The following is a 230,686-nucleotide window of genomic DNA, read 5'->3' as shown; positions in this document are numbered from 1 at the left end:
GTCCGTTGAAAGCTGTTGGGCAACTTCGGGATTTATCTCAACGGTATTGTTAGACATAAATTCAGAAGCGATGAATCCGCCTATAACAGCACCGAGTACAACAATAAGGTTCCAACGTTGGGCTTTCCAATCGAATTTAAAGAAATCGGAATATTTACCTGCTCCACCAATGGAACACATCGTTCTCAGGTTAGAAGACATGCCAAACTGTTTACCAATGTAGAGCAGCACAAACATGGTACCTGCAATTAAAGGTCCGGCCACATACCATGGCCAGGGATCGTAAATCAAATTCATAGTATTATTTTGAAACGCAAAGAAATGGAATTTTAGACACTTGCTCGGTAACCAAAGTTACACAAGCTAACGCTCTAAAAGTTTAATGAGTTTAAATGATTTAAGTAAATGAAACAGACCTGGTATAATTAATACACCACCGATAATCAAAGAAACGCCGAGAACATCCATAACACTCTCAGGAACAGGTTGATCGTAAATGCTTATACTTCCGGTCGTTGTAAAAAGCACGTTTGGAAAATGTGTAATTGTGGCCGCAAAAAGAATAAAGAATATTTGCAGTCCCGCAAGTGCCCTTGAGATTATTCTTCTTCCAGATTTAATACTTTTCCAAAGGGGAAACAATAAAATACCCGAAATGATTATCGCGGAGATAGACCAAATGTTACCTATAAAATCTACCACAAAAGCAATATTTGAGAAATAGCCATAAAGTAGGGTAATAAAACCTAAAGAAACGACTACGATGGTTGCAATAGAGGCTTTTCTCATGTACATAGATTTACTAGTGTTGTCTACTTCGCCAATTAAAAATACAGAAGCCAAAAAGGCACAGAGTGCCGCATAAAAGCAACCAGTAAGTATAGAAAAAACATTGAACCATGAAAAAACATAAACCTCTAAAAAGTTGTGATTCTCCATTTCAGACGGATTTATAATGTCACCACCGACCACGCCACCCATGGTAAGACCTAAGAAAATAGGCGTAATGAGGCTTGAGATTTTAAACATCCAATCGTACAAAATCTGAGAATTATCCTTGTAAGCATCATAGTATCTAAATACAAAGGCAACACCCCTAAGTGTTATACCAAGTAATACCTGGGTCAACGGAATATGCAAGGCAAGTACTAGAATGTTATAGTAATTAGGAAAAGCAATCCATAAAATGACTATTAAAATGATGATCCAAATATGGTTTGCTTCCCAAACGGGACCCATTACCTGGTATACCGTTTTCTTGTTAATAGCTTGATTTTCTTTGGAAGAGAACAATTCAATGATTCCCGCTCCAAAATCGGCACCTGCCAACAAAACATAGAGCAATAATGACAAGGCAAGAAAGGCTAGTACAACGTAAATCATGCTTCATAGGTTTTAACATTGTTCAAAAACTTAATTTGCCTTGCCATTAACCAAGTAACCGCAATGGTCAAAATGGTGTAAATGGCAATATAGGTGTACAAGCTGAATACGATACCCGGCATTGGGGTAACCGCATCTTTGGTTTTCATAATGTTATGTATGATCCAAGGTTGCCTGCCAACTTCAGTAACGATCCACCCAGCTTCTAATGCTATAAAGCCCAGAGGAGCCAAAAATGAAAATAACAACCAAAACTTTGATGTGTTAAACCAAGATTTCTTTTTGAATTTGGCCACAAAAAATAGAATACCCGCAAACATTAAAAGGGTCCCTAAGCCAACCATGGTCTGAAAAGCGTAGTGGACCATGGCAACATTGGGCTGTTCATCTTTAGGAAAATCGTTCAGGCCTTTTACTTCTGCATTAAAATCGCCAAAAGCTAGGAAAGATAAAGCCTTCGGTATTTCTAGTTTGTACTTGACCTCTTGGGTATCGTTATCTACGATACCACCAATATAAAGAGGTGCGCCTTTTTGTGTTTCGTAGTGAGCTTCCATGGCGGCCAACTTAACAGGTTGCCGCTCCGCAATATCCTTTGCAGAAAGATCTCCACTTAGCGGTTGCAAAATGGCAGCAATTGCAGCGAAGGTTACCGCTATTTTAAAAGCTTTCTTATGAAGTTCAACATTGCGTTTTTTATAGACTTGGTAGGCATGAATACCTGCAACGGCAAATCCTGTGGCCGTAAAGGCGGCAAGTGTCATATGTAGTGCCTGTGTAAACCATGCAGGGTTCAGCAGCGCTTTAACGGGGTCTATATTTAAAAACTCCCCATTTATATAATCGAAACCCGATGGTGCGTTCATCCAACCGTTAGCGGAAACTACTAAAATACCAGACATTACTCCAGATATACCAACAATGATTCCGGTAAACCAATGAAATTTTTCGGGTATTTTTTTCCATCCATAGAGATAAAAGCCCAAAGCGACCGCTTCTACAAAAAAGGCAGCACCTTCGAGAGAAAATGGCATGCCAATTATAGGTCCCGCATGTTTCATGAACTCAGGCCATAAAAGTCCGAGTTCAAAAGAAAGAGCAGTGCCGGATACTGCACCGGTTACAAAGAAAATGGCTACACCTTTTTGCCAAGATTTAGTAAGGGTAAGGTAAATAGGGTTACGTGTATTCAACCATTTTTTATGGGAAACCACCATAAAAAACGGCATAACCATACCAATACAGGCGAAAACAATATGAAAAATAAGGGTAAACGCCATTTGTAATCTTGCAGCATCCAAATTTTCCATAATCACCTTTTTTAAGAATGATTACAAAGATACGAAACGGTGTATTTTTCTTGTGTTACAATGGTTACCTAAAACGGCATAATAATGTTAAAACTTTACTTTAAAATGAAGATATAAAGTAACAGCTAGGGCATTAAAATATATCCGTCCAATTGGTAATTGGCAAGTACCATCATGGCAGATAGCCCCAGTTCTGTATTTGCATTTAAATCTTCTGCAGTAATACCTCGTGCTGCGGTTGCCTGTGCACAAACATAAAATTGTACACCATATTCTTTTAAAAGCTTTATAACTTCTGCATTGGGGTTTTCCTTTTCGTATTTGGCAGTATACTTTTCTTCGTTTAACGCGGTAAAAGTAGCACCACCATGTATGGCGGCAACAATGTTTATGTTATCGGCAGAAACACCACCGGCACCTAACATATTTATTAAGCGGGCAATTTTAAAATAACCAATGTTAGTTCCGTGCATTTCACGGTCGTCTTTAAGGTCAAAAACGATATTGTATGTTTTAGAAGCATCGGGTTGCACTGCAACATCTTTGAATTCCTTTATTTTTCCATATCCATCTATAATTGGAGTGGTCCAATCTTGGGCAGTAGTAAGTTGCATAGTCATAAGAGTTATGAATAGTAGAAGTGTTTTTTTCATGTGTTCGTAGTATTTGAAATGAGTATAAAATTGGTTTGATCTTTACTAATGTCAGCATTTTAAAAAAGTAATGAAAGTAAGTTAAAGCATTTAACGCAAGTGTAACAAAGGTTACTGTCATAATGATGCAATAATTATAGATTCGTTATTTAAATTAGTGTTAGATTATTTTTCTATGGGTGATTTACAAAATCTGGCAAAACAACTTTTTAGGCTATTTAGTGTAGTGATAGTATTGATCGGGCTAATATTTATATGGCTACTAACGTACCGTTCATCTCAAAAAACTAAGGAAGTTTTGGTAATTGATGAACAAAAAGAAGAGAATGTTTGGAAAACTAAAGATGCTTTATCAGAAATTGATAATATGCCCGATGTAGTCAAGAAAGGTTATTATTTAATAGCTGAAACTTCAAAGTATATGGGTCCTAATGCTGAAAATTTTGAAGATAGATACAGTGGTAACAATCTGGCTTGTTCCAATTGTCATTTACAAAAAGGAGCACAGGCAGGTTCTGGGTCATGGGTAGGCATTTTAGAACGATTTCCGCAATTTGGAGGGCGAGGCAATAAAATAGGCACTATTGAAGATCGTATTAATGGTTGCATGGAACGAAGCATGAATGGTAGAATGCTTCCATCAGATTCAGATAAACTTGTAGCTATTGTTGCTTATATGGATTGGCTCAGTGAAGGGTTACCGAAGGAGAGGAAGGCTGAATTCAAGGGATATCCAAAAATTAAGATTCCTGCTGTTGTCGTGAACTTGGAAATAGGGAAGCAGGTATACCAAAAGGAATGTGTTGTTTGTCATGGTGAAAATGGAGCTGGCGCTCTTAATACTACAGATGGAAAGGGATACAACTACCCACCGTTATGGGGTCCGGATAGTTATAATGATGGTGCAGGAATGAACAGGGTGATAACATCGGCAGAGTTTATAAAAAGTAATATGCCTTACTTGCAGGCCACTTGGGATAACCCTAAACTTACGGATGAAGAAGCATATCATGTAGCAGGATACATCAACAGTTTTTCTAGACCGCATAAATTAAATACCGAAAACGATTATCCCGATAAAAAGTTAAAACCAGTGTCTACGCCGTACGGACCTTGGATAGATGATTTTTCTCCAGAGCAGCATAAATATGGACCTTTTCCTCCGATAATGGATTTCTATAAAGAGGAATACGGAATTACCAAAACGAAATAATCTACATGCGATTACTATATCTTTTCATTTGTTGTTTGCCTATTTTTTCGATCGCTCAAGACGCTGTATCTGTTGAGAAAAAGGGAGAGCTTTCTGGTCAATGGCGAACATATTATATGATGACCGCCAATAAAGGAGATCTTAAAGATTTCAATGCTTTAGCAACAGGAGGAAAACTTAAATATCAATATAAATTATTTAAGGCTTTGGAAATAGGGGCTGCCCTATATAATTCAACAAATTTGGGTCTGCAAGATTTAACTATAGCAGATGCTACTACAGGTAAATTAAGTAGATATGAAGAAGGATTGTTTGATAGGTTAGATTTAGAAAGCGATGCTGTCTTTTTATTAGGTGAAATGTATGCGAAATTTAATTTAAAACGGCATTCCTTTACACTGGGTAGAATGAAGGTCAATACACCACTGATCAATCCTGAAGATGGTAGAATGATACCTACTTTGGTTCAGGGGTTTTGGTATAAATACAATAAACAAAAGACATCGCTTCAGTTTGGAATATTAAATGAAATTGCGCCCAGATCAACAGGGGAGTTCTATGGTATTGGGGAGAGTATTGGAACGTATCCTGTTGGCAGAAATAAAAATGGTGATGCTTCTCAATATAACAACAGTACATCGTCTGATTATGTAATAATGGGAAATGCCAATCTTGAAATAACAGAAGATTTAAAATTGAATATATGGAATCAATTTGTAGACAATATTTACAATTCATTCTACATAAGACCCTCTTATAAGTTATCTGAATCTGTACAAATAGAAGGGGAGTGGCTACATCAAAATAAAGTGGGCAATGGCGGTAATAGTATTGATTCCCTTCGTTATTTTAATCAAAACACTGCCGATGTTTTAGGATTGAAAATGTCGTATAAAAGTGGAGCAGGGCTAATTTCTTTAAGTTATAATAGAATTTTACCGAACGGTCAATTTCTATCGCCAAGAGAATGGGGTAGAGAAGACCTGTTTAGTTTTCAAAAGCGTGAACGTAGCGAAGGTTCAGCAGATAATCATGCTTTAGTATTCAATTATAAAAATGACTTTATCCTTTCAGAAGATCTAAATCTTATGTCGATATTAAGTATCGGTAAGCATTGGAAACCAGATGTGACCAATGCTATTTTAAATAAATATGCAATGCCTGATTATACCCATATTAATTTAGATATTTTCTTTAAGCTGAAGAAACTTAAAAACCTACGACCAGAGTTATTGCTTACATCTAAAATTGGTAATGGTGATATACTGGACAATGCTAATCTCTATTTTAATAAGGTAGATATGTTTCACTTAGACCTGATTCTTAATTATAATTTCTAAAGGGCATAAAAAAATCTCTGTTTATACAGAGATTTTTTAAAATTAAACATTTTTACCTTTCATCATTTTATTCCAGTATAAGTAGGGTAGTCCGTATTTTTTAAGCATCCATAATCTCCAGTGCTCTTTAGAAGAATCATTTATGAGCATTCTTTTTAATTTAGGATCTGGCGTAAAGTTATTGTCATAATCAAATTCTGCCAATACCATTTTTCCATAGTCCGTTACTAATGGGCATGAAGAATATCCATTATAAGATTTAGTTCCCATTTTATGACTATTCATTAAAAGGATTAAGTTGTCAACTACAATAGGCACCTGCTTACGAATTGCGGCTCCGGTTTTAGCAGTAGGTAATGCAGCGACATCTCCTAAGCCAAAGATATTAGCATAGGTATTATGTTGCATAGTTTGATGGTTGACATCTAACCAACCCGCAGCGTTAACTAATGTTGAATCTTTTACAAATTTAGGAGCTACAGAAGGCGGAGCGGTATGCATCATATCATAATGAATTCCATAACGGTTGCCATCAACGCTAACTTTTACATCCTTATAATTATATTGAAATTTTTCGTCTAATTTTAAGTCATCGACCTTGTTGCTAGAGATAACTACGCAACCACCAGCGGTAATTTCTTGACCCATTTCATACCAGGCAATTTGTTTATCACCATCAACAGCCACAAGTTTGTGATGAAACCTAAGGTTAATATCCTTTCGGTCAACTACCTCCATTAAGGTTTTAGCTATTTTCTTTACACCAAAAATAACCGTACCACCAGTAGCGAAAATGACATCTGTTTTTTTTCGGATTCCACTATTTCTAAAATGACTTTCTGCCAAGTACATTATTTTTTGCGGTGCTCCACCACATTTAATTGGGGTTGTAGGTTGCGTAAAAAGTGCGGTACCACCCTTGAAGTTTTTAATAACATCCCAAGTATGTTTAGGGTTTGTATAATTACTGCATACAATACCTTTATCTATAGCTTTGCCTAAGCCAGGCACTAAGCTGAAATCATATGCAAGACCTGGTGCAACTACTAAGTAATCATATGTAATATCTCCTTTGGTGGCAGTGTGTACAATATTATTTTCGGGGTCAAAACCTGTTGCCTTATCTTTTATCCAAGTAGCATTTTTTGGGATAACCGATGACATTGGGCGGGCAGTTTTGTCAAAGTCATAGGTGCCGGCACCTACTAGAGTCCATGCAGGTTGATAATAATGCGTATCTGCGGGTTCGATAATTGCAACGTCTTTTGCTTTCCTTTGAGTTAGAAGCTGTGCTGCTACCATGATACCTGCAGTACCTCCTCCAATAATTAATACCTGATGATGTGAACTCATTTTACTGTTATTTTTATGAATTTGATAAATATAGCAGATACAAAATAAATATTATGTAACCAATGTTACATTGAATCATGAAGGTTATAATTCATATCGATGTATTCTTTAATAAAAAGTATGGTATGTTAGCCTTACTATTTTGTTTTGCACGTACTAGCGCCGAATAAAGAATAAATAGGGCAAAAGCTAATGAAAGTAGTAAAGATTAAAACACCTGCGACAGCCGCCAAAATATAACCTATCGTTCCTGTAACGGTTTCGGTATAAAATGTAGTTAAAAGAGCAACAGCGATAAAAAGTCTAATAAAACGGTCTGTACTTCCTAAATTCTTTCTCATAATACTAATTTTAATAGTTTAGGTATTGTAAAATGTAATGTTGGTCAAATTTGATAGACCTATGTTATGGGTAATTTATATTTAAAAATATTACTAAGGCAAAATAGTATTAATCGACCACCTAAAAAATGATATTGGTCATATTCAAAATTGCTGTTAATCAATCAAGTGTATTGTAACTTTGGTTACAATACCATCAATACTAATATGGTATTTTTGCATAAAGTGTTAATGTCATGGAAGCATATGTAGAGGCGTTTTTAAATGCGATAACGGGAACATTAAGTTGGACATGGAAATCTATCCTATTCGATGTTCCATGGTATCTAAACTATTTTTGGGGACTCATTTTAATTTCACTTGTTGTTTGGTTTTTGGAGATTACTTTTCCGTGGAGAAAAGAACAAGGTGTGTTTAGAAAAGACTTTTGGTTAGATGGTTTTTACATGTTTTTCAACTTCTTTTTATTTGCTATTGCGATTAGTGGAATTTACAAAATACTAGGGGTGTTCTTTGAAGATATTGGCATTAAGGCTAATAGTTTGGCTCTAATTGATACTTCCCACTGGCCTATGTGGGCTCAATTGTTATTATTTTTTATCGTCTTGGATTTTGTACAGTGGTTTACACATACATTATTACACAAGTATGCCTTTCTTTGGAAATTTCATCAAGTACACCATAGTGTAAAGGAAATGGGCTTTGCAGCTCATTTGCGTTACCATTGGATGGAGAATATTCTATACAAACCATTAAAGACTTTTGGTGTAATGATTCTTGGCGGTTTTGAGCCAGAACAAGCCTATATTGTGCATTTTGCTGCCATAGCCATTGGGCATTTTAACCATTCAAATATAAAGATAACTTGGGGACCTCTTAAGTATGTATTAAACAACCCTGTGATGCATTTGTACCATCATGCCTATGATTTACCACCTGGTACATATGGTGTTAATTTTGGCATTAGTTTAAGTTTATGGGATTATATTTTTAAGACCAATTACATACCGGAAGACAGCGGTAATGTAAAGTTGGGGTATCCTGGAGATGAGAATTTACCACAAGATTTTATAGGTCAGATAACTCACGGTTTTAAAAAAAGAAGAAGTAATCAGTAGTTACTTCTTCTTAATAACTTTTAAGTTTAATCTGTTAGTTTGCCAGTGGCACAGCTTACATAAGATTTCGCTTTAGAGAATACAGAATTTTCTTCATTTAAACTGGGGTAACCAATGGATTTTAATTCTGATTTTACCGTAGCAATGTCTTCTTGCTTTAAAGCATCAAAAGAAACCGATGAAGATTCAACCGATACCGATACATTAGTTATTTTAGGTATCTTTTTTAATTTAGAAATAATTGTATTAGCACAGCCACCACATTTTAAATTTTGAATAGGAATTACTGATGTCATATCTTATTTATTTTATTCGTCTTTAAAACTTATACTCCAAATGCCTCTAACCTCATTTTCTTTATAGCCTAAAGCTTCGTCATATGGGTATGTATCGTTCAAAAGTTGGGTAACCTTTGGGTCGATATTTGTTTCTGGTACACCATGGCAGTTTAGGCACATGGTATTAGTAACAATAGGGGAATAGAAATTAGTTGTTCCGTTCTCACTAGTTAGTATAGGTTCGTAAGACTCGTTGTTATTAATTTTTGATTTAAAAAACTCAATATACTCAAGCTCTTTTTTACTTGCTTTATTATTTTGATTTCTTGGTTTATCGCTTACCCTTTTAATTTTAGCATGATGAACAGTTGCCATACTATCTGTTAGAGGATATGCCTTTTCATTACAAAACGCTACAGCACCTAATGGACCATTTTTTTGAATGTTGAGCATAAGATTCTTACCTAAAACTTTTTGGGTAGTTTGGGCATACATTTTACCTTTTTCTAAAAGTAGGCTATCGTTTATTTTAGTATCTATTTCAGACAAAGAGATACTGTCGGTATTTTCTAGAACTTCTTGCTTAACCTTTGGAGAATCTTTACAGCCAATTGCAAAAATAATCGTTAACATTAAAAAGATATTTTTCATAAGTATGACATTTAAACTATGTTGATTGCCTTTGAAATATACGATCTTTAGTAGATAAACTGCCAAAAGCTACCTATTAAAGATAGCCTTTGATTTTAATTCCAGGCAGTAAAACCTCCTTTAAGATCATATACTTGTGTAAAGCCCATTTTTAATAGTTTACGAGCTGCTTTTTGGCTTCTTGCACCTGATCTACAATATACATATACCGGTTTTTCTTTATTTACTTTTTCAAAATAAGCATTAAAGTTACCACCGTTAAAAAAATCAACGTTTATAGCGTTTTTAATGTGACCGCCATTATATTCTGACGGTGTTCTTACATCAATTGGTTTGATATTGTTAGTTTCTATTTGCGTGGCATATTCATTCTTGTTCAGTATAGTAATATTACCTGTGGTATCTTCTTTTTTACCAAAGAGTGTACTTAAACATGACATAGTATTTTATTTAAAATTAATATTCAACAATAGAAAGAAACGGTCTTGGTATATGACCGTTTCTTTCTTTAATCAACCACTAAAATTAGTTTAGACTTTTCTTGGCCAAATACCAATCTACCTTTTCTAAGGTGTCATCTGAAATACGACTGTTTAGTTCATCTAATGTCTTAGGCGGAGAAACAATGACTTTTTCACCTTTTTTCCAATCTAATGGCATGGCAACTTTATATTTGTCCGATGTTTGCAATGCTTCTAGCGCCCTAAGAATTTCGTCCATGTTTCTTCCAACGTTTAAAGGGTAGTACATTATTAGGCGAATTTTTTTCTTAGGGTCAATAAAGAAAACGGCACGAACTGCTGCAGTTTCACTTTCATTAGGTTGAAGCATTCCATATTTTTTGGAAACTTTCATATCCAAATCCGCTATAATAGAAAAATCAAAGTAGACACCTGTATTTTCGCGTACGTTTTGTACCCAACCTAAATGTGCATGTACACTGTCAATACTTAAACCTAAAAGTTCTGTGTCAAGCGCATCAAACTCCGGTTTTCTAATGGCAAATCCGCTCATTTCCGTAGTACATACTGGCGTAAAATCTGCGGGATGAGAGAACATTACTATCCATTTATTCTTCGCGAATTCTGATAATTTTATTTTTCCCTTAGTGGTTACGGCTTCAAAATCAGGTGCTATATCTCCAATTCTGGGAATACTTATTACTTCGTTATTCTGTATTGTTTCCATGTTCTTTTAATTTTACTTAAAGGTACAGATTGGGTAGGTTTAGAACAGTAACACTAGTTACATAGCAGAAAACAAATCAAAAAAAAGAGGAAGCTTTTTTCAAAAAGTATCCTCTTTTGCATCAATCAAACTACCATAAGGCAGCATCAAAAAAACTAAATCAAGTTTTAGTAATTATTACACTTATAATGTTGTAGGACAAACAAATTCCGTTACTGGTATACCAGCTTCCTTAATAACTTTAAATCCGCCTTTTACATCTATTAGATTATGAATTCCTCTGCTTTTTAAGATAGATGATGCGATCATACTTCTGTAACCACCTGCGCAATGCACATAGAAGGCTTTTTTATTAGGGAACTCTGCTAAATGATCATTTAAAAAATCCAATGGTGTGTTTTTGGTATCTATAACGTGTTCAGAAAGGTATTCAGATTCTTTACGAACATCGAATACAGGTACGTGATTGGTTTCAATAACTTTCTTAAGTTCATCTGCATCGACCTGACTAACGGTATCATACTCCATTGCGCCTTTTTTCCAAGCATCGAAGCCACCTTCCAAAAACCCTAAAGTTCCATCAAAACCTACTCGTGATAATCTAGTAACCGCCTCTTCTTCCATTCCTATTGGGGTAACCAATAAAATGGGCTGTTGTACATCTGCAATTAATGCGCCTACCCATGGGGCAAAACTTCCATCCAATCCTATAAAAATAGAGCGTGGAATATGTCCTTTGGCAAAATCATCTTGGTGACGAACATCTAAGACTATGGCACCTGTTTCATTTGCTGCAGCTTCAAAGGCTTTTGGGGAAAGAGCTCTTGTACCACGTTCTAAGACTTCCTTTATATCTTCATACCCTTCTTTATTGAGTTTTACATTTAGGGGAAAATATTGAGGTGTAGGCAGTAAGCCATCAATAACTTCATCAATGAATTCTTCCTTGGTCATATCTGAACGTAGGGCATAATTCATTTTCTTTTGGTTGCCCAAAGTATCTACCGTTTCTTTCATCATATTCTTGCCACAGGCAGAACCGGCACCATGAGCAGGGTAAACAATAACGTCATCTGCTAAAGGCATAATTTTTTCGCGTAGACTGTCAAATAAAAATCCGGCAAGGTCACGCTCCGTCAGTTCACCCATTTTCTGGGCAAGGTCTGGTCTACCAACATCACCTAGAAATAATGTATCGCCACTAAAAATAGCATGGTCTTTACCTTTTTCATCACGTAATAAGTAGGTGGTACTTTCCATGGTATGACCAGGAGTATGTAAAGCAATGATAGTTATATTGCCTAATTTAAATTCTTGGTTATCAGCTGCTATTAGAGCATCAAAAGACGGATTTGCATTTGGTCCGTATATAATTTCTGCACCGGTTTCTTTTGCCAGGGTTACATGACCGCTAACAAAATCGGCGTGAAAATGTGTTTCAAATATATATTTGATCTTGGCATTATCTGCAGCAGCTTTTTTAATATAAGGTTGTACTTCTCGTAGTGGGTCTATAATGGCTACCTCTCCATTGCTTTCAATGTAATACGCACCTTGTGCTAGACAGCCGGTATATATTTGCTCTACTTTCATAGTTTCATATTTATTATTAATTCAAAATTACATCTGTAAAATACATTGCACAGTAACCTAGGTTACATTTGCTTGATAATCGAGATTTAAATGCGCTGACACTTGCTCTAAAAATTATTTGTCGTTAGAAATGAAAAAAGCCTTGTGGTCTACAAGGCTTTTATTTTTTAGAACTATTTAAATTTTATAATAAGGTAGAAGGGCAAACATATTCCGTTTTAGGAAGATTTGTTTTTGAAATAGCTTCAAATCCGCCTCTGACATCGGTAAATTCCTTCCATCCTCTTTGTTTTAAAATTGAAGCGGCGATCATACTTCTGTAACCACCTGCACAATGTAAAACAAACGGCTTGTCTTTTGGAAATTGAGCTAAATGCTGATTAATTTCATTTAAAGGAACGTTTATGGCGTCTATTACATGTTCAGAATCGAACTCGCTCTTTTTTCTAACATCGATGATCAAGGAGTTATCTTTAGAGTATGAAGCTTCTAAATTGGTAGCATCTATTCTTTTTATGGTTTCAAAATCCTTTCCCGAGTTTTTCCATGAATCAAAGCCACCATCTAAAAAACCTACGGTATGATCATACCCAACTCTTGCCAAGCGGGTAATGGCTTCCTCTTGTTTGTCTTTATATGTTACCAACAAAATTTCTTGTTTAATATACGGTATCATTTCACCTACCCATTGCGCAAAGCTGCCTTCAAGACCAATATTGATACTATTGGGTATAAATCCTCTTGCAAAATCTTCTGCATCTCTAGTATCTAAAACCAAAGCTCCCGTTTCATTCGCAATGGCTTCAAAAGCCTCAGGGGAAAATGGCGTAGTGGCTCTGTCCATAATGTTGTCTAAACTTTCATAACCCTTAATATTCATTAAAACATTTTTAGGGAAATATCCTGGGGGAGTGGTAAGACCGGTCAATAGTTCTTTGATAAACTCCTCTTTGGTCATATCTGGTCTTAAGGCATAGTTTACTTTCTTTTGATGCCCTAAGGTATCTGTAGTTTCTTTGCTCATCATTTTACCGCAAGCGGAACCTGCGCCATGATTTGGATAAACGATTAGTTCATCGCTTAAGGGCATAATTTTATTGCGAAGAGAATCGAACAGATGTCCGGCTAGTTTTTCTTCGGTCAAATCTGCAACTACATGTTGAGCAAGATCAGGTCTACCTACATCGCCAATAAATAGTGTGTCTCCTGTAATAATGCCATGTTCCTTACCTTTTTCGTCCATTAAAAGGTAGGTGGTACTCTCCATAGTATGTCCTGGGGTATGAATTACTTTTACTTTATAATTTCCTACCTCAAAAATCTGATTGTCTTCTGCAGTTGTAGCTTTATAGCCAGGTTTTGCACCGGGACCAAATACTATTTCTGCTCCTGTTTTTTTCTTTAAGTCTAAATGGCCGCTTACAAAATCGGCATGAAAATGGGTTTCAAAAACGTATTTGATTTTTGCGTTATCTTTTTCAGCTCTATCTAAATAAGGCCGTACTTCGCGTAACGGATCAAATACTGCCGCTACTCCGTTACTTTCTATATAATAGGCTGCGTGAGCCAAACATCCTGTATAAATTTGTTCTACTTTCATGTTGTTATATATTTTGATTACTATGATAAATTTACTGTATGAAAAATCACTGTACAGTGACATTAGTCACATAAGCGAAATTTTATGTAAAGAATTCCATGTAGAAAATAAAGCCTGCCATAAGAAGAATAAAATAGCCAAAACCTTTCTTGAGTTTTTTACCGTCTATAAAATTACCAAGGTAACCACCAATAAAAATACCAATAAATGAGAGTGATGTAAAAATGGCAAGAAACTTCCAATCTATGAGCATGGTCATGGCATCGCCAAGAAAGAAACCCATTAGAGATTTAATGGCAATTATGATTAATGAAGTGCCAACGGCTACTTTCATTTCAACATTTGCCAAAATGACCAAAGCGGGAATAATCAAAAATCCGCCACCGGCGCCAATTAGTCCGGTAATACCGCCTACTAATAATCCTTCCAGTAAAATCAGTGGATAATTATAAGAGACCTCTCCTGTCTTTACGATGTTCTTTTCTTTTTTGAGCATGGAGTAGGCAGCCGGTATCATTAGTATGGCAAAAAGCCCGAACATTGCCATTCTACGTGTAAACTCAAATTCTTCAATTTGAAAAAGCACATCTGGCATTGCAGGTACTACGTAATGTCTAACTATGGTAACCCCTACAATAGCGGGAATACCGAAAACAATAGCTGTACGCCAATCAACATAACCTTTAAGATGTTGTTGCCAACCACCTAACAATGCACTTGCCCCAACTATAAAAAGAGAATAGGCTGTTGCTGCTTTTTCATCAATTGAAAAAAGATAGGCTAAAACTGGTACTGCCAATATTGAACCACCGCCACCAATAAGACCTAATGATACCCCTATGATCAAGGCACTGAAGTAGCCAAAAAACTGTATTATTTCCATGTGATATGTTTAGTATCACAAAAGTAGAACGGCTAATATGCCTGTGCAGTAACAATGGTTACAAAGGAAATTATAAATCTAAAATTTCCAGGTAATTTCTGTGTAATTTTATTTTACCCATTTCTTCCAACTTTTTCAATAGTCTAGATATTACCACTCTAGAACTATGAAGGTCATAGGCAATATCTTGATGGGTACTATGAATTATGTGGTCATTTGTAACCCTGGCTTTTTCTTTCAAATAACCGATCAAACGCTCATCCATTTTTTGAAATGCAATGTTATCTAATGTATTTAAAAGTTCATTTAGGCGTTCGTGATAGCTGTTGAAAACAAAGTTGCGCCAAGATTTATATTTTATGGTCCACTCTTCCATTTTTTGAATGGGAACCATAATAAGTTTGGTATCGGTTTCGGCAATGGCCCTGATCTCACTTTGATTATCTCCCATACAGCAAGCCATGGTCATGGAACAGGTGTCGCCCTGTTCTAAATAGTATAGCAATAGTTCATCGCCATCTTCATCTTCTCTCAGTATTTTTATGGCACCTGTAATCAATAAGGGCATACCTCTAATGTAGTCGCCTATTTCCATCAGTTTATATCCTTCAGGTACCTCTTTAAAGGTGCCAACTTGAACTATTTCGTTGATTAGCTCTCTTTCAAAGGTTTTTCCATATGCTACGGTCAGGTCTTGAATCATTCTTATGAATTAATTTTCTGTGCTATTTCTTTATCGAATTTAAAAAAAATATTTGCCCAAATAGATTTTGATACGGCAGCAATCCATGGCATTGTCAGTATTAATACAACAACAATGGCTATGAACAGGCCGGCTATTGAAAGCTGTAAGTTGAAAATCAACGACAGTAAATATGTTGCTACCGCCACGGCAATACCAACAGCATATGAAACATACATAGAACCCGTGTAAAAACTAGGTTCAATACTATATTTTAAATTACATTTTGGGCACTGTTCTTTTACCTTATTGAAGTTACTTAATTTATAGGGATTAGCTTCAAAGAATTCACCTTTATGGCATCTTGGGCATTTTAAAAATAGAATACTATATAATTTAGAACCTTGTAGTAACATAAAAGAAAGCATTTTAAATCAAAATTATAGTATCACAATATTCTTTTCGGTAACATTGGTTACATAGCAAAAGGCACATTTAAAGTTTATGAAAAGTAAACGTATTCATTATACTTTGAACTGATATAAATCATATTTTTTGGTATTTAAGACATGTATTTTTGTTATTAAATAAGATAAATATGTGTTCGCTTGTTCAAAAATATAATGTACCTGGACCAAGATATACCAGCTATCCAACTGTTCCTTTTTGGGATATAAATACCTTTTCTGGGAAAAAATGGGAGGAGACGGTCAAAAAAAGTTTTCATGCCAGTAATTCTGTAACAGGTATTAGCCTTTACATACATTTACCTTTTTGCGAAAGCATGTGTACGTTCTGCGGATGTCATAAGCGTATTACCAAAAGACATGATGTAGAAATGCCCTATATAAAATCAGTATTAAAAGAATGGCGATTATATAGTGAAATGTTCGATGAAAGACCTATAATTAAAGAGTTACATTTAGGCGGAGGTACACCAACTTTTTTTAAACCAGAGCATTTAAAATTTCTTATAGACGGCATATTAAGATTTGCCAACAAGGCAGATGGAGCCGAATTCAGTTTTGAAGGCCATCCTAACAACACCACTAAAGTGCACTTACAAGCATTATATGATGTAGGGTTTCGAAGAGTAAGTTTTGGAGTACAAGATTACAATGAAACCGTTCAAAAAGCAATACACAGAATTCAACCATTTATTAATGTAAAAAATGTTACCGAGTGGTCTAGGGAAATAGGGTACACCTCTATAAGCCATGATATTATTTTTGGACTTCCACATCAAAATTTAGAGCACGTAATCAATACAATAGAAAAGACTAAAGAACTGAAACCAGACCGTATTGCTTTTTACAGCTATGCACATGTGCCATGGCTGGCAGGCAACGGTCAAAGAGGTTATAATGATGCCGATTTACCGGCAGGAGAAGAGAAAAGGAAGCAGTATGAAGTGGGTAAAGAACTTTTATTGAAATTTGGTTACCATGAAATTGGTATGGATCATTTTGCTTTAAAAACGGACAGTTTGTACCAAGCACTGGAAAAAGGAAACCTACACAGAAATTTTATGGGTTACACAAGTTCAAATACACATTTAATGATTGGTTTAGGGGCATCTAGTATAAGCGATAGCTGGTATGGCTTTGCACAGAATGTAAAGAATGTAGAAGAATATCAAAACCTTGTAGAAAATGATATTATACCGTTGTATAGAGGACATATTTTAACGGAAGAAGATCAAATAATTAGAAGGCATATCTTAAATTTAATGTGCCAGTTTAAAACAACTTGGAGTGCTTATAAACTACATCTACCACAAATGGATGCCATTCTTGAACGACTGAAAGAATTGGAAGATGACGGCATAGTTACCATTGCCGAAGGTAGTTTAACAATAACAGAAAAGGGTAGACCCTTTGTACGTAATGTATGTATGGCATTCGATTTGCCTTTACAAGAGAAAAAACCAAATACACGGTTGTTTTCTATGACCGTGTAAGAATATTGCCGTCTCTATTTAATATGAATTGCTAAATAAAAAAATCATGAAGAAAATAATAGTACTTACAGATTTTTCAGAACCCTCGGAAAATGCCTTAAAAGCTGCGGCAGACTTGGCTAAAAAACATGATGTTGAGCTTTTTGCGGTGCATATGCTAGAGCTCAATCAGGCTATGTTGTCTACGCCCGATGGTATGTATATGGAGCAGACCGTCTTTTTGGTGAAACTAGCGGAGAAAAATTTAGCCGAGTTTTTACAAAAACCTTATCTAGAAGGTGTAAAGGTAACACCTGTGATCAAGCATTATAAAGTGTATAGCGAGCTAGATGCTATAGCAGAAGAACATGATGCAGATCTGATTGTAATGGGTTCTAATGGCTCTAGCGGATTTGAGGAAATATTCATTGGTTCCAATGCCGAGAAGGTTGTTAGAAATGCAAGCGTACCGGTATTGGTCATTAAAGGTGAGATTAATAGTTTAAGCATTGATAGATTCGTATTTGCTTGCGATTTCGATGATGATAATTTACCTGCCTTTCAAAAAGCAAGGGAGTTTGCAGATATGATCGATGCCAAAATGGAAGTTGTGTTCATTAACACTCCTAATGATGCTTTTATGAGCAATAGAGATGCTTATCAGAAAATTAATAAATTTTTAACCAAGGCCAATGCGGCAGTACAGGTTGAAATCTATAATGATTACAGTGTAGAACAAGGTATATTGAATTATGGCAATACCATTTTAGCAGATGCAATTGCTATGCCTACACATGGTCGTAAAGGTATATCTCATTTATTCAATGGAAGTATAGGTGAAGATGTAGTCAACCACGCCAGAATACCTGTTATAACTTTTAAAATATAGTTACTAGCCAAAATCTATAAACAAATGTACCCCCAAGGTAATTATCTTGGGGGTTCTTATTGTTATAATAAGTAATCTGTTATTGGCCTAAATGTTTATTGTAAAATTTCCAAGCTTGGTGGGCTACATCTCTGCCTAATTTTAAACCGGCTACATTATCTGCCTGTATATGGTAACCGCCCATAACTCTAGATATGCCTGCCATGTTAGCGGCTTCAGTAAATGTAGGGAAGGTTATGGTAACCGGTTCGCCGTAATGTTCGGTATCTATTTCGGTTAAACTTCCTGGTATCAGTTCTACGGATTCACCAAAATAATCGTCTCCGGTAAATAGGCGTAAAACCTCTGCACAACCACCACTTATAGTGCTGTGGCCCGAAGTATAGCTAGGAAATGGCGGACATAGAAAAATATCTGGAGAATAAGGCCTCCATTCCTGTCCTTTCATTTCAATAACCCCTTTGCCCGGTCCGCCCCATGCCTTTATCGTTTTATCTTTATAATATTCGTGTACCAATGCATAAGGTCTCGCATAGTCAAAGAACATTTTAGAATCCCATGAGGCTATAAAAGCATCCATAGCGGTGATTTCCGTTAAGAAATACATTTTTACGTCTTGGTCTAGGGTGTGGTTATCACGGCGAGATACGTCTTGTGCAAATTTTAACCAGTGTCCCGCTTGCTGAACAGATTGCGGTCCGTCTCGCATAAATTCTACCAATGCCTTATCTTCATCAGAAAGGTTGGCTTGCAAATCGACCACTTCTTTTACTTCTTTTTTTAATTGCTCTGAGCCTACCATGGGTGGCGGCCCAGGTCTAAACTGATCGGCAGAAGTCATGGTCATTGGGGTTACCTTTTGCCAATAAGGAGTAAGACAACCTGGGGCATATTGACCTCCTTTGCCATCGGAGAAATATTTTGGTTGCCACCGGTTAATATCGGTGCTTTCATCTGGGGAGTTTACGGGACTGTAATTGGTATAATCAAAATAGGGAACTCCGTTAGAACCATCAACTTCACCATATTGGTTACTACCGTCATTCTTTCTAGCTTCAATGGTAGCTTTGGCGGCTAAGTTGCCAATACCTTCTGGGGTAGTGGGGTCTGTAGAATCATTGTCTGGGTCAAGTCCTAATTCGATCATAAAAGCCCTGAACATTTCTGTATCTGAAAAGTAATATTCTTTCATGGTGCCATAAGCCGCATAACTAATTGCAATTTCCTTGTTCTTAAGGGTTTGCTCGGCACTAGGTCTTCGTTCTATATTAGAAAGGTATACCGGTATGGCGTTTTCATCGTATCTAGACCATGCATCAAAAATGGAGGTGAAAATCAATCCTAAATAACGAGAGGTAATTGTAGGTCTTGGTTTAAACTTTTCGGTGTCAGAAGCTGTGGCGTCCAAAGCCATTTTTCCCCATTTATAGGCGACATTATCTACTACTTTTGGTTCTTGGCTTTGTTGTTGGGCAACTGTTGTTTTAATACCAAACGTGGCTAGTATCAAAGCTAAAAGTAAAATACGTTTCATGTGGTTGTCTGTTGGTTATTTTGTTATCTTAAATATAATAATGAGTTCTAAACAATTAAAATTTAAGCTGTAAGAACATTCTGCATATAGTCGAATAATTGCTGCATTTGCGGCTTTCCTTTCTTTTTACCACTGCGACCGGCAAAATATAGTATAAACCAGATGAGAACTAACAGCACTAAAAGACCAACTTGTATATAATATGTTTTACCTAATGATGCGCTGGAATATGCCCAAATGCTAATAATTATAAATAAAGTAGCGACTATAAAGTGTATGAACATAAAGAAGGGCCATAAGGTAGGGTTAGGGCCAAATACGCCATATAGTTTACAACTGATATCATCTATTTCTTCAAATTCCAAATGTAATTGTGGAGACCAAAAGTGATGGTGTTTTTGATTGAACTTTATAAAAATGTGCTCATCTAGGCGTTTTATTAAAAAAGGATCAACCTTTGACTGCTCAAATTTGTTGAGAATAATTTTCTTGTTCTTGGGAATATGTAACTGAAACCTTGGGCGAAGAGCAATTTCGTTCGGTATTGGTTTCATTTAATAGTAATTTTTGGCGGTTGCTGTTAGTTATGGCATTCTATAGTACTCGATGCCAGTTGCGTTACTGGAGCTGGTGATACGTAAGGTATTCCCAGACCTAGCCCTCTGAGTATAAAAAGAGCACCTATAATTATTACAAAAACGGGAATGGCTCTTTGTACCTTTTGACGAATGCCTCCTTTTAATAGATTGCTGAAATATATTGCAGCCGTCATAAGCGGTAAGGTGCCAACGCCAAAAAGCATCATGTATAAACTTCCTTGCAAAGCATCACCCATTGCAATAGATCCCAAAAGTGCCATATAAACCAATCCGCAGGGTAAGAATCCGTTTAAGAAACCTATGGTTAAGAATGTATCTGGAGATTTTTTCTTTAGTTCTTGACCCAGTTGGTTCTTAACTTTTGATATAATTTTATAGATAGGTTTTGAAAGGTTGTATTTGTTGAAAGTTTGATACGGAATCAAAACAACTAGAATCATTATTATACCAATAACGATAGAAAGTTTCTGTTGTATTCCGAAGATGGACAGTCCCTTCCCTAAAAGTCCGAATATCAGACCTATTATGCCATAAGCAAGTAAACGCCCAAAGTGATATATAAATATTTGACCGAATTTCTTGTAGTTATTTGTTCTATCCACCGGAAGCATAAAAGCAATGGGTCCGCACATACCTACGCAGTGCAAACTTCCCATAAGACCTAAAATGAGGGCAGATACCAACATAACTTAAAAAGTTATACTTTCTTTATATAAATATTCTTTTCCGGCGTATTCCCAGAAAATTTTTATATCCCAGCGACCATCCAACAATTGATTGTCTGGTATGAGCAATTCTGAATTGGATAAACTAATGGGCAAATTAAAATCCAAATTCTTATTGGATGGTCTATATAGGGATACGATACCTTTTACATTGGTATCTTCATAACCATCGGGAAAAATAACGAGTAAACCCTCTGGTAATTTTTTGAGTTCTATTTGTGAAGACGCGGTATTTGCGTTAGTCTCCGCATCTATTTCTTTTTGGTAGCCAAGTTCGGCCTTATAATATTCTTCGGTGACCAGATCATGGTTCGCATCATGACTGGTGGTCATTTTGACCACAAAAAACATGATAAAACTGATAAAACCTATAATGGCTATGACGATACCGGTACCCCAATTAATTTTCATGGTGCTTAAATTTTTATTTATAACTACGTGGTGCTAAAAAGCGAGCCGTAGTGGTCTCAATTAATTTATCATTACTGTACACCCCAATTTTGAGGTTGTTCTTATCGCCACTTAAGGCAGATGCATTAATTTCTATGAACAAAGTACCTTCTGCCAGCGCTTCTGGTTGAACATCAAAATTTTCATGTCTAACCAGTTTAATTTCCCCTTTAGGAGATAGTAATTCAAAATGGACATCTTCAACCGTTTTCGTAGTTTTATTTAAAAGTTTGTACGTGTAAACATTGCTAATGATGTTTCCGTCCTTGTGCTCGTAAAGTTGCCCTGGCAGTCTTAGAATATTGGCTTCAAGGTCGTTTCTCAAAAACATCATACCAACAAGCACACCCGTTAAAATGACAAGCACTGCGGTATACCCTTTTAAACGCGGTGTAAACTTGAATTTTTCCTTTTTGGTAATTTCATCTTCGCTAGCGTAACGGATCAAACCTTTTGGCAGGTTTACTTTTTCCATTATGGTATCGCATTCATCAATACAAGCGGTACAGTTAACACATTCTAACTGTGTTCCATTTCTAATATCTATACCTGTTGGGCAAACGTTCACACATTGAAAACAATCAATACAATCTCCATGACCCAATGCTTCACGGTCTTCATTTTTACGCCATTTTTTTCTGCCGTTTTCAGCTTCACCACGTTTATGGTCATAAGCAACAACTATTGATTTGTTATCCAGTAAAACCCCTTGCATACGACCATAAGGGCAGGCAATAATACATACCTGTTCTCTAAACCATGCAAAAACAAAATAGAATACCGCAGTAAATATAAGCAGCGATACCATGGTGCTAATATGCTGTAACGGACCATCGGTGATGTACTGTATCAAACGGTCACTACCAATTAAATAGGCTAAAAAAACGTTTGCGATTATGAATGAAATGATAAAAAAGATGAACCATTTTAAAGCCCGTTTTCTAATCTTTTCGGCATTCCATTCTTGTCTATCCAATCGCATTTGAGCTCCTCGATCTCCATCTATCCAATATTCTATCCTACGAAAAACCATTTCCATAAAAATGGTCTGCGGACACATCCATCCGCAGAAAATACGACCAAATGCAACGGTAAATAATGCTATGAAAACCACCCCAATAATCATAGAGATAACAAAGAGGTGAAAATCTTGTGGGTAGAATGGAAAACCAAAGATGTTAAAGCGCCTTTCGAGCACATTGAACATTAAGAATTGATTACCGTTAATTTTTATAAAAGGAGATGCGATCAAGAAAACAAGTAGGACGTAGCTCACATATTTACGATACTCGTAAAGTTTACCACTTGGTTTTTTAGGAAATACCCAAGCCCGTTTTCCATCTTCCTTTATGGTGCCGATAGAATCCCTGAAGTGATCTTGATCTTGTGACATTTTATCTCTCTTTAATCATTTAGTAGGCATGGCCAACAATAAATTTAGTTCATGGTAACCGAAGCCGAATCAATTTCAACTTCAGGAGCCGCTGTATCTACAGGATTTTCTACTGCAGGTGCGTTGGGATCTATCCAAATATCGCCCTCTGGAGCTTTAGGATTGGCAGGGGTTGTACCTTGAAAACTTAACACATAACTAGCTACCTGAGCGATTTCCGCTGGTTTTAAGTTTTGTTTCCAGGCGATCATACCTTTACCGTCACGACCACCTTCAGATATGGTGTTAAAGACATTTCTTATGCCCCCACCAAGAATCCAGTTTTCATCGGTAAGGTTTGGACCAATACCGCCACCACCATCGGCCATATGGCAAGCTACACAGTTGCCTTCGAAAATACCTTTACCGGCACTTAGGTCGGCCGCATCGGTTAATAGCTCCACTGTATTGGCATCTACCAAGCCTTTAGCTGTTTTTTTATATGCTTCAATTTCTAATTGTGCAGCAGCAACCTCTAGCTCGTATTCAAGATCTTGGTCATAATCGTTAAAGACATGAAAACGTGCCAAGTAAACTACACCGAAAACGATAGAGGCGTAGAACAGGTATACCCACCAAGGTGGTAGATTATTGTCTAGCTCACGAATACCGTCGTAGTTATGGTCAAGTATAATCTCTTCTTCCGATTCTATAGGCTTACTGCCCAACATTTTGGAGTACATTTTTTTACCCCAAGTCCATTCCCACTTTTTTTCCTTTTCTGCCAAGTATCTCACTTTGGCCTCATCATCCAAGGTGTTGTAGAGCACATTTTCAATAGCTTGAACAATAAATGCAATTGCGATCAATAGCAATAGTATAAGTGCCATAAAACCGAACATTAATGTAGGGTACGCTATGAAAGCCGGTTTATCACCACTATCAATATAAACTTCCATAAGTACGATGACCAAGAAAAAGGCCACGATTATTCTAAACCACCAGGCTGTATTGTTTTTCATAATTCGTTATTTAGTTGGTTATCTTCTTCTAAAGGCAATTCGCTAACTTCTTTTATGTACGATTTTGATGCGGTAATGACCCACCAGAATAGTAGTGTGAAAAACACAAAGAATATTAGTAATGATATCATGGGGTAGGTTGCTACACCATCTATTGTTTCCATGTAACCTTTTACAAATTTGAACATGTTTTTTAGTTTTAATTGTCAGATAATAATTCACCGGTTTCCTTCACCTTAATGTCCGTACCTAAACGTTGTAGGTATGCAATTAAGGAAACAATTTCACGATCTCTCATTTCTATAAATTCCTCTCCATTTTCAGCAGCATATTGTTTGTCGGCTTCATAGGTCTTTGCAAAATCGGGATCACTGTAAAGATTCTTTTCGATCTGTTCGGCTTGTGCATCCATTGAGGCTTCGGCATTTGCAATATCCTCATCGGTATACGGTACGCCTAGGGTAACCATTGCTTCCATTTTTGCCTGAATGTCGCTTCTGTCGTGCTCATCTCTTATTAACCAAGCATAGGCTGGCATTATGGACCCTGAAGAAGTACTCTGTGGATCGTACATATGGTTCAAATGCCAGTTATCGGAATATTTACCTCCAACCCTCAATAAATCTGGACCGGTACGTTTACTGCCCCAAAGGAACGGGTGGTCGTAAACAAATTCACCAGCTTTGGCATATTCTCCATAGCGCTCCACCTCACTTCTAAACGGACGAACCATTTGTGAGTGACAGCTTACACAACCTTCACGAATGTAAAGATCCCGACCTTCTAATTCTAAAGGAGTATATGGTTTAACACTTGTGATTGTAGGTATGTTGGATTTCACCAAAATGGTGGGCACAATCTGTATAATACCACCGATAAGGATAGCGATGGTAGCCAATATAGTCAATTGAATAGGCTTACGCTCTAACCAAGTATGAAAGGTTTCTCCAGCAGTTCTTTTCTTTGAAACACGAGTAAGTGCTGCAGCCTCTGCCAATTCATCTTCTATAACGCTACCAGCTTTTATAGTTCGTACAACGTTGTATATCATTACAATAGCACCAACAATGTAAAGACTACCACCAATGGCACGCATCCAGTACATTGGCATAATCTCGTTTACGGTTTCAAGGAAGTTACCGTATACCAAGGTTCCATCAGGATTAAAATCTTTCCACATTAAAGCCTGGGTAAAACCGGCAACGTACATGGGTAAGGCATAAAGAATGATACCTAAGGTTCCGATCCAGAAATGGAAGTTCGCCAATGGTGTTGAAAATAGTTTTTTCTTGGTCATTTTAGGTACCAACCAATAGATCATACCAAAGGTTAAGAATCCGTTCCATGCTAAAGCGCCTACATGAACGTGAGCAATGATCCAATCACTGAAGTGCGCAATGGCATTTACGTTTTTAAGCGAAAGCATTGGACCTTCAAAAGTTGCCATACCATAACCGGTGATAGCGACGACCATGAATTTTAAAACAGGATCGGTACGTACTTTATCCCAAGCACCTCGTAAAGTTAAGAGTCCGTTGATCATACCACCCCATGACGGAGCTAAAAGCATGATAGAGAACGCAACACCTAAGTTCTGTGCCCAATCAGGCAAAGCAGAGTACAAAAGGTGGTGTGGACCGGCCCAGATATAGATGAAGATCAGTGACCAGAAGTGGACAATAGACAGTCTATAGGAGTAAACTGGTCTGTTGGCCGCTTTGGGTACAAAATAATACATAAGCCCCAAGAATGGAGTGGTCAAGAAAAATGCTACCGCATTATGACCGTACCACCATTGCACCAATGCATCTTGTACACCTGCATACACAGAATAACTTTTTAAACCAGTTACAGGTAATTCCAGACTATTAAAAATATGAAGTACCGCTACCGTTACAAATGTTGCCAAATAGAACCAGATAGCCACGTAAAGATGGCGTTGTCTTCTTTTGATCATGGTACCGATTAGGTTTACACCAAAAGCGACCCATACTAAGGCAATGGCGATATCTATAGGCCATTCAAGCTCAGCGTACTCCTTAGAACTGGTATACCCTAACGGTAAGGTAATTGCAGCTGCAACGATGATCAATTGCCAGCCCCAAAAATTGAATTTGCTTAGAAAATCGCTATACATACGCGCTTTCAACAAACGTTGGGTAGAGTAGTAGACCCCGGCATAGATAGCATTACCTACAAATGCAAAGATTACCGCATTGGTGTGCAAAGGGCGTAAACGACCAAAGCTTAACCATGATATGCCGTCGGTCAAGTTTGGGAACATGAACATAAAGGCTAACAATAAGCCCACGGACATACCCACTATGCCCCAGAACATGGTTGCATAAAGGAAATTTTTCACGATTTTGTTATCGTAATAAAACTGCTGTACTTCCATAATTATACTTGTTTATTTAATTGGATTTTATTTTCTAAAATGAAGAACAGAGAGAAAAGAAAATAGAGATGAGACTCCTATTAATTTGCAAATGTCCTTTACTTTCAATTTTTTACTTTACTCTTTACTCTTTACTCTTTACTCTTTACTCTTTACTCTTTACTCTTTACTCTTTACTCTTTACTCTTTACTCTTTACTTTTTACTTTTTTCTTCTTTGGCTTTACCAATTCATCTTCAAAAAGCATTCTTACGGAAGGTGTATAAGCATCATCATATTGCCCTTGCCTTACCGAAAAAATAAAGGCGACAAAAAAGATGATTGCAACCACTAGGCTAATCGCTAGTAAAACATAAATAACACTCATACCAATCGTAATTATTCGGTAAATTTAGGTGGGTATGGAACCTTAGAAAATGACAATTGTCATACTTTGAACTTTTTCTTAAAATTGATGTTTAAACTATGATTAAGGGAGATGTGATAAAGTTTTTAGAAAATTGATTATCAGTTGTTTGGGATTGTATTTTACTACAAATGATAGATAGCTTTATCTTAATATGAATAGAAATTTTAAGGGAGATAAAGCCCATTAATTAGTATCTCTGTACTTAATATTTACTAGCGTAATATGTTCAGTATTTCTGATACGTAGATTAAGATAGCTTTCTGCCGATAAAATTGGTCATGACCGTAGTGAATACGACTATACTAATAGAACTTAATGGCATAAGAATAGCGGCAATAACAGGTTCTAATTGCCCTGTTACAGCAAAGTATAAACCCACGCAATTATATAGTAAAGAGAGTATAAAGCTCATTTTAATTACTCGCATGGCCTTTTTAGATGCAAGTATGTAACTATAAAGCTGTTGAAATTTTGATGCATCTAAAATAGCATCACAGGCAGGGGAGAAGACATTTATATTTTCAGATATGGCAATGCCCACATTACTTTGAGCCAAAGCACCGGCATCATTTAGTCCGTCACCCACCATAAGCACTTTTTTGCCCTGTTCCTGTAAGGTTTTAATAAAGGCTAATTTATGCTCTGGTTTTTGGTTAAAGAACAACGGGGTGAGTTTGGGTAAAATAGCTTCTAGCCGTGATTTTTCGCCCTCGTTGTCTCCCGATAAAATTGCCAAGCTCAAGGTCTGCGACATATTTTTAAAAGTAGTAGAGAGTCCTTCCCTATACTGATTTTGAAAAATATATCTGCCTTTATACGTATTGTTCGCACTTATGTGCATTGATGTGTCCAATACATTTTCAGATAAGGCTTTACCCACAAAATTTGCTGAGCCAATTTTCATTTTAATAGCTCCTTTACTGCTTTCCAAACCCTTGCCTACGTGTTCTTCGTATTCATCTAAAGTTATGATATTCTGTTCTTTAAGTAGATCATATAAAGATCTGCTTAAAGGGTGGTTAGATGCTCTAATGGTATTCTTTAAAATAGATTCTTCTTCGGGGGTCAATGGCATTCCCTCATAATAAGCGGTACTTTTTTGGCTAGTGGTTATGGTACCGGTCTTATCAAAAATGGCAGTATCTATTTTGGCTAGTTGCTCAATGGTCTGCGTATTTTTAATGTAGAATTTTTTCTTGCCAAAAATGCGTAACATATTTCCTAGGGTAAAAGGCGATGCCAAAGCAATGGCGCAAGGGCAGGCAATAATCAATACTGCCGTGAATACGTTCATTGCCTTTGACGGGTCAACATATAACCAAAAAGCGGTCGAAATAAAGGCAATGGAAAGTACTGCAATGGTAAAACGCTTACCTATACTATCTGTAAGATTTTGAAAAGTGGTGGTTTTATCGGTTTTGAATACGGCATTGCTCCATAATTGTGTAAGATAACTTTGTGAGACAGATTTTGAGGCTATCATTTCAATAACGCCGTTAAGTTGTTTGCCGCCTGCAAAGACCTGTTCACCAATTTCCTTATTTACAGGTTCTGATTCACCCGATACAAAACTGTAGTCAATTTGTGCGTTTCCATAAATCAATGTGCCGTCAACGGGAATCATTTCTTCATTTCTGATCAATATTCTATCTCCCTTTTCTATATTTTGAACAGGTACGGTCTCTTCTTTTCCATCAGTTTTTAATCGGGTAATCGCAATAGGAAAATAAGACTTGTAATCACGCTCAAAAGATAAAAAGCTATAGGTTCTTTGCTGAAAGAATTTACCGAGTAATAGAAAGAATACCAACCCTGTGAGGGAGTCAAAAAATCCGCTACCAAAATTAAACGCGATATCAAAAGTACTTCTTAGAAAAAGAACCAGAATACCAAGGGCAATGGGTACATCTATATTTAAGAGCTTGGCACGTAGCCCTTTAAATGCCGATACAAAATAGTCCCACCCAGCATAAAAAACAACAGGCAATGAGAAAACGAACATGAGCCAGCGAAAAAGGTTTTGGTATTTGTTCAACCAATATTCTCCACCCGAAGCAGCACTTGAACCCAAGTCAAAATATTCTGGAAAGGAAAGAAACATTACATTACCAAAGGCAAAGCCGGCAACGCCAAGTTTGTATATAAGGCTTCTATCGGTCGCTTTTTTCTTTCCTTCAAAATCCTCCAAAGATATATAGGGTTCATACCCAATTTTAGCTAAGAGCAGTACTAGGTTCTTTAAGCTGAACTCTTTGTGATAGGTAACGCGTATGGTTTTCTTTGGAAAATCTACCTGAGAACTTGTAACATGTTTGTTGAGTTTATTCAAATTTTCCAATATCCAGATGCATGAACTGCAATGAATAGTTGGTATGTAAAGATTAATGATCTGTACGTTACCATCATTAAATTCTAATAGTTTAGTAATGATGTCTTCATTATCAAGAAAATCATACTTTCCTTCAATGGCATTTGGGGTGGTGCCGGCAGCTTCCTGCAAATCATAATAATGAGAAAGGTCGTTGGTAGAAAATATTTCGTAAACGGTTTTGCAACCAGAGCAACAAAACGACTTTTCTTCAAAAGTGATTAGTTGCCTATCACAAGGGTCTCCGCAATGAAAACATGTATCATCCTGCATAATTATAAACCAATTAGAAGTACAAAGGTGAAAATGTATCACTTTTTAAAACATGATAATTGTCAGTTCTTAGCATAATTGCCTTGTTTAGTTTTGTGCTATATTTAATAGTATAGCCATGGAAAGTAGATGTGAGAATTGTATCATTAGACAATTTAATTCGCTCCGTGCCTTGAGCAAAGAAGAGCTAATAAAAGTCTCTAATGCCAAAACCTCTAAAAAGGTTAAAAAAGGAGATGCGCTGTTTTTGGAAGGGCAGAAGTTAGATGGTGTTTACTGTGTACGCAATGGAGTTTCTAAATTATCTAAACTAAGTAGCAACGGTAAAGAGCAAATTGTAAAATTGACCAATATAGGCGAAATTATGGGTCAACGTTCTGTAATTGCCGAAGACTATACCAATTTGAGTGCAACAGCGATCAACGATATGGAGGTTTGTTTTATTCCCAAAGAAATAATTACGAACACCTTAAATACCAATCCGTACTTTTCTTTAGAGGTTTTGCGCCATATGGCACACGATTTAAAAGAAGCTGATGATGTTATTGTGAACATGTCTCAGAAAACGGTAAAGCAACGCCTGGCGGAAGCTTTATTGTATCTAAAGGAAAACTATGGCGAAGATGATAACGGTTTTTTACAATTGTCTTTAAGTAGAGATGATTACGCCAATATTGTGGGTGCCGCTACCGAGTCTTTAATTAGAATGATTTCCGAATTTAAAAAGAAAGGACTTCTTAAAACCGAAGGCAAGAAAATAGGCATTGTAAACGAATGTGCATTGAAAGAGCTGGTAGACGGATTTTAATTTTTCTGTTCTGATAAATGTCATAGTTTCTACAGGCTACGGCAGCTACATTTATCGAAATATAGTTACGCCTTATTCATGAAAAATATTCTAATACCTACAGATTTTTCTTTGGCGGCATGGAATGCCACCGAGTTTGCGCTACGTCTTTTTGCCGATACAAAATGTACATTTTATTTTTTAAACGCTTATACCCCAGAAATTTATAGCAATCGCTTAATGGCGGGAAATACGTTGACCGCAACTAAATCTTGTTCAGCAAAAAAAGCCTCGGAAAAAGGACTTGCGATGTTGATAGACCGCATTCATAAGAACTACGATAATGATCTTCATAGCTTTATAAAAATACCTACATTTTCTTTGCTCATAGAAGAGGTAAAGGAAGCGGTGGGTAAATACTCGTTAGATTTAATTGTGATGGGCTCAAAAGGAACAGGGGAGGAAGAAACCAGGGTAATGGGCAGAAACACATTTCGGGTTTTAGAGCATGTACATAGCTGCCCTGTATTGGTCATACCAAAAGATTTTAAGTTTAAACGACTTACAAATGTGGCATTGATTTCGGGTGAAAACTATTTTTATAAGGAAGCTGAACTATATCCGCTAGTAGAAATCAGTAAAATTTTCAAGAGCAATGTTCATATTATAAATATTCAGAAATCAGCAGATCGTTTAAATTCCCTTCAAAAGCTGAATTTGAATACCATTGGTAAAACTTTAGATCAAATACCTCATTATTCTCATCATATTATACTACAAGATTCTTTGCCCTGTAGATTAAGTGAATTCGTTGATCAATATGATTGTCAAATAGTTGTGGTATTCAGTAGTAATATTGAATTCATGAAGAATCTTAGACTTAACACTGTTGTAGATCAGTCGGTTTTTTGTGTTGATGTGCCTATTTTATCGTTGACATCCAGCGAAAATTAGTGCGTACTTTCTTTCTATTATGAAGATGTGGATAGACTTTTAATGTGCAAAATTTTCACAACGAAAGGTGGTGCACCAAGGTTTTTTTTAGAACAAGTTAACAATGAAGGTAACATAGGTCAATTATAAATATCTTTAGCCCAAAATAACAGACCAAATAAACCTTAATTCAACTAAAGTGAGCGCCGTAAACGAGAAAAAAGTAGCAGCATTAGAAGCAGTAAAATATATTAAATCTGGAATGACAGTGGGCCTGGGGACAGGTTCTACGGCATTTTTTATGATCGAGGCCATTGGTGAAATGGTGCAAAATGGGTTACAGATCAAAGCTGTGGCAACCTCTGATGAAACCGAAAAACTGGCAAAAAAATTGGGTATAGAGGTGATTACCTTGGCAGAGGCACAAAGATTAGACGTTACGATCGATGGCGCAGATGAGGTAGATGAGAACTTTCAATTGATCAAAGGCGGTGGCGGGGCATTATTACGTGAGAAAATTGTAGCACATAATTCTGACCTAAACGTCATAATTGCCGACTCATCCAAAAGTGTTGCCAAACTTGGCAAATTTAAATTGCCAATAGAAACGATACCTTTTGCCACGCAATTGATTTTAAAAGAGTTAGATGGTATGGGGTTGTGTCCCGTACAGCGCATGAAGGGCGATAAAGCATATAAAACCGACGAGAATAACGATATTCTGGATATTGATATTTGGGACACCGAAATAGAACTGAACGATTTAGAACAACAACTAAAGAGCATACCAGGTGTAGTGGAAACAGGGTTATTTTTGACCAGTACCAATGTAGTAATTATAGGAAAAGGCGAAGAAGCGGTTATTAAAAAGAAGTGACCATGTGTTACTAAGAAAGAGCTAATTATAGACAATGAAATCCGTTACGGAACAAGAAGCAATTGGCTGGTCGTAAATTGGTTTGGGGTCAGTGCTGTCTAATATCCCGGTAATTTAGAGTACAGTAAATGGTAAAAGTGTTATAAAATGCTTTGTAGTTGAAAAGCACATTGCAATACTGAGGTCATGGTTAAGGTTTTGTTACTATTTATATCATTTTAAGAAAAAAATAACTTTTTTTATAACTTCCTTGTTTTTAGCGGATAAAGGAGTTTTTAGTGTGCCTTTCAATAGTTGATTTTCATCGAAAACCCTTTCGAAAGTGCTAATATGCTATTCCATAGGTCATCAAGGCTTTACTATAGAATTATGTTGGTCGAATAATTTTAATTAAAGCCCTATATAAAGTATCTTTGAAGATATTTAAGTAGTTTAAAAAATTAACACGAATCTGAATAATAATCTAATAATATAATGAACAAGGAACTAGATCAATTAGCGGCCGATAATATAAGGGCATTAGCTGTAGCGATGGTAGAAAAGGCAAACTCTGGACACCCAGGTGGGCCAATGGGAGGCGCAGACTATATGCACATTTTGTATACTGAATTTTTCAATTACGATCCTTCTGATATGAAATGGCCATTTAGAGATCGTTTCTTTATGGATGCTGGTCACCTTTCTACATTAATGTACGCCCAGTATTATCTATTGGGTAATTATTCTAAGGATGATGTTTCCAATTTTAGACAATGGGGATCTGTAACTCCGGGTCACCCAGAGGTAGATGTTGCAAGAGGTATAGAGAATACATCAGGTCCTTTAGGTCAAGGTCATACTATGGGAGTCGGTGCAGCGGTAGCGGCCAACTTTTTGAAAGCGCGTTTTGGAGATTGGATGAACCATAAGATCTATGGTTTTATTTCAGATGGTGGTGTACAAGAAGAAATCTCTCAAGGTGCAGGTAGAATTGCAGGTCACTTAGGCTTAAGTAATTTTATCATGTTCTACGATTCTAACGATGTTCAATTATCGTCTAAAACAGATGAGGTAACTTCAGAAGATACGGCCAAGAAATATGAAGCATGGGGATGGAACGTAGTTACTATCGACGGGCATGATCATGATCAAATAAGAAAAGCATTAACAGATGCCAATGCAGAGACAGAAAAGCCAACCTTGATTATCGGTGAAACCATAATGGGTAAAGGCTGTGTAACTGCAGATGGTTCTCCGTACGAGGGGTATACAGAACTGCACGGTAAACCTATTGGCAATACAGGTGCAGATTATGAAAAGACTTTGGTGAATTTGGGTGCAGATGTAGATAACCCTTTTGATATTTACGATAAAGTTGAAGAGTATTACGAAGGTATCATCAATAGAAAGAAAGATGAGGCACAGGCAAAGAAAAGGGAGATTGACGCATGGCGTTCAGAAAACCCTGAGCTTTCTGCTAAATTAGATGGTTTCCTTGAAGGAAAATTACCAAATCTAGATTTTGGAAGTATAGCACAAAAAGAAGGTCAGGCTACAAGAGCGGCTTCATCTAATGTATTGGCTTACTTGGCACAGAACGTAGAGAATATGATCGTATCGTCTGCAGATTTATCCAACAGTGATAAAACTGACGGTTTCTTGAAAGAAACAAGCATTTTAAAGAAAGGTGATTTCTCTGGAGCATTCTTACAGGCAGGTGTTGCAGAATTGACCATGGCGACTATGGCAAACGGTATTGCACTGCATGGTGGTGTAATGGCGGTTGTGGCCACATTCTTTGTATTCTCTGATTATATGAAGCCAGCTATTCGTTTAAGCTGTATTCAAGAATTACCGGTGAAGTTTGTTTGGACGCATGATGCCTTTAGAGTAGGCGAGGACGGACCAACACACCAACCGATCGAGCAAGAAGCTCAAATTCGTTTATTGGAGAAATTAAAGAACCACAGTCACGAGCAAAGTTTTGTAGCGTTGCGCCCTGCTGATTCTCAAGAAACGAACGTAGCTTGGAAAATGGCCATTGAAAACCAAAAGACACCAACAGGTCTTATCTTATCTAGGCAAGGTATTGGCGATGTACCTGCCAAGAGCGGTAACCGTTATGAAGAAGCTTTAAAAGCTGAAAAAGGAGGTTACTTGGTACAAGAAGTAGCTGATCCAGATGTAATTTTGATCGCTAATGGTTCTGAGGTTTCTACCTTGGTTGCGGCAACCAAACTATTGGAGGAGAAAGAAGGGTTAAAAATCAATATCGCTTCAATACCATCGGAAGGATTATTTAGACAACAGTCTGAAGCATACCAAGAAAAAGTGATTCCGCCGAACAAACCGGTATTCGGACTTACGGCAGGTTTACCTGTAAACTTGGAAGGATTAGCAGGACCAAACGGAAAAGTATTCGGTTTAGAGCATTTTGGTTATTCTGCACCGGCAACTGTACTTGATGAAAAATTCGGATTCACCGGAGAACAAGTATACCAACAAGTAGTAGATTTTTTAAAGTAAAAAAACTTTAGGCCTTGCCTAGAGAACATTATAATAATTTAAAAGTAGAAAAAGATGAAATTTTTTATAGATACAGCAAATTTAGACGAGATCAAAGAAGCTCAAGACATGGGTATTTTAGATGGTGTTACCACAAACCCATCTTTAATGGCTAAAGAAGGCATTACCGGTGCTGAAAACATTTTGGAGCATTACAAGAAAATATGCGACTTAGTTGACGGTGACGTAAGTGCCGAGGTAATTTCTACCGATTTTGACGGTATGGTCGAAGAAGGAGAGAAGTTGGTTAAAATTAGCCCACAGATCGTAATTAAGGTACCTATGATCAAAGAAGGAGTAAAAGCGATCAAGTATTTCTCTGATAAAGGTTATAGAACTAACTGTACCTTGGTATTCTCTTCAGGTCAGGCATTATTGGCTGCTAAGGCAGGTGCAACATACGTATCTCCTTTCATAGGTCGTTTAGATGATATCTCTACGGATGGTTTAGGTTTAATTGCTGACATTCGTTTAATTTATGATAACTACGGATTTGAAACTCAAATTCTTGCGGCATCTGTACGTCACGTAATGCATATTATTGACTGTGCTAAAATTGGTGCAGATGTTATGACAGGTGGTTTAGGTGCAATTACTGGACTTTTAAAGCACCCATTAACTGACAGTGGTTTAGAGAAATTCTTGGCCGATTACCAAAAAGGAAACTAAATCGTAAGATTTAATCAATTTAATATTAAAAACCATCACTGAAAAGTGATGGTTTTTTTGTTTTATCTTAGTTGGGATATAAAAGATATATGTGCAATTGTGTACATATACGATTGTTGTACACAAGTTCTGAAAAACCAACCGCACAGTCAAGCACATTTCATTTTGCTCGTACCTCACAAAATAAAAAGAGCTTGCCTTTTCCCAACGCTGATTGAAAATAAAACTAAAAGTTGACACAAAAATCGCAATTTATTTTTACTTTTGCTAAAAATGGGTCAAATGACAAGTTTCGGAAATTATATTAAGACTGAAAGAGAAAAACGAGAATGGACACAAACCGAACTCGGAACTAAAATCGGAATCAATACAAGTGCAATTTGCAGAATTGAAAACGGAAGTCAAAAATTCAGTAAATCTAAATTGAAAAAACTTGCTGAATTATTTCAGACTGATTTACAAATTGTTACCGATTTATTTTTTGCTGACAAATTTGTGAAAGAAGCCCTAAAATATAAATGCTCTGAATCCATTTTTTCTGTAGCAGAAGATACTGCGAACTATTACAGAAATGTCAATGTAAAACAAGGAAAATTAGAATTATGAAAAAACCATTAACATATATTAGCCTTTTCAGTAGTGCTGGTGTTGGATGCTATGGCTTCAAACTTAATGGTTTTGAATGTATTGCTACTAATGAACTACTTACTAAAAGACTTAAAATACAAGCTTTTAACAACAAATGTAAATACGAAAGTGGATATATTGATGGAGATATTACCAAGCAAGAAGTTAAAAGAAAACTTCTTAATGAATTAGAGTTTTGGCAAGATAAACATAAAATTAAAACGCCAGTAGTTTTAATAGCAACGCCACCTTGTCAAGGTATGTCAGTAGCTAATCACAAGAAAAATGACGAAATATCAAGAAATTCTTTAGTTGTTGAATCAATAAAATTAACAAACAAGATTCTACCGAAATATTTTGTCTTTGAGAATGTTCGAGCATTTTTAAATACTACGTGTACAGACATTGATGGAGTTGTAAAACCAATAAAAGAAGCGATTAAATATAATCTTGGTGGTAGTTACAATATTTTATACAAAATTGTAAACTTCAAAGAATATGGTTCTAATTCAAGTAGAACAAGAACATTAGTTATTGGAGTTAGAAAAAATATTCCAAACATCACACCTTATGATATATTCCCAAAAAAGCAAAAATCAAAAACTTTACGACAGCTTATAGGAGATTTACCATCATTAACACAAATGGGAGAAATTTCAAATGACATTTTTCATTCTTACCGAGAGTTTGACCAAAGAATGCTTCCTTGGATAGAAAATTTGGAAGAAGGTCAATCAGCATTTGAAAATTCAGAACCTGAAAGAATTCCTCACCGAATTATTAACGGAGAAGTTGTTTACAACAAAAGTAAAAATGGAGACAAATATGCTCGTTGGTATTGGGATAAAGAAGGACCTTGTGTTCATACAAGAAATGATATTTTAGCAAGTCAAAATACGGTTCACCCATCAGATAATAGAGTATTTTCAATAAGAGAATTAATGAGAATGCTATCTATTCCAGAATCTTTTGAATGGTCGCATATTAACACTGAAAAACTTAATAAGTTTACAGAATTAGAGAAAAAGGCTTTCTTAAAAAAGCAAGAGCTTAACATTAGACATTGTTTAGGTGAAGCAGTTCCAACAGGAGTTTTTAAAGACATTGCCTCTAATATTAAAAAAGCTAATAAAAATGAAAGTTTGTCTTTATCACAAATTAAATCTCTTGAAGAAGAATTCAAGCTAAATGAAACTGATAATATTGTAAGTTTCATAAAGACAAACTTTAAAAACTATTCTTTAGATAATATTTTTTTAATAGCAGAGCATTCAAATTCGGAAAGATTAAAAACAAGTGCCTATTTTACAAGAAAAGATATTGCTTATTCTGTAATAAAAGATTTACCAGAACTAAAAAAGAAAAAGAAAATAAGAATTCTTGAACCATCTGTTGGAGTTGGTAATTTCATTCCATTGTTGTTTGAAAAATATGAAAACAATGACGAAGTAATTCTTGATGTTTGCGATATTGACAACAATTCATTGCAAATTTTAAAGACAATTTTGTCAAAAATTAAAGTTCCAAAAAACTTTAAAATCAATTTCAAACACATTGATTTTCTACTTTGGAATTGTAAGACAAAATACGACATTGTTGTTGGTAATCCACCATATGGCAAAGTAACAAAGAACAAAGAATTATTAGACTTATATAAGTTTAAAGCTCAAAATTCTAACACTAATAATATATTTTCCTTTTTTATTGAAAAGTCATTGCGTTTAGGAAACTATGTTTCTTTAATAGTGCCTAAAAGTTTATTAAATGCACCTGAATTTAATAAGACAAGAGATGTTTTAAAAAGTTGTGATTTAAAGAAAATTTGCGACTATGGAGAAAAAGCTTTTAAAGGTGTAAAGATTGAAACAGTAAGTTTTTTATGTTCTTCTTCTGTTTCAACAAGTGATAAAGTTATAATAGAAAGTTACATCAAAAACTCGTACAAGGAAGAAAGCAAAGATTATATTTTTTCTGATGAATTTCCTTATTGGTTAATTTATAGAGATGCAAGTTTTGATAATGTTGTTTCAAAAATGAAACTTGATATTTTTAATAGTTTCAGAGATAGACAAATCACAAAATCAATCACTCAAAATAAAGGTAAAGTAAGAGTTCTAAAATCAAGAAACATTGGTAACAATGAAGTAAAGGAAATTGATGGCTATGATTGTTACATTGATGAAATTGAGGAACTTGCAGTTTCCAAATTCTACAACGAATCTGATGTAGTAATGGTTCCAAATCTAACTTATTACCCAAGAGCAAGTTTTTTACCAAAAAATACAATTACTGATGGTTCAGTTGCTTTATTGACTTTAAAAAATGGAAGTCGTTTACCAAACGAGCAAGATTTAGAGTTTTACAGCACAGAAGAATTTGAAAACTATTATAGAGTTGCAAGAAATTACGGAACAAGGTCTTTAAATATTGACAATAACTCTGTATTTTTCTTTGGCTTATTAAAAGAAATAACTGAATGATAGAACAACTTAACGAGCACTTTGCAAATTTTGATTTTGACGTTAGAAAATCTAAAGATGCTAGATTTATGGACCAAAAAGTTACGCCAGATGTCCTTTGTGTCGTAACTGAATGCATTATCGAATTTATAGATGGAAATCTAGAAAAAGAATTTACCAAAAATGATATATGGCATTCCAATTATGCTCAAACTATTATTACAGAATCATTTAATAAGCCCAACCTAAAAGATGCTGATAGTGAGTATGATAAATTCTTTGCAATGCCATTAAAAACTTTAGGGTACGCAAAAGTTTTGATTGAATCAAAAAATGGAAATACAAACGTATATAAAGTAAATCGTTTTGATATTCTTGAATATATCTCACTACGTGAAAGGAATGCTCTTAATTTTTTGGAAATTTACCTCTCCAAGGTTATCCAAGAAAGCGGTCTTCAAAGAGTATTTGATAATTTTTTTGAAAAACAAAACAAAGTAAGTCTTGAAGCTTTAAGAAATGCTTTATTTGATTTTTACTTTTCAAACACAAGTATAAAAAAGGAGAAAGAACCACCGAGGATTTTTAATAAAATAATTAATATCCTAGCATTCAAAAAGAAACTAAAAGGTACTATACGAGGTACAGTTTCTAAATTCACGTTACCAATAGAGGAAATACGATACAATAGAATCAATTGGCGAGATATTGGGAAAGATAAAGGAATAACTAGAGAAGAATTTAAAAAGGCTTTAGGCGAGAATGTAGATATTCAAGGGTATTTTAAATATAATATCCAAAAAGCTAAAAAATTTGTTAGAAAAATTCATCCTTTTAGTGAAATTCACAGATTCAAAGAGTACCCTGGTCTTCAAGCTCATCATATTTTTATGGAAAGTGAATTTCCTGAAATAGCAGATTCACCTGAAAATATAATTGTTCTAACACCAAATCAACATTTTTATAGGGCTCATCCAAATAATAAAACTTCTGTTATAGATGAACGCTACCAAGCAATTTGTCTTATTTCAAAATTAGATTCAATTGAAATTAATTATCGTTCAGGTGGAAACGACTATTCTTTAGAAGATTTCATTAACGTTTTAAATACAGGCTTTGAAACAGAACATTTTCAAATTGGAATGGATTTCGAAGAAATAAAACATCAAATCATTAACCATACGTATGCGAGAGCATAACTAATAATTAAATAATATGTATCAATCAAATTTTGGAACTCAAAATCAAATACAATTCAATAATCAAAGTGAGTATTATGAATTACTTGGTTATTTAGCTAAATCAGATGGAACTAGTTCGCTAGTTTGGGAACACAATGAAGACCAGGGAGCTTGGGGAAGCGAAGGTCGAATTAAATTCTATATAGCAAATCTACCATTAACTTGCACGTTAAATCATACTGCTGGAGTTGGAAATGTTGTTACAAGAGTGAATTGTAATGATTTTGTAGAAAACATTGCAACTAATCACAACTTTGTAATGGGTGGAACACAAAACATTGCAAATATCAGAGCTACGATTCCTGTACAGTATCAAGCGGATTTTGATAGAGGTTTGACTTTATAATTTGCCAATGCTAAAAGCCATACACATTTGCAATTCGCTACAGCCAAAGCACAAGCCAAAAATTGCAAAAGAGTATGACTTTGCCAACGCTGTATGAGAAGTTGAATGGAAAAAAGCCAGTGTACAACAATATATAAAAATAATAGCGGTTTATTCGCTAAAACGAAAGTATGTAAATATAAAAAAGGTCAGTATTTAACCGAAAAGTTAGTGCATTTTAATCCGCTACTATTCTTATACTTGACCGTTGTGCTTAATTATAAAACAAAATGAGATACGTATCAGAAAAATGTTGGACCATTGTCTTTATTATTCTTTCAGGTACGCATTTTTCATTTGGACAAGAGAAGCAAAATTTTACTAATATAAATGGACACTACGTTATTAAGGAACGATGGGTTGTTTCCCAAATTTATGCAGATAGTGTTGAGAAAGAAGAGTTAGATTCACGGATTAAAAAGGGCGGATCAACAAATGATTTCATACCACCTACACCTCCGGGAATAGCGGTTTTTGATAGAAAGTCAAACATTCATTTTCTTATTGAATCAGAACAATTCATATTTTATAAGATAAACGACGAGTTTAAAAGTGATTCACCACTATCAGTTGGTATTTCTAGTATCTCACAAATCGATAGAATCAATAAAAAAATGAAAAGTTTTTCGCCAAATCGGTTTGAGACGGGCGTCGAGCATGAGATTATCTATAAAAACGATGATAGATTTCAGTTAATGGAAGTAAATAAAAACATGCGACGACAAATTTGCAACCGTGATTGTTTTCAAGTCATATTAAATGATACTAATACCAATCGTCAAGTAGAAATGTACGTTACAGAAGAAATGATAATTGAATACAACCCTGTCTTAAACGTGAAAAAATATTTAACAGATTACTATCCATTGTATTTAAAATTCTATGACCCCAAATTTCCAGAAGATAATTTTAGAGAATATGAATTTTATAGATTAAAATAACTAAGCACAACACAAGTAACCGTTGCACAAGCCTATAATTAGAAATAATTACGATCGATATAAGCCTCTTTCAGGGGCTTTTTTTATAACCCCGTTAGTAGTTGAACGTCAATTTTCGGTACGCCTGAGTAGGGCTCTTCAGGTAATTACGACAAATGTGGCATTCCTTTTCCAGTTTCGACAAAACTTTTGAGACTTTGCGTAACAAACCTTTCCCAAGCAGGATAACATATTTCGTAACAATTTAATTCTGGAACAAGTCCATTATGGGTGAAATTTAGAATGGTTTCATTATGACTTTTCTCTTCCAAATTCCATTCAACGTTTGTTCCAATCCATTCCTTTTCAATTCCATCGAAACCTGTATGAATATGCTTTGCATCAATACATTGCCAAACAATCTTAGAATTCGGTTTAAATTCTAAAATTTTAAATTTCCAGAATGTTTTGTCAAAACTTGTCGTAAACTCATCATCTAATTTTGACACGGCAGTATTGGTGTTACCCCACCATTCTTGAACTGATTGGGTTATTGCGTTAAATATAATTTCTGAATTTGCTTCAATTGAAACACTTGTGGTATAAGACATAGTTTTAGTTTTAATTAGTGCTTGCATTTTAAAAGTACAAATATACGAGAGAACTTTTATTATGCAAGTACTTATCGTAACTTTGAAAAATGGAGGAACAAAAAAGAAGGTCAGATTGCCCAATAACATTATCTCTCGACATTTTTGGAGATAAGTGGACGCTCTTAATTCTTCGTGATTTCATTTTTTTTGACAATCGCCATTTCAACCAATTAGTGAATATTGAGCGTATATCAACAAATATTCTAACAGATAGGCTTAATAGACTTTTGGCAAACGGAATTATCACTAAGGAAGTAGATTCAAATAATAGGTCTGCCTATTTATATTCCTTGACAAAAAAAGGTCTTGACCTTGTTCCAATCGTTATGGACATATATCGATGGGGCGCTAATTATACCGAAAAGAATAATGCGGAAAAGGACTTCAAAGAGAAGATAGATTCTGAATATGATAAAACGGTTGAAGAAATAAAAAGTAGATTAATAATTACCCACAACATTGTATAAGTAATAGCGGTTTCGGTGCGTAATCGAAATCGCTTTTTTATATTTATGGTTTGGCTTAATCCGAAGAATTAGCGTTTTAAAATCCGCTACTATTCTGATACTAGACCGTTGTAAGCAATTTTGATTAAAATGAACAAGTACCTTTTATTTTTTATAGCATCCATAGCTATTTCCTGCGCAGATAGATCAACACCTAAACAAACTGTTGAACAGAAAGAAAGTAGTGCTGTGGAAAATACCTCCATTGTAATTTTAGGTAACGTTCAAGATGCTGGTTCGCCGCAAATTGGATGTAAAAAAGAGTGTTGTGCAGCACTTTTTGAAAATCCTGATACCGAGAGACGAGTAGTTTCATTAGGTGTAATAGATACCGACAATCAAAAAACCTATCTTTTTGATGCTACTCCAGATATTGCCCAGCAAATGAAAATGCTTACCCAATATGAACCCAAAAGCGATAATGAAGTAGTAGATGGTATTTTTCTAACTCATGCCCACATTGGGCATTATACCGGTTTAATGTATTTGGGAAAAGAGGCTATGGACGCTAACGCGACTCCGATTTATGTAATGCCAAAAATGGAGGAATTTCTTCTAAATAATGGACCATGGGATCAGCTTATACAAAGAGAAAATGTGGTTCTTAATGCGATGGTTGATCAAAATGCTGTTGAGCTGTCACAAGAAATTATGGTAACACCATTTTTGGTGCCACACAGAGATGAGTATTCAGAAACGGTAGGGTATCGCATTCAAGGTCCGAATAAAAGTGCCCTGTTTATTCCTGATATCGATAAATGGGAAAAGTGGGAAAAAGATATCGTAGAAGTAATACAAAAAGTAGATTATGCATTTTTGGATGCCACTTTTTATAGTGGAAAGGAAATTAATAATAGAGATATCAGTGAAATTCCGCATCCCTTTGTTGTTGAGAGTTTAGAGAAGTTTAAAGACTTGAACGTAAAAGAAAAAGCCAAGATTATTTACATCCATTTTAATCATACAAATCCGTTGTTGGATCCTAATAGTGAAGAAAGCCAAATTGTTCTTGATAAAGGTTTTAAAATAGGGCGAATTAATGATGTGTTTGCGTTGTAATTAATACCGGTTATTGGTAATGTAATGGATTTTCAGAACAAGTTTTGTATGTTGAAGATGATGAATAGGGTTGGTCACTGAAGTTTTAGATAATTCGGTATCTTTAGGTAAGCCAAAACCAACCTATCCATCGTGAAAAATTTATATCTAGGTCTTTTTATTGTCCTATCTTTTTTGTCCTGTACTGGCGAAAAGAAGTCAGAAGCACCCACAGAACAAAAACCGAATATCATTTACATTTTGGCAGATGATTTGGGGTATGCTGAAATAGGTGTCTTTGGTCAAGAAAAGATAGAAACTCCCCATATAGATGCATTGGCAAAACAGGGTATGGTTTTTACCCAGCATTATTCAAGTGCACCCGTATGCGCACCTGCCAGGTATATGTTTCTTACGGGTAAACATTCGGGCAAGGCGTTTATTCGTGGTAATGATGAATGGAACGATCGTGGCGATGTTTGGAATTATAAAGCCATGGCAAAAGATTCTACCTTAGAAGGGCAGCGACCTGTTCCGGCAGGTACAAAGACCATTGCTAATTACTTAAAAGCCGAAGGCTATAAAACGGCTTTGGTGGGTAAATGGGGTTTAGGTGCACCGCATACACATTCCATACCCAATGAAATGGGATTCGATTTTTTCTACGGCTTCAATTGTCAACGTCAGGCACATACCTATTATCCGTTACATTTGTACAAGAACAGAATCCGCGTGCATTTAAAGAATGATACCGTGGCACCAAGTTCACCGTTTCCAGAAGGTTTAGACCCTACTAATCCAGAGAGTTATAAAGACTACACCTTAACTGATTATGCACCAGATTTAATGTTTGAAGAGCTTACGGGCTTTGTAGCTCAGAATAAGGAGAATCCGTTTTTCTTGTATTGGGCAACTCCTATTCCGCATGTAGCATTACAGGCACCACAACGCTGGGTAGATTATTACAAAGAAAAATTTGGACCAGAAGAGCCCTATTTATCAGGAAATGGAAATGGCTATTTTTCGCATCAGAATCCGCATGCTGCCTATGCCGCCATGGTATCTTATTTTGATGAGAACGTTGGTAAGTTGGTAAAACAGCTAAAGGACGAAGGTATCTATGAGAACACCTTAATTGTTTTTACTTCAGATAACGGACCAAGTTATGCCGGTGGTGCAGATCCAGCATTTTTTGAAAGCGCCCAACCTTTTAAGGGTGGGTATGGAAAAGGCAAAGGATTTGTATATGAGGGCGGAATTAGAGTTCCTACTTTTTTTACATGGCCAGGTAAAATAAAACCAGGTAGTACAAGCGACCATGCCTCTGCACATTATGATATGCTGGCGACTTTTGCAGATTTGTTGGAAATTGCACCACCGAAAAATGACGGTGTTAGTATGTTGCCCACTTTGTTGGGAGAAGGGAAACAGGTTGCACATGAATTTATGTATTGGGAGTTTCCAGAATATGGTGGACAAATAGCTATTAGAATGGGCGATTGGAAAGTGGTTCGTCAACATTTAAAAGATGACGAGCAGCCTACATTAGAGTTGTATAATTTAAAGGATGATCCTACTGAAGAGAATAATATTGCAGCGGAACACCCAGATATTTTAGAAAAGGCAGCTGCAATATTCAAGAAAGAACACACAAAACCAGAGACCCAACGTTTTCAAATTCCACTGTTAGAAAACGGATTATTGAGTGATTAGGTGGCTTCAATAAAAATTAGAACCATTAAAACATTCATCAACTTATTTTCACTTCCAAAATCATAAGTTTAATTGTATTTTGCAAGGATGTAATTATAGGTAGTACTCATTATTTTGGGTGCTTTTCTGTGAATTTTTATAATTATATAGGTTAAAAATGAATAAATACGAATTAAGGGACGAATTTTTCATTTTTAGCAACTCAACATAAATAACAATTAGACCATGAAAACCAGTATTAAAATATGCCTGCTCAGCATCTTTTTATCTACAGCATTTGTGAATGCCCAAACCCAAAAATGGGAGAATCCGGAGTGGGAGAACCCAGAAATTTTTCAAATCAATAGAGAAGCGCCAACCGCATCTTTATATCGTTATGAGAATGCGAAATCAGCTTTAGCAAATGAAAGTTGGGAGAATTCATCATTCTATCAATCTTTGAACGGGGAGTGGTCTTTTCATTATGCGGCAAGTGTACCAGAAAGACCGACTACTTTTTACCAGTCCGATTTCGATTCCTCCGGTTGGGATAAAATTAAAGTGCCCTCCAATTGGGAGTTAGAGGGATATGGTACGCCAATTTATACCAACGTGGTGTATCCATTCCCTAAAAATCCGCCATTTATTCCTCATGACATCAACTCCGTGGGAAGCTATAAGCGTCATTTTGAAATTCCCGAAAATTGGGAAAATAAAGAGGTATACCTTCATTTCGGAGCCGTTAGTGGCGCTATGTATGTATATATAAACGGACATAAGGTAGGCTATAGTGAGGGCAGTAAAACTCCTGCAGAATTTAATATTGGCAAGTATATAAAAGAAGGCAAGAACGATTTGTCAGTACAGGTTTTACGTTGGTCTGACGCTAGCTATTTAGAAGATCAAGATTTTTGGCGTTTAAGCGGTATTGATAGGGATGTGTATTTATATGCGACCAATAAAGCCACAATCAAAGACTACACTGTTGTAGCAGATTTAGATGAAACCTATACGAACGGTAAATTTAGTTTAGATTTAGAATTGGCAAATACGGGCAAAAAGCAAAAAAGTGCTCAAGTAGAAGTTACGTTATTAGATGGCGACTATGAGGTTTTTAAATTAAATGAGAAGGTAGACGTGGTTGAGGGAGTTACTTCGGTCAAATTTGCTCAAGAAGTTACCGATGTAAAAACATGGAATGCAGAAAAACCGAATTTGTATACCTTACTATTTACGCTAAGGGATAAAAAAGGGAATACTACCGAAGCTATTAGTTCAAAAATCGGATTCAGAAAAATTGAAATAAAGAACAATCAGTTTTTGGTTAACGGTATGCCTGTGTTAATAAAGGGTGTAAACCTGCACGACCATGATGAGGTTACCGGTCATGTTATTAGCGAAGAAGTTACCTTGAAAGATATGCAGGTAATGAAGCAAAGTAATATTAATGCTATTCGCTGTAGCCATTATCCGAAGAACGAGTTTTTTTATAGAATGGCAGATAAATACGGGTTTTATGTCGTTGATGAAGCCAATATTGAAATTCATGGTATGGGTGCAACCAACCAAGGTTTAGATGGTGATGAAGCCGCAATTGCTATTCACCCGGCATACCGACCAGAGTGGAGAGAAATGCATTTAGACAGAACCATTAGAATGTTCGAGCGTGATAAAAATTACACGTCGATCGTTACGTGGTCTTTAGGAAATGAAGCAGGTAATGGTCAGAATCTTTTTGATACTTATGATTGGCTGAAAGCGAACGATAGCACTAGACCCGTGCAGTACGAAGGAGCAACAAATTTCTCCAATACAGATATACAAGCACCTATGTACGCAAAGGTAGACCAAACAATTGCCTATGCGGAAAATAACCCAAAGAGACCTCTAATTCAATGCGAATATGCCCATGCGATGGGAAATAGCGTTGGTAACTTACAAGAATATTGGGATGCAATTGAAAAATATGATGTATTGCAAGGCGGATTCATTTGGGACTGGGTGGATCAAGGTCTAAAAGCAACTAATGATGAAGGCGTAGAATTTTATGCTTTTGGAGGAGATTTAGGCGGAGCGGAACTGCAGAATGACAATAATTTTTGCTTGAACGGTTTGGTAGATCCTGATCGCTCTGCGCATCCGGCTCTGTATGAGGTAAAGAAAGTATATCAATATGTGAAGTTTACATCGGAGGATCCGAAATCTGGAAAAATCAGCCTGAAAAATATGTATGATTTTACGAATCTTTCGGAATATAATTTTTCGTGGAGATTATTGGAGAATGGGATAGAAGTGGGAAAAGGAAATTTAGACGATGTGGATATTGCTCCCTATGAAACTAAAGCAGTTCAAATAGACTTACCAGAATTAGCAAATGCCACGTCTGAGTATCATTTGAATGTATACATGACCACAAAGAAGGAAAGCGCGTTAATTCCTGAGCACTACTTATTGGCGTATGAGCAATTTCAATTGACCAATTTTAAAATATCTGTTTTTGAAGAAAATATTGACGGATTAAAAGTGACTAAAAAACAAGATATCATTACCATTATAGGAGACGGATTTGAAATAGGTTTTAATAGTAAAGACGGTACATTGTCTTCCATAGATTACGGACAAGGAAATCTTTTGCAAAAGGGACCTACTGTTAATTTCTGGCGTGCACCAAATGATAATGATTACGGTTACAACATGCCGAAATTGCTAAAACCTTGGAAAGATGCTACCCTAAATCAAGAATTGACCAAATTAGAAATCAATTCCAATGAGGGCAAGAAGATTTTAGATGCCATGAAGCTTACTGCTAATCCGTTCAAAATCAGAAAAGATTTACAGCTAAACGCCACATATAATTTGCCTGCGGTAAATGGAGAAGTAAATGTTACATATACGATCAATTCAAAAGGCGAAATTTTGGTAAGTACTAAGTTAGAAGGTATTAAAAGCGATTTGGCAATTTTGCCAAGATTCGGTAATAACTTAATAATTGATAGCAGTTATGATCAAGTAGAATGGTATGGCAGGGGAGAACACGAAAATTATCAAGATCGTAAAACGGCTGCATTGGTTGGTTTGTATAATGCCAAGGTATCCGATTTATATGTTGAATATATTCGTCCGCAAGAAAATGGAAACAGAACGGATATTAGAACTTTGTCATTTGAAAATAAAGATGGAAAAGGAATAAAAATCACCGCTCCGGAATTGTTTTCTTTCAGTGCCCACCATCAATTAAATTCAGATTTTGATGAAGGCATGCAAAAAAGGCAGCGGCATACATTTGATATACCGACTAGAGATTTGATCAATATAAATATAGATCATAGTCAAATGGGTGTTGGTGGAGATAACAGTTGGGGATATCTTCCGCTAGAAGAATATCAAATTAAACCGGACAATCTTTCTTTCGATTACATAATTAGCCCCATACGTTAAAATTATGGTCTTGAAGTAGAAATTAAATAAGAGAAAGTATATTTAGCGTATGAATAAAAACATACATTTTTTAGCCTTGGCTATACTATTGGTCACAATGATAAACTGCAAATCTGAAACAAAAAAGACCACGGTTCAAGATACAGTTACGGAGAAAGAAGAAGCAAAAACTCCAGCCATTGCGCATACCATTATGATAGAAAAGCCGGAAGGAGTAATTGCTCCAGAAGGCATGGTATGGGTATCTGGAACCACATTTAAGCAAGGTGCGGTCAGCAATGATAAAATAGCAATGAATCATGAAAAACCTGCAATCGATGTTATGGTAGACGGCTTTTTTATGGATGCCACCGAAGTTACCAATGCCCAATTTGCTGCATTTGTGAAAGCTACAGGCTATGTAACCGTTGCAGAAAGAGGAATTGATTGGGAAGAGTTGAAGAGACAAGTACCTGCAGGTACAGAAAAGCCACATGATTCCATTTTACAGCCTGGATCATTGACTTTTAAAAAATCAAAATCATCGGTACCTAATTTATACGATTTCTCACAATGGTGGAACTGGACCATTGGTGCAGATTGGAGACACCCTAACGGTCCGGAAAGTAGTATAAAAGGTAAAGATAATTACCCGGTGGTTCAAGTGTCATATGAAGATGCATTAGCCTACTGCGAATGGGCAAATAGACGCTTGCCGACAGAGGCGGAGTGGGAGCTTGCTTCTAGGGCAGGTTCTTATGGTACCATTTATAACTGGGGCGATGATGTTTCCGTTTTGGCGAAAAGAGCAAATACATGGGAAGGCGAATTCCCCGTAGAAAATACCAAGGCAGACAGATTTGAATTTAGGGCTCCCGTGAAATCTTATCCACCTAATGCATACGGACTTTATGATATGGCCGGTAATGTTTGGGAATGGACTAGTGATTGGTACAACACCAATTACTACAAAGAAACCAAAGCAAAAAATACGGTATTGGTGAACCCTACGGGAGCTGATAGTCCGTTCACACCTAACAATCCTCTGGCAAAAGAACGAGTCATAAAAGGCGGTTCGTTTTTGTGTAGTGAATCTTATTGCGCAAGTTACCGGGTATCTGCAAGAATGGGGTCAAGTATGGATTCCTCATTAGAGCATACCGGCTTTAGAACGGTAGCAACTGTAGCTATGCTGAAAGAATAAAGAACTTGTTAGTCCAGGCAATTTAGTAACTGATCCAGTTCGGCAATTTTTGCGCGGCTAATAGGTATCTTTTTATTCTGAATTTCAATGAATTCATGATTATAACGTTCTACCATTTTCAGGTTTACGATATATGATTTGTGGATTCTAATGAATTTATCAGCTTCGAGTCTATCTTTAAAAGCGCTCATAGTAGATAGAATTACATAATTGCGTTCATCGGTCACTACCTTTACATAGTCGCCCAATGCTTCCACATAAAGTATGCTGTGTACGTTGAGCTCTACTTGTTTAAGGTTATGTTTTACCACCAATTTACTTTCGGGTTGCTTCTTTTTGGCAGCTTTTACTTTATCGATTGCCTTTGCAATAGCGGCTTCAAACCGAGCAGTGCTGTAGGGTTTTAAAAGAAAATCGGTTACGTTGAAGTCAAATGCTTCAAGCGCATACTTTTGATGCGTACTGGTAATAATTACCTGAGGCTCAATGGTAAGACCCGATAAAAACTCGAATCCGCTCATATCGGGCATTTCTATATCTAGAAATAGCAAATCGATATTTGAAGTATTTAAGTCTTCTAAAACATCTGCATTGGCACTAGCGGAATGCATTAATTTTAAATTCTTATGTTTTGCAATATATTCTTCTAAAAGTCTCCTTTGGGTAATGGAGTCCTCTATAATAGCACAGTTAAAGGTTTTCATTCAAAAATCATAAAAGTTCTACGATACCTACGTTAAGAATGGGGGATGGTTCATATTTTTCTATAATTAATATTAATTTAATTTAAGAAAAGCAGCCGAAAAATAGTGAATACTTATCTTCATAACTAATAATCGTATAAAAAGTTTTGATAACTATATTGTAAGTTTCTAGCTCAAAAACCTACTTTTGTTATAGATAAATTAATAGAACCACTTGATATTATGTCTGATAAAATAGAACGTGTAAAAACATTGATTATAGGATCCGGACCTGCAGGTTATACGGCGGCAATATATGCGGCCCGTGCAGATTTAAAACCTGTTATGTATACAGGAATGGAGCCAGGAGGTCAATTGACCACCACGACTGAAGTTGATAATTTTCCAGGATATCCAGAGGGTATAGACGGTCCTACCATGATGGTGCAATTGCAACAACAAGCAGAACGTTTTGGTACCGAAGTTAGAATTGGTATGATTACTTCAGTTGAATTTTCAAAAGAAAAAGGAGGGATTCATAAAGTAGTTGCGGATAATGATAAAGAAATAGAAGCGGAAACTGTAATTATTTCTACAGGCGCTTCTGCTAAATATTTAAACTTGCCAAGTGAGCAACGCTTACGTGGTGGTGGTGTTTCGGCATGTGCCGTATGTGACGGATTCTTTTATAAAGGACAAGACGTTGCTATTGTTGGTGCAGGAGATACCGCGGCAGAAGAAGCTTCATATTTGGCAAACATCTGTAACAAGGTAACCATGTTGGTGCGTAGAGATGAAATGAGAGCATCAAAAGCTATGCAGCATAGGGTAAATAGCATTAAAAATATTGAAGTACGCTACAACACTGAAGTTGATGAGGTGCTTGGTGAGCAAGTTGTAGAAGGCTTACGTATGGTAAATAACCAAACAGGTGAAAAGGAAGATATCGCAATTACCGGTCTGTTTATTGCTATTGGCCATAAACCAAATACAGATATATTCAAAGGTCAATTAGATATGGATGAAACAGGTTACCTTATCACCAAAGGTAAATCTACCATGACCAATTTACCAGGAGTATTTGCTAGTGGAGATGCTCAAGATAAAGAATACAGACAAGCCGTTACCGCAGCAGGTACTGGTTGTATGGCAGCGCTTGATGCCGAAAGATATTTAGCATCAATAGGTTCTGTAGAAGAAGCAGTTGCCGATAAGTATTAGAACTTAAATTAAGGTATATAAAAAAGAGCCCATTCATAAGAATGGGCTCTTTTTTTGTTCATTACATTGAGTTAATCTATTCTTACATAATTTTCAGAGAAGGTTCTATTGCCTTCTTCATCTAAACTAATTTGACTGAACCTATCATCGCTGAGCCTTAGTTCAAAAGTAAAAATGCGCAACGTGTCCATGGCTTGTATCATTTCGTTGTCACCATACTCCAATGTTTCCATCAAACGGTCATCAGTAATTTTATAGGTGCCATAACCAAACCGTCCTATTTTATCTACGGGTACATATCTTGTCCACATAATTTTACCGTTATAATACATTTTAACTTGCCTGTAACCGTCGGCTGTCGGTACGGTATCGATAACATCTTGTCCGTCGTAATTATAAAAACTTTCCAGTTCCCATGTACCTTGAATGGTATGCATGTAGTTGTCGTTAATGGAATTTGTAGAGGCAGCTGAAACCAATAGCAGCATCAACAATACCAATCCTAATAATTTTTTCATAGTGGTAGCGTGTTAGTTAATAAAAGAGTTGAATGTGTATTAAAAAGATACGAATAATTATCAGAATTTGATAAAAATAAAGTCGAATAATTAAGAATAATATATTGAAAGTGAGATAATTGTAGTAAATACTACGATTAAGCAGCGAATGCGTTAAGAATAGCACAAAGATTTAAAATGTCGTTTTGGGTATGGGAAGCACTTAAAACGATACGGCTCATTAACGAATCATTTTCTGTAGGATATCTGAAATTGGTAACTATAATGGCATTTTCTTCCAAGTATTTGGAGAGCATTTCATTTTGAAAATTAAAGGTAGGATGCCCTTTGGCAAACACAAATAGAGAAGTATTCGATAATTTTGATAAGAAGAAGTCTGTATTTTTATGAAGTTGAATTCTTTTGGCAATGATAAGTTCTTGAGCATCTTTTAAAGTTGCCAATGCGGCTGGTGTAGCTGGGCTGGCACCACCAAAAAACGAAGTGTTTTTTAGAAGATTTATTAATTTTTTGCTACCAAATATTGCTCCGGCTTGAATTCCGAAGCCCTTTCCCAATGAGCAGGATACCAGAAGTTCTTTTGGTTGTAGTGATTGTAGAAAAGCATAACTGCCACCGCCATTTTCACCGGTAATACCAATGCCGTGAGAATCATCTACAACAAGAATGATATTGGATATGGGAAGTTTTTCAAGGAATGTATAATCTGGATAATTATCACCATGAAAATCTATACTGTCTAAAAAAAGCACAGGAGTCGTGTTGGTGTTTTCATTAATGGCTTTCTCAAGTTCTTGCCAGTTTGGGTATACTTTCTGTTGATTTTTAAATAGGGCGGAGTGGGTGTTTGGGGCATAGAACAAACTATAATCGCCATTACTGTAATAATCACATACCAGCTGCCCCGCCAAATAGCCTGATGACATTGAGATACAGGCTTTACTGCCAACCATTTCCGCTAGGTATTGATCTACCTCATCGAAAATGGAAATCTTAATATTTGATTTACGAGAAGCACTATAAGCCGTACCGTATTTCTTGATATTCTCAATGAAAATGGACTGAAAATCTGCATCGGTTTGGAGTCCTAAATAAGATGTGCCGCCAAAATATAACAGTTCTTTACCGTCTTTGGTAATTGTTCTTCCAGGAAACCCATCAATAGTATACATTAATCTAAAAGTTGAACACCGCTACCGGCTAGATTAGGAAAAATGACTTTACCGTCTGAAGCTATTTGTACGCCGGTGGCGATATCACTTTTTAACAGCAGGGCACCATCCATATCTACATAATCCAGTTGAGGAATTAATTGTGCAATGGCGGAAATACCCACAGTAGATTCTGTCATACAGCCTACCATAACCTTAATCCCCAATTCCTTACCTCGTTTTATCATGCGTAGGGCAGGGGTGAGTCCGCCACATTTGGTCAATTTAATGTTGATACCACTAAAATGCAGTGCGCATTTTTCAACGTCACGTTCAACAATACAACTTTCATCTGCAATTACGGGTAATACACTATGGTGCATAACTTCTTCCATACCAGACCAATCATCGGCCTTTAGGGGCTGCTCTAAAAACTCTACGCCCAACTCCTTTAACAATGGGGCGTTATGTATGGTTTCTTCCGCTGTCCATGCGCAATTAGCATCTATTCTAAAAATGGCATCGGTATGTTTGCGTAATTCGCGTACAATGGCAACGTCATCACTAGTACCTAATTTAATTTTATAAATCGGCCATGGCATTTCCTTCATTTTTGCCAGCATTATATCAATTGAGGCAATACCAATGGTATAGTTTGTAGTTGGGTAATTTTCAATATTAGTATCCCAAATTTTATATAATGGCTTGCCCAGTAATTTTCCGTATAGGTCATGGGCGGCTAGATCTAATGCACAAATGGCAAAATTGGATAAGCCTTTTTTTACCAAAAAAGAGTGAAATATTTCTGGGGAGGTAAAATCAAACCCTTTAATTTCAGTAGAAATGGCATGTATTTCATCCATCATACTCTCAACCGTTATTTTGTAATACGGATTAGAGGTGGCCTCGCCATAACCGGTTTTGCCATTTAAGGTTAAGGAAGCTATTATAGTATCTTGAAAATCATGAGATTCGCGTGAAATACTAAAGGTGTGCTTTAACGGTAAAGTATATTTTTTTAAGTGTACTTGCATAGTACTAATATACAGATAAGGATAGGACTAAAAAACGAAAACCCACTGATATTTCTGTGGGTTCGGTGGTTGATTTGATTGATGAATATTTTAGTATTTATGAACGCTACCGGAAACAGATTTGTTCTTTTGTACCGTTGGATCTCCCTTGTAAGAAATATTACCTCCACTAGAAGCCTCTGCTGTTAAATTATCTTTGACATCTATACTAATATTGGCACCACTACTGGCATCGGCATTAGCTTCTGAAGTCGCAAGATCATTTGCCCTAACATTAGAACCACTGCTGGCATCAACATAAACTTCATTTGCGGTTCCCTCTAGTGAAATGTTGGCGCCACTGCTGGCATCAATATCCATATTGGTAGCTTGTACAATAGCATTTAAAATGGCACCGCTACTAGCGTCTATTTCCAGTTTGTCCGATTGAATTTTGTTTTCAGTGGTTAGGTGAGCGCCACTAGAAGCATATAACCCGGTTACGTTTGGCATGGTTACAAATATCTTCTTTGTAGCACGACCGATATTCTCTACACAGTGAATTTTTAATTTACCGTTTTTGATATCGGTACCTATGAAATCTATAATATTTTCATCTGCTTCAACTGCAATATCAAAATCAGTACCTTGAGAGACAAATACTTCTAAACCTTCAGAAGCGGATACTTCTGTGAATTCTTCGGTTATTTCCCTGGTTTCTTCTACCACTACACCGTTACCGGCCTGTCCTGATCCAAAATTAATATCAAAGCCGCAAGAGGAAAGTAATAGGGCTAAAATAAGAGCTACTGTTATTCTTACTAATGTTGTCATGATTGTTTGTTTTTATGATTGTTATTTGATGATGTAAAAATGATTGTTTTTTAATTCTTTTACGATTAATAAATACCGAATTGTCGTTTTAGTCGAATGAACTGTAATTATTTGATGCTATCGTTAGCATCAATTTTTACACCGTTCTCATCTAATTTCATTTTAAACGATTCTCCGTGATCATTTACGTCAATGTCAATGCCATTTTCGTTGATGATGATCTTGCCTTTTTCGCCGTTATCGTTAATATTGATGTCGATACCGTTCTCATTGATTTTTATGCGATTAGAACCATTATCGTCCTCGTCATTCATTTCAATGTATTCAGGGCAATCTAAGCATTCTAATTCCCCATTGTTGGTCATTTTCCACAGGTAGCCTTCTAAACCATCTGTGTCTCGATCTGTATTTACCGTGGTGATCCAATTTCTAGAATTGGTTTGTTCATAAGTTAAGATGGTACTTACGGGCAAAAATATATTTACACGTACTTCTTGGTCTTTGAACTTTGGACCTTGTGTGGTCAAGTAATCATTAAAAGAGATGGTATTACCGCTTACTTCATAGTCATAAACGATCTGACTAGCGATATCCTTTGCCTCTCTATTAGATGGACCGTCCGCTTCTTTTCTCACTTGAACACGAACTAAGGTATCTTTAGATTTACGAATACGAAATCTTACATCATCTGAAACCAAAATTTTATTTCCCGCTTCATCGTAAGAAAGAAAAGTATCTCCCAAGTTCATATCATTTTCATGGTCATACTCGTCTGTAGAGACCAGTCTAATGTTCAAAGTATCAGTTGGCATTACTGTGGTGATCTCATCTTCCACAGACATACTACCTGTATACGCGTGTGCGGCAGCTTCTCTAATACCAAATATGATCAATAGAATAATCGATATTAACCACAGCCCAAGCAGTGAGAATTTTGCGACGGTACCAATAGACTTTAAGTTATTTACCAATATTTTTAATCCTAAGTACATTAAGAAGAAAAATGGAATACCGATGGCAAAAAATGCAAGTAATGAAACTACCCAAATAGGCATGTTGGTAGAGTTTACCACGTTATAAAAATCTATGCCCGGTACATGAATGATATCTAATATACCAACGGTGAACATGCCTACAAAAAGACCGATTAAAGTTGCGGCACCGATGATAACTAAAAGTATACCGATGAATTTGCCAAAAATCTTGAATAGAAACATGACAATATCACCAAAGGTGTCAAAGATTGTTTTACCTCCTTTTTTGACGGTGTCGCCTACTTTTTCGTAGTCCACACTTTTTACACGATCCGCAACGTCATCAAAACCCTCCTTAACTTTACGTTCAATATTACTGATATTCACGGTTTCTCCGCTCATATCCAATTTTTGGGCAGTAGTTCTGGCTTCTGGTATTAAAATCCATAATAATCCGTAAATAAAGATAAATCCGCCCCAAGTAAAAATGGTCAAGAAAATCCAAAGTAAACGAATCCATAAAGGGTCAATACCAAAGTAATGTGCCAACCCGGCAGAAACACCTGCTACATATTTTTTATCGGTATCTCTATAAAGTTTTTTAACCCTATTCTGTGTTGTAGCCGATTTTGCTCTAGGTTCATCTTCAAAGATTTCCTCATCTACCATGTAGTCTTCTGGTTGCCCCATTATGGCAATAACCTCGTCAACCTCTTTTTGGGTAATAACCTGTCTTTCGTTTTCAAGTTTGTCATGAAAAAGTTCTGCGATCCTTGCTTCGATATCTGCAATGATTTCATCGCTACCAGGTGTATTGGCAAAAGATCTTTTAACAGATTCTAAATACCTACGCATTATATTATATGCCTCTTCATCTATATGGAAGAGCATGTTCGCTAAATTTATATTTACTGTTTTGTTCATGATTAGCTGTTTTTTGAGTTGGTTACTATGTTGGTGGCTTTTCTTAGTTCGTCCCAGGTAGTATCCAGTTCCTTTAGGAAAAGTTTACCGGTTTCGGTAAGTGTATAATATTTTCTTGGTGGTCCAGATGTGGATTCTTCCCAACGGTAGTTTAGAAGTCCCGCATTCTTTAACCTGGTCAGTAGCGGATATATAGTTCCTTCCACTACTAGCATTTTAGCATCTTTTAGCGTTTTTAAGATTTCAGATGCATATTTGTCTTCTCCGTTCAAGATAGACAAGATGCAATACTCTAAAACCCCTTTACGCATTTGCGCTTTTGTATTTTCTACGTTCATAATATCTTTTTGCTTTTTATGCAGTCCCGCTTTCGGAGGGGATTGCTCCATCTTCTCTGTTGTCTGCATAGGTTAACTGTTCGTTTTTTGATTGATGAATAAACATTTTGATTGAATTGTCTGTCGTTAAACAGGTTTTTAATTGATTGATAAATAAACTCCAATGGGTGTGATGAATACCCAGATATGTATTGACTGATTCTCTTATTTTATAAATTTTATGGTTAACGGATATTCAAAAACTTCACCTTCGTTTGTTTTGATCGTAGCTAATATGGTATATACAATATTGATGACAAATATGGCAGATTGTGCTAAACCAAGTAAACCTGCAGGAATCATCCATGGACCAAAAAAATCATCAGAATCAAAATGAAAATTAATGGTGTTGAAACTGTGGATATTCGATAACCCAAAGTGATCAAAATCAAAAATATTAGGTAGAATGCCACCTAAGAAAAATGGGATACTAACCATGCCTACTAAAATGGAGTAGAGTAGTATACTAATTTGAAAATTTAGTGCTTGTTTTCCATTATGGTCTACAAATTCATATTCCTTTTTATTTGCCGTCCATAAAACAAGTGGAATGATGAAGTTCCCGAACGGAATAAAGAATTTAGAAAACGTACTCGCATGTATGAGTGCTGAGAGGTTTCTTTCGTGCTTTGTAACTGATTCTGTCATGATTGATGCGTTGATGATGATGATTGATTTTAATACTGTGTAAAAGCTAATTACTTTGATTACCTATTAACTTCCTATGCAAATATATGGCTAAAAAAAGGTACTATGTAACGCATAGTACTAATATTTAACAATAATTTAACATTTTAGAATCGTGTAAATAAACCCTATTTTTAGCGAAATAATTAAATGATATGGCGGTAACAGCTAGTAAATTCAACATGTTTTCCTTTTTTAAACTACCTGCAGCTTGGTGGTGCGGTGTACGTTTAAAAGAAATAGATAAAAATAGGTCTGTGGTAACCGTAACACATAGATGGATTAATCAGAATCCGTTCAATTCTATGTTTTGGGCGGTACAAGGTATGGCGGCAGAATTAACAACCGGGGCAATGATGATCGATCAAATTGAAGCTACCGGAAAGAAAATTTCTATGTTGGTCGCTAATAACAAAGCTAACTTTTCTAAAAAAGCTACGGGAAAAATAACCTTTACCTGTGAGGACGGTCATTTAATCAAAGAAGCTCTAGATAAAACCATTGCCACAGGTGAAGGGCAGACCATTTGGATGAAATCTGTTGGTGTCAATGAAGATGGGGTAGTGGTGAGTACTTTTGATTTTGAGTGGACTGTGAGGTTGAAACAAAAAAAGTAGTTTCAATGAAAAGGGAAATAAGGTTCAAAGAAAGCCAGAAATTTACACAATGGTGGTTGTGGCTCATTATACTTGCACCAATGCTATTGTTTGTAATAAGTACGATAATTACATATGTACGCTTATTTACGGCCCAAATTCCAAATGATTCTGGTAATGTGAGCATGATGTGGATTTCGAATAAAATTTCATTTGCTGAACTATTACCCTATTTTTTATATGTACTAACCGTATTGTTCTTTGCTTTCACAAAACTAAAGGTGGTGGTAACCAATAATGAAATATGCATTCGTCATCTAATATTTTTCAAAAAGAAGATTTCTTTAACAGAAATTGAAGAAAGCCGAATTACCGATTATGGTTTTGTGGGCTATGGCATCAGAATAGCTAGAAAATACGGTACGGTCTATAATGTAAAGGGCAATCAAGGAGTTGCCCTCACACTTAAAAATGGTAAGCGATACCTAATAGGTAGTCAAAAAGCTAAAGAATTATTGCAGGCTATCTCAAAAATGTAGCATTTTCCGGTAACCAATGTGTTGCTTCGTAACCATTTCATAAGATTTACTAAATGAAAAGCGTTTGGTAGATAAAATTCTCCTTTTCCTCTATATGCAACTTATCCAAATCTATTAAGGTTGTTCTTGCCTAGTATTTTGAACACTTTTATGCTTCAAAGAATGGATCGAACCATTCTGATAACCATATTAAAGTAGTGTTGTTTTATGAAGAAAGTGTCAATTTTATTGTTATTTATGGTAAGCTGGTCTTACGCCCAAGAAACAGATAATATTTATATACAATCAGAATTTTTTCCAAGTTATGATGTAGCTAATATTTATAGATTAAAAGCAGGATTGGATATACCCGTTATTAACAATTTAACCGAAAAATTTACGGTCGGCGGAAAATTGCAGAACACATCTTTCAGTTTTGTTGATGAGGATGTACCTTTTGAAACCGATGAAATTGAAACTTTTAATTCGTTTAGTTTACGTTTTACATATGAAAGAAATTTAAGAAACGACTGGCGCATATTTGCTATGCAAGAATCAGAAGTATCTTCTAATTTTAGGGATGATAACATAGCATCAAATGATTTGTTTTTTAATGCGATGTTAACGCTAAGTAAGTATAATGGTAGGGATAATAGCGTTCTAACCTTTGGTGCTGCATATGATATTAAATACGGACTGTATTACCCAATACCCATCATTTCTTATGCGAGAAGAATTAATGACAACTGGGCATATAAAATAGGTGTACCCGATAGTAGGGTAAAGTACTCTTTAGGTAAAAGCCATCATTTCGAAGGCTTTGCCACGCTAACTGGCTTTACCGGTAATATTAATGATGAGATAGAGGTCTACAAAGAAGACTATAGCGGTACGCTAAGACAAACTAGTGTTTTACTTGGTCTTGGGTATAACGTTGACTTTTGGGAAAAGCTCACCGCAACGGTACAGGGCGGGTACACTGCATATAATCGTATGCAGATACAAGATTATAGCGACGATGAAATATATGACTTTGATATGTCAAACAGTTTTTACTTTAACGTAGGTCTAAAATATAATTTTGCGAATATGACAAACGATAAAAAGGTATACTAGTATTTTCTTACTTTAAAAAGGGTGCGATAGTATTGTTTTATTTGATAAATTGTTGAGTAAGGTAATTTTTGAAAAAGTAAGTTGGTAACTTGTAACAAAGTGACCAACTTGCCTACATATTATATATAAACATCAATCAAAAACAATATAAAAATGAATGCACACGAAATAGATTACGAGATTTTTGGGGAAGAAATGCAATATGTTGAAATAGAGCTAGACCCGCAAGAGGCTGTAGTGGCAGAAGCTGGTAGCTTTATGATGATGGATACCGATATTAAAATGAACACCATTTTTGGTGATGGTAGTAATCAAGACAACAGTGTACTTGGTAAGATTTTTTCTGCTGGTAAACGTATGCTTACGGGGGAAAGCCTATTCATGACCGCTTTTTTGAATATAGGTCAGGGTAAAAAGCAGGTAAGTTTTGCTTCTCCATATCCGGGTAAAATATTGCCTATTGATCTTTCTGAAATGGGCGGACGCTTTATCTGTCAGAAAGATGCATTCTTATGTGCTGCCAAAGGAGTTTCCGTAGGTATTGAATTTTCAAAGAGATTAGGCCGCGGACTTTTCGGTGGGGAAGGTTTTATCATGCAAAAGCTAGAGGGCGATGGTATGTCGTTTATACATGCTGGTGGAACTTTAGCTAAAAAGACCTTAGGTCCCGGTGAAGTTTTAAAAGTGGATACGGGCTGTATTGTAGGTTTTACCAAAGAAGTAGATTACGATATTGAATTTGTTGGTGGAATTAGAAATACTGTTTTCGGCGGAGAAGGATTGTTCTTCGCAACCCTAAGAGGACCAGGCACCGTATATATTCAATCATTACCATTTAGCAGATTAGCAGGTAGAGTATTAGCTTCTATACCACGAGGAGGAAAAGACAAAGGAGAAGGAAGTATACTTGGTACGCTAGGAGATATTGTTGGTGGGGATAATCGGTTTTAAATAAATGTAGTGCCAAGTAAAAAGTGCAAAGTATTAAGTAGATAGTACTAAGTATTAAGAAGAAGAGTATAGACTAATTTTTGAGTTTTTGTAAAGTTCTATGCATTAAGTTTAAATAGGAAGTATGAAGTACTAATTAGGATGTAAATTTGAATTTGAATTTGAATTTGAATTTGATTTTTGAGCTTGAGTTTGTATTTTAATTTTCCAACAACCAACAACCAACAACCGCGAACCAACGAATGAGTTTTAAAAATCAAATTGAATTTCTTAAAGAATTGCAGAAGAATAATTCTAAGGAATGGATGGATGTCAATCGTAAATGGTACAAGCAAGTTCGTGATGAGTATATAGAATGGTTAAATAGTATGAATAGTAGATTAAATGCTATTGATGATGAATATTACGATACGCCCGGTAAAAAAGGGATTAATAGAATCAACAATAATTTAATGTTTCATCCGAATAAGCCAGTATACAAAGATCATTTTGGAGCGGGATTCGACAAGAAGCCAAAAACAGCGGATTTCTATTTCGAATTGGGCATAGACCGATGCATTTTTGCCGGCGGATTATGGAGGCCAGAGCCAAAAGTATTACGAAGTGTTCGCGATGCCATTGATTATGACGGAGAAGAATTAGTGAAAATCTTAAATAAAAAGTCCTTCAAAACTCGTTTTGGAGGACTATATGAAGATGTTAAGCTTACCAATGCACCAAAAGGATTTGCCAAAGATCATAAGCATATAGATTTACTTAAAAATAAGACCTTTGCTGTAGCCAGAGAGTTTTCAACCAATGATACTCATAAGAGTGATTTTGATGATCAATTGGTTGAGTACTATTTAGTAATGTTACCCTTTAGGCGCTATTTAAACAAAGCTATTTCAGTTTGATCATTCAGCGTTCGCAGCAGGGATCCATCTAGGTTTTAAATTTGGCTGACTCATGGTACTGTCTAATGGAAACATAGGTCGTTTAATCCTTTTATAGCCTAATCTGTTTAAATCTTGATCAACTCCGCCAGGGGTTAGTGCCATAGTCCAATCTCCACGCATATCATACAATTCTGGAACTAAATATCCAATTTTAACCACCACAATGTCTGTGTTTTTAGGGTCTAATCCTAAATTGGTAAAATCGCTGAGGTGGTGGTAGGGCTTTCGTTTTTTGGTAACTATAACATCAATATTGCCCACTTTCACCACTACTTCGATTTCGGCATTTACATCGCCCTCTTTTATGGCGGTAATAGTCCCTTCTAAGCTTAAAGGACCGGCAAATCTATCATCTACTGCAGCACCGGCTTCTGCTTTAATTTTTCCTCCAACACCGATTTTTTTGGCTTTTTCTACAAATTCAGGTCCGGGTATAGAGGCGTAAATAAGAGATTTACCATTTTTAGATGCAAATTCAGGTCTAGATAATAACTGTTTTAAAGTCCACGTAACATCACCGGCTCCACCAGCAGTTGGGTTATCGCCCATATCGCTTATCATATAGGGTTTTTTATCACTCGCTAAAGCTAATTTTAAGCTTTCCTCCAGAGTTGTAGTAGGCGCTACAAATTCGAACTCATTACGTACATCCCAAAAGCTTTGCGCTAATCTCTCGGCACCTTTCGCCACTTTTTCTTTATCATCACCGGTAACCATTACTACCGCATGGTTACGTGGTTCATCTGCCCAGGCATAACCGATCCATATGGCAGCATCGATTACTCCTTCTTGGTCTGCCACGGTAGGTACTTTTGCATAAAGACTTTTGCCGGGTTCAATACGGGTACTCGTTTTTTCACCGGGTAGTAAAATCGGTACAGGAACCCATGCTTTAAATGCAGGTTTTCCTTTACCGCTTTCAAGACGATCTATCAAATTGGTGACCGCTCTCTTTTTAGATTCAATGGCATCTTCATGGGGAGCCATACGGTAAGCCGTAATCAAATCGGTGTGTTTTGCTAATCGTTCAGATACATTGCCATGTAAATCCATCGATGTTGAAATTAGCACGTCATCTCCTATAACTTCACGAATACGCATTATTAGATCACCTTCTGGGTCATCTAAGCCAACAACGCTCATTGCGCCATGAATATCAAAAAAAAGTCCGTCATACGGTTTGTTCTCTTCCAAGAGCTTCAAACTTTTAGTCACCAATGACTCATAGGCTTCACGCGTTACCGTGCCACCAGGTAAAGATTTACCAACTAGTGTTGGCACCCATTCTGCTCTATTTCTGTTTAGCGAATCTGGCTGTAAAAATGGATATCTCGTAAACACCGAGTCGCCTACTTTGGCGTGAAACGCCTCTTCTGTAGAAAGGGCAGGGGAGAACGTACTACTTTCAATACCCAAACCGGCGATGGCTATTTTGGGCAAATCTTTGGTACTATTGGTGTTTTGGTCTTCTTTACAAGATGTAATTAGTGCTAGAAGTAAAATGAAGTAAATGTAAAATGGTTTCAAGGTAGTCGGTTGTTTAGAGTTCGTATCGAAAAGATAAATAAAAACAATTTTAGATAGCAAGAGTTTTTGCTAGATGACCATTTTGAAGCTATTAATGTTAGCATATTAAGGACGTAGTTTATTTCTATTTGTTTTAGGTTCTTCTGTTTTATCTTTATGATGAAATTATAAATCATTATCATTGAAAAACGGAAGCATAAAAGACGTTGAGAAGAAGTTGTTATCAGATAATTGGTATACACTCAATAAATACACCTATAAATATCAAAAACTAGATGGCAGCTGGGAAACACAAGAACGTGAAGCCTATGATAGAGGCAACGGAGCAGCTATTTTGTTATATAACTCTAAAAAGAAGACCGTTGTGCTTACAAAGCAGTTCAGAATGCCGACATACGTGAACGGTAATGAAGATGGCATGATGATCGAGGTCTGTGCGGGACTTTTAGATGGTGATAATCCTGCCGATTGCGTGCGTAAAGAAACGGAAGAGGAAACAGGTTATAAAATCAGTAACGTACAGAAGGTGTTTCAAACTTATATGTCTCCAGGTTCGGTGACCGAAATTCTATATCTATTTGTTGGTGAATATGATGAAAGTATGAAGATTGGAGAAGGTGGTGGAGCCGAAGATGAAACCGAAAATATTGAAGTGTTGGAGTTAGATTTCGATGACGCTATGAAGATGGTAGCGAGCGGAGAAATTAAAGATGCAAAAACCATTATGTTGCTGCAATACGCAAAAATGAATGCGTTAGTTTAAAGGCTTAAAACCGACTCTTAGAATATGAAAAATGTACATAAAGTCGGCTTTGGTGGTGGTTGTCATTGGTGTACGGAAGCTGTTTTTATGTCACTAAACGGAGTTGTAAAAGTTGAACAGGGTTTCATTGCGCCAAAAAAACATCTTACAGCTTTTTCCGAAGCTGTAATTGTACATTATGATGCTAATGTTATTGAATTGAAAGATTTAGTTGCGATTCACTTAGACACCCATAAAAGCACAGAAAATCATTCTATGCGGATTAAATACCGATCAGCAGTTTATTTCTTTAAACAGGATGATGAGCTTGCATTAAAGGGAATTATAACTGATGTACAGCAAGATTTTGAGACTCCGTTGATTACGGAAATCCTTCCTTTTGGGGCATTTACATCATCTGAAGAACGATATCATAATTACTATTTTAATGATACCGAGAAACCTTTTTGTAAAACACATATTACACCTAAAATTAAGATGTTGAAAGAGAAATATGACAAACATTTATCAGCAAAGCTTCGCTAATTAATAATGGTCTCTAAGGATTTGTAACATACGCTCTAGCTGTGTTCTTTCATCACGTGTAGCCTTCTTAAAATGATTGTTCATAAAGCTGAAAATCAAGGTTTTACCAGATTTTGTCAAAAGGTAGCCGCTTAAACAATAGTTGTTGCTTAAACTACCCGATTTAGCATAAACATAAGGCTTGTCATCACCTTTAAATTTATTTTTCAACGTACCTGAAACTCCACCGGCAGGAAAAATTGTAAAAAGTCGTTCTTGAGGTAGTAGGGTGTACAATTCACTTAAAACATGCACAAAATTATGCGGGGTAAATAGGTTGTACCTCGATAAACCGGAGCCATCTACCCATCTTGGCTCTTGTTTTAAATCGCTCAGTTCATTTTCTAAGATGTGGTTTCTAGCAAAAGAGCTGTTTAGCGTATCTTTTAATTCAGATGCAGCCAAAATCAATAATTGCTCGGCTATAAAATTGTCGCTTTCGTGCATCATTCTAATGTAGAGTGAATCTGCCTGTATGCCGTATAAAGTTTTTTTAACACCTGTTGGCATGCTGGCTCTTGTGCTAATATTTTTATTTAGTACTTGTTCTAATACTGCTTTAGTGGTTGCTATGCTGGTTATAAAAGGTGTTTCTAAAGTGTCTTGTTTCTGGGGAGGATAAAAAAATATGTTAGAAGTCTCTTTCCGGTTTTCAGTAGTGCTAATTAGCAGAACACTATCTTTAAAGTATGAAGGTGACACCATTAGTTCTGGATTTTTCTTGATCATTACCACATTTCCATATAACGGTAAGGCGTTACGTTCTGGCGAATAATACCATTGGTAATCGTCCCAGGCCCAACCGGGTCCGTATTTTGAATCCATAAAATTATCCGTCGCAAAGACTACATTGCTTTTGCTCTTTAGAAAATTAAATGCGGTAGAATCTTTTAAATACGGATGTAGAAACGAAGGATCGCCCGTACCTTGAAAATACAGGGTGTCGTTTTGTTCAATGTATTGCAAAGCAGGTATTTGGTTTGGGAGTGTTTTTAATGCGGCAAAAAGTGTGAAAATTTTGGTGTTACTAGCTGGTATAAAATACTTTTGAGCATTACGGTTATACAAGGTGTCTTTTGATGCTACATCGATAACCAAAACTCCAGTAAATTGGTTCTCATAAAAAGAGGTAGCTAAATGTTTGTCCAAGCTTTTTGATATGAAACTTTTATTTGAACCACACGAAATTAGCAGTAAAACCAAGGCAATAATGAGTATAAAATTTTTCATCTATTCGAAAGTACAAAATAGAATACTTATGAAACCCGTAAAAATTTAACATGAAGAATATTACTTTAACTTTTGATAAACAATATTAATTCTGAATTTCTGTTTATCTTTATGCAACAACGAACATATTAATCTAACAACAAAATGTCTAAGTCTATGCTAGAGTATAGTAAAACAGTACTTAAGAAGGTTAGTTTTGATACCTTACTATTTTGTAAAGAATTAAAGAAAGCCTTACAGACGTTACTACCTGAAGAGGTAGAAGAATTAAAAGTCTGGTTAGAAAGTTTTATAACGGACAAGCCAGAGTTAAAACAAAGTTTAGTTTATTTAAAAGCATAAGTAAGAGCCACGTAAAGTGGCTCTTTTTTTTGAGCAACCTTTTTTAATTTCCACATCTAGTTTAAAAAGAACTATGCGTTTTAAACTTACTCTTATCATTTTTATTTCTTTACTTTTTGCCTGCGAGAACGATGATTCTAATGGTATTCCCATAGATGAAACCGGTTTGGTAGGAGAGTGGTTGTTGACGGCATCTTATGTAAGTCCAGGTGGTACTACCGAATGGAAAGATGTAGACGAAGGTTACCGCTATATTTTCGATGAATTCGGTAATTATGAAAGAACAACCTTCAATAAAGAAACCATCAATACTGGTTCGTATGAAATTATTGAGCGAGAGCTTTATTTGTATAGTATTATAGAAGAAGAAAGAGATACCTTGGGCTTTACCGCAGACTTTAATGAAAGCAAAACCAGATTAACGCTATCACCATCTTACCCTGGTATTTGTATTGAGGGGTGTTTGTATAGATTTGATAAGGAGTAATTTTACTTGTTCAGCGGACTAATAATTTTTACATCTTGAAATGCGATGGCACCGCGAACAATACCGGTAATTACATCTCGTAAAGCTTCGGTAATCTGTACTTTCAATTCTTTTTTATGATAAATAAGACTTACCTCTCGTGCTGGTGAGGGGTCTTTAAAATATTTAAGATGCCTTTTCTTTTGTTCGTCAAGTTCTAGAGTGTTCAAGAAAGGTAAAAGTGTCATACCTAAACCTTCATTGGATAAATTGATAAGTGTTTCAAAACTACCACTTTGAAGGCTAAAATGTTCTCCCCCTATTTTAGGCGTTTTACAAAGATTTAAAACACCTTCTCTAAAACAATGACCGTCTTGCAACAGTAGAATATCTTCAATATCTAAATCTTCGGGTGTAATTTGGCTATTGTTGCCTAAACGATGCTCTTTTGGAACATAACCTACAAATGGTTCATAATACAAAGGTCTTTCAGTAATGAAATCTACTTCTAACGGTGTTGCTGCAATAGCGGCATCTATATGTCCATCTTCAATATTTTGAATTAGACTTTCCGTGTTTTGTTCTTTTATGATCAGATTTACTTTTGGGTATTTCTGTATAAAGTTTTTAAGAAACATGGGTAACAATGTGGGCATAATTGTTGGTATGATTCCCAATACATAATCCCCGCCAATATATCCTTTTTCTTGCTCAACAATATCTTTTATACGCGCAGCCTCATTTACAATATTCTTTGCTTGATCAACAATTTTTTTACCAACTTCAGTAATGGTGATAGGTTTTTTACTACGATCAAAAAGAAGTATATCAAGCTCATCTTCAAGCTTTTGTACCTGCATACTTAAAGTAGGTTGGGTAACAAAACTTTTTTCTGCCGCCAAAGTAAAATTCTTGTATTCGGCAACAGCTAGAACATATTGTAATTGCGTAATGGTCATGTAAATGATTTAGAGCTATAAAATTACTAAAAACCATTATCATGACCTATTTCAACTGTTATATGTGATTGATTTTATCTTAGAAACGTAGTCTTAATTCCATGTCTTCTGAGGTAACTGTGAACTTGGCGTCATTAAATGTCGGAGGTCCCATAGGCATTGAATTACCGCTCATGGCATAATCCTCTGTAGGCATGCCATTGGTGGCAAAATCCATGCGGTTGTTATCGTTAGCATCGTGCAATACAGAAAAAGCATAGTCGCCTGGTTGAATATTTTCAAAGGTTAACACCAACTCGCCAGCTTCGGCTTTGTTCTTGCTCGTTTTTATTCCTTCTGCTCTCATAAAAGTATCAGGAGTGTGAAGTCCACTTAAAATATGGCCGTCGTCGTTCAAAACATTTTCAATAATAACGGTTAATGTAATGCTTTCGTTTTCTTGTGCATTCATTGTTAATGTCATTGCTAATACGGTAATGGTAAATAATAACTTTTTCATTTTTAAAGGTTTTAAGATTAATTGATTATTTCAAAGATGCCTTATAACCATATCTTTTAAAAAAGCTAATCACTGAACTGTTGAATGCATATGCTGAATTGTGAAATTTTGAAAATAAACAGAAAGCAAATGATGATTTATCTCTTAGTTATCAAATAATCCAGTCCAAATTTTCCAGAACCAAATCCCATAAAAAATAGCCCTAAGCAGAAAAACATAAATGTGGGAATTATATTCCATGACGGGTCCCAAGGTCTAAATGCAATGGTAATGAACATTGTGGTAGTAATAAAGAATGCCGTAATTCTGGTATTGAGACCAATTAGTAACAATAGACCGCCTAATGCTTCAGTTAACCCTGCAGACCAAGCAAAAATTTCGGGCATCAAGGTAAAGGGTAGTCCAAATTCCTTGGTAAGGTCTACGAACCAATCCGCCACTTCAAACAAATGAAGATTTATTGATTTAGGCGTCCAAGGTGTCCCAAATTTGTTAATGGCAAAAACGAAGGCAAGAAGATATCCGGTAAACACCCTTGGTATTAATATCAAGATATTAGGTAAGAGAGCATCTACTTTAAAAGGGACTATCAATCTCTTTAAAGATGTAATTTGATAAATCATAGTTTTGGTGGTTGATTACCTAAACTTATATAATTTATTGGAGATTAAAAATGATTATGGTCAATGGCAAATTCTTTGAAATTTGTTATCTTCAAGTTTGGCTTACACGATTTTGATGCTATCGATTTTTAACTTAAAATCTTCCGCAACTCCATTTTTAATTATAAAGGCAATTTGAGTAAGAAAATCGCCATGATAATTTGGTAGTTCTAAGTCCTCGCCCCTAAAAACAGCTTCCATTTGATTAAAAGGGATCTCAATAGTTTGCCAGTCTTCGGTGGTTTTAAAACTATAACTATAGGTATGTCGTTGATGTTCACCTGATCTGCAACGAAAAGCATATTTTTTGCCATCACCTTTTATTTTAATAATGAATTTTGAATAGTTTTCTACAGAAATACGTTCAATATCGTGCCTGATCAGGCAGAAACCTCCGTTGTTTTCTAATGATACATGTCCGCTGAAAATACCCTTGCCATCACTATCTATTTGTAGTAGCCCCATTGAAAGACCACCCATGACTTCATCATTGACCAATTCCCATTCTTTTCGGTTACTGGTTTTATTGAACTCAAAAATCGTTACTTCTTCATGCATAATTACAGGATATTTAGGGGTAAAATGTTCAAGTTAAAATTACCTGAAAAGTATGGGGGACAGCAACTCAATAGGATTAAATATTAGCTTGATCACTAGTTTGTTCAGGTGATCTCTTTTTCATTTCCTCCGCAATTGCTTTTTCAGATGCACCTTGTTTTTCTAGTTCAGATATAATTTTTGGGTGGTCATGTTCTCTACCTTGTGATAATTTGTTTACCGCTTGTATATCAGTTATTTCAATTTCAAAACCAATAATTCCGCTCACTTGCCGCATGGTTTTCTTAGACATGTCATTTAAGGAAATAGGCTGCTCAGATTGTTGTTCATACTTATCTACCAGCTCATGTAAAGATTTGAGCAATTCTTCTGATGTCTGAATTTTAACCGTACCGTAGACATGAACAGCTATGTAGTTCCAAGTAGGTACTTCTTCCGCTTTATACCATGAAGAAGAAATATAACTGTGCGGACCATTAAAAATGCATAGTACTTCATCGCCGTTAGTAAGATTTTTACTCTGTAAGTTCGCCTTGGCAATATGACCAACAAGTACATCTTTGTTATGGCCATTTTTGCTCAATTCTAAAGGAATATGCGTACCCCAAGGCTTGCCATTAAACGTATTTATAAGGATACCGAAACTATTTTCTTTTAGAAAGCTATGTATCTCTTTAGTGTTCTGGTTTTGATAATGTTCAGGGATAAACATGGACTATGGTTTTAGGTAAGTATAAAGGTATTAAGTAATTGCTTTTAGAACCAATTATTTAATGTTTAGTGCTATATAAATTATAAGATCCTTATTATCTTGAAATGGAATTTTAAAATTAGAATATGCCATTTATAACAAATACAAAAGCAAAAGAACAAGTAGATATATTTTATGAAGATTACGGTAGCGGTCAACCCGTTATTTTAATACATGGCTGGCCTTTAAGTAGAAAATCTTGGGAGCAACAAGTTTGGAAAATTGTAGAGGAAGGTTACCGCTGTATATCATATGACCGTAGAGGTTTTGGCACATCATCTTCACCGTGGGATGATTATGATTATTCTGCATTGGCAAGCGATTTAAATGCAATTATAGAAGAATTGGAATTGAAAGATGCAATTGTCGTTGGTTTTTCAATGGGAGGCGGAGAAGTAGTTCGTTATTTAACCGAATACGGACCTAGTAGAATTGCCAAGGCTGCATTGATAAGTTCAATTATACCATTGGTCAAAAAGAAATCTGATAATCCGGATGGGGTGCCAGAAGATGCTTTGGAGGGAATTATAGATGCGCTGCAAAAAGATAGAGTAGGGTTCTTAAAAGAATTCAGTAAAGGTTTTTACAATTTTGATGAAAATGAAGGAGAGAGAATAAGTCGGGCTCAATTGGATTATGACTTTACCATTGCTTCATTCGCATCGCCAAGGGCAACCATACAAACAGCTTTAGCTTGGATGCATACCGATTTTAGATCAGAGTTGGAAAATGTTACGGTACCGACATTGATTGTACACGGTGATGCCGACGCAACCGTACCAATTGAAACGTCTGCAAAACAAGCGCATGATGGTATTAAGTACAGTACATTAGAAGTTATTAAGGGAGCTCCTCATGGTCTTAATGTAACCCACCCCGATGAATTAAATGAAATATTAATTTCCTTTTTAAAGAAATAATTTAATACGAATAAAATGTAAATCGGACCCGAACAAGGTCCGATTTTTCGTTTCTAAAAATGGTTTTTAAAAATAAATGAGTTCAAGTACAAAAATTAAAGCTTGTGTTTTTCTATTTCTTATGGTAATGGTGTTTAGCTGTAAGCAAATTAGAAAAGTTGCCGATGTAATTGTACAGCCTACGGCAAGAGAACTCTATGCGCGAGAATTTGAAAACTTAGACTCATTACGTTATAGCAGTTGGAAACTGGCGTTTAAAAATGCAAAGGGCGATAGCTTGCAAATACGCCTGCCTTATTCTGAACATGGGGAATATTATAAAGAACGCATTACGGTGTACAGCTATACCGTTTTTTTAAATGAGGGAGAAATATTCAATGTTGCCATAGAAAATAAGGTTTTAGGAATTCGAAATTTTATTAACCTGATTAAAGTAAACCCAGATAGTAGTTTTACAGGTATATTTCAAAATGAATTGGGTGAAAATGAAGTCAAAATACCTATTGCTGAAACCGGAATTTATAAAATTACCATACAACCGGAATTAGATTCGCAAGGGGCGTTCACCTTTCAAATGTATACGTCACCCAGTTTTGGTTTTCCTGTGCTTGGTAAAGATAATAATGCCATACAAAGCTATTGGGGAGCCGTTAGAGATGGCGGTGCACGTAGTCATGAGGGTATAGATATATTTGCACCAAGAGGCACCCCGGTAGTAGCCGCAGTTGATGGTATGGTAAGTTCTACAGGAGAAAGGGGCTTGGGCGGAAAACAAGTTTGGTTAAGAGCCGGACTCTTTGGTAAATCGCTTTATTATGCGCATTTAGATAGTATATTGGTGTCAACCGGCAATAAAGTAACTATCGGTGATACTTTGGGGCTGGTAGGAAATACGGGCAATGCCCGAACCACGGCACCACATTTACATTTCGGAATTTATAAGTCTGTTCAAGGCGCAATTAATCCACTTCCATTTGTGAAGCTAACAGAAAAACCAGATGTTCAAAGGTTAATCAGTATATCAAAATTTTTAAAAGTATCGTCAGTGGTTGCCAATATTAGAAATGCACCTGAGGTTGCAGGTATTAAATTGGGTGAAGTTAAACGTAACGATACATTATCGCTATTAGGATATACCGAAAATTGGGCACATATAAAATTACCAAGCGGTAACAAAGCTTTTATATACAAAAGTCTGGTATCTGAACTTTAGTTAATTTCAGTATTTATAAAGAAAAAGCCTCTTGATTTTTAAAATTAAGAGGCTTTTTACGTGATTCTATTTTTAGTTGATTATTTATCTATTAAAAGCTTTGCAAATACCGGCAAATGATCAGAAATATGTTTGTTGTTTTCCATTCTATCATCAATATGAATATATTCTAAAACTTCAAAATTCTTCACAAAAATGTAGTCTATTCGGTTAGACAATACCCGGTTTTGGTCAAATCCGCTAAATGTTCCTGACGGTCCGTAGAACGTTTTTTTTGTACTATGTTGACCATCCGTTAGGGCTTTCTGTAAGAATTGAATAGGTTTTGTCGAGGGATTTAAATTTAAATCTCCCATTAATACCAACGGAAGCTTATCGGTATTGATCTCCTTTATTTTGGAGATAATGAGTTCGGCAGATTTCTCACGAGCTACAGTACCTATATGATCAAAATGCGTATTGAAAACCAAGAATTGTTTTTTAGTGGCTACATCTTCAAACAAACCGTGCGTACAAATACGCTCCATTGAAGCGTCCCAACCGACCGATATTTCGTTAGGGGTTTCAGATAGCCAAAATGTTTCACTCTGTATGAGTTTAAATTTTTTAGCATTAAATAGAATAGGGGAGTACTCTCCTTTTTCTTTCCCATCATCACGCCCAACACCAATATAGCTATAATCAGAAAGTTGTTCGTCTAAATACGTCAATTGATGGTGTAGCACCTCTTGCATGCCAATAATACCTGGGTTGTAATGCCCTAAAAGTTTAACCATGTCAACTTTACGATCATTCCAATTATTCACCGTGTCATTAACATTGTCATATTTAATATTATAGGTCAAAACAGCTATTTCTTGACTATATAGTATAGCTGTTGAGATGAGAAATGTTAGAACAAAAATCACTTTTTTCATGCTATTCTGCATCTTTATATTTTTCAAACCAAGCTAGAACACTTGCAATTTTAGCCACCAAATTACTAGGTCGGTTCGCAATACCGTGTCCCGCACCAGGTATACGAACCATAGCGGTTTCAACACCTTCTAACTTTAATGCGGTATAGAATTGTTCAGATTCTGCTATAGGTGTTCTGTAATCTTCTTCTCCTGTTAATAACATTGTTGGTGTAGTAACATTGGCAACGTACATTAATGGGGAGCGTCTAAAATAGTTTTCTGGGTCTTCCCAAGGTTTTTTACCGAACCAGTATTTTGAGAAAAATGCGGCACCATCGGCATATAGTACAAAACTTGTCCAGTTGATAACAGGTTTTGCAACTACGGCAGCTTTAAATCGGTCTGTTTTACCAACGATCCAAGCAGTTAATACTCCGCCGCCACTACCACCGGTGACATATAAATTATCGGTATCTACATACCCTTTTTCAATAACGGCATCTACACCGCTCATAAGATCTTCATAATCATGATTAGGGTAGTCGTGGTGAATAAGATTACCAAATTCCGCTCCGTAGCTGGTACTACCACGTGGGTTACTATAAAGAACTACATAGCCTGCCGCAGCGTATGCCTGTATTTCTGCACTATACACAGAACCGTAGCTAGTAAATGGTCCGCCATGAATTTCAAGAATAAATGGGTATTTTTTATTTGGGTCAAAGTTTGGCGGAGTCACCACCCAACCTTGAATTTTCTTCTGGTCAAAAGAAGATTCCCACCAAATTTCTTCGGTTTTGCCTAAATCTCTAAATGAGAAAAGATCATCGTTTACGAAAGTCAGTCTTTTAGACCCTTTTTTATCGGCAGCTCCAAGGTCAGATGGGTGTTCGGTATTACCTAAAGTATAAGCAAATTTTGAATTGTTAGAAACCGTGAAATCTCCAGCATTGTATGGTCTGCCCAATGATAATCCTCCAAGTCCTTCAACAAGGGTAGTTACTTTACCGTCTAATGTAATATGCCCTATTTTCGTAGCCCCTTCCGTATCATACTGAAAATAAAGGCCTTTACCATCATTTGCCCATTGTACATTGGCAATATCTCGATCAAAATTCTCGGAAATTAATTTTGAGTTGCTACCATCGGTATTCATTACATAAAGGTTTGTAATCTGGTACCCTTGCAACTTATCATCGGTACCTGTGTATGCAATCATTTTTCCATCAGGAGATACTTTTGGGGAATTATCAGGTCCATATCTAGAAGTTAAAGCCGAAACTTTGGCAGATGCTATATCTAAGGTATAAACCTCACTATTTGCAGGCTCAAAAGCCTCATCGGGGTTAAAGTTTGCCGAGAAATAAAGCGATTTATCATCTTTGCTCCAAACAGGGGCACCATGGTCAAACGATGTTGTCGTTAATTGTTTTGGAGTACCACCATCTATAGATAAGGTAAAAATTTGATTGTGTCCGCCTTTAATGTAACCTTGTCCGTCTCCTCTATAATTTAGTTTGTCTATATAGGTTGGCGGTTTATTCCACTTAGCGCCTTCTGGCTTTGCAGGTAGTTTTACAATAGACTGTTCTGCCTCTGGAACAAACATGGTAAAAGCTAAGTAACGGTCATCATTAGACCAACTTACGGAACCAGGTGCTTTTGGAGTGTTGGTCAACGGGGCAATCTCTTTAGTGTCCATCCACATGAGATATAATTTCATTTTTTCATCTTCTTTGTTCGATTTAAAGATGATTTTTTTACCGTCATGCGACCAACGTGGGTAGTAGTCGTTCTGGTTACCGGTCGTTAAAGGTCTGTTTTGCGTACCGTCGAAATTTATGATCCAAAGATTCGATAAATTTCTGTCCGTCATAATATCCTTAAAATTTCTAACGTAGATAATTTTACTTCCATCAGGAGAAATCTGAGGGTCAGAAACATATTCCATATTAAAAATATCGGTAAGCTCAAGGTTAGAAGATACTTGAGCAGTGCCCACTGTTGTAAACAGCAGAAAAATAAGCGTTTTCAAGAGAATTTTCATGGTGTTGTTTTTGGTTTGAAATGTAGGGATGAAGATAATGATAATAGTAGTAATTTAATAGCTTGATCAGCTAATTCGAACCCGTAGGAAATAACATTTTCTTAGAAGTTTTGCCTTAGACTTTTTGTATTTTCACAATATGGAAGAAAAAGGCTTTTTACATCAAATTCACCCTGTACTGCCGGTATGGGATGTTGTTGAGGCACTAGACTTTTATGTGAATAGATTGGGCTTTAGAATTGCTTTTGCCGATGATGCTAAGAACCCTAAATACGCAGGTATTTTAAGGGATGATATAGAAATTCATTTGCAATGGCATGATAAAAAAATGTGGGATGTAGAAATGGACAGACCTTTGTTACGTATTGTTGCGCAAAATATCGAAGCCTTATACAATGAATTTTCTAGGGTAGACGTTTTTCATGCCCATACGTTATTACGGGAAACAGCTTGGGGTACTCGCGAGTTTGCTTTTTACGACCCATTCAAAAACGGATTAACATTTTACAGAGATGTGTAGCTTGTTATTTAATTGATTATCAGAACTAAAATATAAAAATGAAGGTATTATTTATAGGAGGAACAGGAAATATCAGTACACCAAGTAGTAGATTGGCTGTAGCCAAAGGAATGGATCTGTACCTATTGAATAGGGGAAAAGCCAAGGTTGAAATTGAAGGCGCGCATAGTATTATAGGAGATATCAATAAGCCTCATGAGCTAACGGAATTGAAAAAGCACGAGTGGGATGTGGTGGTGAACTGGATAGCTTTTACTCCCGATGATATAGAGCGAGATATTGAACTGTTTAAAGGTAAGACCAAGCAATACATCTTTATAAGTTCGGCATCGTGTTACCAAACGCCATTAAGTTATCCGGTGATTACGGAATCTACTCCGTTGCACAATGATCTTTGGGATTATTCACAAGGTAAAATTCAGTGTGAAGATCGTTTACAGAAGGCGTATAGAGAAGAAGGATTCCCGATTACCATTGTGCGACCTTCCTTGACCTATGACACCGTGATACCGATTGCCATTGGCGGATTCAATAAATTCAATACCGCACAGCGAATCTTGGATGGTAAGGAAATTATAATACATGGCGATGGAACTTCATTATGGACAGTGACACATTCAGATGATTTTGCAAAAGGATTTGTGGGATTGTTAGGATTACAAACTGCTATAGGACACGCTTTTCATATCACATCAGATGAGGTGTTGACCTGGAATATGATTTATAAGATTTTAGCTGATACTTTAGGGGAAGAAGCAAAAGTAGTTCATATAGCGTCTGATTTTATCTGTAAAATAGAACCCTCGTTTACAGGGACATTATTAGCGGATAAGGCAGAAAGTGTCTTATTTGATAATACGAAAATCAAAACTTTTGTACCCGGTTTCAAGGCCACTATTCCCTTTTCGGAAGGGATTAAAAGGACAATAAAGTGGTTATTGGAAAACCCCGAACATCAAAATATAGATGAAGAGACCGAAGCTAAAATAGAGAATGTGTTGAAGGCTTATAAGGGTTTGTAAGCTAACGAGAGTACTAGCAGGTTGAATCACCATTCGTATTACCCACCCCTTAATCCCCTCCCGGGAGGGGAGACTTAGATATTTTATTTGCGAGCTTTTGATTTACAAGTAATTTAAAATCGTCTTGTGAAATTTATCGCGAAGGATTAAAAATATGTTCAAACTATTCCCCTCCTGGGAGGGGCTAGGGGTGGGTGTTATTTGTGAGTTTCTAGTGTTTTTTAAATCTCAAGTAATAAGAACCATTCTATGAATTGGTTCTATTGAAGCAACTAACAATTAACCTCTTTGGAGGGGATGGATACGTTTTTTTGCGAGCTTTTGTCGAGTTTAGCTTCATAGGTTACCGAGTTGGTTTCCATTATATTAATTTGTCACACGGACAAGCTATTCCCCTCAAGGGAGGGGCTAGGGGTGGGTTGTAAGTGCTTAATTCATGGAAAAATAAGTACAATACTCAAACGGGCTTCTATTATTTACGATATAATGGTACTCGGTATCAATTCTTCAACAATTTCACCATCTTTCAAATACACGTAATAAGAATGATTTTCATCGTTTAAGGAAACTGAAGTATGAACTTCACCATCAATGAAATGAATTGCAGAACGGTCGTCGCAGGCATAACCATCTGAAAGTTTACCTGTTTTAATATTCTCGAAATATAAGGGTCTACGTGAAGTTTCTGAGTTGTAATGCGGGCAGTGGCTTTTGTCAATAAAGGCCATACCACCAACGATACTTAATTCTTTAGGTCTAGAATCCGTAGTGCCGCCATTGAACCAACATAAAGATCCTGCGCTACCACCACCCATAACTACACCGTTATCATAAGCTTTTTTAAGAGCAACATCTATACCTTGTGCTTTCCAAATAGCAAGCATATTTAAAGTGTTGCCACCACCAACTATAATAGCGTCCATACGAGAAATGATTTCCTCGAACGATTCTTTTTGGTCGTAAGAGTTGATCCAAACTGATAATACATGCGGATTAACATCTATCTCAGAGCAAACATCAAAGAAAGAAGCAATATACTTCTCGTCCTCACCACTAGCCGTAGGAATAAAACATATATTCGGTTTTTCCTTGCCAGTAGCTTTAGCAATATAATTTAAGAAAGGTACGGTATGGCGACCGCTACCATAAACAACCATTTGCTTTTTCATTGTGATAAAATGTTTTGCTAAAGATAAAAATTCTAACAGAAGCTACTCGCTTCTATTAGAATCAGTACGTTTTTTAGGTCTGCTCGAATTCCTATTATTCTTACCTCTAAAGTTGTTACCACCAGGCCTGTTTCGGTTTCTATTTTTGTTACGCGAATTTCCCTGTTTTCTTTGTGGTTGAGAAGGATGACTACCGGTGTCTTTCGGAGTATCTTCATCTACGAATTGATGCTCTGGCATACGTGGAACCGACTGCTTTATTAGTTTCTCGATATCGCGTAGGTAAGGTCGTTCATCTTTATCACAAAAAGAAAGTGCCGTACCACTAGCATTTGCACGCCCTGTTCTACCAATACGGTGAACGTAGGTTTCAGATACATTTGGTAAATCGTAATTTACAACTAATGACAAGTCTTCAACATCGATACCCCTTGCGGCAATATCGGTAGCTACCAACACTTTAAGATTACCATCTTTAAAAGCGCTTAATGCTTTCTGTCTTGCAGCTTGCGATTTATTACCATGTATGGCTGCAGAACGAATACCGGCTTGGTCAAGTTTCTTTACAATCTTATTGGCGCCATGCTTTGTTCTTGAGAATACAATTAAGGTATTTTCAGGATTCTCCTTAATAAGATGAATTAAAAGTTTAGGCTTGTTTGCTTTGCTAACAAAATAAACTCCCTGTTCCACTTTTTCTGCTGTAGCTTGTTCTGGCTTAATGGTAACACGTTCAAAATCGCCTAACATTTTTCTAGAAAGCTCCACGATATCTTTTGGCATAGTAGCCGAAAAGAACAATGATTGTCTCTTGGGAGGTAATTTTGCAATGATTTTTTTGATGTCATGTATAAAGCCCATGTCCAACATCTGGTCAGCTTCATCAAGTACTACATGCTCTAAATCTCTAAAAGAAATAAAACCTTGATTCATTAAATCTAATAAACGACCCGGAGTAGCCACTAAAATATCTACCCCACCTCTAAGTGCGTTTACTTGTTTCCCTTGCTTTACTCCGCCAAAAATCACGGTATTTCGTAGCCCTGTATACTTACCATATGCGGTAAGACTTTCGCTAATTTGAATAGCTAGTTCACGGGTAGGCGTAACAATAAGAGCTTTTACTTTTCTTTTCGTCTGTCTTAAGCTAATACCCTCATACAACTGATGTAAAATAGGAATACCAAAGGCGGCTGTTTTTCCAGTACCTGTTTGTGCCACTCCCAGAAGGTCTATGCCTTGAAGTAATATAGGAATGGATTGTTCTTGAATTGGAGTAGGGTGAGTATATCCTTCAGCTTCTAATGCTTTTAGGATTGGTTCGGCTAGGCCGAGTTCTTTAAATGTCATAAAATATTAATAAGATGCAAAGGTACGCTTTAATGTGGAAGGAAATGTAAAGTGAGGTTAAAGTACGAAGTACAAAGTACAAAGTATTAAGTAAGAAGTACTAGGTAGTTCAAAGTAAGAAGTATTAAGAAGTTAGAAAATAGAAAATAGAAAATAGAATATAGAGAATAGACTTTTTTGATTAGTTCCTAATCCAAGCTTATTTAGTAAAGGGAAATTTTCATTTTTTCAACAACCAACAACCAACAACCAACAACCAGCAACTCATTCTAAACTTGACTTTTGAGTTTACGCTTGTATTTGAACTTGTATTTAAAACATCATTTGTCGATTAACGACATCAAAAATCGGTAAGGTGTTTTTGGGGGTAATGTCGTTTATCGATGCGATTTTACACTTAGTCCGAATCTTTGTCAAGTAACGAGAATACAGTGTTTTTCAGCGATTCATCATCTAGCAAAACAAGGTCTCCAGCGTTTTAATATTGTAACAAAACGCAAGTCATGAAAACATTAGCAACTATCATCTTCATAATCTTTTTAAGCTTCACTGCTCAAGCTCAAAACACAACTTCAGAGGTTAAAGTTGAAACGATTGAAATGAGTATCATTACTGAAACTACAAATGAAGTAAAAGCAGAAGCTAATACAGAAGTAGCTAGACTATACAAATTCAAAAACTCAAGAATCAAAAGAGATTTGAACTTCATTACAAAAGCTAACAAGCCTAAGATGGCGTAAGGGGTAGAAGTTGGGAAGTACGAGGTACAAAGTACAAAGTATAAAGTACAAAGTAGTAAGAAGTTAGAAGTTATAAGTTAGAAAATAGAATATAGAGAATGGACTTTTTTTCATTAGTGCCTAATCAGGCATATTTAGCTTGCTAATTTTTTTAATTTCCAACAACCAACAACTCATTTTTGAACTTGAACTTGAACTTGAATCTTGCACTTGAACTTACAACCCTGCCATAGCGGCTTCGGCACAACGTTCTCCGTCCATAGCTGCAGAAACGATTCCGCCAGCATAACCACCACCTTCACCACAAGGAAAAAGACCTTTGATTACAGGGTGCTCCAATTTTTCGTTTCGTGGAATACTTACGGGAGATGAGGTTCTAGATTCTACACCCACGATATTTGCTTCGGCAGTATAATAGCCATGCATTTTATCGCCGAAAGCTTTAAAGCCTTGTCGTAATCTGCTTCCTATCAATTTTGGCAGCAATGAATGCAAAGGTGCGGAATTAAGTCCTGGTTGATAAGAGGTCGGATTTAAATCTACAGAAAGGTTTCCTTCTACAAAATCCGTCAATCGTTGGGCGGGTGCAGTTTGTGTTCTTCCGCCTGAGGTAAAAGCCAATCGTTCCAAATTCTTCTGATATTCCAGTCCTTTCAATGCTCCAAATTTCTCGTACTTCGGAATATCTTTATCGACATTAATTTCTACAACAATACCCGAATTGGCATACAGGTTGTTTCGTTTGGATGGAGACATTCCGTTTACAACAACCTCACCTGGTGAAGTTGCAGCGGGAACTATGAATCCGCCAGGGCACATACAGAATGAATACACGCCACGGTCTTTCACTTGTTCGACCAAACTATATGATGCCGCTGGTAGCAATTCGCTGCGGTCACCAGAGCAATGATATTGTATGCTATCAATAATATGCTGCGGATGTTCTATACGAACTCCCATAGCAAATGACTTTGCTTCTAGAGCGATATCTTTTTTATGCAGTAAATCGAATATATCGCGAGCCGAATGTCCCGTTGCCAAGATCACACGTTCAACAGCTATTTCATCGGTTTCGTTTAAAACAAGGGCTTTTAGCCTATTTTCCTTGATAACGAAATCGGTCACCTTGGTATTAAAATGAATTTCACCACCATGATGCTGAATGACCTCACGAATATTCTGAACAATTTTAGGAAGTTTATTGGTGCCAATATGCGGATGCGCATCTATCAAAATTTGGTCTGTAGCACCGTGAAATACCAAGCTTTCAAAAATGCGACGAACATCACCACGTTTAAGGCTACGGGTATATAACTTTCCGTCAGAATACGTACCGGCACCACCTTCACCAAAGCAATAGTTACTTTCTGGGTTTACTTGATGGTCTTGGTTTATGGCTTTTAAATCTCTTCTACGGTCTTTAACATTACTACCGCGTTCTAAAACAATGGGTTTATATCCCATTTCTAAACAGCGTAGCGCAGCCCACATACCTGCAGGTCCGAACCCTACAATATGAATTGGTTTAGCTTTTGATACATTTTTATATTTAAAATGCAGTGTATCGTTAGGGGCGGGTTCATTAATGTATACGGCTAATTTGTAATTGAATACAATTTTTGGCTTTCGTGCATCTATAGATTTGCGCAGTACCTTAATTTTAAAGGAGTTTTCTTCTAGTCCTAGATATTTTGCCGTACGAATTTGTAATCCGTTTAGGGTTGCTTCTTCCTTTAAAGTTAATCGTAACTGTACATTTCTGACCATGCGGCAAAATTAAATGAAATTATATTACTGATTTAATTATCCAGACATTCCTTTCAAGGTAATTTGAATCATAGATTTATTAAGATATTTCATTTAATGCATGTTTAAAGGAGTTTACAGAGCGTGTAATATCAGATGCAGTTGTTGCCCATGAACAAACACTGATTCTGATTACTTTCTTGCCATTCCAGACAGAACCGCCTGCCCAACATTCTCGTAACTCTTGAACCCTTTTCATGACTTTATCCGTTAAGTCATCATCAGCGCATGAAACTAGTACTTGATTAAAAACCACATCGTTCAAAACTGAAAATCCTTCTACTTCCATAATCTCCGTTGAAAATTGAACTGCCCTTTTGTGCATTTCCAAAACCATTTCATCAATACCTTTTTTGCCCAAATATTTCATTGTTGCCCAAAGCTCAATTACCCTAGCCCTGCGAGACATTTCGGGTGTGTAGAACATTCCATCTCTTTCATCACTTGTAACAATATAACTTCCCGCCATATGTAGCGCAGATTTAATGGCGTCTTCGTCTTTGCACAGCACAATACCACAGTCATAAGGTGTATTTAATGTTTTATGTCCGTCAACAGCCCAAGAGTTGGCTCCTTCAATACCCTTTGTTAAATGCTTTAATTTATCTACGGCACCGGCCCACAGACCAAAAGCACCATCAATATGTACCCATGACCCTGCCTTTTTTGCTATAGCACATAGCTCGGAGAAATTATCAAAAGAACCGCTATTAACATTCCCAGCTTGTAGAATTAAAATAGTTCTATCATCTAATTGGGGTAAACTTGATAGTTCTAGTCTACCTTGATCATCCACATCTACCCATTCAATATTTTCTTTACCAAATCCTAAAAGTCCGATTGCCTTAAGAATAGTAGAATGTGTATGTTTACCAGTAATAATTCGTAGTTGAGGTGCATTGAACAAACCTTTATTGTTAATATCCCAATTAAGGTTGGATAGTAATCTAAAGCGCGCAGCTGCCAGTCCGCAGAAATTAGCCGTAGATGTTCCGCTAACAAAACCAGCAACAGTACTTGCAGGAAGATTAAAAATCTCTTTTAACCATTTCTCAACAACAGTTTCTAGTACTGATCCAATAGGGGAGAGCACGTGCATGGCCGGAGCTTGATCCCAAAATGTAGATATTACTTTTGCAGCTAAACTTACAGGTATGGCGCCACCAGAAACAAAGCCGAAGTATCTAGCACCTGTTGTGGTAACTGTCGCAGGAGAACCGTATTCATTTAAAAATTGGATTACATCATTAGCATTGGTAGAATCTAACGGCATAGATTCATCAAATTTATCTAGGTCTGCTAAAGCCTCTTCTGTGGGATATACATTTCGTTCAAAAACACTTTCTAAGTATTCTTTTGCAAATTGTGACGCTTTTTCAAAAATGATTTTCTCATCCACTTCTTTATACATTTGGTTCTGTACTAAACTTGTGCTGCTCATTTTTATATGTTTTTAGAATTGTTATTAATTATCACATTCAAAATTGAACAATTTATAGATACCATAACAGATTCAGTTTTTGTAAATTTAACCAGTACAGATTTAATTTATTCAGTTGAAGAACCTTGATAATAAAGATTTTTTATACCTAAAAATAGGTCATAAAATTGAAAGGCAAATTCAGAGTGGTGTTTTAAAATTGGGAAACAAATTACCGTCTACCAGGATAATGGGACAGCAATATGGCGTAAGTATTAGTACTGTACTACAGGCTTATTATTATCTAGAATCCAAAAGCTTAATAGCATCTAAACCTAGATCGGGTTATTATGTGACTTTTAGTGCCCATACTTTACCTGATAGTCCGGCTATGAGTAATCCAGATCCCAGTTCTATATTAGGTAAGAATACGGAATTAATAATAGATTTTTTTCAAAATATAAATGCTGAAACTGTTGTTAATTTATCATTGGGCGTTCCGTCAGAAAAGCTATTGCCGATAGCTAAATTAAATAAGGTACTGCACGAGGCAATAGGTGTCTTAACACATGGAGGAACGATACAAGGTGATATTTTAGGTAGAAAAAAATTAAGACGACAAATAGCTCAAAGATCGGCACTTCGGGGTGGTGGCCTTACCGAAGACGATGTGATTATTACCTCTGGCTGTACCAGCGCATTATCACTGGCTTTAATGGCAGTTACCCGGCCTGGAGATACGATTGCTGTTGAAAGTCCTGTGTATTTCGGATTGATACAATTGGCAAATACGCTTGGTTTACGTGTAATTGAACTACCTACGCATCCGCTGTATGGAATGGATACGGAAGCATTACAAACGGCAATCGATACTAACGAAATTAAAGCTGTAGCGGTAATTTCCAATTTTAGTAATCCGATGGGAAATACAATGTCTGATAATTCAAAAAAAGCATTGGTAGAAATCATTGAAAAGCACAATATACCGTTAATTGAAGATGATATTTATGGTGAGATTTATTACGGAGATCATAGACCTACCACTTGTAAAACGTACGATACAAAAGGGTTGGTATTATTATGTAGTTCGTTTTCAAAAACACTATCTAGTGGATATAGAATAGGCTGGATTTCACCAGGAAAGTTCAAAGCTGAGGTAATCAGGTTGAAGCTATACGTTTCTTCTACCACAACTACTGTCACAGAAGAAGCGGTATCGTTATTTTTAGAAAAGGGTAGGTACGATCATCACCTTAGGAAACTAAGACAAAGATTACATGCAAATAGTTTACAATTTTTGGTAGCAATTGGTAAATATTTTCCAGAGGAAACCAAAGTAAGTAGGCCCCAAGGCAGTTTTTTATTGTGGGTCCAATTACCAGCTCATATAGATACTAGAGTTTTATATAAGTCTGCCGTAGCAAACGGGGTACGTTTTTCACCTGGTAGAATATTCACTTTACAAGAACAATATTATAATTGTATGCGACTAAGCTATGCTTTGGAATGGAACAATAAAGTGGATGATGCACTGAAATGTCTCGGTCAGCTCATTAAAGATTATAAGTAGTTTTCTAAAAAGGTCATACTAGAGAAAATCATTTTTCCACAATAGTTCTAAAAGTCAAATTCACTCTAGGGTGTTTGGTTTTAGTTGTTGGTGGCAACCTGTGCAGCCAATGGGTTTGTGTTTCATCTTTCATTACCAATAGGCTACCGTGTTCTAAATTGAGTTCAACCTTTTTTTTAGTTTCTTTATGTTTAAAAGCGAATTTACGTTTAGCACCAAAACTTAAAGAAGCAATTGCTCCGTTCTTTTTTAAGTCCTTTTCTCCGTCGCTATGCCACGCCATACCTTCGCTACCATCATGGTATAAATTTAATAGGCAAGAGTTAAATGTTTCTCCGGTTGCTTGCTCTGTTTTGGTCTTTAACTCAAGTAATTCCGGCGTCCAGGGTAGGGCTTGTTTGGTGGTTTTAGAATAGGTGTATTCAAAAGGCTTTTCACCGTACCAGGCTACCTTTCTTTTGGTAATGATTTTCTTCCCGAAAATGATGGCCTCATCGTTTTTCCATGCAATTTGGTTCAATAAAGTAGTAAGGTACGCTGTTGCTTTTGCATCATTAAAAAGTATGCCATGGTAATTCACCGTTCCTCCGTAGGGGAGTAGGTTTTTAGATGCATCAATGGCAATATCGAACAATTTCATAGTTTCTTTTTCACGCTAACCTTTGAACTAAAGTAATTGGTAATCCTATTAAAAACAAAAGCGAATGGTAATTCTTATCTCGGTCGACAAGAAAGCCATTCGCATAATGAATAAATTGATGCTCGTTATGAGCTTTTAAGCATATTTTTAATCAGTTTGTTCCATTTTTCTATGGACTGAAATTCTCCACTCAATTGAAAATTTACCGCTGCGTTATAAAACTCAAAGACAACATCTTCGTTATTGGTGTTTTTAGGGAAAAGCTTTAAAAGCAAACGCTCTGTAATTTTCTCTTTTCTTGCATAAGATTTACCAATATTGGCAATTTCAGAGCTTTTAATGGTAGATAAATCAGCATACTGTTGCTTCAATTCCTCTCCGTTTTTTGACACAAAGAATACATATTTCTTTTCAGTATCTACACCGATAGCGTAATGACCGAATATTTCATGTTGCGTTAATTGACAATTATATCTGCTTGCGATATCACTTAAAGATGACATCATTTTTTTTTCTTTTATTTTTCTACTTCTGCTCGTTAGAACAAAGGGCATTGCACATAGTGCAACAGATGCTAAACCAATAGCAGTTACTCCTAATTCCATTTTATAAATTTTTAAATATGATATATTGATTTTTATATGATGTTAATGGGCATCATATCAACGTATTAACTGAGGTTTTCAAAATGAAAACCTTTATTAAAATGGATTACCAGAAACTATGAAAAGGGAAGATAAGGTCAGACTTTCTATGCCTGATCAATAAAGTATTGGCATACAGTGTATACTGCTTATACTTAGAAGTAAATAAGTGCTCACCGCTAATTATTTGTGAGCTGAAACTTGTAAAAGGAAGTTTGTAATTGGGCGATGAAACCTCGGCAACGTCAGAAACAGAAATCTCCGTTTGTTGAGCATGAGGAGATAATATTTTAGAAGATGCTGAAAAATAGGTTTTCTGATTACTATTTTCATGTAGAACAACCTCGTTATAAAGGGGTAAAGTGTTGGCAGAACTATATATACCGAAACAATAAATTGTAACGAGTAAAAGCACTTTAAATATGTTGTTCTGTCTTGTCATTTTAACTTAAAACACTTTGGTCGAGAATTACCTTTACTTCTTTCAAACTTTCATCATTATCCAATAGTAGAACTAAAGTGTCATGAGCCTCAATAACGGTTGAACCTCCCGGACGTACAAATTTACCATTTCTCTTTATCATGACAATAAATGCCGACTTAGGAAAATGCAGGTCGATAATACGTTTTTCTACTGCAAAACTATCGGGAAGAACGGTTACTTCTTCCATGGAAGATTTGGGCAGATTAAGAATATATCTATCATTTTCGGCGATAGGTTTTACTTCATCTGGCAACGCAACGTTTAGCCATTTTGCAAATACGGACAATGTGGTGCCTTGTATCAATACCGAAGAAACCGATATAAAGAATACGATACTAAAAATAATGTTCGCCTTATCAATGCCTGCCAAAAGGGGATAGGTAGCAAATACAATAGGTACCGCACCTCGTAGACCAACCCATGAAATATAGAACCTTCGACCTAATTTCATTTTAAAAAACATAAGGCTAAGAAAAACACTTATCGGTCTTGCTACAAGAATAAGGAAAACAGAAATAAGTAATCCGATGCCCAAATAAGGTGTGATTTGAGAAGGAAATACTAATAATCCTAATGTTAAGAATAGCACGATTTGCATTAGCCAAGCCATACCATCGAACATTTTTAATATGGTAGACTTATGAATTAAATCTTGATTGCCCAAATACACTGCACAAATGTAAATGGCTAGGAAACCATTGCCACCAACGGCATCGGTTGCCGAAAAGGTAATGAACATTAATGCAATGACCAATACAGGATAAAGACCTTCAAAACCTAGTTTAATTTTATTGATTATGATTTCGCTGAGTTTTCCGAATAAGAATCCGCCAATTCCGCCTAAAATCATTTGTTGCAAAAACAAGGGGATAATGGACAGTATACTTAAATCTTGGTTGATGACCAAGGTTAAAAAAGCCAGGGTAAGCACATATGCCATAGGGTCGTTACTACCACTTTCCAATTCTAATGTAGGTCTCAAATTGCTTTTTAAAGCCAAATTTTTAGAACGAAGTATTGAGAATACGGCTGCGGCATCTGTTGAAGATACTATTGAACCAAGCAGCATACTTTCGTAAATGGTAAAGTCAGTAAAATAATAAACGAATGTACCCAAAGTAAGGGCAGTAAGTAAAACGCCTAGTGTAGATAGTACAAGACCTTCTTTAAGAATGGGTTTTACAGTTTTCCAATTGGTATCCAATCCACCGGAAAATAATATGAAATTTAGAGAGACAATACCAATAAACTGTGCAAGTTTAGGGTCATCGAACTGAATGCCTATAATACCATCGGATCCCGCAAGCATGCCAATCGCCAAGAAAAGAATTAAGGTAGGCACCCCAAACTTATACGAAGTCTTACCCACTATAATACTGATAAACAGTAGAATAGAACCTACGAGAAGTATGTTTTCTATGGTGAGATTCATTGGTGGTTATTGACATTTATTTTAAGCTGACAAAGGTATATCATTTATCAAAAAACCAATACAAATGTTAAGGTTTGGCAGAATGTTAACATGTTGCATTTCTTCCTATTATTTATCCAAAATTTAATTTGTTTTTCTAAATAGGGCAGTTATAATATTTATGGAGTATAATAACTGTACACAGACTGCCGCAAGTGCGGATAAAGTTATAGTTACTTGTGCGTCAAAATATAAAGAGGTAATACCTCGATTGGATTCCGGTAAGAAAAATGGGATGAGTAAAATCAAGCAGAAACCAATAACGGTAATGATTAAATGAATTACGGTAAGCCAATTTACTAACCTTCTGTTTAATTTAATTACTACCCAATAGCCTAATCCTAGAATTCCGAAGATAATAGAAATCAAAACAGCTAAATGCAATAATGCAATTACAATATATGTATCGTGAATATTTATGTCGAGTGTTTTATCAGGTTTTAGCAATCCAATAAGTAGTATTATTGGAATAAGAATCCAGAACAAAAAATGTGGTGCTTCAGTAATTTTCTTCATCTATAGCTGTAGTATTATTCTTAAGGTCAAGTTAATCATTATTAAGAGAATCACAATTCATGTTTAATACAATATTTTATAAATACATTTGTATGTATCAATATATTAAATCATCATGGAGCTAAAACAAGTAGAGAAAATTTCTAAGGCATTAAGTGATGTAAATCGTTTAAAGATATTGCAGTATATGCAAAAAAATCAAGGTAAGGTAGAATGTACCAAAGCGTGTAACTTGCTTGATTTAAGTCAGCCTTCCATTAGTCATCATATTAAAAGGTTGGTTGAGGCAGAATTAATCAACCAACATAAAATAGGACGTAATTACCACTATTCATTAAATCATGAAGTGTGGGACAATTATTTGTTGAGGTTACGGAACCTGTAGTTTTTTTATTATATATATAGATACTTTTAAATGTATTAATGAAATTATTGAAATGAAAAATATTAAATATTCTATATTAGATTTAGCCATTGTATCTGAGGGTACTACATTAAAAGACACCTTTGATCATTCATTGGCATTGGCACAAGCTGCCGAAGAAGTGGGTTATACCCGTTTTTGGTTGGCAGAGCATCATAATTCGGTAGCTATAGGAAGTAGTGCTACATCTGTTTTAATAGGGAACATTGCAGAAGGAACTGAAAAAATTAGAGTGGGGTCAGGTGGAATCATGTTGCCCAATCATTCTCCATTAATCATAGCGGAACAATTTGGGACACTTGGTATTTTATATCCTAATCGTATCGACTTAGGATTAGGTCGCGCACCAGGAACAGATCAATTGACTGCACAGGCTATACGTTCAGATTTTTTTCAGGCAGCACAGTCGTTTCCTTTAGAGGTTGAAAAAATACAACGTTACTTTTCTACTGAAAATGCAGATGCAAAAGTACGGGCTACCCTGGCAGAAGGGGTAGAGGTACCTTTATATATTTTAGGGTCAAGTACCGATAGTGCCCATTTAGCGGCTAAAATGGGATTGCCCTACGCCTTTGCCAGTCATTTTGCGACGACACATTTAATGAATGCATTGCAAATTTATCATCAGGAGTTTCAGCCTTCAAAAGAATTGGAAAAACCATATACCATGGCTGGCGTAAATATTATCATTGCCGATACCGATGAAGAAGCAAATCGTATTTCTACATCGCTTTATAAAATGATCGTTGGTTTGTTGACAGGAAATAGAGGGTTCATGCAGCCTCCGGTTGATATGACGGCCGAATTGAGAGAGTTAAGCAAGAACCCATCTGTTCAGCAAATGTTGAAGTATTCCTTTATTGGTAGCAAAGAGACGGTTAAGAAGCAAGTGCAACAATTTATAGCCGATACACAGGTAGATGAACTCATTGCAGTTACCAATATTTATGACGGTAAAGACCGTATAAAATCATACCAATTGTTTGCGGAGATTATGAAAGAACTGAATGGGGAGAAGAAATAATTTCTCTCCCTTTTATTCTTTTATATCCAGTATAGATTGCCTTTCCCTGTTAACGGTAAGCTTGGTGACATCTGGTCTTGAATAGTGCCCAACAGGGTCAAAATTTTGACGCTCTTCAAGCACTCTAGTAAAATCTATAGTCGCTGTAATGAGTCCCTCTTTATCGATTACTGGGGGCAATATCCATTCCCCGTCAGGTCCTGCAATACAAGAACCACCATTTGCTAAAGTATCTGGACAGTTTTCAAGAATAGCATTTAAGTGCGGAGTATCTTCAGGGAAATCGGTTTTGCTCATTAGGCTTGAAACTGAAACAACGAACGATCTAGATTCCCTCGCAATAAACCTTGTGATATCGGCAGTATTGTAATCGGAGCCCGGCCACACGGCAACATGCAGGTTTTCGCCTAAGCCATATAGGGTGGTTCTGGCCAAAGGCATCCAGTTCTCCCAACAGTTTAACCCGCCAACACTAAAGTTCTTAAGATCATGAACTTGTAGGCCATTACCATCACCTGGTGACCATGTTAATCGTTCTTCATAAGTTGGTTGTAGTTTTCTGTGTACCGATTTAATTTGCCCTTCACTATTTATGTACGCCAGAGAACAATATAGACTATGACCACCTCTGTTCTGGGCGCGTTCCATTAACCCTAAGTAAATGGCAATTTTATGTTGCTTCGCTAAAGCACATATATCATCTAATTCTCCCGCTTCAATTTGAATGGAATTCTTGATATAATGAGCGTGAATTTCTTTCTGTACCGAAGAATTGAATTGAGCACCATCGGTCATGGAAACCCAAAAAGGGTAACCTGGTAATAGTGCCTCACCAAAAACCACCAATTCACAATCCTCATCACTAGCTTTTACAATATATTCCTTGATTTTAGTAATTGTAGCTTCTTTGTTCAACCAAACCGGTGAGATTTGGGCCATACCAATTTTAAGGTTGTTTTGAAGCGGAGTGTCTATTATTTTGGGCATTGATCGGTGGTATTTACAATTCGTTTTAGCAAATTACTAGTCAGGTACTCGTAAATTCAAATTTATTGACCGTTATATTAAAAAATACTTTTTAAAGCTTCAATAATTTCATCGGGTTCTGAACGTGTTCTGTAATCTACATTCACATAGTTCCATTGAACTAAACCGTTAGTGCCAATGATAAATGTCGCAGGAATAGGTAATACACTACCGTTTCCATTATTTATTTCCTTAAGGTCAAGTTCGCGGTCTATTCGCATATGGTCTAATAAAAACTCCGGTACTTCCCATGCAACTCCGTATTGCGAAGCTACTTTTGCATCTTGGTCCGATAATACGGTAAAATCCATATTACTGATCTCGTTTTTTGTCATACTGGTATCTGGCACTTCAGGACTAATGGCTACCAATGTAGCACCTAAGGATTCAATTTCCTTTAATTTAGCCTGTAAAGCTCTTAGCTGTAAATTACAATACGGGCACCAACTACCACGATAAAAAGTAACCACAACGGGACCTTTGCTTAAAAGGTCGGATAGTTGAACATCTTTACCTAAAGGATTGGGTAATATAAAATCTGGAGCTTTTTCTCCTATTTTAATGGCGTTTTTCCCTTTTTCAAAAGCTTTTGCCTCATTGATGATATCATCAACCCCTTTCATAAATTCGGGGTTCTTTTTGCGTCCGAATGCAATTTTAGCATCGGTTTGTTCTCTTAGTTTCTGCATTTTTTCTTTTTCATTATCTACGTTATATTTTTTTGCGGATAGATATAACGTATGTATTTATTGTTCGTAATCTGTTAGCACAATTATCAAGACTCTCCACTTCCTTCTTAAAAAGAAACAAATAAGCTTCTAAAGTATGATTTTCTGGTAGTCGGTTAAATAAAAATTCCGGTTTTATTGTCAGGATTTTTGCGTACGCTGTTTGAGTCGAGTACATTACCAATAACTTTCAATGCCTGCTTTTTCTTGATGTCTTTATTTTTAAGCCGTTGAAAGGGTTGATGATATTGCGGATTATAATTGTGGAAAATGCTTTTGTAAATTCAGTTGATTCAAAAGAGCGTGGTAGTTTTAGCCAAAAAGAATAGACTATTTTACCATAGAGAGAACTGGAATAGGGCTTTTCATAGGAGGTTTTGTTGTAAGTAGTTTTATTATTTATTGGTGGCTTTTCCGATTTCCGATATAACCTTTTCCATTTTAGATTTTACATACTGAACCTGAAAAGCTGTAATACTATCGGTAAATCCATTTCTCCAATAAAAACTAATTTCCGGATTTTCATTATGTACTAGTACTTCTATTGGAATACCTTCCTCTAAATCCATAAATGAAAGGTCCTCTGAGTTTTTTAAGATTAAAGAATCGTTTATAAAGTATTCGAATTGAATTTCTTTCATATAAGGGTTATCCATAATTGTACTGGTCATTTTTGCAGAAATAATAATCCCTTGAGCTTTATAAAATTCATTTTCGTGATACTTTTCAAATGATTTTTCCCGACAAGAAATTGTGGTAAAAAATAATAAACCAACTAGATAAATGAATAATGGAGTCCTATCAAACATTAGGTTTTTCAAATTACTTACAACGTGTTTGTATAAGATTAGTTGCGTGTTTTAAGCACCTAATTTAGCCAATACAAACCGAATGGAAAATCCGCGAGGATTTTCGTAAGTAGGCTTGCACTAGCAATTAATTTTATACGGCGTTGGCATTAGTATTTTTCCTTTCATTATAGTTACTAATTACAAATCCTATTGCTGCTGCAAATAAAGACAGAACCATTCCGATAACGATTGCATTTAGCAATTCAATTCGGTTACTTAAGTTTTCGTTTCTTAATTCGATTAGTTTTTCTTGATTAATTAGTTCTTGTTTTAATAATTCAATTTGTTGATTAGTGTTTTTTAATGCTAGAGTTTTTTCAGCATTATCTAAAATTCCATTTTCAAGATTTTTAAGTCTTTGGTTTATTCCTACAAATGTTTTCGTAGAGTCAACAACAAATAATGTGTCTATTACTGTAGTATTATTAGCCTTTTTTAGTTTATTAATCTGCGTTTCTAAACTATCCATTTGCATTAATATCATTGCATTAACAAGAGTTGGTTTATCAATCTCTTTTCTGTTGCTTGTTGAAATATAGAATGCAAGTATAGAGGTCAATACACCAACGATTAGACTAGTCAAAGTCCAAAGTGATGTTCTTTTTTTGTAATCTCTTTTTCTCTCAATATTTTCTAAATTCTTTTCTTCAATTTGTTTAGATTCTATTTTTTCTTCAATTTTTTTCTTTGCAGACAAAGTCTCAAATTCTGGAAATTCATCTTTTGATATTGAAATCCAATCGTCTTCTCCATAAACTAAAATTTGAAACTTTTCTTCGTCAATTGGATAAACTAAATAAGTTGGAATTCCTTCTGATTTTAAAGCTTTTGCGTAAAGTTCTGTTTGAACTTTTACATTCTGCTTTATTTGTGGATTTATTTGACTTTTGAATTCAACTTGTCCAATGTAATTTCCAATCCGAATGTCTAGCAGTAGTAGGTCAATTTCTACTCTTCTGCCACTTATAGAATGAGCAGGTGTTCGCTTTAACAAACTTGTTTTAGGGAATCCTTTTTCCTCTTCTAAAAATTTGTAAAATGATTCAGCAAGTTTGTTTTCTTCCATATGAGTTTTATATTAATGCCAACAATAATATATGTACACAATTGCACATATATCATATATATAAGTTTTAAATCTAGGAGATTTTAACAATGTAAGAAAGAAAAATTGCACAAAAATTGTTATTCGTAAACCTGCAGTTTAGTTTTATGGTAAAGCTATCAACAGGTCAATATTACAGTTCGGTACCTAAAAACTACAATTGGGTTTTTTAATTCAGATAAAAAAGAGTTCATGTTTGTTCTAACAAGGTAATAATAGAAAGCTATAGAGAATAATTAAAATTCGATATAATAGATATTAATCAATACACCTCATATTCTTTTTTAAACGCCAAAGGTGTACGATTAGTAATCGTTTTAAACTGTTTATTAAAGTTAGATAGCGTTTGAAATCCGCTTTCGTAGCATGCTTGTGATACGTTGATTTTCTGTTCTATAAGTAGTTTACACGCATGTCCTATACGTATTTCACTCACAAAATCTGAAAATGATTTATTTGCATGTTGCTTAAAGTACCTGCTAAAAGAAGTGGGTGTCATATTAGTGAGTTTAGCCAAGTCTGCTAGAACCATTTTTCGTTTAAAATTTTTCATTACGTAGGCATATACTTTAAACATACGTTCGGTATCGGCTTCTCTTAATGTGTTGGTGTAACCTGGGCTGGCTAAAATTTGGTATTCTTTAGTGTTACTTATAAAGTTTAGTATTTTTAAAAGGTGAAGAATACCATCGAACCCGTCCATCGGTAACAGATCTAGCATCAACTTTTTTAAGGTTATGGCAGATTGTTCTGTAAATTCCATTCCTCTTAAACTTTTATGGAATACCTGTCGTAGACGAATGGCTTCATCACTTTGTAAAAGGTTCTCTCCTAAAAAGTCTTCATGAAAATAAATGACAACTCCTTCAGACCAAGCAATATTCTTTTCTTGTTCTTGCTCATTTTCACTACGCCACAAGTGTGGCAGATTTGGACCTGTAAATGTTATATCTCCGGCCTTAAAGGGTTTTACACTATCACCAATAAACCTAGTGCCGCTTCCTTTTAAAACTAAAAACAATTGATGTTCAGAATGAAAATGCCAATGTGGGTCAAAAATGGGCTCATTTAACATACGTGCCAAGTAGGCGCGAGTTTCTGGTATAGGTGATTTTTGAAGTGCAGATTTCATTGGTACTAGTTAAATGAAAGCATTCTGATATGAGCTTAAATATCAACTAATTTATCAAAATTTAATTGATTAAGTAAATAGAATGATAAAATACAGTCAGTATGTGATAAATGAGAGTATTTTCTATTTTATTATTTGAAGTAATATTGAGTAATGAAATCTAGGCTTGATATGAAAACCCATCACTCATTTTTTAAAACTTTTTTATTGATACTGCTTTTTACAGCTTGTACCCCTTCCAAAAAAGAGCGGTTAGATGAACAGCCAAGAAGAGTAGAATTACTTTTTCTAGGGCATGAATTGGAGCATCATAATTCAAGGGAGTATTTTCCGATTTTAGCTTCCTCTTTTACCAAAGACGGAATCAACATCACCTACACAGAAAAACTATCAGATTTAAATGAAAAGAATCTGGAGTTGTATGACGGACTTATAATATATGCCAATCACGAAGAAATTGGTAATAATGAAGAGGAAGCACTTTTGAATTTTGTAAAAGAGGGTAAAGCTTTTATTCCTATTCACTCCGCAAGTTTTTGTTTTAAGAATTCACCTGAATATATCAATTTAGTTGGTGCTCAATTTATGAGTCATGAAACAGGAACCTTCACTGCCGAAATAGTGGATAAAGAACACCCGGTTACTAAAGATTTGTTAGCATTCGAAACTTGGGATGAAACCTATGTTCATGATAAAATAGCAGACGATATATATGTTTTGATGGAACGTGTGGAAGGAGATAAAAGCGAACCTTGGACGTGGGTCAAAGAAGTTGGGGAAGGCAAAGTTTTCTATACAGCGTATGGTCACGATGAGCGCACTTGGAATAATAAAGGTTTTCAAGAGCTAATTAAATCTGGAATTTTATGGGCTGTAGATGATAAGGTGAAGAAAAACTGGGAAGCCTTTATCAAAGATATACCGACCCTTAAATATGAAGAGAGAGCGAATATACCCAATTATGAAAAACGTGATCCAGCACCAAAATTTCAACTACCACTGTCTCCCGAAGAATCACAGAAATTAATACAAGTACCGGCAGGGTTCGATGTTCAGTTATTTGCTTCAGAGCCAGATATCATTAATCCCATTGCAATGAATTGGGATGAAAAGGGAAGACTCTGGGTCATTGAAACAGTAGATTACCCCAACACGGTTCGTAATGATAATAGTATTGGTGACGATAAGGTGAAAATCTTAGAAGATACTGATGGTGACGGTAAAGCAGATAAGGTTACTGTCTTTGCCGAAGAATTGAACATACCCACAAGTTTCGTTTTTTATGATGGTGGTATAGTAGTTTCTCAGGCTCCGCATTTTATTTTCTTAAAAGATACCGATGGTGATGATAAGGCAGACATTAAAGAAATTTTAATTGACGGGTGGGGAACTTTTGATACGCACGCAGGTCCTTCAAATTTACAATATGGTATTGATAACGATTTATATGGTGTAGTAGGTTATTCAGGATTTGAGGGAAATGCTTTTGGTCAAGATTTAAAGTTCAATCAGAACGTATACCGATTCAATCCGAAGCAAGAAACATTTGAAGTTTTAACAAATACCAGCAATAATACTTGGGGCTTAGGTATTACAGAAGACAACGCCATTTTCGCATCTACCGCAAATAATACGCATAGTGTGTTTGTGGCTATACCCAATAAAAATTTAGAAGGAGTAAAAGGTATAGGTGCTGACGGCAGTGCTAAAATTGATGGGCATTATTTTATGCAGCCAATTACGCCTAATGTAAGACAGGTAGATGTTTTTGGAGGTTTCACAGCAGCTGCGGGGCATCATTTTTATACCGCAAGAGCCTACCCGGAAAGGTATTGGAATAAAGTAGCCTTTGTGTGTGAACCTACTGGCGGTTTGGTACACCAAGCGAGAATAGTGAAAGAGGGTTCAGGATATGCCGAGGAAGATGCAGGCAATCTATTTGCATCATCAGATGAATGGAGTTCACCCGTAGACGCAAAAACGGGACCTGATGGGGCTGTTTGGGTGGCTGATTGGTATAATTTTATAGTTCAGCACAACCCAACACCAAATGAAGATCGCGGTGGTTATGATGCTGAAAATGGAGAAGGTAATGCTTATGTAAATCCACTTAGGGATAAAGGTCATGGTAGAATTTGGCGTGTAGTACCAAAAGATGATTACGAGTATGAACCTGTACAATTATCAAAAGACGAACCAGAGGGGTTACTAGAAGCTTTAAGTAGTAATAATCAATTTTGGAGGTTAACCGCACAACGACTTTTAGTAGAAAGAGGAGAAGACGATGTTTTAGACGACCTCTATAAGTTGGTAAATGCAAAACAGACCGATGAGAGTGGTTTAAACAATGCTGCCTTGCATGCCATTTGGGCAATCCATGGTCTAGATAAGTTAGATTTTGATAGTAATACCCATAATGTAATTAAGGGAGCATTATATCATAAGGCAGCAGCAGTAAGAAAAGCGGCTATTCAAATGTTGCCCAGAAATGATGATACAGATGCAGCTTTGTTCAAGGCAAATATGCTAAACGATAGAGACCCAAGCGTGCAACTGACAGCGCTACTATATTTTACAGAAAGACCATCTTCTAAGAAGGTAGGAAATCTATTGTATGAACTTGCCCAAGATGATACCGTGTTAAATGATTCATGGTTATACAGAGCTTTATATGCTAACGCTACTAGACATATGAACGGATTTTTGGAAGCCTTTCATAAGGCGAATCCTGATTATGAATTACCGGTAGAAACAAACATGAATATGAGTACTGCGAATTACGATGATAGCGATTGGCAAACTATGGAGATTCCGCAATTCATTGAAGATGCCGGTTTAGACATGGACGGAATTATTTGGTTTAGAAGAGAGGTTACAATACCAGCAAATATGGTAAAAGGTAGCACGATATCGTTAGGTCCGATCGATGATTCTGATATTACCTATATAAACGGCATTGAGGTTGGTAGTATGACATCTAGCTTTAGTTCTAATAGAAATTACGAAATACCCGATGGTGTACTAAAACCAGGTAAGAACACAATTGCTATTAGGGTCGAAGATACTGGTGGCGAAGGTGGTATTTACGGTAATTTTTGGCAGATGTATGTACAAGCTGGCGAATCGATGGAAAGGATTCATGGTACTTGGAAATATAAGGTAGAAAAGAGCTTTACCCAACAAGAGGAAAAATCTGCGACCATGTTCGATATTGTAGCGCTTTTGACCAAATATTATGGCGATAAATCAGAAAATTTAGGTGCTGTAGTTACAGATAAAGTAAGCGATGTCAAAGTAATTAAGATCAATACGATAACAAATGAGATGAAGTTCGATGTTACCCGGTTTACGGTCAAAGCTGGTGAGCAAGTGGAGCTGGTATTGCAGAATCCTGATTTTATGCAGCATAATTTGGTGATTACAAAACCGGGCAAAAAAGAGGCGGTAGGTAAAGCGGCCGATAAAATGGCGGCAGACCCAAATGCGGCAGATCTTAATTATGTGCCACAAACGAGCGATGTGCTTTTTGCAACACCAATTTTAAATCCAGACCAAACATATTCGCTTAAGTTCAAGGCGCCGAGCACACCTGGCGAATACCCATTCATATGTACGTTCCCTGGACATTGGAGAATTATGCAAGGTGTAATGATTGTTAAATAATAAAGAGTATTTACATGAAGAATAAGATAGATTTTGGTGTAAGTACTTGGTTATGGCAGTCACCTTTTACCTCAAAAAGTATAGCATTGTTTCCAAAGATAAAGGCATTGGGTTATGACCTCGTTGAAATACCTGTAGAAAACCCCTTATTGATCGATGGAAATAAGATTAAAAAAGCGCTTGATGATAACGGTTTAAAGGTATCTGTTTGTGGTGCATTTGGTCCAACTAAAGACCTTACGCATGAAGATGAAAAAGTCCACTTACAGTGTTTTAAGTATCTAGAACAATGTTTTGACTTATGCAATGAATTAGATGTAAAGTTCTTTGCAGGTCCAATGTATTCTGCGGTCGGAAAAGCCCGTTTGGTTTCTTCAGAACAACGCAAGAAGGAATGGGATTTAGCAGTGTCCAATCTTAAAAAAGCTTGCAATATGGCTTATGCCCATGACTTGTGCATAGGGTTGGAGCCTCTGAATAGGTTCGAATCTGATATGATCAATACAGCTGAAGATGTTATGCGTTTGGTTACGGATATCAATCATGATGCGGCAAGAGTGGCTTTAGACGGATTTCATATGACTATTGAAGAGAGAAATATCCGTGATGCAATAAATAGGGTTGGTGATAAATTGATACATCTTCAAGTTTCTGAAAACCACAGGGGAGTACCAGGTACGGGACTCACCCCATGGAACGATTTTAAACTAGGACTTCAAGATATAAACTATAATGGCGCATTGGTCATAGAAAGCTTTACACCAGAGATTAAAGAGTTAGCGGCTGCAGTGTGTATTTGGAAAACTATGGCCAATAGCCAAGATGAATTTGCATCGCAAGGGCTACAATTTCTGAAACAAACGTTTAACGATTGAAAATATAAAGATGAGCGAGAAGAAAATAAAAATAGCTATTGTAGGTTTGGGTTTTGGGGCAGAATTCATCCCTATTTATAAAAAACATCCGAATGCTGAGTTGGTTGCAGTTTGTCAGCGTAATGAAGATAAATTAAATGAAATTGCAGATGCTTTTGATATTTCTAAGAGATATACATCCTATGAAGAATTATTAAAAGATGATGAGATAGATGCTGTTCATATAAATACTCCGATTCCGAATCATGGGGAACAATCTATTAAGGCATTAAAAGCAGGTAAACATGTAGCGTGTACCGTGCCTATGGCAACAACGGTAGAGGAGTGCAGAGAAATTGTTGAGCTAATCCAGAAAACGGGACTTACCTATATGATGATGGAAACCGTGGTGTATGCTAGGGAGTTTCTTTATATGAAAGAGCTTTATGAAAATGGAGAGTTAGGTAAAGTTCAATTTTTAAAGGCAAGCCATCAACAAGATATGGACGGTTGGCCTAATTATTGGCCAGGGTTGCCGCCAATGCACTACGCGACACATTGTGTTGGTCCGGTTTTAGGTTTGACCCAAAACGAGGCGGAATATGTTTCTTGCTTTGGATCGGGTACCATTCGCGAAGAGTTGATTAAAGAATACAATTCACCATACGCAGTAGAGACCACTCATATAAAATTTAGGAACTCAGATTTAAGCGCTCAAGTTTATCGTTCGTTGTTTGATGTGGCCCGCCAATACAGAGAAAGTTTTGAAGTTTACGGTTCAAAGAAATCTGTTGAATGGCCCCTAATAGAGGGGAGACCTTTGGTAGTACATATGGCTAAGAAACCAGAACCAGAAATACCTGAAGAGGTTGAATGTCCCGATTTTGCAAAATTGCTGCCTAAAGAAATTCAAGGGTTTACAACACATGGTGTATATGACGAAGGCGATAATCAACATTTGTCATTTACCCAAGGTGCAGGGCACGGCGGTTCGCACCCACATTTAGTACATGCCTTTGTTGACGGTTTAATAAATGGCTCTTCGCCTTACCCAAATGCAAAGCAATCGGCCAATATTACTTGTGTGGGTATACTATCTCACGAGTCTGCGATGAAAGGAGGGGAAATTATAAAGCTTCCTGATTTCACATTTACTAATTAGAACTATATCAACTTTACATGCACAATTACAGTTCGGAAGTCTTAATCGACAATTCGGACTGTTTTTTTTTAAATTCGGTATTTATAGCTTCATGTTTGTTCTTTAATAGGGTAGCTGTAGAAAGCTAATGACTTCTAAAAGGAAATCCCTAATTTTAAAAATTAGAAACCGATCAATTTAAGCTTACAAACATGAGTAGTTTTTTAAAGGTAGTAAGAATAGCAATAATCATAGCCTTGGTTATGGAACTGGTTCGGTTGCTTCTATCTGATTGGGAAAGCATAACATTATATGGCGAAATGCAATTTACAGGTATAGCCTTTCTCTACTCTTTTATGCTATCTATGGTTAATATGTATTTCAGCGACTATATCTCTAAAAAATATAGTTGGGAGAATGAAACCAAAAAACGGTTATGGTACGGTGCTTCTGGCTCAATTATACTAACGGTTTTGGCGTTTGGTGCGGTACGTGCGTTTACAGAAATTTATATTTTTGGGCACAGCTTTTATGAGTTTATAGCAGGAGAAAAAGTAGAATATTATTTTTACGCGTTACTGGTAACCTTGGTAGTATCGCTGTTTTTACATGCCTTTTATTTTTACAAAGCCTTACAAGATACCAAGGTAAAGGAGCAGAAAATTATTGCTGGTTCGGCATCTGCAAAGTTCGATGCTTTAAAAAATCAGCTAGATCCACATTTTCTCTTTAATAGTCTCAACGTGCTTACCAGTCTAATCGAAGAAGATCCTATGCAGGCGCAAAAATTTACTACATCTTTATCTAAAGTGTATAGGTATGTATTGGAGCAGAAGAGTAAAAATCTAATTTTGGTCGATGAGGAACTTAAGTTTGCACGAACCTATGTGCGACTTTTAAAAATGCGTTTTGAAGATAGTATCGTATTTGAAATTCCTGATGAGGCAACAGATCCCGAAGCTAAAATTGTACCGCTATCGTTACAATTATTATTAGAGAATGCGGTGAAGCACAATGTGGTAACCTCTTCAAAACCATTGCATATTAAAATCTATGAAGAAGACGGCTATTTGTATGTAGTCAACAATTTGCAAGAGAAACAGGTTGTTAAAAAGAGTAGTGGTGTAGGGCTACAAAATATTCGTCAGCGGTATGCCATTCTTACCAAAAAGGAAATGCAGATTTTTAAGACCGCAAAAGAATTCAAAGTACGTTTGCCCATGTTGACAAATGCCATATCGTTTCGAGAAACCCAGGCATCGCACATTAGTGCCAAGCGTTATGAGAAAGCAAAAGAACGTGTAGAACTCATAAAGGGTTTTTATGGCAACCTTACTTCGTATTGCATTGTTATACCCGTACTCGCCTATATCAATTTTACGACGACCAGTTTTGTTTGGGTCATTTTCCCTGCCATTGGTTGGGGTATTGGCTTAATTGCCCACGGTTTAAAGGCATATGGTTATAATCCATTATTTGGCAAAGGCTGGGAAGAGAGAAAAATAAAGGAATTCATGGATAGAGAAAACTTTTAAATGAATTTTAAATAGAAACACTATGAAGCTAACAGAAGACATAAAAGCAGCTATTAGTGATAGTGTTCTGTGCTGGTTGGCAACATCTTCTACAGATAACATGCCCAATGTATCACCCAAAGAGATATTCAGTTGTTTTGAAGATGATACGATTATAGTAGCAAACATAGCATCACCACAAACGGTTAAGAATATAAGAGCGAACAAAAATGTTTGTATCAGTTTTATAGACGTTTTAAAGCAAAAAGGATTTCAGTTGAAAGGTGAGGCTGAAATTGTAGTGAAATCGTCTTCAGACTTCTCTAAAATGGAAAAAGTACTTCTTCTACTTACAAAAGGAAATTTTCCGTTTGCTACCATTACCAAGATTACCCTTACTAATGCAAAACCTATTATAGCGCCTAAATATCTACTATATCCTAATACCACAGAGCAAGAGCAAATTGAAAGTGCGAAGAAATCATATGGTTTTTGAAGTGGTTTATTTCTAGTAAAGACAACTTTATACAATTCAGTCGTAAAAAATTACAACTGGGTATTTCAATTTTTTAAAACCTGTATGATCTGCCGAAATTTGAAGTAAGGAAATAAATTAACGATCACCTAAAACTTTAGAAAGATGGAATCAAACTTCACAACCGACAGAAATTATAAGTACGAAAAGGCAAAAGAAAAAGTACAAGCTATTAAAGGATTCTATGGCAATTTATTGGCATACTGTATCGTAATCCCATTTTTGGCATATATCAATTATATTACAACAAGTTTTCTTTGGTTTATTTTTCCGGCACTAGGCTGGGGATTCGGCCTATTGATGAACGGACTTTATGCTTACGGGTATAGCCCATTTTTCAGTAAGAAATGGGAAGAGCGTAAGATCAAAGAATTTATGCAAGAATCATAACCTAAAAAACTAAAGATCATGGAAAACACAAAATATAGAAGAGCAAAAGAAAGAGTTGAAGAAATTAGAAAATTTTATGGTAAAGTAGCCTCGGCTATGGTATCCATTTTAATAGTGGCATCGATCAATTATTATTTTAATGAATGGAGAAATGCCTGGTTTCTTTGGGTAGTATTCGGTTTAAGCATTAGCTTATTTTTTAAAGCGAATAAAATCTTTAACTTGAATCCGTTTATGGGCAGAGACTGGGAAGAGAGAAAAATACAAGAGTTTTTACAACAAGAAGAAAATACAAGAAGATGGAACTAAACGAATTTGAACAATCGGATAAATTAATAAGAGCCCAGAAGAAGGTCAAAGAATTAAAAGGGTTTTATATTCACTTACTTGTATATGTACTGGTAAATTTATTTCTTATGACGATTACCATTACGGCAATTATGTCTGCAGGAGAATCATTTACAGAGGCTTTGTTTAATATAGGTACTTTTTCTACTCCGTTTTTCTGGGGAATAGGTTTGGCTTTTCATGCAGCAAAAGTATTTGGCTTTAATCCTTTCTTTAGTAAAGATTGGGAACAGCGCCAGATCAGTAAATATGTAGAGCAGGAGGAAAGAGATGCCGAAAAATTTAGATAGTATGGACACTGAACAAACAAACGATTATCTTTTTAATGGCGAAGACAATAAGTTTTCTAAGTATGAAAGAGCAAAAGAGAAAGTGGCGAGTATAAAGCGTTTCTATAATCACGTGTTGGTTTTTCTGATTATAAGTATCATGTTGTACTTCTTAAGAAATAAGTTCGTTTTCATTTTGGTAAGTAAAGAAGCATTCGGTAATCCTGAGTTTTTAGACTGGATTGATTGGAATGTCTACGGCACTACCATTGTTTGGGGAATTATACTGGCCATACATGGAATTACTGTTTTTGGAAACATTTCATGGCACATAAAGAAATGGGAAGATCGAAAAATTCAGAAATATCTAAACTCCTACAACGACTAAAGCAAACCACTAAACCATAAATACAGACCATGAAGACCATTATCATTGAAGATGAAAAACCAGCAGCAAGACGTTTGGGCAGAATGTTAGAAAGTTTGGATTTAAACGTTTCTACCATGTTGCATTCTGTAGAAGAGGCTATTAATTGGTTTCAAGAGAATGAACACCCCGATTTAATTTTCTTGGATATTCAATTATCTGACGGACTCTCATTTGAGATTTTTGATGTCATAGAAGTACATAGTGCCATAATATTCACTACCGCCTTTGATGAGTATGCATTAAAAGCTTTTAAATTGAATAGTATAGATTACTTGTTAAAACCAATAGATGACGAAGATCTAGAACAGGCGGTCAAAAAATACAGAAAACGGTTTGCATCTGCAGGTGAGCCAAACAAGATCGCTTTAGATTTTGATGATATTAAAAAGTTATTGGTAAATCCGTTAGAGCGTGAATATAAGAAACGTTTTACGGCAAAGGTTGGGCAGCATTTAAAAATCATCAATTCAGAAGATGTGGAGTGTTTCTATAGCGAAAACAAAGGCACTTATGCCGCTACAAAAGATGGTCGTAATTATCTGTTGGATACTACCTTAGAACAGTTGGAAGATGAACTGAAACCACAGGTATTCTTTAGGGTCAGCAGAAAATTCTACGTGAATATTGATCATATAAAAGACATTGTTTCCTATACAAATTCTAGATTACAGATCAAGTTGAATAACAATCAAGATCACGAAATAATCGTAAGTAGAGAGAAAGTGAAAGATTTTAAGCTTTGGTTAGAGTAGAGAGGTTAATGTATTGATAATAGGTTATTTACGATAAAGGTCCTCCTCCTCGTCAATTCTATTTTCATCAAAGGCAGACGGTAATAATTTCGGTATCAACTTAATGAATATGGGTAGAAGAATGGCTCCGCCCGGTAGAATAAAAATGGCTAAAGACGGTATGCTTTTAAAAATATCTAAAAGCTGATTTTGAACCTTCTTTTTTTCTTCATCACTAAGATCTCGCACTGTTGATTTGGATAGCAGTGCTACCAATTCGGCACTTTGAGATAGTTCTTTATGTAACCTTTTGCTATTTCGTAGTATAAGTTTCTTCACCAACTTACCCATGCTATCATAAAATTGCATGGCTAAATTCTTTTCCTTTAAATAAGGTATGGTATCGAAATTAAGTTTAAAGAATTCGGTAACGTCGGTAATGGAAGTTGAGATAATTGTTCTGTCGAAACCCAAATCCTTTCCTATTCCGAAAATAAACTCAGATTCTGTGTAATCTAATGAATGATCTTCCCAAACGGTAAGGCAGGCCATATCAAGCAAATATCTGTTCTCCCAATTGTCCTTATTGTTAAGTAATCTTTCTCGGTAAGATCCATCAAAGCTATTCTCGGCACAATTGATATAGGTTAAGGAAGAAGCCAGCAATTGAGATAATTTATTGTCTTTTCTGTCCAGCTCTTTAGAACTTAATGCATGGTATGTAATATTGATCGCTAAGTATTCAATTTCTTCAGCTTTTTCCTTTAAGGCAGGGTAGTCCTTTAAAAAGTGTTTAAAAAGCAGCACATCAATGAACAATAGCGAATTGGTAATAAGGCTATTAAAAGTTTTACTGATGATGTTGTCCTCAATATAAATTCTAGAGGTCATTAACTTTTCTAGCTTGGCAGAAGTTTTCTTACCGGTAAACCACTTATCAAAAAAGCTTTCGTTGTTGATTTTTAAAAGTTCATAGAACTTGAATACCTGTTCTATAAAAATGGAATAATCTTCACCACCTTCAATACGGTAAGTAAAGTATAAAGCGTGCAATAAGTTGATTTTTGCCTTTTCGTCTTCAGAAAGGGTATGTTCTAGCTCAATAAAATCTGGTACGCCAGAATTTAACCCATATACGAATCCGCTTTTTTTAAGCGTACCATATAAAGCTTCAAAAGTTGGGAAAGCGTTTTGGTGTCTTTGAACCACCGAACCATATTTCTCGATCCAACCAGAGGAAGACGGGTTCATATCTTAATAATTTAACACTGCAAAGTTAGCTAATTATTACTTCACACATATTTATAAATAGTTACTTCTACGATACTGAAGGGTTTACGCTTGTACCGGAATATGGGATTAAAAATAAAATTTAATTTTTTTTAAGAAAAAATGAACCTTCTCTTTTTTGCTGCGTAAGTAAGGGTGATTCTAATCTAAAAAAAGAGATAATGAAAAAATCAAAATTATTTATGGGACTTGGGGCTTTGGCCCTTGTAGGAGGTCTTTTAGTGGCGGCAGATCACATTGATGCGCCAAGTGCTATGGGAACCACGGCAGATATTGCCGATTTTTATGCTTTTGAACCAACAGAAGGTTCAGACAATACCGTTTTTGCGGTAGACTTACAATCTAATGTACTGCCAGACTTGGCGTACGGTACATTTGATGAAAACGTATTATTGGAAATTAATATCGATACCGATAACGATTTGGTAGAAGATTTAGTAATTCAGGCAATACCAAGAGATGGTAAAATGTATTTCTTTGGTCCGGTTGCACCTAGTGAAACAGGTTTAAACGGAGCAGTTATGGTAGATGCACCATTAGGATCGGTAGACATTTCTGCAGAAACAGCCATTGTTGAAACTACCGATAGCGGAGTTTCTTTATTTGCAGGACCACGACAAGATGCTTTTTTCTTTGACTTCTTTCAGTTCAATGAGGTAATTGGTGGTACGGCTCCATTAGGTTTTAAACCAGCTGGTGACCCAGATTCTACTGATGACGACGATGAAACTGCTGTAGATACTTTCGACGGTGCCAATACAATGGCCGTAGTGGTTGAAATACCTAATAGTCTTTTAGGTGCTACAACAGGTCAAAATGCACTTGGTTTAGAAGTATACAAGACTTGGGTAACTACAAATGTTAAGCAATAATAACTTTATAAAATATAGTAAGATGAAATTAAAAAATATAAAATATACGTTTTTGTCTCTTTTGGCAGTTGCCGCATTAGCTTCTTGTAGCGATGATGATGACAATACACCAGTGGTAATTACACCAACATGTGATGACGGAATAATGAACGGTGATGAAACCGGAGTAGATTGTGGTGGTACATGTACGCCTTGTGAAGATGCAATGGAGCCAGAAGCACCAGATTTTACAGGAACTTATGCCCAAGTAGATTTTATGGGTAGACCAGGTATCAATACCGTATTGAGTGCAGATGGAGATATTAAAGATTCTCATAATATGTCTATTCCTTCAGAAATGGCAGCGACTTTTCAAGCTGATTTTGAGGCAAGATTAGAAGCATATCACGATGTGTATGCGAACATATTAGGTGCAGATCCAAATGACGTTAACTATGAGGTTAATATATTAGGATTGGATGCCCCAACATTAACAGGATATTTAGCTGCCGATGTTTTAGAAGTTGCACCGAATTTACCAACAACATACTTTAACCCAGGTACCGATGCAGATGATGATGGTAGAATTTTGGTTCCAGATGGTGATGAAGTAGCGTTAACTGGTAGATTGCCACAAGATGATGTTATCGATGTTTCATTGATTTTATTGTTCGGAGGTATGGAAGGAGACCGTTTTAGTGGTCAAGATACCGATGATGATGGTATGGCAGACTTGCCAAGATTAACCTCAGATGGCGTTGGGCTAACCGCTACTGTAGGTACTACGTTCCCATATTTAGGAGCGCCAGAATAAGAAGTTGCCTTCACCTTACTTATTGTTAGTGGTAGGTAAGACTGGCACATCCCTAAATTGTTTATGAAAGAGAAGGGAAGGGAGAGTTGAAAGGCTCTCCCTATTTTAAACAATCCACAAAAAACAACATTATGAAATTGATAAAGCTTTTAATTATAGTAGTACTGGTATCATCATGTAATACTAAAAATCATGAAACAGTTGCAAATAAAAAAGATTACGACAAGTATTTAGTCGCAAATGAGATTAAGACCACATCAAAATATTTTGATCTTTGGAATTCTAAAATAAGGCCAGATAGCATGCAGTTAACCAGCTTTGGTATCGTTGGTGGTGAATACAACAGGTATTTTCAACAAACAGCAGATATCGACTTTTTGATGAAGGCCGAAAAAAGTTTAAAAAGGGCAGTTGATATCGCAAATATTGGTAAGCCTGGTTTTTACAGGGCTTTAGCAAGAAATTATATTTCCCAGCACCGTTTTAAAGAAGCATTACATTTAACAGATTCTGCAGCGGCAATAGGTGGCGATAAAAGCGAAAACCAAAGTTTGTACTTTGATCTTCATATGGAACTTGGTAATTACGATTTGGCAGAAAGCTATTTAGATAGTTTAAAGAATATGTCAGATTTTGGATATATGATCCGAGTAGCAAAATGGAACGATTATAAAGGTGATTTGGATACGACCATAAACTTTATGGAAAAGGCTAGAGCAAAGGCAGAATTGTCTAAGAATAAAGATTTAATGCTATGGAGTTATACCAATCTTGGCGATTACTATGGGCATGCCGGTAGAATTAAAGATTCGTACGATCATTATTTAAAGGCTCTGGAAATAGATAATAACAATGCATATGCCAAAAAGGGTATTGCATGGATCGTTTTTTCGAACGATAAGAACTCAAAAGAAGCTATTCGCATTTTAGATTCGGTGACCAAAACTTATAATGCGCCCGATTACTTTTTGCTAAAGGCAGAAATAGCTGACTATGCATGTGATGATTTAATACGCACAAAAAACTTGGATGAATACTTTACAAGAGTAAAAGATAAAGCATATGGCGATATGTATAATGCATATAACCTAGGCTTGTACATAGGAGAAACCAAACAATATGATAGCGCTTTGGCTTTGGCACAAAGAGAGGTTGATAATAGACCGACCCCAGAATCTTATAGTTGGTTGGGCTACAGTCACCTAAAAAATGGGGACAAAGAACAGGCTATGGAAATTATGGATACCTACGTCTATGGTAAAACATTTGAACCTGCGTTGCTTTACCAAGCAGCCGAAGTTTACAAAGCAAACGGAAAAGACGCAAGGGTTAAGGAGATAAAAGGAGAATTAATAGGGGCTATATATGAACTAGGTCCCGGTATGGAAAAGCAAGTCCATGATTTGTAATTGATTGCCCAATTATATTCATTTCATGTTTGTTTTAGGTTGGATTGTTTTTTTTTTCAACGCCACGACGTAAAGTCGTGGCGTTGTTATTATTATGCATTTCGTCGAATATTTGGTTTTTTTTAACAGGCGCATAGATGAAATACATATATTTATCGACCAAATGCATTCTAAAGTTCGCCCCACTACTTTATAATGCAGACTAAAAGTAACCAAGTAAAACATATAGTGTTATGGAATACCTACTCTTTACATTATGGATAAGTTTAATGATTTTCATGGTCGGCAGAGCAATATTCGCTTATAAATCGTTGCAGAAGACCCTTCACAAAAAGAATAGTTCTATTTAAATCAATTTTCTTAGAAGAACCGGTAGCAGTAATAAGTCTAGTATCAACGCGGTTACTAGGGTTATGCTAATGATCAACCCTATGGTTACACTGGGTTGATGAATTGAAAATAGCATCACCATAAAGCCGAAGAACAAAATGATGGTGGTGATGACCAATGCCCTTCCTGTTTGGGCAAATGTTTTCTCAATTGCCGCTTCTTTATCCAAACCTTGGGTAATACCTAATTTATACTTCCCTAAAAAGTGGATAGTGTCATCTACGGCAATTCCGAATACGATCGCAAATACTACGGATAAGGATGCTTCTAACGGAATACCTAGAAAACCAAGCATGCCACCCGCAAACAAAATAGGTAGTACATTGGGCACCAATGATATCAAGAATATTTTAATGTCCTTAAAGACAAAGGCCATTATAACTCCGATCAATAATAGTCCGTAAAGCAAACCTTCAAGAAGGCTACTTCTTATGTATTCAGAATTTTTATCCAGCAAAATACTTTTACCCGTTACCTTAATTGTAATGAGCGAAGAATCTAGTTTGGTTTTAGCAAAATCATCAATATTGTCGTATACAACTTTAAGGTTATCGGTGCCAATATCTTGTAATCGACCATTGATACGGGCAATAGATTCATCTGCATTTACAAATTTGGCTAACTGTTTACGCGCCAGTTTACGAGTATCTTTCTGGTATTTTAAAAATGTTTTCTCGTCTTTTGGTAGCGTAAAATAAGCAGAGTTGTTAAGGTTATTGGCTTTGTTCAGAATTTTATATGGCAGGTTAGAAGACTGTAAACTGCCAATACTTTCAATAGATTTTAGGTATGAAAGCAGTTTCTCTATCTCTAAGGCAACATTATAATCGGTTACTTTATGTCCGTCAGTACTCATTACGGCAATTTCCAAAGGTCTAAAACCTGCGTAATTGTTCTGAAAATATTCAAAATCTTGAGCAATTTTACTTTCAGAGGGTAAGGTTTGCTTTAGTTCTTGATTGGTCTGTACCAAATAGATGCCCAAAACACAAAGCGTGGTAAATATTACGGTACCGACAATAATGGTTTTAGGAAAGTTTTTAGTGAACGTATTGATCTTTAAAAGGTAGTTGACCCAATTTTCAGAAATGCTTCTGCGCCCAATCAATGATTTTTCAGGAAGACTGATGAGCAGTGATCCGGTTAAGAAAATTACTGTTATATATGCTACCAATACGCCAATAGCGGCATTTATTCCAAATTCTTGAATACTCACCAATCGAGATGAAAGTAAGGTAACAAACCCCACTGCTGTGGTAACGGATGTTAGTAAGGTGGTCATTCCTACTTCTTTCAATGATGAGGTTATAGCGGCGTAACGTGGTATGTTGCTCTGTAGTTTTCGTATATAACTATCGGTTAAATGTATAACATCAGAAGTACCCACAATAAGCATTAACACCGGGTAAAATGCCGCCATGGCATTCAGTTCCTTTCCGAGCCAACCCAAAAGACCCATAAACAGTAAAAGGGACATAGCTATGGAAAAAACAGAGATTAGAACTACCGGCATACTTCTATAGACTAAAAGAAGAATAATGAAAACCAAAATAGAGGCTACTATGGTGGTGGTAAGTACTTCGCTCTTCTGCATTTCAACAATAGCTTCATAAAAAAATGCTCTTCCCAGAATATGGTAGTCTGGTAGTTCATGCACCTTAAACGAATCCCTTATTTGGTTTAAAAGAAGTTTAGATTGCTGATAGTTAAGGTTGTCTTCGGTTTGTAATGCCAACACCAGAGATTTTCGATTCTTATCTATAAGAGTATTTATGAATAAGGAGTCAGCTTTTAATTTGTCCCAATCTTTTTCATATAATGAAGGATCATTAATATGAACAATAGGTAGCGTGGTGTACCCGAAAGACGTTTTTAGAGGATAGGATAGCGTAGTAATAGAACTACTTTCCAATACGAATTCAAAATCTTTACTGTCTTCGGAAAATGCCTTAAATTTTTGGAGAAAATCTTGTTGAAATACATCAGGCTGGTTCTTTACGGCAATCAGTAAAAAGTTGTCATCTGTACCGAATTCTTCAACATAACTGTCATAAAAGGCGAGGTCAGGGTCTTCCTCGGGGAAAAACTGACTAAAATCGAATGAGAATTGAAGCTCATCCAACTTAGAAGCTGCCAAAACCCCCAGAAGGATAAACAGTACAACAAAAAACTTTTTAAGGAAACCAAAGCCAACCTTCATAAAAAAGTATAAAATCTATTCGGGTGCAAATTTAACACACTATAGGGTAATCGTCATGATTAGAAGCAAATAAGAATACTTTTAATTAATGAGAATTCATCTTTATACTAAAACTACCAGTATGTCTTATAGCTCAATAAAATTGTCTAGGTACAAGTTCCAGTCGTAGTTCGTGTATTCTATGTCTATATCTTTGGTAGTAGGTACAATCTCGTTTTCTTTCAAAATTTTCTTTATACCGCTTTTTCCGCCAAAATCTCCCCTGAACCAACTGAATAACGAAGTAACCTTAACAACATTGGTCTCTGAGTTGAACTCACTGGTTTTCTCTAAATGTCTTTTGGTGCCAATTTGTAATTGCTCTTGTACACGTTCCCACTCATAAACCGCTACTGGCGGACAGTCTTTGGCTCCGCAGTTCAAGGCAAAATGTATATTGTATATGGGTTTGTCAACTCTTAATTTACGCTCAAATTTATTGGGGAACCATTTACGAATATAGCCTAAACCGTATTCCCATTGAGATTTTCTAATGAGTCCGTGTTCAATTTTTGCGAAAGAGACCATTTCACCGGCGATCAAAATTTGCTCCATTTTGAAAAAACTGCCGCGGTCATCATATAATTCGGGATTTTCTTGTAGAATTACCTGTATATAGGCATTGTAAATATTTATCCAAAAAGCCAATCTTTTATCATTGGTGTCAAGTGCGGCCGCTAGTTCTTCTATGGTAGTATTCGCTAAAACGTTCTGTATTTCTTGTGTGTCTTTTTCAGTAATGATATTCTGTAGAAAAGATTCTGATAACTCATTAAAATCAACCGATTCTTCGGTCGTTTCGGTTTGGGCTTGTACATTGGTTTTTGCCGTACATGATAAAGCAAATAAAACTGCTAAAAAGTATAGTCTTAATTTCATAAAATAGTTTTAGATTACTTTATCTACGTAAATGTATCGTAAAGGTTCGTTTCATCTTGGTCGAATACATTATATATCGATTACATTAAGCTTTAAAAAAAATAAGGTTTTAAAACTATTTCTAACAACTTACGTAGATAAAGGTAATTGGCATTAATTAAGGCTATATTTAAGAACCAAAATTCTACGATTCAACAATTTATGATCAGTATAATTATACCTGCACATAATGAATATCAAAACTTGCAGCGCCTTTTTAGTATTGCAAGTTTTTTGGAGCATGACCAATTAATTGAGGTATTAGTGGCTTTGTCTCCTTGGAATACCGATGAAATTGAATTATTGGACTGTATTGATAAAGTTAAAATAGTACAGTGCAAGAATAAGGGTAGGGCAGCTCAAATGAACGAAGCAGCTGGTGTTGCAATGGGTAAAACCCTTGTTTTTTTACATGCCGATGTAGTACCGCCAGCTGAATTTATCGATAATATAATACAAAGCCTTGAAAATGGATACGATGCAGGCTTTTTTTCATACCGATTTGATAAGGACAAATGGTACCTGCGTATAAATGCAGCTTTTACGGCAAAGGACGGATTGTTTACGGGTGGCGGCGATCAATGCTTGTTCATTAGAAAAGAGGCCTTTGAACAGTTAGGACGCTTTAATGAGAAACAGGTGCTCATGGAAGATTTTGAGTTTTTTGATAGAATGAAGAAAAAGAATCTACCATATACTATTGTTAAAAATGATTTGGTGGTATCTGCACGTAAGTATGAATCCAACTCATATTTAAGGGTCAATTTATCAAATTTCATATTGGTTGTACTTTTTAAACTAGGATACCCTGGCAATAAGCTAAAATCTCTTCACAATAAATTGATACGTACCCCATATAATGGTTGATAGAATTAATGGTATTCAACAGATAGGCATTGGAGTCTTAGATGTCAAAAAAGTATTTAATTGGTATAGAAAGCATTTAGGTTTTGATATTTTATTGTTTGAAGATGAGGCGGTTGCATCATTAATGACTCGTTACACAAACAATAAGGCAGAAAGAAGAGAGGCTTATTTATCCTTAAATATGACAGGTGGCGGCGGATTGGAAATTTGGCAGTTTAAAGACCGAGTTCCCGTTGCGCCAGAAGTGCCTGTAAATTTTGGAGATTTAGGTATTTATGCCATGAAGATCAGGTGTAAAAACCTACCAGAAATGCATGGGTATCTTAAAGAATTGGGAGTGTGTAATCTATCCGAGATTTCCATAACCAATAAACCTAACTTTTACTTTGATGATCCTTTTAATAATCGTGTTCAGATGGTAGAAGATACATATTCGTTTTCTAGACAATCGTCATTAAATGGGGGAGTGCAGGGTGCTGTTATAGGGGTTAGTGATATGGAAAAGTCCAAACAATTCTATGCTACCATGCTGGGTTATACTATGGTGTGTTATGATAATATTGATCCTGTTCTAGATAAGATCAAAGGGAAATGTAGACGAGTTATTTTGCAACAAGAACGAATTGGTATTAGTGGTTTTGGAGACCTTTTAGGTCCTACACAATTAGAACTTGTTCAAATTTTGGATGCTGCTCCGAATAAAATTTATAAAAACAGGCTTTGGGGAGATTTGGGTTATATACACTTATGTTTTGATGTTTCTGGTATGTCGGCAATAAGAGAAAAAGCGCTGAACAATAATTATTCTTTTACGGTAGATAGCGCCAATAGTTTTGATATGGGCGATGCCGCTGGGCATTTCAGTTATATGGAAGATCCAGATGGCACATTGATCGAATTGGTAGAAACCCATAAAGTCCCTATTTTAAAATCCTTCGGATTATATCTAAATCTTAAGAAAAGAAACGCGAATAAAACGCTGCCAAAATGGTTGGTAAAGAGTTTAGTTCTACATAGGGTAAAAACGGATCGATAACTACTGTGTGCTGTTTTCTTCCCATATTTTGTATGAGCGTTAAATACTAAAACAGACTAAGTGTTTAAAAACTATAGCGGATACATGACAAAAAAAAGGACAGTTTCATTTAACTGCCCATTTATAAATTACTTTTTAAAGGTTAAGAAGCGTTGACTACCCCAAGAGTATACAATTGTTCCAATGTTGGTGATTCACTACCACCAGCAGGTTCTAAAGTAATACCGAATGCTTCAGATTCGTTCGGGTTGTTCAATGCAAATACCTTTTTTTCATCCGTTGCAAAATCTTCTAGCAGCCCCATACTGGTAGGGGTAAGCGGTGAAAGCTTAAGAGACCATACTTGATATACAAAACCATCTGGTGGTTCTGGTAGACCTTTTGCATCTATAAAGACCTTTTCTTCCTTTTTGTTCCAATAAGCTTTGGCATATGATGTAGGTGAAACCTCCTGTCCGCCTAACGAAATAACACTTATATCCTTATCACGTAAGGTGTTCAATAATTCTTGTGTTTGTTCTAAAGAAGAGTCGGTATCAGCAATTTGTTGTTCTAAATCTATGTTTTGCTTTTCTACAACTTCAATATCAGATTTAAGTTCTTGATTTTGCTGGTACATATAAAATAGACCCACGGCCAGTAAAACAGATGCGGCCCAACCAATGTAAGATAAGAATGGCGAACTACGTTTTTCGTTCATATCCACCACCTTAACATCACCATTTATTTTATTCATCAATGCTTTAAATGAATAATTATACCCTGGTGAAGCTTTTTTGGACAATTCTAGTATAGAAGCCTCTATCTCTTCGATTTCCTTCTTAATTTCTGGATATTCTTTGGCATATTCGGCAATCTCCAGATTTTCTTTTTCTGAAAGAGTACCTGCTATATAAAGCTCCAAAATTCCCGATGCTATGTATTTTTCTACATCCATACTATCTTACGGCCATATTCTCCCTTAATTGGGAAATGCAACTTCTATTTCTTGTTTTTACAGTGCCTAGGGGAATTTCTAATTCTTCTGCAGCATCTTTTTGTGTATATCCTCTAAAGTATAACAGTTCAATGATCTGAACACATTTTTCCTTTAAATTTTTAACGAGTTTTCTCAACCCCTTGGTATCTACAGTAGAATTTTCTTCTTCTTCCCTTTGTTGTAAAATATTTACGAAGTAATCAGCAGAAAGGTTCTTTTTATTATTTTTATACGACCTACTGCGTATTTCATCGATAGCTGCATTTCTTGCTATGTTCAAGATCCATGTAAAGAATCTGCCCTTTGAAGCGTTGTAACTTTCACAGTTATTCCAAATTTTTATAAAAACATCTTGACAAATTTCTTGGGCTAGTGCGTCATCTTTAACTATGGTGTTGATAACCCCGCAGATATTTTCGCTATACATATCGTATAGCTTTTCGAAAGCCATAGTGTCTTTCTTTTTGAACTGATCAACCAAAAGGTCTAATTGCATATTAAATATTTTGTAGCGGTTAAAAATAAAAAAAGCTGTTCGAAGAACAGCTTTTATAAATATTAATATTAACCCTATTGAATAATACCTGCACAACTAACGCGTGTACCGGCTGCACCACTAGGTTGAGAAGTATAATCATCAACACCTTGGTGTACAATCACCCCTTTGCCCAATATGTTTTTATTTTCATCATCACAGCCTATACACCATTCATCCGTTTCAAATTCCACTTTTGCATTACCGTCCGCATCAGCGTTGAAATTACCTATATCACCTTTGTGATACCCTTCACTTGCGCCCCATTTACCATGAGGTTCATTGGTTGGGTTCCAGTGTCCGCCGGCAGAAGAACCATCAGCAGCAGAACAATCTGCGGTTTGGTGAATATGTATGGCATGCTCGCCTTCGCTTAAACCAGATAGCATGGCTACCATTTCTACCTCGTCATCATCTTGGGTGAAGATTACTTCGCCTTTTACATTACTATCACTTTTAGGCTCTAGCATGAATCTAACAACGGTTTCATCATCATCCATTTCATTTTCTGCCTCGTCCATTAATTCTTCAACTTCTTCTTTCGCTTCAGAACCTCCTTTTTTTACCTCTTTGCAACTAAAGACAGCTAGTAGAGCCAATAGTGCTAATTCAAGTTTTAATATTTTCATTTTATTTCTTTTTTAGTGTGAAAGAACAAATTAACTAATAAAATAGCTAATATCAAGAAGTTAGGTGCATAGAGCACTGTTTTTAATCTATTGTGATAAAAAAAGAGGTGCGATAATGCACCTCCTATATTCTAACATCTAGAATGTAATTATTTTTTAGCCAATAGCACTTCTGCTTTTACGGCAACTTCACTCCAAGTTTTGCTAACACCATCTTTACCTGTGTGTAGAATTTCACAAGCTTTATTGATAGAGGCAACAGCATCTAAGGCATTCCAGTTCTCTAATTCCATTACACCATTAAAGGTGATTTTGTTGTCCCCATCCATTTCATAGGAAAGAGGAATATTCTGAGTTTCTCCGTTTAAGGTAACATCCATAGAGCTTTTGTCGCCTTCAACTTTAACTACACCCGAAATTAACTCGGTATCTTTTAATACACCAAAGAAAAACTCTAGGAGTTTAGGGTCTCTGGTTCCTGTAGGGTCGTTGGTAAATAAACTACTAACAGGTATACTGAATTCCGTACCGTTTAATGCTTCTAATGGAGTTGCACCGCTATTGGTATTAGAAAAGTTTATTTCTTGAAACTTGCCTCCAACAGGTAACTTTTCGGTAGTCTTGTAAGCGGTAAAACTTACCTTGGTAGAATCTTGAACAAGGCTATACATTTCAGTTGCTTCGGCTGTAGCTTCAACACTTTTAGAATCCTCACCCTTTTTAGCCTCTTTACAACTTGCGAAAACGATCATTAACGCACTAGCGAAAGTCAATGCTATTTTTTTCATAATAATGTAGTTTGTTTATGGTATAAATTTAGTTCTTCTTTTTAAAAATGCCTCGTAGATCGGTGTTATAAAATACCCCAATTTGCAGGCGGTCGAAGTTAGCCCCTGTAAAGTGATTTTTTAGGTACCCGAACTGCATGCTCAAATCTTCGGTAACATTAACTCCAAGTGCGGCGTAGGCACGGTTTTGACCAAAAGCACTGTCTTGTAGGTTTATGAATATTTCGTCATAAAAATTCAAGAAAAATATATCGGTTAGGGGCAAGGTCATTTGTATTCTATACCGTGCCCTGTGCAATGTGCTGCTTTCACCCGTGTAATTATTTTGAACAAAGCGCTGTTCTAAACGATAGCGATGCTCAAACTTAAATTCCCACACCTTGTTTTTAAGAATGAATTGCTCAAAAATTCGATGTTCGGATATGGAATTGTTTCGCACTAAGTTATTACTGCTAATTTCATCGAACTCCGTAAAAGTGGGGTCGGTATCAATGAAGCCGTAGCCCATAGTAGCGATCGCATCAGGATTTATATGATAGTTCAAACCCGTACGCAGCAAAGTTTGGTTAAAATTAGATGCCATTTCATAGTATCGAAACTGCGCCTCGGTATGTATACTCCATCTATCGGCTATTTTGTTGGTGCCAAAATACATGAACCAACTGCCAAAATCATTTTCTCCCGTTAATTCACTTTGAGCATTTGTACTTAAAATTGATGTTAGTAATACCAGTGCAGTAATAACTTTCTTCATTCCTTGTTTTCTTGATTTTTAATTTAAATTAAATATTTCTGTTTCTTTAAAGGGTGATAAATCTAAGCTTTTCATATTATTTTGATAATCTACCCATTCTTTTGCGAAGAAAGCGTTTGTTTTTTGTAGTGCAGCTTCTAGGTCGTCTTTAGCAAATTGCATCAGTTGTTTTTCTGTAGCTGTCATGCCCGTTTTTCTTGATCCTACGTAGCGTCTTGCAACTTGTATACGCTGCATTACCGTCATTTCTTTACTACGTGTAATACCTTGTCGCTTATCTACCTTTCCTAAATAAATAGCGGTTACTGAATCTATTTGTTTAATGATATCTTTAGAAGCTTTTATCTGCTCCTTGTACTTTTTATCATCTTCTTTTTTAAGGTCCTTTTGAAATTTTTCAGCAGTTTCTTTGCTTTTGGCCAATTGCTGGACGGCATCTGCTGCAGTTTGCATGTAAGATTCCAATACTTTACCATTGGCATAGGCTTCATTGATCGCTACCTGAGAAACTTCTAAGCGTGGGTCTGATTTCACCATAATTGTAGTTTCTTCTTCCAAATCACCATAAAGCATCTTTATCGTGTATGTACCAGGTTTTACATCTAACCCGCCAGACTCCCTCTTTTTAGTCTGTACTTTTCTAGAAGGTCTATCGGCACCTTTTTCGTCCATTCCCCAATAAATTCTATGGAATCCTGCTTTTTCTGGAGTCTTAAATTTTAAAGTGCGTATCAATCGTTCTCCATCGTAAAAATCGAACTGGACGGAGTCTTTCTTTTGAACTCCCGTTAGTTCTACACTATCCTTTTTTTCTTCTATTTTTTCTTCGGATGCGCCTTCCTTTTTACCTTTTGCAAGCTTACCCTTTTTTGCAGCGTTTTTACCTTCTTTTAAATAGTAGGTAATCATAGCTCCGGATTTTCTATTCTCACCTTGGTACAGGGCATCTGCCCCAAAACGACTACCTGTAGGTTGTTGGTATGAAGCCTGATATGCCGTTGGCGGAGTAAATAATTCTATTTCCTTATTTAGGATAGAAGCGTCTGAAGCTAAAGCACGTAACGGACGAATATCATCTAACACCCATGCAGCCCTACCAAATGTGCCGATTACCAAATCGTGCTCCCTTGGGTGAATGGCTAAATCTTTTGTGGATACCGTTGGGAAACCTTCGGTCCATTTTTGCCACTTCTCACCGGCATTGAAAGAAACATATAATCCATCATCGGTACCTAAGAACATTAAATTAGGATTTTCAGGGTCTTCAATAATAGATAAGGTGTAGCTCTCAACATCTGTGGCATCAACAATTCTTGTCCAGCTTTTACCGTAATCTTTAGTGCGGTATGCATACGGAGTGTAATTAAATCTTCTATAATCGTTAGCAATTAAAAGTGCTTCCCCTTTATTACGTGTAGATGCCTTTATTTGTGGAATCCAACTTCCTTTTGGTAAGCCTTTAATATTTGCGGTTACTTCTGTCCATGTTCCGCCACCGTTTTGAGTGTAATGAACTCTGCCATCATCGGTACCTACCCAAAGCATATCTTTTTCAACTTTAGAAGGTTCTATTACCAATATAGTTGTATGATTTTCTGCGCCTGTGGCATCCATAGATAATCCGCCACTTTCGCTTTGCTTTTGCTTTTCAGGATCATTGGTTGTTAAATCTGGAGAGATTACCTTCCAAGTTAACGCCTTATCTGTACTCTTGTGTACAAACTGGCTACCAAAGTATACGGTACTGGTATCAAAAGGATCTTGGCTAATTGCCGAGTTCCAATTAAAACGTAGTTCTGTCGTAGCATCCGGTGGGGTAGGGCGTACAATATAATTGTCACCTGTTACATGATCAAAGCGTTGCACATTACCTTGTTGGCTCATGGTATACCCATATCTGGAATCTACAGGATCGGGAACGACATCAAAACCATCACCAAAACTAATTTCTTGCCAGTAGCTATTGCGAATTCCCTGTGCTTTCCAAACATAGGCAGGACCTCTCCAGCTACCATTATCTTGCATACCACCGTATACATTATAAGGATATTCATTATCAGTTGCTATATGGTAAAATTGCGCAACGGGTAAATTACCCACAAAACGCCATGTTTTTCCACCATCTTTAGAAATATTTAATCCGCCATCATTACCGTCCATCATAAACTGTCCGTTTTCTGGGTGAATCCAAAATGCATGGTGATCAGGGTGTACGCCATTATCGGCACGGTAAGCAGGCATCAATTGCGTAAAGTTTTTACCACCATCTTGAGAAACGTTCACGTATGTAAATACAGAGAAAACCCTATTTTCATTTTCTGGATCTACGTAGATTTCAGAGTAGTAGAAAGGTCTATTTCCAATATCGCTTTTATCATTTACTTTTTTCCATTTGAATCCGCCATCTTCAGATTTGTACAGCGCGTTCTTTTTTGCTTCAACTAAAGCATAAATAACATCGGGCTTTCCAGGGGCAATGGCTACACCAATTCTTCCTAAATCACCTGCAGGCAGACCATCTTCTTCGGTCAGTTTTTTCCAATTCTTACCGCCATCATGGGTCATATATAAACCACTGCCAGAACCACCGGAATTAAAGAACCAAGGTTCACGCTTGTGTTCCCACATGGCAGCGATCAATTTATTTGGGTTGGTAGGATCCATAATAAGATCCGCCACTCCCGTTTTATTATTTACGAAAAGCACTTTTTCCCAAGTCTCGCCACCATCGGTAGTTTTAAACACTCCGCGTTCTGGGTGTTCTCCCCAAGGAGATCCAATAGCACCCACATACACAGTATTCGGATTCATTGGGTCGATTTTTATTCTATGGATATGTCTGGTTTTTTCAAGACCCATAGATTTCCAAGTCTTACCGCCATCAAGAGATTTGTAAACTCCGTAGCCACCATTAAGACTATTTCTAGGATTACCTTCGCCAGTACCGGCCCAAATTACGGACGGGTTACTTTGTTGAATAGCAACTGCACCGATGGAAGCGGTTACTTCTTTATCAAAAATAGGTTCCCATTTTACCCCGCCGGATGTAGATTTCCACAATCCGCCAGAAGCGGTACCCACATACATAATATCGGGATTGTCATTAACGACATCAATGGCAGTTACACGACCGCTCATACCACCAGGACCGATGTTACGGGGTTTAAGGTCTTGAGCTAAGTCCATATTAAATTCTTGTGCAGTAACGAAAACAGATGCGAAAAGCATCAACAGGGAGAGTAATCTTCTTGTCATTTGAGTGGTTTGTTAGTTATGTGCTTAAAAATAGCTGAAAAGAAAAGGAAGTATTCTTAAAAGGATGTTAACAGTGTTTGGTTTTGAAGAATCCGTAATCCTTTAACAGTTTTGTAGTTCAGTGTTCAGTTGGCAGTTTCAGTAGGCAGTTTCAGTAGGCAGTTTCAGTATTCAGTATACTGAAATAACTTTCAGTTCGTCATTGCGAGGAGCTTTGGGCGACGTGGCAATCTGTTGAATTCATGTACCAGTCCCTTCGACTGCGCTCAGGATGACAATTCGTTTACAAGAATGTCAGTTCGAGTGGCTTTTTAGTTGTAGCATAGCGGAAACTACAAAGTTGTATCGAGAACCATTGGAACACATAAAGGTTCTCGATACTAATTTCTCGTACCTCGAAATTCACTCGAACTGACAAAAGTTGTTTGGGTCACAGAGCTTATTTCAGCAGACAGTATCAGTTGGCAGTTTCAGTGTTCAGCTGGCAGTTTCAGTAGGAAGTAAACTGAAACAGTTTTCTGTTCTTCATTGCGAGGCGCTTTGCGCGACGTGGCAATCTGTTGAATTCATGTACCAGTCCTTTCGACTGCGCTCAGGATGACAATTCGTTTACAAGAATGTCAGTTCGAGTGGCTTTTTAGTTGTAGCATAGCGGAAACTGCAAAGTTGTATCGAGAACCATTGGAACACATAAAGGTTCTCGATACTAATTTCTCGTACCTCGAAATTCACTCGAACTGACAAAAGTTGTTTGGGTCACAGAGCTTATTTCAGCAGACAGTATCAGTTGGCAGTATCAGTAGGCAGTAACAGTATTCAGTAAACTGAAACAGTTTTCTGTTCTTCATTGCGAGGAGCTTTTTGCGACGTGGCAATCTGTTGAATTCGTGTACCAGTCCTTTCGACTGCACTCAGGATGACAATTCGTTTACAAGAATGTCAGTTCGAGTGGCTTTTTAGTTGTAGCATAGCGGAAACAACAAAGTTGTATCGAGAACCATAGGAACACATAAAGGTTCTCGATACTAATTTCTCGTACCTCGAAATTCACTCGCACGGACAAAAGTGGTATTGGTCACAGAGCGTATTTCAGTAGACAGTATCAGTTGGCAGTTTCAGTTCTCAGTGTTCAGTTTTCAATACGTCATTGCGAGGTACTAAGCAATCTGTCAATATGGAACACCAATAGTTCTTGACTGCGCTCGAACGAACAACGAACAACCAATCAACGAACCTCAAAAATTCCAAACAACTCCTTCCCCTGTCTTGGTGCTATCGAATTATAACAGGGATCAAAAGTGATCGTTTTAAAATATGGTGATAAGTATTTGAGATACAATTCTTTGTTTCCTCCAAAAGGGCGCTTTTCCATATCGTCGGTAAGTGGAAAATTGAACCAGAGTCCGGCTAATTTTCCTTTTGGTTTTAGTAGACTTGCCATTTGCTTGGCATAGGCATTTCTATTTTCATCAATCGGTACAAAAGAGCAGAAAAAGGTTTGTTCTATAATTAAATCGAACTGTCCGTTGAATTCAAAAAAATCAGATTGATGCATGTTCTCCTCCGGAAAATCGGGGTTTCTTTTTTTAAATTCTTGTAGCGGAATTATAGAGATATCAAGAATGTGGGTATTGACAAATCCTGCTTTCCAAAGGTATTCGGCTTCGTAAGCATTTCCGGCGCCCGGTATTAAAATCTGAATTGATTTATCCGTTATTTGATCGGCATATGCTTTAATTGGGGTAGAAGGGTAACCAATATCCCAACCTGTATTATTATTCTTATACCGTTCTGTCCAATAAAGCTCTTCTTCTTTCAAGGTAAAATAGTATTTGCTGGTACAGTAAATTTAATCCAATTTTAGCCAATTTCTACCATCTATGTAGAATTGAATACCATTGATCATAGATTCATTGCCGTAGATAAATCAAATACTTATCTTTCGTATCTACTAAATACCAACTACTTAAACACATGAAATACTCTTTTTTATCGGTAATGGCAGTATGCCTTACGTATGTATGTTCTGCACAGACACAACCAAAGTGGGCACGTTACCCGGCTATTTCTCCCAACGGCAAAACCATTGCATTCACTTATAAGGGAAACTTATTTACGGTACCTGCAAACGGTGGTGTTGCAAAGCAGTTAACCTATCACTCCGCACATGATTACTCTCCGGTTTGGAGCAAGAACGGTGAGAAAATAGCATTTTCTTCCAACAGGTATGGAAATTTTGATGTGTATGTTATGGATGCCAAGGGCGGACCATCAACAAGGTTGACCTATCATAGTAATGATGAAAAGCCATTTAGCTTTTCGGCAGATGATCAAGAAGTTTTGTTTGGTGCCATGAGGTTAGACGCTGCCGCGCATCGACAATACCCTACGGGATCCCAGCCAGAATTGTATGGTGTTCCTGTAACAGGAGGCAGGGTTGGTCAGGTGCTGACCGTTCCGGCAGAAGATGTACAAGTAAATGCAGACGGTACAAAAATGGTATATCATGATAGAAAAGGCTACGAAGACGCTTTTAGAAAGCATCATACATCTGCCATAACCAGAGATATTTGGCTGTATGATAAATCCACAGGAAAGCACAAGCAGCTAACTACGTTTGGAGGAGAAGACCGTAATCCGGTATTTTCAAAAGATGGCAGTGCCATTTACTATTTAAGCGAGCAAGAAGGCACTTTTAATGTCTTTTCCATGTCCTTGACGGGAGCGCCTGAAATTGCTGCACATACCAGTTTTAAGACACATCCGGTACGCTCATTAAGTATTGGCGACAATACTTTGGCATTTGGTTATGATGGAGAAATTTATACGCTAAAAGCCGGTGACAGTGCTAAGAAGGTAGAAGTAATAGTTAGAACGCAAGAAGACAGCAATCCTATTTCATATAAATCGGTTAATGGTGGTGTTCAAGAAATGGATGTAGCCCTTAACGGCAAAGAAATTGCATTTATAAGTCGTGGCGAAGTATTCGTGACCTCGGTAGATGGTTCTTTGACCAAACGTATTACCAACACCCCAGAACAAGAACGTTTTGTAAAATTTATGCCCGATGGTAAATCGGTAGCCTATTCAAGCGAACGCAATGGCAAGTGGAGTATTTTTAAATCATCAAAAGTACGTTCAGAAGAACCTTATTTCTTTGCATCTACCTTAATAAAAGAAGATACATTGGTGACCTCGAAAAATGATATCTATCTGCCAGAATTTTCTCCGGATAGCACTTATGTGGCATACATGGAAGATCGACGAACGTTGAAGGTCAAGAACCTAAAGACCAAAGAGGTGACTACCATATTGACACCAGATGAAGTTATACATATGCGAGACGGAGACCAGTATTATCAATGGAGTCCAGATAGTAAGTGGCTGTTGGTAGATTGGAGTGTTTCGTTGAATAATACCGAGTTGCTTTTGATTTCTAAAGATGGTAAGCAACGTAAAAATTTGACCCAAAGCGGTTATTATGAGTTTTATCCTAAATGGATAAATGACGGTAGCCAGATTATGTATTTAACCAATCGTGACGGACTTAAAAGTTATGCAACCAGTGGCTCTTTTGAAACCGATGTGTATACCATGTTCTTGACCCAAGAATCGTGGGACAAGTTTAATAAAACAAAAGAAGAATTTGACCTGTTGAAAATGATAGAAGAGTCTTCAAAAGAAGACAAGGAAGAAGATGATACCGACGATAAAAAGAAGAAGAACAAAAAGAAGAAAGGACCAGAAGTAACATCTGTCACCTTCGATTTAGAAGATGTAGATCGCAGAAAAGCCCGCTTAACCATACACTCTTCTAAGCTATCTGATGCCGTACTTTCAAAGGATGGAGAAAAATTATATTACTTGGCAAAGTTTGAAAAAAACTATAATCTTTGGGAAACGGAAATACGTACCAAGAGCACAAAAATGCTGATTCCTTTAGGTGCAAAATCTGCAAGTCTGCAGTGGGATGCCCAACAAGAAAACCTATTTCTATTGGCAGACGGTAAAATTTCTAAAATAGATATTGGCGGTAGTAAAACCAAACCTGTTAAGCTAAATGCCGAAATGGTATTAGATGCCGATGCTGAACGCAGGTATATGTTCGATCACATATGGCTAAAGACCAATGGTATTTTTTATACGGCTACCTTTCATGGTATAGATTGGGATGCTATGCGTACCGAATATGAAAAATACTTACCACATATTGGCAATGACTATGAATTCTCAGAAATGATTTCAGAAATGTTGGGCGAGCTGAATGTGAGTCACGCCGGAGGTCGATACTCCGATAATATCGAAAATGGCGACCAGACAGCGTCATTGGGCATTTTCATGGATTATAAGCATACAGGTGATGGAATAAAGATTACCGAAGTCATTAAAGGCGGACCGTTGGATAAGGCTGGCTTTGATGTTGAGCCGGGCATGATCATTAAAAAAATCAACGGTGTAACTATTGAAAATACAGTAGATGCAGCCTTTTATTTAAACCGCATTGCCGGAGATTTTACCTTGCTTGATATTATGGATGAAAAAGGCAAGAAAAAACAACTAACCGTAAAACCAATTTCACTTAGGGAAGAAGGTCGCCTATTGTATGACCGTTGGGTGAAGAACAACGAAAAAGAAGTGTTGGCAAAAAGTAACGGTACCTTGGGTTATGTGCACATACCAGGCATGAGCGACGGACCATACCGTACCATTTATGAAGAAATGCTGGGTAAGTTCAATGATAAAAAAGCGGTCATTATTGATACCCGCTTTAATGGTGGCGGAGATCTAGTGGCCGATTTGGCAATGTTCTTTACCGGAATTCCATTTCTATCTTATGAAACCGAAGATAGGGTAGTAGGTGGCGAACCAACCTCTCGTTGGACAAAGCCGACCTTGGCGATGTTCAACGAATCTATGTATAGCGATGGTTCTTGTTTTGCAAGTGGCTATGTAGATTTAAAGATAGGTAAGACCGTGGGAATGCCCGTACCGGGTACCTGTAGCTTTGCTGGTTGGGAGCGTTTGCCCAATGGTGGCGTATGGGGTGTTGTACCTGTAAGTGCTAAAAATAAGGCGGGCGAGTGGATGGAAAATAACGAAACCGACCCGGAAATCATTGTGAAAAACCAACCTGATGTCATCGCAAACGGTATTGATCAGCAGTTGGAGAAATCTATTGAGGTGTTGATGAAAGAGGTGGAGTAGCCTTAGAATTTAGTAAATAAGAGACGATTACTATTGTACATATACAATAGTTGTAAGTAATTTAAGAAAAACGTAATCAATGAAACTTTTTAGTTGGAAAAAGAAACCTGAACCACCAAAAACTGATATGAATATCAATGTGTTTTTTAAGGCGTTCATATTGGATACTTTAAAAGAACTACCGACTGAAAAAAGTGATTTGATTGGAAATATGAATCTTGACAATGTTTTTTCGACTGACTTTAATGACTGGAAAAAAACAATAAAAAAAGTGCTGAATTTATCAGACACAATTGAAATTGCTATTAAGGACTTATGGTTACGGAATTCTGAAATCGCAAAAAATGACGGAACTGAATTAAATGCTGACCAATTTGCTGATTTATTCATTGAGAACTATTACTTGGAAAATAGTAAAGTGGATATTTGGGAAAGTGAATCCAATTTGAATAACGCAAAAAAACGAATAGCTGAATCAAATCTTGCGGAATAAAAAAACTACTTACAACAATGTATAACCGCAATTACGGCGGATTCGACTACGTCCGAATCCACTCGGAATTGCTAAAGCCTGTGTCAAACCGAAAAATTAACGCATATTAACCCGTAACTGACGGTTATACGAGACCGTTGTGAACAATTTGAAAAAAGTGAATCATAAAACAGTATTTGATAAAGATTTTAAAATATTAGATAGCGACAATGAATTTGACTATCAAACGGAATTAACCAAAAAGCTTGATTCTGATAGCTCTGATTTCGACCAAAATAAACTGAACGAAATCGTTTTGTGGAAAGTTAATCGCTATGCGGAATTTAATGACAAACTGATTTATGAATTGAATTCTTTAAACCCGAATGATAGACAAATTGACTTGGAAAAAACCAAGAGAATTCTAAAAATGTTACTTAAAACCAAAGGTGTTCAATTGGCAATGGCTTCAACGATTTTAAGGTTCAGAAATCCGAAAATTTACCAAATAATTGACCAACGTGTTTACAGAATAATTTACGACGGACAGGAGTTAAATTTGAGTAGTTACCTGAGTGACAAAAATATTGACAACCAAATTGAATTGTATCTAAAGTATTTAACGGACTTAAAACAGGTTTGTTCAGATTTTAAAATTGATTTCACAAAAGCGGACAGAATATTGTTTATGGCTGACAGACGTGTGAATAAAAAACATAAGTTGCGGAATTATTAAAAAACTGCTCACAACAATGGCTATAATTCATTGTGGTTTTGTGCCACACCAAAATAAAAGTATTAATCAAACAGCTGGATTTCGGCGGAATAATCCTCCGGATGATTCCACAACGAAATCATAGCCGAGAACGTTACCATACATACGAATGAACATTTTCGGATTTAAGAAAAAACAGGAATATTCATCAAAGGATATTTTAAAGCAACTGGACAAGTGTGCGGAGGATTTTACGTTTCCAATGTTGGATAATGGATATGTTTATCCTGTTCATTCTAAATTGAGTGCTTATCGAGACGAAAAACGATGGGCTTTGATAATCGAAGTAATCGGATTTAATTATCGTGGTGGAGGACATAACGGAATTTCGAATTGTTTGCACATTTTTGGAAATTGTATTAAAACAAAACCTGGAACTGATAACGATAATTTCTTGTACCTGACTGACGATAGTTCTGAACACTCAACTTTTGATGAAGAATACTTGGAAAGTTTAAATCCAGAAACTAAAACAATGATTTTACGAGATAACGAAATTATTGTCAATCACAATCGTGAATTCTACTTAAAAAAAGGAATTGAACTTGAAGAGGACAACAAAATTTTCGTTTGGGAATTTTTAAGAGGATTAGAACCTGAATACAATGAGCAATTCGAGGCAACTGAAAAAGAAATTCGAGAACGGATTCCAGCGGACTTGCCAAAGATTATAGAATCAACGGAATGGAATCATCCTGACTGTGCTGATTCCGAAATTCCGAGTAAAAATCAAACTTTTAAGCAAATCGCCAAGGTTCTTGAAACTGGACAAGCGGAATTTTACAAGCCGTCTGAAAAGCCAAATAATCATTGGAAAAATTGGCCTGATGGGGGAACGTTGTAAAAAAGTACGTATGGTAACAACGTGTATAAAACATAGCTAATGTAGGCTTTCCGAAAGGTTTGTGTGTGTATTTGTGAAGACCGCCAAATTTTTAAATTTAGCTTTTAAACTAGAAAAGATAAAAACAAAACATATAAATTCGGCTTGTGTATAATCCGAAAAGTTAGTGTCTTTTTACACGCTACGTTCCATACACAAGACCGCTGGTAGCAATAAGAAAACCGTAAAACTAATTGAGAACATATGAAAATAATAAAGAAAATAGGAAAGTGGTTTTTGGTTTTATTGGGAGCACTAATTGCATTTATTTTAGTGGTATTGCTAATCATCCAAATCAATAGTTCTGGAGAAGAAGAACCTTTTTTAGACGAAAATGATAATGTACTACCAAATAGTATTGCCATGCACGAGGACATGACGATAAACGGAGTGCCACAACGAATTACGATTAGAGGAAAAGACAAGAATAATCCCGTACTACTAATAGTTCACGGAGGGCCGGGTGCACCAATTTTACCGGTGATTTACAAACTCACGGGGGTTGATTTGGAAGATATATTTACGGTCTGTTATTGGGATCAAAGAGGGTCTGGATTAGCTTATAATGATAGTATACCTGATTCTTCCATTACCTTAAACCAAATAGTGGATGATGGTTTGCAACTATCAGAACATTTAAAAAAGACTTTTAAAAAGGATAAGATTTACATTGAAGGTTTATCGTGGGGAACTGCTGTAGCTGCTTATATGGTTCAAAAAAAGCCTGAATTATATCACGCCTATATTGGTAGTGGTCTTATGGCGAATCTATCGCTTTCAGAAGAATTGTCTTATGAATTTGCACTATCGGAATCACAAAAGCACAATGATACCATTTCAGTTAATCTATTAAAACAAATTGGAAAACCACCTTATATTGAAAACTCAAAAAATTCAGTAACTGAAGCCTTTGAAATAGAACGACAAATTGTTATGAAGTATGCACCGATAAAATTAGAAACCGATTTTAAGTTTATTAAAAGTATGTTTTTAGATAATGGATTAACGTTTAGCGAAAAATTTACGGATATGATCAATAGTCCAGAATCTTACTATCCTGCAGCCAAGATTTTACAACCTACTGCATTCAATATGAATTTAATGCGTGATATCCCAGAATTTAAAGTACCTGTTTATATATTACAAGGAGACAATGACCATTTTACCGAAACGTCTGTAGCAAAGATGTATTTTGATTCCATTATTGCACCTTCTAAAAAATGGTTCTTATTTGAAAATGGAACACACGGAGTACAAGTTGAATATCCAGAAAAATATCGTTCAATTTATATTAATGAAATACTGAAAAAATAATTATTCGCTCGTGTATAATCCGAAACGAAAGCATCTTTTAACAAGCTCTAATTAAAATATGGAGACCGTTGTACTTCATACTGAAAAACGTAAGAGAAAATAAAAAGGGGAAAGCCGAAAACCGACCAATGTAGGCACTAAACTATCAGAATTATGAAAAAACCAAGTGATCGATTGACATTACTCGCAATACTTTTTGTATTCGCTTTTGTATTTCAAAGTTGTGAACAAAAACAAAAGGAAGAAATTAAAGAAGTGGAAAAAGAAGTAATTATTGCACCCGAAAAACCTGAATATTTTCTATTGCGACCAGAAGTAGAAAAAGCATATGGATATTCACACGCCGTAAAAATTGGGAATAGTATTAAAATTTCTGGAGCTGTAAGTATGGATGATGAAGGCAATTCAACGGCTATCGGTGATATGGAACAACAGATGAAAAACTGTTATGCTGATTTGGAAAAAATATTAAAACACTTTGACTGCACATTTGACGATGTAGTAAAAGAAGACATTTTCACAACTGATATGGCACTAATGTTGGAAAAATCAGCATATCGAGCTGAAATTTATAAAAACCGATTTCCAACTGGCTCTTGGCTTGAAGTAAAAGGATTAGCATTACCTGAATTTATGGTTGAAATCGAACTTGAAGTACATAAATCAGAATAAATAAAATGAACGCAGAACAATGAATCACCCTAATTACAGCAGATTCGACTACGTTCAAATCCACTCAGTATTGCTAACGTCTCCGCTAAACCAAAACAACCACAAAATGAAAAACTTATTCACCCTTCAAAATTTAAAATTCGTATTAGGTTTCGCTACCGGTTTTATTATTTATGATGCCTTTGCAAAAGATGAAATCGACTGGGTTAAAGCAATTGTTGTGGCAATTTTATCAGTGATACTAATGTTTGTAATTGATAGGCTTAAAAAATAGAATTAAATTTGCTTCGACCTTAGGCTTGAAAATTCTTCTAACTCCTATACCGGTCACTAGTTAACGCAAACATTCAATTCATTTTATACCAAGTCTAAAACAACCACATGATTACATTTATTACGGCAATGATTTTGCTGGTATTAGGATATTTAATTTACGGTAGGTTCGTTGATAAAACATTTCAACCTATTGCAACAAAGGAAACCCCGGCACATACAAAGGAAGACGGCGTTGACTTTGTACCCATGAACAGTAATAGAAATGCATTTATTCAAATTCTGAATATAGCTGGTGTAGGTCCTATTTTTGGTCCCATATTGGGCGCTTTATACGGTCCCATCGCATTTATTTGGATCGTGCTTGGATCTATTTTTGCCGGTGCCGTGCATGATTACCTAACCGGTATGATCTCGTTACGTTTTGGTGGTGCGCATTTACCGGCATTGGCATCGCGTTTTTTAGGAAAATCGTTTAGCCACGTTGTAAACTTCTTTGCGTTACTACTTTTAATTTTGGTAGGTACTGTTTTTGTCACCGCACCTGCGAATATGATTAACGACCTTATTGGTTCAGATACCAGTTATTTGACCATTGTACTTTTTTCAATTTTTGTTTATTACATTATTGCCACCTTATTACCAATAGATAAAATTATCGGTAAAATTTATCCCGTACTTGGTTTGTTGCTTATACTAAGTGCCATTGGTATTTGTATAGGTATGTTTGTTATAGGGAATCCGATTCCTGAGCTTACATTTCAAAATATGCATCCGCAGAACATACCCTATTTTCCAGTAATTTTCTTGACTATTTCATGTGGTGCCTTGTCAGGTTTTCACGCAACACAATCTCCCATAATTTCACGTACCATTAACAATGAAAAAGATGGTAGAAAAGTGTTTTATGGTATGATGATACTTGAAGCCGCTATTGCCATGGTATGGGCGGCTGCATCAATGAGTATTTTGGACGGAGATTCTTTAAATGAGCTTTTACAAAATGGCGGACCAACTGCTGTGGTGAATAAAATAGCCACAATTTCTTTGGGAGCCATTGGTGGTACCATTGCTGTTTTGGGAGTAATCGTATTGCCCATTACATCGGGAGATACTTCTTTTAGAGCTGCACGTATGATCATTGCAGATTATTTGAAAATTGATCAGAAAGTGTTGAAAAATAGGTTTATAGTGGCTATTCCGCTGTTTATTATTTCGTTCATTTTAACCAATATGGACTTTCAGTTATTGTGGAGGTACTTTTCATGGGCAAACCAAGTAACGGCAGCCATTGCATTATGGATTGGCGCCGTGTACCTGTATCAAAAGAAAACACATTACTTGATTGCCTTGGTTCCTGCATTTTTTATCACAACGGTTGTGGGTTCCTATATTTTTTATGATCCCAACGTAGGTTTAGGCTTGGATATAGAATTTTCCAATTGGATAGGTGTTGGAATTTCTGCTGTACTAACAGTGTTATTTTTTAGAAAGTTGAAAGATGGAACAAGTACGTTGTAATTACATGATATTTTAATACCAACTAAACTTATAATATGAATAAAACTATTATAGAATTTTTCAAAGAGATACTTACAATTATTGTCGGTATTTTGATAGCACTTTTTATCAATAATTGGAATGAAGATCGAAAAGATGCAAAATATATGAATAAAATCTTTGTATCAATGGATAAGGAGTTGAGAGAAACCAATAAAGATATCAAGAAAAAAATGCCTCAACAGCAAACACTTATCGACACCTTAGAATTTTACAAAAAAAATGATACAATTTCTATTTTCGATGTAATGATGAAAGTGAATGGAGTTCAAATACCTCAAATTAGAATTAGTTCTTGGAAAGCTATTTCTAGTTCAAAAATTGAATTGTTAGAATACGATAGAGTTTCCGCTTTGGCAAATATTGAAGAGAAAAAGGAGTTGTTGACATCAAAAACTGAATATTTAATGAATTTCCTATACCCAAATATAAAAGACACCAGTACTGACAAAAAAGAACTTGTTATATTAATGATGCAAGATATTATGGTTTCAGAAAAAGATTTACGAAAGGAAATTGAGATGGTCATTCAAGAGTAGTTATCGAATAAACATATTGTCCGTATCCTATGAACCTAAGATTTAAAGAATACATATTGATTAAAATACTTAAAAGGCTATCCTGGTTCATACTTTATCTCCTGTTCAATGCGGTACTGTTTTTTATTGAAATCAGTGTGTTGTTCACTACGAATGATGGTTTTACGGGCGGTAGCGGCTTTGAGTCCGTTGACGATATTTTAGAAGCGTTCAATGTAGTATTTAACATCCTTGAAGGCATGGTTATGGTGTTCTATTTATATACAGCGATAGGCTTGGCTATTGTTGCTTTGTTACTGTTTATTCCTGTTCAAGTGTACTATATAAACCGTAAATTTAAAAATCATAAGAAGAAGTTTTTATATAGTTTACTAGCTTCTTTCGCTGTAGTAATGACCTTGAAGTTGCTATTATATGCTTGGATGTTTATAGACCTGAATTATCTGTAATATTGTTCTAGAATTTTATAGTTTGCCATAGGTCAAATAAAATATAATCAAAACCCACCAAACAAATAACCATGGGAAAGAAATTAGAATCCATCACTCCCGATTTACAAAAATTCATAGAAAAGCAAAAGATATTTTTTGTGGGTACGGCTGCTGCTGAGGGGAATGTAAATGTATCCCCAAAGGGAACGGACTCATTTCGTGTAATCGATAAGAATAAAATTGTTTGGTTGAATCTCACCGGTAGCGGTAACGAAACTGCGGCACATTTGATCAAGAACAACCGAATGACCATTATGTTCTGCGCCTTTGAAGGAAAACCTATAATTTTGCGATTGTATGGTACTGCGGGTATATATCACAAAAGAGATCAAGAGTTCGCAAAGTATATAGACCTATTTCCTGCGAATACCGGCGCTAGACAGATTATAGAAATGCAGGTAGACTTGGTACAGACATCTTGCGGTTTTGCCGTTCCGTACATGGATTTTAAGGAAGAACGCACCACTTTAAACGATTGGTCTAGTAAGCAGGGAGAAGAAAAAATTAAAGCGTACTGGAAAAATAAGAATACCAAAAGCATAGACGGATTTGAAACGAATATTCTTGGTAATTAATCAGTAAAAAGAAATACAGAGTGAAGCAATTTATAGCACGTATAGCATTAGTCGTAAATGATTACGATGAAGCCATTGAATTTTATACCAAAAAACTGAACTTTTCACTTGTTGAAGATACCAGTTTAGGTGAGGATAAAAGGTGGGTGGTTATTGCTCCCAAAGGAGATGGTAATTGTTCTTTGGTATTGGCAAAAGCAGATAGTGCTGAGCAGAAATCTAGAGTAGGTAACCAAACAGGTGGTCGCGTTTTTCTTTTTTTATATACCGATGATATCGCAAGAGATTATCAAAATATGACTGCTAAAGGAATTAATTTTAAGAGACTTCCAGAAAAAATGCCTTATGGTACTGTTGCCGTCTTTGAAGACCTGTATGGTAATTTGTGGGATTTAATTCAGCCCATAGACGAACAACAGCAACAACAGCAGCAACAATAGTATTGGCGTTTCGTTACTATGTGGAAATTTCTAAAAGACATATTCAATTTTAAGAGAAAAGAATCTTCATTGAATTCTAATAGGTCTTTAGAGTTTTTCAATGCAAAAAAACTACTATGTGGTATTGGGAAATCTGAAATACGTGAAAGTGAAATTCATATCACCGAGTATCCATTTGAGCCATCCATAGCCTACCCAACAGCAATAATTTCTGCTAAGGATATAGATTGTATGTCCTTGGAAATAGGAGTGTGTAAAGTGCATACAAAAAATGATATCATTTTTGTTTCGGCAGAACTCAAAGAAAAACTGAAACAGTTCGCCAAAAGTAACAACATTAGACTTATGCCGCAAAGTTGGAATTGGGATTGGATTCTAGAGCCTTATCTAGATACCGAATTTACCAAAAAAAATGAGCAACTAGTTTTAGAACGATTACTAGAAAACGGATTCACGGCAAGTGAAGTAGGTGCTATAAGAGCCGAGGTGAAAAATCAAATGTATGCCTATAATTTTGACACCATGCTGTGGGATTGGTGCAGCCTTGGTCTATCTGATGTACTATCTGCTATGCGGGCAAAATATGGTAAAGAGCAATTCCGTGAGTTTTACAAAAGAGCTTTGGAAATAGAAAAGCGAACAGGTAACAGTACTACTTCTAATAGATTTTAATACCATAATAAAAAGGGCAAAAATCTTAATAGACTTTTACCCTTTTGTATAACTGTAAATGTATTTTATTTCAAGGTAGACTTAAGCATCCAGATTAATTTTTCTTGTCCGGATATTAAATCACTAACTAAAGTCGCAGTACCTTCATCATTGTTATCAGAAGAGAATTCTAAAATTTCTCTTTCCTGAATTAATAACTCGTTTAAGTTGTCTATAAGTAAAGAAATACCGGTAGCGCCATCAGACACTTCTTTGATAATTCTAATGGTCTTGTTGTCTAAATAATCTTCAAACGTATGTAAAGGCTGTTGGTCTAAAGTTAAAATACGCTCAGCAATTTCATCAACTGTTTCCGTAGCTTCAGTATATAACTCTTCGAATTTCTCATGTAATAGAAAGAAATTGCTTCCTTTAATGTTCCAATGCATACCTCTCAAGTTCATATAATGAATTTGATAATTAGCTAATAGAACGTTTAATTTATCACTGATTTCTATTTTATAATCTTGGTCTAGTCCCACGTTTTTATTTAAAGTTTCCATGATTTTGTTGTTTTAATTTCTTACTGTAAAATTACGCATAAAGCCCCTGTTTTAAGGTAACTAAAGTTACATAACCAATACGTTTTGTTTATACTGGTATTAAATTTTATGAATGAATATTCTTGTCATTTTAAGCAATTGTAGTTCAGAAAATAGATTCGTAAATTAGAAAGGTTAAAATGACACTGAACTACCATGCAAATTCCAGAAATTCCTAATTTAATTCACTACGCCATTCCTTTTTTTACAGTTACGGTAATTTTAGAAGTGATACTATCCGTAAAGATAAAACTACATGACTACGAGTTTAAAGACGCCGGTACCTCTATTGTTATGGGGCTGGGTAATGTTGCCATAGGTTTAATTACTAAAGGTATTGCATTGGGGTTTTTCTACCTATTGTATAATTTTTGGCATCTATTTGAAATCCCTTTTGCGTGGTGGTCATGGTTAATACTTCTTTTTGCAGAAGACCTTTGTTATTATTGGTTTCATAGAACTAGTCATGTAAGTCGGTTTTTTTGGGCGAGTCACGTTGTGCATCATTCCTCTAAAAATTACAATCTAAGCACGGCATTACGACAGTCGTGGTCTGGCGGATTTTACACCTTTATTTTTTGGATTCCATTAATTCTCATCGGTTTTCATCCGGTGATGGTTTTGGTGCAGATGTCCGTCAGTTTAATCTATCAATATTGGATCCATACCGAGTTCATCACTAAAATGCCCAAGTGGTTCGAAGCTGTTTTCAATACACCAAGTCACCATAGGGTACACCATGCTATAAATCCGCAGTATTTGGATAGAAACCATGCTGGAATTTTTATTATTTGGGATAGAATATTTGGCACTTTTGAGCCAGAGGTGGAAAAACCGGTTTACGGTTTGGTGAAGAATATTGACACCTATAACCCTATAAAAATTGCTTTTGGGGAATGGTACAAGATGCTGGGCGATTTTTTCACCTCTAAAACCACTTGGCGTAATAAATTCAAATATCTAATGAAGCCACCCGGTTGGAAACATGATGGCACCAGCATTCTGTCAGCTGATTTACGGAGGGAGTGGGAGGAGCGTAATAAGTTAGAATTATAGTTTTTATGTAACATATCGTTCTTTTAAGCGTCATATAAAAAACCAACCACCAGTAGAATGACCAATAAATTAGTAGCGTATATAGGAATTTTAGGAGTAAGTTTATTTGCGATAGCCGCCATCGTGGGACCGTTGTTAATTGATGATTACAGTGTAGTAAGTCAATATATTAGTGAATCTTTTGCGATAGATACCCAATACGGTAAATACTTGCAGTACTTCGGATATATACCTAGCGGAATTCTCATTACCATTTTTTGTTTTAGTGCTCCCAGAAAACTACCTAGTTCAAAACTGATTGTAGCCGGTTTTTTTGGTTTGGCGCTTTTTTACGGATTGGGAACTATTTTGGTAGGAATTTTTCCTTGCGATGCGGGGTGCCCAACAGATGTAATGGATTCCAGCCTTGCTCAACTTATACATAATGCAGTGGCATCTTTAACGTATATATTTTTTCCCATTTGTTTATTAGGTATCGGGTTAGGATTAAAAAAGTTTGAGCACTATGGTCGCTTATCTCAAATAGCTATCGCTATGGGAATCATTAGCGGAATTTTTATCTTCTCACTATTCTCTGATCCTAATTCTGGGTACAGGGGAATTTTACAGCGAATTATAGAAACGTCCTTTATTGTGTTTATGGTTTCTGGTGCGTTGCGAATTTCCAAGGATGCGGGAAAATAGTATTACGTATAGAGTATTAAGTATAAGTATAAAGTATTAAGTACTAAGTATGAGGTGTAAAGTGTTAAGTATCAAGTATAAGTACAAAGTACAAAGTACAAATTTAATGTAGTTAGGATTAAGTACAATAATTAATGGTCTCAGAATAGCTGCGCTTTGCTTGTTATGACGAGTAGCTTTAAAAACCGTCTTTGCGAGGAGTTTTTTACGACGAAGCAATCTGAATAAATTGTGTTTGTATGATTATCTCTGGCTATTAATTTAATTGTCACTAAGCGTAGTCGAAGTGAACGTGCTCTAAAAGAACAGGTAGCCGCGCTTTGCTGGCTATGACGAACAACCAACAACGAAAAACGAAAAACGATTTTTGGTCACTGAGCGTAGCCGAAGTGAACGTGTTCCAGAAGAACAGATCCGTGTTGCGTTCGCTATGACGAACAACCAACAACCAACAACGAACAACGAGCAACCAACCAACAACCAACAACTACTCCAAATAAACCACCCCATCTTTCATTACAAAAGAAACATTTTTCATTACAGCAATATCTTCAACCGGATTTCCCTTTACGGCAATAATATCTGCAAGAAATCTTTTTTTAAGGTTTCCTAACTGGTTTAAGTGAAACATTTTGGCATTGTTTGCAGTGGCAGATTTTAGTACATCAATAGGCTTCATCCCGTAATCGACCATCAATTCCATTTCACGATAGTTTTCGCCATGTGGAAAAACACCAACATCACCACCAAAAACAATTTGTACTCCAGAATCCAGCGCCATTTTAAAGGACTTTCTTTTTTGTTGAATGCGTTTGGGCTCTGGATCGGTTCCTTTGTTCCAACCTCTATACTGGGTAATGGCATCACCTGCGGCAAGGGTAGGGCAAAAGCCAACACCTTTTTCTTTCATCAGCTTAAAAATCTCAGGTGTACCACCGTCACCGTGTTCAATGGTTTCCACTCCGCCAAGTATGGCTCTTTTCATACCTTCGGGAGTGCTGGCGTGGGCAACTACATATTTACCTGCAGTGGTTGCAGTGGCTACCATAGCATTAATTTCCTCTTGTAAAAAAGTAGGTTTAGAAGCCGCACCTGGAGTCCAACGGTAATCGGCGTAAATTTTAATCAAATCGGCACCGTTGCCCATTTGTCTTCGAACGGTTTCAATGCACTGGTCAACACCACTTGCTGCTTCAGCACCTAATGGAACCGTTACACCGTCATGAAATCCTTTTGGTCCGTAGGCACCTGTTGCCACAATTGCAGGTCCGGCAACCAACAATCGTGGTCCGTCTATAATTCCGTCTTCAATCGTTTTCTTTACAAAAACATCGGTATAACCAGCACCTTCGGCACCCAAATCTCTCATAGTGGTAATTCCCGCTAAAAGCGAATTTTTTACGTGTACCGTACCTCTTATGGCACGTTCAACCGGCGATTCTTTAAGCACTTGGTCGTTCCAATCGGTTTCATTGTAAGGGTGTAATAATATATGCGAATGCCCCTCTATTATGCCGGGCATTAAGGTAGTACCACTTAAATCAATTTCTTTTGTAGTACTAGATAATGTTATATCATTTACTTTACCGGCATAGGTAATTAGGTTATCTTCTACTAGAACTACCCAATCATCATGCATTTCTACACCATCAAAAACGCGGTCTGGTTTTAAGAGTGTTTGTGAAAAACATAGGAAAGGAGAAAATAGGCAGATGAAAATTATTGATTTCATGGAATAAGTTGTTTAGTTGGCAATGGCAGCAGTTAATAGGCTATCTAAATCTTGTTTCGTATGCTGATTTCCATTAGAAAGTACCATGTAAATATCTTGGGTGTTTTTGATGTTTTCTAGCGGATTGCTGTTGAGTAAAACGATATCAGCAATTTTACCTTCGGATATAGTACCATAATCTGCATCTTGCTTTAAAAACTTAGCACCATTATAAGCGGAAGCTTTTAAGGCATCTAGTGGAGAAATACCAGTAGCGACCATTGCTTCAAGTTCTTTATGTAGCGAAATACCCGGGTAAGTGTAACTATTGTAGGCGCCACTATCAGAACCTGCTAAAAGAGATACTCCGTTTTCGTTTAATTTTAACGCTAGTTTACCAAAGAATTGGTCCAAAGCTTTTCGGTCTGCAACTTGCTTTTCAGTGGCATATTTTACACGGTCAATTCTTCCTTGGTAGGTTTTCTGAATTCCATCGCTCATATATTTTAAATACTTGTCTTGGCTGTGGTCAACTTCATCTAAATAACTTAGTACACCACCAATGTGCAATGTGGGTACTACAAAAACATTGTTTTCTTTAAGTTTTTGAAAAGTAACGAGTGACGTAGAATCTGTATAAGAAGCCTGTAGTAGGGGCATAGCATCCCAAAATCCTATTTCTTTGTCTATCAGTTTTTGGGTAATTTCTTTTTCATTACTTGAGCATCCTTTCATGATGTAATACAAATGTTCAACAGCATCAATACCTGCATCAATAGTCGCGTCAAGCTCCACTGTAAAAGGCATGTGTCCCGATGTAATCAAATTCCGTTTTTCTGCTTCTTCTATCACCTTTAAATAATTTTCGCCAGAAATACGACTATCATAGATTTTTACAAAGTCCGACGGTATCGTTTGCAATGAATCTAACGCATTATGAATATCCGAATCATTGTCCACTTCCAAAGAGCCTGCCCAAGTTCCACTTGGTCCATCAATTTTTGGTCCCGATGTAAAAATTGTAGGTCCGACCAACTCATTGTTCTCAATAGCTTTTCTCCATTCCAAAACCGAAGAAGTAAGGTCACCACCGGCATCACGAACCGTGGTTATTCCGTTAGCCATAAATAGGTTTAGAAATTTCTTGTTCGCTTCAATTAGCGAATCGCCACCTCTAAAATGTGTGTGATTGTCCCAAAACCCGGGTACAATGAATTTATCTTTAGCATCGATTACTGTATTCGCTTCAACGGTACCGAACTCTTCGCTTGAAATAATTTTGGTAATTCTATCATTGTTGATCAGTATGCTTACAGTGGAAATAGAACCATCTTCCAAATTAATTACATTTCCGTTTTTAATAAGAACGTCATATGTGGTTTGTTTTTCGTTTTTGCAGCCCGTAAACATTATAAGAGAACAACAGGTTAATGCACATATCAATTTCGATAAACTCATAGTATTTAGGCAATTTTTAAGGGTAAGATAAAAAGAAAATATGGTGAATGTTAGTTCGGCATCCTATATTAAGATATGATTTAGCACATGAACAATAAGGCTTATTTAAATTGGTAAAATGATGTTATACCGACTATGATTTTAACTTTTTCGCAGATTGCCATCCACCACCATCGCGATACTTGATGTTTTCGGCAGCATGATAAATTATACCCTCAATTCTTTTATTCCTAGTTTCTTCACGCTTTGCTTGATTTAACCAATAGAGGTAACTTTTACGTTGACTATGTGTAAAGTTTTTGAAGTTGGTAAAAGCTTTAGGGTTTTTATCAAATGCCATTTGTAGCTCATGGGGAATAACACCGTTCTCCACATCATCTAAAGAAGACCAAGAGCCATTGGCTTTGGCAATTTTTATGGATTCTAATCCTTTAGCATGCATCAAGCCGCTAGCTTTTAATTCTTTAATGTGTGCTTTATTTACCTTGCTCCAAACACTCTTAGGTTTTCTAGGACAAAAGTATTGTCGTCTTTTACCATCTCCAAGACTTTTTACGGTACTATCGATCCAGCCATAACATAAGGCTACCCGAACAGCTTCTTCCCAACGCATACTTTCCTTCTCATGTGCCACGGTGTAAAATATAAGATGAACGCCTTTATGGGTAGAATGATTATTATGTAACCATTTTCTGAATTCATTATCGTTTTTAAAGTATATCTCCGGAATATTTAACATAATTCGATTAAATGAGCATTAATTTATCATAAAAGTACAATGTTTAATACAGAAAGTATTGGTTAATACAGCTACTCGCCCTATTTTTATGCATTCTTAAATCAACTAAACAACAATTAATAACGTATGAAAAAAATCTTCAATGCGCTGCTTTTTGGCTTTGCGCTTATTATTGTCTCTTGTGGTGGCAATAAACGAGAAGGAGCACCAAAGGTATTGGTGTTCTCTAAAACAATGGCTTTTAAACATGCATCTATTCCTGCTGGTGTCGCTGCGATTCAAAAGCTAGGTAGTGAAAACGGATTTGTCGTAGATACTACTAAAAATGCAGAACTATTTACCGATGAGAATTTAAAAAACTATTCCGCCGTAATATTTCTAAGTACTACGGGTAATGTATTAAACCAATACCAAGAAGCGGCTTTTGAGCGCTACATTCAAGCGGGTGGTGGTTATGTAGGTATACACGCTGCGGCAGATACCGAGTACGATTGGGGCTGGTACAATGATTTGGCCGGAGCACAATTTTTAAGTCATCCAAGGGGTATGCCTACTGCAGATTTCATTATCAAGGATAAGAACTTTAAGGCAACCGAGTTTTTTACGGATTCAGTTTGGACCAGATCAGATGAATTGTACAACTACAAGAATATCAATCCAGATGTAAACGTAGTTATGACCTTAGATGAATCTAGTTATGAAGGTGGTAAAAACGGAGATTTTCATCCAATAGCCTGGTACCATGACTATGATGGCGGGCGCGCTTTTTATACGGGCGGCGGGCATGCCGATGCTAGCTACTCAGAAGATTTATTCTTAAAGCATGTTTTGGGCGGTATTCAATATGCAATTGGTGAGAATTTAAAGCTGGACTACGGTAAAGCAAAATCTCAAATACCACCTGATGCCGATCGTTTTACCAAAGTAACCCTAAGTGAAGGTCAGTTTTTTGAACCTACAGAAATGGCGGTATTGCCAAACGGAGATATCTTAGTGGCACAACGTAGGGGAGAAGTAATGTTATATAATAATGAAACACAAGAGCTAAGTGAGGTATTAAAGCTTGATGTTTATAGCAAAACCTTGAATACTCCTGGGGTAAATGCGGAAGAAGGATTAATGGGCTTGCAAAAAGATCCAGATTATGCAAATAACCATTGGATATATCTGTACTATGCGCCAACAGGTGATGAGTGGGTAAACCGTTTATCACGTTTTAAATTTGAAAATGGCAAGTTCGATACGGCATCTGAACAAGTAATTTTAGATGTTGATAGTCAGCGTGAAATATGCTGCCATACCGGTGGTTCCATCGCATTCGGACCAGATGGATTATTATACCTATCTACGGGTGATAATACTACGCCGTTTAATGAAAAAGGAGTAAAATATGTTCATAATGGTTTTGGACCAATGAACGATATACCGGGTCACGAACAGTACGATGCACGTCGTTCTTCAGGTAATACCAATGATTTAAGAGGTAAGATATTACGAATTAAAGTAAAGGAAGACGGTTCTTATGATATACCGGAAGGAAACTTATTTCCGGTAGGTACAGATAAGACCAGACCCGAAATTTATACAATGGGTCATAGAAATCCGTACAGAATATCCGTAGATATGAAAAAAGGATATGTGTATTGGGGAGATGTAGGTCCGGATGCAAGAGCCGATAGTCTAGGAGTTAGAGGACCAAGAGGTTATGATGAAATGAACCAAGCCAAAAAAGCAGGAAACTTTGGATGGCCAATGTTCATTGGTGATAATTATGCCTATAACGAGTACAATTACGAAACTGGTGAAAGCGGACCGGAATATGATCCCGAAAAACCAATGAATACCTCACGCAACAATACCGGATTAACGGAATTGCCACCTGCTATGCCAGCATATGTGTATTATCCATATGCAGAAACGCAAGCTTTTCCACAGACGGCTACAGGCGGTAGAAATGCTATGGCAGGACCTACATATTATTCAGATATGTTTGAGGGTGACGAGAAATTACCGAGTTACTACGATGGCAAAGTTATTATCTATGACTGGATGCGTGGATGGATGTTCGCTGTACATTTAGATGAAAACGGAGATTTTAGTAAAATGGAACCTTTCGCGCCAAATGTTAAGGTCAATAACTTAATTGATATGGAATTAGGACCTAATGGTAAAATCTACCTATTGGAATACGGTAGTGGTTGGTTCTCTCAGAATGCAAATTCCGCTCTAGGCTATATTGAATTCAATGGAGGAAACAGACCACCATTAATTAATGAAGTTACCGTAAGTGAAACATCTGGGAAAACTCCATTGACGGTAAACGCTTCGGTAGAAGCAAGTGATCGCGAAGATGATGCCATTAAATACATATGGAATTTTGGTAATGGTGATACCAAAGAAACAACCGAACCGAATGTAAGCTACAGCTATGCAGATGCGGGCGTATACAAATTAAATGTAACCGTAGCAGATGATAAGGGGGAAGAAGCTGTAAGCGAAAGCACAAGTATAATTGCAGGTAACTCCAGACCCGAAGTTTCGATTTCGTTAGGTGAAAGTACTCCGGCATTTTACTTAGCAGGACAAAAAATTGCATATGATGTATCGGTAACCGATCCAGATGGTACAGAAATAGACGAGAATAATATTTTTGTGAGTGTTGATTATTTGGAAGGTATGGATAAGGTGGCCATGAGTATGGGGCACCAACAAGTATCTGCAACCGTAACCGGTAAAGCGTTAACGCAGGCGATGGATTGTAAGACATGTCATAAAGAGGCGGAAGCATCCATAGGGCCTAATTACAAAGATGTAGCTGCGAAATATAAAGAGCGTCGTGATGCTTTAAAGTATCTACAAGGTAAAATCGTAACTGGAGGTAACGGTGTATGGGGAGAAGTGACCATGCCTGCGCACCCTAATGTTACATCAGATGAATCTAGACAGATTGCACTTTATATCCTTTCCTTAAATGGTGATGATAAAAAAGAAAAATCGTTGCCAGCGAAAGGCACTATAACGGCCGAATCATCTGCGCCAGGTAATATGTTGGTCATAACGGCTAGTTATACCGATGCGGGTGCAGAAGGGACTATTCCTCTTACAGGTTCTAAATCTATCGCGATACCGAGTAGTACGGTAAAGTTTAATGATCAGATGAAGTTGGACGGAATGCAAGCGGTACAGTTCGGCGGTATGGATCTATTGTTGATCAACAAATCGGCAGGATGGTTTATGTTGGAGAATATGTCATTAAAAGGAGTAAAATCGGTTGCCTTAACTGCAGGATGGCAAGAAGCACCGAACATGTACTTTGATTTTGAAATACATGAAAATACCCCAGACGGACCATTATTAGGAAAGGGTCAAATGCCAGCACAAGCAAAAGGGTCGGAAGGCACTATGATTACAATACCTATTACGGGTACGGTATCGGGTGAAGGTCCATATTATATAACCTTTAAAGGTGAAGAAGGTAAAGAGCTAGCACAAGTAGCACTTACCGGAGCTGTTTTTAAATAAGTAAATACTGATACAAATGAAAAGCCCGCTATTCAGCGGGCTTTTTTTAATGTCTTATACTGGGTTATGTTAACTTAATTTCTTGCTAATTAATGTTCCAATTTCCATGAGTAAATTGGTTTCAGATTCTGTAAAATCATAAGGTACTGGCTTAGCGATGCCAATAGTTCCGTACAGCTTGTCGTTATGCATTAACGGGGCGGCCAGCGATCCTTCTACTTTGGTATCTTTTGCTGACGGTCTGGCAACACCAGAATCATCTGTTTGAAGGTTACACATTTCAACAGGTTTTTTTCTCTCTGCAGCAATGCCGGCCATACCTTTACCTATGGGTATAGTAGCTAGTTTAGGAATAAGAAATTCAGGAATACCTACTTGGGTTTTTAATTGTAAAAGTGAATTGGTATCTAATAAGTGTAAGGTGCCCGTAGAGCAATCAAAATGCGCTAAGGTCATTTTTAAAAGATTGTCCCAGTTTGGGGTTTCCTTTTTTAGTTCCGTTTCTATATTTGATTTAAAATCTTCTGGGTTCATTTTTAATTATTCAAAATTTATCGTAATTCTAAATTAATCATTTCACTGATTTCATGTGCCCTGTCAACAATCATAAAATGTTCTCCACCTTGAATTAAGTGCATTTTAGTATTTCCTCGTGGGGGAATTAATTTGTCACTAGTTCCATTTATTTTAACTATAGTATTGTTACGATTGATGTTTTTCCATGTTATGAATTCATGTAATGCCCATTTCACAAAACTTAAGTCAGTATCATTTAAAATTTCCGTTAATAGTTTAGTATTTTTAGCTCCCATTAAATAATTAGCTAAAATGTGAGGGGGTTTAAATAAAAAGGTAGGAATAAATTTTATACAATTTAATCTACCAATCCACTTATAAATTGGTCTTATTTCCTGTTCAGTATGTACGGAAGATATGAGTATGATTTTTTTTGGTTTTAATAATTGGCTTATTTCCGTTGCTATTAACCCGCCAAAACTTACACCTATTAAACAAAATTCTTCGTTGTTATCTATAGCTGTGCTAAGCCTTTTGGAATAATCTTTAATTGATTCATTGGGATAAGGGGAAATCCAGTCTATAGAAATAAGTTCTAGGTCTAGATTTAAGTAATTGAAAACCCTTTTGTCTGCACCTAATCCGCTAATACCGTATACCTTCAAACTATCTTTTTAATAAGCTCTAACATTTAAATAGTAGCTACAATAAAGATACATTTTTAATTCAGGTACAAGGTATATAATACTATGCTACTTTCTTTAACCTTGGCGATCTTCGGTAGGCATAGTAGCCTAGAACCACTTCTAGTGCTTTTGCAATAGCTATTCTAATAGGAAACAGTTCGGCACCCAAAGACTCATCAATTGAACGTAACTGCATATAATAATTACTGATTAGCGGATAATTGTTCTTTGATGCAATATGAATTTCTGCTGCGGCTACAGCTTGTGGTTTTTGTTCCTTAATTGGTTTACAGGTTACTAGAGTCGGCGTATTGTTTTTATGCAACATAGCAGAGAAACCGAACAATCTACAAATGAGTCCGCGGTGTGCATACTCCGAGCAAAAACCTTTTGCTCCGGGTGCAATTACCGTATTAAGTACGGGGCAAAGTGTAGTTGAAGTATTGCTTTGTAAGAGTTGCAACCATTCTTCGGCTTTTCCATCTTTTAATAGATGGTAGGCGAGGGGTAAAAATTCTAACGCAGTAGCGTTAATGTCAGGTTTTAAACAGCAGTTTCCACAATTGGCAACACAACCAAGACCAGTGGAGTTTTGAAAGGAGCCCAACTCCTTTTCCAGTTGATAGAACACACGGTCTACCGCTCGGACTTTTTGGTATATCGACACTATTTTATATAAGGTTGCACGAAGATAGTCTTAGTATAGATACAAAAAGCAGAAAAATAATTTATTATAGAAAGGTTATGGTTTGAGTTTATCTTGTTGATAAACAAATAATTAAAATTTTGAAGTCTTAAGCTTTAATGGTTTTTGACCTGTATTTAAAACAATATCGAAACCAATTACGCCTAATACCTGTTCTTCTTCGGTCAGCACCTGTACCTCCCATTCACCTGGCATTACATTATCTTTATAGGTATAGCCTCTAAAACCACCATCTCTACCGCCGGTAATGTCATAGCCTATATCATCTACAGTTTCCCAAGCTTTGGTTTGTTCATTATATTTTCTCCATCTATGAAAAATGGATTTTTTTAAATCTGTAGGGGCAAAAATCGAAGAGAAAATATAGACTCTTTGTTCGGGAGTGTAACTAAAATCTAACTTGTGTTTTCTCCAAAAAATATGCGATTCTTCCGATTCATAGGTAACCTCATATTTGCCGTTTTTCTGAACAATATTATGGGCAACAATGCCTTTATCCAAAGCTAAGGGAACGGGAGGAATCAATCTTAAAAAATAGAAGAGGTTGATTATACCGTAAATAGATATGATAATGGTAATCATTTTCCAAAGCTTGATTTCTTTTCGCGTGCTGGGACTTTTACCATAAATAAAAGTAAGTAATACCAAAGTGCTCACTAAACTTGCGGCACCCGAAATCAAAAAAATAGTGGTGTTCAACTCTTTGATAAACACCGGTATCATGAACGTAAAAAAAGTAAAGCTTATAAAGTAATACACCCCAAACTGCAGGTATTTATTGGAAATTCGCTTTTTTAGAAATTCATTGGCTATAAGCAGTAGTACAAGTATTATGAAGAAAGATGCTGTTTTGGACAATGAAACACTTCTTGAAAAATATATGACATACGCACTGGATAATCCTCCGAAAAAAAACTGAATCGCTAATGGTAAATATTCTTCGTAGCGTTCTAAAAAAGTTCCTTTCCATTTGCCATCATCCACTAGGTTGTAAAGATATAATGTAATGGATAGTGACGTCATGTGTAAGCAGAGCACCGTGAGATCATAAAGACGGTCAATACGTCCTAGCGTAAAGGTGTCGAATATGAATCCGCCTATAAAGAATAAAATAGGGGCATATTTAGAATGCCTTCTAATAAAGCTTCTAAAAGCGCTGTTTTTGTATCTGGCTAAGGTGTTCTTCATGTAGGGTTATAGGTGCTGAGCAAAATTAGGTGTTGTTGGGTACCTATATTGACCCTAAATACATTTTGGTGAACCTTAAAATTTATTTCTTTAGTAATGTTGAATCAGTTTTTTGTGTCAACATAGAAATTTGGATCAACATGCAAAGATTCTAAGTTGCCTTTTATCTTTTTACTCTGCCATGATGTTGATGGATTTAACCAAACTGGTTCATCATCTATAAAAACCCGTATTGGAATTGTAAAATCTTTAACCGTATTGTTGAAACGATAGGATAATTTTTTACCATCAATTGAATACTCAAATACCGGAATTTTAATGGTGCGCAAATACTGGTCAAAAAATGGGCTGAGATCCAGTTTCATTTTTGATGAAATATAATTTTCAATCTGTGCCGTGGTCACTGTTTTATGGTAGAATTCTGAATTGAGTCCGCGTAAAATGGCTCTCCACTTTTCATCATCATTGACTATTTGACGTAGTGTATGTAGAATATTTGATCCCTTATAGTACATATCACCACTACCTTCATGATTTACATCGTAAATACCGATGATAGGTTTATCATTGCGTATATTTTTACGAATACCCTGTACATAAGCATTTGCTGCTTCTGTGCCATAATGGTAGTCTAAAAACAAACTTTCTGAGTAACAGGTAAACCCTTCATGCACCCACATATCTGCAGCATCTTTATAGGTAATATTGTTTGCAAACCATTCATGTCCCGCTTCATGGATGATGATGAAATCAAACTTCAATCCCCAACCAGATTGGGACAAGTCCCTGCCTAAATATCCTTTTAAATACTGATTTCCGTAAGTAACCGAGCTCTGATGTTCCATGCCCAAATAAGGAACTTCAACTAGCTTAAAGGAATCTTCATAAAAAGGGTATGGACCAAACCAATGTTCAAAGGCTTGCATCATTTTGGGTGCATCTTTAAAATGGACTTTGGCTTTCTCCAAATTGTCTTTTAAAACGTAATAATCCATGTCAAGTGCTCCTTTTTCACCTTGGTATACTTCATCAAAATGAACATAATCTCCAATATTGACATTGACTCCGTAATTGTTGATTGGGTTAGAAACGAACCAATTATATGTATTACTGACTTTATTTACACTCCTTAATCTACCGTTAGATATGTTCATAAGTCCCTTTGGGGCCTTTACACTGATCAGCATACTGTCAACTTCATCATACATATGATCTTTATTGGGCCACCAAACACTGGCACCTAAGCCTTGGCAAGAGGTAGCTACGAAATCCTTACCGTTGTTATCCTTCTTCCACGAGAATCCGCCATCCCATGGGGCATTTACCGCCTCTTTTGGGTGACCGGAATACGTAACGATGACTTCATTGAACTCACCTTTGATCTGGGGTTTGCTCAACTGAACAAAATGTGCGTTAACGGCGTGTTTTACTTCAAGTTCTTTTCCGTCTTGAGTGACCTTTTCAATGGTTAAAGGTGGCTGTAAATCGACCTGTAAAACTTGATGAGATTCCAAAACTTTATAGCGAATGGTATTACTGCCGCTTATAAATTTATTATCTGGGTCAACGGCAATATTTAAATGGTAATAATTTAAATCCCACCATTCACGTTCTGGGGTAATACTGCCCCTTAAGGTATCTTGTCTTGTAAATGTTTGGGCTTGCGAAAAAGAACATAGCCCTAGAGCCAGTGCAACTATAAATTTGTTCATGTACAACGTAATTTGGTCTTATCTAAATATTCCATTTGGAAAAACAACTGGGCTCTCAAATCCGTCTTCACCAACAGCCGAGACTCCAAAGAAGTAATTATCAATAACAATGCCGTCCAGAACAAACTCGTTCATATCGCCTACATATCTACTATGGTCCCAAGTAGGGGAGGTGGTATCTCTCCAATATATTTTATAACCTTTTGCGCCATCTACCTTGCTCCATTGAAATTTGGCGGCAGGTTCAACAATACCGCCAATTTTAACCGTTTCAGGAGCTGGTGGCGCCCAGGCTATTGAGGCAAGATTAATAGCGTTAACTGCCGTTAATTTAGCGGCATATTTGAAATTTACATGCTCTAACACATCGCCATAGGCAATACCATCTTCCACACGAATATCTTGATGTTGTTGCGTATAGTTTTCATGAGCTTCCATGATACGAATTCCCGGAAAACCTGCATCATTAAAAGGTCTATGATGACCACCACGACCAAAACGATCTAAACGATAGATCATCATGGGGTTCATTTCTGGCATATACTGCTTTACGTTTTTATGAACATAGCGTGCCAATTGTCTAGAAACACCATCCACCTCACCACCGTAAAATCTTCGGGCTCTACGTTGCTCTTCGGTTTCAGTTGGGGGTACAGGTTCAGAAAAAATCCTAAAATCTACGTTGCTTATGGTGCCATCTACACCTTTAATATTTCCGATCATATCATTATTGAAAATACCAATGATTTCCCAACCTTGATCTATGGCATATTGTGCAATACCACCACCGCCAAAAAGACCCTGTTCCTCACCAGAAAGTCCCATATAAATAATACTATTCTCAAATTGATACTTAGAAAGTACTCGAGCAGCTTCCAAGGTACCTGCCATGCCACTGGCATTATCATTTGCACCAGGGGAATCATCTGTAAAATTAGTTGGGTCACTAACACGAGAATCTATATCACCGCTCATAATAATATAGCGATTAGGATATTTTGTTCCTTTTTGAATAGCAAGTACATTTACTACTTCTACATCTTTTACGATACGTTTATTAGCACCTTTTTTTACTAAATCTTTTTGAAAGAACACATTTAAACAATCGTTGCATTCGGATGATGTTTTTTCGAACTCTCTTTTAATCCATCTACGTGCAGCTCCAATACCTCTTGTGGTAGAAACGGTATCGCTTAATGTATGTCTAGTGCCAAAATTGGCAAGCTTGGTAACATCCTTTTCAATACGTTCGGCTGAAACGGCATCTATAATATCATAAATACGTTGATCGGTCTGTGCAGATATCGTAATGAATGAAGTTAGAAAGGAGAAGAGTAAAAGTTTTTTCATTTTAATTTTTTGATGAGTAAAGTTTGTTTGGGTAATCGGATTCTAAAATTAAGTAAAATATAGGGCTGATAATAATTTCATTTTGAAAAGTATATATGTATGCTGTAGCAAAATATATTTTGAATAGGTATTTTCATAGGGCTGTTCGATTATTAGACTTTCTTCTGAATTAAATAATATACTCCAATTAACGGTCCAATACCTAAGGTAATGAACAGTTGATCAATAGGAATGATCGCTTGAAGTGATCCTAGAAGCTGTATACTTAAAATGGTTATTGCATACCCAATACAATTTACCAGGGTCAAAGCAGTTCCTTTTAACTCAGGTGATACTGCCGATGCTACCAAATTGGAGAACTGAGGCGAATCTGCAGTAACTGCTATTCCCCATAAGCACCATCCCGCCAAAAAAAAGTATACGGGTAAGGAAAACAGTAATGGAGAAATAAAACAAAAGAATCCCGATGCTATCAAAGCCACCAAAGCTACTTTTTTACTACCTGCACGTTGGGAAAGAATACCGCCGTAGGCACAAGATAATCCGCCTAAGGCAATAACGATTCCCGTCCATAAAAATACCGAAATATCGTTGCCGGATTTCAGGGCAAACCACTGTATGGCAATTGGGGTAAACGCCCAAAAGGCATATAGTTCCCACATGTGTCCAAAATACCCAAATGCAGCTTTTTTAAAATAATAATTTTTGAAGAGTCTCGGTCCGGCATTTAATTGTAATGATGTACTTGCCACTCTGTAAGGACCGTTTGGGATGAGAAAAAATAAAAGAAAACCTCCCAACACCGTAATACCGGAGGTAAGTTTTATAACACTATCTGGATGACTGGCCCAAGTAGTATCCTTAATAAGAAACGGAAAAGCGGTGCCCAAAACCAAGGCGCCAACTAAAAATCCCAATGCTTTGCCCAGTCCCTTTTCATAATAATCTGCAGCAATTTTCATACCTACCGGATATATTCCCGCAAGAAAAAAACCCGTGCCGAATCTAGCCATTAATAAACCCGTGACATTTAATTGCGGAATAATTAGCAATAAATTGAATATAGCCGCAAAGCAAGCGCACACCATAAATACTTTTGAAGGGGAAAACCTATCGGCAATCATAAGAATGCCAAAAATCAATGTGCCTATTATGAAACCGAACTGTACAGATGATAAGACATAACTAACGATTTCGCCACCAAAATCTAGCTTTTTGGTCAATGATTCTATAATGGCATTACCTGCAAACCAAGTAGAGGTACAGGCAAACTGGGAAAGAATAATGATAGGGAGAATGTGCAGTTTTTGCTTCAATAGATGATGAGATTTAACCAGATTCTAAACCAAATATTTAGAATCTGGCTGATTGATCTATCTTTTGTCGGCAAAACGTTTCAAAATATCACGAACATTCTTTGTATTGTCCACAAAATATCTTGCTTGTGTTTTTTGGCGACCCACTTTAACGGTAATGGATTCTTCCGGTAACTCTTGAAACATAAATTCATCTGTCCAATCATCACCGATAGCGAAAACAAAATCGTATTCATGCTCTGTATATACACGCATAGAGGCTCTACCCTTGTTTACATTGCTGCTCTTAATTTCCATCACCTTATTTCCGTTTAATACACTAAGGTCATCGTTAGCGATCAAACTGGTCAACACCGTATTTAATTCTACAGAACGTTTTTGGCCAAAATCTGGATCGGTATTTCTATAATGCCATGCTAAAGAGTAATTCTTTTCCTCAATAAAACTACCGGGCGTTCGATCTACAAATGACTCAAGAACCGGTAATATTTTCTCCATCCAATCTTTTTTAACCGTTTCTAGCATTCTAAACTCCTCACCGCCCTGTGAGATCCAAACCCCATGCTCAACGATCATATTGTATTTTTTGGGTAAGAACCATTTTGTAAATGTCTCCTTGTCCCTTCCACTTATTAAATACATATCGGTATTGGGCTGAGAAGATATCTCGTCCAATAAATTATATAGTTCTTCATCTGGTGATGCTTTTTGTGGGTCGTTATGAAAGCCTGCCAAAGTACCGTCGTAATCTAAAAATACCAATCGTCGTTTCGCGTTGGTATAACTATTCATCACCGTATTCATAATATCTACCGATAATCTTCTAGATCTATACGTTTGATCTTTCTCTTTTTGGTTGACAAGCGAGTTCATGAAGTCATTGGCCCATTTTTCTACATTGTAGCGTTCCAATCTCTTCTGTAACAAGGTATTTCTAGAGATTTGTTCCTCTTCTGGCATATTGATGGCTTCAAAAAGAGAATCGGCTATTTGCTCAAAATTATTGGGGTTGATCAGCAATGATTCATTCATTTCATTTGCAGAACCTGCCATTTCACTAAGTATTAGTACCCCGGTTTTATCTGTTCTTGTAGCTATATATTCCTTGGCTACCAAATTCATACCATCTCTAATAGGTGTCAACCAGGCAATGTCAGAAGAGGTATAAAGGTCGATAAGGTTCTCAAAAGGCATTGATCTGTAGAAATACCATATCGGGGTCCAGCTTACGGTAGACAGTTCTCCGTTAATACGTCCTACCAATTCGTCTACTTCACGTTTCAACAATTGATATTGTGGTACGTTAGATCTAGACGGAACTGCAAGAATTATAAGTCTAACCTTTTCTTTGTACTGCGGATATTTCTTCAAAAAATATTCAAACGCATTCAAACGTTTGGCAATACCCTTGGTATAATCTAAACGGTCTATCGAAAGGAAAAACTTGGCATCTGGTGCAGATTTTTTATGCGTGTCCAGTCTTTTTTGTAATTCGGATTTTTCATCCTCGGTACGTTGAGAGTGTTCTTTTGCCGCGTCGCTAAATTTCTTATAGTCAATTCCCATAGGAAAGGAATCCACTTTTATCACTCTATCGTCTAAATAGATATCGTTAAAGCTAACCTCTAAGCCCAATAGCCTTCTTACAGAGCTTAAAAAGTGACGTTCGTAGTCGTATGTATGAAAACCGATTAAATCTGAGCCCAGCAGTCCTTGTAATACTTCACGCCTCCAAGGTAAGGTTCTAAAAATCTCGTACGATGGGAAAGGAATATGCAAAAAGAACCCAATGGAAATATCAGGTCTTTCAGCTCTTACCATTTGGGGTACTAACATTAATTGATAGTCATGGATCCAAATAGTATCTTCATTATCTGCCTTAGCAAGAATGGCATCGGCAAATTTTTGATTTACTGCTTTATAAATTTCCCAGCTATCCAATTCAAATTCAGAATACTCTAAAAAGTAATGAAACAATGGCCATACGGTTCTATTACTAAATCCGTAATAAAAACCATCTACTTCTTTCTCTGTTAAATTAACCTTAGATGAACCGTGTTCCGCTAAGGCACTATCTATTTTTGGAATTAGTTCTTCGGGTATTTCCTCATCTGTCAATCCGCTCCAACCAATCCATAAGCTATCACCTCCAGAGTGAACAGATTTCATTCCGGTAGCCAGTCCACCTACACTTGGTATCGCAGAAATGTCGCCATTGCTAATTTGTAATTGTACAGGTAGTCTATTTGAGATAATGATAGTTTTCGCCATAAAAGAGGATTTTTTGCTTCTTCTTGATAATTATTTCTCTAAATTTCGGGAAAAAGGAGGGCAATACCAATTGAAACCTCAAATGAATCAAGAATTTTATTGAATGGATAATTTAGACTACGGAATAATAGGAAATTGCAGAAGTGCAGCATTAATTTCAAAGACAGGAAGTATAGATTGGTGCTGTTTGCCAGAATTTGATAGTCCGTCTGTATTTGCCAAGTTATTGGATGAAAATATAGGAGGAAGTTTTGAAATAAAGGTGAATGACAGCTATGAGATTACCCAAAGTTATGAGAGGTACACCAATATTTTAATTACCTCGTTTAAATCTGGTGACGACCATTTTGAAATTCATGATTTCATGCCTAGATATCGAAAATTGGATGGTAGTCATCATGCTCCGCCAGAATTGATCAGATTTTTTAAACATATATCCGGTAAACCAAGTTTTTCGGTTTTGTATGATCCAAGACTGGAGTATGCAATGGGTAAGACCGAAACCTACATCAAAAAAGATTTCATAGCCAGTTTAACCTACGATGTTAAGTTCGATACAGTATTCTTATATACTTCTTTTGATAAAGAAACTATTGTCAATAGTGTTGAATTGGAGCTGGTACAAGATGAATTCATGCTTATGGGCTACAATGAAAAGTTGTTGCTGCCAACCACTCAGAGAGCTTATGTAGATCTTCAGAATACTAAGGTATATTGGTTGAACTGGACCGACTTAACCCCAACCTATAAGAAGTTTAACGATGAAATATCTAGAAGTGCTTTGACCTTAAAGCTATTGAGCTATGATAAGACCGGTGCCGTTTTAGCTGCAGCTACAACTTCTTTACCAGAAACCATTGGAGAAGTTCGTAATTGGGATTATCGTTTCTGTTGGATCAGAGATGCTTCTATGGTTATAAAGGTGGTATCAGAATTGGGGCATAAGAATGTTGCAAGAAGATATTTACAGTTCATTATAGACCTGATACCCGATAAGGCAGAGAAACTACAGATCATGTACGGTATCAATAAAGAGAAAAAACTGACCGAAGAAACCCTAGAGCATTTGGCTGGTTATAAAGGTTCAAAGCCGGTTCGTATAGGTAATGCGGCTTATCACCAAAAGCAAAATGACATTTATGGTATTCTGATGGATGTGATTTATGAACAAATGGTAAAGTTCAGTGTTGATATTGAAAATGGAGAAGATTTATGGGCCATTACAAAAGGTATCGTTTGGATTGTAAGTAATAATTGGAAGGATGCCGATAAGGGTATTTGGGAATTCCGTACAGAAGACAGGCACTTTACATTTTCAAAAGTACTTTGTTGGACGGCATTGGACCGAGCGATCAAAGTAGCCGAAATGTTAGGAAAGCAACATAAAATAGATAAATGGGAACCAATAAGAGCAGAGATTTGGCAAGATATCTATGATAACGCTTGGAACGAAGAAGTTGGTGCATATACCCAATCGTACGGTTCTAAAGACTTGGATGCTTCCGTTTTATTGATGGAGTCTTATGGTTGTGTTGAAGCCAAAGATGAAAGATATATAAAGACCGTTAATGCCATTGGTAAGGAATTAAGTAATGACGGATTGCTTTATAGATATAAAAATGAGGATGACTTTGGTTTACCTTCTTCCTCGTTTACCGTATGTACATTCTGGTACATCAATAGCCTATTTAAAATAGGAGAAGAGAAAAAAGCACTGGAATATTTTGAGAGGTTATTAGGTTACAGTAATCATTTAGGTCTGTTCAGTGAAGATATTGATTTTAAGACAAAAAGGTTATTGGGTAACTTCCCTCAAGCTTATTCCCATTTAGCTTTAATAGAGTGTGCTATTAATTTCTCAAAGAAAGAAAGCGAAGACAAAATGTTAGAATCGTTGAGAGAATAATCAATGTAAAGCTAAAGCCTTTATTTTACTGATTAAGGCTTTAAAATGTTCTTCTGTTGTAAACGGATTCATGACGGTTATGCGCAAGAAATGAACATTTTTTAATTTCGTTTGTACAATATAAAATTCGCCATCTTCTAAAAGTTGCTGGCGAATTTTTATGTTTACTCCATTCTGCTCATCAATATTTAAGTTAGGTAGAACATACCTAAAGCATACAATATTGGACATAGGGCGTAACGCCAATTCAAAATTAGGTTCAACTTCAATAATATCTGCGAACAAAGACCCTAAATCGTAAAGTAGTGTAACATTGGCATCAAAAACTTCTTCACCATATAATTTTAGTAGTGTAAACCAATGTATTGCCATCATGTTTTTGGTGCATTCAAAAGTCCGTTTGCCAGAATTGTACCAATCTTCATGTTCCGAATCGCTCAACAAGTAATCTGCTTTTTGACTGAACGTAGCCTTGGCATTGTTTTCATCCTTAAAGAGTAGGGCAGTGGTCAATGCAGGCATCATCATCATTTTATGACCGTCAATAACTACTGAATCGGCATGTTGAATGCCGTTTAAGGTATGTCTGTATTTTTTAGAGAAAATACCGGCACCGCCATGGGCACCATCAACGTGGAACCAAATATTATGTTCTTTGGCGAATTTAGCAATGTATTCAAGATCATCAAAAATACCGGTGGCTGTTGACGGTGCGCTACCAATTATGGCAAAAACCTCAATTCCCTTTTGTTGAGCTTCTTTTAACTTCGAGTCCAATAAATCGGTATTTATATTGTATTCATTGGTGACAGGAACTTTTATAATGCCTTGATCGCCCAATCCCATTATTCTGGCAGCACGATCTACACAGTAATGGGCTTCTTCACTAACCATAATTCCTAACTGGTTTTGACTTCCATCTCTCCACACGTTCTTTTTTGAGACAGCTTTTCTTGCGCTTAATAATGCGGTAAGATTTGCCAGAGTACCACCTGAGGTTAAAAACCCACCGGCATTATCATTAAATCCAATTTTATCACATATTAATTCTACAATTATGCGTTCAATGGCATTGGATGACATACCCATTTCATAGACTGCGGTTCCATTGTTTAAAAGGGAGCTCAATAAACTTGTTAGTGCAGTAATAGGCGCTGGCGGACTCACTTGATGACCAAGGTAATTGGGGTGATGTATATGAGTGGTACGCTGGTTTATTTCTTGAAACAAATTTTTGCTATCACCATTTTCAAGAAAATCTTTCCAAAATTGTAATTCATTCGCAGGATTGTTCCATTGAATGGTATTACGTGAATTTCCATTCAACTTATCCTCTAAATGACTGGTCAACTGGTCAATAAGTTCGTGACCATTGGCATTAAAATTCGAGGTATTGTAAACTTGTTCAAGTAATTTTTTATGCATGGTCTAAAAGTAGTCGCAATAAGAATGTTTACCAAACAAAAAAACCGCCCCAATGGGGCGGTTTAACATTCAAGTTACCAAACAACAAAAGTAATCTGAATTAGTCAAAGGTGTACCCGTTATCTGCAGCTACTTTATCCGCAATTTGCGTACGTAGTGCAACTACATTTGGGTAATTTGTATATTTCGTAAAACGTTTAAGTCCCATTAACATCATTCTTTGCTCATCACCTTCGGCGAAAGAAACTATAGCTTCTTTACCTTTCTTAATGATAGTTTCGGTAGCATTGTACAAATATAACTTAGACATGGCAATTTGAGTAGCCTGAGCTTCTTCGCCATAACGTTTTGCATTTTTTTCTGTACGTAACAAAGCAGATTCTGCCATGTATACTTCAATAAGAATATCGGAAGCAGCAAGCATTAACTGCTGGTGCTTTTCCAATTCTGGACCAAATTTTTGTACTGCAGATCCAGCGACCATTAAGAATACCTTTTTAAGTCTCTTCAAGATATCTTTTTCCTCAGCAAATAGTTCAGAGAAATCAGGAGTGTCGAAAGAAGGAATACCCATTAGCTCTTCGCCAACTGCAGTTGCCGGTCCTAAAAGATCTACATGACCTTTCATTGCTTTCTTAACAAGCATACCCACCGCCAACATTCTGTTGATTTCGTTAGTACCTTCATAAATACGTGCAATTCGAGCATCTCTCCAAGCAGATTCCATAGGTGTATCTGCACTAAAGCCCATACCTCCAAAAATTTGGACACCTTCATCTGCCGTATGTTGTACATCTTCCGAAACCGCTACCTTTAAAATAGAACATTCTATTGCGTATTCTTCAACTCCTTTAAGTTCAGCTTCTTGGTGAGAATTACCTTCGCTTTCACGTATTGCAATTCTATCTTCAATATTTTTTGCGGCACGGTAGCAAGCAGATTCACCTACGTAAGCGTTGGTTGTCATATCTGCCAATTTAGCTTTTATAGCTCCAAAATTAACGATCGGAGTTTTGAACTGAATTCTTTCGTTGGCGTAATTTACCGCCTCATTGATTACTCTTCTTTGAGCTTCTAAACAAGCTGCAGCTAATTTTATACGACCAACGTTCAACGCATTCATCGCAATTTTAAAGCCATTTCCTCTTGTAGAAAGCATATTTTCAACAGAAACCTTGGTTTCATTAAAAAATACTTGGCGGGTAGAAGAGGAGTGAATACCTAATTTCTTTTCCTCATCACCTAAGGTAATACCATTGCTGGGGTCATTTTCTACGATAAACCCAGTAATGTTCTTGTCATCTTCAATACGTGCGAACACGATAAACAAGTTACAGAAACCAGCGTTTGATATCCACATTTTCTGACCGGTAATGCTGTAAGTTTTTCCATCTTCGGAAAGAACAGCTTTAGTTTTACCTGAATTTGCATCAGACCCTGCACCTGGTTCTGTAAGGCAATAAGCACCAAACCATTCGCCTGAGGCTAATTTTGGAACATATTTTTGCTTTTGTTCTTCTGTGCCATATAAAGTTATTGGCATAGTACCAATACCTGTATGAGCACCAAATGCCGTACTAAAAGAACCAGTTGCACCAGAAATGTAATCACATACCAACATGGTAGAAACAAATCCCATGCCCATACCACCGTAAGATTCTGGAACAGCTACGCTCAATAAACCTAATTCACCGGCTTTGCGCATGGTTTCTTCGGTATATGCGTAATCTTTTTTCTCAAAACGTTCCCAGTGTGCCCATAATTCTCGATCAACGAATTCTTTGGTGCTTTCACGCATCATTCGTTGTTCTTCGTTCAAATCTTCCAAAGTGAAAATATCATCACAGTTGGTCTCCTTAACAAGGAATTGTCCTCCTCTAAGAATGTCTTTATCCGATGTTTCTGTACTCATGTTGTTAATTGTATTTAGTATAAAGTATTTGGTAATAAGTATTAAGTAAATACCTGATGCCAAATAATAAGTTTGTTATTTTAAAAATTCGAATATGCCGGCAGCACCTTGTCCCGTTCCTACACACATGGTAACCATACCATATTGACCCTGCATATTTCTTTTACGCATTTCATCAAAAAGTTGAACCGATAACTTAGCTCCTGTACAACCTAATGGGTGACCTAATGCTATAGCTCCTCCGTTTACATTAACTATATCTTGATTCAAGCCCAATTCTCTGATGACCGCTAAGGATTGAGAAGCAAAAGCTTCGTTCAATTCGATCAACTTTATATCATCTTGTTTTAAACCAGCTTGTTTTAGTGCTTTTGGCACAGCAGCTACAGGTCCTATACCCATTATTCTTGGCGGTACACCTGCTGCGGCATAATTTACAAGACGCGCAATAGGCTCAAGATTCAATTCTTTTACCATTTCTTCGCTCATTACCATTACAAAAGCGGCACCATCACTCATTTGTGAAGAGTTACCTGCTGTAACACTACCACCTGCGGCAAAAACCGGTCTAAGTTTGTTCAATATAGCGGTTGAAGTACCGGCTCTAGGTCCTTCATCTTTGGTTACCGTATATTTTTTAGTAGCCTTTTTACCATCAGCTCCAACATAGGTTTCTTCAACCTCTATTGGTACTATTTGATCTTGAAATCTATCTTCTGCCTGGGCACGAAGAGCTTTCATATGAGAGTTATAGGCAAATTCATCTTGATCTTCTCGAGAAACTTTGTACTCATTTGCAACGGCCTCTGCGGTATTTCCCATACCCCAGTAATAGTCTTCATGGCCCGCCTTGACTACATCATAATTCAATTCTGTCTTATAACCTGTCATAGGTACTGAACTCATGCTCTCGGCACCACCGGCAATAATACAATCTGCCATACCTGACTGAATTTTGGCAGTAGCAATACCGATTGTTTCGATACCCGACGAACAAAATCTATTTACGGTAACTCCGGGAACATCAACGATATCCAATCCCATTAGCGAAATTAAACGTGCCATGTTCAAACCTTGAGAACCCTCGGGCATCGCATTACCAACAATTACATCGTCAATTCGTTTTTTATCTAAGTTTGGCAATTCTTTCATCATATACTCGATGGTTTCGGCTGCCAATTCATCGGTACGTTTAAAGCGAAAGACCCCTTTAGGTGCTTTACCTACCGCTGTTCTATAACCTTTAACTATATATGCTGTTTTCATTTTTTAATCTTGCTTTTAGCTGTCAGCTTTTTGCTGCTAGCATTATTTGTTGTTAAAATAAGATTGCCACTAATTATAAGCTTATGGCATATAGCTGCGTAAATTAATTACGTAACGGTTTTCCAGTTTTCAACATATGCTGAATTCGTTCTAAAGTTTTTCTTTCTGTACAAAGCGAAAGGAAAGCTTCTCTTTCTAGGTCTAACAAGTATTGCTCATTTACCAATGTCGGTTCGGATAAATCGCCCCCCGCCATTACATAGGCCAGTTTATTTGCAATTTTCTTATCGTGCTCACTAATGTAGTGGCTGGCCTCCATAGAATCTGTTCCTACTAAGAACATACCCAATGCCTGTTTCCCTAAAACTTTAATATCTGAACGTTTCGGTGGTTGCGTATAACCTTGTTCGGCCATCAATTTCGCATAGGCTTTGGCCGTTGCAATTTGTCTGTCTTTATTAACTACAACAATATCTTTACCATGTTGCAATATGCCTAAATCATAAGCTTCATAGGCAGAAGTAGAAACCTTGGCCATACCTATTGTCAAGAAATACTCTTGAAGAACATTCAGCTCAACATCGTTCTTTTTGAAGGTATCTTGTGCGCGAACGGCAAATTCTTTAGATCCGCCACCGCCAGGAATTACCCCAACACCAAATTCTACAAGTCCGATATATGTTTCAGCGGCTGCAACTACCATATCTGCATGTAAAGAAAGCTCACAACCACCACCCAATGTCATGCCATGAGGAGCAGAAATTGTTGGTATCGCAGAGTAGCGCATACGCATCATAGTATCTTGAAACATTTTAATGGCCATATTAAGCTCATCATATTCCTGCTCAACGGCCATCATGAAGATCATACCAATGTTTGCTCCTACAGAGAAGTTCGCAGCTTGGTTACCCACAACCAATCCTTGGAAATCTTTCTCTGCCATATCAATTGCTTTGTTCAAGCCAGATAAAACATCGCCACCAATGGTATTCATTTTGGATTGGAACTCAACATTTAATATTCCGTCACCTAAATCTTCAACAACAACACCGCTGTTTTTAAATACCTCATTAGATTTTCTGATATTGTCAAGTATGATAAAAGAATCTTGACCAGGTATTTTTTCTACTGATTTTTTAGGGATATCATAATAATATGTAGCCCCTTCTTTAACTGCGTAGAAAGAATTTATTCCCGCGGCTTTCATATCATGAACCCAAGCAGCGGCTTCAAGACCTTCTGCTTTAATAAACTCCAATCCTTTATCAATGCCTACGGCATCCCAAATTTGAAATGGTCCATGTTCCCAACCAAAACCGGCTTTCATAGCATCATCAATTTTATAAAGCTCATCGGTAATTTCAGGGATTCTGTGAGATACATAGGCAAATAACTGTCCGAAACTTTTTCTGTAAAATTCTCCAGCTTTATCCTTTCCGCCAACAAGTACGGCAAAGCGATCAACTACTTTATCTATTGTCTTGGTCAATTCTAAAGTTGCAAATTTTGCACTCTTTTTAGAACGATAATCCATCGTATCCAAATCAAGGGTCAAAATTTCGGTTTTACCTTTATCATCTTTAGATTTTTTATAAAAACCTTGTCCCGTTTTGCTTCCTAACCATTTATTGTCCATCATTGTACTGATGAATTCAGGCAGTTTAAACAGTTCATGGCGCTCATCATCGGCACAATTATCATAAATACCGTTAGCAACATGTACAAGAGTATCTAAACCTACAACATCAACAGTTCTAAAAGTGGCCGACTTTGGTCTACCTATTACAGGACCGGTCAATTTATCTACTTCCTCCACGGTCATACCCATTTCCTTTACCATATGGAAAAGACTTTGAATACTGAATATTCCAATTCTATTTCCTATAAATGCAGGGGTGTCTTTAGCAACAACAGATGTTTTGCCCAAGAATTTTTCACCATACCCATTCAAGAAATCCAATACTTCATGCGAAGTTTTAGGACCAGGAATAATTTCAAAAAGTTTTAAATAACGTGCAGGGTTGAAAAAGTGAGTGCCACAAAAGTGTTTTTGAAAGTCATCACTTCTACCTTCTGACATAAATTTAATAGGAATACCGGAAGTGTTGGAGGTAATTAAAGTACCGGGAGTACGGTATTTCTCTAAATTTTCAAAGACCTGTTTTTTTATGTCCAATCGCTCAACAACTACTTCGATAATCCAATCTACCTTAGATACTTTAGCGATATCGTCTTCTAAATTTCCAGTCGATATGCGACTAGCAAATTTTTGATGGTAAATAGGAGATGGTTTTGATTTTAGCGCTGCCGCTAATGAATCGTTCACCATTCTATTACGTACTACTTTGTCTTCTAATGTTAAGCCTTTCGCTTTTTCTTTATCATTTAGTTCACGAGGAACAATATCTAGCAATAAAACCTCTACGCCAATATTTGCAAAATGGCAGGCAATACCGCTACCCATTATTCCTGAGCCAATTACTGCTACTTTTTTAATGTGCTTGTTCATGTACTTTATGCTGTATTAATTGATAAGTTGAATTAAAATAATTTTTTGTCTGCAATAAGCTTGTTAATGGCTTCGGTAACTTCAAAAAAATTAGCAAGCTTTTCATCTGTCACTTCACTTTTAACCACTTCATTGAACCTAAGAACCGTGTTTTTTGAATCGTTTCTTTTTTCCAACCCAAATTCAGTCAAATAAATAAGAACGCCTCTACCATCGTTAGGGTTCGGCTTTCGTAAAATGAGACCTTTTTGCTCCATACTTTTTAAAATTCTGGAGAGGCTCGTCGCTTCCATTCCCATCTTCGGACCAAGGGAAGTAGAAGGAGTACCCGTTTTTGGGTCTATGCTCAATAAAGTAAAGCCAACTGCCATAGTAGAATCAAACTTCTTTGCTTCTTCATTATACATTCTTGCTACCGCTTGCCAAGTAGCTCTCAACGCATAATCTATCGTTGCTTCTTTCATACTCATTTAGTTGGTTCCCAAATATAATAAAATTTATTATGCATGCATAATAAATTTTATTATATTTTATTTAAATGAATCTTACTAAAGTAATTTAAGGTAGCATCTTTTATATGTTGCTGTTGAGTTGGTTATAGCTTAAACCGCTGGTCAATTCTTTATACTGCTAATTGGTAAAAAGCAAAACACCCAACTAAAATATTATCATTATTTAGTTGGGTGTCATAGCTATAAGTTGAACTGTTATCTTAATTTATTATCGCTCGTAGATATCATTGTAAAGGGAAATATATTTTTCCTTGATAACTTTTCTTTTCAGTTTCATGGTTGGGGTCAAATGACCACCATCAATACTCCAAACATCTGGGGTAAGTCTAAACTGTTTTACTTTTTCCCATTTAGCAAATTTCTCATTGGCTTCATCAATTTCTTGCTGATAACGAGCCAATACTTTTTCGTTTTTTATGATATCGGAATTTACGGGTATATCAATTTTATGTATCGCCGCCCATTCCTGCAAAAATTCAAAATCTGGTTGTATAAGGGCAGCAGGCATTTTTTCACCTTCACCAACTACCATTATCTGCTCTATAAATCTAGATTGTTTAAAACGATTCTCTAACAATTGAGGAGCAACATACTTACCACCCGAAGTTTTGAACATTTCTTTTTTACGATCAGTAATTTTAAGGAAGCCTTCACTATCAAGTTCGCCAATATCTCCTGTTAAAAAATAACCGTCAACAATTACTTCTTTGGTTTTTTTCTCATCTTTATAATAGCCCAGCATTACTTGTGGACCTTTAATACAGATTTCTCCGTCTTGCGCAATCTTAACCTCGGTACGGTCAATGGGTTTGCCGACTGTGCCAATTTTAAATCCGCCATCGCGCATATCATTTACCGAAACTACAGGTGATGTTTCAGATAAACCGTAACCTTCCATTAAACCAAATTCCGCCGCATTGAAAATTCTTGATAATCTTGGTTGTAAAGCGGCACTACCTGAAGCTATTAAACTAAGGTTGCCACCCAAGCCTTCTTTCCATTTACTAAAAATAAGTTTTCGGGCTATGGAAAGCTGAGTTTCATACCACCAACCATTTTTACCGTATGGTTCATATTTTAAACCAAGTTCCACTGCCCAGAAAAATAATTTCTTTTTTAAACCGGTAAGTTCTGTTCCTTTGGCATAAATTTTATCGTAAACTTTTTCTAAAAGTCTTGGTACCGCTGTCATCACATGCGGACTCGTTTCTTTTAAGTTGTCGCTAATTTTATCCAGTGATTCTGCATAGTATATGGTAACACCTCTAAATTGATACAGGTAAATTAGCATTCGCTCATAAACATGGCAAAGAGGTAAAAAGCTTAACGCCTTGGTTTCACCGTCAACTATTGGAAAACGTTTAGAACTTTCAATTGCATTACTAACCAGGTTGTTGTGAGATAGCATAACACCTTTAGGTCTTCCGGTAGTACCAGAAGTATAGATAAGTGTCGCCAAATCTTCTGGAGTAACTTCATTCTTTAATTTTTCAACCTCCTCTTGGTTAGCGGTATCGGCACCAAGCTCCAATACTTTTTCCCAATTGTCGCAATTGGAAAGATCGTCAAAAGAAAAAATGTTCTGTAGGCTCGGCACCTGGTCCTTTATTGAAACTACTTTATCATGTACTTCTCCACAAGAGACAAAACAGTATTTAGCTTCGGAGTGATTTAAAACATAGGCATAATCCTCTTCCGAAATGGTAGGGTAAACCGGTACATTCTGGGCACCTAATTGTAATATACCGATATCCATGATATTCCACTCAGTTCTGTTCGTGAGCGAAATAACCGCAATTTTATCATTGGGCTGCACGCCTAGTCGTAATAAGCCACGGCTAATAGCATTTGCTTTGTTGATATATTCTTGTGTAGATGTACTAATCCACGTTCCATTTTTTTTTGACACCAAAGCCTTTTTCAAGGCATGCTTTTCTAGCTGATAATATGGAAAGTCAAAAAGACGGGTAACTTTTTGCATACTTAATTTATAATAAGAATTGCAAAATAGTGAAAGAACTCGATATTTTAAAATTGTATTATTAAATAAATCAGCTTCTTATTACAATATTCTTAATTCGAGTAGTTTAGGTGGTATTGTATCGATTTTTGCCATTCGACCACAATAAATTGTTATTGAGCGTGTTATGTATACATCTCAACCTTTTGTAGGAATTTTCTTTATTAAATAAGGTTAGGTTTGTATGGAAGATTATTATCCCAAATCGTAGAAAACATGAAAAAAAACTACTTAACGAAAACATTTTTTAAGTCTATTGCAATATTTCTCGTCTCTTTTTCAGGATTGACGTTGATGGCGCAATCAGAACCTTTTAATTGCGATTACAACGCATATTTATTTCAGTATAATGATATCTATGCCTTAGATCTTGCCTCGGGCAGTTCTTATTTGGTAGCTGAAAATATAACATCGGGTAATGTAAACGGTGTGGGCTATAATCCAACAGACGGTTATTTGTGGGGTTATCTTTCTACACCATCTAGTACAATAGTAAGAATAGGTAAGGATTATTCAGTTGATCAATATACAATACCAGAATTGCCAACGGGTAATAAATATGTTGGCGATATATCTCCAGATGGAATTTATTATTTTAAAGCTGGCGGCTCATCATATTATAAGGTAGACATCAACCCTGAATCGGATACGTATTTAGAATACTTGGGTCAATTTCAATTAAGTCAGAGTATGGGAATAGCCGACTGGGCTTTTAATGCAGCCGATGGTATGCTATATACAGTAGAGGGTAGTACTAGATTATTATATAAAATAGACCCAGAAACGGGTACGGTTTATAATTTGGGTGCTGTTCCTATTCTTGATGGTTTAAAATATACGTTTGGTGCCGTTTACTTTGATGTTGATGGTAACTTTTATATTTCTGCCAACCAAACTGGTTCTGTTTATAAAATTGATAATGTTCAAGACATCACCTTAGGTGTCATACAATCTAACATATTTGCATTTGGTCCAGCAGCATCTAGTAATGATGGTGCGCGTTGCCCTACGGCACCTGTACCTCAAGAAGACTGTTTAAATGGAATAGATGATGATGGTGATGGGCTTGTGGATTGTGATGATCCTTCATGTTCTGGTGTAGCTGCTTGCCCCGTAATAGTTACCACTTCTAGTGCCAATAAGGGAGGACTGGAAAGTAACGACAGACTAGCGAATTTGATAAGCAAAAGAAATTTTAACCGTGCCAAGACCAACTATGTATTCGATAAAACAAAGGCTAAAAAGCTTGTTAAAAATGCATTTTACGGTCTAAGTTCAAAGAATGATGTAAATAATATTCCATTGAACTCTTTGGTACCATTAGGGGTAGTAGGTGAGACCAGTACTATTGAATCTTCACCTAGCGACCTGTTGGACTTGACCAATGCTTCAGATATTTACTCGGTTGATTATTTAAATGGCACTGAAAATCTGGGGTCGCTTATGGTCATCAAAACCGATAATAAGGTTTATGAACACAGTAAATTTATTTGTGACCGTTTTTTAGGCGCTCAATTGTTATCTGTAAGTAATATTCAATTAAGGGAAAAGGACTTTATTAAATCTATCATCAAGCAACCAGATGGTAGTCTGGAATTTGCCTTAACTTTTTCGGCTAGGGTAAATTCAGCAGGGAACTTTACTGTAGAATCTCACTGGAATATTGATGCCTACACAAATGATACCTCATTTTACAATTTTCAAATTTGGTCAAATTCAGTAGATGACTTATTATTATTGGCTGATGAAATACTAGATCTTTTAGAAGCCAATTCAGAAATATCTGAATATACGGGATCTACACCGCCACCTGTTTTTGTAAAATCTGCTAGTTATAAAAACGGCGAGGTTTTATTAAATATCGTGAACAACAATAATTCTGAAAGTATCAATTTAGAAGGAGGGCTAAAGCTTACCGAAACAAGTGATACCGAAGTATTAGGAGTTTCTGCTGATATAGATGGATATTTAGATTCTGTAGCGTTGAAAACAGGTACACTGTTTGATCTTGGCTTTAGAATTAGCACTGGGGCAGGTGCTACGCCAGATGATTTATTTGTTGCCGATGCTCCATGGGGCTTAGATGATTCTGCCGATGGAACTACGGTATCCACTTACGAAGTTTTACCTGCTGAAGGACCTTACGTAGGCGATGGTTATCCTATAGAAAGAAATATTAAACTTGGTGGTACAACCAGTAATTATTTAGGTGTGTACAGAGCCTTGAATCCTAGGTTTACTGCAGTTGATTTAAGTGATTATTCTAAGATTAGTTTTGAGGCAAAAGGTACATCGAACTTAGATGTGCAGCTGATCAAAGGTGATGGTTCAATTTATAAGACTACTATTACATTAGATAGTGAACTTAAAGTATACACGCTTTCTACAGATGATTTTACAAATGAATCTGGTGAAGCAACCGATTTTTCTGATATTAAAGTATTGTCTTTCAATTTGATTGCAGAGAATGGTTATGCTGAAGAAAAATCTATGGAGCTGCAAAATGTTGATTTTCATAACAGAGAGCCAGGTCAGGAATTTGTGGATACAGATTTAAACAAATCTGTTGTATATCCTAATCCTATGGTAGAAAGTACAAGCCTATACTTTTACGAGGAAGATGCAGATACTTATGAGTTGGATCTATATTCTCTTAGCGGAAGGTTGATCGGTAGTCACCATTTGGAAGGAGAAAGTATTGCCGGGCAAAATGAGATAATTGTTCAAAGAAAAGATTTGGCCCCAGGGCTGTACCTCTATAAACTTCAAAACTCCAAAGAAAAAACATGGAGTGGAAGGCTATTGGTGCGATAATATGTTTTGGTTGAAGTAAAAAGCTGTGTATCCAATTTATTGGAAGTACACAGCTTTTGTGGTTATAATAGGTTGTAATTATTTCTGATTAAGTAACCATTCTTTGGCATTAATAAAAGCAGTGATCCATGGTGAAACTTCATCATTTCTATCTGCTGGATAATGCGCCCAGTTCCACGGAAAAATAGAACGCTCTATATGTGGCATGGTCACAAGATGACGCCCTGTTTTGTCACAAAGCATAGCGGTATTAAAGTCACTGCCATTAGGGTTTGCCGGATAGCCTTCGTAACCATATTTAGCAACAATATCATAGTTGTCTTCAGATTGTGGTAGTGAAAATTTACCTTCACCATGAGAGATCCAAACGCCCAGTTTGCTTCCTTCTAATGAGGATAGCATAACCGAATTGTTCTTTTGTATTTCCACCGAAGTAAAATTGCTCTCATGTTTATGAGAATCGTTGTATGTCATTTTACCGTGCGTTTCATGCTCAGGATTAATTAAATCCAACTCCATGAACAATTGGCATCCGTTGCAAATGCCAACCGATAATGTATCTGGTCTAGCAAAGAAGTTTTTAATAACCGTATTGGCCTTTTCGTTGTACTTAATGGCTCCTGCCCATCCTTTTGCACTACCTAGCACATCGGAATTGGAGAACCCACCAACGGCACCTAGAAACTGAATATCCTCTAAATTCTCACGACCCGAGATAAGGTCCGTCATGTGAACATCCTTAACATCAAATCCTGCCAAGTACATCGCATTTGCCATTTCGCGCTCAGAATTACTCCCTTTCTCACGAAGAATAGCAGCTTTAGGTCTAGTTGCTGATTCATTAATAGCTCTGCCTGGTAGCTTCAATGTAGTGGCAGTTGGAAAATTATATACTAATGGTTGAACTTTATAATTGTCAAATCTATCTTTTGCCAAACCATTTGCGGTTTGTTGATTATCTAATAGGTAAGATGTCTTAAACCAGGTATCGCGAAGGGTCTCAATGTTCAAGCCCATTTCCATACCATTATTTTTTATGGTAAGAACAGCTTTGTTTATAGTGGTGCCTAATTTAATGGCATCTATCTTATTCGATTCAAAAACGGATTCAATACTATCATCTTTTGCCTGTAAAACAATACCTGCGTTTTCAGAGAACAGTACTTTAATGGTATCAGATTCACCTAGCGCTGTAAGGTCAAGATTTGCACCTAAATCTATATCGGCAAAACAAAGCTCAAGTAATGTAGTGATCAGTCCGCCAGATGCAACATCATGTCCTGCAACAATTTTATCATCTTTAATTAAAGATTGAATTGTGTTAAAAACAGTTTTAAAGTAAGCGGAATCGGTAATCGTTGGTGTTTCGCTACCAATGCTGTTTCTGGTTTGTGAGAACGAAGAACCACCTAATTTAAAAGCATCTTTAGAAAGGTTGATGTAGTAAATAGATCCGGCATCTTTTTGTAATACAGGTTCAATTACCTTATTGATATCGCTACAATTTCCGGCAGCGGAAATGACCACCGTACCTGGAGAGATAACATCGCCATCCTTATATTTTTGTTTCATGGAAAGTGAGTCCTTTCCTGTAGGTACATTGATACCTAATTCAATGGCAAAGTCAGAAACCGCTTGAACCGCTTTGTATAAACGGGCATCTTCACCTTCATTTTTACAAGGCCACATCCAGTTTGCAGATAATGAAACAGAAGCCAATCCGTCTTTTAACGGTGCCCAAATAAGATTGGTCAAAGATTCTGCAATACTATTTTTACTTCCGGCAGATGGGTCTATAAGGGCAGAAATAGGGGAGTGCCCAATACTTGTGGCAATACCTTCCTTACCTTTAAAATCCAACGCCATTACACCACAATTGTTAAGTGGTAATTGTAATGGGCCAGCACATTGTTGTTTAGCAACGCGACCACCAACACAACGGTCAACCTTGTTCGTTAACCAGTCTTTACTAGCGACAGCTTCAAGCTGGAGTACGGCGTCTAAATAATCATGAAAAAATTCAAGCGAATAGTTAGCGTTTGCATAGTTTCTTTCGACCGTGTTATCTGTCAATATGGTCTTGGGCGAGCTACCGAACATGTCCGATAATTCCAGATCCATAGGTTTTGCACCATTAGTCTTTGATTCGAAAGTAAAACGGTCATCACCGGTTACATCACCAACTTCGTACATTGGCGATCGCTCTCTATCTGCAATACGTTGAAGTAAATCAATATCCTTTTTTCCAATAACAAGTCCCATTCGTTCTTGAGACTCATTACCTATAATTTCTTTGGCGGATAAGGTAGGGTCACCCACAGGTAACTTATCCAAATCTATATTACCGCCAGTTTCCTCAACAAGTTCTGACAAGCAATTGAGGTGTCCGCCAGCTCCGTGATCATGAATGGAGACAATGGTGTTTTCCTCACTTTCTACCATACCGCGAATAGCGTTGGCAGCTCTTTTTTGCATTTCAGGATTTGAACGTTGTACTGCGTTCAATTCTATAGCAGAACTGAATTCTCCGGTATCGGCACTAGAAACTGCAGCACCACCCATACCAATTCTATAATTGTCACCACCTAGAATTACAATTTTATTACCCGTTTCTGGTTCAGCCTTTATAGCTTGTTCTATTTTGCCGTAACCTATACCGCCCGCTTGCATAATAACTTTATCATAGCCAAGCTTACGGTGATTTGAGGTAGTAGTATTTTTGTTTTCTTCGGATGAATCAAATGGAGATGAATTTTCATCGTACTCGAACGTCAATACAGATCCAGAAATTAATGGCTGACCAAATTTATTTCCAAAATCGGAAGCGCCATTAGAAGCTTTTATAAGGATATCCATAGGTGTTTGGTACAACCAATCTCTTTCGGTCATTCCTTTCTCCCAAGGTCTATCTTTTTCTAATCGGCTATATGCTGTCATATAAACCGCTGTACCTGCTAATGGTAAAGATCCTTTACCACCAGCCAATCTATCTCTGATTTCTCCACCAGCACCCGTTGCCGCACCATTAAAAGGCTCTACGGTAGTTGGGAAATTGTGGGTTTCCGCTTTTAACGAGATAACGGAATCAAATTCTTTTTCTTGATAAATATCTGGCTTATCAGCACTTTTAGGTGCAAACTGTACCACTTTTGGTCCTTTAACAAAAGCTACATTGTCCTTATAGGCAGATACAATATCATTTGGGAATTCTTGTGATGTCTTTTTAATTAGCTTGAAAAGGGAAGTGGGCATCTCTTTGCCGTCAATAACAAAAGTACCATTGAATATTTTGTGTCTACAATGCTCTGAGTTTACTTGGCTAAAACCAAAAACTTCAGAATCGGTTAACTTTCTACTCAGTTTTTTACTAAGGTTTTCTAGATATTCTACCTCTTCATCGTTAAGCGCTAAACCTTCTTGTTTGTTGAAAGCGCTAATGTCCTCAATATTCAGAATGGGTTTTGGCTCTACGTGAATAGTAAAGATATCTTGATCTAGGACCTTATACTTTTGGGAAATCATTGGGTCAAAGCCCATGAAATTCTCTTCCACTGTATTGAATTCCTCAATACGAATAATACCGGCAATACCCATGTTTTGAGTAATTTCGGTAGCATTGGTACTCCAAGGAGTAATCATTGCAGCCCTTGGACCAACAAAAAAGGCGTCAAGAGACGCCGCATTTATTTTTGGTTGGTTGCCAAACAACCATATCAATTTATTTGTATCTTCAGATGAAAGCTCCTTAGCGGTCTGTACCGCAAAAACCTTAATTGTAGGTTCCCCAAAAAAGTGAATCATTTTCGTGTGTCTGGTATTGATTTTTAAAGTACAAAATTAAGGTTTTACAAGCTAAGATTTACGGGAATTTAAAACACTTTTAAACACTGATTGTTAATGAAATTAATGAGATATTGTTTTATCTTTATCCGTCAAAATCTAAAATCCTGCTCAAGTTTTACTTTATAGGTCTAAAATGTAGACAATTACAGTTGGCTTTGTTTAAGTCTGATTTTTAGAGTTTATTAAATTTATAGTGAGATAGCTACAATTGTAAGTGGAAAATATAAAAAACAAAATGGCAAAAGAAAATTTAGAACCTAAGGCTCTCGAATATTGTATGGAAATGATAGGTGGTAAGTGGAAACCTGTTATTCTATATCATGTTGCTAAAGGAACCAACCGTTTTAATAAACTTTTCAATGAGATTGAGGGTATTAATAGGCAAATGCTAAGCAAGCAATTAAAGTCGTTGGAAAAGACCGGTATTCTTGATCGTACCCTTTATGGGGAAATGCCACCTCGTGTAGAATATACGTTAACGCCTTTGGGGAAATCTCTTTTGCCAGTTGTTCTGGCAATGACCAAGTGGGGGCAAAAACAAACCAAAGAGAAAGTTGAGGTTGTTGACCTACCACAGAATCAGCAATTACCTCTTTTTTAAAATTGTTTTGATGTGCTTTCTTAAAACGACATTTCAATAGCGCTAAAATTTCTATAATTACAAAAATAGCTTAGTAAGTTTTGAATTAGATAAAAATTCAGGGGTACCGCTCATGTACCAATGAATTTATGTACCTTTTAGTAACTAATTCAAACTAAAATGAAACAAAAAACTACCTTATTTACTGTGATGTGTTGTATGTTGACCTTATTAGGTACATATGCACAAAAGAAACGATCAAATAAACAGATCGAAAAATTAAAATCTGAAGTCTCGACCCTTGTTGATGAGAATAAAAAATTATCGCAAGTTATGGTCGATAAGATATTCAGTTTTTCTGAACTTGGATTTCAGGAAATTGAATCCTCTAAATATTTAACGGGTATTCTTTCTGAGAACGGGTTTGAAATAGAACATTCTATTTCAGGAATACCAACGGCGTGGTTCGCTACTTGGAGTAATGGTGACGGACCAATAATTGCTTTAGGTAGTGATGTTGATTGTATACCAAAGGCATCCCAATATCCAGGTGTAGCATATCATAAACCTATAGTGGAAGGCGCTCCCGGTCATGGAGAGGGTCATAATTCGGGTATTCCGATGAATATTTCATCTGCCTTGGCGGTCAAGAAAATTATGGAGCGTGAAAATATTGGCGGTACACTATTAGTGTGGCCGGGTATAGCTGAAGAATTGGTGGCAGCAAAAGCTTGGTATGTTAGAGATGGACTTTTTGATGATATTGACATGTGTATTTTTACTCATGTGGGTAATAACCTAGGGGTGTCTTACGGTCCAACAAGAGGTACGGGTCTCATATCTGTAGAATTTAGTTTTGATGGCGAAGCAGCCCATTCTGCAGGCTCACCTTGGAGAGGAAAAAGTGCTTTGGATGCAGCGGAACTTATGAATGTTGCATGGAATTATAAGAGAGAGCATTTACATCCCTTAAAACGGTCTCATTCCATATTCACCGATTCAGGTGATCAACCTAACGTGGTACCTTCAAAAGCTTCCATTTGGTTTTATTTTAGAGATATCAAATATGAGGGAATTATGGAAATGTATGCAATGGCTAACGATATGGCCAAAGGAGCTGCTCTAATGACTGGGACAACAATGACATCAAAGGTTTTGGGAACGGCATGGCCTAGACATTATAATAAGGTTATAGCGGAAACCATGTATGAAAATATTAAAGAAGTTGGTTTGCCAGAGTGGTCTGATGCGGACCAAAAACTGGCAAAAGCGGTACAGACTGAAGTCAATTCGGAAAAAATAGAAGGTTTGCCAACTAAGTTGTCCGATTTGGGACTACCTGTATTGGAGCCCATAAGTGGTGGTTCTGATGATATTGGAGATATATCATGGAAAGTACCAACGGTTACGTTGAGGTTTCCGTCAAATATACCAGGATTACAAGGTCATCATTGGAGTAATGCTATTGCTATGGCTACACCAATAGCGCATAAAGGTGTGGTGGCAGGAGCTAAGGTAGAGGCTATGACCATTATCGACTTTTTATTAAAGCCAGATTTGTTAGAAGGGGCTTGGGATTATTTCAATAACGAGCAGCAGAAAGAAACGAAATACCAACCTATGATATCGGAAAGTGATATGCCTCCTATCTACTTAAATAAAGACAAGCAAGACCAATTTAGACCGGACTTGGAAAAATACTATTATGATGAAACTAAATATGATACATATTTAGAGCAATTAGGAGTAGAATATCCAACGCTAAAGAAATAGGTGAGTAGATACTATCCATTAAAAAAGCCTTTCCGTTGCTTAGAACGGAAAGGCTTTTTTCATTGTCACTCTGACGATTAAATACTTTTTTCCAATAATGCCATGTAAAAGCCATCATATCCGCTTTTAGAAGCATATATTTTTTTGTCCTTTACCAAACTAAAATCCTTTCCTTCCTCTGATTTTAAGAACGACTGTACTTGATGACTGTTCTCTTGAGGTAAAATAGAACAGGTAGCGTATACCATTTTTCCGCCTGGTTTTACAATTTTACTGTAGTTTCTAATGATTTCGTGCTGTGTCTTTACAATTTTGTCTAGAAACTCCGGTTGCATTTTCCATTTAGAATCTGGGTTTCTTCTTAGCACACCCAATCCTGTACAAGGGGCATCGATAAGAACTCTATCTGCACTGCCGTAAAGTTTCTTATACACTTTTGTAGAATCTATTTCGCGAACTTCAATGTTATGGGCGCCATTACGTCTAGCCCTTCTTTTAAGTTCTTTCAATTTACTTCCATAGATATCCATAGAAATTAATTGTCCCTTGTTTTCCATTAAAGCCGCTAAATGCAAAGATTTTCCACCGGCACCGGCACATGTGTCTACAACGCGTTGTCCTGGTTCAATATCCAAAAAGTCTGACACTAACTGTGAAGAGGCATCTTGAACTTCAAACATACCGTTCTTAAAAGCTTGGGTTACAAAAACATTGGCTCTTTCAACTAGCTTTAAAGCAGAAGGATAGCCTTTAATGGGCTCGGCAACTATATTTTCGTCCAACAGTGCTTTGCGTAAAGTTTCCTTGTTTGTTTTTAAGGTATTGGTACGTAAAATTACTTCTGCTGGCTCATTTAATTTGGCAAGCTCCTCTGTCCATAATTTATCTCCTAAAGCTTTTTCTCCAAGCTCGTCTATCCAATCCGGAACCGCTTCCCTAAATTTTCTAATTTGCGAAAGTTCGTCGAATTTTCCTTTAATCCTTCTTTCGGGTGTTGGTTCTATTTGTTTCCAATCAGGTAGTTTAATTCCTTTTAAAACAGCCCAAACCGCCCACATGCGAAATAGATCCGGTCTGCTAAAAGGAGCTTTAACTTCTGCTATCTCAGCATAAAGGCGTTTATAGCGCACCATTTCATACGTAGTTTCCGCAATAAAACCACGATCTCGCGAACCCCAGCGTTTATCGAATTTTAATACTTTTTGAACTACCTTGTCGGCATACTGGTTTTCGTTAAATATAAGGTTAAGCGCATCTATTACGGCAAACACCAAATTTCTGTGTAATTTCATTAGAAGTGTTATTGTTACAATGTCAGAAGATTTGAAGCCGTTATTAATTTCAATTTAATTGATATAGGCTTTTATCCTCCAAAAAATTATGGCTGCAAAGGTATTGTTTTAGAAGCGATTCCATTTATTTTTGATAAACTTTATACCTTATTTACATGCGTTACATCATTCTTCTGGTAATTTTAATGGTTTCATGTTCAGAAAGTGTACAGCGCGTGCCCTTTAGTTCGGTCAAGATAGAGCCGGTTTATTCAGATTCTATAAGTATTAGGGCCATTGAAATAATGGGGAATAGTTTGGCATTTGCAGCTAACAAGGGTGCGTTTGGTACTGTTGATTTCTCAACGGGTAAAATAAGAACGAACATTCAAAAATATCATACCGGTATTCCCGCTTATAGAGCAATAGCCCATACTTCATCAGATTTTTTCATGCTGTCGATAGAATCGCCTGCTTTGTTGTATAAAACGGGAGAAAACGGACAAATGGAATTGGTATACAAAGAGGAGGGAGAGGGCGTTTTTTATGATTCCATGACTTTTTTGAACGATATGGACGGAATCGCATTGGGCGATACGGTTGATGGATGTTTGAGTGTTATAATAACATCGGATGGCGGAAAATCATGGTCAAAATTACCCTGTTCGCAATTACCGGTAGGTATTGAGGGTGAAGGAGCTTTTGCAGCAAGCAATACCAATATTAAGACTATTGGCAACAACATTTGGATGGCAACCACGGCTGGGCGAATATTATTTTCTTCGGATAAAGGAAAGACATGGAAAACTTACCGAACGCCCATTATAAATAATGAACCGACCGAAGGAATCTATTCAATTGATTTTTACGATGAAAATTTAGGGGTTGCTTTTGGTGGTGACTATACGAAACCAGAAAATGCAATGGCAAATAAGGCAATAACAACCGATGGAGGAAAAACCTGGAAATTATTGGCAAATGGTAAGCAGCCAGGGTATAAAAGTTGTGTGCAATTTGTACCAAATTCAAATGGTAAAGAATTGATTGCAGTAGGGTTTACGGGCATATCATATTCCTATGATATGGGCGAAAGTTGGAAAGAACTATCTGACGAATCTTTTTATACGATTCGATTTCAAAATGATTCCGTTGCATATGCGGCAGGAAAGAACCGAATTGCAAAACTCGTGTTCAAATAGTTATCTACCGCCTTTGTTTTGACGATATTGCTTCATTAATTGACGCTTAAACTCTTCTTCCGATCGCAGTAATAACAACGTCTTTTTTGCGGTTATAACTTTGCTTACGTCTTTTAGGAATTTAGTATCCAGAGCTTCCTCTTCCTCTTCAATTTTAATATGTAAGGCCAAGAGGTTTTCTGCCTCTTTTTCGGTAAGACCATCGGCATCTTTTATTTTACCTCTAATTTGGTCGTGATTCTTTTTTCGTAATTTATTTCTATCCTCTTGATATTTGTTGTAAACAGGCCAAAAATCTTGTGCTTCTTTACTGCTTAAAGAGAGTTTTTCGGTTATGAAAGCTACTTTAAGGGTATTTATCTTTTCCCAATCTTGATTTCTTTGTGAAAAAGAAATAGTGGAGACAAACAGAAATATAATAAGTACAAGTCTATTCATTATCGTAAAAATTTAATTCGTCAAAATCACTTACATTTTCATTTAAGTAATCGAGAAGGTTATCGCTCTCAATAGGAGCGTTTAAAAAATCTGAAAACTCGGTATTCGTTACCGGTAGAACTTCGGCTATCTCGTAAGGAGACAATTCAAAATCGTTATTTTCAAAATAGGCTTCAATATCGGTATTCGCCAAGTCGCTAAAACTTAGTTCTTGTTCACTGTTCCAATCGTACCCTAAGGCAATTAGGGCAATTGCAGCAATCGACGCGGCTACAGCAATAATTTTCTTAATTGGAAAAAGCGGAATTACTTTTGATTCATTCTCAAGCTTGTTATTTAACCTTTCATTGAACGACTCAAAATAATTGTCAGGAACCTTAAACGCACTTTCTTCTGGAAAAGAACTTTCAGGTTGAGACAATTTATCCATCAACCTTTCCTCGAAGCTATTGAAATAGCCTTCTGGAGTTTTAAACGGAATGTTATTTTTTTTGTTCATGATACAAGTTTGACACTCAATTATATAAAAGGTTTAATCTTCTTTTAAATACTGTTCAAGTTTTTTCACCGCTAGGTGGTAAGAAGCTTTTAAGCCGCCAACAGAAGTGTTCAATATTTCAGAAATTTCCTCATACTTCAGCTCCTGAAAATACTTCATGTTAAAAACCAATTTTTGCTTTTCAGGTAATGTAGCAATTGCCTTTTGAAGTTGAAGTTGAATTTCGTCTCCTTCAAAATAAACGTCTGCTTCTAAATTTTCAACTAATCTATCTTGGTAGTTGGTATCCGATACGCCTTGTATTTTTGCTCTTTGCTTTATAAAATTTAAAGCCTCGTTGGTGGCAATACGGTACATCCAAGAAAATAATTTACTATCACCTTTAAATCCGTCAATATTTTTATAAACTTTTATAAAGGTGTTTTGTAGTACATCATCGGCATCATCATGGTTTAAAACAATACTACGTATTTGCCAATACAGACGCTCTTTATAGGTATTTACCAATACCTCAAAAGCTTGCGCTTGCTTGCTTTTAGTTTTTAAATCCAATACTAATGTTTCCTCTTCGATCACTTAGAAATGAGGTTTGTTTATCTTTAGACCAAGAAGTTGGCTAAAGGTTTAATCTTGTGGTAATTTAATCTAATTTTAATCGTCGTTATCTGCTATTTAAGCCAAAGATTGCATTTGCACCAGCTTATGATATGTACCGTTAAGCTCTAAAAGTTCATTGTGTGTACCTTGCTCTACAATTTCTCCTTTTTGTAGCACTACAATAGTATCTGCGTTTTGAATAGTAGAAAGTCTATGTGCAATAACGATCGAAGTTCTATTCATCATCATCTTTTCTAGGGCATCTTGTACCAATCGTTCACTCTCGGTATCTAAAGCGGATGTTGCTTCGTCTAAAATCATTATTGGAGGATTCTTTAGAACAGCCCTCGAAATGGATAGACGCTGTTTTTGACCACCACTTAATTTATTACCGCTATCACCAATATTAGTGTTGTACCCATTTGGTAATTCCATGATGAAATCATGTGCATTGGCAATTTTTGCGGCCGCTATTATTTCTTCTTCCGTAGCATTTTCTTTACCTAACCCTATATTATTTTTAACCGTATCATTGAAGAGTATTGAATCTTGAGTAACCAACCCTAACAAACCACGAAGCGATTTTTTACTTAGGTTTTTGATGTTGTTTCCATCAATGCTAATATCTCCTTCGTTAACATCGTAAAAACGCGTTACAAGATTGGCAATGGTGCTTTTTCCACTACCAGATTGACCTACTAGGGCTACCGTCTTACCTTTTTCAACGATTAGGTTAAAGTTTTTTAAGACGTACTCATCTTCATATTTAAATGAAATATTATTGATATTTACAGCCGTATCAAAGGTATTTTGTTGAATGGGATTCTCAATCTCGGAAATAGGATTTTCAGTTTCTAAAATCTCTAAAACACGTTCTGCCGCTGCATTTCCTTTTTTAACTCCGTAAGATGCTTTACTAATTGCCTTTGCCGGAGTCAGTATTTGGTATGACAATGCCATGTAAGTAATGAATAGTTCCGCTTCAAGCGTTTTTTCTACAAGTACCATTTGTCCGCCATACCAAAGGATTACACCTATAGCGGCAATACCGAAAAATTCACTTGTTGGTGACGCTAAATTTTGTCTGTTCAACAAGCTATTTGAAAAATTAAAAAATCGTTTAGTGGAAGCTTGAAATTTCTTCGCAAATACAGATTCTGAATTAAAAGCTTTTATAACTCGTAAGCCACCTAATGTTTCCTCTAAAATAGATAAGAAATAACCTTGTTCATTTTGAACCTTGTCCGATTTTCGCTTTAATGATTTTCCGATTAGTGAAATTAAAAAGCCGGAGAGGGGAAGAAATAGAAAAACAAATAATGTCAATTTCGGACTTATTGCGAGCATGGCTATAATGGTGAAAATTATGGTAAGCGGCTCTCTAACAATTAATTCCAATATAGATAAGAAAGAATGTTGAATTTCTAAGACATCTGAAGTAATACGGGCAATAGTGTCACCTTTCCTTTTTTCCGAATAATAGGAGATGGGTAATTCTACTGTTTTATCGTAAAGCTCGTTACGTAAGTCCTTAAGTACACCATTACGTAAAAAAGTAATGAAATACATAGCTAGGTAATTGAAAAGATTTTTTAGCAAGAACATGGTAATGATCAACCCCACCATGAGCATAAGAACTTCACCAGGGTCACTATGCTGGCTTTGTTCCGTTATATAAAAATTTAGCGAATCGGTTACATAATCTTTTAATCCGGTAATACCATCCCACTGTGGTTTGGTATATATTTTTTCCGTTTGTTTAAAAAGCACGTTCAACATTGGAAATAATGATATCATTGCCAATGTTGAAAACAGTGCATAAAAGATGTTAGATATAATGTTTAAAATAGCATATACCTTGTAAGGCTTCGCAAAGCGAAGAATCTTTTTGAAATAGTTCATTAAGCTAAATTAAGCTCAGCAAGTATGTTCTTGATCTTTTGATCAAGTTCTGCTGCTACTTTTTTATAATCTTCAGTTTTTTGCAATTTCGTATTGGTGCTGATGTAGAATTTAACCTTAGGTTCTGTGCCGCTAGGTCTTGCTGCTATTCTAGTACCATCTTCCGTTTCGTAGATTAATACGTTAGATTTTGGAATATCAATAGCTTTTTCTTCACCGGTCAATACATTTTTAGCAATTGAAGTGTTGTAATCTTCAATCCACTTTACTTTAGAACCAGCAACAGATTCCACCGGGTTTTCTTTAAAGTCCTTCAACATCTGCTTAATTTCTTCGGCACCACTAATACCTTTTTTAGTGATGGAAACTAAATGCTCTTTATAAAATCCATAATCAACATAACATTGAATTAAGTCTTTGTAAAAAGAACTACCATTAGCTTTTGCTTGGCTAGCAATTTCACAAGCCAATAGGGTAGAGGTAACCGCATCTTTATCGCGAACAAAATCACCTACCATATAACCAAAACTCTCTTCGCCACCACCGATAAAATCGGACTCGGGGAAATCTTTAATCATTTTGCCGATCCATTTAAATCCGGTCAAAGAAGTTTTAAATTCTACTCCGTATGCTTTCGCCATGGCTTCCATCATTGGAGTAGAAACTATAGTTGTAGCAATAAACTCATTGCCTTTGAAGCCTTTTTCTTTTCTCTTTTCTAGAAGAAACTTTGTCATTAGAACCATAGCCTGGTTTCCGTTAACAATTTCCATTTCACCGTCAAGGTTTCGTACCGCAATGCCTAAACGGTCGCTATCAGGATCTGTACCTACAACCATGTCCGCACCAATTTCTTCAGCCTTTTTTACGGCCATTGAAAGTGCTTCTGATTCTTCTGGATTAGGAGATTTAACCGTTGGAAAGTTTCCGTCTGGTTTGGCTTGTTCTTCAATTATAGTTACGTTTTCATACCCGCCAAGTTTCAATACTTCGGGTATGGCAGTGATCGATGTGCCGTGTAGCGATGTGAAAACTATTTTAAAATCATCTTTTCCTGCAGCATTAAAATTACCGGCAGCAACTGATTGTGAAATAAAAGCTTCATCAACTTCCTTATCGATTACTTGAATTAAACTATCATTGGCAGTGAATTTGATATCTTCAAAACCGAGGGCGTTAATTTCGGCAATAATCTCTCCATCCTGTGGAGGTACTATTTGTCCGCCATCTGTCCAATATACCTTATAACCATTATATTCTGGTGGATTGTGAGATGCGGTCAAAACAATACCGGCATGGCAGTTTAGATGTCTAACGGCAAATGAAAGTTCTGGTGTGGTACGTAATTCTGAAAAAAGAAATACTTTGATTCCATTTGCAGAAAATACTTCGGCAACCGTTCTAGCCAGTGTGTCGCTATTATTACGACAATCGAATGCGATGACTACTTTAATATCTTCGCCTTGGTATACTTTATTTAAATAATTGCTAAGACCTTGTGTACTCTTACCAAGCGTGTATTTGTTGATACGGTTGGTGCCTACACCCATAACGCCTCTCATTCCGCCGGTTCCGAACTCCATATTTTTATAAAAACGGTCGTTCAGTTCTTCTTTATCGTTAGCGATAAGGTGTTCAATTTCTTTTTTTACGGCTGGATCAAAAAAATCGGTTAGCCAGGTTTTTGCGGTATCTAGGATGTTATCCATAGGTTTATAGTTTTATGTGCATTTAAGTTAATGAGAATTTTATTATTCTAAAAGAGTCGTGTTCAATTCTTTAGATATTATATATCTCTTTTCTTCTTTCTTTGAACGTATTAGTATTTCACCAATAAAACCGGCTAAGAACAATTGAGTTCCTATGACCATGGCAACCAGTGAAATATAGAACTGTGGTCGGTCTGTGAGTAATCTTCCAAATTTATTTATGAATAGTTTGTCTATCCCTAAATATAAAGCAAATCCGAATCCGATTAAAAACATTAAAACGCCCAAGGCACCGAATAAGTGCATAGGTCGTTTACCGAATCTAGAAACGAACCAAATGGTCAATAAATCTAGAAAACCATTTATGAAACGTTCCATTCCAAATTTTGTTTTACCATATTTACGCGCTTGGTGTTGAACGACTTTTTCCCCAATTTTGGAAAAGCCCGCATTTTTTGCCAATACCGGAATATACCTGTGCATTTCGCCAGAAACTTCAATATTCTTGACCACATTTTTTGCATAGGCTTTTAGACCACAATTAAAATCATGTAATCGAACACCGGAAGTTCTTCTAGCGGCCCAGTTGAACAGTTTAGAAGGTGTATTTTTAAAAATTATTGAATCGTAGCGTTTCTTTTTCCATCCAGAAACCAATTCATAACCTTCATGGGTTATCATGTTATATAACTCGGGGATTTCTTCTGGATTATCCTGTAAATCGGCATCCATGGTGATGATAACATCTCCTTCAACAGCTTTAAAACCGGCATGTAAAGCTTGCGATTTGCCAAAGTTTCGTAAAAAATGGATTCCCTTGACCGAGGGATTTTGGTTGGATAATTCTGTAATTATATTCCAAGAATTATCTGTACTGCCGTCATCGACAAAAAGTATTTCGTAAGAAAAATGATTGGATTGCATTACAGATACAATCCAATCATGAAGTTCTTTAAGTGATTCTTCTTCGTTAAGTAAAGGAATTACTATTGATAATTGCATGCGCGACTTCTGGTATTATCTCCAAAAATACTACAATTACTTAGTATTAATAAGCTGCTTCTTCTTTTTTCAAGATTAATCCGGTGATTAAAGAAAAGAATAATCCGATTAGCACATTAATAACTAAACCCACAGGGTACATAATCCAAGCAAATCCTTTTTGCATTTCTATGCCTTGGTCAACTTGCTCTTCGGTAAGACTAGGGTTGTCAGCCATGGTTTTAATTTTACCAATTTCATATACCTTATCTAAGTAACCAGGTTCAATTACATTAGATAAAATGAAGAAATATAATAATCCAACAATTGCAGCGATAAGAGCGACACCGGCTCCAACTTTTAAAGATTCTGAAATAGTTAAAAATCCGCCACTAGCTTTTTTAAATTGTACGATTGCAAAAATAATACCCGCAGCTAAAATTAAGGTCTGGGTAATTTGAGTAGCAGCACCTTGTTCATAGTGCATGTCCATTGCAAAAAGCATAATACCGAATATTACACCAATAACACCAGTGAGTAAGCCATACTTTAGTGCAAATTTTCCTGTTTTAGGTTGATTTTCTTCCATTTGATATTGTGATTATAGGTTGATTTATTTATTAGTATCATATTGGTTTATTTTGTTACAAATGTGATGAAATATTATTTTTGTTTTTTTTACGATTTGTAATTGTTCATTTATAGAATTTCACTATTTTTGCAGCCTTAAAATGAGTGCCCGTCGGAATGGGTGCGTTAAAGTTTTTAAAATGAAAAAAGATATACACCCAGAAAATTATAGAATCGTGGCCTTTAAGGACATGTCTAACGAAGAGGTATTTTTAACAAAATCTACAGCGGATACAAAGGAAACTTTAGAGGTTGATGGTGTTGAGTATCCATTGGTAAAATTGGAAATCTCAAGAACTTCTCACCCTTTTTACACTGGTAAAGCCAAATTATTGGATACAGCCGGTCGTATCGATAAGTTCAAGAACAAGTACAAGAAATTCTCGAAAGAAGAGAAATAATCATTTTATTTCTTTAGATAAATATAACGCCTTCGGATTTTTCGAAGGCGTTTCTTTTTATTTTAACTTTTAAATAATGGAAGTTGTCCATTATATATAAACGCTCAAAGGATAATTGTTAATTTTGAAAAAAAATCATCTTGTATGAACTTTATTCTTTTTGATGGTCCGAGTAGGAATCATTTATTGCCTTTTACTTTTACCCGTCCGGTTTCAGAAATTCGCGTTGGTATTTTAACGCTCCGTGAAAGGTGGGAAGCATATTTAAAAGATTCCGTTTCGTCTCTAACAGAAGACTATTTAAGTATTAAATATCCCGTCAATATTAAAGGTGAAAATATATTCATAAATGCATCGGTTTTGCCTAGTGATGATTTGCTTAAAGGGGTAAAATCTTTAAATAGCGGGGAGGTCCTAAAATCAGGGGATTTAACCATAGCTTATTCAAGTGATTCGGCTAAATCTGATGATGAATTGACTTCTTTTAAAATAGCTGAGTTTGCAGGAGAACTGGTTCAGATTAATAATACGTGGGATATTTTTGATAAGAATGCCGATATTTTACAATCTGACTTTGATTTTATTACCAAAGGAAGAAAAAGTCAACCTATTTCAGAAACAAATCAATTGATTCACCCAGAGCGTATATTTCTTGAAGAAGGTGCCAAGGTTGAATTTAGTATACTCAATGCAACTGACGGACCTATTTATTTAGGGAAGAATTCCGAAATATGGGAAGGAAGTCTTGTGCGAGGAGCCCTGGCACTTTGCAACAATGCAATTATAAAAATGGGCGGTAAGCTTTATGGTGCAACAACTATAGGTCCGTATAGTAAGGTGTGTGGTGAAGTAAGTAACTCCGTTATTTTTGGCTACTCTAGTAAAGGTCATGAAGGGTATTTAGGTAATGCCGTATTAGGGGAGTGGTGCAACATTGGTGCGGATTCCAATAACTCTAATCTTAAAAATAATTATGCAAAAGTTCGTTTATGGGACTATGCAACCGAACGTTTTGAACAAACGGGATTACAGTTTTGTGGGTTAATGATGGGTGATCATAGCAAAACGGCCATAAATACCATGTTCAATACGGGGACTGTAATTGGTGTAAACTCAAATATATATGTTCCGGGTTTTCCAAGAAATTTTGTTCCTAGTTTTAGTTGGGGCGGTGCTTCTGGTTTTACAGCCTATCAACCGGCAAAAGCATTTGATGCAGCTAAGGTAATGATGGCTAGAAGAGGAGTGGAGTTTAATGAGGTTGAAGCCGATATTTTGACACATGTATTTGAAATAACAAAGAAATGGAGAAAGTACTAATTGCTTAATTCTGACTACCAATTAGTTGTGATTTTTTAAGCTAGTATAAGATTAAGTATTTTTGCATTCTCAAAGAGATGATTAGATGAAGAAAAAAGTGGCATTTTACACTTTAGGATGTAAGTTGAATTTTTCAGAGACTTCTACCATTGCCAGAAACTTTACAGATGAAGGTTTCGAAAGGGTAGACTTTTCCGAAGAAGCGGATATGTACGTTATTAATACATGTTCTGTGACAGATAATGCCGATAAGAAATTTAAGACGATTGTAAAAAAGGCTCAAAAAATCAATCCTGATGCATTTGTAGCTGCTGTTGGTTGTTATGCACAGTTAAAACCTGAAGAACTGGCAGATGTTGATGGTGTCGATTTGGTTTTGGGGGCTACTGAAAAATTTAAGATAACCGACTATATAAACGATTTAACCAAAAATGATCATGGTCAAGTGCACTCTTGTGAAATTGCAGATGCAGATTTTTATGTTGGTAGTTATGCTATTGGTGATAGAACAAGGGCTTTTTTAAAGGTTCAAGATGGCTGTGACTATAAATGTACTTATTGCACTATACCACTGGCAAGAGGTATTTCTCGAAGCGATACGCTAGAAAATGTACTAAAGAACGCTGCAGATATTTCTGAGCAAGGTATAAAGGAGATCGTGCTTACAGGTGTTAATATAGGTGATTACGGTAAAGGTGAGTTCGGTAATAAAAAGCACGAGCATACTTTTTTAGATTTGGTAAAGGCGTTGGATGATGTAGATGGTATTCATCGTCTTCGAATTTCGTCAATTGAGCCAAACCTGTTAAAGAATGAGACTATCGAGTTTGTGTCTCAAAGTAAAACTTTTGTGCCTCATTTTCATATTCCGTTGCAAAGCGGTAGTGACGATCTTCTAAAATTAATGAAGCGTAGGTATATGACCAACCTTTATAGGGAACGTGTATCTAAGATTAGGGAGGTGATACCAAACTGTTGTATTGGTGTGGATGTTATCGTCGGTTTCCCCGGTGAAACGGAAGAACATTTTTTAGAGACCTATCATTTTTTAAATGATTTGGATATTTCTTACCTACATGTATTTACCTATTCTGAAAGAGATAATACTCCGGCTGCTACTATGAACGGTGTGGTGCCGAATAAGGTACGTAACAAGAGAAGTAAAATGTTACGAGGCTTGTCCGTAAAGAAAAGAAGGGCGTTTTACGAAAGCCAACTCGGTAATGATCTCACTGTATTGTTTGAAGGGGAAAATAAAGAAGGTTACATACATGGTTTTACCGAAAACTATGTAAAGGTAAAAGCACCATGGAATCCTGCATTGGTCAATACTTTGCGCAAAGTGCAGCTTACGGAAATTGATGCTGATGGTTTGGTTCGGTTTAATTTTGTAAAAGAAGAAGTAGAAGTATAAAAAAAGCCTTTCGTAAAAGAAAGGCTTTTAAATTTTGTTAGATTCGAATACCTATCGGTAACATCTCTTTGTACTGTCTTCGGTTTTTACGAAGAAATCCGGCAATATGCGGACTAGTTGGAACAACTCTAAGGTTTCTTTCTTGAATAATACTTAGAACGGCTTTGATGAAGTTTTCTCTAAAACTCTCGTCTGTAATTTCTTCTGGAACTACCAATTTGGTAAGAAAGACTTTTCGTTCTTGAGAAGAGTATTCAATTCTCGCAAGATGACCGTTAACTGTAGTTTCAAATTGGCGCAGAAAAGAATTGTCATTAATGATAACATCGTTCATATAGATAATTTTAGTGTTGTTATTAGACAAAAAAATTACGATGTTCTCATATCGTAATTTCGTCATTTAGAAATGCTATAAAAAATTAAACACAATGAAAAGAAAGTGTTTTTCACATTCTCTTACAAAACTAGTTAAAAATTACTTAATTTCCTAGTTTTTACTACGCTTCATGGCTATGAAAGATAATAGAATTCATTTGTATTGTATGCCGGGTATGGCTGCAAGTCCTACTATATTTGAGTATTTAAATCTACCACAAGATAAATTTATGCTGCATTTTTTAGAATGGATTATTCCTACAAAGGGTATTTCCTTTACTGACTATGCAAAGAAAATGAGCGGAGAAATCAATGAAGATAATGTGGTGTTGTTAGGTGTGTCTTTAGGTGGACTTCTGGTACAAGAAATGACCAAATATATACAGGTAAAAAAGGTGATTATCGTTTCAAGTGTAAAAACGCGACATGAGCTACCAAAAAGAATGTTGTTTGCAAGATATACCAGTATACATAAATTGCTTCCCACAAGGTTGATTAATAATGTAGAATTAGTTGCTAAATATGCCTTTGGTGAAAGCATAACCAAGAGGTTGTCGTTATATGAAAAGTATCTGTCAATTAGAGATAAAAATTATATAGATTGGTGTATTCATGAATTGGTAAATTGGAATCAAGAAGTACCGTGTGATAAATTGGTACATATTCATGGTGAGAAAGACACTGTTTTTCCAATAAATCATATATCCAATTGTATTCGGGTTAAGAATGGAACCCATACCATGATAATTCATAGGGCAAAATGGTTTAACGAGAACTTGCCAACAATTATTTTGGAATAAGATAGTTCTATATATACCTTTGGTTGACTATAAAAGTTGGTAGAAATAAATTAAAATATAAAATTCATGAAAACTATTAAGAATGTATTGATGTTGTTAGGAGTGGTATTTGTTGCGGGTACATTGATATTTGCCGTGGGTAATACCAATGCAACCGCTGTTAAAGACAATTTAGTAGTAAATGATAGTGTTCAGAAAAATGTGGCAAAATCATATAAAATTTCGTCTATTGAGATACCTGAGAATTTAAATTTCGCGGGGGAAGTGGTTCCACAAGATGATCCAGAGATTTTAGAAAGAATTGACCGTGAGTTTTTGGTGAATACATACTGGCAGTCAAATGCCGTTTTACTTATTAAAAGAGCTCATAAATATTTTCCGGTTATAGAGCCGATTTTAGCAAAAAATGGTATTCCAGATGATTTTAAATATTTGGCTGTTGCAGAAAGCGGTTTAACAAATGTGGTTTCTCCTGCTGGGGCTACAGGATTTTGGCAAATTATGAAAGGTACGGGTAGGGAGTATGGTCTTGAAGTGAATTCTAATGTAGATGAACGTTATCACCTAGAGAAATCTACAGAAGTAGCTTGTAAGTATTTAAATAGATGGAAGAATAAATATGGTAGCTGGGCTTTAACGGCAGCTGCTTATAATGCAGGTCCTGGTGCTATCAATAAATACATGGGTATACAGCAAGTTGATAATTATTGGGATTTATTGCTGGGTAGTGAAACCGGTAGATATGTGTTCAGGATTATGGCTATAAAGGAGATTCTTTCTAATCCTGAAAAGTATGGTTTTCATATAGAAAAAGAAGATATGTACGAGGCTGTACCTACTTTTACGGTAGAAATAGATGAGCCAGTTGCTGATTTTGCCGACTTTGCTCAAGAGTACGAAATCAATTATAAAATATTAAAGCGCCATAACCCATGGTTGAGAGAGGCGCATTTAAATAATAGTTCTCGAAAAAAGTATACTATAGAAATTCCGAATAAAGGATATTATAGGGGAACCAAATAAATTTAGATTTTTTTCATTTGTTGCTGCATCATTTTAATTTGATCCGTCAACATATTGTTTTTGTCTAGCTTTTTTGCTTCGTTCAATAATGTAGTAGCTTCTCTTTTACGTCGTTTCTGCATAGATATACCTGCCAAGCTAAGTTTTGCCATAGCAACATCATAGTCCATCGTTAGACCTAGCTTTAATGCTTTTTTAAAGTATTTTTCCGCCTGGGTCAAATTGGTCTGTGAAAAAATGATACCGTGTAGGTAGTTGTAATAACCTTGTTGTTTAACGGTTAATGCAGCTTCGGGGTTTTTAATTTTATCTAACCAGTTTTTTGTTCCGGTCAAATCTTGCTTACGCATTCTTAAAAACGCCAAGAGAATGATTTCATTTCTAAAATAAAGGAATATAAATATTAAAGAGAATAGGATAAGAAATATACCATTTCCAATATTACCTTCTATAAATTGGTATACGGCGTAGGCAATTATTAGTCCTGCAATAACTAATTTTAAATTTTTATTGAACATATTTTGAGTTTTTTAATCTAGTTGATCGTTAAATTGAGATTTTAATTTTAATCGAAACCCTATTAAAATAAAGCGGTTTCAAGGCAAAAATTGAATTCGGGCAAAATTAATCAAAAGCTTCGTTTTCAGACGTACGGATTTATAAAAATATTTTTTTTCATAACCCTTGCTAAAGCAAAAACTCTTTGTATATTTGCGCCCAGTTTTACCTGTCCTTTGAAAAGGACAAATTTCAAAATTAATACAAAGCATTTAATTATATAGGCGATGAGCAAGAGAACGTTTCAACCATCAAAGAGAAAAAGAAAGAACAAACACGGTTTTCGTGAGCGTATGGCTTCCGTTAATGGAAGAAAAGTTCTTGCAAGAAGAAGAGCAAAAGGAAGAAAGAAGTTAACTGTTTCCTCTGAACCAAGTCATAAAAAATAATGATTTCATTGTTTTAAAAATATTTAGGTGTTACTTTTCTGAAAGTAACACCTTTTTTTTGTCCAATTCCCAAAATACAAAGTTTTAAAAATGCCAAAAAGAAAAGATTTAAATTCCATTTTATTAATAGGATCAGGTCCTATAGTTATCGGTCAAGCATGTGAATTTGATTATGCAGGTAGTCAGTCTTTACGTTCGTTACGTGAAGATGGTATCGAAACTATTTTGATAAATAGTAACCCAGCGACCATTATGACCGATCCATCGATGGCCGATCATGTTTATCTAAAACCTTTGACAACTAAGTCGATTGTGGAAATTTTAAAAGCACACCCACAAATTGATGCCGTCTTACCAACTATGGGAGGTCAAACAGCATTAAACTTATGTATAGAGGCCGATAAAAAAGGAATTTGGGAAGATTTCGGTGTCGAATTGATCGGTGTAGATATTGATGCAATTAACATTACCGAAGATAGAGAGCAGTTTAGAGAGTTAATGTTGAAAATTGGTGTTGGCATGGCACCACAAGCAACGGCAACTTCTTTCTTAAAAGGAAAAGAAATAGCTCAGGATTTTGGTTTTCCTTTGGTAATACGAGCTTCATATACTCTTGGTGGTGCAGGCGCATCTATTGTGTACAAGCCAGAAGATTTTGACGAGCAATTAAGTTATGGTTTGGAGATTTCGCCTATACATGAGGTAATGATCGATAAAGCCCTAATGGGGTGGAAAGAATATGAGCTAGAGCTTCTTCGCGATAAAAACGATAACGTAGTTATTATCTGTACCATTGAGAATATGGATCCAATGGGTATACATACAGGCGATTCCATAACGGTAGCACCGGCAATGACATTATCCGATAGAACTTTTCAGAAGATGCGAGATATGGCTATCAAAATGATGCGTAGTATCGGTGATTTTGAAGGAGGATGTAATGTGCAGTTTGCCGTTAGTCCAGATGAAAATGAAGATATTATTGCAATTGAAATTAATCCGCGTGTATCAAGATCTTCAGCTTTGGCATCAAAAGCTACGGGTTACCCTATTGCAAAAGTTGCTACAAAATTAGCTATAGGTTATTCTTTAGATGAGTTGGATAATCAAATTACAAAATCTACATCGGCATTATTTGAGCCAACGTTGGATTATGTAATCGTAAAAATTCCTCGTTGGAACTTTGATAAGTTCGAAGGTTCTGACCGCACCTTAGGTCTGCAGATGAAATCTGTTGGTGAGGTAATGGGAATAGGTCGTTCTTTTCAAGAAGCCTTGCACAAAGCAACCCAATCGTTAGAAATTAAGAGAAATGGTTTAGGTGCAGATGGTAAAGGATATAAAAATTATGAACAGATCATAAGTAAGCTTACCATACCAAGTTGGGATCGTGTATTTGTAATTTATGATGCCATTCAAATGGGTATTCCATTAAGTCGCATTCATGAAATTACCAAAATCGATATGTGGTTCTTAAAGCAATATGAAGAACTGCACTTTTTGGAAAAAGAGATATCAAAATATACGATTGCTACGCTTTCAAAAGATTTGTTGTTAGAAGCAAAGCAAAAAGGATTTGCCGATAGACAAATTGCGCATATGGTAGATTGTTATGAGAGTGAAGTATACAATAAGCGAACTGAACTTAATATCAATAGAGTTTATAAGTTGGTAGATACCTGTGCAGCTGAGTTTAAAGCAATGACACCATATTACTATTCTACTTTTGAAGAAGAAATTGAAAAGCCAGATGGCACACGATATGTAGAGAACGATAGTATTGTTACCGATAAAAAGAAAATTGTAGTTCTTGGTTCCGGTCCAAATAGAATCGGTCAAGGTATCGAGTTTGATTACTGCTGTGTTCACGGTGTGTTAGCCGCTGCAGAATGTGGTTATGAAACCATTATGATCAACTGTAACCCAGAGACAGTTTCTACAGATTTTGATACGGCAGATAAACTTTATTTTGAACCTGTTTTCTGGGAACATATTTATGACATTATCCGTCATGAGAAACCAGAAGGGGTTATAGTTCAATTAGGCGGGCAGACTGCACTTAAGCTTGCTGAAAAGTTATCTAAATATGGGATTAAGATCATAGGGACTAGTTTTGAAGCTTTAGATTTAGCAGAGGATAGAGGTAACTTCTCCGATCTTTTAAAAGAAAATGATATTCCGTTCCCAAAATTTGGTGTTGCAGAAACAGCCGATGAAGCTTTAGCGCTATCGGATGAATTAGATTTTCCATTATTGGTAAGACCGTCTTATGTTTTAGGTGGTCAGGGAATGAAGATTGTTATTAATAGAGAAGAGTTAGAAGAACATGTAGTAGATCTTCTAAGAAAAATACCAAACAATAAACTGTTATTAGACCACTACCTAGATGGCGCTATTGAAGCGGAAGCAGATGCTATTTGTGACGGTGAAGATGTGTACATTATTGGGATCATGGAACATATTGAACCATGTGGTATTCATTCAGGAGATTCAAATGCCACTTTGCCACCATTTAATCTAGGTGAGTTGGTTATGCAGCAAATAAAAGATCATACCAAAAAGATTGCTTTGGCATTGAATACAGTTGGGTTGATTAATATACAGTTTGCGATAAAAGATGAAGTTGTTTATATAATCGAGGCAAACCCAAGAGCATCTCGAACGGTTCCTTTTATAGCTAAAGCATATAAAGAGCCTTATGTAAATTATGCAACCAAGGTAATGTTAGGCGAGAAAAAAGTGAAAGACTTCAATTTTAATCCGCAATTAGAAGGTTTTGCTATTAAGCAACCAGTATTCTCTTTCAATAAATTCCCAAATGTGAACAAGAATTTAGGACCTGAAATGAAGAGTACAGGAGAGAGTATTTTATTTATAGATAGTCTAAAGGACGATGAATTTTACAATCTTTATGCTAGACGTAAAATGTATTTAAGTAAATAATCTTATAATTAGACTAATATTGTAAAGCAAAGGAAAACTCTAGGAACTTAGAGTTTTCCTTCTGCATACAATCTTCTTATTTCCTTCTTGTCAAATTTACCCACACTAGTTTTGGGTACTTGATCTATAGTAACAAAATGATCAGGAATTTGATACTTAGCAAAATCTTTTGCTAAATATTCTTCTAGCACTTCACTTGAAACAGTATTATTTTTGTCTGCTAAAACTATTGTGGCCAACGGTCTTTCTGACCATTTTTCATCGGGTATGGCAATAACGGCTGCTTCACTAATTTTTGGATGTGACATTAATGCCGATTCAAGGGCGACACTAGAAATCCATTCTCCGCCACTTTTAATCAAGTCTTTAGTACGGTCAGTAATTTCCATGTATCCATCCGCATCGATTGTACTTACATCTCCAGTTCTAAACCATCCATCTTTCGTGAAGCTATCTCGGCTATTGGTCTTAAAATAGGACTTTATGACCCAAGCACCTTTCACTTGTAATTCTCCCATTGTTTTCCCATCACGAGGAGCAACTTCGCCATCATCGCCAACTATACGCATTTCTATACCGGGAAATTCAATTCCTTGTTTTGCCCTAATCTTAATTTGTTCCTTTTCGCTTAGATTCTCATGTTTCTGCTGTAATCTACTAGCGGTACCTAAGGGAGAAGTTTCTGTCATTCCCCAGGCTTGTACACCTTTTATACCAAAATCTTTTTCAAAATTTTCAATAAGACTTGCAGATAGGGCAGAACCACCAACAAGATATTCCTCTAAATCTAATTTAGTTTTTGGCGGATTCTTTTTCATTGCTTCATAAATACCTCTCCATATAGATGGTACCCCATTAGCTTTATTGATCTTTTCCCTTTCTAGAATTTTAATGATAGCATCGGGTTGTAAATGTAGAGATGGCATTACCATATTTGATCCCGTTAAAAGGCACATATAGGGAAAACCCCAAGCCATAACATGAAACTGTGGTACAATGAGTAAAATTGTGTCCTTATTACTGTAATTGCCGGCATTTGGGGTAAGAATGGTCATGGCGTGTAAGTATGTTGATCTATGTGAGTATAGCACACCCTTTGGCATACCGGTAGTGCCGCTTGTGTAACACATACCGCTAGCATCGTTTTCATTTAAGGAAGGCCAATCTATGATTTCTAGTTGCTCACCGATTAAATCTTCATAATGCATAATATTAGGAAGAGAAGTGGTGAAACCCGAAGCCGCATTTATAATGATGTACTTTTCTACGGTTTCCAATAGAGGGGCAATTTTTTCTAAAAGAGGCACTAATGTAGCATCAACAAATATGACCTTGTCTTCAGAATGATTGATAATGAATTCCGTCTGTTGCGATGAAAGTCTAATGTTTATTGTATGGCAAACAGCGCCAATGCCTGGTATGCCGTAATACAGTTCTACATGCTGATAGTGGTTCCAGGCAAAAGTGCCTACCATATCGCCCTTGGTGATTCCAAGTTTGTTCTTTAAGGCATTTGCAAGTTGACAGCACCGTTTATATAGTTGTCCATAAGTGTATTCATGCCTGGTTCCATCAGGTAAATAGGATATTAATTTTTTATCGGGAAAAGCGCTCTTTGCATAATTTAAAATAGTGGTTGTGGTAAGCGGGTAATCCATTATTAATCCATTCATGATAATACGGTGTATTTTAAAATTAGATATTAATATGAAATTAAATACTTGATTAAATTAAGATATAACTAAAATTTTAACTATTAATATTTAAAAATAATAATCTTCTGTTAAGAGGTATGGTGTAACCGCTTTTTAGGTTAAAAAATAATTTTATCCGGTAATTAACTGTTTGATTTTATCGGTAAACTTGATTGGAGATTAAATAAATGAACTTGAAAAAATTAGTATTGGGTATTGGGGTGTTACTATTGATTTTTGCCGCTTTGACTTATTGGTCACTGTCAAGTACCGCAGCGACCTTTAAAACCTGTGAAATTTTAGGTATGCCAGATGTTGATAAGATTAATTTTAGGCAATACGATTCAGTTTTGGTTGCGGCAAGTACTTTGTACGAAGCAAATGGGGTAAAAACCGTAATGCAAGGCGAACAATATAGAGAGGCGTGGTCTACACCAATTAAAGTTCCAATTTTATTCTTGAATGAAAAGGAAGATTCTCTTAAAATTTTAGAAGAAGGTGGCGGAAAACAGACACATTCTTTAAAACTACAGAAAGAGGATGGAACACTAATGACTTTAAGGAGTGTAACCAAAGACCCATCTCCCTTGGTGCCTAAAATAGCGAAGACTTTGGGTATAGAAAACATAATTGTGGACGGAATTTCGGCACAACATCCGTATGCTGCATTGGTAGTTGCACAGCTATCTAATAAGGTGGGTGTGCTCAATACTAGACCGCAGTTAGTATTTGTGCCAAAACAAAAGTTTCTTTCAGATTATAATCATAAATATGGCAATAGACTATTTCTATTGGAATATGAAACCGAAGGAAATGCTAAGTGGTTGCAGTTAAAGAATGTTGATTCACTCATAGATACTGACGATTTGCAAGAACTGAAAATAAAGCATCCGAGCAAGGTCGAGCTTAGTACTGAATCATTGGTAAGAGCTAGACTGTTCGATCTTTTAATAGGAGATTGGGATAGACATGCAAAGCAGTGGGGTTGGGCTATTGAAAATAATGGGGATGCCGTAAAAGCAATTCCTTTACCATGTGATAGAGATAATGCCTTTTTTAATTTAGAAGGTGTTTTGCCATCACTTATCTCTAACAATGCTTTTTTGCCAGAGGTGCAGAGTTTTGAAAAGGAAATCGATTTTTTACCTGGTCTAATTTCGCCTTTTGATATTTATTTTCTGCAAGATATTCCTTTATCGACCTTTAAGAAAGAGGCAGAAAAATTACAGTCATTATTGACAGACGATGCAATAGCATCATCATTTACAGTATGGTCGCAGTCAATTTATGAATTGGATGGAGAAGAGCTTATAGCAAAAGTAAAGAACAGGCGTAAGCACTTGGTAGCATATGCGACACAATTTTACCACGAGATTAAAAAGAGTGAAAGGCTGACCACGGCATTAAAAGGTTCAGAGGATATTGAAATGACCAAAGAAGAAATGGCTTGTTTTAACTGTACCGATAAATAAATTTCATCAAGAGCTAATGCCAAATTGTTGAAATTAGAAATATAAAATTATGACTGAGATTCTAGTAAAAAAAACCGAGAAATATATAAAGAACTTGTTAGCTGAACAGATGAACAAGAATTTTCTTTTTCATACCCAAGGTTATGCCAAGAAAACCATAGGTAAGGCAGAAAAAATATTGGAAGATAGTGAAGTGTCCAAGAACGATAGAAATGAGATCTTAATTGCTACTTGTTTTATTCATGCCGGTTATGCAGAAGATTATAACAATCATGTAGAGGAAAGTGTGCAGTTGGCGTCTAACTATTTGCAGAATAATAATGTTGATAAAGATAAAATCGACAAAGTACTCTATTTAATACGTAGCGCTTGGAACAATAAAGAACCGAAGAGTGTATCTGAGAAGATTGTAAAAGATGTGCGTACATGGTTTTACGCCTCAGAGGATTTTGAAGAGATGTTACAGTTGTTGAGGCTTGAACTTGAAAATTTTGACAAATCTGTACCCGATATGGATACATGGCGTTTAGATTATGTAGAAGAATTAAGGGTAAAACATCGGTTTTATACCGAATATGCAAAGGAAAATTGGCAAGAAGAGAAAGAAGATAATATTCTTTCGTTGATTTCACGGTTGCAGAAAGCGGAAAAAACAGAAAGGAAAGAAGTTTTAAAAGCTAAGCTAAAAGATGAAAGTCCGCAGAGAGCTATTCAATCCCTATATCGAATTGAATTAAGAAATCATATAAAATTAAGTGATATTGCAGATACCAAGGCAAATATTCTTTTATCTGTCAATGCTATTATAATCTCTCTTTTGTTAGCTAATTTATTGCCTAAACTAGATACGCCATCAAATTCATATCTTATTTATCCTACGGTTATTTTCGTTCTATTTAGTATTGCTTCAATGATCATGTCGGTATTGGCTACTAGACCAAAGGTTGATAATGAAGATGTGGTTGAAAACGAAATCAATAAAAAGGATACAAATTATCTCTTCTTCGGTAATTTTCATACCATGAATGTGAAAGACTTTAAATCAAAGATTAGAGATATCATAAAGAGCCAAGATACTATTTATGATTCATTGAGTATGGACTTGTATTATCTAGGTAAGGTTTTACAAGAAAAGTACCGATTATTGAGGTGGACGTATACCATTTTCATTATAGGAATAATACTGTCTGTTGTTGCCTTTGGATTCGCATTAAAGTACTATGGTATGGAAGATGAACTATTAGATGCTGTAACACCTATACCAGAGCAATAGGTAATTTTAATTAAACCAAACGGCATACTTTTTTCGCCTTAGCTCTAGAGCAAGCTCCTTTTCAATTTTTAATGCTTCTGCTCTTGTAGTTACTGGGTCTATGTGGTTAAAAAGACTACCGCGTAGGTAGAGTCCGTACTTGTTAACAATTTTAGAAGATATGTTGTGTCCTTTTTTGCTTAAAGTTCCCTTCTTGTGTTGATCAAATCGTTCCTTTGGGGTTTTACTGGTCATGCCCACATACAAGCATTCTAACACACCGTTAAATTGCGGGTTGGCTTCTCTGAATTTTCTATGTTCAGTGTATACTTTTTTAGATAGTTCTATAACATAAATGGTATACATGTTGTGTAGTGTGATAAGTAGACTTAAGTATATTTTAAAAGCTTAGAGCTATTCTTCGAAAACTTCAATGCCTTCAGTGGTGAAAGAGAATGCCTGAGCTCCCAGACCACCTACCATAACAGCTTGAAACAAAGGATTTAATTTTTTCTTTGAATACCAATCTATCATAAAATTAGCACCACTACCACCCGAGGTGTCTTGTTGTTCTATGACATAATCAATAGTTTCCATTGGGGTAAGATAAATAGGGGAGTCTATATAGCTTCGTACCAAATCTCCTTCGGTATTGTAATAGTCGATCTTACTTACGAAAAGGCTATCTTTTAAACTAGTATTTCTAATACTCAAAGTAGCCGTCAGTAGCGTTCGAGAATCTCTTGTTTGATTATAGATATCTGAATAAATAGGTACGTAAACTTGTCTTTTAAGAGCATTGTTTGAGGCGGTATTTGCCTTTCTATTCAATGTATGATTATCTAAAATCTCAACAGGCACCTCTTCCGCAGATTTTTGTCTGCAAGAGAATACTGTTATTGCAAGAATACAAAAAAGGCAAATACCACCAATAAACTTTCTATTTTTCAAATGTCATATTTTAATCTTCCCATTCCGTATGGAAAATACCTTCGCGATCTAAACGCTCATACGTATGAGAACCGAAATAATCACGTTGTGCTTGAATTAAATTTAATGGCAACTTGCTAGAAGTATATGCATCAAAATATGTAAGTGAATTTGATAGTCCAGGTAAAGGAATTCCGTTCTGTGCTCCAAATGCCACTAATTCTCTAGCTGCACCAACCGTATCTTTTACTTTGTCAACAAAATTAGGAGAAAGTAAAAGATTAGGTAATGTTGGTTCCGCTTTAAATGCTTCTGTAATATCTGCTAAAAGTCCGGCACGTATAATACAACCCGCTCTCCATATTTTTGCAATAACCGATATATCCAAATCGTAACCATATTCTTTAGAGGCATCTGCCAATTGATGAAGACCTTGAGAATATGTGATAATGAATGAAAAGTAAAGCGCTTTTTCGGTAAGCTCTTCTAACTTCTTTTTATCCATATGTGTAACAGATGGTCTGTCATACAAAGCATCAGCTTTGATTCTTTCATCCTTTAGGGCAGATAGTTCACGCATACTAACAGCAACGTCTATAGATGGTACAGGAATACCAAGATCCATGGCATTTTGGCTTGTCCATTTACCGGTACCTTTTTGTTTTGCCTTATCTAGAATTTGATCTACCAATCTGCCTTTGGTCAAATCATCTTCCTGCTCAAAAATTTCAGATGTAATCTCAACTAAAAAAGATTGCAGTCTACCTGAGTTCCATTTGGCAAAAGTGCTATGTAACTCATCATTATCATAATCACCTCCTTTTTTAAGAACATCATAAATTTCAGAAGTTAGTTGCATTAACCCGTATTCTATACCATTGTGAACCATTTTCACATAGTTTCCGGCAGATTTAGGTCCTAAATAGGCAACACATGGTTCACCATTATATTTTGCCGATACGGCTTCAAAAATTGGTTGAATATGCTCGTACGCAGATTTTGAACCACCAGGCATAATGCTTGGTCCTCTACGGGCACCTTTTGCGCCACCAGATACACCGGCACCAAAAAAGTTGATTCCTTTTTCTTGTAAACCGGCTTCTCTTCTATCGGTATCGGTAAAAAAGGAGTTTCCGCCATCAATGATGATATCACCCTTGTCTATATGCGGTAAAAGTGATTCTATTACCCCATCGACAATTTTTCCCGCCGGTACCAAAAGCATAATTTTACGAGGCTGCTTTAAATTTTTTACAAATGTTTTTATGTTGCTAGAAGCACTTACTTTATCTAAATCTCCACCTAAAGTCTTTAAGGCCTCAACTTTTTCATCATCTAAATCATATCCATAGGCAGAAAATCCGTTATCTGCCACGTTTAAGATAAAATTTTGTCCCATTACCCCAAGACCTACTAAACCAAAATCATACATAAATTGAATGTTTTATAATTAAAAGACATTGAAATGTTACAACTTAATAGCTGTTTGTTGTTTGTAACATAATGCGAATCAAAAATAATTTAAAATATTGACTTTAAATCCAAATTGTATCTTAATAAAGCCCGATAATGGCGTACTTTTTAAGATATTTGACGAATAAAAGAATATCTACCTAAAAATGAAAAAGACAGAAAATCATATGCTCGTAATTTTTGGAGCATCTGGAGATTTAACGGCAAGAAAACTAATACCTGCAATATTCAATTTATATAAAGGAAACGATCTTCCTGAAAATTTTGTGGTATTAGGTGTGAGTAGGAGTGATTTGGGCGATTTAATATTTAGAAACAAAGTAGTTTTAGAAAGTCCATATTTAGAAAAGGAGCGAGAGGAGTTCGATGCGGATTATATTCAGAAATTTGCCGATAAGCTTTTTTATGAAGATTTAGGTTCAGACTATGATACCTCTTATGAGCGTTTAGAAAAACGTATTTCAGATTTAGATCAAAAATATGGCACCAATGGTAACCATATGTTCTATTTGTCTACACCACCTAGTTTATATGAACCAATTGCGAAGAATTTATCTGATCAAGGGTTGAATGACGAATCTAGAGGTTGGAGAAGACTAATTGTAGAAAAGCCATTTGGCTATAGTTTAGAATCAGCTAAGGAACTTAATGATGGGCTACATACCTATTTTAAGGAAGGTCAGATATTTAGAATTGATCACTATTTAGGTAAAGAAACGGTACAGAATTTATTGGTAACGCGTTTTGCCAACAGTATTTTTGAGCCACTTTGGAACCGTAACTATATTCACCATGTGGAAATTACCAATGCAGAAAGTGTAGGTGTTGAAAAAAGAGGTGGCTATTATGATAAATCTGGTGCATTGAGAGATATGTTTCAGAGCCATTTATTGCAAATTGTTGCATTAATAGTAATGGAGCCTCCATTAAGTGCAGATGCGGAAGAAATTCGTAATGAGAAATTGAAGGCATTGAAGTCTCTTAAGATTATGAAGGATGAGCAAACGCTTTTTGAAAATACGATCAGGGCACAGTATGTAGCCTCTAAAATTGATGGTCAAGAAGTAAAGGGATACCGTGAAGAAGAAGGTGTAGATGAAAACTCAACAACAGAGACATTTGCTGCAATTAAGTTCTTTGTCGATAACTGGCGTTGGGCAGATGTACCTTTTTATGTAAGAACGGCCAAGCGAATGCCTACAAAGGTAACAGAGGTAGTTATACATTTTAAAACTCCACATCATCAGATATTTAAAGAGTCGGGCATAAGTAATAAAGACAATAAATTAGTCATTCGAATTCAGCCCGATGAGGGAATCTTGATTAAATTTGGAGTAAAGGTACCTGGTCAAGGTTTTGAAGTAGAACGTGCAAATATGGATTTCTACTATTCTAGTTTAACCGAAACTCACGTAATGGAAGCATACGAGCGTCTGTTGTTAGATGCCATGCAAGGTGATGCTACTTTATATGCAAGAGCAGATGAGGTTGAAGCTGCCTGGGCATTTGTGGATCCAATTCTAGAGTATTGGAAAAATAGTAAAGATGTAAAAATGTACGGTTATGCAGCCGGTGTTTGGGGACCAGAAAACGCCAATGATCTTATAGAAGGATTGGGTGAGTGGCGTAACCCTAGCGAGAACTTGGCAGACGAATCTGGCTATTGTGTTATTTGCTAATTAAACGGCATTATAATTAAAGTAAAAGTTTAGAATGGAATTAAAAGTATATCAAAATAAAATAAAGGTAGCAGAAGAGTTCTCTAAGTATCTAATTGAAAAATCGGGTACTCAAGAGGCTTTTCACATTGCCTTATCTGGTGGTAGTACACCTAAAATAGTGTTCGATGTTTTAGCGGATGAATTTTCAAATGATATAGATTGGAAAAATATTCATTTGTATTGGGGAGATGAAAGGTGTGTTGCACCAGATGATGATGAGAGCAATTATAAAATGACGGTTGAGCATCTTATTTCTAAAGTAGATATACCAGAAGGAAATATTCATAGAATAAAAGGTGAGGCAGATCCAAAGCAAGAAGCAAAACGATATGGAGAACTGCTGGAAAAAGAATTACCAAAAGAATTGGGCTTGCCTCAATTCGATTTAGTGATTTTGGGTATGGGTGATGACGGGCATACGGCATCTATTTTTCCGCACGAAATCAATTTATGGGTTTCTCCAGATAATTGCGAAGTGGCTACACACCCAGAATCTGGTCAAAAACGAGTTTCACTTACCGGTAGAATAATCAATAATGCCAAAACCGTTACTTTTTTGGTAACAGGGGAGAGCAAGGCTGAAAAAGTGAAAGTAATTGTGGATAGGGAAGAAGGGTATATAGATTACCCAGCAAGTCACGTGGCGCCTAAAACAAAAGACTTGGTCTGGTTCTTAGATGCTGCCGCGGCAAAATTGCTTACTTCATATCAATCTTAATATTCTCAGATTTCAATTCTTTAATATAATCTTCTGAGTTGAAGGATTTAGATTCAAACTTGGTGTCTCTTTCTTGAGCTTCAAGTTTACGGTATTTGCTGCGTGCAAATCTTCTTACTCCTTGATCATCTGTTATGATAAGACCTGGTACGGGAACATTTTTACCATCTGTTCCCTTAGCTACCATGGTGAAATATGATGAATTGCAATGCTTTTTAGTACCCGATGTTATATTTTCCGATTCTACACGAACACCAACTACCATAGATGTTCTACCTGTATAGTTGATGCTTGCTTTCAAAGTGACCAGTTCACCCACTTCAATAGGGTTTAGAAAGTTTACTCGATTAACAGAAGCGGTTACACAATACTGTTGAGAGTGTTTAGAGGCACAGGCAAAGGCAATTTGATCCATTAAGTTCAATATATGCCCGCCATGTACCTTTCCTCCAAAATTAGAGTGGGACGGAAGCATCAACTCTGTTATAGAAACTCTAGATTCTTTTACACTTTTAAACTTTTCCATAAACTTGTTGCTATAATATTCTGGGGTTAGTTAATTTCTAAAATGAGGTGATTTTTCAGGGTGAACTTCGGTAATGAAGTATTTGGTGTCGCCCAACCAAAAGAAGGTCGTATAGCGTTCTACATAATTCACCTTTACATACTGACCTTGGTATTCCTGTAATTTTTCTATGACCTCTTTATCCTTGTCCAATACGGAAAATGAGAAAATTTGTGCACCAGAAATTCCCTGGCTAATTTCACCTTCCCAAGTTTTAACCAGTACGCCTTTGTGGCTTATTTTAATGAGTTCTCCAGAGCGTACACCTTCGCTAAAGGTTACGAAGTATATAAAGGCATAATAAAGCGCACCGATTACGACAATGCCTAATAAAAATAATGAAACGATCTTTTTCATGTGTTTAGTTTTAATGTATAATAAGTGGTTGGTTTATAATTTTAATTTAGGTTCTTCTTCAAAATCCTCATCTTCCATTGCACGATTAATTAAGGATTCTGGGATAGATTTTTTTGCTTTTGCACCCATTTTTTTAAGCTTTTCTATACTGGTCACAATATTGCCTCTACCTTCTATCAATTTGTTCATTGCGCCACGATATTCACTTTTGGCATCGTCCATTTTTTTACCCACCTTCATAAGGTCACCAACAAAGCCTTCGAACTTGTCATAAAGAGCACCCGCTTGTCGGGCAATTTCAATGGCATTTCGTTGTTGTTTTTCGTTGTTCCACATACTGTCAATAGTACGTAGGGTAGCCAAAAGAGTAGAGGGCGTAACAATAATTATATTCTGTTCAAATGCTATATTGTACAATGAACTATCATGATTTATGGCAATAGCAAAAGCAGGTTCTATTGGTACGAACATCAGTACAAAATCGGGACTCTCCATTTCATAAAGGTCTTCGTACTTTTTAGCGGATAATTGGTCTACATGTCTTCGAAGAGAGTTAAAGTGGTCTTTTAAATACTTCTCTTTAAGCTCATCTTCGGCATTTACGTAACGCTCGTAATCTGTAAGGGAAACTTTAGAATCCACCACCATTTTCTTGCCATCGGGTAAGTTGATGATAACATCGGGTAGTACTCGGCTTCCGTCATCACGGGTAAAACTTTGCTGTACGGTGTATTCCCTGTCTTTTTCCAATCCCGATTTCTCCAAAACACGCTCTAATACCAACTCTCCCCAATTACCTTGCATTTTGCTGTCACCTTTTAAGGCTTTGGTCAAATTCTCAGCTTCTTGGGTAATTTTAATGTTTTGGGTCTGTAGGTTTAATAATTGTTCCTTTAAAGCTGAATGAATACTTATGTTTTCCTTTTGACTTTCTTCCACCTTCTTTTCAAAAAGCAGTATTTTTTCATTTAAAGGAGAGAGGATGTTTTTTATGTTCTTCTCGTTACGCTCTGTAAATTTTAAACTTTTTTCTTCTAAAATTTTATTTGCAAGATTTTCAAACTCTTTGGTGAATTTTTCTTGAAGGTTTTCAACTTCATCTTTCTGCTCACTGTTCTTATGCTGTAAATTTTCAATATCTGCTTGGTAGCGAACAATTTTATGGCTTAAAAGTTCTTTTTCAGATTGTAGTTGAAGTTTTTGTTTTTCACTTTCCTGTAGTCGGTCTTGAAAAACAGAAAGGTTATTATGCATTTGCTGCTCCCGCTCCTCTAACATACTTTGTCGGGATTTCGTTTTTAACAGCTGAATATAATTACCAAGAAAATAGCCAATGGCAAGGCAGAGGATTGTTATGGCTATGTAAATGTAAATTTCGTTCATGTGAATGCTACAGTGATCTTGTAAAGATACTTGATTGCAAAGTAAAGTTTAAAAGAGCTGGTCTGTTTTTAATTAACATACCCTGTCTAATTTCTGATAAATGTTAAAATAGCTATTTTTTAATCTTAAAAGAACCGGTAGTAGCATCAAAAGAAATGGTATCGGGAGGGAACAGAGAGTCAAAACTATTATTTTCAATAAGTTTACAAGGTTGGTTAAAAGCATTGGTGTCACCATCTAATATCAACATTTTGTCGCATAGTTGAATAGCAAGTTCAATTTCGTGACTGGTATATAAAATGACTTTATTAGTTTGGTGGGCAATAGATTTTAATAGTTTTAAAATTGAAACTTTATGATATAGATCTAAATGCGTTGTGGGCTCATCCAACAATATAATATCGGTATCTTGAATTAATGCACGTGCTATTAGTACCCGTTGTAGTTGCCCATCGCTTAGTTGAAAGCATTTTTTATTTAAGAAAGGTGCTAGCTCCAATAGGGCTATGCTTTTATCGATTACGGAAATGTCATTAGTACCTAATTTCCCCAACCAATTAGTGTAGGGTTGTCTACCTAATGCTAATAGCTCGTAAACCGATAAATTTTTAGAAGCGATAGGTTCTGTAAGTACCACACTTATTTTTGATGCTATTTGTTGTTCATTGTAAGTAGCTAATTCTTTGCCATCTATCCGTATGGAACCAGCAATTTTAGGTTGAAAATTTCCTAGCGTACGTAGCAATGTAGATTTACCAATTCCGTTGACCCCCACAATAGCGGCAAGCTCTCCTTTTTGTAAACTAAAAGAAATAGCTGAAGCAACCACCTTACCCTCATAGCCAATGTTGAGGTCGTTGATCAAAAGGGTGGTATGTTGAGTGTTATGGGAGATAATGTCTGTTTTAAATTAAAATATCATTTTACGTTTGCGAACCAATAGCCAAATAACTACAGGAGCTCCAAAAATACTTGTTATGGCGTTAATAGGTAAAACACTTACCGAACCGGGAATTTGAGCGATAGTATCACATAATAACATTAAAATGGCACCGCAGCAAAGCACCGCTGGAATTTGGATTTTATGATCGGTAGTATGGAATAATTGGCGTGTAACATGCGGTACCGCTAAACCTACAAAAGCAATTGGTCCTGCAAATGCGGTTATGGACCCTGCAAGTAGTCCCGTTGCTATAATAATAGTGTAGCGAGATTTTTGTAAACCAATACCTAAGCTTTTGGCATAATTCTCACCAAGTAAAAAAGCATTTAAAGGTTTAATTGATAGTATGCTAAGAAGAATCCCCAATGATGTACATAATGCAACAACCAACAACTGCCCCCAAGATAAATCGCCTAAACTGCCAAAAGACCAAAAAATATATTGCTGTAATTTTTCGGCTTTGGTAAAATAGGATAATACACTAACTATAGCCGCGGTTATACTACCGAACATAAGTCCGATAATCAATAAAGCCATAGTGTCTTTAACCTTTGCGGCAACTACTAAAACTAACGACAAAACCAAAAAACTGCCCAAACTAGATGCCAATGCTAAGGTTATATAATTAAAGGCGGATAAAGTAATTAATGAAGCACCCATAATTAATAATGCGGCACCTAAACTTGCTCCGGAACTTATACCAAGTACATAAGGTCCTGCTAATGGGTTTCTAAATAAGGTTTGCATTAGTAATCCGCTTAATGACAATCCGCCACCAACCATTATTGCCGTTAGTGCTTTTGGTAATCGGTATTCCCAAATGATATAATAGTTAGAGGAGTTTTCCGTAACAGTTCCAAATAATATTTTAAGGCTGTCAATGAATGCAATATTCACAGAGCCTAGGCAAATATTTATACAAGCACAAAGCAGCAATACCAGCAGGAGTATGGTAAAACGAATGCGATATGTAGGCAAATTTGACAATTAAAGCAGTGGTTTAAAGAAATAGGGTATATAGTTGGGTAACAGACCAGGATGTAAAATATGAATTAAATCTTTTAAAACAAGATCCGGTCTTTGTGGAGCTAATTCGTAATATAGTGTACCACCGGTTTCACCTTTAGTATTTGCGGTAGTGAACACTTTTTGTTGTTTAAAGGCATCAAACTGTGCATAATGATGACTGGCAGATTGCATTTCTTGGTAAGAACCAAATTGGGCTGGACCTATCCAGTATTCTGCATTTTGACCTTTCTCTAAAACACTTTCCCAACTTAGCGAAAGGCTTCCTTTTTCATTGGTATCTTTCCAAAGGTAATTCGCATTGGCATCACGCAGAAAATTTGCGGCCCAACTTTTGCCGCTGGGCAAATACCATACATCTTTATACATTGCGCCACTAATTACAGTTGGTTTTTTCTCCGCTTTAGAAGCTAATTTCTTGGCTTCAAGATATGCCTTCTCGATACGGTTAAAAATGATGTCCGCTTCTTCGGATTTATTGAAAAACGGAGCGAAAAACTTTATCCATTCCGCCTTTCCTAACGGAGTTTCTTCTACCCATTCACCATTGTATACCACAGGTATGTTGGCACGTTGAATGGTTTTGTATGTATTATTGCCATTATTGATTGAAAATCCAAAAATAAGGTCTGGTCGTAATGCTAGAACAGCTTCGGTATTTAAATCTTCATTGACTCCAAGCTCTTTAATTTGTCCTGATGCTATTCGTTTTCTTGCCGCTTTTGAAGATATATATTTCGTGTCAGGAAAACCGATAAGCCGATTTAAAACACCTAATTCCTCCAAAGCGGGAATGTGGGTCGTTGAGGTGACGACAACCTTTTCTACCGGTGTAGAGATAATGGCATCGTACTTATTTTTGTCTAAAGTTATGTTTGCTTGAATATCTTTTGGGATCAAAGCGTAGCTATAAGTAGTTTCAGCATTTGCCCAGGGTGTCAGTACATTAATAACCGTAATTCCATTAGCTTTTTTTACAATACTAAAACCATTTGCATATTGTATATGCACATTGCTGGTAGTAGTTTGTTTGTGAATTGCATTTTTTTCTTTTTGCTTGCATCCGCATAAAAAGAGAATGGAGGTACTAAAAAGTAATCGTTTAAGCATGGTGGGTTTACATCTAGTTTTCAAATGTAGTATTATAAAAGTTTACTTAGAAAGATTAAACTAAATGTTTACTTTCGCCGTGAATTTTGGTTTTCATTGCCTTGGTAATGAAATTAAAAGGGAATCCGGTGAAAATCCGGAACTGTTCCCGCAACTGTAAGTTTATTTCAAACGATTTTATTGGCGAATAGAATCTGTTGGTTACTTCTTTTAGAAGGTGCTATTTACTGCAAAGCCACTTTGTGATCCAAACCGGTTTGGATATCATGGGAAGGCAAAATAGTATTAAACAAGTCAGGAGACCTGCCTGGTTCAAACAAACAATGTTAAACTTTCGGGATAAAAGTTTGCGTATGGGTACAGACATACTACGCTCCCGTTTATGAATTTAAACGAATGAAAAATTATTTTTTGTGGCCAACGGTCACTGTATTATTATGTGCAAAAGTAGGAGCACAGCAAGAGCAAGATTCTACTAAAACGCTACAATTAGATGAAGTAGTCGTAAGTGATTCGCGTTTTGAATTAAAGCGTGAAAATTCTGGAAAAACAGTGATTTCAATTTCTCAAGAAGAATTGAAACAAAATCAAGGTCGTTCAGTAGCTGAAATCATCAATACCAAAAGCGGAATTGAAATTAACGGATCCAGAAGTTTTGCCGGTCAAAATCTTTCTACGTTTGTAAGAGGTGGTAACAACCGCCAAGTTTTGGTAATTATCGATGGTATTCAGGTATCTGACCCTTCAGGAACCAGTGCAGAATATGACCTTCGTTTATTGAATACAGATCAAATTGAACAAATAGAAATTTTAAAAGGTGCAGCAAGTACATTATACGGTAATGCAGCGGCAACCGCAGTAATAAATATTACAACAAAGAAAGCTAAAAAAGAAGGTCTAGCCTTGGATGTTATCTCTAGCTATGGTACAAACCAGACCGAAGCAGATCAGAATTATAATATTTCCGATATTTCGAATACGGTGAATTTGACCGCTAAATACGGAAAATTATCTATTTTGGCTTCCGGAGGACATCAAAACACAGATGGTTTATCAGCTGCTATAGGAACGGAATCAGATGAAGTTTCTAGAATAGATGGTAATTTTAAAGTGGGATATCAATTTTCTGAACGCTTAGATGTTAACGTATCTGCTTTTTATAATAAATTGAATAGCGATTACGATAATGGATTTCCGATAGAAGATGCAGATATCTACTTTACCAGTGAACAGTCAAGATTTGGTTTAAGTTCTGCATATAAGTATGAAAACGGAAGTATTAATGTAAATACGGCATTTAATCAAATTACGAGGGCTTTTGAATCTAGTTTTCCTGCTAGTTATGATTCACAATCATATGTGTTGGATGTTTTTAATAAATACACCTTTACAGAATACATTCATACGATAATAGGTGTAAATTATATAGATTATAAAACTTTGTTTTTTGAAGATTATAATTCAAATACGGTTGACCCTTATATAAATGCGGTCTATGTAGGTAAGCAGGGCATAAATGTAAATGCAGGTCTGCGATTAAACAACCATAGTGAATATGGCTCTAATTTTATCTATAATATAAATCCGTCTTACAGAATTAACATCAATAGTGGATACCTGAAGTTTATGGGTAGTTATGCTACATCCTACATTGCACCAAACTTATCGCAATTATACGGACCATTTGGTGCCAATCCAGAATTGGATCCAGAGGAAGATAGCACGATAGAGGGTGGTTTGGAGTTTAAATTATCTGATACTTTTATAATCAATGCTATTTACTTTAATAGAAAAGAAGACGACCGTATAGAATATGTAACTATTGATCCGGTTACTTTTGAAAGCCAGTACAGAAATGCAGCCGAAACGGCACATTTTGAAGGAGTAGAAGTAGGGGTGCGGTCAGAACTGGCAAAAGGACTATCTTTTGATGCCAACTATACGTATACAAATTCTAAAGAAGGTTTGGCTTTAAGGGTGCCTAAGAGTAAAATCAATGCAACTTTAGGTTATGTAATAAAGGATAAAACTTATGTAGGATTGGCATATCAATTTGTATCGGATAGAACGGATACTGATTTTGCTACCTTTTCAGAAGTGACCTTAGATAGTTTTAGCCTAGCAAATTTGCAATTGAAACATGAGTTTTGCAGTACCTTATCGGCATTTTTAGCAGTCGATAATTTATTGAACGAAGAATATACAGAATTGGTTTCTTATACCACCAGGGGCAGAAATGTACGCTTAGGGTTTACCTTGAGTTTATAATAAAAAAAGGGACAGCGAATTCGCTGTCCCTTTTTAAATTGTTTGATTCCTCAATTTTAGAATTCTAAATTGTAGACCGTATCGTCAACCATTTTATCGCTCATTAAACTATACTCTTTAGAACTGCTAATAATTTCTACGGGATAATTTACCGTAAAGTCGCGTTTACCGTTAGCACCAGTAATAACCTCTATGGCTTTTGCTAATAAAGGCTCGTTTTCTTCACCGATAATACCAAGGTTGCTATAATCTTCTTTCAACTCATAATCTGGCTGTAAACCGCTTGTAAAGTCATAAAAACCATCTGCGTTTTCATTTCTACCAATTAAAGGTTGTATTGCCCATTGGTTGTCTGGGTTAATATTATTAACTCTTGAAGGTGTATATAAATATGAATTTTCCCGGTCATCTACCAAAGTAGTGGAGAATTCATTTTTACCCCTGGTAACGTCACCAATCTGTATAACATCGATATAAGGTTCAAGACTATTGATCAATAACTCACTAGCTGATGCGGAACTGGCTGAGGTAATCACGTATAATTTATCGAAGCCAAGAGAATTAATTGTTTCCCCGTCAATCTCATCGGCAAAATACACTTCTAATTGACTATCTGTAAATTGCTCTTGTAACTTATCATTATATCTCTTTCTAAGAAATAGATCGGAAGTGTTTGTACCATAGATCATGCTGGCCAATAACCTAGTAGTATTTACAGAGCCACCAGGGTTGTAGCGTAAATCCATAATTAAATTGGTGATTCCTGCAGCTTTTAAATCTTGAACGGCAGCGTAAAGGTCGGCGTCATATTCATTGGTGAATTGGTTATACATAATATAGCCAATGTTCTCACCGCTAATGGTAAAAGATTTGGATAGAAACACAGGGTTTTCAGCAAGTCCTTCCTCTTTAGTTAACGTTACCTCTTCTTCGTTAGGCACAATGTTTCCGTTTTCAAAATCTGCCATGTTCAATGTATACGTATCGTTCTCACCAAAAAGTAAATCGATATAATTATCAATAGTCAACGTTTGTCCGTCAACACCGGTAAACAAATCTCCACGTTGAATATCAACTGTACTTGCATTTGAATTCGGAACAATATAACGTACAAACCCAAAAATTTCATCACTATCTTGAAATTGAACAAGACCAAATTCCAATCCGTTACTTTTAGAAATACCGGCCAATGAATTGGTAAGTTCACGGTAGTCTTCATTATAGAAGCTAAATCGATCTTCAATATACTGTAATTTATTATCAAAAAAAGACGCAGGGTCATCTTCAGAGTCAAGAAATGCGGTATAATCGGCACTGCCTTCTTCGGTATTAGCAAAGCGATCATCTGCCAGGTCATCAACATTAGCTTGCCAGAAATACCAAAAGTTCATTGCTTTCCACATGAAATCTTGTACTTCTACATCTGCCGATCCATCTGGATCAACCGTATTTGGCAACGATAGATCATCGTCTTTGGAGCAGGATGAGATAATAAACATTGATATTAAAACAAAAAGGTATTTATTAAAAGTGTGTTTCATGTTCAAAATTTAACAATTGTATAAAGCAATTTGTGTGTATCGACATTTAAATTATTATTTCTTAATATCATAATTGCTAACTTCTCTAAAAGGCTTAAGCCTATTTGAGCTTGAAATTGTATGAATTTTTAAATTTTCAGGTGTATCTATATGTAAGGACTTCCCCGTGACGCCAGTAATTTTTTCAATTGCGAGGTCCAATAATGGTTCTCCTTGCTCCCCAAGTTGTCCTAAATTACCTAATGATTCAGCTAATAGGAAGTCAGGTTGAAGTCCGTTAGTAAATTCTCCAAAACCATCGGCGTTAACATTGGTTCCTACCAAAGGTTGTAATGCATATTTATGATTTGGATTCGAATCCTCAACAGTGGTAAATTGACCTCCTAAAACGATGAATGGTATTGGCGATGGACTTTCACCTTCTGCAAAGATTGCTTGTTGGGTAGTATTGTCTACTAAAGTCACAGAGAATTCATTTTTACCTCTTGTAACATCACCTATATGAACAACGTCTATATATGGTGTCAAACTATTAATTACCAATTCGCTAGCAGATGCACTATCGTCTGTAGCAATTATATAAACTGAATTTAAGCCAAGGCTATTTATAGGGGCACCGTCTATATCAGATACGAAAGTATTTTCAAAACCGAAAACAGATTGCCATTTTGAATTCCATTGCTCTCTAGCAAAAAGTTCTCCATCAAACTGTCCGGTAATCATACTAGATAATCTAGTGGCTGATTGTACAGAACCACCTAAATTATATCTTAAATCAAGAACAAGTTCTGTAACACCTGCACTTTTTAAGTCAGAAAAGGCAGTATTTAATTGTTCATCAAAATTACTAGTAAAGCTATTGTACATTAAATAACCAATTTTAGTACCATTAACTTCTAAGACTTTAGAAATAAGAATAGGGTTTTCTGTTATTTCTTCTTTCACTAATTCGATATTAACATCGTTGGGAACAACACCTTCAGCAGTTAGGTCGGCAAAATTTAAGGTAAAAGTATCAGGATTTAATAAGTCAAGATTACTACTTGTTATATTGCCATCAACATCTGTTTGTGCAAAAAGTTCGGTTCCATTAACCGCATAAAATATATCACCTCGATTTATATCTTTTGTTGAAGCATCAGAATTATTAATAACATACCTAACAACACCTACCACTTTATCACCTCCCTCAGGAGGTCTAGTTAAAACAAATTCTAATCCGTTGGTTTTGAATACACCCGAAAAAGAATTAAAAAGTATATCATAATCATCCACTATTGCACTAAACCTATCTTTTGGAGACTCTAAAGTTCTAAATAATGAAACTGGTGTTGCAAAACCATTTAAAAATTCGTAATAATCGTTTTGAGAGGCAAATCGGTCATCGCTTAGTTCTACAACTTCATCTTGCCATAGATACCAACTATTCATAGCACTCCAGATAAAATCATTTATTTCATTTTCTAGTTCTATTACAACCGGGATATCTTCTTCTTCGGTAGATTTTACAACATCTTCAATTATGGGGTCGTCATCGTTTTTATTACATGAGATAACAATGAACCCAAGACAAAGGAGGGACAAGAAAAATTTTTTCATAGTAATTTTTAATTTTAATAAAGGTATACTGCTTTAACGAATTTATGAACTATCATAAACTATACCGAAAAAGACATTTTAGTAAGTACGTATATAATTAGTAATAGGATGTTAAATTTACTTACAAGTCAAAGAAATAAAAATTAATTGTAACAAAAATCGTTCAGTGTCGTCTTCTTTTTGTAAACCGATAAGAAAGGTTACAGACAGCCAAACCAAAATGAAACAAACAGAGTTTTTAAATACTGTATTACCGTTTAAGGATAAATTGTTCCGCATGGCCAAAAGGTTATTGGTATCTACGGAAGAAGCTGAAGATGCAACGCAGGAGATTTTAATTAAGTTGTGGTCCAAGAAGAATATGATGGACAGTTATAATAATGTAGAGGCATTTGCCATGACCATGACCAAGAATTTTTGTTTGGACCGTTTGAAGTCTAAACAAGCCGGAAATTTAAAATTGGTGCATAGTAATTACACAGATTCTAGTACCTCTTTACAAGGTCAATTAGAGGCAAAAGATAGTATTGATTGGGTAGAACGGATAATGGCAGAATTACCTGAACAGCAGAAAATGGTATTACAACTACGAGATGTAGAACAATATGAATATGATGAAATAGAAAAATTACTGGATATGAAACCTACGGCCATACGGGTAGCTTTGTCCAGGGCAAGAAAAACCGTAAGGGAAAAATTAATGGAAAAGCATAATTATGGAATTGCATAACATAGAAAAATTAATAGAAAAGTATTTTGAAGCTACCACCACGGTTGCCGAAGAAGAAACACTTAGAAAGTACTTTACAGAGGGTAACGTTGCTCCACATTTAGAACAGCATGCACCTTTGTTCAATTACTTTACAAAAGCAAAAGAAGAACGCTTTACAAAGCAGGTACCATTAAAACCTAGAAAAAATTATTTGAAATGGGCATCCGTTGCTGCGATAGCAATCTTTATGGTAGGTCTTTATTTTTATCAACCTACACCACCTCCTGTTACTTTGGCAGATGAGTATACACCAGAGGAAATTGAATCTGCAAAAGAGGCTTTGGCCTTATTGGCAATGAATTTTAATAAAGGTACAGAACAACTGAACCATTTAGAAGAATTTGAAAAAACAACGAATAAATTTTTAACGAAAAATAATTAAAATGAAAAAGATACTAGTATTAGCACTTTTAGTGTTAGCTCCGGTAATTAGCACTGCCCAAGATATTTTTGAAAAATATGAGGATAATGATAAGGTAACCTTTGTTGCCATGCAACCAAAAATGTTTCAGATGTTGGGTAAAATGAGTGTTAGTTCAGATGATCCAGAAGCAAAAGAATTTTTTGAGCTAGTGAATTCAATTACCAGCTTTAAGGTAATTACCACTGAAGATGCGGCCATCTCAAAAGATGTAGATAGTTGGGTTACCAATAGGCTAAAGAGTTCTGCTTTTGAAGAATTGATGAGAGTAAGAGACGGTAGCTCTAATGTAAAGTTCTATGTAAAAGAAGGTAAAGACAGTGATCATGTAAAAGAACTTTTAATGTTCGTTACCGGCTTAAAGGATATGGATATAGATGTCAATGGTAAAAAATTGGAAACTGTTCTATTGTCCTTAACAGGGGACATCAATTTAAGGTCGGTATCAAAGTTGACCGACAAAATGGATCTGCCAGGTGGTGACCAATTAGGAAAAGCGGCCCAAAAGGGAAATTAAAGTAAAATAAGCGTGTCGGTGATTAAAACGGCACGCTTACCATAAAAAAGAATAATTCATCAATCGCCAGAACCTCAATAGGGGAAGGTATTTAAAATCAACAATCATGAGAAAAGTAGCAGTAGTATTTTTAATGGCAATTTTACCCGCAATGGGTTTTTCACAATCTGTATTCGATAAATATGAAGATATGGATAATGTTGGGTCTGTAATAGTAAATAAGGGAATGATAGACCTTGTTTCTAAAATAGGTAGTATTAGCGACGATCCAGAGGCGCAAGAGTTTATGGAAATAGCTAGCGGATTAAAAAATGTAAAGGTATTTATGACGGAGGATAGTTCGGTATCTGCAGATATGTCTTCTACCGTTAAGAAATACTTGAAGTCTTCTAAGTTAGAAGAGTTGATGCGCGTAAAAGATAAAGATGTAAACGTGAAATTTTATGTTAGGGATGGTAAAAAGAAAGATCACGTATCAGAGTTATTAATGTTCGTTAGCGGTTTGGAAAATGTTGAAGTGGGGCATAAAGGCAGAAAACTTGAAACTGTTCTAGTTAGCCTTACGGGCGATATAGATTTGAATAAAATAGGGACATTGACCAGTAAAATGGATTTACCCAAAGATTTGAACAAAGCATCGGGAAAATAATATATTAAAAAATAAAGATCTTCCATGATAATGGAAGATCTTTTTGTAAAAAAGCAGAATATGAAAAACTTATATTGGATGACGGTCATGTTCATTACATTGGTCATATCATCATGTTCATCAGAACAAAGTTTACAAGAGTATTATATAGCAAACGCAGAGAATCCTAATTTTATGTCGTTTGATTTGCCTTCAAGCCTATTAAATTTAGATCAGGCAGAATTAAGTGCAGCTGAAAAAGAAGCTGCGTCGTCGGTAAAGAAACTGAATATATTGGCATTTCCTAAAAAACCTGAAAACGAAGCTGATTATTTAGTTCAAAAAAACACGATTAAATCCATTCTCAAAGGATCGGATTATAGTGAACTTATGAAAATGAATACTCCGTATGGCAAAGCGACCTTACAATTAAAGGAAGATGGTGACACCATTGATGAAGTTATTATCTATGGAGATAACGATGAAAAAGGACTCGTTTTGGTTCGTGTATTAGGGGATGATATGAACCCGGCAAGTTTTGTAAAACTCATACAGGCAATGGAAAAATCTAATTTTGATGGTAAAGGACTCGAAGAACTTGGCGATTTAATTAAAAGTTAAGTATATATTTTATTTGTCTTAAATACAGCCCGTTACAGTAATGTAACGGGTTTTTTATTTGCCCTTCGTGTGCTTTAACATTATTTTTAATGTGACCATTTAAGAATATTGGTGTCATAATAAATGAGAACAATTAAATAACAACCTAACAAACATTAAAAAAATGAAAGACGCAGAAATTTGGATGGATAAAGGAATTGATTTTATAGTACTCTATGGTCCAAAAATTATTGGAGCTATAATTATTTATATTATTGGTTCATGGATTATAAAAAAATTAATAAATGTTGCTAATAAGGGTATGACCAAGCAACAATACGATGAGTCGCTGAAAAGGTTTTTGTTGAATTTAGCAAAATGGGCACTTACAGTATTTCTTATTTTAACGGTCGTATCTACATTAGGTGTTGAGACTACAAGTTTTGCTGCGGTGATTGCAGCAGCCGGTTTGGCAATTGGTCTGGCATTACAGGGTTCACTGTCCAATTTCGCGGGTGGTGTATTATTGATCATTTTTAAGCCTTATAAAATTGGAGATTTAATTGAAGCGCAAGGTGTACTTGGCAGTGTAAAGGAAATTGAGATTTTTACGACTAAATTGGTTACACCAGAGAACAAGTTGGCAATAGTACCTAATGGTGCAATGGCAAATGGAAACATCGTTAATTATACTGCTGAAGGTAAAATTAGGGTAGATACTACAGTTGGTGTAGATTACGGATCTGATTTACAGAAAACAAAAGAAGTATTGTTGGCAATGTTAAAGTCAAATCCACAAGTATTACAAGATCCTGCTCCATCAGTTAACGTATCTGAATTGGCAGATAGTTCGGTGAATTTAGCTGTGCGTCCTTTCTGTAAGCCAGAAGATTATTGGGATGTTTACTTCGCAACTATTGAGGGAACTAAGAAAGCTCTAGATAGTGCAGGTATTGAAATTCCTTACCCACATGAAGTTCAAATAAATAAATAAAATAAATAATTTAGTCTAGTTAGTTAATAAAAAGCCCGTTGAACTTGCTCAACGGGTTTTTTTATAAATGAGTTTTTAAAGCTCTGAGGATTTTCTCGAAATTTAAGACAAAAATTTACGATGGTATCTTCGCCTAACCACAAAGAGCTCTATTCTTTAACAATCTGTAAATTATTTTTTGCGAAGTCCAAAGTTCTAATTGGGAACGGAATGTTTATATCGCGTTCATCAAAGTGTTTCTTGATAATTTTAATGGCTTTATGTCTTGCAGCATGTTCTTGTTTTACGTTAACACAATCTGCCCAAAAACGCACCATAAAGTTTATGGAACTGTCACCGAACTCGGTAAAAAAGAATTCTACATCTTCACCATCATTTTGCTTAAAATTATCGGCAATAACTTTTACCGTTAAATCTTCTACCATTTGAAGGTCACTTTCATAGCCTACACCACAGTTAACAAATATTCTATTTCTGTTGTTCATAGAGTAATTGGTAAAAGAACTATCTATAAACTTTGAATTAGGTATAACAACCACATTGTTGTCCGGCTTTTTAATTATGATGTTTCTTAAACTAATCTCCGTTACAAAGCCAGAAACACCATCAGCTGTTATAAAGTCGTTTATTTTTAGCTGTGGCATAAATGAAAGTATGAGTCCGCCAAAGGTATTGCTCAATGTGCCTTGCAAAGCTAAACCAATGGCAAGACCTACAACCCCGGCACCTGCTAAAATGCTGGTTAATACTTTATCTAGGTCCAAAACGCCAAGGGCTATAAAAAATCCTATTAAAATAATGGATACAAATACCACCTTTGCGATTATTTCTTGAATGGATACTTGAGATATTTTTCTTAAAATAGTTCTTTTAAGCAATTTGCGTATTCCTCTTGCCAGAAAATAAAATAGAAACATCACCAATATCGCCATAGCCAAATTTGGTAATTTTAAGATGATCGATTCAAGCCAACCATCTAATTTATCCCATAGATTACTTACGGATTCTTCAACTGAGAAATTTGTTTGCATACAATTTTAGATTTGTGTTCAAATGGAATATATATGATAAGAAGCACATTCTAAAATGCATATCGCCCTAAACGGGCGATATGAAGTATATGGACTAAAGAAAATTTTTAATGCATTAAAACAACCTTAAATTCCGGTATAATTACTAGGTGAAATTTGCTTTAATTCGTTTTTGATGTCATCTGAAACTTCTAAAGTATCTATAAAGTTGGCTATTGAATCCTTGTTAATCTTTTCATTGGTACGTGTAAGACCTTTTAGCGCTTCATAAGGGTTTGGGTAACTTTCACGTCTTAATATCGTTTGGATAGCCTCTGCTACAACTGCCCAATTATTCTCTAAATCTTGTTCAAATTTCTCTTTATTCAAAAGTAATTTGTTCAAGCCTTTTAAGGTAGATTGAAAAGCGATAAGTGTATGGGCAAAAGGTACGCCTACATTTCTAAGAACAGTACTATCGGTTAAATCTCTTTGTAATCTAGAAACCGGAAGCTTAGCTGCCAAGTGTTCAAAAAGGGCATTGGCAATACCAAGGTTTCCTTCAGAATTTTCAAAATCTATAGGGTTTACTTTATGTGGCATGGCAGATGAACCCACTTCGCCTGCTTTAATTTTTTGTTTGAAATAGTCCATGGAAACATAGGTCCAAAAATCGCGATCTAAATCTAAAATAATGGTGTTTATACGTTTTAAGGTATCGAACAAGGCAGCCATATGATCATAATGCTCTATTTGGGTGGTAGGAAACGAATGTTGAAGACCTAATTTCTCTTGTACGAATTTTTGACCAAATGCTTTCCAATCAATGGCAGGATATGCTACTAAATGTGCATTAAAATTACCAGTAGCACCTCCAAATTTGGCAGCACTTGGTATATCGTTCAGCAAATTAAACTGCTCTTTTAAACGGGTAACAAAAACCATAATTTCTTTTCCTAAGCGAGTAGGGGAGGCAGGTTGACCATGTGTTCTTGCAAGCATTGGTATATCTGACCATTCTTTGGTCAATTTTTCCAATTTTTCAAGTACTTCTAAATATTGAGGAACATATACATTGTTCATAGCTTCCTTAATGGAAAGAGGAATAGCTGTGTTGTTAATGTCTTGTGAAGTTAATCCAAAATGTATAAATTCCTTAAATTCTGAAATGTTCAAAGCATCGAATGCCTTTTTTATAAAGTATTCAACAGCTTTTACATCGTGATTAGTTGTTCTCTCAATTTCTTTAATTTCTTGGGCATCGGCAGTAGAAAAATCTGTGTATATTTTTCGTAGTGTTTCAAACTTCGATGAGTCAAAAGAAGAAAGTTGTGGTAATGGAATTTCGCATAAAGCAATAAAATACTCTATTTCAACTCTTACCCTATATTTTATCAACGCTTCTTCTGAAAAGTAAGCTGATAATGAATTGGTTTTTGAACTATAACGGCCGTCAATTGGAGATATGGCACTTAATGCATTGAGAGACATAAACAATGGTTAAATTAATAAGGGGCAAATATACCTATTCGAGTTAAAGTTTAAAACGATATACAGTAATAGTTATGGAGTTAATTACATCATTTTTTTAAGTTGATAAATTAATTTTTGCTTGGTTGTCTTTTTTCAAGAATTTTAAGTGTTCGTTTTGCTCTGGCCTTATATGCTGAGCTACCAGTTTCATAATTTTGTTTTAAAATCTGCATTAATTCTGGGTGGATCCAACTTATACTATTTCCTAACCACAGTAGAATGGTCATAGAATAAGCTTTTGGCGCAACTTTGTGTTCACCTATCAACCAATCAAAAGCAACTTCTGTAATTGTATTTAGTTGAGCGTTGGTCAATTTATGATTATGGGAAAGTTTGTTATTTGAAAACTCGTTTAAAACCAATAATTCACAAATTTTTGCTGCTGGTCTTATTGATGATTCTAAAGAGATAGATGAAAGTGCATCTACAAAAGTATTTATATGTGATAAAATAGGTTGTAAATCTTTATTGGCCACATATTCTAAAATCCAGCTTGCTTTGCAGGATACCGGATTTATGTCGTCTTTGATAATATCTATAAGAATAGGAATCAATTTTTGGTCGGCTTCTATAATAGAAGCCATTTTACTGCGTTTTTTCCTTAAAGCTGTGACGTAATTCAGTGCTTCACAAAGCTCTAGCTTATTCATAAAATTGTATCTTTATTCCTTATTTCCCCCACAAATGAAATTACTTAAAAAAATTAGCCTAGTTGTTTTGGTCGTTTTTATTGCCATGCAATTTTTTAGTCCTACAAAAAATGTTTCTCCAGGTAATCATGTCAAAGTTTTCATCACAGAAACGAATCCTACACCAGAACTTAAAAGTCTATTTGAAAATTCGTGTTACGATTGCCATAGTAATAATACAAAATATCCATGGTATAATAATATAGCACCAATATCGTATTGGATGGCAAACCATGTAAATGAGGGTAAAGAGCACTTAAATTTTTCTGAATGGGATACCTATTCCCTAGATAAGAAAGATCATCTGCTAGAAGAGATCGAAGAGGAGGTAGTTGAAGGTAAAATGCCATTGACTGAATATACCTATACCCATGGAGATGCAAAACTTTCAGAAAACCAGATGAACGATTTGGTAGAATGGGTAAAGCAAACAAGAATTATCTATCAATTAGGGAAGCAACCAAAGTAGGTACCCCAATTACTGCATTTTCTGAAATAACGGTTAAATTTCTTCGTTCATCGCTAGAAATTGCTGGTTTAGGGTCAACAAAGTAAATTGGCGTATCTGCACTAACGAAATCAATTAAACTAGCTGCTGGGTAAACCTGCATTGATGTACCGATTATTATTAAACAATCTGCATTTTCAGTAATTTTTATTGCGTTTTCTAACATAGGTACAGCCTCACCAAACCATACAATGTGTGGTCTAAGTTGATATCCGTTGACGCAAGTATCGCCCAGTAAAATATCTTTTCGGCATTCAAAAATTTCATTTTCAGTATTAACGCTTCTCGCTTTTAATAGTTCGCCATGTAAATGAAGCACATTTGAACTTCCACCTCGTTCATGAAGGTCATCTACATTTTGCGTAACGATATCTACGTTAAAATAAGTCTCTAATTCTGCGAGTGCTTTATGTGCGGCATTGGGTTCAACGGTAAGTAACTGCCTTCTTCGTTGATTATAGAACTTTAGAACTAATTCAGGATTTTTTTGAAAACCTTCTGGAGTGGCAACTTCCATAACATCATGTCCTTCCCATAAACCATTAGAATCTCTAAAGGTTTTCAATCCGCTTTCGGCTGAAATTCCTGCACCGGTTAAAACAACTATATTTTTCATGGCTACTAAAATAAAGCTTAAAAATATACTTTTCTTATCTTGGTTGCATGATAGATATGGAGCTTTTAAACTATTTAGAAGGGTTTATTTCAGAAAATAGAAAAGAAAGATTTACAGAAATTTTAAGTCAGCGAACCAATTATATTACAGTAGCTGTTGAAGATGTATATCAAATGCATAATACAAGTGCCGTGGTTAGAAGTTGTGAGTCTTTTGGGGTGCAAACGGCACATTTAATAGAGGGTAAGTACGGTAAGCGCTTAGATGAAGAGATTGCCATGGGTGCCCAAAAATGGGTAGATATAGAAAGATATCAAAATTCAGAAACGGCCATAGATACTTTAAGGAATAATGGGTATAAGATAGTGGCCACGAGTCCGCACGCAGATAGCTCGCTCTTACAAGATTTTAAATTAGACGGTAAAACCGCCTTGTTTTTTGGTACCGAGAAAAAAGGCTTGAGCGAATATGTGTTAGATAACTCCGATGCTTTTTTAAAAATACCAATGGTAGGTTTTACCGAGAGTTTAAACATATCTGTATCCGCTGCTATCATTCTTCAGCAGTTGACTACGCAATTGAAAACTTCAAATATAGATTGGAAGTTAACTGAAACAGAAATGCTGGAAAGGCGATTAGACTGGACGCAAAAGTCAATAAAGAGTATTGATGATATTTTGGAGCGTTATAAGTCTGATAATTAAAAAAATGTTAACTTGTTAATCAACAACTAATTAAAAAGATTATGTATACGGCATTAATTATTCTTGGGGTAGTATTGGTGTTGATAGTTTTACTGGCTTTAATTGCGCCAAAAACATATCACGTTTCTAGAAGTATCACATTAAATCATAGCCCGGCTAAGGTTTGGCCTCATTTAAAATTTCTCAAGAAACAGCAAGAATGGTCGCCATGGTCAAGAAAAGACCCTAATATGGAACTTACTTTTACCGGTGTTGATGGTGAGGTCGGCGCTGTTAGCCATTGGAACGGAAATAAAGATGTGGGTGAAGGTGAGCAAGAAATTACAATAATTGTGGAAGGTGAACGCATTGAACAGGATTTAAGGTTTTTTAAGCCATATAAATCCCAGTCGGACTGTTATATGAATCTAGATACAGTAGATGAAAATAAAAGTAAGGTAACTTGGGGTTTTTCAGGAAAGAATAAGTTTCCGATGAGTATAATGATGTTGTTCATGTCTATGGATAAAATGGTTGGTAAGGATTTTGAGCAGGGATTAGAGAATTTAAAACATAACTTAAACAATGAGATATGATAGCATGGTTTGAAATCCCCGTAACGAATATGGAAAGAGCTCAAAAATTTTACGAAGCTATTTTTGATGTTACCATTACGGTAAATCAATTTGGTGAATTTGTAATGGGCTTATTCCCAGATAAACAAAGTGTTGGGCAGTCTAGCGGAGCATTGGTAGTACATGAAGAATATAAACCTAGTATGACCCATGGAGCTATGGTTTATTTTGGATGTGAAGATGTTGCCAACGTGTTGAATAAAGTTGAAACAGCTGGAGGACAGATCTTACAGCCCAAAACCGAAATAGGCGAGGGGCACGGATTTATGGGTTTGCTAAAAGATACTGAAGGCAATAGAATTGCTTTGCATTCCAACACATAAAAAAGGTTAGTTCAACAGCTCTAAAAGTGCTACCTCATTTTCATTGTCAAGAATTACTTTATTGTTTTCTACTGTTACTTCGGTTTCCGAATAACGGTCATAAAGTTTTGTTCCATCACCAAAAATACCTTTAACCGATATGGTCTTTTTTCCTTTTGCAAGGTCTAAACCTATTACGACTTTATCTACATATTCATCTTTGGAGAAATATCTGCTAAACACGTACGGAGTTTTGGTGATCCTTTTATGTTTGCCTGCACCTATAGCAGGATGGTCGTTTCTAAATGTTCCAAGTTTTTGCCAATGAGATAAAATTTCTTTTGTTTTTGGTAAACTATCCAACTCTTCCCAATTCATGAATGAGCGTAAGGTGGCATCGCCTTCGGTACCTTCAATAATTAAGCTACGTGCAGTTTCATCACCATAATATATTTGAGATGCCCCTGGGGTAAGCAATAATATATTGGCAGCTTTTTTGGGGTTCTCCCTTGCTTGGTCAAAAGGTTGACCGTCATCATGAGACGTTAAATAGTTTAAGACACTCTTTTCTTTAAATGTAGTATGTAATAGTTTGCTGTATTTGCTAAAAATAGATTCATAGTCTTTTTCGGCATCGGTCTTTAGCTCGAAGTTGATAAGACTTTTGAATCCGTTGTCAAAATAGTTTACTTTTTTATCGCCCAGGTCAAATTCTTGTCCGCCCGAAATACCATAATTATACACTTCACCGACCATATAAAAAGGCTTGTTGTCCAATACTTTATTAGCATTTTTATTTTTCCAAAGTTCAAAAGCCGCTGAAGCTTCTTTATATAATTCAGCCCATGCATTTTCATTGGCATGTTTTACCGTATCGACCCTAAAACCATCTACGCCATATTTATGAACATAATCGGTTAGCCATTTAATAATATAAAAACGAGGAGCTCTAGGGTAACCGGTTCTATCAAAGAACAACTCTAGCTCATCTAGCTCTTCACTTAATCTACCTTCTTCTTTCCATTTTGCCATTAAAGCATCGGGTAGGTTTACCGCAGCATCAGATTCCGTTAGAATATCCGGTAAATTGTTCACCAAGGTACAAGCGGTCGTATTTTCGTAGGTAGTGAATTCGCAAGTAGGCGAGGTGCGTACCCATTCTTCAGGCCACACAGGATCTTCATCGGTAACCGGACCGGTGTGGTTTAAAACCACATCCAATAAAATACGTATTCCGTTTTTATGTGCTGTGTCAATTAATGTTTCCAAGTCCTTATCCGTTCCAAAATTTGGGTCAAGTGCAGTCCAGTCTTTAGCCCAGTATCCATGATAACCGTATGTGTTTCCGGTACCTTCATCGGTAGCACCATGAATTTGTTCAACCACAGGGGTAAACCATATGGCATTTACACCTAGGTCTGTAAAATAGCCTTCTTTTATTTTTTGGGTAATTCCTTGAATATCACCTCCTAAAAAACCTCGAAGCTTCCCTGTTTCCTCATCACGCTCAAAGTTGATATCGTTGTTAGGGTTGCCATTATTAAATCGGTCGGTTAAAAGAAAATAAACCGTAGCAGCTTCCCATTGAAAATTGGGGTTCTTCTTAGTATATTCTACTTGTTCTTGGGTATCGGCATTAGTTTTTACTTCTTGCTTAGAATTTGATCGGCAAGAAATTAAGATAATAGTGAATAGCCCTAGAAAGAATACGTTTTTCATTTTCCTGTTATTTGCTTTAAAGCTATAACAAGGATTTCGTATTAAAAAATATTATTTCTTTCTGTTGAGAACTTTATATTCCTCATAACAACTACTAATGGCATCAAGTATTTGAAGATCATTGGCCGTAGTGATAAACGATTTGGAATAATTGCAATTGTTAAGAATGTCTTGAATATCCACTTTTTCCAATTGTAGAAATTCGGTCAACGTTTCTCGGTCAAATTTAGAGGCAAGAAGGTTACGAATGTCGTCATCTTCTCGCATTTGCCTAAGCTTACGCATTTGTGCAGGTTTTTTTCCAAAGAGGTTTCGAAGTAAATCGGCAGGATTTAAAATCGCACCCAATACCTTTGTTACGGCACTTGGGTTTTTGTTACCACCTTCATAACTTACGCCTAAACCAGATATGCTGTACTGGTATGCATTGTTTATAGGAAGGTTCTTTACGTCGATTTCTAAATAGCCCGTTAGTTGATAAGGTCTAACTATAACTTCTTCTAAGGCATATGCAAGCTCGGTCAACGCAATTTCGGTACCTTCAAATTTGAACATATCGTTGGTAACCCTAATTTTTTGGGATTTAAAACCAAGAAAGGAAAAGTATAAAGTATCGTTAACCGCAGCAGTAATGGAAAATTCACCATTTTCATTGGTTATAGTACCAAAAACCTGATTTAGGTTTACTACGTGTACACTTTCAAGAGGTTCGTCAGTTTGAGCATTTTTTACAACAGCATTTAGGCGTTGACCTTCTTCCGTTTCTTGTGAGAAACCCAAAAATGATAGAAAAATAAGTGCAAGCGATAAATAATATTTCATTGTACTAATGCGTAATTTAGTTGCAAACAAAATAAAAAAAATACGCCGAAGCGTATTTTTAATATACAATTAACTAAAAGAAATCTCCTTTTCTTTTGTTGCTTCGTCGTTTTCCGGAGTTTGGAGCACTAGATTCGCTTCTGTCTCTTCTGCGTCCTTTAGACTGTGAACCACCATCTCTTCTTCCTTTTCCGCCGCCTTCATCCCTGCGACCGTTTCTTTTGCCTCTGAAGCCGCCACCACCGCTTCTGCGACGACTACCACCGCCACCGCCAGGGTTTTTAGAAACTTCTACATTTACGAAACGTCCGTCAACCTTAAAGTCGGTGAACTTATCTAGAATTTGTTGTGTAACCTCTGCCTCGGTATTAAAGAAAGAAAAACTCTCTTTAACATCTACTTTGAATACGTCTTCTTGACCTAGACCTACAGTATCTCTAATGAAGTCTTTTAAAGACATCCAATCATAACCGTCTCTTTCACCAACGTTTACAAAGTATCTTACCGAACCACTAGTTGGTATTTCAGCTTTTCCATTGTCACGGTCTCTACCGCTATCAGAAGAATTTAGATCTTTTGACTTGTTGTAATAGTTAAAGAATCTTGTAAACTCAACTGAGACAATTTTTTTAATCAACTCTTCTCTATCAATACCTTCAAGAACATCGTTAATAGCAGGTAAATAAGCATCTACCTCTTCGTTGACTTTCGTGTCCTTTATCTTATTGGCTAAGTGATATAGTTGGATCTCACAAATTTCCATTCCCGTAGGAATTTTTTTGGATAGGAATTTTTGATTGATCTTATTTTCAATTGCTCTGATCTTACGTTGCTCACTTCGAGTAACGATTACCATAGAAATACCGGATTTTCCGGCTCTACCCGTTCTACCGCTACGGTGGGTATACGTTTCTATTTCATCTGGTAACTGATAGTTGATTACGTGTGTAATATCATCTACATCAATACCACGCGCAGCAACATCTGTTGCTACAAGCATTTGAATTTGCTTCTTACGGAAAGAGTTCATGACCAAATCACGTTGGTTCTGACTTAAATCTCCGTGTAATGCACCGGCATTGTAACCGTCTTCAATTAATTTTTCGGCTACTTTTTGTGTATCACGTTTTGTTCTACAGAAAACAACTGAAAATATATCTGGATTGGTATCTGCTAATCTCTTAAGGGCAGGATAACGATCTCTACCACCAACAACATAATATTCATGTTGTACGGTAGATGCACCGGAATTTTTAGCACCCACTGTAATTTCTTGAGGTGAATGCATAAATTTCTTAGCGATCGTAGCGACCTCTCTTGGCATTGTAGCCGAGAACAACCAAGTTGATTTATCATTAGGCGTACCAGAAAGAATATCTTTGATATCTTCCATAAAGCCCATGTTCAACATTTCATCAGCTTCATCAAGTACACAGTAGTCAATTTTGGAAATGTCAACAAGACGTCTGCTGATCATATCTTTCATTCTACCAGGTGTAGCTACAATAATTTGAGCTCCTCGCTTTATCTGTCTTGCTTGCTCCGTTATGCTGGCACCACCGTAAATGGCAACAACATTAATATTGCGTTCGTATTTTGAATACGCTTGCATTTCTTTTGTGATCTGTAAGCAAAGCTCACGAGTAGGTGATAATATCAAACCTTGTGTGGTTCTACTATCACTATCGATTTTTTGAATTAATGGAAAACCGAATGCGGCTGTTTTACCAGTACCAGTTTGCGCTAAGGCAACTAGGTCGGTTTCACTCTCCAATAAAATAGGAATTGCTTTTTCTTGTACTTCTGATGGGGTTTCGAAACCCATATCAGTAATAGCATCTAATAAGGACTTCTGTAGTCCCAGTGCTTCAAACTTTGTCATAAATATGTTATACTAAATCGCAAATATGAATGTTGCATAGAGCGATTATCGTATATAACCTATTTAGACTCAGCGCAACACATGCTATACCAGCGGCGTTAATTAAGCGGCAAAGGTACTGCTAATATTTGAATCGGTATAATTTAATTAAAAAGTAATATTTATGGTGCCAGCGTATAGCCATATATAGATAAGAATGTACCGGTTGTACCAAAGATGATCATTAGTATAATTAGTCCTTTTTGTAGCGCCGGACTATCATAAATGATGATACATACTGCACCTAAAACAATACAGATTTGATAGAATAGCAGGGCATAATCGAATTTTTTGGTAGCGTAGTCATAGGTTTGCGTTAGTTTTTCCCATTCCTTTACTCCGGTAATGTTCCCTAACTCCCCTTCAATGTCCTGCACCCAATTTTCTTCGCCAACTTGCGAAGAGCCTAATAGAATTTCTGTTTTTTCAGAATCATATTTTGCTATCTTTTTTTCAACCTCGGTAATTTTCTGTTCAATTGCAGGGGTTTTGTCACCAGATACAATTCCGCTTTCAATTAAAGCGTGTAAATAGTCTAGTTCACTTTCTTTCAAACTCTCTTTAATACTTTTAGATTGGTACCAACTAGAATAACTCACTACATTGTTGTGAGCAATCATCATTTCTTCTTCTAGCTCTCCGTTTACCATTTGAGATATGGCCATTAGTGCGGCAAATAAGGCAATAAGAACACCGCCAATAGCTTCTGCCCGTTCAGATGCGACTGATACCTCTACCGTCTCCTTATTGTTTTTACCTTGTAACATGAATAGTATTTAAATATGCAATCAATTTTTTAAATGCCTGTGCTCTATGGCTTATTTCGTTTTTAATGGATAATGGTAATTCGGCAAATGTTTCTTTATAACCATTGGGTTGAAATATGGGGTCGTAACCAAAACCATTTTTACCTCGTTTACTTTCTGTGATTACCCCTTCAATTTTCCCTTCAAATATATGGGTTTCGCCATTTAAGTTCAATACAATTACGGTTTTAAAGTGAGCCGAACGGTCGCTTTTATTTTTTAAATTGACCAGTAATTTGTTCATGTTTGCATTAGAATCATTGTGTTCACCAGCATAACGTGCGGAGTATACACCGGGTTCGCCGTTGAGGGCGTTTACAAGAAGCCCCGTGTCATCTGCAAAACAAGATAGATTGTAATTGTTGGTTACAAAATCCGCTTTAATTTTTGCATTACCTTCTAATGTCTGTGCGGTTTCTGGTATATCAGTAGAACAACCAATAGTATCAAGGTTTATAAGTTCAATTTGGTCTGTGACCATTTGTTGAACTTCTTTTAATTTATTGGGATTGTGGGTGGCAAAAACAAGCTTCATGGGAACAATTTGGAATCTGGTTTGTCAATTTACACTTTCAAAAGTACTAATTTTATAAAATGGAATTAAAGGTACCACCGGTTTTAGTGTTTTTGTGTTTTGGATTAATGATGTATCTATTGGCAGAATTCTTGCCGATCGGATATTTCGATTTTTATGGTAGAATGTTACTGGCAAAAATTTTGGTTGGTGCGGGTATTATAATAGTGATGTTGGCTTTGATCCAATTTAAAATGGTGAAAACCACTGTAGACCCTACAAAACCAGATAAAGCTTCAAATTTAGTAGTTGGCGGCATTTATAAATTTTCAAGAAATCCGATGTATTTGGCTATGCTGTTATTGCTATTGGCTTTGGGTATTTTTTTAGGAAATGCATTCAATACATTGGTTGCTGCTGGCTTTGTGGCATATATGAATCGGTTTCAGATTATACCTGAGGAGCAAATTCTCTTGAATAAATTTGGGCGTACCTTCAAAGATTATTGTATATTAACAAGGCGTTGGTTTTAAGGGAGTTGTTAATTATTTGCATTAATGAATTACCTAATAATCACAATTATTAACTAATTAGCTTATAATTTAATATATTAGCATTTTAACTAATAACAATGATAGCTATTATCACGGGCGATATTATTAATTCTGAAAATCATCCAAGTTCTCAGTGGATTGATTTGTTGAAGAATTACTTTAGCCAATTTGGCGAATCGCCAATGAATTGGGAGATTTATCGTGGAGACGAGTTTCAGTTAAAGGTTACTGAAAAAAATGCGCTATTTACCGCAATACGTATAAAGGCAATGCTTAAAACTATCAAAGGGTTAGATGTAAGAATGGGTATAGGTATTGGGTTGGAA

At 36.2% G+C, this 230,686-nt stretch carries 215 protein-coding genes and 1 riboswitch (2 of these 216 only partly in view); of the genes, 98 read left to right on the top strand and 117 right to left on the bottom strand.

The genetic code is table 11. The features are described from left to right. The 4 genes from DCS95_RS03845 to DCS95_RS03830 all read right to left on the bottom strand — a co-directional run. Positions 1–297, bottom strand: the 5' portion of a protein-coding gene (locus tag DCS95_RS03845; RefSeq protein ID WP_116769502.1) for a YeeE/YedE family protein. The gene continues 264 nt to the left of window position 1, outside the view; the window shows 297 of its 561 coding nt (coding positions 1–297); the start codon lies at positions 295–297; its stop codon lies off the left edge, out of view. Positions 298–363: 66 nt separating this feature from the next. Next, on the bottom strand, positions 364–1,383 hold the full coding sequence (locus DCS95_RS03840) for a cytochrome d ubiquinol oxidase subunit II (protein ID WP_116769501.1): 1,020 nt from the start codon (positions 1,381–1,383) through the stop codon (positions 364–366). Further along, on the bottom strand, positions 1,380–2,693 hold the full coding sequence (locus tag DCS95_RS03835; protein ID WP_116769500.1) for a cytochrome ubiquinol oxidase subunit I: 1,314 nt from the start codon (positions 2,691–2,693) through the stop codon (positions 1,380–1,382). Before DCS95_RS03835 ends, DCS95_RS03840 begins: the two co-directional genes overlap by 4 nt. A gap of 125 nt (positions 2,694–2,818) precedes the next feature. Next, complete coding sequence (locus tag DCS95_RS03830; RefSeq protein ID WP_116769499.1) at positions 2,819–3,346, bottom strand: DsrE family protein; 528 nt, start codon at positions 3,344–3,346, stop codon at positions 2,819–2,821. Between the two features lie 175 nt (positions 3,347–3,521). Between DCS95_RS03830 and DCS95_RS03825 the strand changes: the two genes are divergently transcribed. Together DCS95_RS03825 and DCS95_RS03820 are read left to right on the top strand one after the other, a co-directional pair. Beyond that, positions 3,522–4,559 (top strand): c-type cytochrome, encoded by a 1,038-nt coding sequence (locus tag DCS95_RS03825; RefSeq protein ID WP_116769498.1) that lies wholly within the window; start codon positions 3,522–3,524, stop codon positions 4,557–4,559. 5 nt (positions 4,560–4,564) lie between these two features. Beyond that, the gene (locus DCS95_RS03820; RefSeq protein ID WP_116769497.1) at positions 4,565–5,899 is read left to right on the top strand and encodes an OprD family outer membrane porin; all 1,335 of its coding nucleotides are present in this window, start codon (positions 4,565–4,567) and stop codon (positions 5,897–5,899) included. A 42-nt stretch (positions 5,900–5,941) separates the two neighbouring features. Here the strand turns inward: DCS95_RS03820 and DCS95_RS03815 are convergent, their stop codons facing one another. Both DCS95_RS03815 and DCS95_RS03810 read right to left on the bottom strand, forming a co-directional pair. After that, positions 5,942–7,252, bottom strand: coding sequence for an NAD(P)/FAD-dependent oxidoreductase (locus DCS95_RS03815; protein WP_116769496.1), 1,311 nt, complete (start codon positions 7,250–7,252; stop codon positions 5,942–5,944). Between the two features lie 137 nt (positions 7,253–7,389). Further along, entirely contained in the window at positions 7,390–7,593 is a 204-nt protein-coding gene (locus tag DCS95_RS03810) for a YgaP family membrane protein (protein ID WP_116769495.1), read from the bottom strand. Positions 7,594–7,829: 236 nt separating this feature from the next. Here DCS95_RS03810 and DCS95_RS03805 point away from each other — a divergent pair, with 236 nt between their 5' ends. Beyond that, entirely contained in the window at positions 7,830–8,711 is an 882-nt protein-coding gene (locus DCS95_RS03805; RefSeq protein WP_116769494.1) for a sterol desaturase family protein, read from the top strand. A gap of 26 nt (positions 8,712–8,737) precedes the next feature. Here DCS95_RS03805 and DCS95_RS03800 read toward each other — a convergent pair whose 3' ends face one another. The 9 genes from DCS95_RS03800 to DCS95_RS03760 all read right to left on the bottom strand — a co-directional run bounded on the left by DCS95_RS03800 (position 8,738) and on the right by DCS95_RS03760 (position 16,002). Beyond that, positions 8,738–9,007 (bottom strand): cation transporter, encoded by a 270-nt coding sequence (locus DCS95_RS03800; RefSeq protein WP_116769493.1) that lies wholly within the window; start codon positions 9,005–9,007, stop codon positions 8,738–8,740. A gap of 12 nt (positions 9,008–9,019) precedes the next feature. After that, on the bottom strand, positions 9,020–9,640 hold the full coding sequence (locus DCS95_RS03795) for a Tll0287-like domain-containing protein (protein WP_116769492.1): 621 nt from the start codon (positions 9,638–9,640) through the stop codon (positions 9,020–9,022). A 95-nt stretch (positions 9,641–9,735) separates the two neighbouring features. Next, on the bottom strand, positions 9,736–10,080 hold the full coding sequence (locus DCS95_RS03790; RefSeq protein ID WP_116769491.1) for a rhodanese-like domain-containing protein: 345 nt from the start codon (positions 10,078–10,080) through the stop codon (positions 9,736–9,738). 85 nt (positions 10,081–10,165) lie between these two features. Further along, entirely contained in the window at positions 10,166–10,828 is a 663-nt protein-coding gene (locus tag DCS95_RS03785; protein WP_116769490.1) for a peroxiredoxin, read from the bottom strand. A gap of 183 nt (positions 10,829–11,011) precedes the next feature. Further along, positions 11,012–12,421 carry an MBL fold metallo-hydrolase gene (locus tag DCS95_RS03780; protein ID WP_116769489.1) on the bottom strand — a complete coding sequence of 470 codons (1,410 nt, stop codon included), beginning with the start codon at positions 12,419–12,421 and terminating at the stop codon, positions 11,012–11,014. Between the two features lie 184 nt (positions 12,422–12,605). Continuing rightward, positions 12,606–14,021, bottom strand: coding sequence for an MBL fold metallo-hydrolase (locus DCS95_RS03775; protein WP_116769488.1), 1,416 nt, complete (start codon positions 14,019–14,021; stop codon positions 12,606–12,608). 82 nt (positions 14,022–14,103) lie between these two features. Continuing rightward, positions 14,104–14,904: a sulfite exporter TauE/SafE family protein gene (locus DCS95_RS03770; RefSeq protein ID WP_116769487.1), complete on the bottom strand. Its 801-nt coding sequence runs from the start codon at positions 14,902–14,904 to the stop codon at positions 14,104–14,106. Positions 14,905–14,974: 70 nt separating this feature from the next. Beyond that, positions 14,975–15,607: a Crp/Fnr family transcriptional regulator gene (locus tag DCS95_RS03765; protein ID WP_116769486.1), complete on the bottom strand. Its 633-nt coding sequence runs from the start codon at positions 15,605–15,607 to the stop codon at positions 14,975–14,977. A gap of 2 nt (positions 15,608–15,609) precedes the next feature. Further along, positions 15,610–16,002 (bottom strand): DUF983 domain-containing protein, encoded by a 393-nt coding sequence (locus DCS95_RS03760; RefSeq protein ID WP_116769485.1) that lies wholly within the window; start codon positions 16,000–16,002, stop codon positions 15,610–15,612. Positions 16,003–16,184: 182 nt separating this feature from the next. Between DCS95_RS03760 and hemN the strand changes: the two genes are divergently transcribed. Both hemN and DCS95_RS03750 read left to right on the top strand, forming a co-directional pair. Beyond that, positions 16,185–17,546: an oxygen-independent coproporphyrinogen III oxidase gene (gene hemN, locus DCS95_RS03755; protein WP_116769484.1), complete on the top strand. Its 1,362-nt coding sequence runs from the start codon at positions 16,185–16,187 to the stop codon at positions 17,544–17,546. Positions 17,547–17,592: 46 nt separating this feature from the next. Beyond that, a complete protein-coding gene (locus DCS95_RS03750; RefSeq protein ID WP_116769483.1) occupies positions 17,593–18,414 on the top strand; it encodes a universal stress protein in 822 nt (273 codons plus the stop codon). Between the two features lie 79 nt (positions 18,415–18,493). On the opposite strand, the gene DCS95_RS03745 is transcribed toward DCS95_RS03750, so the two are convergent. The 10 genes from DCS95_RS03745 to DCS95_RS03700 form a co-directional block, all read right to left on the bottom strand. Continuing rightward, a complete protein-coding gene (locus tag DCS95_RS03745; protein ID WP_116769482.1) occupies positions 18,494–19,948 on the bottom strand; it encodes a vanadium-dependent haloperoxidase in 1,455 nt (484 codons plus the stop codon). A gap of 62 nt (positions 19,949–20,010) precedes the next feature. Then, entirely contained in the window at positions 20,011–20,502 is a 492-nt protein-coding gene (locus DCS95_RS03740; RefSeq protein WP_116769481.1) for a GTP-binding protein, read from the bottom strand. 26 nt (positions 20,503–20,528) lie between these two features. After that, positions 20,529–21,233, bottom strand: a complete 705-nt coding sequence (locus tag DCS95_RS03735) for a sulfite exporter TauE/SafE family protein (protein ID WP_116769480.1) — start codon at positions 21,231–21,233, stop codon at positions 20,529–20,531. Positions 21,234–21,236: 3 nt separating this feature from the next. Next, positions 21,237–21,683, bottom strand: coding sequence for a FixH family protein (locus tag DCS95_RS03730; RefSeq protein WP_116769479.1), 447 nt, complete (start codon positions 21,681–21,683; stop codon positions 21,237–21,239). 13 nt (positions 21,684–21,696) lie between these two features. After that, entirely contained in the window at positions 21,697–23,115 is a 1,419-nt protein-coding gene (gene ccoG / locus DCS95_RS03725) for a cytochrome c oxidase accessory protein CcoG (protein ID WP_116769478.1), read from the bottom strand. A 44-nt stretch (positions 23,116–23,159) separates the two neighbouring features. Further along, a complete protein-coding gene (locus tag DCS95_RS03720; protein ID WP_116769477.1) occupies positions 23,160–24,116 on the bottom strand; it encodes a cbb3-type cytochrome c oxidase N-terminal domain-containing protein in 957 nt (318 codons plus the stop codon). After that, positions 24,113–24,304 carry a cytochrome c oxidase subunit IV gene (locus DCS95_RS03715; protein ID WP_027067528.1) on the bottom strand — a complete coding sequence of 64 codons (192 nt, stop codon included), beginning with the start codon at positions 24,302–24,304 and terminating at the stop codon, positions 24,113–24,115. Before DCS95_RS03715 ends, DCS95_RS03720 begins: the two co-directional genes overlap by 4 nt. Before the next feature lie 11 nt (positions 24,305–24,315). Beyond that, positions 24,316–26,514 (bottom strand): cytochrome-c oxidase, cbb3-type subunit I, encoded by a 2,199-nt coding sequence (ccoN, locus tag DCS95_RS03710; protein ID WP_116769476.1) that lies wholly within the window; start codon positions 26,512–26,514, stop codon positions 24,316–24,318. 187 nt (positions 26,515–26,701) lie between these two features. Further along, the gene (gene ccoS, locus DCS95_RS03705; RefSeq protein WP_116769475.1) at positions 26,702–26,881 is read right to left on the bottom strand and encodes a cbb3-type cytochrome oxidase assembly protein CcoS; all 180 of its coding nucleotides are present in this window, start codon (positions 26,879–26,881) and stop codon (positions 26,702–26,704) included. A 289-nt stretch (positions 26,882–27,170) separates the two neighbouring features. Beyond that, entirely contained in the window at positions 27,171–29,564 is a 2,394-nt protein-coding gene (locus tag DCS95_RS03700) for a heavy metal translocating P-type ATPase (protein WP_116769474.1), read from the bottom strand. Between the two features lie 118 nt (positions 29,565–29,682). Between DCS95_RS03700 and DCS95_RS03695 the strand changes: the two genes are divergently transcribed. The 10 genes from DCS95_RS03695 to DCS95_RS03650 all read left to right on the top strand — a co-directional run bounded on the left by DCS95_RS03695 (position 29,683) and on the right by DCS95_RS03650 (position 41,027). Next, positions 29,683–30,372 carry a Crp/Fnr family transcriptional regulator gene (locus tag DCS95_RS03695; RefSeq protein ID WP_116769473.1) on the top strand — a complete coding sequence of 230 codons (690 nt, stop codon included), beginning with the start codon at positions 29,683–29,685 and terminating at the stop codon, positions 30,370–30,372. A gap of 78 nt (positions 30,373–30,450) precedes the next feature. Then, a complete protein-coding gene (locus DCS95_RS03690; RefSeq protein WP_116769472.1) occupies positions 30,451–31,305 on the top strand; it encodes a universal stress protein in 855 nt (284 codons plus the stop codon). A 178-nt stretch (positions 31,306–31,483) separates the two neighbouring features. Next, a complete protein-coding gene (gene rpiA, locus DCS95_RS03685) occupies positions 31,484–32,161 on the top strand; it encodes a ribose-5-phosphate isomerase RpiA (protein WP_116769471.1) in 678 nt (225 codons plus the stop codon). A 474-nt stretch (positions 32,162–32,635) separates the two neighbouring features. Beyond that, on the top strand, positions 32,636–34,666 hold the full coding sequence (locus DCS95_RS03680) for a transketolase family protein (RefSeq protein WP_116769470.1): 2,031 nt from the start codon (positions 32,636–32,638) through the stop codon (positions 34,664–34,666). A 54-nt stretch (positions 34,667–34,720) separates the two neighbouring features. Next, positions 34,721–35,374 carry a fructose-6-phosphate aldolase gene (gene fsa / locus DCS95_RS03675; protein WP_116769469.1) on the top strand — a complete coding sequence of 218 codons (654 nt, stop codon included), beginning with the start codon at positions 34,721–34,723 and terminating at the stop codon, positions 35,372–35,374. A 282-nt stretch (positions 35,375–35,656) separates the two neighbouring features. Continuing rightward, a complete protein-coding gene (locus tag DCS95_RS03670) occupies positions 35,657–35,980 on the top strand; it encodes a helix-turn-helix domain-containing protein (protein WP_116770141.1) in 324 nt (107 codons plus the stop codon). After that, positions 35,977–38,481 (top strand): DNA cytosine methyltransferase, encoded by a 2,505-nt coding sequence (locus DCS95_RS03665; protein ID WP_116769468.1) that lies wholly within the window; start codon positions 35,977–35,979, stop codon positions 38,479–38,481. Before DCS95_RS03670 ends, DCS95_RS03665 begins: the two co-directional genes overlap by 4 nt. Continuing rightward, positions 38,478–39,659, top strand: a complete 1,182-nt coding sequence (locus DCS95_RS03660; protein ID WP_116769467.1) for a restriction endonuclease — start codon at positions 38,478–38,480, stop codon at positions 39,657–39,659. Before DCS95_RS03665 ends, DCS95_RS03660 begins: the two co-directional genes overlap by 4 nt. Positions 39,660–39,675: 16 nt before the next feature. Next, the gene (locus DCS95_RS03655) at positions 39,676–40,047 is read left to right on the top strand and encodes a hypothetical protein (RefSeq protein WP_116769466.1); all 372 of its coding nucleotides are present in this window, start codon (positions 39,676–39,678) and stop codon (positions 40,045–40,047) included. Positions 40,048–40,316: 269 nt separating this feature from the next. Continuing rightward, positions 40,317–41,027 carry a hypothetical protein gene (locus DCS95_RS03650; RefSeq protein ID WP_116769465.1) on the top strand — a complete coding sequence of 237 codons (711 nt, stop codon included), beginning with the start codon at positions 40,317–40,319 and terminating at the stop codon, positions 41,025–41,027. Between the two features lie 146 nt (positions 41,028–41,173). Here DCS95_RS03650 and DCS95_RS03645 read toward each other — a convergent pair whose 3' ends face one another. Continuing rightward, positions 41,174–41,617, bottom strand: coding sequence for an SRPBCC family protein (locus tag DCS95_RS03645; protein ID WP_074674332.1), 444 nt, complete (start codon positions 41,615–41,617; stop codon positions 41,174–41,176). A gap of 89 nt (positions 41,618–41,706) precedes the next feature. On the opposite strand from DCS95_RS03645, the gene DCS95_RS03640 reads away from it, so the two are divergent. From DCS95_RS03640 to DCS95_RS03620, 5 genes are all read left to right on the top strand, one after another. Then, positions 41,707–42,126 carry a winged helix-turn-helix transcriptional regulator gene (locus DCS95_RS03640; protein WP_116769463.1) on the top strand — a complete coding sequence of 140 codons (420 nt, stop codon included), beginning with the start codon at positions 41,707–41,709 and terminating at the stop codon, positions 42,124–42,126. 129 nt (positions 42,127–42,255) lie between these two features. Further along, positions 42,256–43,224, top strand: coding sequence for an MBL fold metallo-hydrolase (locus DCS95_RS03635; protein WP_116769462.1), 969 nt, complete (start codon positions 42,256–42,258; stop codon positions 43,222–43,224). A 132-nt stretch (positions 43,225–43,356) separates the two neighbouring features. After that, entirely contained in the window at positions 43,357–44,916 is a 1,560-nt protein-coding gene (locus DCS95_RS03630) for an arylsulfatase (protein WP_116769461.1), read from the top strand. 225 nt (positions 44,917–45,141) lie between these two features. After that, complete coding sequence (lacZ, locus tag DCS95_RS03625; protein ID WP_116769460.1) at positions 45,142–48,333, top strand: beta-galactosidase, LacZ type; 3,192 nt, start codon at positions 45,142–45,144, stop codon at positions 48,331–48,333. Between the two features lie 49 nt (positions 48,334–48,382). Next, positions 48,383–49,516 carry a formylglycine-generating enzyme family protein gene (locus tag DCS95_RS03620; RefSeq protein WP_244178367.1) on the top strand — a complete coding sequence of 378 codons (1,134 nt, stop codon included), beginning with the start codon at positions 48,383–48,385 and terminating at the stop codon, positions 49,514–49,516. Between the two features lie 8 nt (positions 49,517–49,524). Here the strand turns inward: DCS95_RS03620 and DCS95_RS03615 are convergent, their stop codons facing one another. Next, positions 49,525–50,220 (bottom strand): LytR/AlgR family response regulator transcription factor, encoded by a 696-nt coding sequence (locus DCS95_RS03615; protein WP_116769459.1) that lies wholly within the window; start codon positions 50,218–50,220, stop codon positions 49,525–49,527. Positions 50,221–50,442: 222 nt separating this feature from the next. On the opposite strand from DCS95_RS03615, the gene trxB reads away from it, so the two are divergent. After that, a complete protein-coding gene (gene trxB / locus DCS95_RS03610; RefSeq protein WP_116769458.1) occupies positions 50,443–51,420 on the top strand; it encodes a thioredoxin-disulfide reductase in 978 nt (325 codons plus the stop codon). Positions 51,421–51,491: 71 nt separating this feature from the next. On the opposite strand, the gene DCS95_RS03605 is transcribed toward trxB, so the two are convergent. The 7 genes from DCS95_RS03605 to DCS95_RS03575 all read right to left on the bottom strand — a co-directional run bounded on the left by DCS95_RS03605 (position 51,492) and on the right by DCS95_RS03575 (position 57,859). After that, positions 51,492–51,938 (bottom strand): hypothetical protein, encoded by a 447-nt coding sequence (locus tag DCS95_RS03605; RefSeq protein ID WP_116769457.1) that lies wholly within the window; start codon positions 51,936–51,938, stop codon positions 51,492–51,494. 137 nt (positions 51,939–52,075) lie between these two features. Further along, on the bottom strand, positions 52,076–53,110 hold the full coding sequence (locus tag DCS95_RS03600) for an aminotransferase class I/II-fold pyridoxal phosphate-dependent enzyme (protein WP_116769456.1): 1,035 nt from the start codon (positions 53,108–53,110) through the stop codon (positions 52,076–52,078). After that, complete coding sequence (locus DCS95_RS03595) at positions 53,110–54,123, bottom strand: dipeptide epimerase (protein WP_116769455.1); 1,014 nt, start codon at positions 54,121–54,123, stop codon at positions 53,110–53,112. Before DCS95_RS03595 ends, DCS95_RS03600 begins: the two co-directional genes overlap by 1 nt. 90 nt (positions 54,124–54,213) lie before the next feature. Continuing rightward, the gene (locus DCS95_RS03590) at positions 54,214–54,936 is read right to left on the bottom strand and encodes a head GIN domain-containing protein (RefSeq protein WP_116769454.1); all 723 of its coding nucleotides are present in this window, start codon (positions 54,934–54,936) and stop codon (positions 54,214–54,216) included. Between the two features lie 107 nt (positions 54,937–55,043). Next, entirely contained in the window at positions 55,044–56,834 is a 1,791-nt protein-coding gene (locus DCS95_RS03585) for a PspC domain-containing protein (RefSeq protein WP_116769453.1), read from the bottom strand. Positions 56,835–56,836: 2 nt separating this feature from the next. Continuing rightward, positions 56,837–57,172 (bottom strand): PadR family transcriptional regulator, encoded by a 336-nt coding sequence (locus tag DCS95_RS03580; protein ID WP_116770139.1) that lies wholly within the window; start codon positions 57,170–57,172, stop codon positions 56,837–56,839. A gap of 204 nt (positions 57,173–57,376) precedes the next feature. Continuing rightward, complete coding sequence (locus DCS95_RS03575; protein ID WP_116769452.1) at positions 57,377–57,859, bottom strand: DUF4870 domain-containing protein; 483 nt, start codon at positions 57,857–57,859, stop codon at positions 57,377–57,379. Between the two features lie 194 nt (positions 57,860–58,053). On the opposite strand from DCS95_RS03575, the gene DCS95_RS03570 reads away from it, so the two are divergent. The 5 genes from DCS95_RS03570 (at position 58,054) to DCS95_RS03550 (ending at position 61,975) form a co-directional block, all read left to right on the top strand. Beyond that, positions 58,054–58,515: a DUF4442 domain-containing protein gene (locus DCS95_RS03570; RefSeq protein ID WP_116769451.1), complete on the top strand. Its 462-nt coding sequence runs from the start codon at positions 58,054–58,056 to the stop codon at positions 58,513–58,515. A gap of 5 nt (positions 58,516–58,520) precedes the next feature. Next, the gene (locus DCS95_RS03565) at positions 58,521–59,033 is read left to right on the top strand and encodes a hypothetical protein (protein ID WP_116769450.1); all 513 of its coding nucleotides are present in this window, start codon (positions 58,521–58,523) and stop codon (positions 59,031–59,033) included. A gap of 207 nt (positions 59,034–59,240) precedes the next feature. Beyond that, positions 59,241–60,128, top strand: coding sequence for a DUF6268 family outer membrane beta-barrel protein (locus tag DCS95_RS03560; protein ID WP_164674109.1), 888 nt, complete (start codon positions 59,241–59,243; stop codon positions 60,126–60,128). Positions 60,129–60,281: 153 nt separating this feature from the next. Beyond that, positions 60,282–61,079 carry a TIGR00266 family protein gene (locus DCS95_RS03555; protein WP_116769448.1) on the top strand — a complete coding sequence of 266 codons (798 nt, stop codon included), beginning with the start codon at positions 60,282–60,284 and terminating at the stop codon, positions 61,077–61,079. Positions 61,080–61,321: 242 nt separating this feature from the next. After that, positions 61,322–61,975: a DUF2461 domain-containing protein gene (locus DCS95_RS03550; RefSeq protein ID WP_116769447.1), complete on the top strand. Its 654-nt coding sequence runs from the start codon at positions 61,322–61,324 to the stop codon at positions 61,973–61,975. Here DCS95_RS03550 and DCS95_RS03545 read toward each other — a convergent pair whose 3' ends face one another. Then, entirely contained in the window at positions 61,976–63,544 is a 1,569-nt protein-coding gene (locus DCS95_RS03545) for a M81 family metallopeptidase (RefSeq protein ID WP_116769446.1), read from the bottom strand. Positions 63,545–63,725: 181 nt separating this feature from the next. Here DCS95_RS03545 and nudK point away from each other — a divergent pair, with 181 nt between their 5' ends. Continuing rightward, complete coding sequence (gene nudK, locus DCS95_RS03540; protein ID WP_116769445.1) at positions 63,726–64,307, top strand: GDP-mannose pyrophosphatase NudK; 582 nt, start codon at positions 63,726–63,728, stop codon at positions 64,305–64,307. 24 nt (positions 64,308–64,331) lie between these two features. Further along, a complete protein-coding gene (locus DCS95_RS03535; RefSeq protein ID WP_116769444.1) occupies positions 64,332–64,832 on the top strand; it encodes a peptide-methionine (S)-S-oxide reductase in 501 nt (166 codons plus the stop codon). Here the strand turns inward: DCS95_RS03535 and DCS95_RS03530 are convergent, their stop codons facing one another. Then, the gene (locus tag DCS95_RS03530; RefSeq protein ID WP_244178366.1) at positions 64,833–66,020 is read right to left on the bottom strand and encodes a D-alanyl-D-alanine carboxypeptidase/D-alanyl-D-alanine-endopeptidase; all 1,188 of its coding nucleotides are present in this window, start codon (positions 66,018–66,020) and stop codon (positions 64,833–64,835) included. Between the two features lie 225 nt (positions 66,021–66,245). Between DCS95_RS03530 and DCS95_RS03525 the strand changes: the two genes are divergently transcribed. Both DCS95_RS03525 and DCS95_RS03520 read left to right on the top strand, forming a co-directional pair. Next, positions 66,246–66,443 (top strand): hypothetical protein, encoded by a 198-nt coding sequence (locus DCS95_RS03525; RefSeq protein WP_116769442.1) that lies wholly within the window; start codon positions 66,246–66,248, stop codon positions 66,441–66,443. A gap of 73 nt (positions 66,444–66,516) precedes the next feature. Continuing rightward, positions 66,517–66,930, top strand: coding sequence for a hypothetical protein (locus tag DCS95_RS03520; protein WP_164674108.1), 414 nt, complete (start codon positions 66,517–66,519; stop codon positions 66,928–66,930). A 2-nt stretch (positions 66,931–66,932) separates the two neighbouring features. Here the strand turns inward: DCS95_RS03520 and DCS95_RS03515 are convergent, their stop codons facing one another. The 5 genes from DCS95_RS03515 to DCS95_RS03495 all read right to left on the bottom strand — a co-directional run bounded on the left by DCS95_RS03515 (position 66,933) and on the right by DCS95_RS03495 (position 70,299). Then, entirely contained in the window at positions 66,933–67,868 is a 936-nt protein-coding gene (locus DCS95_RS03515; protein WP_116769440.1) for a LysR substrate-binding domain-containing protein, read from the bottom strand. 79 nt (positions 67,869–67,947) lie between these two features. Continuing rightward, positions 67,948–68,367, bottom strand: a complete 420-nt coding sequence (locus tag DCS95_RS03510) for a DUF2141 domain-containing protein (RefSeq protein WP_116769439.1) — start codon at positions 68,365–68,367, stop codon at positions 67,948–67,950. 137 nt (positions 68,368–68,504) lie between these two features. Beyond that, the gene (locus tag DCS95_RS03505; protein ID WP_116769438.1) at positions 68,505–68,990 is read right to left on the bottom strand and encodes a DoxX family membrane protein; all 486 of its coding nucleotides are present in this window, start codon (positions 68,988–68,990) and stop codon (positions 68,505–68,507) included. Between the two features lie 102 nt (positions 68,991–69,092). After that, on the bottom strand, positions 69,093–69,587 hold the full coding sequence (locus DCS95_RS03500; RefSeq protein ID WP_116769437.1) for a CIA30 family protein: 495 nt from the start codon (positions 69,585–69,587) through the stop codon (positions 69,093–69,095). 76 nt (positions 69,588–69,663) lie between these two features. Beyond that, on the bottom strand, positions 69,664–70,299 hold the full coding sequence (locus DCS95_RS03495; protein ID WP_116769436.1) for an FMN-binding negative transcriptional regulator: 636 nt from the start codon (positions 70,297–70,299) through the stop codon (positions 69,664–69,666). 125 nt (positions 70,300–70,424) lie between these two features. Between DCS95_RS03495 and DCS95_RS03490 the strand changes: the two genes are divergently transcribed. Beyond that, positions 70,425–71,258, top strand: a complete 834-nt coding sequence (locus DCS95_RS03490) for an alpha/beta fold hydrolase (RefSeq protein WP_116769435.1) — start codon at positions 70,425–70,427, stop codon at positions 71,256–71,258. 76 nt (positions 71,259–71,334) lie between these two features. Beyond that, a complete protein-coding gene (locus DCS95_RS03485; RefSeq protein ID WP_116769434.1) occupies positions 71,335–72,471 on the top strand; it encodes a M23 family metallopeptidase in 1,137 nt (378 codons plus the stop codon). An 80-nt stretch (positions 72,472–72,551) separates the two neighbouring features. On the opposite strand, the gene DCS95_RS03480 is transcribed toward DCS95_RS03485, so the two are convergent. Continuing rightward, positions 72,552–73,388 (bottom strand): endonuclease/exonuclease/phosphatase family protein, encoded by an 837-nt coding sequence (locus DCS95_RS03480; RefSeq protein ID WP_244178365.1) that lies wholly within the window; start codon positions 73,386–73,388, stop codon positions 72,552–72,554. Position 73,389: 1 nt separating this feature from the next. Continuing rightward, entirely contained in the window at positions 73,390–75,417 is a 2,028-nt protein-coding gene (locus tag DCS95_RS03475) for a S9 family peptidase (protein ID WP_116769433.1), read from the bottom strand. Positions 75,418–75,556: 139 nt separating this feature from the next. Here DCS95_RS03475 and DCS95_RS03470 point away from each other — a divergent pair, with 139 nt between their 5' ends. Together DCS95_RS03470 and DCS95_RS03465 are read left to right on the top strand one after the other, a co-directional pair. Beyond that, positions 75,557–75,937 (top strand): glyoxalase superfamily protein, encoded by a 381-nt coding sequence (locus tag DCS95_RS03470; RefSeq protein ID WP_116769432.1) that lies wholly within the window; start codon positions 75,557–75,559, stop codon positions 75,935–75,937. Between the two features lie 38 nt (positions 75,938–75,975). Beyond that, a complete protein-coding gene (locus DCS95_RS03465; RefSeq protein WP_116769431.1) occupies positions 75,976–76,959 on the top strand; it encodes an SDR family oxidoreductase in 984 nt (327 codons plus the stop codon). 476 nt (positions 76,960–77,435) lie between these two features. Here the strand turns inward: DCS95_RS03465 and DCS95_RS03460 are convergent, their stop codons facing one another. Together DCS95_RS03460 and DCS95_RS03455 are read right to left on the bottom strand one after the other, a co-directional pair. Beyond that, complete coding sequence (locus DCS95_RS03460; RefSeq protein WP_116769430.1) at positions 77,436–78,128, bottom strand: Type 1 glutamine amidotransferase-like domain-containing protein; 693 nt, start codon at positions 78,126–78,128, stop codon at positions 77,436–77,438. A 42-nt stretch (positions 78,129–78,170) separates the two neighbouring features. After that, positions 78,171–79,478, bottom strand: coding sequence for a DEAD/DEAH box helicase (locus DCS95_RS03455; RefSeq protein WP_116769429.1), 1,308 nt, complete (start codon positions 79,476–79,478; stop codon positions 78,171–78,173). Positions 79,479–79,981: 503 nt separating this feature from the next. On the opposite strand from DCS95_RS03455, the gene DCS95_RS03450 reads away from it, so the two are divergent. Beyond that, positions 79,982–80,218, top strand: coding sequence for a hypothetical protein (locus DCS95_RS03450; RefSeq protein WP_116769428.1), 237 nt, complete (start codon positions 79,982–79,984; stop codon positions 80,216–80,218). Between the two features lie 216 nt (positions 80,219–80,434). Here the strand turns inward: DCS95_RS03450 and DCS95_RS03445 are convergent, their stop codons facing one another. Together DCS95_RS03445 and DCS95_RS03440 are read right to left on the bottom strand one after the other, a co-directional pair. Continuing rightward, a complete protein-coding gene (locus DCS95_RS03445) occupies positions 80,435–81,985 on the bottom strand; it encodes an NAD(P)/FAD-dependent oxidoreductase (RefSeq protein ID WP_116769427.1) in 1,551 nt (516 codons plus the stop codon). A gap of 79 nt (positions 81,986–82,064) precedes the next feature. Further along, positions 82,065–83,465 carry a pyridoxal phosphate-dependent decarboxylase family protein gene (locus DCS95_RS03440; protein WP_116769426.1) on the bottom strand — a complete coding sequence of 467 codons (1,401 nt, stop codon included), beginning with the start codon at positions 83,463–83,465 and terminating at the stop codon, positions 82,065–82,067. 115 nt (positions 83,466–83,580) lie between these two features. Here DCS95_RS03440 and DCS95_RS03435 point away from each other — a divergent pair, with 115 nt between their 5' ends. After that, positions 83,581–85,014, top strand: coding sequence for an aminotransferase-like domain-containing protein (locus DCS95_RS03435; protein WP_116769425.1), 1,434 nt, complete (start codon positions 83,581–83,583; stop codon positions 85,012–85,014). Between the two features lie 28 nt (positions 85,015–85,042). Here the strand turns inward: DCS95_RS03435 and DCS95_RS03430 are convergent, their stop codons facing one another. The 5 genes from DCS95_RS03430 to DCS95_RS03410 all read right to left on the bottom strand — a co-directional run bounded on the left by DCS95_RS03430 (position 85,043) and on the right by DCS95_RS03410 (position 88,769). Next, complete coding sequence (locus tag DCS95_RS03430; protein WP_116769424.1) at positions 85,043–85,654, bottom strand: alpha-ketoglutarate-dependent dioxygenase AlkB family protein; 612 nt, start codon at positions 85,652–85,654, stop codon at positions 85,043–85,045. 125 nt (positions 85,655–85,779) lie between these two features. Further along, positions 85,780–86,259: a hypothetical protein gene (locus tag DCS95_RS03425; RefSeq protein WP_116769423.1), complete on the bottom strand. Its 480-nt coding sequence runs from the start codon at positions 86,257–86,259 to the stop codon at positions 85,780–85,782. Positions 86,260–86,365: 106 nt separating this feature from the next. Beyond that, on the bottom strand, positions 86,366–86,740 hold the full coding sequence (locus tag DCS95_RS03420) for a hypothetical protein (RefSeq protein WP_116769422.1): 375 nt from the start codon (positions 86,738–86,740) through the stop codon (positions 86,366–86,368). Between the two features lies 1 nt (position 86,741). Further along, positions 86,742–88,214, bottom strand: coding sequence for a potassium/proton antiporter (locus tag DCS95_RS03415; RefSeq protein WP_116769421.1), 1,473 nt, complete (start codon positions 88,212–88,214; stop codon positions 86,742–86,744). Between the two features lie 123 nt (positions 88,215–88,337). Then, on the bottom strand, positions 88,338–88,769 hold the full coding sequence (locus tag DCS95_RS03410) for a cbb3-type cytochrome c oxidase subunit I (protein WP_116769420.1): 432 nt from the start codon (positions 88,767–88,769) through the stop codon (positions 88,338–88,340). Between the two features lie 115 nt (positions 88,770–88,884). On the opposite strand from DCS95_RS03410, the gene DCS95_RS03405 reads away from it, so the two are divergent. Both DCS95_RS03405 and DCS95_RS03400 read left to right on the top strand, forming a co-directional pair. Beyond that, positions 88,885–89,154: an ArsR/SmtB family transcription factor gene (locus DCS95_RS03405; RefSeq protein ID WP_116769419.1), complete on the top strand. Its 270-nt coding sequence runs from the start codon at positions 88,885–88,887 to the stop codon at positions 89,152–89,154. Positions 89,155–89,200: 46 nt separating this feature from the next. Further along, on the top strand, positions 89,201–90,217 hold the full coding sequence (locus tag DCS95_RS03400; protein ID WP_116769418.1) for an LLM class flavin-dependent oxidoreductase: 1,017 nt from the start codon (positions 89,201–89,203) through the stop codon (positions 90,215–90,217). 12 nt (positions 90,218–90,229) lie between these two features. Here the strand turns inward: DCS95_RS03400 and DCS95_RS03395 are convergent, their stop codons facing one another. The 5 genes from DCS95_RS03395 to DCS95_RS03375 form a co-directional block, all read right to left on the bottom strand. After that, complete coding sequence (locus DCS95_RS03395) at positions 90,230–91,204, bottom strand: carbon-nitrogen hydrolase family protein (RefSeq protein WP_116769417.1); 975 nt, start codon at positions 91,202–91,204, stop codon at positions 90,230–90,232. 77 nt (positions 91,205–91,281) lie between these two features. After that, positions 91,282–91,932, bottom strand: a complete 651-nt coding sequence (locus tag DCS95_RS03390; protein WP_116769416.1) for a peroxiredoxin-like family protein — start codon at positions 91,930–91,932, stop codon at positions 91,282–91,284. A 434-nt stretch (positions 91,933–92,366) separates the two neighbouring features. Further along, positions 92,367–92,642 (bottom strand): hypothetical protein, encoded by a 276-nt coding sequence (locus DCS95_RS03385; protein WP_164674107.1) that lies wholly within the window; start codon positions 92,640–92,642, stop codon positions 92,367–92,369. A gap of 271 nt (positions 92,643–92,913) precedes the next feature. Further along, positions 92,914–93,888 (bottom strand): hypothetical protein, encoded by a 975-nt coding sequence (locus DCS95_RS03380; RefSeq protein ID WP_116769414.1) that lies wholly within the window; start codon positions 93,886–93,888, stop codon positions 92,914–92,916. 301 nt (positions 93,889–94,189) lie between these two features. Continuing rightward, positions 94,190–95,059 (bottom strand): AraC family transcriptional regulator, encoded by an 870-nt coding sequence (locus DCS95_RS03375; RefSeq protein ID WP_116769413.1) that lies wholly within the window; start codon positions 95,057–95,059, stop codon positions 94,190–94,192. A 153-nt stretch (positions 95,060–95,212) separates the two neighbouring features. Here DCS95_RS03375 and DCS95_RS03370 point away from each other — a divergent pair, with 153 nt between their 5' ends. The 10 genes from DCS95_RS03370 to DCS95_RS03325 all read left to right on the top strand — a co-directional run bounded on the left by DCS95_RS03370 (position 95,213) and on the right by DCS95_RS03325 (position 104,955). Further along, complete coding sequence (locus DCS95_RS03370) at positions 95,213–98,722, top strand: PVC-type heme-binding CxxCH protein (RefSeq protein WP_208630727.1); 3,510 nt, start codon at positions 95,213–95,215, stop codon at positions 98,720–98,722. Between the two features lie 14 nt (positions 98,723–98,736). Further along, positions 98,737–99,597 (top strand): sugar phosphate isomerase/epimerase family protein, encoded by an 861-nt coding sequence (locus tag DCS95_RS03365; RefSeq protein ID WP_116769412.1) that lies wholly within the window; start codon positions 98,737–98,739, stop codon positions 99,595–99,597. A 10-nt stretch (positions 99,598–99,607) separates the two neighbouring features. Then, a complete protein-coding gene (locus DCS95_RS03360; RefSeq protein WP_116769411.1) occupies positions 99,608–100,738 on the top strand; it encodes a Gfo/Idh/MocA family oxidoreductase in 1,131 nt (376 codons plus the stop codon). 191 nt (positions 100,739–100,929) lie between these two features. After that, positions 100,930–102,252 (top strand): 2TM domain-containing protein, encoded by a 1,323-nt coding sequence (locus tag DCS95_RS03355; RefSeq protein ID WP_116769410.1) that lies wholly within the window; start codon positions 100,930–100,932, stop codon positions 102,250–102,252. Between the two features lie 22 nt (positions 102,253–102,274). Continuing rightward, complete coding sequence (locus DCS95_RS03350; RefSeq protein ID WP_116769409.1) at positions 102,275–102,727, top strand: pyridoxamine 5'-phosphate oxidase family protein; 453 nt, start codon at positions 102,275–102,277, stop codon at positions 102,725–102,727. Between the two features lie 144 nt (positions 102,728–102,871). After that, complete coding sequence (locus DCS95_RS03345; protein WP_116769408.1) at positions 102,872–103,156, top strand: 2TM domain-containing protein; 285 nt, start codon at positions 102,872–102,874, stop codon at positions 103,154–103,156. A gap of 18 nt (positions 103,157–103,174) precedes the next feature. Beyond that, the gene (locus tag DCS95_RS03340; RefSeq protein WP_116769407.1) at positions 103,175–103,465 is read left to right on the top strand and encodes a 2TM domain-containing protein; all 291 of its coding nucleotides are present in this window, start codon (positions 103,175–103,177) and stop codon (positions 103,463–103,465) included. Next, positions 103,456–103,794 carry a 2TM domain-containing protein gene (locus DCS95_RS03335; protein ID WP_116769406.1) on the top strand — a complete coding sequence of 113 codons (339 nt, stop codon included), beginning with the start codon at positions 103,456–103,458 and terminating at the stop codon, positions 103,792–103,794. Before DCS95_RS03340 ends, DCS95_RS03335 begins: the two co-directional genes overlap by 10 nt. A 1-nt stretch (position 103,795) precedes the next feature. Beyond that, the gene (locus tag DCS95_RS03330; protein ID WP_164674106.1) at positions 103,796–104,161 is read left to right on the top strand and encodes a 2TM domain-containing protein; all 366 of its coding nucleotides are present in this window, start codon (positions 103,796–103,798) and stop codon (positions 104,159–104,161) included. A 29-nt stretch (positions 104,162–104,190) separates the two neighbouring features. Beyond that, on the top strand, positions 104,191–104,955 hold the full coding sequence (locus DCS95_RS03325) for a LytR/AlgR family response regulator transcription factor (RefSeq protein ID WP_116769404.1): 765 nt from the start codon (positions 104,191–104,193) through the stop codon (positions 104,953–104,955). A 24-nt stretch (positions 104,956–104,979) separates the two neighbouring features. On the opposite strand, the gene DCS95_RS03320 is transcribed toward DCS95_RS03325, so the two are convergent. Continuing rightward, positions 104,980–106,185: an LETM1-related biofilm-associated protein gene (locus DCS95_RS03320; protein ID WP_116769403.1), complete on the bottom strand. Its 1,206-nt coding sequence runs from the start codon at positions 106,183–106,185 to the stop codon at positions 104,980–104,982. A gap of 200 nt (positions 106,186–106,385) precedes the next feature. Between DCS95_RS03320 and DCS95_RS03315 the strand changes: the two genes are divergently transcribed. The 3 genes from DCS95_RS03315 (at position 106,386) to DCS95_RS03305 (ending at position 109,298) form a co-directional block, all read left to right on the top strand. Then, positions 106,386–107,096, top strand: coding sequence for a DUF4331 family protein (locus DCS95_RS03315; RefSeq protein WP_116769402.1), 711 nt, complete (start codon positions 106,386–106,388; stop codon positions 107,094–107,096). 22 nt (positions 107,097–107,118) lie between these two features. Further along, positions 107,119–107,889 carry a DUF4331 family protein gene (locus DCS95_RS03310; protein WP_116770136.1) on the top strand — a complete coding sequence of 257 codons (771 nt, stop codon included), beginning with the start codon at positions 107,119–107,121 and terminating at the stop codon, positions 107,887–107,889. Between the two features lie 131 nt (positions 107,890–108,020). Continuing rightward, the gene (locus DCS95_RS03305) at positions 108,021–109,298 is read left to right on the top strand and encodes a tetratricopeptide repeat protein (RefSeq protein ID WP_116769401.1); all 1,278 of its coding nucleotides are present in this window, start codon (positions 108,021–108,023) and stop codon (positions 109,296–109,298) included. A 346-nt stretch (positions 109,299–109,644) separates the two neighbouring features. Here the strand turns inward: DCS95_RS03305 and DCS95_RS03300 are convergent, their stop codons facing one another. Further along, positions 109,645–111,888 (bottom strand): efflux RND transporter permease subunit, encoded by a 2,244-nt coding sequence (locus tag DCS95_RS03300; protein WP_116769400.1) that lies wholly within the window; start codon positions 111,886–111,888, stop codon positions 109,645–109,647. A gap of 126 nt (positions 111,889–112,014) precedes the next feature. Continuing rightward, positions 112,015–112,806, bottom strand: a complete 792-nt coding sequence (locus tag DCS95_RS03295; protein WP_116769399.1) for a DUF547 domain-containing protein — start codon at positions 112,804–112,806, stop codon at positions 112,015–112,017. A 201-nt stretch (positions 112,807–113,007) separates the two neighbouring features. Here DCS95_RS03295 and DCS95_RS03290 point away from each other — a divergent pair, with 201 nt between their 5' ends. Together DCS95_RS03290 and DCS95_RS03285 are read left to right on the top strand one after the other, a co-directional pair. Further along, complete coding sequence (locus DCS95_RS03290; RefSeq protein WP_116770135.1) at positions 113,008–113,712, top strand: glycosyltransferase; 705 nt, start codon at positions 113,008–113,010, stop codon at positions 113,710–113,712. Further along, positions 113,705–114,748 carry a VOC family protein gene (locus DCS95_RS03285; RefSeq protein WP_116769398.1) on the top strand — a complete coding sequence of 348 codons (1,044 nt, stop codon included), beginning with the start codon at positions 113,705–113,707 and terminating at the stop codon, positions 114,746–114,748. Before DCS95_RS03290 ends, DCS95_RS03285 begins: the two co-directional genes overlap by 8 nt. A 142-nt stretch (positions 114,749–114,890) precedes the next feature. Here DCS95_RS03285 and DCS95_RS03280 read toward each other — a convergent pair whose 3' ends face one another. The 7 genes from DCS95_RS03280 to DCS95_RS03250 all read right to left on the bottom strand — a co-directional run bounded on the left by DCS95_RS03280 (position 114,891) and on the right by DCS95_RS03250 (position 123,507). Continuing rightward, positions 114,891–115,685, bottom strand: a complete 795-nt coding sequence (locus DCS95_RS03280) for an anti-sigma factor (RefSeq protein WP_116769397.1) — start codon at positions 115,683–115,685, stop codon at positions 114,891–114,893. Between the two features lies 1 nt (position 115,686). Next, positions 115,687–116,223 (bottom strand): RNA polymerase sigma factor, encoded by a 537-nt coding sequence (locus DCS95_RS03275; protein WP_116769396.1) that lies wholly within the window; start codon positions 116,221–116,223, stop codon positions 115,687–115,689. A 74-nt stretch (positions 116,224–116,297) separates the two neighbouring features. Further along, a complete protein-coding gene (locus DCS95_RS03270) occupies positions 116,298–116,891 on the bottom strand; it encodes a superoxide dismutase family protein (protein WP_116769395.1) in 594 nt (197 codons plus the stop codon). A gap of 149 nt (positions 116,892–117,040) precedes the next feature. Continuing rightward, positions 117,041–117,679 (bottom strand): YceI family protein, encoded by a 639-nt coding sequence (locus tag DCS95_RS03265; RefSeq protein WP_116769394.1) that lies wholly within the window; start codon positions 117,677–117,679, stop codon positions 117,041–117,043. 28 nt (positions 117,680–117,707) lie between these two features. Beyond that, positions 117,708–118,433 (bottom strand): DUF2490 domain-containing protein, encoded by a 726-nt coding sequence (locus tag DCS95_RS03260; RefSeq protein WP_116769393.1) that lies wholly within the window; start codon positions 118,431–118,433, stop codon positions 117,708–117,710. Positions 118,434–118,451: 18 nt separating this feature from the next. Further along, positions 118,452–121,688, bottom strand: coding sequence for a VPS10 domain-containing protein (locus DCS95_RS03255; RefSeq protein WP_244178364.1), 3,237 nt, complete (start codon positions 121,686–121,688; stop codon positions 118,452–118,454). A 1,225-nt stretch (positions 121,689–122,913) separates the two neighbouring features. Then, a complete protein-coding gene (locus DCS95_RS03250; protein ID WP_116769392.1) occupies positions 122,914–123,507 on the bottom strand; it encodes a methyltransferase domain-containing protein in 594 nt (197 codons plus the stop codon). Positions 123,508–123,662: 155 nt separating this feature from the next. On the opposite strand from DCS95_RS03250, the gene DCS95_RS03245 reads away from it, so the two are divergent. From DCS95_RS03245 to DCS95_RS03190, 13 genes are all read left to right on the top strand, one after another. After that, positions 123,663–126,893 carry a S41 family peptidase gene (locus tag DCS95_RS03245; protein ID WP_116769391.1) on the top strand — a complete coding sequence of 1,077 codons (3,231 nt, stop codon included), beginning with the start codon at positions 123,663–123,665 and terminating at the stop codon, positions 126,891–126,893. 79 nt (positions 126,894–126,972) lie between these two features. Continuing rightward, complete coding sequence (locus tag DCS95_RS03240; RefSeq protein ID WP_116769390.1) at positions 126,973–127,386, top strand: hypothetical protein; 414 nt, start codon at positions 126,973–126,975, stop codon at positions 127,384–127,386. Between the two features lie 139 nt (positions 127,387–127,525). Continuing rightward, positions 127,526–128,101: a hypothetical protein gene (locus DCS95_RS03235; RefSeq protein ID WP_164674105.1), complete on the top strand. Its 576-nt coding sequence runs from the start codon at positions 127,526–127,528 to the stop codon at positions 128,099–128,101. Positions 128,102–128,249: 148 nt separating this feature from the next. After that, the gene (locus DCS95_RS03230; protein ID WP_116769388.1) at positions 128,250–128,984 is read left to right on the top strand and encodes a DUF7003 family protein; all 735 of its coding nucleotides are present in this window, start codon (positions 128,250–128,252) and stop codon (positions 128,982–128,984) included. Between the two features lie 243 nt (positions 128,985–129,227). Then, on the top strand, positions 129,228–130,337 hold the full coding sequence (locus DCS95_RS03225) for an alpha/beta fold hydrolase (RefSeq protein ID WP_116769387.1): 1,110 nt from the start codon (positions 129,228–129,230) through the stop codon (positions 130,335–130,337). Positions 130,338–130,490: 153 nt separating this feature from the next. After that, complete coding sequence (locus DCS95_RS03220; RefSeq protein ID WP_116769386.1) at positions 130,491–131,009, top strand: RidA family protein; 519 nt, start codon at positions 130,491–130,493, stop codon at positions 131,007–131,009. A 106-nt stretch (positions 131,010–131,115) separates the two neighbouring features. Next, the gene (locus tag DCS95_RS20170; RefSeq protein ID WP_164674104.1) at positions 131,116–131,283 is read left to right on the top strand and encodes a hypothetical protein; all 168 of its coding nucleotides are present in this window, start codon (positions 131,116–131,118) and stop codon (positions 131,281–131,283) included. A 107-nt stretch (positions 131,284–131,390) separates the two neighbouring features. Beyond that, positions 131,391–132,803: a carbon starvation CstA family protein gene (locus DCS95_RS03215; protein WP_116769385.1), complete on the top strand. Its 1,413-nt coding sequence runs from the start codon at positions 131,391–131,393 to the stop codon at positions 132,801–132,803. A gap of 35 nt (positions 132,804–132,838) precedes the next feature. Then, positions 132,839–133,381: a hypothetical protein gene (locus tag DCS95_RS03210; RefSeq protein ID WP_116769384.1), complete on the top strand. Its 543-nt coding sequence runs from the start codon at positions 132,839–132,841 to the stop codon at positions 133,379–133,381. A 56-nt stretch (positions 133,382–133,437) separates the two neighbouring features. Continuing rightward, a complete protein-coding gene (locus tag DCS95_RS03205; RefSeq protein ID WP_208630726.1) occupies positions 133,438–133,830 on the top strand; it encodes a hypothetical protein in 393 nt (130 codons plus the stop codon). A 71-nt stretch (positions 133,831–133,901) separates the two neighbouring features. Next, complete coding sequence (locus DCS95_RS03200) at positions 133,902–134,447, top strand: pyridoxamine 5'-phosphate oxidase family protein (protein ID WP_116769382.1); 546 nt, start codon at positions 133,902–133,904, stop codon at positions 134,445–134,447. Positions 134,448–134,467: 20 nt separating this feature from the next. Next, entirely contained in the window at positions 134,468–134,887 is a 420-nt protein-coding gene (locus DCS95_RS03195; protein WP_116769381.1) for a VOC family protein, read from the top strand. Positions 134,888–134,905: 18 nt separating this feature from the next. Further along, positions 134,906–135,559 carry a hypothetical protein gene (locus DCS95_RS03190; RefSeq protein WP_116769380.1) on the top strand — a complete coding sequence of 218 codons (654 nt, stop codon included), beginning with the start codon at positions 134,906–134,908 and terminating at the stop codon, positions 135,557–135,559. Between the two features lie 65 nt (positions 135,560–135,624). Here DCS95_RS03190 and DCS95_RS03185 read toward each other — a convergent pair whose 3' ends face one another. Continuing rightward, positions 135,625–136,101, bottom strand: a complete 477-nt coding sequence (locus DCS95_RS03185; protein ID WP_116769379.1) for a Dps family protein — start codon at positions 136,099–136,101, stop codon at positions 135,625–135,627. A 195-nt stretch (positions 136,102–136,296) separates the two neighbouring features. On the opposite strand from DCS95_RS03185, the gene DCS95_RS03180 reads away from it, so the two are divergent. Both DCS95_RS03180 and DCS95_RS03175 read left to right on the top strand, forming a co-directional pair. Further along, complete coding sequence (locus DCS95_RS03180; protein ID WP_116769378.1) at positions 136,297–137,196, top strand: sterol desaturase family protein; 900 nt, start codon at positions 136,297–136,299, stop codon at positions 137,194–137,196. 57 nt (positions 137,197–137,253) lie between these two features. Continuing rightward, positions 137,254–137,880: a DUF998 domain-containing protein gene (locus tag DCS95_RS03175; RefSeq protein WP_116769377.1), complete on the top strand. Its 627-nt coding sequence runs from the start codon at positions 137,254–137,256 to the stop codon at positions 137,878–137,880. 487 nt (positions 137,881–138,367) lie between these two features. Here the strand turns inward: DCS95_RS03175 and DCS95_RS03170 are convergent, their stop codons facing one another. The 3 genes from DCS95_RS03170 to DCS95_RS03160 form a co-directional block, all read right to left on the bottom strand. Beyond that, positions 138,368–139,612 (bottom strand): metal-dependent hydrolase family protein, encoded by a 1,245-nt coding sequence (locus DCS95_RS03170; protein ID WP_116769376.1) that lies wholly within the window; start codon positions 139,610–139,612, stop codon positions 138,368–138,370. A gap of 12 nt (positions 139,613–139,624) precedes the next feature. Continuing rightward, positions 139,625–141,049 (bottom strand): amidohydrolase family protein, encoded by a 1,425-nt coding sequence (locus DCS95_RS03165; RefSeq protein ID WP_116769375.1) that lies wholly within the window; start codon positions 141,047–141,049, stop codon positions 139,625–139,627. Positions 141,050–141,182: 133 nt separating this feature from the next. Then, on the bottom strand, positions 141,183–141,788 hold the full coding sequence (locus tag DCS95_RS03160; RefSeq protein ID WP_116769374.1) for a YdeI/OmpD-associated family protein: 606 nt from the start codon (positions 141,786–141,788) through the stop codon (positions 141,183–141,185). A 126-nt stretch (positions 141,789–141,914) separates the two neighbouring features. Between DCS95_RS03160 and DCS95_RS03155 the strand changes: the two genes are divergently transcribed. Then, positions 141,915–145,310 (top strand): ThuA domain-containing protein, encoded by a 3,396-nt coding sequence (locus DCS95_RS03155; RefSeq protein ID WP_116769373.1) that lies wholly within the window; start codon positions 141,915–141,917, stop codon positions 145,308–145,310. Positions 145,311–145,379: 69 nt separating this feature from the next. Here DCS95_RS03155 and DCS95_RS03150 read toward each other — a convergent pair whose 3' ends face one another. The 8 genes from DCS95_RS03150 to DCS95_RS03115 all read right to left on the bottom strand — a co-directional run bounded on the left by DCS95_RS03150 (position 145,380) and on the right by DCS95_RS03115 (position 155,055). Next, positions 145,380–145,844, bottom strand: a complete 465-nt coding sequence (locus DCS95_RS03150; protein ID WP_116769372.1) for a GAF domain-containing protein — start codon at positions 145,842–145,844, stop codon at positions 145,380–145,382. Positions 145,845–145,861: 17 nt separating this feature from the next. Next, entirely contained in the window at positions 145,862–146,491 is a 630-nt protein-coding gene (locus tag DCS95_RS03145; protein WP_116769371.1) for an alpha/beta hydrolase, read from the bottom strand. Between the two features lie 82 nt (positions 146,492–146,573). Then, positions 146,574–147,179: a YkgJ family cysteine cluster protein gene (locus DCS95_RS03140; RefSeq protein ID WP_164674103.1), complete on the bottom strand. Its 606-nt coding sequence runs from the start codon at positions 147,177–147,179 to the stop codon at positions 146,574–146,576. A 111-nt stretch (positions 147,180–147,290) separates the two neighbouring features. Continuing rightward, positions 147,291–148,406, bottom strand: a complete 1,116-nt coding sequence (locus DCS95_RS03135) for a DUF2914 domain-containing protein (RefSeq protein WP_116769369.1) — start codon at positions 148,404–148,406, stop codon at positions 147,291–147,293. A 104-nt stretch (positions 148,407–148,510) separates the two neighbouring features. Next, complete coding sequence (locus DCS95_RS03130) at positions 148,511–150,118, bottom strand: M1 family metallopeptidase (protein WP_116769368.1); 1,608 nt, start codon at positions 150,116–150,118, stop codon at positions 148,511–148,513. An 18-nt stretch (positions 150,119–150,136) separates the two neighbouring features. Then, positions 150,137–151,468, bottom strand: a complete 1,332-nt coding sequence (locus DCS95_RS03125) for a M28 family peptidase (protein ID WP_116769367.1) — start codon at positions 151,466–151,468, stop codon at positions 150,137–150,139. A gap of 152 nt (positions 151,469–151,620) precedes the next feature. After that, the gene (locus tag DCS95_RS03120) at positions 151,621–152,784 is read right to left on the bottom strand and encodes an MFS transporter (protein WP_116769366.1); all 1,164 of its coding nucleotides are present in this window, start codon (positions 152,782–152,784) and stop codon (positions 151,621–151,623) included. Between the two features lie 57 nt (positions 152,785–152,841). Beyond that, positions 152,842–155,055 carry a bifunctional alpha,alpha-trehalose-phosphate synthase (UDP-forming)/trehalose-phosphatase gene (locus tag DCS95_RS03115; protein ID WP_116769365.1) on the bottom strand — a complete coding sequence of 738 codons (2,214 nt, stop codon included), beginning with the start codon at positions 155,053–155,055 and terminating at the stop codon, positions 152,842–152,844. A 103-nt stretch (positions 155,056–155,158) separates the two neighbouring features. Between DCS95_RS03115 and DCS95_RS03110 the strand changes: the two genes are divergently transcribed. Then, a complete protein-coding gene (locus DCS95_RS03110; protein WP_116769364.1) occupies positions 155,159–156,961 on the top strand; it encodes a glycoside hydrolase family 15 protein in 1,803 nt (600 codons plus the stop codon). Here DCS95_RS03110 and DCS95_RS03105 read toward each other — a convergent pair whose 3' ends face one another. From DCS95_RS03105 to DCS95_RS03080, 6 genes are all read right to left on the bottom strand, one after another. Continuing rightward, the gene (locus DCS95_RS03105; protein ID WP_116769363.1) at positions 156,962–158,386 is read right to left on the bottom strand and encodes a pyridoxal phosphate-dependent decarboxylase family protein; all 1,425 of its coding nucleotides are present in this window, start codon (positions 158,384–158,386) and stop codon (positions 156,962–156,964) included. It abuts the gene before it with no gap. Between the two features lie 100 nt (positions 158,387–158,486). Then, on the bottom strand, positions 158,487–160,298 hold the full coding sequence (locus DCS95_RS03100) for an acyl-CoA dehydrogenase family protein (RefSeq protein WP_116769362.1): 1,812 nt from the start codon (positions 160,296–160,298) through the stop codon (positions 158,487–158,489). Positions 160,299–160,373: 75 nt separating this feature from the next. After that, positions 160,374–161,564 (bottom strand): acetyl-CoA C-acyltransferase, encoded by a 1,191-nt coding sequence (locus DCS95_RS03095; protein ID WP_116769361.1) that lies wholly within the window; start codon positions 161,562–161,564, stop codon positions 160,374–160,376. 103 nt (positions 161,565–161,667) lie between these two features. Beyond that, on the bottom strand, positions 161,668–164,073 hold the full coding sequence (locus DCS95_RS03090) for a 3-hydroxyacyl-CoA dehydrogenase/enoyl-CoA hydratase family protein (protein WP_116769360.1): 2,406 nt from the start codon (positions 164,071–164,073) through the stop codon (positions 161,668–161,670). Between the two features lie 32 nt (positions 164,074–164,105). Further along, complete coding sequence (locus tag DCS95_RS03085; RefSeq protein ID WP_116769359.1) at positions 164,106–164,537, bottom strand: MarR family winged helix-turn-helix transcriptional regulator; 432 nt, start codon at positions 164,535–164,537, stop codon at positions 164,106–164,108. A gap of 256 nt (positions 164,538–164,793) precedes the next feature. Beyond that, a complete protein-coding gene (locus DCS95_RS03080; protein ID WP_116769358.1) occupies positions 164,794–166,566 on the bottom strand; it encodes an AMP-dependent synthetase/ligase in 1,773 nt (590 codons plus the stop codon). A 255-nt stretch (positions 166,567–166,821) separates the two neighbouring features. On the opposite strand from DCS95_RS03080, the gene DCS95_RS03075 reads away from it, so the two are divergent. Beyond that, a complete protein-coding gene (locus DCS95_RS03075) occupies positions 166,822–169,419 on the top strand; it encodes a DUF6923 family protein (protein ID WP_116769357.1) in 2,598 nt (865 codons plus the stop codon). A gap of 78 nt (positions 169,420–169,497) precedes the next feature. Here the strand turns inward: DCS95_RS03075 and purL are convergent, their stop codons facing one another. Next, complete coding sequence (purL, locus tag DCS95_RS03070) at positions 169,498–173,220, bottom strand: phosphoribosylformylglycinamidine synthase (protein WP_116769356.1); 3,723 nt, start codon at positions 173,218–173,220, stop codon at positions 169,498–169,500. A 277-nt stretch (positions 173,221–173,497) separates the two neighbouring features. Here purL and DCS95_RS03065 point away from each other — a divergent pair, with 277 nt between their 5' ends. Together DCS95_RS03065 and DCS95_RS03060 are read left to right on the top strand one after the other, a co-directional pair. Then, positions 173,498–173,863 (top strand): winged helix-turn-helix transcriptional regulator, encoded by a 366-nt coding sequence (locus tag DCS95_RS03065; protein WP_116769355.1) that lies wholly within the window; start codon positions 173,498–173,500, stop codon positions 173,861–173,863. 159 nt (positions 173,864–174,022) lie between these two features. Further along, positions 174,023–175,615, top strand: coding sequence for a zinc-binding metallopeptidase family protein (locus DCS95_RS03060; RefSeq protein WP_116769354.1), 1,593 nt, complete (start codon positions 174,023–174,025; stop codon positions 175,613–175,615). A 77-nt stretch (positions 175,616–175,692) separates the two neighbouring features. Here DCS95_RS03060 and DCS95_RS03055 read toward each other — a convergent pair whose 3' ends face one another. Next, positions 175,693–176,907 carry an RsmB/NOP family class I SAM-dependent RNA methyltransferase gene (locus tag DCS95_RS03055; protein WP_116769353.1) on the bottom strand — a complete coding sequence of 405 codons (1,215 nt, stop codon included), beginning with the start codon at positions 176,905–176,907 and terminating at the stop codon, positions 175,693–175,695. A gap of 155 nt (positions 176,908–177,062) precedes the next feature. Here DCS95_RS03055 and DCS95_RS03050 point away from each other — a divergent pair, with 155 nt between their 5' ends. Continuing rightward, a complete protein-coding gene (locus DCS95_RS03050; protein WP_116769352.1) occupies positions 177,063–178,085 on the top strand; it encodes a WD40/YVTN/BNR-like repeat-containing protein in 1,023 nt (340 codons plus the stop codon). On the opposite strand, the gene DCS95_RS03045 is transcribed toward DCS95_RS03050, so the two are convergent. From DCS95_RS03045 to DCS95_RS03015, 7 genes are all read right to left on the bottom strand, one after another. Then, complete coding sequence (locus DCS95_RS03045; RefSeq protein ID WP_116769351.1) at positions 178,086–178,523, bottom strand: hypothetical protein; 438 nt, start codon at positions 178,521–178,523, stop codon at positions 178,086–178,088. After that, entirely contained in the window at positions 178,516–179,022 is a 507-nt protein-coding gene (locus tag DCS95_RS03040; RefSeq protein WP_116769350.1) for a hypothetical protein, read from the bottom strand. The genes DCS95_RS03045 and DCS95_RS03040 overlap by 8 nt, the downstream gene beginning before the upstream one ends. 33 nt (positions 179,023–179,055) lie before the next feature. Beyond that, positions 179,056–179,598, bottom strand: a complete 543-nt coding sequence (locus DCS95_RS03035) for an RNA polymerase sigma factor (RefSeq protein ID WP_116769349.1) — start codon at positions 179,596–179,598, stop codon at positions 179,056–179,058. A gap of 96 nt (positions 179,599–179,694) precedes the next feature. Continuing rightward, on the bottom strand, positions 179,695–181,521 hold the full coding sequence (locus DCS95_RS03030) for an ABC transporter ATP-binding protein (RefSeq protein ID WP_116769348.1): 1,827 nt from the start codon (positions 181,519–181,521) through the stop codon (positions 179,695–179,697). Further along, on the bottom strand, positions 181,521–183,230 hold the full coding sequence (locus DCS95_RS03025) for a phospho-sugar mutase (RefSeq protein WP_116769347.1): 1,710 nt from the start codon (positions 183,228–183,230) through the stop codon (positions 181,521–181,523). The genes DCS95_RS03030 and DCS95_RS03025 overlap by 1 nt, the downstream gene beginning before the upstream one ends. A 42-nt stretch (positions 183,231–183,272) precedes the next feature. Then, entirely contained in the window at positions 183,273–184,232 is a 960-nt protein-coding gene (locus DCS95_RS03020) for a glycosyltransferase family 2 protein (RefSeq protein WP_116769346.1), read from the bottom strand. A gap of 46 nt (positions 184,233–184,278) precedes the next feature. Then, positions 184,279–184,800, bottom strand: a complete 522-nt coding sequence (locus DCS95_RS03015) for a DUF4199 domain-containing protein (RefSeq protein ID WP_116769345.1) — start codon at positions 184,798–184,800, stop codon at positions 184,279–184,281. A 181-nt stretch (positions 184,801–184,981) separates the two neighbouring features. On the opposite strand from DCS95_RS03015, the gene DCS95_RS03010 reads away from it, so the two are divergent. The 3 genes from DCS95_RS03010 to mtaB all read left to right on the top strand — a co-directional run bounded on the left by DCS95_RS03010 (position 184,982) and on the right by mtaB (position 187,976). Further along, complete coding sequence (locus DCS95_RS03010) at positions 184,982–185,242, top strand: type B 50S ribosomal protein L31 (RefSeq protein WP_058103056.1); 261 nt, start codon at positions 184,982–184,984, stop codon at positions 185,240–185,242. 144 nt (positions 185,243–185,386) lie between these two features. Beyond that, positions 185,387–186,562, top strand: a complete 1,176-nt coding sequence (locus DCS95_RS03005; RefSeq protein WP_116769344.1) for a GlmU family protein — start codon at positions 185,387–185,389, stop codon at positions 186,560–186,562. 85 nt (positions 186,563–186,647) lie between these two features. Continuing rightward, complete coding sequence (gene mtaB / locus DCS95_RS03000) at positions 186,648–187,976, top strand: tRNA (N(6)-L-threonylcarbamoyladenosine(37)-C(2))-methylthiotransferase MtaB (RefSeq protein WP_116769343.1); 1,329 nt, start codon at positions 186,648–186,650, stop codon at positions 187,974–187,976. 37 nt (positions 187,977–188,013) lie between these two features. Here the strand turns inward: mtaB and DCS95_RS02995 are convergent, their stop codons facing one another. Beyond that, the gene (locus DCS95_RS02995) at positions 188,014–188,310 is read right to left on the bottom strand and encodes a GNAT family N-acetyltransferase (protein WP_058103053.1); all 297 of its coding nucleotides are present in this window, start codon (positions 188,308–188,310) and stop codon (positions 188,014–188,016) included. 178 nt (positions 188,311–188,488) lie between these two features. Between DCS95_RS02995 and DCS95_RS02990 the strand changes: the two genes are divergently transcribed. After that, positions 188,489–189,151 carry an alpha/beta hydrolase gene (locus tag DCS95_RS02990; protein ID WP_116770133.1) on the top strand — a complete coding sequence of 221 codons (663 nt, stop codon included), beginning with the start codon at positions 188,489–188,491 and terminating at the stop codon, positions 189,149–189,151. A gap of 66 nt (positions 189,152–189,217) precedes the next feature. Next, positions 189,218–190,174 carry a lytic transglycosylase domain-containing protein gene (locus DCS95_RS02985; RefSeq protein WP_116769342.1) on the top strand — a complete coding sequence of 319 codons (957 nt, stop codon included), beginning with the start codon at positions 189,218–189,220 and terminating at the stop codon, positions 190,172–190,174. Positions 190,175–190,176: 2 nt separating this feature from the next. Here the strand turns inward: DCS95_RS02985 and DCS95_RS02980 are convergent, their stop codons facing one another. Continuing rightward, positions 190,177–190,692 (bottom strand): DUF2892 domain-containing protein, encoded by a 516-nt coding sequence (locus DCS95_RS02980; RefSeq protein ID WP_116769341.1) that lies wholly within the window; start codon positions 190,690–190,692, stop codon positions 190,177–190,179. 267 nt (positions 190,693–190,959) lie between these two features. Here DCS95_RS02980 and rpmH point away from each other — a divergent pair, with 267 nt between their 5' ends. Together rpmH and carB are read left to right on the top strand one after the other, a co-directional pair. After that, entirely contained in the window at positions 190,960–191,121 is a 162-nt protein-coding gene (rpmH, locus tag DCS95_RS02975; RefSeq protein WP_036155072.1) for a 50S ribosomal protein L34, read from the top strand. 90 nt (positions 191,122–191,211) lie between these two features. Next, positions 191,212–194,064 carry a carbamoyl-phosphate synthase large subunit gene (gene carB, locus DCS95_RS02970; RefSeq protein WP_116769340.1) on the top strand — a complete coding sequence of 951 codons (2,853 nt, stop codon included), beginning with the start codon at positions 191,212–191,214 and terminating at the stop codon, positions 194,062–194,064. A 47-nt stretch (positions 194,065–194,111) separates the two neighbouring features. Here carB and DCS95_RS02965 read toward each other — a convergent pair whose 3' ends face one another. Further along, positions 194,112–195,737 carry a long-chain fatty acid--CoA ligase gene (locus tag DCS95_RS02965; RefSeq protein ID WP_116769339.1) on the bottom strand — a complete coding sequence of 542 codons (1,626 nt, stop codon included), beginning with the start codon at positions 195,735–195,737 and terminating at the stop codon, positions 194,112–194,114. 215 nt (positions 195,738–195,952) lie between these two features. Here DCS95_RS02965 and DCS95_RS02960 point away from each other — a divergent pair, with 215 nt between their 5' ends. Then, a complete protein-coding gene (locus DCS95_RS02960) occupies positions 195,953–197,230 on the top strand; it encodes a type 1 glutamine amidotransferase family protein (protein ID WP_244178363.1) in 1,278 nt (425 codons plus the stop codon). Positions 197,231–197,279: 49 nt separating this feature from the next. Next, a complete protein-coding gene (locus DCS95_RS02955; RefSeq protein ID WP_116769338.1) occupies positions 197,280–198,503 on the top strand; it encodes a Pycsar system effector family protein in 1,224 nt (407 codons plus the stop codon). A 6-nt stretch (positions 198,504–198,509) separates the two neighbouring features. Here DCS95_RS02955 and DCS95_RS02950 read toward each other — a convergent pair whose 3' ends face one another. Genes DCS95_RS02950 through gndA form a run of 3 tightly spaced genes read right to left on the bottom strand, consistent with a single transcriptional unit; the run spans position 198,510 to position 200,844 of the window. Next, entirely contained in the window at positions 198,510–198,848 is a 339-nt protein-coding gene (locus tag DCS95_RS02950; RefSeq protein WP_116769337.1) for a ribose-5-phosphate isomerase, read from the bottom strand. Positions 198,849–198,896: 48 nt separating this feature from the next. Further along, on the bottom strand, positions 198,897–199,433 hold the full coding sequence (locus DCS95_RS02945) for a DUF3124 domain-containing protein (RefSeq protein WP_116769336.1): 537 nt from the start codon (positions 199,431–199,433) through the stop codon (positions 198,897–198,899). A gap of 10 nt (positions 199,434–199,443) precedes the next feature. After that, positions 199,444–200,844 (bottom strand): NADP-dependent phosphogluconate dehydrogenase, encoded by a 1,401-nt coding sequence (gene gndA / locus DCS95_RS02940; RefSeq protein WP_116769335.1) that lies wholly within the window; start codon positions 200,842–200,844, stop codon positions 199,444–199,446. A gap of 187 nt (positions 200,845–201,031) precedes the next feature. Here gndA and zwf point away from each other — a divergent pair, with 187 nt between their 5' ends. Beyond that, positions 201,032–202,564, top strand: coding sequence for a glucose-6-phosphate dehydrogenase (gene zwf, locus DCS95_RS02935; protein WP_116769334.1), 1,533 nt, complete (start codon positions 201,032–201,034; stop codon positions 202,562–202,564). Positions 202,565–202,598: 34 nt separating this feature from the next. After that, positions 202,599–203,324 carry a 6-phosphogluconolactonase gene (gene pgl, locus DCS95_RS02930; protein WP_116769333.1) on the top strand — a complete coding sequence of 242 codons (726 nt, stop codon included), beginning with the start codon at positions 202,599–202,601 and terminating at the stop codon, positions 203,322–203,324. Here the strand turns inward: pgl and DCS95_RS02925 are convergent. The 6 genes from DCS95_RS02925 to DCS95_RS02900 form a co-directional block, all read right to left on the bottom strand. Beyond that, positions 203,305–203,850 (bottom strand): acyl-CoA thioesterase, encoded by a 546-nt coding sequence (locus tag DCS95_RS02925; protein WP_116769332.1) that lies wholly within the window; start codon positions 203,848–203,850, stop codon positions 203,305–203,307. The two genes, pgl and DCS95_RS02925, sit on opposite strands and share 20 nt — an antisense overlap. 30 nt (positions 203,851–203,880) lie before the next feature. After that, positions 203,881–204,246 (bottom strand): 6-phosphogluconate dehydrogenase, encoded by a 366-nt coding sequence (locus DCS95_RS02920; RefSeq protein WP_116769331.1) that lies wholly within the window; start codon positions 204,244–204,246, stop codon positions 203,881–203,883. Positions 204,247–204,279: 33 nt separating this feature from the next. After that, positions 204,280–205,629, bottom strand: coding sequence for a DNA recombination protein RmuC (locus DCS95_RS02915; protein WP_116769330.1), 1,350 nt, complete (start codon positions 205,627–205,629; stop codon positions 204,280–204,282). Positions 205,630–205,741: 112 nt separating this feature from the next. Next, positions 205,742–206,494, bottom strand: coding sequence for an ABC transporter ATP-binding protein (locus tag DCS95_RS02910; RefSeq protein WP_244178362.1), 753 nt, complete (start codon positions 206,492–206,494; stop codon positions 205,742–205,744). A gap of 45 nt (positions 206,495–206,539) precedes the next feature. Then, positions 206,540–207,559: a FecCD family ABC transporter permease gene (locus DCS95_RS02905; protein ID WP_116769328.1), complete on the bottom strand. Its 1,020-nt coding sequence runs from the start codon at positions 207,557–207,559 to the stop codon at positions 206,540–206,542. Then, complete coding sequence (locus tag DCS95_RS02900; protein WP_116769327.1) at positions 207,560–208,708, bottom strand: ABC transporter substrate-binding protein; 1,149 nt, start codon at positions 208,706–208,708, stop codon at positions 207,560–207,562. It lies immediately after the preceding gene. Between the two features lie 70 nt (positions 208,709–208,778). Beyond that, positions 208,779–209,033: riboswitch (cobalamin riboswitch) on the top strand. A 71-nt stretch (positions 209,034–209,104) separates the two neighbouring features. On the opposite strand from DCS95_RS02900, the gene DCS95_RS02895 reads away from it, so the two are divergent. After that, positions 209,105–210,976: a TonB-dependent receptor plug domain-containing protein gene (locus DCS95_RS02895; protein WP_116769326.1), complete on the top strand. Its 1,872-nt coding sequence runs from the start codon at positions 209,105–209,107 to the stop codon at positions 210,974–210,976. Between the two features lie 56 nt (positions 210,977–211,032). Here DCS95_RS02895 and DCS95_RS02890 read toward each other — a convergent pair whose 3' ends face one another. Both DCS95_RS02890 and DCS95_RS02885 read right to left on the bottom strand, forming a co-directional pair. After that, complete coding sequence (locus DCS95_RS02890) at positions 211,033–212,517, bottom strand: S41 family peptidase (protein ID WP_116769325.1); 1,485 nt, start codon at positions 212,515–212,517, stop codon at positions 211,033–211,035. A gap of 54 nt (positions 212,518–212,571) precedes the next feature. Then, a complete protein-coding gene (locus tag DCS95_RS02885) occupies positions 212,572–214,116 on the bottom strand; it encodes a S41 family peptidase (RefSeq protein WP_116769324.1) in 1,545 nt (514 codons plus the stop codon). A 220-nt stretch (positions 214,117–214,336) separates the two neighbouring features. On the opposite strand from DCS95_RS02885, the gene DCS95_RS02880 reads away from it, so the two are divergent. From DCS95_RS02880 to DCS95_RS02855, 6 genes are all read left to right on the top strand, one after another. Continuing rightward, entirely contained in the window at positions 214,337–214,846 is a 510-nt protein-coding gene (locus DCS95_RS02880) for an RNA polymerase sigma factor (RefSeq protein WP_116769323.1), read from the top strand. Next, complete coding sequence (locus DCS95_RS02875; protein WP_116769322.1) at positions 214,833–215,270, top strand: hypothetical protein; 438 nt, start codon at positions 214,833–214,835, stop codon at positions 215,268–215,270. The genes DCS95_RS02880 and DCS95_RS02875 overlap by 14 nt, the downstream gene beginning before the upstream one ends. Position 215,271: 1 nt before the next feature. Next, positions 215,272–215,826 carry a DUF4252 domain-containing protein gene (locus tag DCS95_RS02870; RefSeq protein WP_116769321.1) on the top strand — a complete coding sequence of 185 codons (555 nt, stop codon included), beginning with the start codon at positions 215,272–215,274 and terminating at the stop codon, positions 215,824–215,826. Positions 215,827–215,932: 106 nt separating this feature from the next. Further along, positions 215,933–216,475 carry a DUF4252 domain-containing protein gene (locus DCS95_RS02865; protein WP_116769320.1) on the top strand — a complete coding sequence of 181 codons (543 nt, stop codon included), beginning with the start codon at positions 215,933–215,935 and terminating at the stop codon, positions 216,473–216,475. Positions 216,476–216,535: 60 nt separating this feature from the next. Then, positions 216,536–217,075: a DUF4252 domain-containing protein gene (locus DCS95_RS02860; protein ID WP_116770131.1), complete on the top strand. Its 540-nt coding sequence runs from the start codon at positions 216,536–216,538 to the stop codon at positions 217,073–217,075. A 163-nt stretch (positions 217,076–217,238) separates the two neighbouring features. After that, entirely contained in the window at positions 217,239–218,048 is an 810-nt protein-coding gene (locus DCS95_RS02855) for a mechanosensitive ion channel family protein (RefSeq protein ID WP_116769319.1), read from the top strand. Positions 218,049–218,197: 149 nt separating this feature from the next. On the opposite strand, the gene DCS95_RS02850 is transcribed toward DCS95_RS02855, so the two are convergent. The 3 genes from DCS95_RS02850 to DCS95_RS02840 form a co-directional block, all read right to left on the bottom strand. After that, on the bottom strand, positions 218,198–219,079 hold the full coding sequence (locus DCS95_RS02850) for a mechanosensitive ion channel family protein (protein WP_116769318.1): 882 nt from the start codon (positions 219,077–219,079) through the stop codon (positions 218,198–218,200). A gap of 126 nt (positions 219,080–219,205) precedes the next feature. Then, complete coding sequence (purB, locus tag DCS95_RS02845) at positions 219,206–220,549, bottom strand: adenylosuccinate lyase (RefSeq protein ID WP_116769317.1); 1,344 nt, start codon at positions 220,547–220,549, stop codon at positions 219,206–219,208. Between the two features lie 110 nt (positions 220,550–220,659). Then, positions 220,660–221,241, bottom strand: a complete 582-nt coding sequence (locus DCS95_RS02840; protein ID WP_116769316.1) for an adenylosuccinate lyase — start codon at positions 221,239–221,241, stop codon at positions 220,660–220,662. Positions 221,242–221,275: 34 nt separating this feature from the next. Here DCS95_RS02840 and DCS95_RS02835 point away from each other — a divergent pair, with 34 nt between their 5' ends. After that, entirely contained in the window at positions 221,276–221,749 is a 474-nt protein-coding gene (locus DCS95_RS02835; protein WP_116769315.1) for a heme-binding domain-containing protein, read from the top strand. Here the strand turns inward: DCS95_RS02835 and DCS95_RS02830 are convergent. Next, entirely contained in the window at positions 221,718–222,404 is a 687-nt protein-coding gene (locus tag DCS95_RS02830) for an SIR2 family NAD-dependent protein deacylase (protein ID WP_116769314.1), read from the bottom strand. The two genes, DCS95_RS02835 and DCS95_RS02830, sit on opposite strands and share 32 nt — an antisense overlap. Before the next feature lie 47 nt (positions 222,405–222,451). Between DCS95_RS02830 and DCS95_RS02825 the strand changes: the two genes are divergently transcribed. The 3 genes from DCS95_RS02825 to DCS95_RS02815 are packed head-to-tail and all read left to right on the top strand — an operon-like array spanning position 222,452 to position 224,045. Continuing rightward, on the top strand, positions 222,452–223,108 hold the full coding sequence (locus tag DCS95_RS02825) for a TrmH family RNA methyltransferase (RefSeq protein ID WP_116769313.1): 657 nt from the start codon (positions 222,452–222,454) through the stop codon (positions 223,106–223,108). Positions 223,109–223,149: 41 nt separating this feature from the next. Further along, positions 223,150–223,683 carry an SRPBCC family protein gene (locus tag DCS95_RS02820; RefSeq protein WP_116769312.1) on the top strand — a complete coding sequence of 178 codons (534 nt, stop codon included), beginning with the start codon at positions 223,150–223,152 and terminating at the stop codon, positions 223,681–223,683. Further along, a complete protein-coding gene (locus tag DCS95_RS02815) occupies positions 223,680–224,045 on the top strand; it encodes a VOC family protein (protein WP_116769311.1) in 366 nt (121 codons plus the stop codon). Before DCS95_RS02820 ends, DCS95_RS02815 begins: the two co-directional genes overlap by 4 nt. Positions 224,046–224,051: 6 nt before the next feature. On the opposite strand, the gene DCS95_RS02810 is transcribed toward DCS95_RS02815, so the two are convergent. The 5 genes from DCS95_RS02810 to DCS95_RS02790 all read right to left on the bottom strand — a co-directional run bounded on the left by DCS95_RS02810 (position 224,052) and on the right by DCS95_RS02790 (position 229,827). Then, entirely contained in the window at positions 224,052–225,743 is a 1,692-nt protein-coding gene (locus tag DCS95_RS02810; RefSeq protein WP_116769310.1) for an alpha-amylase family glycosyl hydrolase, read from the bottom strand. A 51-nt stretch (positions 225,744–225,794) separates the two neighbouring features. Further along, entirely contained in the window at positions 225,795–226,565 is a 771-nt protein-coding gene (locus DCS95_RS02805) for a carboxypeptidase-like regulatory domain-containing protein (protein ID WP_116769309.1), read from the bottom strand. A 73-nt stretch (positions 226,566–226,638) separates the two neighbouring features. Continuing rightward, on the bottom strand, positions 226,639–228,447 hold the full coding sequence (locus DCS95_RS02800) for a DEAD/DEAH box helicase (RefSeq protein ID WP_116769308.1): 1,809 nt from the start codon (positions 228,445–228,447) through the stop codon (positions 226,639–226,641). Positions 228,448–228,608: 161 nt separating this feature from the next. Beyond that, entirely contained in the window at positions 228,609–229,253 is a 645-nt protein-coding gene (locus DCS95_RS02795; protein WP_116769307.1) for a DUF4337 domain-containing protein, read from the bottom strand. Continuing rightward, positions 229,240–229,827, bottom strand: a complete 588-nt coding sequence (locus DCS95_RS02790) for a non-canonical purine NTP diphosphatase (protein ID WP_116769306.1) — start codon at positions 229,825–229,827, stop codon at positions 229,240–229,242. The genes DCS95_RS02795 and DCS95_RS02790 overlap by 14 nt, the downstream gene beginning before the upstream one ends. 59 nt (positions 229,828–229,886) lie before the next feature. Between DCS95_RS02790 and DCS95_RS02785 the strand changes: the two genes are divergently transcribed. Both DCS95_RS02785 and DCS95_RS02780 read left to right on the top strand, forming a co-directional pair. Further along, positions 229,887–230,339: a methyltransferase family protein gene (locus DCS95_RS02785; protein WP_116769305.1), complete on the top strand. Its 453-nt coding sequence runs from the start codon at positions 229,887–229,889 to the stop codon at positions 230,337–230,339. Between the two features lie 98 nt (positions 230,340–230,437). Beyond that, positions 230,438–230,686: the beginning of a SatD family protein gene (locus DCS95_RS02780; protein ID WP_116769304.1), read on the top strand. The gene runs 357 nt beyond the window's last position; 249 of the gene's 606 nt are visible here — the first part of the coding sequence; its start codon is at positions 230,438–230,440; its stop codon lies off the right edge, out of view.

The sequence above is a fragment of the Maribacter litoralis genome (genome assembly GCF_003075045.1).
GTDB lineage: Bacteria > Bacteroidota > Bacteroidia > Flavobacteriales > Flavobacteriaceae > Maribacter > Maribacter litoralis.
The sequence above is the reverse complement of the archived record's forward strand: the minus strand, read 5'-3'. Positions and strand labels throughout refer to the sequence as shown.

Bases quoted from the DNA above. Each gene is read 5' to 3' on its own strand.
- DCS95_RS03840 (WP_116769501.1), bottom strand. From the start codon at position 1,383: ATGATTTACGTTGTACTAGCCTTTCTTGCCTTGTCATTATTGCTCTAT.
- DCS95_RS03835 (WP_116769500.1), bottom strand. From the start codon at position 2,693: ATGGAAAATTTGGATGCTGCAAGATTACAAATGGCGTTTACCCTTATT.
- DCS95_RS03830 (WP_116769499.1), bottom strand. From the start codon at position 3,346: ATGAAAAAAACACTTCTACTATTCATAACTCTTATGACTATGCAACTT.
- DCS95_RS03825 (WP_116769498.1), top strand. From the start codon at position 3,522: ATGGGTGATTTACAAAATCTGGCAAAACAACTTTTTAGGCTATTTAGT.
- DCS95_RS03820 (WP_116769497.1), top strand. From the start codon at position 4,565: ATGCGATTACTATATCTTTTCATTTGTTGTTTGCCTATTTTTTCGATC.
- DCS95_RS03815 (WP_116769496.1), bottom strand. From the start codon at position 7,252: ATGAGTTCACATCATCAGGTATTAATTATTGGAGGAGGTACTGCAGGT.
- DCS95_RS03810 (WP_116769495.1), bottom strand. From the start codon at position 7,593: ATGAGAAAGAATTTAGGAAGTACAGACCGTTTTATTAGACTTTTTATC.
- DCS95_RS03805 (WP_116769494.1), top strand. From the start codon at position 7,830: ATGGAAGCATATGTAGAGGCGTTTTTAAATGCGATAACGGGAACATTA.
- DCS95_RS03800 (WP_116769493.1), bottom strand. From the start codon at position 9,007: ATGACATCAGTAATTCCTATTCAAAATTTAAAATGTGGTGGCTGTGCT.
- DCS95_RS03795 (WP_116769492.1), bottom strand. From the start codon at position 9,640: ATGAAAAATATCTTTTTAATGTTAACGATTATTTTTGCAATTGGCTGT.
- DCS95_RS03790 (WP_116769491.1), bottom strand. From the start codon at position 10,080: ATGTCATGTTTAAGTACACTCTTTGGTAAAAAAGAAGATACCACAGGT.
- DCS95_RS03785 (WP_116769490.1), bottom strand. From the start codon at position 10,828: ATGGAAACAATACAGAATAACGAAGTAATAAGTATTCCCAGAATTGGA.
- DCS95_RS03780 (WP_116769489.1), bottom strand. From the start codon at position 12,421: ATGAAAGTAGAGCAAATATATACCGGCTGTCTAGCACAAGGTGCGTAT.
- DCS95_RS03775 (WP_116769488.1), bottom strand. From the start codon at position 14,021: ATGAAAGTAGAACAAATTTATACAGGATGTTTGGCTCACGCAGCCTAT.
- DCS95_RS03770 (WP_116769487.1), bottom strand. From the start codon at position 14,904: ATGGAAATAATACAGTTTTTTGGCTACTTCAGTGCCTTGATCATAGGG.
- DCS95_RS03765 (WP_116769486.1), bottom strand. From the start codon at position 15,607: ATGATTCAAGACCTGACCGTAGCATATGGAAAAACCTTTGAAAGAGAG.
- DCS95_RS03760 (WP_116769485.1), bottom strand. From the start codon at position 16,002: ATGTTACTACAAGGTTCTAAATTATATAGTATTCTATTTTTAAAATGC.
- hemN (WP_116769484.1), top strand. From the start codon at position 16,185: ATGTGTTCGCTTGTTCAAAAATATAATGTACCTGGACCAAGATATACC.
- DCS95_RS03750 (WP_116769483.1), top strand. From the start codon at position 17,593: ATGAAGAAAATAATAGTACTTACAGATTTTTCAGAACCCTCGGAAAAT.
- DCS95_RS03745 (WP_116769482.1), bottom strand. From the start codon at position 19,948: ATGAAACGTATTTTACTTTTAGCTTTGATACTAGCCACGTTTGGTATT.
- DCS95_RS03740 (WP_116769481.1), bottom strand. From the start codon at position 20,502: ATGAAACCAATACCGAACGAAATTGCTCTTCGCCCAAGGTTTCAGTTA.
- DCS95_RS03735 (WP_116769480.1), bottom strand. From the start codon at position 21,233: ATGTTGGTATCTGCCCTCATTTTAGGTCTTATGGGAAGTTTGCACTGC.
- DCS95_RS03730 (WP_116769479.1), bottom strand. From the start codon at position 21,683: ATGAAAATTAATTGGGGTACCGGTATCGTCATAGCCATTATAGGTTTT.
- ccoG (WP_116769478.1), bottom strand. From the start codon at position 23,115: ATGTCACAAGATCAAGATCACTTCAGGGATTCTATCGGCACCATAAAG.
- DCS95_RS03720 (WP_116769477.1), bottom strand. From the start codon at position 24,116: ATGAAAAACAATACAGCCTGGTGGTTTAGAATAATCGTGGCCTTTTTC.
- DCS95_RS03715 (WP_027067528.1), bottom strand. From the start codon at position 24,304: ATGTTCAAATTTGTAAAAGGTTACATGGAAACAATAGATGGTGTAGCA.
- ccoN (WP_116769476.1), bottom strand. From the start codon at position 26,514: ATGGAAGTACAGCAGTTTTATTACGATAACAAAATCGTGAAAAATTTC.
- ccoS (WP_116769475.1), bottom strand. From the start codon at position 26,881: ATGAGTGTTATTTATGTTTTACTAGCGATTAGCCTAGTGGTTGCAATC.
- DCS95_RS03700 (WP_116769474.1), bottom strand. From the start codon at position 29,564: ATGCAGGATGATACATGTTTTCATTGCGGAGACCCTTGTGATAGGCAA.
- DCS95_RS03695 (WP_116769473.1), top strand. From the start codon at position 29,683: ATGGAAAGTAGATGTGAGAATTGTATCATTAGACAATTTAATTCGCTC.
- DCS95_RS03690 (WP_116769472.1), top strand. From the start codon at position 30,451: ATGAAAAATATTCTAATACCTACAGATTTTTCTTTGGCGGCATGGAAT.
- DCS95_RS03680 (WP_116769470.1), top strand. From the start codon at position 32,636: ATGAACAAGGAACTAGATCAATTAGCGGCCGATAATATAAGGGCATTA.
- fsa (WP_116769469.1), top strand. From the start codon at position 34,721: ATGAAATTTTTTATAGATACAGCAAATTTAGACGAGATCAAAGAAGCT.
- DCS95_RS03670 (WP_116770141.1), top strand. From the start codon at position 35,657: ATGACAAGTTTCGGAAATTATATTAAGACTGAAAGAGAAAAACGAGAA.
- DCS95_RS03665 (WP_116769468.1), top strand. From the start codon at position 35,977: ATGAAAAAACCATTAACATATATTAGCCTTTTCAGTAGTGCTGGTGTT.
- DCS95_RS03660 (WP_116769467.1), top strand. From the start codon at position 38,478: ATGATAGAACAACTTAACGAGCACTTTGCAAATTTTGATTTTGACGTT.
- DCS95_RS03655 (WP_116769466.1), top strand. From the start codon at position 39,676: ATGTATCAATCAAATTTTGGAACTCAAAATCAAATACAATTCAATAAT.
- DCS95_RS03650 (WP_116769465.1), top strand. From the start codon at position 40,317: ATGAGATACGTATCAGAAAAATGTTGGACCATTGTCTTTATTATTCTT.
- DCS95_RS03645 (WP_074674332.1), bottom strand. From the start codon at position 41,617: ATGTCTTATACCACAAGTGTTTCAATTGAAGCAAATTCAGAAATTATA.
- DCS95_RS03640 (WP_116769463.1), top strand. From the start codon at position 41,707: ATGGAGGAACAAAAAAGAAGGTCAGATTGCCCAATAACATTATCTCTC.
- DCS95_RS03635 (WP_116769462.1), top strand. From the start codon at position 42,256: ATGAACAAGTACCTTTTATTTTTTATAGCATCCATAGCTATTTCCTGC.
- lacZ (WP_116769460.1), top strand. From the start codon at position 45,142: ATGAAAACCAGTATTAAAATATGCCTGCTCAGCATCTTTTTATCTACA.
- DCS95_RS03620 (WP_244178367.1), top strand. From the start codon at position 48,383: ATGAATAAAAACATACATTTTTTAGCCTTGGCTATACTATTGGTCACA.
- DCS95_RS03615 (WP_116769459.1), bottom strand. From the start codon at position 50,220: ATGAAAACCTTTAACTGTGCTATTATAGAGGACTCCATTACCCAAAGG.
- trxB (WP_116769458.1), top strand. From the start codon at position 50,443: ATGTCTGATAAAATAGAACGTGTAAAAACATTGATTATAGGATCCGGA.
- DCS95_RS03605 (WP_116769457.1), bottom strand. From the start codon at position 51,938: ATGAAAAAATTATTAGGATTGGTATTGTTGATGCTGCTATTGGTTTCA.
- DCS95_RS03600 (WP_116769456.1), bottom strand. From the start codon at position 53,110: ATGTATACTATTGATGGGTTTCCTGGAAGAACAATTACCAAAGACGGT.
- DCS95_RS03595 (WP_116769455.1), bottom strand. From the start codon at position 54,123: ATGCAAGTACACTTAAAAAAATATACTTTACCGTTAAAGCACACCTTT.
- DCS95_RS03590 (WP_116769454.1), bottom strand. From the start codon at position 54,936: ATGACAACATTAGTAAGAATAACAGTAGCTCTTATTTTAGCCCTATTA.
- DCS95_RS03585 (WP_116769453.1), bottom strand. From the start codon at position 56,834: ATGAACAAAACAGTAAATATAAATTTAGCGAACATGCTCTTCCATATA.
- DCS95_RS03580 (WP_116770139.1), bottom strand. From the start codon at position 57,172: ATGAACGTAGAAAATACAAAAGCGCAAATGCGTAAAGGGGTTTTAGAG.
- DCS95_RS03575 (WP_116769452.1), bottom strand. From the start codon at position 57,859: ATGACAGAATCAGTTACAAAGCACGAAAGAAACCTCTCAGCACTCATA.
- DCS95_RS03570 (WP_116769451.1), top strand. From the start codon at position 58,054: ATGGCGGTAACAGCTAGTAAATTCAACATGTTTTCCTTTTTTAAACTA.
- DCS95_RS03565 (WP_116769450.1), top strand. From the start codon at position 58,521: ATGAAAAGGGAAATAAGGTTCAAAGAAAGCCAGAAATTTACACAATGG.
- DCS95_RS03560 (WP_164674109.1), top strand. From the start codon at position 59,241: ATGAAGAAAGTGTCAATTTTATTGTTATTTATGGTAAGCTGGTCTTAC.
- DCS95_RS03555 (WP_116769448.1), top strand. From the start codon at position 60,282: ATGAATGCACACGAAATAGATTACGAGATTTTTGGGGAAGAAATGCAA.
- DCS95_RS03550 (WP_116769447.1), top strand. From the start codon at position 61,322: ATGAGTTTTAAAAATCAAATTGAATTTCTTAAAGAATTGCAGAAGAAT.
- DCS95_RS03535 (WP_116769444.1), top strand. From the start codon at position 64,332: ATGAAAAATGTACATAAAGTCGGCTTTGGTGGTGGTTGTCATTGGTGT.
- DCS95_RS03525 (WP_116769442.1), top strand. From the start codon at position 66,246: ATGTCTAAGTCTATGCTAGAGTATAGTAAAACAGTACTTAAGAAGGTT.
- DCS95_RS03520 (WP_164674108.1), top strand. From the start codon at position 66,517: ATGCGTTTTAAACTTACTCTTATCATTTTTATTTCTTTACTTTTTGCC.
- DCS95_RS03515 (WP_116769440.1), bottom strand. From the start codon at position 67,868: ATGACCATTACGCAATTACAATATGTTCTAGCTGTTGCCGAATACAAG.
- DCS95_RS03510 (WP_116769439.1), bottom strand. From the start codon at position 68,367: ATGAAAAAGTTATTATTTACCATTACCGTATTAGCAATGACATTAACA.
- DCS95_RS03505 (WP_116769438.1), bottom strand. From the start codon at position 68,990: ATGATTTATCAAATTACATCTTTAAAGAGATTGATAGTCCCTTTTAAA.
- DCS95_RS03500 (WP_116769437.1), bottom strand. From the start codon at position 69,587: ATGCATGAAGAAGTAACGATTTTTGAGTTCAATAAAACCAGTAACCGA.
- DCS95_RS03495 (WP_116769436.1), bottom strand. From the start codon at position 70,299: ATGTTTATCCCTGAACATTATCAAAACCAGAACACTAAAGAGATACAT.
- DCS95_RS03490 (WP_116769435.1), top strand. From the start codon at position 70,425: ATGCCATTTATAACAAATACAAAAGCAAAAGAACAAGTAGATATATTT.
- DCS95_RS03485 (WP_116769434.1), top strand. From the start codon at position 71,335: ATGAGTTCAAGTACAAAAATTAAAGCTTGTGTTTTTCTATTTCTTATG.
- DCS95_RS03480 (WP_244178365.1), bottom strand. From the start codon at position 73,388: ATGAAAAAAGTGATTTTTGTTCTAACATTTCTCATCTCAACAGCTATA.
- DCS95_RS03475 (WP_116769433.1), bottom strand. From the start codon at position 75,417: ATGAAAATTCTCTTGAAAACGCTTATTTTTCTGCTGTTTACAACAGTG.
- DCS95_RS03470 (WP_116769432.1), top strand. From the start codon at position 75,557: ATGGAAGAAAAAGGCTTTTTACATCAAATTCACCCTGTACTGCCGGTA.
- DCS95_RS03465 (WP_116769431.1), top strand. From the start codon at position 75,976: ATGAAGGTATTATTTATAGGAGGAACAGGAAATATCAGTACACCAAGT.
- DCS95_RS03460 (WP_116769430.1), bottom strand. From the start codon at position 78,128: ATGAAAAAGCAAATGGTTGTTTATGGTAGCGGTCGCCATACCGTACCT.
- DCS95_RS03455 (WP_116769429.1), bottom strand. From the start codon at position 79,478: ATGACATTTAAAGAACTCGGCCTAGCCGAACCAATCCTAAAAGCATTA.
- DCS95_RS03450 (WP_116769428.1), top strand. From the start codon at position 79,982: ATGAAAACATTAGCAACTATCATCTTCATAATCTTTTTAAGCTTCACT.
- DCS95_RS03445 (WP_116769427.1), bottom strand. From the start codon at position 81,985: ATGGTCAGAAATGTACAGTTACGATTAACTTTAAAGGAAGAAGCAACC.
- DCS95_RS03440 (WP_116769426.1), bottom strand. From the start codon at position 83,465: ATGAGCAGCACAAGTTTAGTACAGAACCAAATGTATAAAGAAGTGGAT.
- DCS95_RS03430 (WP_116769424.1), bottom strand. From the start codon at position 85,654: ATGAAATTGTTCGATATTGCCATTGATGCATCTAAAAACCTACTCCCC.
- DCS95_RS03425 (WP_116769423.1), bottom strand. From the start codon at position 86,259: ATGGAATTAGGAGTAACTGCTATTGGTTTAGCATCTGTTGCACTATGT.
- DCS95_RS03420 (WP_116769422.1), bottom strand. From the start codon at position 86,740: ATGACAAGACAGAACAACATATTTAAAGTGCTTTTACTCGTTACAATT.
- DCS95_RS03415 (WP_116769421.1), bottom strand. From the start codon at position 88,214: ATGAATCTCACCATAGAAAACATACTTCTCGTAGGTTCTATTCTACTG.
- DCS95_RS03410 (WP_116769420.1), bottom strand. From the start codon at position 88,769: ATGAAGAAAATTACTGAAGCACCACATTTTTTGTTCTGGATTCTTATT.
- DCS95_RS03405 (WP_116769419.1), top strand. From the start codon at position 88,885: ATGGAGCTAAAACAAGTAGAGAAAATTTCTAAGGCATTAAGTGATGTA.
- DCS95_RS03395 (WP_116769417.1), bottom strand. From the start codon at position 91,204: ATGCCCAAAATAATAGACACTCCGCTTCAAAACAACCTTAAAATTGGT.
- DCS95_RS03390 (WP_116769416.1), bottom strand. From the start codon at position 91,932: ATGCAGAAACTAAGAGAACAAACCGATGCTAAAATTGCATTCGGACGC.
- DCS95_RS03385 (WP_164674107.1), bottom strand. From the start codon at position 92,642: ATGACCAGTACAATTATGGATAACCCTTATATGAAAGAAATTCAATTC.
- DCS95_RS03380 (WP_116769414.1), bottom strand. From the start codon at position 93,888: ATGGAAGAAAACAAACTTGCTGAATCATTTTACAAATTTTTAGAAGAG.
- DCS95_RS03375 (WP_116769413.1), bottom strand. From the start codon at position 95,059: ATGAAATCTGCACTTCAAAAATCACCTATACCAGAAACTCGCGCCTAC.
- DCS95_RS03370 (WP_208630727.1), top strand. From the start codon at position 95,213: ATGAAATCTAGGCTTGATATGAAAACCCATCACTCATTTTTTAAAACT.
- DCS95_RS03365 (WP_116769412.1), top strand. From the start codon at position 98,737: ATGAAGAATAAGATAGATTTTGGTGTAAGTACTTGGTTATGGCAGTCA.
- DCS95_RS03360 (WP_116769411.1), top strand. From the start codon at position 99,608: ATGAGCGAGAAGAAAATAAAAATAGCTATTGTAGGTTTGGGTTTTGGG.
- DCS95_RS03355 (WP_116769410.1), top strand. From the start codon at position 100,930: ATGAGTAGTTTTTTAAAGGTAGTAAGAATAGCAATAATCATAGCCTTG.
- DCS95_RS03350 (WP_116769409.1), top strand. From the start codon at position 102,275: ATGAAGCTAACAGAAGACATAAAAGCAGCTATTAGTGATAGTGTTCTG.
- DCS95_RS03345 (WP_116769408.1), top strand. From the start codon at position 102,872: ATGGAATCAAACTTCACAACCGACAGAAATTATAAGTACGAAAAGGCA.
- DCS95_RS03340 (WP_116769407.1), top strand. From the start codon at position 103,175: ATGGAAAACACAAAATATAGAAGAGCAAAAGAAAGAGTTGAAGAAATT.
- DCS95_RS03335 (WP_116769406.1), top strand. From the start codon at position 103,456: ATGGAACTAAACGAATTTGAACAATCGGATAAATTAATAAGAGCCCAG.
- DCS95_RS03330 (WP_164674106.1), top strand. From the start codon at position 103,796: ATGGACACTGAACAAACAAACGATTATCTTTTTAATGGCGAAGACAAT.
- DCS95_RS03325 (WP_116769404.1), top strand. From the start codon at position 104,191: ATGAAGACCATTATCATTGAAGATGAAAAACCAGCAGCAAGACGTTTG.
- DCS95_RS03320 (WP_116769403.1), bottom strand. From the start codon at position 106,185: ATGAACCCGTCTTCCTCTGGTTGGATCGAGAAATATGGTTCGGTGGTT.
- DCS95_RS03315 (WP_116769402.1), top strand. From the start codon at position 106,386: ATGAAAAAATCAAAATTATTTATGGGACTTGGGGCTTTGGCCCTTGTA.
- DCS95_RS03310 (WP_116770136.1), top strand. From the start codon at position 107,119: ATGAAATTAAAAAATATAAAATATACGTTTTTGTCTCTTTTGGCAGTT.
- DCS95_RS03305 (WP_116769401.1), top strand. From the start codon at position 108,021: ATGAAATTGATAAAGCTTTTAATTATAGTAGTACTGGTATCATCATGT.
- DCS95_RS03300 (WP_116769400.1), bottom strand. From the start codon at position 111,888: ATGAAGGTTGGCTTTGGTTTCCTTAAAAAGTTTTTTGTTGTACTGTTT.
- DCS95_RS03295 (WP_116769399.1), bottom strand. From the start codon at position 112,806: ATGAAATTAAGACTATACTTTTTAGCAGTTTTATTTGCTTTATCATGT.
- DCS95_RS03290 (WP_116770135.1), top strand. From the start codon at position 113,008: ATGATCAGTATAATTATACCTGCACATAATGAATATCAAAACTTGCAG.
- DCS95_RS03285 (WP_116769398.1), top strand. From the start codon at position 113,705: ATGGTTGATAGAATTAATGGTATTCAACAGATAGGCATTGGAGTCTTA.
- DCS95_RS03280 (WP_116769397.1), bottom strand. From the start codon at position 115,685: ATGGATGTAGAAAAATACATAGCATCGGGAATTTTGGAGCTTTATATA.
- DCS95_RS03275 (WP_116769396.1), bottom strand. From the start codon at position 116,223: ATGCAATTAGACCTTTTGGTTGATCAGTTCAAAAAGAAAGACACTATG.
- DCS95_RS03270 (WP_116769395.1), bottom strand. From the start codon at position 116,891: ATGAAAATATTAAAACTTGAATTAGCACTATTGGCTCTACTAGCTGTC.
- DCS95_RS03265 (WP_116769394.1), bottom strand. From the start codon at position 117,679: ATGAAAAAAATAGCATTGACTTTCGCTAGTGCGTTAATGATCGTTTTC.
- DCS95_RS03260 (WP_116769393.1), bottom strand. From the start codon at position 118,433: ATGAAGAAAGTTATTACTGCACTGGTATTACTAACATCAATTTTAAGT.
- DCS95_RS03255 (WP_244178364.1), bottom strand. From the start codon at position 121,688: ATGACAAGAAGATTACTCTCCCTGTTGATGCTTTTCGCATCTGTTTTC.
- DCS95_RS03245 (WP_116769391.1), top strand. From the start codon at position 123,663: ATGAAATACTCTTTTTTATCGGTAATGGCAGTATGCCTTACGTATGTA.
- DCS95_RS03240 (WP_116769390.1), top strand. From the start codon at position 126,973: ATGAAACTTTTTAGTTGGAAAAAGAAACCTGAACCACCAAAAACTGAT.
- DCS95_RS03230 (WP_116769388.1), top strand. From the start codon at position 128,250: ATGAACATTTTCGGATTTAAGAAAAAACAGGAATATTCATCAAAGGAT.
- DCS95_RS03225 (WP_116769387.1), top strand. From the start codon at position 129,228: ATGAAAATAATAAAGAAAATAGGAAAGTGGTTTTTGGTTTTATTGGGA.
- DCS95_RS03220 (WP_116769386.1), top strand. From the start codon at position 130,491: ATGAAAAAACCAAGTGATCGATTGACATTACTCGCAATACTTTTTGTA.
- DCS95_RS20170 (WP_164674104.1), top strand. From the start codon at position 131,116: ATGAAAAACTTATTCACCCTTCAAAATTTAAAATTCGTATTAGGTTTC.
- DCS95_RS03215 (WP_116769385.1), top strand. From the start codon at position 131,391: ATGATTACATTTATTACGGCAATGATTTTGCTGGTATTAGGATATTTA.
- DCS95_RS03210 (WP_116769384.1), top strand. From the start codon at position 132,839: ATGAATAAAACTATTATAGAATTTTTCAAAGAGATACTTACAATTATT.
- DCS95_RS03200 (WP_116769382.1), top strand. From the start codon at position 133,902: ATGGGAAAGAAATTAGAATCCATCACTCCCGATTTACAAAAATTCATA.
- DCS95_RS03190 (WP_116769380.1), top strand. From the start codon at position 134,906: ATGTGGAAATTTCTAAAAGACATATTCAATTTTAAGAGAAAAGAATCT.
- DCS95_RS03185 (WP_116769379.1), bottom strand. From the start codon at position 136,101: ATGGAAACTTTAAATAAAAACGTGGGACTAGACCAAGATTATAAAATA.
- DCS95_RS03180 (WP_116769378.1), top strand. From the start codon at position 136,297: ATGCAAATTCCAGAAATTCCTAATTTAATTCACTACGCCATTCCTTTT.
- DCS95_RS03175 (WP_116769377.1), top strand. From the start codon at position 137,254: ATGACCAATAAATTAGTAGCGTATATAGGAATTTTAGGAGTAAGTTTA.
- DCS95_RS03170 (WP_116769376.1), bottom strand. From the start codon at position 139,612: ATGAAATCAATAATTTTCATCTGCCTATTTTCTCCTTTCCTATGTTTT.
- DCS95_RS03165 (WP_116769375.1), bottom strand. From the start codon at position 141,049: ATGAGTTTATCGAAATTGATATGTGCATTAACCTGTTGTTCTCTTATA.
- DCS95_RS03160 (WP_116769374.1), bottom strand. From the start codon at position 141,788: ATGTTAAATATTCCGGAGATATACTTTAAAAACGATAATGAATTCAGA.
- DCS95_RS03155 (WP_116769373.1), top strand. From the start codon at position 141,915: ATGAAAAAAATCTTCAATGCGCTGCTTTTTGGCTTTGCGCTTATTATT.
- DCS95_RS03150 (WP_116769372.1), bottom strand. From the start codon at position 145,844: ATGAACCCAGAAGATTTTAAATCAAATATAGAAACGGAACTAAAAAAG.
- DCS95_RS03135 (WP_116769369.1), bottom strand. From the start codon at position 148,406: ATGAAGAACACCTTAGCCAGATACAAAAACAGCGCTTTTAGAAGCTTT.
- DCS95_RS03130 (WP_116769368.1), bottom strand. From the start codon at position 150,118: ATGAACAAATTTATAGTTGCACTGGCTCTAGGGCTATGTTCTTTTTCG.
- DCS95_RS03125 (WP_116769367.1), bottom strand. From the start codon at position 151,468: ATGAAAAAACTTTTACTCTTCTCCTTTCTAACTTCATTCATTACGATA.
- DCS95_RS03115 (WP_116769365.1), bottom strand. From the start codon at position 155,055: ATGGCGAAAACTATCATTATCTCAAATAGACTACCTGTACAATTACAA.
- DCS95_RS03110 (WP_116769364.1), top strand. From the start codon at position 155,159: ATGGATAATTTAGACTACGGAATAATAGGAAATTGCAGAAGTGCAGCA.
- DCS95_RS03105 (WP_116769363.1), bottom strand. From the start codon at position 158,386: ATGCATAAAAAATTACTTGAACAAGTTTACAATACCTCGAATTTTAAT.
- DCS95_RS03100 (WP_116769362.1), bottom strand. From the start codon at position 160,298: ATGAGTACAGAAACATCGGATAAAGACATTCTTAGAGGAGGACAATTC.
- DCS95_RS03095 (WP_116769361.1), bottom strand. From the start codon at position 161,564: ATGAAAACAGCATATATAGTTAAAGGTTATAGAACAGCGGTAGGTAAA.
- DCS95_RS03090 (WP_116769360.1), bottom strand. From the start codon at position 164,073: ATGAACAAGCACATTAAAAAAGTAGCAGTAATTGGCTCAGGAATAATG.
- DCS95_RS03085 (WP_116769359.1), bottom strand. From the start codon at position 164,537: ATGAAAGAAGCAACGATAGATTATGCGTTGAGAGCTACTTGGCAAGCG.
- DCS95_RS03080 (WP_116769358.1), bottom strand. From the start codon at position 166,566: ATGCAAAAAGTTACCCGTCTTTTTGACTTTCCATATTATCAGCTAGAA.
- DCS95_RS03075 (WP_116769357.1), top strand. From the start codon at position 166,822: ATGAAAAAAAACTACTTAACGAAAACATTTTTTAAGTCTATTGCAATA.
- purL (WP_116769356.1), bottom strand. From the start codon at position 173,220: ATGATTCACTTTTTTGGGGAACCTACAATTAAGGTTTTTGCGGTACAG.
- DCS95_RS03065 (WP_116769355.1), top strand. From the start codon at position 173,498: ATGGCAAAAGAAAATTTAGAACCTAAGGCTCTCGAATATTGTATGGAA.
- DCS95_RS03060 (WP_116769354.1), top strand. From the start codon at position 174,023: ATGAAACAAAAAACTACCTTATTTACTGTGATGTGTTGTATGTTGACC.
- DCS95_RS03055 (WP_116769353.1), bottom strand. From the start codon at position 176,907: ATGAAATTACACAGAAATTTGGTGTTTGCCGTAATAGATGCGCTTAAC.
- DCS95_RS03050 (WP_116769352.1), top strand. From the start codon at position 177,063: ATGCGTTACATCATTCTTCTGGTAATTTTAATGGTTTCATGTTCAGAA.
- DCS95_RS03045 (WP_116769351.1), bottom strand. From the start codon at position 178,523: ATGAATAGACTTGTACTTATTATATTTCTGTTTGTCTCCACTATTTCT.
- DCS95_RS03040 (WP_116769350.1), bottom strand. From the start codon at position 179,022: ATGAACAAAAAAAATAACATTCCGTTTAAAACTCCAGAAGGCTATTTC.
- DCS95_RS03030 (WP_116769348.1), bottom strand. From the start codon at position 181,521: ATGAACTATTTCAAAAAGATTCTTCGCTTTGCGAAGCCTTACAAGGTA.
- DCS95_RS03025 (WP_116769347.1), bottom strand. From the start codon at position 183,230: ATGGATAACATCCTAGATACCGCAAAAACCTGGCTAACCGATTTTTTT.
- DCS95_RS03020 (WP_116769346.1), bottom strand. From the start codon at position 184,232: ATGCAATTATCAATAGTAATTCCTTTACTTAACGAAGAAGAATCACTT.
- DCS95_RS03015 (WP_116769345.1), bottom strand. From the start codon at position 184,800: ATGGAAGAAAATCAACCTAAAACAGGAAAATTTGCACTAAAGTATGGC.
- DCS95_RS03010 (WP_058103056.1), top strand. From the start codon at position 184,982: ATGAAAAAAGATATACACCCAGAAAATTATAGAATCGTGGCCTTTAAG.
- DCS95_RS03005 (WP_116769344.1), top strand. From the start codon at position 185,387: ATGAACTTTATTCTTTTTGATGGTCCGAGTAGGAATCATTTATTGCCT.
- mtaB (WP_116769343.1), top strand. From the start codon at position 186,648: ATGAAGAAAAAAGTGGCATTTTACACTTTAGGATGTAAGTTGAATTTT.
- DCS95_RS02995 (WP_058103053.1), bottom strand. From the start codon at position 188,310: ATGAACGATGTTATCATTAATGACAATTCTTTTCTGCGCCAATTTGAA.
- DCS95_RS02990 (WP_116770133.1), top strand. From the start codon at position 188,489: ATGAAAGATAATAGAATTCATTTGTATTGTATGCCGGGTATGGCTGCA.
- DCS95_RS02985 (WP_116769342.1), top strand. From the start codon at position 189,218: ATGAAAACTATTAAGAATGTATTGATGTTGTTAGGAGTGGTATTTGTT.
- DCS95_RS02980 (WP_116769341.1), bottom strand. From the start codon at position 190,692: ATGTTCAATAAAAATTTAAAATTAGTTATTGCAGGACTAATAATTGCC.
- rpmH (WP_036155072.1), top strand. From the start codon at position 190,960: ATGAGCAAGAGAACGTTTCAACCATCAAAGAGAAAAAGAAAGAACAAA.
- carB (WP_116769340.1), top strand. From the start codon at position 191,212: ATGCCAAAAAGAAAAGATTTAAATTCCATTTTATTAATAGGATCAGGT.
- DCS95_RS02965 (WP_116769339.1), bottom strand. From the start codon at position 195,737: ATGAATGGATTAATAATGGATTACCCGCTTACCACAACCACTATTTTA.
- DCS95_RS02955 (WP_116769338.1), top strand. From the start codon at position 197,280: ATGACTGAGATTCTAGTAAAAAAAACCGAGAAATATATAAAGAACTTG.
- DCS95_RS02950 (WP_116769337.1), bottom strand. From the start codon at position 198,848: ATGTATACCATTTATGTTATAGAACTATCTAAAAAAGTATACACTGAA.
- gndA (WP_116769335.1), bottom strand. From the start codon at position 200,844: ATGTATGATTTTGGTTTAGTAGGTCTTGGGGTAATGGGACAAAATTTT.
- zwf (WP_116769334.1), top strand. From the start codon at position 201,032: ATGAAAAAGACAGAAAATCATATGCTCGTAATTTTTGGAGCATCTGGA.
- pgl (WP_116769333.1), top strand. From the start codon at position 202,599: ATGGAATTAAAAGTATATCAAAATAAAATAAAGGTAGCAGAAGAGTTC.
- DCS95_RS02925 (WP_116769332.1), bottom strand. From the start codon at position 203,850: ATGGAAAAGTTTAAAAGTGTAAAAGAATCTAGAGTTTCTATAACAGAG.
- DCS95_RS02920 (WP_116769331.1), bottom strand. From the start codon at position 204,246: ATGAAAAAGATCGTTTCATTATTTTTATTAGGCATTGTCGTAATCGGT.
- DCS95_RS02915 (WP_116769330.1), bottom strand. From the start codon at position 205,629: ATGAACGAAATTTACATTTACATAGCCATAACAATCCTCTGCCTTGCC.
- DCS95_RS02900 (WP_116769327.1), bottom strand. From the start codon at position 208,708: ATGCTTAAACGATTACTTTTTAGTACCTCCATTCTCTTTTTATGCGGA.
- DCS95_RS02895 (WP_116769326.1), top strand. From the start codon at position 209,105: ATGAAAAATTATTTTTTGTGGCCAACGGTCACTGTATTATTATGTGCA.
- DCS95_RS02890 (WP_116769325.1), bottom strand. From the start codon at position 212,517: ATGAAACACACTTTTAATAAATACCTTTTTGTTTTAATATCAATGTTT.
- DCS95_RS02885 (WP_116769324.1), bottom strand. From the start codon at position 214,116: ATGAAAAAATTTTTCTTGTCCCTCCTTTGTCTTGGGTTCATTGTTATC.
- DCS95_RS02880 (WP_116769323.1), top strand. From the start codon at position 214,337: ATGAAACAAACAGAGTTTTTAAATACTGTATTACCGTTTAAGGATAAA.
- DCS95_RS02875 (WP_116769322.1), top strand. From the start codon at position 214,833: ATGGAATTGCATAACATAGAAAAATTAATAGAAAAGTATTTTGAAGCT.
- DCS95_RS02870 (WP_116769321.1), top strand. From the start codon at position 215,272: ATGAAAAAGATACTAGTATTAGCACTTTTAGTGTTAGCTCCGGTAATT.
- DCS95_RS02865 (WP_116769320.1), top strand. From the start codon at position 215,933: ATGAGAAAAGTAGCAGTAGTATTTTTAATGGCAATTTTACCCGCAATG.
- DCS95_RS02860 (WP_116770131.1), top strand. From the start codon at position 216,536: ATGAAAAACTTATATTGGATGACGGTCATGTTCATTACATTGGTCATA.
- DCS95_RS02855 (WP_116769319.1), top strand. From the start codon at position 217,239: ATGAAAGACGCAGAAATTTGGATGGATAAAGGAATTGATTTTATAGTA.
- DCS95_RS02850 (WP_116769318.1), bottom strand. From the start codon at position 219,079: ATGCAAACAAATTTCTCAGTTGAAGAATCCGTAAGTAATCTATGGGAT.
- purB (WP_116769317.1), bottom strand. From the start codon at position 220,549: ATGTCTCTCAATGCATTAAGTGCCATATCTCCAATTGACGGCCGTTAT.
- DCS95_RS02840 (WP_116769316.1), bottom strand. From the start codon at position 221,241: ATGAATAAGCTAGAGCTTTGTGAAGCACTGAATTACGTCACAGCTTTA.
- DCS95_RS02835 (WP_116769315.1), top strand. From the start codon at position 221,276: ATGAAATTACTTAAAAAAATTAGCCTAGTTGTTTTGGTCGTTTTTATT.
- DCS95_RS02830 (WP_116769314.1), bottom strand. From the start codon at position 222,404: ATGAAAAATATAGTTGTTTTAACCGGTGCAGGAATTTCAGCCGAAAGC.
- DCS95_RS02825 (WP_116769313.1), top strand. From the start codon at position 222,452: ATGATAGATATGGAGCTTTTAAACTATTTAGAAGGGTTTATTTCAGAA.
- DCS95_RS02820 (WP_116769312.1), top strand. From the start codon at position 223,150: ATGTATACGGCATTAATTATTCTTGGGGTAGTATTGGTGTTGATAGTT.
- DCS95_RS02815 (WP_116769311.1), top strand. From the start codon at position 223,680: ATGATAGCATGGTTTGAAATCCCCGTAACGAATATGGAAAGAGCTCAA.
- DCS95_RS02810 (WP_116769310.1), bottom strand. From the start codon at position 225,743: ATGAAAAACGTATTCTTTCTAGGGCTATTCACTATTATCTTAATTTCT.
- DCS95_RS02805 (WP_116769309.1), bottom strand. From the start codon at position 226,565: ATGAAATATTATTTATCGCTTGCACTTATTTTTCTATCATTTTTGGGT.
- DCS95_RS02800 (WP_116769308.1), bottom strand. From the start codon at position 228,447: ATGACAAAGTTTGAAGCACTGGGACTACAGAAGTCCTTATTAGATGCT.
- DCS95_RS02795 (WP_116769307.1), bottom strand. From the start codon at position 229,253: ATGTTACAAGGTAAAAACAATAAGGAGACGGTAGAGGTATCAGTCGCA.
- DCS95_RS02790 (WP_116769306.1), bottom strand. From the start codon at position 229,827: ATGAAGCTTGTTTTTGCCACCCACAATCCCAATAAATTAAAAGAAGTT.
- DCS95_RS02785 (WP_116769305.1), top strand. From the start codon at position 229,887: ATGGAATTAAAGGTACCACCGGTTTTAGTGTTTTTGTGTTTTGGATTA.